The sequence below is a fragment of the Trueperella bonasi genome, assembly GCF_030811535.1.
In the GTDB taxonomy this organism is placed as follows: Bacteria; Actinomycetota; Actinomycetes; order Actinomycetales; family Actinomycetaceae; genus Trueperella; species Trueperella bonasi.
Genome location: NZ_JAUSQX010000001.1, coordinates 1 through 230686 on the forward strand (window position 1 = coordinate 1; position 230686 = coordinate 230686).

The 230686-nt window shown below is 55.2% G+C and carries 205 protein-coding genes, 3 tRNA genes, 3 rRNA genes, 5 pseudogenes and 1 riboswitch (1 of these 217 cut by a window edge); of the genes and pseudogenes, 73 read left to right on the forward strand and 143 right to left on the reverse strand.

Going from position 1 to position 230686, the window contains the following annotated elements; all coding sequences use genetic code 11:
- The 4 genes and pseudogenes from J2S70_RS00005 to J2S70_RS00020 all read left to right on the forward strand — a co-directional run.
- Positions 1-389, forward strand: a pseudogene (locus J2S70_RS00005) (MBL fold metallo-hydrolase); the annotation flags it as partial.
- Between the two features lie 49 nt (positions 390-438).
- Positions 439-1773, forward strand: coding sequence for a histidine--tRNA ligase (hisS, locus tag J2S70_RS00010; RefSeq protein WP_307681705.1), 1335 nt, complete (start codon positions 439-441; stop codon positions 1771-1773).
- Positions 1766-3508 carry a dynamin family protein gene (locus tag J2S70_RS00015; protein WP_307681706.1) on the forward strand — a complete coding sequence of 581 codons (1743 nt, stop codon included), beginning with the start codon at positions 1766-1768 and terminating at the stop codon, positions 3506-3508. Before hisS ends, J2S70_RS00015 begins: the two co-directional genes overlap by 8 nt.
- Entirely contained in the window at positions 3505-5073 is a 1569-nt protein-coding gene (locus J2S70_RS00020; protein ID WP_307681707.1) for a dynamin family protein, read from the forward strand. Before J2S70_RS00015 ends, J2S70_RS00020 begins: the two co-directional genes overlap by 4 nt.
- Here J2S70_RS00020 and J2S70_RS00025 read toward each other — a convergent pair.
- The gene (locus tag J2S70_RS00025) at positions 5070-6812 is read right to left on the reverse strand and encodes a DEAD/DEAH box helicase (RefSeq protein ID WP_307681708.1); all 1743 of its coding nucleotides are present in this window, start codon (positions 6810-6812) and stop codon (positions 5070-5072) included. The genes J2S70_RS00020 and J2S70_RS00025 overlap by 4 nt on opposite strands.
- A gap of 144 nt (positions 6813-6956) precedes the next feature.
- The gene (locus tag J2S70_RS00030; protein WP_307681709.1) at positions 6957-8354 is read right to left on the reverse strand and encodes an MFS transporter; all 1398 of its coding nucleotides are present in this window, start codon (positions 8352-8354) and stop codon (positions 6957-6959) included.
- Positions 8355-8504: 150 nt separating this feature from the next.
- On the opposite strand from J2S70_RS00030, the gene aspS reads away from it, so the two are divergent.
- The 3 genes from aspS to J2S70_RS00045 are packed head-to-tail and all read left to right on the forward strand — an operon-like array spanning position 8505 to position 12168.
- Positions 8505-10283: an aspartate--tRNA ligase gene (aspS, locus tag J2S70_RS00035; RefSeq protein WP_307681710.1), complete on the forward strand. Its 1779-nt coding sequence runs from the start codon at positions 8505-8507 to the stop codon at positions 10281-10283.
- Positions 10283-11032 carry a GNAT family N-acetyltransferase gene (locus J2S70_RS00040; protein WP_307681711.1) on the forward strand — a complete coding sequence of 250 codons (750 nt, stop codon included), beginning with the start codon at positions 10283-10285 and terminating at the stop codon, positions 11030-11032. The genes aspS and J2S70_RS00040 overlap by 1 nt, the downstream gene beginning before the upstream one ends.
- On the forward strand, positions 11029-12168 hold the full coding sequence (locus J2S70_RS00045) for a hypothetical protein (RefSeq protein ID WP_307681712.1): 1140 nt from the start codon (positions 11029-11031) through the stop codon (positions 12166-12168). Before J2S70_RS00040 ends, J2S70_RS00045 begins: the two co-directional genes overlap by 4 nt.
- Here J2S70_RS00045 and J2S70_RS00050 read toward each other — a convergent pair.
- Positions 12165-14579, reverse strand: a complete 2415-nt coding sequence (locus J2S70_RS00050; RefSeq protein ID WP_307681713.1) for an MMPL family transporter — start codon at positions 14577-14579, stop codon at positions 12165-12167. The genes J2S70_RS00045 and J2S70_RS00050 overlap by 4 nt on opposite strands.
- 100 nt (positions 14580-14679) lie before the next feature.
- Here J2S70_RS00050 and J2S70_RS00055 point away from each other — a divergent pair, with 100 nt between their 5' ends.
- The 29 genes from J2S70_RS00055 (at position 14680) to hisG (ending at position 45202) form a co-directional block, all read left to right on the forward strand.
- The gene (locus J2S70_RS00055; protein WP_307681714.1) at positions 14680-16014 is read left to right on the forward strand and encodes a replication-associated recombination protein A; all 1335 of its coding nucleotides are present in this window, start codon (positions 14680-14682) and stop codon (positions 16012-16014) included.
- 124 nt (positions 16015-16138) lie between these two features.
- Entirely contained in the window at positions 16139-16759 is a 621-nt protein-coding gene (rpsD, locus tag J2S70_RS00060; protein WP_307681715.1) for a 30S ribosomal protein S4, read from the forward strand.
- A gap of 70 nt (positions 16760-16829) precedes the next feature.
- Complete coding sequence (locus J2S70_RS00065; RefSeq protein ID WP_307681716.1) at positions 16830-17150, forward strand: DUF948 domain-containing protein; 321 nt, start codon at positions 16830-16832, stop codon at positions 17148-17150.
- Between the two features lie 116 nt (positions 17151-17266).
- Positions 17267-19933 carry an alanine--tRNA ligase gene (gene alaS / locus J2S70_RS00070; protein ID WP_307681717.1) on the forward strand — a complete coding sequence of 889 codons (2667 nt, stop codon included), beginning with the start codon at positions 17267-17269 and terminating at the stop codon, positions 19931-19933.
- Between the two features lie 2 nt (positions 19934-19935).
- Positions 19936-20400, forward strand: coding sequence for a Holliday junction resolvase RuvX (gene ruvX / locus J2S70_RS00075; protein WP_307681718.1), 465 nt, complete (start codon positions 19936-19938; stop codon positions 20398-20400).
- A 1-nt stretch (position 20401) separates the two neighbouring features.
- Entirely contained in the window at positions 20402-21574 is a 1173-nt protein-coding gene (mltG, locus tag J2S70_RS00080) for an endolytic transglycosylase MltG (RefSeq protein WP_307681719.1), read from the forward strand.
- Positions 21571-22278, forward strand: a complete 708-nt coding sequence (locus J2S70_RS00085) for a hypothetical protein (protein ID WP_307681720.1) — start codon at positions 21571-21573, stop codon at positions 22276-22278. Before mltG ends, J2S70_RS00085 begins: the two co-directional genes overlap by 4 nt.
- A gap of 51 nt (positions 22279-22329) precedes the next feature.
- The gene (locus tag J2S70_RS00090; RefSeq protein ID WP_307681721.1) at positions 22330-22893 is read left to right on the forward strand and encodes a hypothetical protein; all 564 of its coding nucleotides are present in this window, start codon (positions 22330-22332) and stop codon (positions 22891-22893) included.
- Positions 22894-22935: 42 nt separating this feature from the next.
- Positions 22936-24150 carry a chorismate synthase gene (aroC, locus tag J2S70_RS00095; RefSeq protein WP_307681722.1) on the forward strand — a complete coding sequence of 405 codons (1215 nt, stop codon included), beginning with the start codon at positions 22936-22938 and terminating at the stop codon, positions 24148-24150.
- The gene (gene aroB, locus J2S70_RS00100; protein ID WP_307681723.1) at positions 24150-25715 is read left to right on the forward strand and encodes a 3-dehydroquinate synthase; all 1566 of its coding nucleotides are present in this window, start codon (positions 24150-24152) and stop codon (positions 25713-25715) included. Before aroC ends, aroB begins: the two co-directional genes overlap by 1 nt.
- The gene (locus J2S70_RS00105; RefSeq protein WP_307681724.1) at positions 25712-26266 is read left to right on the forward strand and encodes a shikimate kinase; all 555 of its coding nucleotides are present in this window, start codon (positions 25712-25714) and stop codon (positions 26264-26266) included. The genes aroB and J2S70_RS00105 overlap by 4 nt, the downstream gene beginning before the upstream one ends.
- A 64-nt stretch (positions 26267-26330) precedes the next feature.
- The gene (locus J2S70_RS00110; protein WP_307681725.1) at positions 26331-28199 is read left to right on the forward strand and encodes a heavy metal translocating P-type ATPase; all 1869 of its coding nucleotides are present in this window, start codon (positions 26331-26333) and stop codon (positions 28197-28199) included.
- 94 nt (positions 28200-28293) lie between these two features.
- A complete protein-coding gene (gene efp / locus J2S70_RS00115; protein WP_307681726.1) occupies positions 28294-28851 on the forward strand; it encodes an elongation factor P in 558 nt (185 codons plus the stop codon).
- Positions 28851-29351 (forward strand): transcription antitermination protein NusB, encoded by a 501-nt coding sequence (locus tag J2S70_RS00120; RefSeq protein WP_307681727.1) that lies wholly within the window; start codon positions 28851-28853, stop codon positions 29349-29351. Before efp ends, J2S70_RS00120 begins: the two co-directional genes overlap by 1 nt.
- Before the next feature lie 64 nt (positions 29352-29415).
- Complete coding sequence (locus tag J2S70_RS00125) at positions 29416-29814, forward strand: carbamoyl-phosphate synthase domain-containing protein (protein ID WP_307681728.1); 399 nt, start codon at positions 29416-29418, stop codon at positions 29812-29814.
- Positions 29814-33083, forward strand: coding sequence for a carbamoyl-phosphate synthase large subunit (carB, locus tag J2S70_RS00130; RefSeq protein WP_307681729.1), 3270 nt, complete (start codon positions 29814-29816; stop codon positions 33081-33083). Before J2S70_RS00125 ends, carB begins: the two co-directional genes overlap by 1 nt.
- 172 nt (positions 33084-33255) lie before the next feature.
- A complete protein-coding gene (mihF, locus tag J2S70_RS00135; protein ID WP_307681730.1) occupies positions 33256-33567 on the forward strand; it encodes an integration host factor, actinobacterial type in 312 nt (103 codons plus the stop codon).
- Between the two features lie 67 nt (positions 33568-33634).
- A complete protein-coding gene (gmk, locus tag J2S70_RS00140; protein WP_307681731.1) occupies positions 33635-34189 on the forward strand; it encodes a guanylate kinase in 555 nt (184 codons plus the stop codon).
- Positions 34190-34241: 52 nt separating this feature from the next.
- Positions 34242-34508: a DNA-directed RNA polymerase subunit omega gene (gene rpoZ, locus J2S70_RS00145; RefSeq protein WP_307681732.1), complete on the forward strand. Its 267-nt coding sequence runs from the start codon at positions 34242-34244 to the stop codon at positions 34506-34508.
- A gap of 7 nt (positions 34509-34515) precedes the next feature.
- Positions 34516-35772: a bifunctional phosphopantothenoylcysteine decarboxylase/phosphopantothenate--cysteine ligase CoaBC gene (gene coaBC / locus J2S70_RS00150; RefSeq protein WP_307681733.1), complete on the forward strand. Its 1257-nt coding sequence runs from the start codon at positions 34516-34518 to the stop codon at positions 35770-35772.
- Positions 35773-36960, forward strand: a complete 1188-nt coding sequence (gene metK, locus J2S70_RS00155; protein ID WP_307681734.1) for a methionine adenosyltransferase — start codon at positions 35773-35775, stop codon at positions 36958-36960.
- Between the two features lie 31 nt (positions 36961-36991).
- On the forward strand, positions 36992-39070 hold the full coding sequence (locus J2S70_RS00160; RefSeq protein ID WP_307681735.1) for a primosomal protein N' family DNA-binding protein: 2079 nt from the start codon (positions 36992-36994) through the stop codon (positions 39068-39070).
- A gap of 35 nt (positions 39071-39105) precedes the next feature.
- On the forward strand, positions 39106-40029 hold the full coding sequence (gene fmt, locus J2S70_RS00165; protein WP_307681736.1) for a methionyl-tRNA formyltransferase: 924 nt from the start codon (positions 39106-39108) through the stop codon (positions 40027-40029).
- Positions 40022-41428, forward strand: a complete 1407-nt coding sequence (locus tag J2S70_RS00170; protein WP_307681737.1) for a transcription antitermination factor NusB — start codon at positions 40022-40024, stop codon at positions 41426-41428. The genes fmt and J2S70_RS00170 overlap by 8 nt, the downstream gene beginning before the upstream one ends.
- 9 nt (positions 41429-41437) lie before the next feature.
- Positions 41438-42094 (forward strand): ribulose-phosphate 3-epimerase, encoded by a 657-nt coding sequence (gene rpe / locus J2S70_RS00175; RefSeq protein ID WP_307681738.1) that lies wholly within the window; start codon positions 41438-41440, stop codon positions 42092-42094.
- 21 nt (positions 42095-42115) lie between these two features.
- Positions 42116-42237: riboswitch (FMN riboswitch) on the forward strand.
- Between the two features lie 81 nt (positions 42238-42318).
- Positions 42319-43068 (forward strand): ABC transporter permease, encoded by a 750-nt coding sequence (locus J2S70_RS00180; RefSeq protein ID WP_307681739.1) that lies wholly within the window; start codon positions 42319-42321, stop codon positions 43066-43068.
- Positions 43069-43071: 3 nt separating this feature from the next.
- Entirely contained in the window at positions 43072-44061 is a 990-nt protein-coding gene (locus J2S70_RS00185; protein WP_307681740.1) for an ABC transporter substrate-binding protein, read from the forward strand.
- Between the two features lie 24 nt (positions 44062-44085).
- Positions 44086-44349 carry a phosphoribosyl-ATP diphosphatase gene (locus tag J2S70_RS00190; protein WP_307681741.1) on the forward strand — a complete coding sequence of 88 codons (264 nt, stop codon included), beginning with the start codon at positions 44086-44088 and terminating at the stop codon, positions 44347-44349.
- A 7-nt stretch (positions 44350-44356) separates the two neighbouring features.
- Positions 44357-45202, forward strand: a complete 846-nt coding sequence (gene hisG, locus J2S70_RS00195) for an ATP phosphoribosyltransferase (protein WP_307681742.1) — start codon at positions 44357-44359, stop codon at positions 45200-45202.
- 27 nt (positions 45203-45229) lie between these two features.
- Here the strand turns inward: hisG and J2S70_RS00200 are convergent, their stop codons facing one another.
- Positions 45230-46312, reverse strand: coding sequence for a DUF3866 family protein (locus J2S70_RS00200; RefSeq protein ID WP_307681743.1), 1083 nt, complete (start codon positions 46310-46312; stop codon positions 45230-45232).
- A gap of 35 nt (positions 46313-46347) precedes the next feature.
- Here J2S70_RS00200 and J2S70_RS00205 point away from each other — a divergent pair, with 35 nt between their 5' ends.
- The 6 genes from J2S70_RS00205 (at position 46348) to J2S70_RS00230 (ending at position 54628) form a co-directional block, all read left to right on the forward strand.
- A complete protein-coding gene (locus J2S70_RS00205) occupies positions 46348-47265 on the forward strand; it encodes a WYL domain-containing protein (RefSeq protein ID WP_307681744.1) in 918 nt (305 codons plus the stop codon).
- Entirely contained in the window at positions 47258-48202 is a 945-nt protein-coding gene (locus tag J2S70_RS00210; RefSeq protein WP_307681745.1) for a helix-turn-helix transcriptional regulator, read from the forward strand. Before J2S70_RS00205 ends, J2S70_RS00210 begins: the two co-directional genes overlap by 8 nt.
- A gap of 369 nt (positions 48203-48571) precedes the next feature.
- On the forward strand, positions 48572-49483 hold the full coding sequence (locus tag J2S70_RS00215) for a diacylglycerol/lipid kinase family protein (RefSeq protein WP_307681746.1): 912 nt from the start codon (positions 48572-48574) through the stop codon (positions 49481-49483).
- Complete coding sequence (locus J2S70_RS00220) at positions 49483-52116, forward strand: DEAD/DEAH box helicase (RefSeq protein ID WP_307681747.1); 2634 nt, start codon at positions 49483-49485, stop codon at positions 52114-52116. The genes J2S70_RS00215 and J2S70_RS00220 overlap by 1 nt, the downstream gene beginning before the upstream one ends.
- A 260-nt stretch (positions 52117-52376) precedes the next feature.
- On the forward strand, positions 52377-53891 hold the full coding sequence (gene lnt / locus J2S70_RS00225) for an apolipoprotein N-acyltransferase (protein WP_307681748.1): 1515 nt from the start codon (positions 52377-52379) through the stop codon (positions 53889-53891).
- Positions 53888-54628 carry a polyprenol monophosphomannose synthase gene (locus J2S70_RS00230; RefSeq protein WP_307681749.1) on the forward strand — a complete coding sequence of 247 codons (741 nt, stop codon included), beginning with the start codon at positions 53888-53890 and terminating at the stop codon, positions 54626-54628. The genes lnt and J2S70_RS00230 overlap by 4 nt, the downstream gene beginning before the upstream one ends.
- Positions 54629-54632: 4 nt before the next feature.
- Here J2S70_RS00230 and J2S70_RS00235 read toward each other — a convergent pair whose 3' ends face one another.
- From J2S70_RS00235 to pepN, 5 genes are all read right to left on the reverse strand, one after another.
- Positions 54633-54986, reverse strand: coding sequence for an RNA polymerase-binding protein RbpA (locus J2S70_RS00235; protein ID WP_307681750.1), 354 nt, complete (start codon positions 54984-54986; stop codon positions 54633-54635).
- Between the two features lie 272 nt (positions 54987-55258).
- Entirely contained in the window at positions 55259-55819 is a 561-nt protein-coding gene (locus J2S70_RS00240) for a MerR family transcriptional regulator (RefSeq protein ID WP_307681751.1), read from the reverse strand.
- A gap of 129 nt (positions 55820-55948) precedes the next feature.
- Entirely contained in the window at positions 55949-56698 is a 750-nt protein-coding gene (ftsR, locus tag J2S70_RS00245) for a transcriptional regulator FtsR (protein ID WP_307681752.1), read from the reverse strand.
- On the reverse strand, positions 56695-57144 hold the full coding sequence (locus J2S70_RS00250; RefSeq protein WP_307681753.1) for an FHA domain-containing protein: 450 nt from the start codon (positions 57142-57144) through the stop codon (positions 56695-56697). Before J2S70_RS00250 ends, ftsR begins: the two co-directional genes overlap by 4 nt.
- Before the next feature lie 90 nt (positions 57145-57234).
- Positions 57235-59763 carry an aminopeptidase N gene (gene pepN, locus J2S70_RS00255; RefSeq protein ID WP_307681754.1) on the reverse strand — a complete coding sequence of 843 codons (2529 nt, stop codon included), beginning with the start codon at positions 59761-59763 and terminating at the stop codon, positions 57235-57237.
- 182 nt (positions 59764-59945) lie between these two features.
- Between pepN and J2S70_RS00260 the strand changes: the two genes are divergently transcribed.
- Positions 59946-60022 (forward strand) — tRNA-Pro (locus J2S70_RS00260).
- Positions 60023-60825: 803 nt separating this feature from the next.
- On the opposite strand, the gene J2S70_RS00265 is transcribed toward J2S70_RS00260, so the two are convergent.
- Together J2S70_RS00265 and J2S70_RS08785 are read right to left on the reverse strand one after the other, a co-directional pair.
- Positions 60826-61143, reverse strand: coding sequence for a PASTA domain-containing protein (locus tag J2S70_RS00265; RefSeq protein WP_307681755.1), 318 nt, complete (start codon positions 61141-61143; stop codon positions 60826-60828).
- Positions 61144-61185: 42 nt separating this feature from the next.
- Positions 61186-61344 (reverse strand): annotated as a pseudogene (locus tag J2S70_RS08785) (hypothetical protein); the annotation flags it as partial.
- 170 nt (positions 61345-61514) lie between these two features.
- On the opposite strand from J2S70_RS08785, the gene J2S70_RS00270 reads away from it, so the two are divergent.
- Together J2S70_RS00270 and J2S70_RS00275 are read left to right on the forward strand one after the other, a co-directional pair.
- Positions 61515-62978 (forward strand): amino acid permease, encoded by a 1464-nt coding sequence (locus J2S70_RS00270; RefSeq protein ID WP_307681756.1) that lies wholly within the window; start codon positions 61515-61517, stop codon positions 62976-62978.
- 182 nt (positions 62979-63160) lie between these two features.
- A complete protein-coding gene (locus tag J2S70_RS00275; RefSeq protein WP_307681757.1) occupies positions 63161-63727 on the forward strand; it encodes an NADPH-dependent FMN reductase in 567 nt (188 codons plus the stop codon).
- A 1-nt stretch (position 63728) separates the two neighbouring features.
- Here J2S70_RS00275 and der read toward each other — a convergent pair whose 3' ends face one another.
- The 7 genes from der to xerD all read right to left on the reverse strand — a co-directional run bounded on the left by der (position 63729) and on the right by xerD (position 70936).
- On the reverse strand, positions 63729-65144 hold the full coding sequence (gene der, locus J2S70_RS00280; RefSeq protein WP_307683339.1) for a ribosome biogenesis GTPase Der: 1416 nt from the start codon (positions 65142-65144) through the stop codon (positions 63729-63731).
- Positions 65145-65217: 73 nt separating this feature from the next.
- The gene (locus tag J2S70_RS00285) at positions 65218-67005 is read right to left on the reverse strand and encodes a prephenate dehydrogenase (protein WP_307681758.1); all 1788 of its coding nucleotides are present in this window, start codon (positions 67003-67005) and stop codon (positions 65218-65220) included.
- The gene (locus J2S70_RS00290) at positions 67002-67754 is read right to left on the reverse strand and encodes a pseudouridine synthase (protein WP_307681759.1); all 753 of its coding nucleotides are present in this window, start codon (positions 67752-67754) and stop codon (positions 67002-67004) included. The genes J2S70_RS00285 and J2S70_RS00290 overlap by 4 nt, the downstream gene beginning before the upstream one ends.
- Positions 67751-68305, reverse strand: a complete 555-nt coding sequence (scpB, locus tag J2S70_RS00295) for an SMC-Scp complex subunit ScpB (RefSeq protein WP_307681760.1) — start codon at positions 68303-68305, stop codon at positions 67751-67753. The genes J2S70_RS00290 and scpB overlap by 4 nt, the downstream gene beginning before the upstream one ends.
- Positions 68298-69098, reverse strand: a complete 801-nt coding sequence (locus J2S70_RS00300) for a segregation and condensation protein A (RefSeq protein ID WP_307681761.1) — start codon at positions 69096-69098, stop codon at positions 68298-68300. The genes scpB and J2S70_RS00300 overlap by 8 nt, the downstream gene beginning before the upstream one ends.
- A complete protein-coding gene (locus tag J2S70_RS00305; RefSeq protein ID WP_307681762.1) occupies positions 69098-69955 on the reverse strand; it encodes a ParA family protein in 858 nt (285 codons plus the stop codon). Before J2S70_RS00305 ends, J2S70_RS00300 begins: the two co-directional genes overlap by 1 nt.
- 30 nt (positions 69956-69985) lie before the next feature.
- Entirely contained in the window at positions 69986-70936 is a 951-nt protein-coding gene (gene xerD / locus J2S70_RS00310; RefSeq protein WP_307681763.1) for a site-specific tyrosine recombinase XerD, read from the reverse strand.
- 95 nt (positions 70937-71031) lie between these two features.
- On the opposite strand from xerD, the gene tkt reads away from it, so the two are divergent.
- From tkt to J2S70_RS00330, 4 genes are all read left to right on the forward strand, one after another.
- Positions 71032-73128 (forward strand): transketolase, encoded by a 2097-nt coding sequence (tkt, locus tag J2S70_RS00315; RefSeq protein WP_307681764.1) that lies wholly within the window; start codon positions 71032-71034, stop codon positions 73126-73128.
- A gap of 9 nt (positions 73129-73137) precedes the next feature.
- The gene (tal, locus tag J2S70_RS00320; RefSeq protein WP_307681765.1) at positions 73138-74241 is read left to right on the forward strand and encodes a transaldolase; all 1104 of its coding nucleotides are present in this window, start codon (positions 73138-73140) and stop codon (positions 74239-74241) included.
- 75 nt (positions 74242-74316) lie between these two features.
- The gene (gene zwf / locus J2S70_RS00325) at positions 74317-75843 is read left to right on the forward strand and encodes a glucose-6-phosphate dehydrogenase (protein WP_307681766.1); all 1527 of its coding nucleotides are present in this window, start codon (positions 74317-74319) and stop codon (positions 75841-75843) included.
- Positions 75844-75851: 8 nt separating this feature from the next.
- Complete coding sequence (locus J2S70_RS00330) at positions 75852-76772, forward strand: glucose-6-phosphate dehydrogenase assembly protein OpcA (RefSeq protein ID WP_307681767.1); 921 nt, start codon at positions 75852-75854, stop codon at positions 76770-76772.
- On the opposite strand, the gene secG is transcribed toward J2S70_RS00330, so the two are convergent.
- From secG to uvrA, 9 genes are all read right to left on the reverse strand, one after another.
- Positions 76769-77014 (reverse strand): preprotein translocase subunit SecG, encoded by a 246-nt coding sequence (gene secG / locus J2S70_RS00335; RefSeq protein ID WP_307681768.1) that lies wholly within the window; start codon positions 77012-77014, stop codon positions 76769-76771. The two genes, J2S70_RS00330 and secG, sit on opposite strands and share 4 nt — an antisense overlap.
- A gap of 95 nt (positions 77015-77109) precedes the next feature.
- Positions 77110-77886 (reverse strand): triose-phosphate isomerase, encoded by a 777-nt coding sequence (tpiA, locus tag J2S70_RS00340; RefSeq protein WP_307681769.1) that lies wholly within the window; start codon positions 77884-77886, stop codon positions 77110-77112.
- Complete coding sequence (locus tag J2S70_RS00345; RefSeq protein ID WP_307681770.1) at positions 77886-79079, reverse strand: phosphoglycerate kinase; 1194 nt, start codon at positions 79077-79079, stop codon at positions 77886-77888. Before J2S70_RS00345 ends, tpiA begins: the two co-directional genes overlap by 1 nt.
- Positions 79080-79167: 88 nt before the next feature.
- Complete coding sequence (gap, locus tag J2S70_RS00350; RefSeq protein WP_307681771.1) at positions 79168-80172, reverse strand: type I glyceraldehyde-3-phosphate dehydrogenase; 1005 nt, start codon at positions 80170-80172, stop codon at positions 79168-79170.
- A 195-nt stretch (positions 80173-80367) separates the two neighbouring features.
- Positions 80368-81351: a DNA-binding protein WhiA gene (gene whiA, locus J2S70_RS00355; protein WP_307681772.1), complete on the reverse strand. Its 984-nt coding sequence runs from the start codon at positions 81349-81351 to the stop codon at positions 80368-80370.
- Positions 81352-81417: 66 nt separating this feature from the next.
- The gene (locus tag J2S70_RS00360) at positions 81418-82365 is read right to left on the reverse strand and encodes a gluconeogenesis factor YvcK family protein (protein ID WP_307681773.1); all 948 of its coding nucleotides are present in this window, start codon (positions 82363-82365) and stop codon (positions 81418-81420) included.
- Positions 82362-83318: an RNase adapter RapZ gene (rapZ, locus tag J2S70_RS00365; RefSeq protein WP_307683340.1), complete on the reverse strand. Its 957-nt coding sequence runs from the start codon at positions 83316-83318 to the stop codon at positions 82362-82364. Before rapZ ends, J2S70_RS00360 begins: the two co-directional genes overlap by 4 nt.
- A 19-nt stretch (positions 83319-83337) precedes the next feature.
- Positions 83338-85311, reverse strand: a complete 1974-nt coding sequence (gene uvrC, locus J2S70_RS00370; RefSeq protein WP_307681774.1) for an excinuclease ABC subunit UvrC — start codon at positions 85309-85311, stop codon at positions 83338-83340.
- On the reverse strand, positions 85312-88179 hold the full coding sequence (uvrA, locus tag J2S70_RS00375) for an excinuclease ABC subunit UvrA (RefSeq protein WP_307681775.1): 2868 nt from the start codon (positions 88177-88179) through the stop codon (positions 85312-85314).
- A 114-nt stretch (positions 88180-88293) separates the two neighbouring features.
- Here uvrA and J2S70_RS00380 point away from each other — a divergent pair, with 114 nt between their 5' ends.
- The gene (locus tag J2S70_RS00380; RefSeq protein ID WP_307681776.1) at positions 88294-89268 is read left to right on the forward strand and encodes a bile acid:sodium symporter family protein; all 975 of its coding nucleotides are present in this window, start codon (positions 88294-88296) and stop codon (positions 89266-89268) included.
- A gap of 1 nt (position 89269) precedes the next feature.
- On the opposite strand, the gene J2S70_RS00385 is transcribed toward J2S70_RS00380, so the two are convergent.
- The 6 genes from J2S70_RS00385 to rpsA all read right to left on the reverse strand — a co-directional run bounded on the left by J2S70_RS00385 (position 89270) and on the right by rpsA (position 96531).
- Positions 89270-90376: a TerC family protein gene (locus tag J2S70_RS00385; RefSeq protein WP_307683341.1), complete on the reverse strand. Its 1107-nt coding sequence runs from the start codon at positions 90374-90376 to the stop codon at positions 89270-89272.
- Between the two features lie 240 nt (positions 90377-90616).
- Positions 90617-92665 carry an excinuclease ABC subunit UvrB gene (uvrB, locus tag J2S70_RS00390; protein WP_307681777.1) on the reverse strand — a complete coding sequence of 683 codons (2049 nt, stop codon included), beginning with the start codon at positions 92663-92665 and terminating at the stop codon, positions 90617-90619.
- 37 nt (positions 92666-92702) lie between these two features.
- Positions 92703-93578 (reverse strand): dephospho-CoA kinase, encoded by an 876-nt coding sequence (coaE, locus tag J2S70_RS00395; protein ID WP_307681778.1) that lies wholly within the window; start codon positions 93576-93578, stop codon positions 92703-92705.
- Positions 93572-94129 (reverse strand): pyroglutamyl-peptidase I family protein, encoded by a 558-nt coding sequence (locus J2S70_RS00400; protein ID WP_307681779.1) that lies wholly within the window; start codon positions 94127-94129, stop codon positions 93572-93574. Before J2S70_RS00400 ends, coaE begins: the two co-directional genes overlap by 7 nt.
- A gap of 38 nt (positions 94130-94167) precedes the next feature.
- Positions 94168-94974: a siderophore-interacting protein gene (locus tag J2S70_RS00405; RefSeq protein ID WP_307681780.1), complete on the reverse strand. Its 807-nt coding sequence runs from the start codon at positions 94972-94974 to the stop codon at positions 94168-94170.
- A 93-nt stretch (positions 94975-95067) separates the two neighbouring features.
- Positions 95068-96531 (reverse strand): 30S ribosomal protein S1, encoded by a 1464-nt coding sequence (gene rpsA / locus J2S70_RS00410; protein WP_307681781.1) that lies wholly within the window; start codon positions 96529-96531, stop codon positions 95068-95070.
- Positions 96532-96694: 163 nt separating this feature from the next.
- On the opposite strand from rpsA, the gene J2S70_RS00415 reads away from it, so the two are divergent.
- On the forward strand, positions 96695-97486 hold the full coding sequence (locus J2S70_RS00415) for a class I SAM-dependent methyltransferase (protein ID WP_307681782.1): 792 nt from the start codon (positions 96695-96697) through the stop codon (positions 97484-97486).
- 1 nt (position 97487) lies between these two features.
- Here J2S70_RS00415 and polA read toward each other — a convergent pair whose 3' ends face one another.
- Positions 97488-100196 carry a DNA polymerase I gene (polA, locus tag J2S70_RS00420; RefSeq protein ID WP_307681783.1) on the reverse strand — a complete coding sequence of 903 codons (2709 nt, stop codon included), beginning with the start codon at positions 100194-100196 and terminating at the stop codon, positions 97488-97490.
- 43 nt (positions 100197-100239) lie between these two features.
- On the opposite strand from polA, the gene J2S70_RS00425 reads away from it, so the two are divergent.
- Positions 100240-100617 carry a PaaI family thioesterase gene (locus J2S70_RS00425; protein ID WP_307681784.1) on the forward strand — a complete coding sequence of 126 codons (378 nt, stop codon included), beginning with the start codon at positions 100240-100242 and terminating at the stop codon, positions 100615-100617.
- Between the two features lie 8 nt (positions 100618-100625).
- Here the strand turns inward: J2S70_RS00425 and J2S70_RS00430 are convergent, their stop codons facing one another.
- The 10 genes from J2S70_RS00430 to hisF form a co-directional block, all read right to left on the reverse strand.
- Complete coding sequence (locus tag J2S70_RS00430; RefSeq protein WP_307683342.1) at positions 100626-101222, reverse strand: ANTAR domain-containing response regulator; 597 nt, start codon at positions 101220-101222, stop codon at positions 100626-100628.
- Between the two features lie 150 nt (positions 101223-101372).
- Positions 101373-101454 (reverse strand) — tRNA-Leu (locus J2S70_RS00435).
- Positions 101455-101531: 77 nt separating this feature from the next.
- Positions 101532-102959 carry a pyruvate kinase gene (gene pyk, locus J2S70_RS00440; RefSeq protein ID WP_307681785.1) on the reverse strand — a complete coding sequence of 476 codons (1428 nt, stop codon included), beginning with the start codon at positions 102957-102959 and terminating at the stop codon, positions 101532-101534.
- 49 nt (positions 102960-103008) lie between these two features.
- Entirely contained in the window at positions 103009-103947 is a 939-nt protein-coding gene (lgt, locus tag J2S70_RS00445; RefSeq protein WP_307681786.1) for a prolipoprotein diacylglyceryl transferase, read from the reverse strand.
- 3 nt (positions 103948-103950) lie between these two features.
- The gene (gene trpA / locus J2S70_RS00450; protein ID WP_307681787.1) at positions 103951-104763 is read right to left on the reverse strand and encodes a tryptophan synthase subunit alpha; all 813 of its coding nucleotides are present in this window, start codon (positions 104761-104763) and stop codon (positions 103951-103953) included.
- Positions 104760-105986 (reverse strand): tryptophan synthase subunit beta, encoded by a 1227-nt coding sequence (gene trpB / locus J2S70_RS00455; RefSeq protein ID WP_307681788.1) that lies wholly within the window; start codon positions 105984-105986, stop codon positions 104760-104762. Before trpB ends, trpA begins: the two co-directional genes overlap by 4 nt.
- Positions 105987-105999: 13 nt before the next feature.
- Entirely contained in the window at positions 106000-106797 is a 798-nt protein-coding gene (gene trpC, locus J2S70_RS00460; RefSeq protein WP_307681789.1) for an indole-3-glycerol phosphate synthase TrpC, read from the reverse strand.
- Between the two features lie 50 nt (positions 106798-106847).
- Positions 106848-108374: a chorismate-binding protein gene (locus J2S70_RS00465; protein ID WP_307681790.1), complete on the reverse strand. Its 1527-nt coding sequence runs from the start codon at positions 108372-108374 to the stop codon at positions 106848-106850.
- Positions 108375-108413: 39 nt separating this feature from the next.
- Positions 108414-108794, reverse strand: a complete 381-nt coding sequence (gene hisI, locus J2S70_RS00470; RefSeq protein ID WP_307681791.1) for a phosphoribosyl-AMP cyclohydrolase — start codon at positions 108792-108794, stop codon at positions 108414-108416.
- On the reverse strand, positions 108791-109546 hold the full coding sequence (gene hisF / locus J2S70_RS00475) for an imidazole glycerol phosphate synthase subunit HisF (RefSeq protein ID WP_307681792.1): 756 nt from the start codon (positions 109544-109546) through the stop codon (positions 108791-108793). Before hisF ends, hisI begins: the two co-directional genes overlap by 4 nt.
- Before the next feature lie 54 nt (positions 109547-109600).
- Between hisF and J2S70_RS00480 the strand changes: the two genes are divergently transcribed.
- Positions 109601-110224: a uridine kinase family protein gene (locus tag J2S70_RS00480; protein WP_307681793.1), complete on the forward strand. Its 624-nt coding sequence runs from the start codon at positions 109601-109603 to the stop codon at positions 110222-110224.
- On the opposite strand, the gene J2S70_RS00485 is transcribed toward J2S70_RS00480, so the two are convergent.
- The 6 genes from J2S70_RS00485 to J2S70_RS00510 all read right to left on the reverse strand — a co-directional run bounded on the left by J2S70_RS00485 (position 110187) and on the right by J2S70_RS00510 (position 117158).
- Entirely contained in the window at positions 110187-111062 is an 876-nt protein-coding gene (locus J2S70_RS00485; protein ID WP_307681794.1) for an FKBP-type peptidyl-prolyl cis-trans isomerase, read from the reverse strand. The two genes, J2S70_RS00480 and J2S70_RS00485, sit on opposite strands and share 38 nt — an antisense overlap.
- On the reverse strand, positions 111055-112437 hold the full coding sequence (gene pafA, locus J2S70_RS00490) for a Pup--protein ligase (RefSeq protein ID WP_307681795.1): 1383 nt from the start codon (positions 112435-112437) through the stop codon (positions 111055-111057). Before pafA ends, J2S70_RS00485 begins: the two co-directional genes overlap by 8 nt.
- On the reverse strand, positions 112434-112616 hold the full coding sequence (locus tag J2S70_RS00495; protein WP_307681796.1) for a ubiquitin-like protein Pup: 183 nt from the start codon (positions 112614-112616) through the stop codon (positions 112434-112436). Before J2S70_RS00495 ends, pafA begins: the two co-directional genes overlap by 4 nt.
- Positions 112617-112699: 83 nt before the next feature.
- Positions 112700-114289 carry a depupylase/deamidase Dop gene (dop, locus tag J2S70_RS00500; protein ID WP_307681797.1) on the reverse strand — a complete coding sequence of 530 codons (1590 nt, stop codon included), beginning with the start codon at positions 114287-114289 and terminating at the stop codon, positions 112700-112702.
- Entirely contained in the window at positions 114286-116049 is a 1764-nt protein-coding gene (gene arc, locus J2S70_RS00505; RefSeq protein WP_307681798.1) for a proteasome ATPase, read from the reverse strand. Before arc ends, dop begins: the two co-directional genes overlap by 4 nt.
- On the reverse strand, positions 116046-117158 hold the full coding sequence (locus J2S70_RS00510; RefSeq protein WP_307681799.1) for a tRNA (adenine-N1)-methyltransferase: 1113 nt from the start codon (positions 117156-117158) through the stop codon (positions 116046-116048). The genes arc and J2S70_RS00510 overlap by 4 nt, the downstream gene beginning before the upstream one ends.
- A gap of 50 nt (positions 117159-117208) precedes the next feature.
- Between J2S70_RS00510 and J2S70_RS00515 the strand changes: the two genes are divergently transcribed.
- Entirely contained in the window at positions 117209-118042 is an 834-nt protein-coding gene (locus J2S70_RS00515; protein ID WP_307681800.1) for a RecB family exonuclease, read from the forward strand.
- On the opposite strand, the gene J2S70_RS00520 is transcribed toward J2S70_RS00515, so the two are convergent.
- From J2S70_RS00520 to J2S70_RS00530, 3 genes are read right to left on the reverse strand one after another with little or no spacing between them, the layout of a single operon-like run.
- Positions 118039-118689, reverse strand: a complete 651-nt coding sequence (locus J2S70_RS00520; RefSeq protein WP_307681801.1) for an HAD family hydrolase — start codon at positions 118687-118689, stop codon at positions 118039-118041. The two genes, J2S70_RS00515 and J2S70_RS00520, sit on opposite strands and share 4 nt — an antisense overlap.
- A gap of 9 nt (positions 118690-118698) precedes the next feature.
- Positions 118699-119943, reverse strand: a complete 1245-nt coding sequence (locus J2S70_RS00525; protein WP_307681802.1) for a hypothetical protein — start codon at positions 119941-119943, stop codon at positions 118699-118701.
- A 12-nt stretch (positions 119944-119955) separates the two neighbouring features.
- Complete coding sequence (locus tag J2S70_RS00530; RefSeq protein WP_307681803.1) at positions 119956-120798, reverse strand: undecaprenyl-diphosphate phosphatase; 843 nt, start codon at positions 120796-120798, stop codon at positions 119956-119958.
- Positions 120799-120849: 51 nt separating this feature from the next.
- Between J2S70_RS00530 and J2S70_RS00535 the strand changes: the two genes are divergently transcribed.
- Complete coding sequence (locus J2S70_RS00535) at positions 120850-121791, forward strand: aldo/keto reductase (RefSeq protein WP_307681804.1); 942 nt, start codon at positions 120850-120852, stop codon at positions 121789-121791.
- Between the two features lie 27 nt (positions 121792-121818).
- Here the strand turns inward: J2S70_RS00535 and J2S70_RS00540 are convergent, their stop codons facing one another.
- The 7 genes from J2S70_RS00540 to J2S70_RS00570 form a co-directional block, all read right to left on the reverse strand.
- Complete coding sequence (locus J2S70_RS00540; protein WP_307681805.1) at positions 121819-122157, reverse strand: hypothetical protein; 339 nt, start codon at positions 122155-122157, stop codon at positions 121819-121821.
- 38 nt (positions 122158-122195) lie between these two features.
- Entirely contained in the window at positions 122196-123521 is a 1326-nt protein-coding gene (locus J2S70_RS00545) for a M20/M25/M40 family metallo-hydrolase (protein WP_307681806.1), read from the reverse strand.
- Entirely contained in the window at positions 123518-124744 is a 1227-nt protein-coding gene (locus J2S70_RS00550; protein WP_307681807.1) for a glutamate--cysteine ligase, read from the reverse strand. The genes J2S70_RS00545 and J2S70_RS00550 overlap by 4 nt, the downstream gene beginning before the upstream one ends.
- Before the next feature lie 2 nt (positions 124745-124746).
- The gene (locus J2S70_RS00555) at positions 124747-125490 is read right to left on the reverse strand and encodes a glutamine amidotransferase-related protein (protein WP_307681808.1); all 744 of its coding nucleotides are present in this window, start codon (positions 125488-125490) and stop codon (positions 124747-124749) included.
- 32 nt (positions 125491-125522) lie between these two features.
- Positions 125523-126395, reverse strand: coding sequence for a shikimate dehydrogenase family protein (locus tag J2S70_RS00560; protein ID WP_307681809.1), 873 nt, complete (start codon positions 126393-126395; stop codon positions 125523-125525).
- A 1043-nt stretch (positions 126396-127438) separates the two neighbouring features.
- Positions 127439-128512, reverse strand: a complete 1074-nt coding sequence (locus J2S70_RS00565) for an LppP/LprE family lipoprotein (protein WP_307681810.1) — start codon at positions 128510-128512, stop codon at positions 127439-127441.
- Between the two features lie 201 nt (positions 128513-128713).
- Positions 128714-128799: transfer RNA gene (locus J2S70_RS00570), tRNA-Leu, on the reverse strand.
- 168 nt (positions 128800-128967) lie between these two features.
- Here J2S70_RS00570 and J2S70_RS00575 point away from each other — a divergent pair.
- Positions 128968-129417: pseudogene (locus J2S70_RS00575) on the forward strand (pyrophosphohydrolase domain-containing protein); the annotation flags it as partial.
- Here the strand turns inward: J2S70_RS00575 and J2S70_RS00580 are convergent.
- The 5 genes from J2S70_RS00580 to J2S70_RS00600 form a co-directional block, all read right to left on the reverse strand.
- Positions 129414-130034 (reverse strand): hypothetical protein, encoded by a 621-nt coding sequence (locus tag J2S70_RS00580; RefSeq protein ID WP_307681812.1) that lies wholly within the window; start codon positions 130032-130034, stop codon positions 129414-129416. The pseudogene J2S70_RS00575 and the gene J2S70_RS00580 sit on opposite strands and share 4 nt — an antisense overlap.
- Positions 130027-130479 (reverse strand): DUF6474 family protein, encoded by a 453-nt coding sequence (locus J2S70_RS00585; protein WP_307681813.1) that lies wholly within the window; start codon positions 130477-130479, stop codon positions 130027-130029. The genes J2S70_RS00580 and J2S70_RS00585 overlap by 8 nt, the downstream gene beginning before the upstream one ends.
- Positions 130480-130579: 100 nt before the next feature.
- On the reverse strand, positions 130580-133909 hold the full coding sequence (dnaE, locus tag J2S70_RS00590) for a DNA polymerase III subunit alpha (RefSeq protein WP_307681814.1): 3330 nt from the start codon (positions 133907-133909) through the stop codon (positions 130580-130582).
- Positions 133906-135462 (reverse strand): DNA polymerase Y family protein, encoded by a 1557-nt coding sequence (locus J2S70_RS00595; protein ID WP_307681815.1) that lies wholly within the window; start codon positions 135460-135462, stop codon positions 133906-133908. The genes dnaE and J2S70_RS00595 overlap by 4 nt, the downstream gene beginning before the upstream one ends.
- A complete protein-coding gene (locus J2S70_RS00600; protein WP_307681816.1) occupies positions 135459-135863 on the reverse strand; it encodes a hypothetical protein in 405 nt (134 codons plus the stop codon). Before J2S70_RS00600 ends, J2S70_RS00595 begins: the two co-directional genes overlap by 4 nt.
- A gap of 584 nt (positions 135864-136447) precedes the next feature.
- Between J2S70_RS00600 and J2S70_RS00605 the strand changes: the two genes are divergently transcribed.
- Together J2S70_RS00605 and J2S70_RS00610 are read left to right on the forward strand one after the other, a co-directional pair.
- On the forward strand, positions 136448-136879 hold the full coding sequence (locus J2S70_RS00605) for a YbhB/YbcL family Raf kinase inhibitor-like protein (RefSeq protein WP_307681817.1): 432 nt from the start codon (positions 136448-136450) through the stop codon (positions 136877-136879).
- A 49-nt stretch (positions 136880-136928) separates the two neighbouring features.
- Positions 136929-137405 (forward strand): tRNA (cytidine(34)-2'-O)-methyltransferase, encoded by a 477-nt coding sequence (locus J2S70_RS00610; protein WP_307681818.1) that lies wholly within the window; start codon positions 136929-136931, stop codon positions 137403-137405.
- A 13-nt stretch (positions 137406-137418) separates the two neighbouring features.
- Here J2S70_RS00610 and J2S70_RS00615 read toward each other — a convergent pair whose 3' ends face one another.
- Complete coding sequence (locus J2S70_RS00615) at positions 137419-138558, reverse strand: LPXTG cell wall anchor domain-containing protein (protein WP_307681819.1); 1140 nt, start codon at positions 138556-138558, stop codon at positions 137419-137421.
- 176 nt (positions 138559-138734) lie between these two features.
- Between J2S70_RS00615 and J2S70_RS00620 the strand changes: the two genes are divergently transcribed.
- Complete coding sequence (locus J2S70_RS00620; protein ID WP_307681820.1) at positions 138735-139052, forward strand: helix-turn-helix transcriptional regulator; 318 nt, start codon at positions 138735-138737, stop codon at positions 139050-139052.
- Here the strand turns inward: J2S70_RS00620 and J2S70_RS00625 are convergent.
- The 5 genes from J2S70_RS00625 to glgA form a co-directional block, all read right to left on the reverse strand.
- On the reverse strand, positions 139033-139854 hold the full coding sequence (locus tag J2S70_RS00625) for a TrmH family RNA methyltransferase (protein ID WP_307681821.1): 822 nt from the start codon (positions 139852-139854) through the stop codon (positions 139033-139035). The genes J2S70_RS00620 and J2S70_RS00625 overlap by 20 nt on opposite strands.
- A 98-nt stretch (positions 139855-139952) precedes the next feature.
- On the reverse strand, positions 139953-141125 hold the full coding sequence (locus J2S70_RS00630) for an SPFH domain-containing protein (RefSeq protein WP_307681822.1): 1173 nt from the start codon (positions 141123-141125) through the stop codon (positions 139953-139955).
- Between the two features lie 25 nt (positions 141126-141150).
- On the reverse strand, positions 141151-141606 hold the full coding sequence (locus J2S70_RS00635; protein ID WP_307681823.1) for an NfeD family protein: 456 nt from the start codon (positions 141604-141606) through the stop codon (positions 141151-141153).
- 106 nt (positions 141607-141712) lie between these two features.
- Positions 141713-142498: an ABC transporter ATP-binding protein gene (locus J2S70_RS00640; RefSeq protein ID WP_307681824.1), complete on the reverse strand. Its 786-nt coding sequence runs from the start codon at positions 142496-142498 to the stop codon at positions 141713-141715.
- Between the two features lie 67 nt (positions 142499-142565).
- On the reverse strand, positions 142566-143786 hold the full coding sequence (glgA, locus tag J2S70_RS00645) for a glycogen synthase (protein WP_307681825.1): 1221 nt from the start codon (positions 143784-143786) through the stop codon (positions 142566-142568).
- A gap of 129 nt (positions 143787-143915) precedes the next feature.
- On the opposite strand from glgA, the gene glgC reads away from it, so the two are divergent.
- The gene (gene glgC, locus J2S70_RS00650) at positions 143916-145163 is read left to right on the forward strand and encodes a glucose-1-phosphate adenylyltransferase (protein WP_307681826.1); all 1248 of its coding nucleotides are present in this window, start codon (positions 143916-143918) and stop codon (positions 145161-145163) included.
- A gap of 84 nt (positions 145164-145247) precedes the next feature.
- Here glgC and J2S70_RS08790 read toward each other — a convergent pair whose 3' ends face one another.
- Positions 145248-145355 (reverse strand): DUF2087 domain-containing protein, encoded by a 108-nt coding sequence (locus J2S70_RS08790; protein ID WP_407702614.1) that lies wholly within the window; start codon positions 145353-145355, stop codon positions 145248-145250.
- Between the two features lie 282 nt (positions 145356-145637).
- Here J2S70_RS08790 and serB point away from each other — a divergent pair, with 282 nt between their 5' ends.
- Entirely contained in the window at positions 145638-146552 is a 915-nt protein-coding gene (gene serB / locus J2S70_RS00655; RefSeq protein WP_307681827.1) for a phosphoserine phosphatase SerB, read from the forward strand.
- A 26-nt stretch (positions 146553-146578) separates the two neighbouring features.
- Here the strand turns inward: serB and J2S70_RS00660 are convergent, their stop codons facing one another.
- The 27 genes and pseudogenes from J2S70_RS00660 to argH form a co-directional block, all read right to left on the reverse strand.
- Positions 146579-147061 carry a SixA phosphatase family protein gene (locus J2S70_RS00660; protein WP_307681828.1) on the reverse strand — a complete coding sequence of 161 codons (483 nt, stop codon included), beginning with the start codon at positions 147059-147061 and terminating at the stop codon, positions 146579-146581.
- Between the two features lie 13 nt (positions 147062-147074).
- A complete protein-coding gene (locus tag J2S70_RS00665; protein ID WP_307681829.1) occupies positions 147075-148691 on the reverse strand; it encodes an ABC-F family ATP-binding cassette domain-containing protein in 1617 nt (538 codons plus the stop codon).
- Positions 148692-148724: 33 nt separating this feature from the next.
- Positions 148725-149018 (reverse strand): annotated as a pseudogene (locus tag J2S70_RS00670) (metal-sulfur cluster assembly factor); the annotation flags it as partial.
- Between the two features lie 42 nt (positions 149019-149060).
- Positions 149061-149504, reverse strand: a complete 444-nt coding sequence (sufU, locus tag J2S70_RS00675; RefSeq protein WP_307681830.1) for a Fe-S cluster assembly sulfur transfer protein SufU — start codon at positions 149502-149504, stop codon at positions 149061-149063.
- 2 nt (positions 149505-149506) lie between these two features.
- Positions 149507-150811 carry a SufS family cysteine desulfurase gene (locus J2S70_RS00680; RefSeq protein ID WP_307681831.1) on the reverse strand — a complete coding sequence of 435 codons (1305 nt, stop codon included), beginning with the start codon at positions 150809-150811 and terminating at the stop codon, positions 149507-149509.
- Positions 150808-151566, reverse strand: coding sequence for a Fe-S cluster assembly ATPase SufC (gene sufC / locus J2S70_RS00685; RefSeq protein WP_307683343.1), 759 nt, complete (start codon positions 151564-151566; stop codon positions 150808-150810). Before sufC ends, J2S70_RS00680 begins: the two co-directional genes overlap by 4 nt.
- A 44-nt stretch (positions 151567-151610) precedes the next feature.
- On the reverse strand, positions 151611-151940 hold the full coding sequence (locus J2S70_RS00690; RefSeq protein WP_307681832.1) for a Rieske (2Fe-2S) protein: 330 nt from the start codon (positions 151938-151940) through the stop codon (positions 151611-151613).
- Positions 151933-153072, reverse strand: a complete 1140-nt coding sequence (gene sufD / locus J2S70_RS00695; protein WP_307681833.1) for a Fe-S cluster assembly protein SufD — start codon at positions 153070-153072, stop codon at positions 151933-151935. The genes J2S70_RS00690 and sufD overlap by 8 nt, the downstream gene beginning before the upstream one ends.
- Before the next feature lie 2 nt (positions 153073-153074).
- On the reverse strand, positions 153075-154514 hold the full coding sequence (gene sufB / locus J2S70_RS00700) for a Fe-S cluster assembly protein SufB (protein WP_307681834.1): 1440 nt from the start codon (positions 154512-154514) through the stop codon (positions 153075-153077).
- Positions 154515-154561: 47 nt separating this feature from the next.
- Complete coding sequence (locus J2S70_RS00705) at positions 154562-155251, reverse strand: helix-turn-helix transcriptional regulator (RefSeq protein ID WP_307681835.1); 690 nt, start codon at positions 155249-155251, stop codon at positions 154562-154564.
- 113 nt (positions 155252-155364) lie between these two features.
- The gene (locus tag J2S70_RS00710) at positions 155365-156003 is read right to left on the reverse strand and encodes an NUDIX domain-containing protein (RefSeq protein ID WP_307681836.1); all 639 of its coding nucleotides are present in this window, start codon (positions 156001-156003) and stop codon (positions 155365-155367) included.
- Positions 156003-157574, reverse strand: coding sequence for a murein biosynthesis integral membrane protein MurJ (murJ, locus tag J2S70_RS00715; protein ID WP_307681837.1), 1572 nt, complete (start codon positions 157572-157574; stop codon positions 156003-156005). The genes J2S70_RS00710 and murJ overlap by 1 nt, the downstream gene beginning before the upstream one ends.
- The gene (locus J2S70_RS00720; protein WP_307681838.1) at positions 157571-158356 is read right to left on the reverse strand and encodes a hypothetical protein; all 786 of its coding nucleotides are present in this window, start codon (positions 158354-158356) and stop codon (positions 157571-157573) included. The genes murJ and J2S70_RS00720 overlap by 4 nt, the downstream gene beginning before the upstream one ends.
- Positions 158353-159438: a copper transporter gene (locus J2S70_RS00725; protein ID WP_307681839.1), complete on the reverse strand. Its 1086-nt coding sequence runs from the start codon at positions 159436-159438 to the stop codon at positions 158353-158355. Before J2S70_RS00725 ends, J2S70_RS00720 begins: the two co-directional genes overlap by 4 nt.
- A gap of 9 nt (positions 159439-159447) precedes the next feature.
- Positions 159448-160626: a putative cytokinetic ring protein SteA gene (gene steA, locus J2S70_RS00730; RefSeq protein WP_307681840.1), complete on the reverse strand. Its 1179-nt coding sequence runs from the start codon at positions 160624-160626 to the stop codon at positions 159448-159450.
- Positions 160627-160633: 7 nt separating this feature from the next.
- Complete coding sequence (recN, locus tag J2S70_RS00735; RefSeq protein WP_307681841.1) at positions 160634-162331, reverse strand: DNA repair protein RecN; 1698 nt, start codon at positions 162329-162331, stop codon at positions 160634-160636.
- Positions 162328-163164: an NAD kinase gene (locus J2S70_RS00740; RefSeq protein WP_307683344.1), complete on the reverse strand. Its 837-nt coding sequence runs from the start codon at positions 163162-163164 to the stop codon at positions 162328-162330. The genes recN and J2S70_RS00740 overlap by 4 nt, the downstream gene beginning before the upstream one ends.
- A gap of 2 nt (positions 163165-163166) precedes the next feature.
- Positions 163167-164012, reverse strand: a complete 846-nt coding sequence (locus J2S70_RS00745) for a TlyA family RNA methyltransferase (RefSeq protein ID WP_307681842.1) — start codon at positions 164010-164012, stop codon at positions 163167-163169.
- Positions 164013-164168 (reverse strand): hypothetical protein, encoded by a 156-nt coding sequence (locus J2S70_RS00750; RefSeq protein ID WP_307681843.1) that lies wholly within the window; start codon positions 164166-164168, stop codon positions 164013-164015.
- Positions 164161-165189 carry an HAD-IIA family hydrolase gene (locus J2S70_RS00755; protein ID WP_307681844.1) on the reverse strand — a complete coding sequence of 343 codons (1029 nt, stop codon included), beginning with the start codon at positions 165187-165189 and terminating at the stop codon, positions 164161-164163. The genes J2S70_RS00750 and J2S70_RS00755 overlap by 8 nt, the downstream gene beginning before the upstream one ends.
- 12 nt (positions 165190-165201) lie before the next feature.
- The gene (locus tag J2S70_RS00760; protein WP_307681845.1) at positions 165202-165960 is read right to left on the reverse strand and encodes a hypothetical protein; all 759 of its coding nucleotides are present in this window, start codon (positions 165958-165960) and stop codon (positions 165202-165204) included.
- A 152-nt stretch (positions 165961-166112) separates the two neighbouring features.
- A complete protein-coding gene (locus tag J2S70_RS00765) occupies positions 166113-166748 on the reverse strand; it encodes a hypothetical protein (RefSeq protein ID WP_307681846.1) in 636 nt (211 codons plus the stop codon).
- A 405-nt stretch (positions 166749-167153) separates the two neighbouring features.
- Positions 167154-167270: ribosomal RNA gene (gene rrf / locus J2S70_RS00770) — 5S ribosomal RNA — on the reverse strand.
- 92 nt (positions 167271-167362) lie between these two features.
- Positions 167363-170435, reverse strand: a 23S ribosomal RNA gene (locus J2S70_RS00775).
- Positions 170436-170673: 238 nt separating this feature from the next.
- A 16S ribosomal RNA gene (locus J2S70_RS00780) occupies positions 170674-172198 on the reverse strand.
- The 16S, 23S and 5S rRNA genes sit together here, the layout of an rRNA operon.
- A 484-nt stretch (positions 172199-172682) precedes the next feature.
- Complete coding sequence (gene tyrS / locus J2S70_RS00785; protein WP_307681847.1) at positions 172683-173942, reverse strand: tyrosine--tRNA ligase; 1260 nt, start codon at positions 173940-173942, stop codon at positions 172683-172685.
- A gap of 76 nt (positions 173943-174018) precedes the next feature.
- Positions 174019-175440 carry an argininosuccinate lyase gene (gene argH, locus J2S70_RS00790; RefSeq protein WP_407702616.1) on the reverse strand — a complete coding sequence of 474 codons (1422 nt, stop codon included), beginning with the start codon at positions 175438-175440 and terminating at the stop codon, positions 174019-174021.
- Positions 175441-175524: 84 nt separating this feature from the next.
- Here argH and galE point away from each other — a divergent pair, with 84 nt between their 5' ends.
- From galE to J2S70_RS00805, 3 genes are read left to right on the forward strand one after another with little or no spacing between them, the layout of a single operon-like run.
- Complete coding sequence (galE, locus tag J2S70_RS00795) at positions 175525-176568, forward strand: UDP-glucose 4-epimerase GalE (protein WP_307681848.1); 1044 nt, start codon at positions 175525-175527, stop codon at positions 176566-176568.
- A gap of 27 nt (positions 176569-176595) precedes the next feature.
- A complete protein-coding gene (argF, locus tag J2S70_RS00800; RefSeq protein WP_307681849.1) occupies positions 176596-177594 on the forward strand; it encodes an ornithine carbamoyltransferase in 999 nt (332 codons plus the stop codon).
- A gap of 1 nt (position 177595) precedes the next feature.
- Positions 177596-178897 carry an MFS transporter gene (locus J2S70_RS00805; RefSeq protein WP_307681850.1) on the forward strand — a complete coding sequence of 434 codons (1302 nt, stop codon included), beginning with the start codon at positions 177596-177598 and terminating at the stop codon, positions 178895-178897.
- 118 nt (positions 178898-179015) lie between these two features.
- Here J2S70_RS00805 and J2S70_RS00810 read toward each other — a convergent pair whose 3' ends face one another.
- The 6 genes from J2S70_RS00810 to argC are packed head-to-tail and all read right to left on the reverse strand — an operon-like array spanning position 179016 to position 185101.
- Positions 179016-180260, reverse strand: coding sequence for an argininosuccinate synthase (locus J2S70_RS00810; protein ID WP_307681851.1), 1245 nt, complete (start codon positions 180258-180260; stop codon positions 179016-179018).
- 15 nt (positions 180261-180275) lie between these two features.
- Positions 180276-180773 (reverse strand): arginine repressor, encoded by a 498-nt coding sequence (locus tag J2S70_RS00815; RefSeq protein ID WP_307681852.1) that lies wholly within the window; start codon positions 180771-180773, stop codon positions 180276-180278.
- Positions 180770-181912, reverse strand: coding sequence for an acetylornithine transaminase (locus tag J2S70_RS00820; RefSeq protein ID WP_307681853.1), 1143 nt, complete (start codon positions 181910-181912; stop codon positions 180770-180772). Before J2S70_RS00820 ends, J2S70_RS00815 begins: the two co-directional genes overlap by 4 nt.
- The gene (argB, locus tag J2S70_RS00825; protein ID WP_307681854.1) at positions 181909-182871 is read right to left on the reverse strand and encodes an acetylglutamate kinase; all 963 of its coding nucleotides are present in this window, start codon (positions 182869-182871) and stop codon (positions 181909-181911) included. Before argB ends, J2S70_RS00820 begins: the two co-directional genes overlap by 4 nt.
- On the reverse strand, positions 182868-184055 hold the full coding sequence (argJ, locus tag J2S70_RS00830; protein ID WP_307681855.1) for a bifunctional glutamate N-acetyltransferase/amino-acid acetyltransferase ArgJ: 1188 nt from the start codon (positions 184053-184055) through the stop codon (positions 182868-182870). The genes argB and argJ overlap by 4 nt, the downstream gene beginning before the upstream one ends.
- Positions 184055-185101: an N-acetyl-gamma-glutamyl-phosphate reductase gene (gene argC / locus J2S70_RS00835; RefSeq protein ID WP_307681856.1), complete on the reverse strand. Its 1047-nt coding sequence runs from the start codon at positions 185099-185101 to the stop codon at positions 184055-184057. The genes argJ and argC overlap by 1 nt, the downstream gene beginning before the upstream one ends.
- A gap of 134 nt (positions 185102-185235) precedes the next feature.
- Between argC and J2S70_RS00840 the strand changes: the two genes are divergently transcribed.
- Both J2S70_RS00840 and J2S70_RS00845 read left to right on the forward strand, forming a co-directional pair.
- Positions 185236-186186, forward strand: coding sequence for a sugar-binding transcriptional regulator (locus tag J2S70_RS00840; RefSeq protein ID WP_307681857.1), 951 nt, complete (start codon positions 185236-185238; stop codon positions 186184-186186).
- Complete coding sequence (locus J2S70_RS00845) at positions 186186-187247, forward strand: NAD(P)H-dependent glycerol-3-phosphate dehydrogenase (protein ID WP_307681858.1); 1062 nt, start codon at positions 186186-186188, stop codon at positions 187245-187247. The genes J2S70_RS00840 and J2S70_RS00845 overlap by 1 nt, the downstream gene beginning before the upstream one ends.
- A gap of 60 nt (positions 187248-187307) precedes the next feature.
- On the opposite strand, the gene J2S70_RS00850 is transcribed toward J2S70_RS00845, so the two are convergent.
- The 28 genes from J2S70_RS00850 to hrcA all read right to left on the reverse strand — a co-directional run bounded on the left by J2S70_RS00850 (position 187308) and on the right by hrcA (position 213635).
- A complete protein-coding gene (locus J2S70_RS00850; RefSeq protein ID WP_307681859.1) occupies positions 187308-187685 on the reverse strand; it encodes a carboxymuconolactone decarboxylase family protein in 378 nt (125 codons plus the stop codon).
- A 39-nt stretch (positions 187686-187724) separates the two neighbouring features.
- On the reverse strand, positions 187725-190310 hold the full coding sequence (pheT, locus tag J2S70_RS00855; protein ID WP_307681861.1) for a phenylalanine--tRNA ligase subunit beta: 2586 nt from the start codon (positions 190308-190310) through the stop codon (positions 187725-187727).
- Positions 190310-191395 carry a phenylalanine--tRNA ligase subunit alpha gene (pheS, locus tag J2S70_RS00860; RefSeq protein ID WP_307681862.1) on the reverse strand — a complete coding sequence of 362 codons (1086 nt, stop codon included), beginning with the start codon at positions 191393-191395 and terminating at the stop codon, positions 190310-190312. The genes pheT and pheS overlap by 1 nt, the downstream gene beginning before the upstream one ends.
- Before the next feature lie 102 nt (positions 191396-191497).
- A complete protein-coding gene (locus J2S70_RS00865; RefSeq protein ID WP_307681863.1) occupies positions 191498-192328 on the reverse strand; it encodes an SGNH/GDSL hydrolase family protein in 831 nt (276 codons plus the stop codon).
- 9 nt (positions 192329-192337) lie between these two features.
- Positions 192338-193171: a TrmH family RNA methyltransferase gene (locus J2S70_RS00870; protein ID WP_307681864.1), complete on the reverse strand. Its 834-nt coding sequence runs from the start codon at positions 193169-193171 to the stop codon at positions 192338-192340.
- Between the two features lie 10 nt (positions 193172-193181).
- Positions 193182-193748 (reverse strand): dTDP-4-dehydrorhamnose 3,5-epimerase family protein, encoded by a 567-nt coding sequence (locus J2S70_RS00875; RefSeq protein ID WP_307681865.1) that lies wholly within the window; start codon positions 193746-193748, stop codon positions 193182-193184.
- Between the two features lie 136 nt (positions 193749-193884).
- The gene (rplT, locus tag J2S70_RS00880) at positions 193885-194265 is read right to left on the reverse strand and encodes a 50S ribosomal protein L20 (RefSeq protein WP_307681866.1); all 381 of its coding nucleotides are present in this window, start codon (positions 194263-194265) and stop codon (positions 193885-193887) included.
- 15 nt (positions 194266-194280) lie between these two features.
- Positions 194281-194475, reverse strand: coding sequence for a 50S ribosomal protein L35 (gene rpmI, locus J2S70_RS00885; protein ID WP_307681867.1), 195 nt, complete (start codon positions 194473-194475; stop codon positions 194281-194283).
- A gap of 58 nt (positions 194476-194533) precedes the next feature.
- Entirely contained in the window at positions 194534-195136 is a 603-nt protein-coding gene (gene infC / locus J2S70_RS00890) for a translation initiation factor IF-3 (protein ID WP_307683345.1), read from the reverse strand.
- Between the two features lie 217 nt (positions 195137-195353).
- Complete coding sequence (locus tag J2S70_RS00895; RefSeq protein WP_307681868.1) at positions 195354-196091, reverse strand: SseB family protein; 738 nt, start codon at positions 196089-196091, stop codon at positions 195354-195356.
- Positions 196081-196821, reverse strand: coding sequence for a bifunctional 1-(5-phosphoribosyl)-5-((5-phosphoribosylamino)methylideneamino)imidazole-4-carboxamide isomerase/phosphoribosylanthranilate isomerase PriA (priA, locus tag J2S70_RS00900; RefSeq protein ID WP_307681870.1), 741 nt, complete (start codon positions 196819-196821; stop codon positions 196081-196083). The genes J2S70_RS00895 and priA overlap by 11 nt, the downstream gene beginning before the upstream one ends.
- A 16-nt stretch (positions 196822-196837) precedes the next feature.
- On the reverse strand, positions 196838-197446 hold the full coding sequence (locus tag J2S70_RS00905; RefSeq protein WP_307681871.1) for an imidazole glycerol phosphate synthase subunit HisH: 609 nt from the start codon (positions 197444-197446) through the stop codon (positions 196838-196840).
- Entirely contained in the window at positions 197443-197967 is a 525-nt protein-coding gene (locus J2S70_RS00910; RefSeq protein ID WP_307681872.1) for a hypothetical protein, read from the reverse strand. Before J2S70_RS00910 ends, J2S70_RS00905 begins: the two co-directional genes overlap by 4 nt.
- On the reverse strand, positions 197964-198563 hold the full coding sequence (gene hisB, locus J2S70_RS00915; RefSeq protein ID WP_307681873.1) for an imidazoleglycerol-phosphate dehydratase HisB: 600 nt from the start codon (positions 198561-198563) through the stop codon (positions 197964-197966). Before hisB ends, J2S70_RS00910 begins: the two co-directional genes overlap by 4 nt.
- On the reverse strand, positions 198560-199672 hold the full coding sequence (locus tag J2S70_RS00920; RefSeq protein WP_307681874.1) for a histidinol-phosphate transaminase: 1113 nt from the start codon (positions 199670-199672) through the stop codon (positions 198560-198562). Before J2S70_RS00920 ends, hisB begins: the two co-directional genes overlap by 4 nt.
- A complete protein-coding gene (gene hisD / locus J2S70_RS00925) occupies positions 199669-201042 on the reverse strand; it encodes a histidinol dehydrogenase (RefSeq protein ID WP_307681875.1) in 1374 nt (457 codons plus the stop codon). Before hisD ends, J2S70_RS00920 begins: the two co-directional genes overlap by 4 nt.
- A gap of 212 nt (positions 201043-201254) precedes the next feature.
- On the reverse strand, positions 201255-201995 hold the full coding sequence (uppS, locus tag J2S70_RS00930; RefSeq protein ID WP_307681876.1) for a polyprenyl diphosphate synthase: 741 nt from the start codon (positions 201993-201995) through the stop codon (positions 201255-201257).
- Positions 201995-202729 (reverse strand): DNA repair protein RecO, encoded by a 735-nt coding sequence (recO, locus tag J2S70_RS00935; protein WP_307681877.1) that lies wholly within the window; start codon positions 202727-202729, stop codon positions 201995-201997. Before recO ends, uppS begins: the two co-directional genes overlap by 1 nt.
- A gap of 54 nt (positions 202730-202783) precedes the next feature.
- The gene (gene leuA, locus J2S70_RS00940) at positions 202784-204556 is read right to left on the reverse strand and encodes a 2-isopropylmalate synthase (RefSeq protein ID WP_307681878.1); all 1773 of its coding nucleotides are present in this window, start codon (positions 204554-204556) and stop codon (positions 202784-202786) included.
- A gap of 216 nt (positions 204557-204772) precedes the next feature.
- Positions 204773-205534 carry a PP2C family protein-serine/threonine phosphatase gene (locus tag J2S70_RS00945; protein ID WP_307681879.1) on the reverse strand — a complete coding sequence of 254 codons (762 nt, stop codon included), beginning with the start codon at positions 205532-205534 and terminating at the stop codon, positions 204773-204775.
- 81 nt (positions 205535-205615) lie between these two features.
- Positions 205616-207088: an alpha/beta hydrolase family protein gene (locus tag J2S70_RS00950; protein WP_307681880.1), complete on the reverse strand. Its 1473-nt coding sequence runs from the start codon at positions 207086-207088 to the stop codon at positions 205616-205618.
- 29 nt (positions 207089-207117) lie between these two features.
- Positions 207118-208035, reverse strand: coding sequence for a GTPase Era (gene era, locus J2S70_RS00955; RefSeq protein WP_307681881.1), 918 nt, complete (start codon positions 208033-208035; stop codon positions 207118-207120).
- Positions 208028-209296, reverse strand: a complete 1269-nt coding sequence (locus J2S70_RS00960) for a hemolysin family protein (protein ID WP_307681882.1) — start codon at positions 209294-209296, stop codon at positions 208028-208030. Before J2S70_RS00960 ends, era begins: the two co-directional genes overlap by 8 nt.
- On the reverse strand, positions 209289-209801 hold the full coding sequence (ybeY, locus tag J2S70_RS00965; protein ID WP_307681883.1) for an rRNA maturation RNase YbeY: 513 nt from the start codon (positions 209799-209801) through the stop codon (positions 209289-209291). The genes J2S70_RS00960 and ybeY overlap by 8 nt, the downstream gene beginning before the upstream one ends.
- A gap of 7 nt (positions 209802-209808) precedes the next feature.
- On the reverse strand, positions 209809-210762 hold the full coding sequence (locus J2S70_RS00970) for a PhoH family protein (RefSeq protein ID WP_307681884.1): 954 nt from the start codon (positions 210760-210762) through the stop codon (positions 209809-209811).
- A gap of 10 nt (positions 210763-210772) precedes the next feature.
- The gene (locus tag J2S70_RS00975) at positions 210773-211501 is read right to left on the reverse strand and encodes a 16S rRNA (uracil(1498)-N(3))-methyltransferase (RefSeq protein WP_307681885.1); all 729 of its coding nucleotides are present in this window, start codon (positions 211499-211501) and stop codon (positions 210773-210775) included.
- Positions 211498-212610, reverse strand: a complete 1113-nt coding sequence (dnaJ, locus tag J2S70_RS00980) for a molecular chaperone DnaJ (protein ID WP_307681886.1) — start codon at positions 212608-212610, stop codon at positions 211498-211500. The genes J2S70_RS00975 and dnaJ overlap by 4 nt, the downstream gene beginning before the upstream one ends.
- Positions 212611-212618: 8 nt before the next feature.
- Positions 212619-213635: a heat-inducible transcriptional repressor HrcA gene (hrcA, locus tag J2S70_RS00985; RefSeq protein WP_307681887.1), complete on the reverse strand. Its 1017-nt coding sequence runs from the start codon at positions 213633-213635 to the stop codon at positions 212619-212621.
- Positions 213636-213729: 94 nt separating this feature from the next.
- On the opposite strand from hrcA, the gene J2S70_RS00990 reads away from it, so the two are divergent.
- On the forward strand, positions 213730-214593 hold the full coding sequence (locus J2S70_RS00990; protein ID WP_307681888.1) for a DUF3097 family protein: 864 nt from the start codon (positions 213730-213732) through the stop codon (positions 214591-214593).
- A gap of 293 nt (positions 214594-214886) precedes the next feature.
- Here the strand turns inward: J2S70_RS00990 and J2S70_RS00995 are convergent, their stop codons facing one another.
- From J2S70_RS00995 to lepA, 4 genes are read right to left on the reverse strand one after another with little or no spacing between them, the layout of a single operon-like run.
- Positions 214887-215492, reverse strand: a complete 606-nt coding sequence (locus J2S70_RS00995) for a hypothetical protein (protein WP_307681889.1) — start codon at positions 215490-215492, stop codon at positions 214887-214889.
- Positions 215493-215528: 36 nt separating this feature from the next.
- Positions 215529-216695 carry a radical SAM family heme chaperone HemW gene (hemW, locus tag J2S70_RS01000; protein ID WP_307681890.1) on the reverse strand — a complete coding sequence of 389 codons (1167 nt, stop codon included), beginning with the start codon at positions 216693-216695 and terminating at the stop codon, positions 215529-215531.
- Entirely contained in the window at positions 216688-217464 is a 777-nt protein-coding gene (gene trmB, locus J2S70_RS01005) for a tRNA (guanosine(46)-N7)-methyltransferase TrmB (RefSeq protein WP_307681891.1), read from the reverse strand. Before trmB ends, hemW begins: the two co-directional genes overlap by 8 nt.
- On the reverse strand, positions 217461-219320 hold the full coding sequence (gene lepA, locus J2S70_RS01010) for a translation elongation factor 4 (protein ID WP_307681892.1): 1860 nt from the start codon (positions 219318-219320) through the stop codon (positions 217461-217463). Before lepA ends, trmB begins: the two co-directional genes overlap by 4 nt.
- Positions 219321-219403: 83 nt before the next feature.
- Between lepA and J2S70_RS01015 the strand changes: the two genes are divergently transcribed.
- From J2S70_RS01015 to rpsT, 5 genes are all read left to right on the forward strand, one after another.
- A complete protein-coding gene (locus J2S70_RS01015; RefSeq protein WP_307681893.1) occupies positions 219404-220084 on the forward strand; it encodes a hypothetical protein in 681 nt (226 codons plus the stop codon).
- 43 nt (positions 220085-220127) lie between these two features.
- Positions 220128-220610, forward strand: coding sequence for a PH domain-containing protein (locus J2S70_RS01020; protein WP_307681894.1), 483 nt, complete (start codon positions 220128-220130; stop codon positions 220608-220610).
- Positions 220611-221204 (forward strand): type II toxin-antitoxin system PemK/MazF family toxin, encoded by a 594-nt coding sequence (locus tag J2S70_RS01025; protein WP_307681895.1) that lies wholly within the window; start codon positions 220611-220613, stop codon positions 221202-221204.
- A 174-nt stretch (positions 221205-221378) separates the two neighbouring features.
- Complete coding sequence (locus tag J2S70_RS01030; RefSeq protein WP_307681896.1) at positions 221379-221594, forward strand: CsbD family protein; 216 nt, start codon at positions 221379-221381, stop codon at positions 221592-221594.
- 243 nt (positions 221595-221837) lie between these two features.
- A complete protein-coding gene (rpsT, locus tag J2S70_RS01035) occupies positions 221838-222104 on the forward strand; it encodes a 30S ribosomal protein S20 (RefSeq protein WP_307681897.1) in 267 nt (88 codons plus the stop codon).
- A 255-nt stretch (positions 222105-222359) separates the two neighbouring features.
- On the opposite strand, the gene pntB is transcribed toward rpsT, so the two are convergent.
- The 5 genes from pntB to J2S70_RS01060 form a co-directional block, all read right to left on the reverse strand.
- A complete protein-coding gene (pntB, locus tag J2S70_RS01040; RefSeq protein ID WP_307681898.1) occupies positions 222360-223793 on the reverse strand; it encodes a Re/Si-specific NAD(P)(+) transhydrogenase subunit beta in 1434 nt (477 codons plus the stop codon).
- A 2-nt stretch (positions 223794-223795) separates the two neighbouring features.
- On the reverse strand, positions 223796-225328 hold the full coding sequence (locus J2S70_RS01045) for a Re/Si-specific NAD(P)(+) transhydrogenase subunit alpha (RefSeq protein ID WP_307681899.1): 1533 nt from the start codon (positions 225326-225328) through the stop codon (positions 223796-223798).
- Between the two features lie 93 nt (positions 225329-225421).
- Positions 225422-226372 (reverse strand): DNA polymerase III subunit delta, encoded by a 951-nt coding sequence (gene holA, locus J2S70_RS01050; RefSeq protein WP_307681900.1) that lies wholly within the window; start codon positions 226370-226372, stop codon positions 225422-225424.
- A gap of 7 nt (positions 226373-226379) precedes the next feature.
- Complete coding sequence (locus J2S70_RS01055; RefSeq protein WP_307681901.1) at positions 226380-228584, reverse strand: ComEC/Rec2 family competence protein; 2205 nt, start codon at positions 228582-228584, stop codon at positions 226380-226382.
- Positions 228584-229396, reverse strand: coding sequence for a helix-hairpin-helix domain-containing protein (locus J2S70_RS01060; RefSeq protein WP_307681902.1), 813 nt, complete (start codon positions 229394-229396; stop codon positions 228584-228586). Before J2S70_RS01060 ends, J2S70_RS01055 begins: the two co-directional genes overlap by 1 nt.
- 117 nt (positions 229397-229513) lie before the next feature.
- Between J2S70_RS01060 and J2S70_RS01065 the strand changes: the two are divergent.
- Positions 229514-230371, forward strand: a pseudogene (locus J2S70_RS01065) (helicase HerA-like domain-containing protein); the annotation flags it as partial.
- Between the two features lie 107 nt (positions 230372-230478).
- Here J2S70_RS01065 and J2S70_RS01070 read toward each other — a convergent pair.
- On the reverse strand, positions 230479-230686 hold the 3' end of the coding sequence (locus J2S70_RS01070) for an aldose 1-epimerase (protein ID WP_307681903.1). 752 nt of this gene lie beyond the right edge of the window; 208 of the gene's 960 nt are visible here — the last part of the coding sequence; its start codon lies off the right edge, out of view — the gene reads right to left on this strand; the stop codon is at positions 230479-230481.

Below are 230686 nucleotides of genomic sequence, written 5' to 3' on the forward strand. Positions count from 1 at the left end.
CGAAGGATTTGCGTGAACTACCGAGCAAAATGTTGGAAGAAAGCTATGAAATAGTTGAGGGCATTCACATTCGAGCCGTGCCGGCGCCGGGCCACACAGAGGGCTCAACGGTCTTTCTTTTGGAGGCCGATCCTACTCCTGATAGGGAAGGTGCAATGATGAGCACCGGGCAAACCGAGCAGATTATGTTGTCAGGTGACGTGTTGTTCAATAACGGGGTTGGCCGAACAGATCTTGCCGGCGGTGACCCGGAGGAAATGGCGGCAACACTGCGACTTCTTGTACAGATCATTAAACCGGAAACGTACGTATTTCCCGGTCATGGCCCCTTTACCACCATGGGCCGGGAGGTGCGTCACAACGCATACTTGCACCATGCCATGAGGTAAGACACTCGCTGATTCGGCGATTTGGCGCCAAAGATGGAACAATAGGCGCATGGCAAAAATCGCACCTATCTCCGGATTTCCAGAATGGCTACCCGCCGGTCGAATCATCGAACAACAGGTGATTGACCTCTTACGGCAGACCTTTGAGCTTCATGGCTTTTCAGGAATTGAAACTCGTGCGGTTGAGCCCGTAGAGCGCCTGCTGTCAAAGGGAGAGACATCTCAGGAAATCTATCTGCTTCGCAGGCTTCAAGACGAGGCCGGCACAGATTCCCAGCTCGGGCTCCACTTCGATTTAACGGTGCCACTTTCTCGTTATGTTTTAGAAAACGCCGGGCACCTCGATTTCCCATTCCGCCGTTATCAGATTCAAAAAGTCTGGCGTGGTGAACGTCCACAGGACGGTAGATTCCGAGAATTTTTACAGGCGGATGTGGACGTCGTCGGACAAGATTCCCTCGCTTTTCACCACGAAATCGAACTGCCGCTTGTGATGATCGAAGCGCTAGCGAAGTTACCGATCCCACGCGTGCGTATTCAGGCATCGAACCGGAAAGTGGCGCAGGGCTTTTACGAGGCCATCGGCATCGAGGCTGTTGACGAAACACTTCGCATCATGGATAAGCTCGATAAGGTCGGGCCGAGAGTTGTTGTGCAGATGCTTGCTGAGGGCGTGGGCGCAACGGCTGACCAGGCTGAGTTGGCTCTCAAACTTGCAGAAATTACCGGCGCCGATGCGCAAGTGGCTGATCGCGTTCGCGCACTTGGCTATCACAGTGAACTTCTTGATGAAGGGCTTCAAGAGCTTGTCGACCTTGTTGAAGGCGCAAACGAGTTGATTCCAGGATCCTTGATTGCAGATCTCAGCATTGCTCGCGGTCTTGATTACTACACGGGCTCGGTTTACGAGTCCACTTTGGAAGGCCACGAAGATCTTGGATCTGTGTGCTCGGGTGGGCGGTACGATTCGCTCGTCTCCGATGGTAAAAAGACCTATCCCGGAGTTGGTTTATCGATCGGTGTCTCGCGCATCCTTGCACGAGTGATCGGCGGCGATCTAGTCGTGCCATCGCGGAAGGTTCCCACCACTGTTCTCGTTTCCGTTTCTGATGAATCAGATCGGATGCGCGCACAAAAGACCGCGCGAGCATTGCGCGCTCGTGGCATCAGCGCTGAGGTGTCCGCGAATTCGGCTAAGTTTGGAAAACAGATTCGGTATGCAGATCGGCGCGGAATTCCATACGTCTGGTTTTCAATGGACGCGGGCGAACAAGTAAAAGATATTCGCTCAGGCGAACAGGTAATCGCCGATCCTGATACGTGGATGCCACCCGCAGCCGATCTGAAACCTGAACTCCTTTCCGGCAAGGGCGCGAATGACTGAGGATTTCCACATCCCTCAATCAAGGGTGAGCCAAGTGCTCAGACCCTTTCGAGATTCGGCTGTCAAACTGGAGTTCCCGATGCCCGTTGGGGATGCGGCAGAGGCTGCACTCGTTCGTCAGGACGTCCTAAACCAGCTCGATGACTATGTGATTCCGCGACATGAATCTTTGGAAGCCCCGCTGCTTGCAGTGTTCGGCGGCTCTACCGGTTCGGGTAAATCGACTCTGATTAATTCGATCCTTGGTGAAGTGGTTGCGCTGGCTTCAGCGATCCGACCCACGACGCGGCGGCCGCTTCTATTGTTCAATCCCGACGACGAACACTGGTTTACCGATAGGCGTATATTTCCGACGCTGGCACGGGTTACCTCGCATGGCCCAAATGATCTCGAATCTACGGGGCAGGCTGGCAACGAATTGGAAGTTCGCGCAACGCAGCTCGTTCCACCCGGTATAGCTTTCCTTGATTCGCCCGATATCGATTCGGTTGTGGTGGAAAACCGTCAGCTCGCCGCTCAGTTCCTGGCTGCGGCTGATCTTTGGGTTTTTGTGACGACGGCGGCCCGCTATAGTGATGCAATCCCGTGGGCGATGCTCGATGATGCTGCCGAACGCAACGTCGTCACAGCAATAATTCTCAACCGCGTACCCGCCGGAACGGGCGCCGAAGTACGGCAAGATCTAGATCGAATGCTTCGTGAACGAGGTCTTGAACAGGCGCCCCTATTCATGCTCTCCGAGCAAAGCCTTGACGAGTACGGCCGGGTTTCACAAGCGGACGTGGCACCAATTCGTGGTTGGTTGGAGGGGCTGGCAGCCGATGCGCTCTTGCGCAGTTCGGTTGCCAGGCAGACATTGTGGGGCACGGTTCGTACCATCGCCGCTCATGGCGAGTTTCTACTTAACGAATACGATCATCAGATCGCGGGAACTGAATCGTTGCGCTGGGACGTTAATTCAGCTTTTGAGTGCGCTCTTAACAATGTTTCACATCACCTTTCCGATGGGACCATGCTACGTGGCGAGGTTGTGCAACGTTGGCAGGACGTTGTAGGTACCGGAGAGTGGGCGCGCAAGCTTGAAAAGGGAGTTTCGGCCCTTCGCGATCGGGTTTCAGCATTTTTCCGAACACCGGTCGATACTGCGCCCGTTGAAGAAGCAATTGAAGATAGTCTGCACACGTTAATCGTCAGCGAGGCACAGCTAGCGAATGTGACTGTGCAAGACGCATGGAACCATGGAATTGCACGCGAATTAGTCTCCGGAGCTTTAGAACAACAGCGCTCGGATCAAGAGCGCAACGAGTCTGCAGCCACCCTATTAAGACATTGGCACAACGATCTTATTGCGATGATCCGTGCCGAGGGTGGCGAAAAACGAATGACCGCCCGCGCTTTAGCGCTCAGCGTTAACGCCATTGGCACAGTGCTCATGATCGTTATTTTTGCTTCAACTGGCGGGCTCGTGGGCGGCGAAATAGCGGTGGCCGGTGGCACGGCCGTCATCGCGCAGCGGGTGCTCGAAGCTATCTTTGGCGATGACGCCGTGCGCCGGATGGCCAAGCAAGCGCGCCAAAATCTGGAACAGAGATTGTCCGAATATTTTGCTGTCGATAAAAACGTATGGCTCGAAATGATTGACCAATTGCGAATTAGCCACGAGCTCCGAGACGAATATGCACAGGCGTTTACGCACTTAGCCGATGCGGTAGATGCCGATGGGAGAAGTTTATGAGCCTCACAGAACAGATTGGTGATCTGCATGCCGCACTCGATATCGCAAAAAAGAAAATGCCCGGCATCATCGGCCAGTCAGAAGATGTACTAGACAAATCGATCAAGCGACGGTCGATCGGCGCTGACTTAACGGTGGTGGCCCTAGCTGGCGCCACGGGATCTGGAAAATCTTCGTTGCTGAATGCTCTGGTAGGCCAGGAGATTTCACCTTCGAGCGCCATTCGCCCCACGACCTTAGAGCCGATCGCGGTTTCGAATACCAACGCAAACGATCTGCTTGATTGGCTTGATATCAACGACCGGCATGAAGCCGAACTGACGAATAACGGAGGTCTCGTTCTCATCGACCTTCCAGATATCGACTCGACCCAATTCGTTCATCGCGATACGGCGAAGCGGCTGACGGCGCTGGTCGACGTCGTCGTGTGGGTTCTTGACCCCCAAAAGTACGCTGACGCCGTCCTCCACGAAGATTATTTATCAAACTTGGCCGAGCACGCGTCCACGACAATCGTCGTACTAAACCAAGCCGACCGCCTGGACGATCCCACATTGACCGCGGTCATCGACGATGCCGGCAGACTTTTAGCTGACGACGGGCTACAAGTTGATGTCATCCCGACATCGGCGCTTACGGGCCGGGGATTGGTAAAACTTTGGGACCACATCGAACTTATCGTCAAAGCCAAAACGGCCGCGGATGAACGCCTTGCCGCTGATATGAGAACCTGCGGGCGGAACATGATTGGCGCAATACACGCTGACGGTGGCCAGCACCCGCGCACTGCCCAAAAACTGAATTTCGAACCCGTGGCACAGGCGTTAGCCGCGGCAGGGGGCGCCGACGTCGTCGCAAAGGCATCGGCCGCTTCCTATCGCAAACGAGCTCGCGAGGCGACCGGATGGCCAGTCACACGCTGGCTTGCCGAACGCAAGATTGACCCACTGAAGCGCTTACGGCTAGTTGGGAATACCGAAGCGGTAACCGGTGCGCGTGGATTCGTCTCTCCAGCACTCGCCACGGCCGCGGACACCCAAGCCCGGCGCTTTGTTGACGCGGCCACCTCCCACTTGCCGCGACTTTGGGCTAAAGACGTCAAGGACGAGATGGGCGAGGGAGTCGACAATTACTTAGCGCGCATCGACGAAGTGATTTCCGAAACTAATCTCGAAGCAACACGACGCCCGCTGTGGTGGATAGTTGTCAATCTTTTGCAGTGGCTAGCACTGATCGTGGCAATCGTAGGCGGGGCTTGGCTCTTCCTTTTAATCTTTGCCGACACCCTCCAATTGCAACTCGGCGAACCACCGGCATGGGGGATATTTCCCACGCCCATCATCATGCTGATATCGGGTCTTCTATCCGGCTGGCTCCTGGCACTTCTTGGCCATACCCTGGCAAGCTCGGGTGAGCGACATACCCGCGAGCGAGTGCGCCGGCGTCTGCGCGGCGCAATCGAGGAAGATGCACGCGCTGAATTGCTCGTCACGCTCGAAACTGAACGCCAAACCTACGAGCATTTATACACGCTTCTCGGATCGCTCACGCGGGCCAGCCGCTAGCGCAAATTTCTCCGCTTCCGGCCAGCTCCACGGCGCTCCTCGCCAAACCTCCGATCGGCACGATGTTTGCGAATTGGCCGGCCGCTCGTTCTGCGAGGGCCAGTATCCCGCGAGATGTTAAGATTTCGACCCGACACCTTCGCGTTCGCAATCCGCTTTTGGGTTCTCGAATCAATTTCTTTTTCGATCTCAACGAGCGAAAATGTCGGGAAAATATCGATTCGGCCAAGCTGGGAACCATCTAGGCCACCCTCACCGGTGATCGCCCCAACAATTGCGCCAGGAGATACTCCATCACGCCGGCCGACTTCAACGCGATACATTGTGCCATCGCCGTCGAACGTCCGCGGCTTATTTTTGGATCGGCGCTTATCGCGTTCGTCGCGGCTATCAAATGATGCCGTCAACGTGTCTGGTTCATCATCGGATTGTGGGCCTGGATCACGCACACCAAGTGCTAGGAGTGCAGCAATCAGATCTTCGGGCGACAACCCTTCTTCTGATTGTATTTGTTCGGTTCTAAATTCATCGATGACTTCGCGGTAAACTGATAGGCGTCCGATTTGATAGCGGTCTTTGGCTTGATTAACGAGGCGACGAGCTCGCAGGCGGGATACTTCCGCTGGAGTAGGAAGTTCGACCTGAGTCATCTGCGCACCGGTGATCTGTTCGATGCGGCGCAGGCGCGAGCGTTCACGTGGAGTAACAAACGTCAAAGAAATACCTGCCCGGCCGGCGCGCCCCGTGCGTCCGATCCGGTGAACATAGGTGTCTACTTCCCGCGGTACGTCGTAGTTGACAACGAGGCCAATACGTTCGACGTCGAGCCCGCGCGCTGCCACATCGGTAGCGACCAAAACATCCAAGGTTCCCGATCTTAGCCGCTCGACGAGCTTTTCACGATCCTTTTGCTGGACGTCGCCAGAAAGAGTCGCGGCTTGTACTCCTCGAGTTGACAGCTCGATAGCTAGCTCTTCTGCGGTAGCTCGTGTGCGCACGAATACCAGAGCGGCCTCGGCATCCGTCGTCGCTAAAACTCGCGCAAGAGCTCCAATTTTGTGCCGAGAAGGCACGACGGCGAATGTTTGCGTAATCGTTTCAATAGTTGAGGCCGGGGGAGTAACCGTAATTTCTACCGGATCTGACATATGGTTGCGGGCAACGTGGCGAATCTGCTTGGGCATAGTAGCGGAAAACAGAGCGGTGATACGTTCTTCAGGCAGATCTGAAGCGATCTTTTCAACATCTTCGGCGAAACCCATCCGGAGCATCTCGTCGGCCTCATCGAGAACGAAATAACGAACCCCATCCAATTTAAGCGCTTCACGATCGATAAGATCCATGATTCGCCCCGGGGTACCAACGACGACCTGCGCGCCATCGCGAATCTTCCCGATCTGCGGCCCATAGGGCGATCCTCCGTAGACGGCAACCACGCGCAAGCCGGTAGTTTGGGAGGCAAAATCGTCAATTGCGTCTGCGCCTTGGACAGCCAGTTCTCGCGTGGGTGCCAAGACGAGAGCCTGGACTTGATGAAGATCCGGATCAACGTGCGTGATCATAGGAAGTGCGAAGGCGGCAGTCTTACCAGTTCCGGTTTGGGCTACGCCGACGACGTCACGCCCGTCGAGTAGTGGCGGTATCGCCTCGGTTTGGATCGGAGTTGGAGTTGTGTATCCCATCTTGGTGATGGCGGATAAAATATTTTCGGGCAGATTCAGCCCAGCAAAAGTAGTCATAATCCCTAAGTGGTGTGGAGGCAGCGATCCGGAATGGATGTGTGCCGCGGTAGTCATCGGTGCCCGTGAGCCGCTTAACACATCACAACACGTACAGCTTAGGAAGAGCGGCATGGGCCTGGCACTTTTCGCGCCGCTAGAATTCTACTGGGAAGCAGTGTTCATTGGCACTGACTCGGGCGTGACTTCGAGCACCCGCCTAGTAACACCGAGTCCAATAGCCAAAATTCCGCACATGAGTGCGATGACCGCGGCGAAGGCGAGGTGTTGGAAACTAACGGTAGCTGCAAAGACGACTCCGCCCCAGGCCACCAGTAATGCGCCGCCCATTGTGTCAGCTAGCGAGAGAGCCGAGGAAGCCATCCCGTGCTTTTCGGGTGGAGTGATGCTCAATCCGTGAACTGTGAGCGCGGGGTAAACCGCTCCGATACCAAATCCGGCAACGAGCCAGCCAAAAAGGGCGAACAAGCCGTGTACGGATGGGAATACGGCGACAATCGTAGCCAGAGTACCCAACAGTTGAATCGAGGTTCCAAGAAAAGGTAAACGTGCACGTGCGGCGGGTGATTTTACGCGCCCCTGTACCCAGGATCCGATTGCCCAGGTTATTGACCCGCTCGTCATAATCAGGCCGGCTTGCGTGGGGCCCCAGCCGTGAACTTCTTTGAGCATGAGGGGTAGGAAAATTTCGGTGGCAATATATGCGCCATTAACGATGCCTCGCAGGAGAACCGTGGCCGGTAAGCCCGGCGCTGCAATGAGGCTACCCTTTGGCAAGAGCGGCCTCACTAAACCAAATGCCAAGGCGGTGAGGACGACGACGGCTGCTACAACGTGCCAGCCAAACGCGTTCTCGCGCACACCCGATAAGATTTGGATGCCGGCAACCGTGATACCCGTCGTCGCCCCAAAAAATATCACCCTGCGCTGGCGGCCAAACGGCTTTGGCGGATGAAGGTCATGGAACTTACGAAATTGGATCACGAGCAAAGGCAAAATCAATAAAATCAAAAACGGCACAATGCCGAAAACCAGGCGCCAATTGAGATGCTCAACGAAAAGCCCCGCAATAAATGGCCCAATGAGAGAGGGAACAACCCAAGCGGCAGAGAACCACGCAAAAATTCGCGGTTGTCGCGAAGGAGCTACATAGTTGCCAACGAACACGTAAAGCGGAACTATCATCAGGCCGCCGCCAAGTCCTTGGATCCCTCGACCAAGTACGATCACTTCGATATTCGGTGCGCAAGTTGCAATAGTTAAACCGGCAACAAAGAGACCTATTCCGGTGTACAGCGAGGGTTTTGGGCCCTTTGCATCAGTCCATGGGCCAGCAAGGGCAGTTGTCATCATCTGCGTGGCCAACGCGATACCCGAAGCTAAAGCATATAAATGCTGACCATTGAGAATGTCGACCACGAAGGGCATCGCCGTAGCCACCGCAAGCGTTTCAAAAGCAACGAGGCTGATGAGGGTGACTGCGAGGATCGTGAGCCATTGCTCGAGACTTCGAGGGATCTTTCGCCTTGTTTTATTTCTCACGCAAGAATCATGCCACACGATGTTGGAAACGCAACTGCCCGCAGGTGTGATCTTCGAGCTAGTGAAGCGTAAAGTGGAAGTGCTGGCCGCCCGTCTCGCGGCTGGCAGCGTCCGCTCGTCTCGCGGGTGATTTTTAGGAAAGAGGTAAGTGTGCTCCGCACTCGTATGGCAGGTTCCCTGCGCAAAGAAGATATTGGTTCCACCGTCACGCTGACCGGCTGGGTAGACCGCCGTCGAGATCACGGAGGCATCGCTTTCATCGATTTACGTGACGCATCTGGAATCGCTCAGGTGACGATACGTGAAGAAGTGGCGCACGAATTGCGCTCCGAATACGTTGTCAAGGTTACCGGCACCGTCAACGAACGCCCGGATGGAAATGCGAATGCCTCGATCCCAACCGGTGATGTCGAAGTGGAGGCGACGGACGTCGAGGTTCTCAATTCGGCTGCCGCTCTTCCATTTCAAGTCTCGGATCACGCCGAGGATTCTGGCTCGGTTAACGAAGAAGTGCGCCTGAAGTATCGGTATCTTGATCTTCGCCGATCTGCTCAACAGCACGCCTTGCGCCTGCGCGCCAATGTGAACCAGGCGGCACGCCGCGTTCTTGACGATCACGACTTCGTCGAAATTGAAACGCCAACCCTCACGCGTTCGACCCCTGAAGGTGCTCGCGACTTTATCGTGCCTGCGCGCCTTTCACCCGGCTCTTGGTACGCCCTTCCGCAGTCGCCGCAACTGTTTAAACAATTGCTCATGGTGGGCGGCATGGAGCGCTACTACCAGATTGCACGTTGCTACCGAGACGAAGACTTCCGAGCCGACCGTCAGCCAGAATTTACCCAGCTTGATGTGGAGATGTCCTTCGTCGAGCAGGCTGATGTGATGGCGGTTGCCGAAGACGTGCTCAAAGAGATCTGGCAACTTATCGGCTACAAGATCGAGACGCCCATTGCGCATATGCCCTACCGCGAGGCGATGGAACGCTTCGGTTCCGATAAGCCGGACTTGCGCTTTGGTCAAGAACTCGTGGACCTTACCGAATACTTCAAAGACACTCCGTTCAGGGTATTCCAAAACGAGTACGTGGGCGCCGTCGTCATGCCGGGTGGGGCGGCACAGCCTCGCCGAGCTTTCGACAAGTGGCAGGAGTGGGCGAAAGCCCGCGGTGCAAAGGGGCTCGCATACGTCACGATTGCCGACGACGGCACGATGGGCGGCCCCGTATCAAAGAATATTTCCGACGCGGAACGCGAAGGTCTGGCCGAGGCAACCGGGGCAAAGCCGGGTGACGCCATCTTCTTCGCTGCGGGTAAAGCGGCTTCTTCACGTGACTTGCTCGGTGCTGCGCGTCTTGAGATCGGTAAGCGTTGTGGTCTGATTGACGAAGATGCTTGGTCGTTCGTATGGATTGTGGACGCACCTTTGTTCAAACCGACCTCCGAAGCCGAAGAGGAAGGCGATGTCGCAGTCGGCGGTGGGAAGTGGACGGCCGTACATCATGCTTTCACGTCTCCTAAACCTGAATGGATCGACACCTTCGATGAAAATCCTGGCGAGGCTCTCGCATCAGCGTATGACATCGTATGCAACGGTAACGAGATCGGCGGAGGCTCGATTCGTATCCACCGCGGCGATGTGCAAAAGCGCGTTTTCGACATCATGGGAATTGACGAGGAAACAGCGCAGACCCAATTCGGCTTCCTCCTTGAGGCATTCAAGTATGGCGCACCGCCGCATGGTGGTATTGCGTTTGGCTGGGACCGCATCGTCTCCTTACTTGTGAAGGCCAAGTCGATTCGCGACGTCATTGCCTTCCCGAAGATTGGCAATGGCTGGGATCCGCTAACCGATGCGCCCGCTCCGATCACACCGGAACAGCGCAAGGAAGCGGGCGTAGACGCAAAGCCGAAGAAGAAAGACGAGTAGTGCTTGGCGCGCATTCCGCTTTCTGGAGATTTGGCGCTTTCCGGCGCACCGGAAATGAAACCCAGCTGATAGAAGAGCCAGATCTGGCCATGGCGCTGATCGCCGGCCCGGATGGCAACACGCTGGTAGTTTACGGTGAACCGGAACGCGCCGTCGGCGACATGCGCCGCCTGCGCGGCAGTGAACACGATTTTGTGGAAACGATGATCAACCGCGAAACCTACGAGGCTTTAGACTCGAGCTTGCGCGAATACTACGGGCCGCATTGGGGCTATGCATGGGATTTTTTCTGGACGCAAACCCCTTTGAAACCCGTGGATCACTGCGAGCGCGTAGAGTTTTTGCGTGCTGGGTCTGCGCAGCTGAAGGCCGTTGAAAACGATGTTCGCAATGCTCTAATAGCCACTAACCCAATCACTGGGGCGATCGATCGGTTCGCGGATCTTGACTGGTTTATTTTGCGTGCTGACAACGGGGAAATCGTCACCGTCATGGGCGCAACCCAAGGTGAAGGCATGAGCTTTGAAGGTCTTGGCACGGTTCCAAAATATCGCGGACTCGGCTACGGTGGTGCCACGATGGTTGGGGCTGTTAATTTGGCGCTCCAGCTAGTTAACCACGTGCAGTTCGGCGTATGGGCCTGGAACATGGACGCAATGCGGCTTTATCGCAGGCTCGGCCTTAACCACGACGGCGCGCTGATCACCGGACGTACACTCCCATTTGATGACCTTCGGAGTAAGACGTGAGGAAAATAGGTTTACTAGCCGCTATCTTTGCTCTTGGTGGTTGCGCTTCCCAACCTCAAGCTGACTGGTCTGTGCCATTGGAACTCGGGGAGGACTATCCCCATATTGATGTCTTATCGATCGCTGAAGTTGAAAATTTCGCCGTCGTTCCCGTGTCGAATCAGGTTTACGGATTCGACACGGGCGCGGGCAAGTTGGCATGGACGGTATCGCTGGAGGCTGATATTTCGCATTGCGAGCCAGCCGGTGTGAACGTTCTGTGCCATACCGCCAGTCCACATGTCTATGCCTTTGACGCCAGTGGCAATAGCGCCGAATATACCAAGTTGGGCGTGGAATATAGTGGACCGGCAGGGCTCTACGTTGTTCGGACTGCAGAACCTGAATTTCAATTGCTTAATGTCGATCCCGAAATACCGGTTAATGATTTGGACACTGGAGATGTCATAGCTGTGCACGACGGTGTAACAGCCAAGCTCAATGATGGCACGCCGATTGAAAGATCCGCTGAAGGCACCTACCCCGAACCCTTTCAAGGTTTAGTTGAAAGTGGGGTGCTCTCGCAAGATTCGCTATGGCTCAATCCTCCTGCAGTCGCGCATTTAGGGCAGCCACTCATAGATGGGCATGTGATCATCGAAAGTGGAGCAATCCGGCCAGCTGCGGTGGAACCAACGACGGTGACGATTTTTGATCTTGATGGTACGGAAATAGATAGGCGCGTCATTGATCCGTCGCTTCACATGTCAGTAAACTCCAGCTGGTCAAGGGAAGATTTCTCACGGATCATCGATCGGGTTGAAAAGCTTGAGACAGATCATGCGTTCGTATTTTCAGCTGGAGAGGTCGTAGGGTTCGACCGCGTATTTAGCGGGTCTATTGCTCCGGCATACGCAAACGTTGAAGCACTCGAAGTTGATACGGGCAACCGGCTGAGTTTCGATCCGATCGCCCCCGAATCACTTGGCCTTTGGGTCGTTGAATACCCATATGTTTCAGTCTTTGGCGAGCAGGTGGCCGCAACATTCGACGTGACGACGGGGGAGAAGCTCATTGATGATGCTAAGTGCCAATGGACGGAAGACACAACTTACTGTTTCACCGCTGACGAGCTGTTTAAGATCGAATCCTTCTAGTGGACGATCTTGAATTTTTCATAGATTCGTTTCAGCGGCTTGGGCGCCCACCAATTCCATTTGCCGAGCAAGGTCATGGTTGCAGGCACGAGCAACATGCGAACCAGGGTCGCATCGATGATCACGATCAGCGCTAGCGCAACTCCAATCTGTTTGATCGCGAGCATCTCACCGAAGAGGAAACCGATGAACACGGCTACGATGATCGCCGCAGCGGAGGTAATGATCCGGCCGGAGCGCTGTAAACCTTTTTCGACGGCTGTATCGTTGTCTTCGCCGCTATCCCAGTATTCCTTGATCCGGGCAAGTAGGAAGACCTCGTAATCCATGGCTAATCCGAATCCGAAAGCGATCGCCGCGGCAACGACGAAGGTTTCCAAGCCGTTCGTCTGTGGCATTCCAAACAGGCCGTTGTCGAAAACGAATACGGTTGCGCCCATTCCCGCAACGAGCGAGAGTGTATTGATTAAAAGCGCCTTGAGTGGGGCCATGATCGAACCTGTCATCAAGAACAGCAGGATCAAGACGGCGAGCACGACGATTACGGCCGCTAATGGCGCTCCGTCAATGACCGATTGATTGAAGTCCATCTGCAATGCTGCTGAACCACCAACATAGGTTTCGTATCCCGGTTCGTAGTTGCGGATTTCTTCGACGACGTCGGTCACTTCGCTACCAACCTGATCTTGCGCTGGAACATAGAAATCTATTCGGGTTCCGCCATCGCCAAGAGGCTTTGGATCTGACACCCGTTCCACGCCGTCAAGATTTTCCACAAAGTTGGCAAGGTCAGTGGTTTGGGCCGGTGGAGCTTCGGCGACTATCGTGCCAGATGGCGAGGCAAAAGCGGGATATTCCTGCATCTGTTCATAAGCTTGGGCAGCATCCGAAGAAGCAGGCACGTATTCGATGAAGTTTGAACGCATCTGCAAATCGCGAACCGGAGCTGCCATGACAAGCAAAATGGCTGTAACCGCGATCAGGATCGGGATTGGACGATCGTGTACCCACTTTGCGAGCCGCGAGAAGAAACCTTCGTCCGAGGCCGAATCGCCAACCTTTTCAACGAGAGTGCCAAAACCTTTTCGCTGCGAGAGCCAAGAAGGAACAATAAGGTGGCGGCCTAGGAGCTTCATCAGCGCCGGAACTAGAGTGACCGCCGTTGCAACAGCCAAGATCGTGACGATCACACCGCCGATAGCGATCATTTTCAGCATCGGCGCGTCCATGACGTATAGTCCGGCAATTGAAAATGCGATCGTAAGCGCGGAAAACGAGACGGTGCGGCCCGCGGTAGAAACGGTCGTTGTGACGGCGTCGTCGACGATATCGTCAACGTTCTTCGGAACCTCTTGACCATTCCGGCCGATCCCACGAGATTCAAGAATTTCTGCGATTTCCTCACGGTAGCGGGAGACTATGAGCAACCCGTAGTCAATGGACAGGGCCAAGCCGATAATTGTGATGATGTTCAAGATGAAGGTATCGACATTCGTGAAGAACGTTAGCGCCCACAGCAATCCCATCCCAATTGCGATAGAGGTAATCGCGCCAATCAGGGGCAGCCCTGCAGCTAGGAGCCCTCCGAAAACGACTACCAGTAAGAACAGGGCGATGGGCAAACCGATTGCCTCGCCACGGATGAGATCGTTCTTGACCATCTCCAATATCAGGGATTCCATGATGTCCGCGGAATTCACGTTTGCTTCGGCGCCTGATTCGACCTGTTGGATGGCTGCTTCGAACGCTTCAGCCGCTTGTAAAAGGTCTTGTGTGGCATCCTCATCGTCCAGAAGCACGGCAATGATGAATCCGTTTTCTGAAGTGAATTCCTCAGCGGGGTTAACGGTTTCGGCCAGTTCTGTTTCAGCGATAAGACGTGCCTGAGATTCGATCTCCTCGGTCGCTATTTCGCGCGCCTGTTGGCGAACCTGCTCCTCGACCGCTTGCCCGCCGAGCGTAATTTGAGGTGCGGCCTGCGCCACCGCAGCCTCTTCGGCCTGTTGAATCGCTTCTTGATTGTCGTTCAAGGCCTGTGTAACCGCATCGTCAACAGCTTGTTCGATAGCGGAAGTAAACTCGTCGTCAATCGCGACCGGATCATTAACGTCACGTACTCCATCAATTTCGCCTAGCTCACTACGAAATTGCACTAATTCGGCCTCGACGTCGGCGGCCCGCACGCCGGTGACGACGACGAGCGCCGCAGATGAATCCTCGGAAACTTTTTCTACGACGATGTCTGATTCTGAACCCGGGACCATAGATTCAGAGGATTCCATTCGGTGGAACAGATTCCCATGCCCGGCTCCCCAAACCGCCACCAAGCCGCCCACGAGAACTAGCACTACCCAGCCGAGAACAAAAAGCTTCGGTCGACGCGCAATGGCGTGTCCCAAACGATCAAACATTCGCCAACCTTTCTATCATGACAATTGTGTACCAGTGCCCATCACGTTCCCGAAACATTTCACTGAGAGCGCCAAGTACCTTCAGGGTTAGACTGAGCGCATGGATCTATTTGATCAAGCGTCTTTAACTGAGCACGGCACTCCAGTAGATACCCGCGCCCCGCTGGCTGTGCGAATGCGGCCACGTAGGATCGATGAGGTAGTTGGTCAGGAACATCTTCTAGGGCCAGGCCAACCCCTGCGCAGGCTGATTGACCCCGACTCGAAAGGGGCACCTTCATCCGTTTTCCTCTGGGGACCACCAGGTATCGGCAAAACGACATTGGCGTACCTGGTCGCGCAGCAGGCAGACCGGCGCTTTGTTGAGCTATCGGCAGTTTCAGCCGGTGTTAAGGAATTGCGCGCGGTGATTGACGAAGCCAAAATGCATCTCGTAAACGACGGTAGCGAAACTGTGTTGTTTATTGACGAGGTCCATCGATTCTCGAAGACGCAACAGGATGCCCTTTTGCCTGCGGTAGAAAACGGCTGGGTCGTTCTCATCGCGGCCACCACGGAAAATCCCTCTTTCTCCGTGATCTCGCCGCTACTATCGCGTTCACTACTTTTGACATTGAACCCGCTTTCGGACGAGCATATCGAGACTCTTCTCAACAGGGCGCTGACCGACGAGCGCGGCTATGGCGGAAGTGTTCATGCCGATAAGGAAGCTATTGCTGAAATCGTGAGATTGGCCGGAAATGACGGTCGCCGATCCCTGACCATTCTTGAAGCTGCGATCACCTCAGATACCCTCACGATCGAGGACGTCGAATCAGCAGTGGACGTGTACGCGGTGCGGTACGACCGCGATGGCGATCAACACTACGATGTCATTTCGGCCTTTATTAAGTCGATTCGTGGATCCGATGTGGACGGCGCGATGCACTATCTTGCTCGAATGCTCGAAGCGGGAGAAGATCCCCGCTTCATCGCGCGCCGCCTCATGATTTCCGCCTCTGAAGACATTGGTATGGCCGATCCATCGGCTCTCCAGACGGCGACCGCAGCTGCGCAGGCCGTCGCGCTCGTAGGCATGCCAGAAGCTCGGATTATTCTGGCACAGGCCGTCGTACATTTGAGTACCGCGCCCAAGTCCAATCGTGCCTATATGGCCATTAACAAGGCCATATCGGACGTTCGGAAAGGCAGGATCGGAAGTGTTCCAGTCCATTTGCGCGACACTTCAGTTAAGGCCTCGAAGATCGCCGCAAAACAAAGCGGAAAAAACGCTGATTACAAGTATCCATTCGATTACGAGGCTGGAGTAGTCTCTCAGCAATATTTGCCCGACGAGCTCGTCGGAACCGTGTACTACGAGCCCTTAGACCGAGGCTACGAGGCCAATATCACGTCGAGAATGAGTAGGATCAAGGCGATTCTAAAGGGTGAGTAGTGCTAATCTAGAGCGGTTGCCCAAGCAACGGGCTCCATCCGGAGCTAACACCTGGGATCTTAGCCGCTTGTGTTGATCCCGCGCACTCCACGTGCGTGCCATGAGTCGACAGGAGAGTTATAACATGGCCAAAAACCGTTCTCGTAAGTCGGTACGTGAATCGCGTGCCCTTGGTATTCCACTGACGCCCAAGGCCGAGCGCCTCATGCAGCGTCGCCCATACCGTCCCGGTGAACATGGCCGCGGCCGTGTCAAGGATTCCGATTACTCGATCCGTTTGAAGGAGAAGCAGCGCCTGCGCGCCCAGTACGGTATTCGCGAAGCTCAGCTACGTAAGACGTGGAATGAGGCTCGCAAGATGGAAGGCCTCGCCGGCGAGAACCTGATTGAGCTGCTGGAGAGGCGTCTTGACGCCGTCGTGCTTCGTGCCGGTTTCGCCCGCACAATCTCACAGGCCCGCCAGGTTGTTGTGCATCGCCACGTCCTGGTAGATGGAAAAATTGTGGATCGTCCGTCTTATCGCGTCAAGCCGGGCCAGATCGTCCAAATCAAGCCACGCTCGCAGACTTCACCGCAGTTCATGGTGGCAGCTCAGGGCCAGCATGCAGACGTGTTGCCTGCTGTTCCCGAGTACCTCAATGTTGATTTGACCAAGTTGCGTGTCGAGATTGTTCGCACGCCCAAGCGTGCGGAAGTTCCCGTGACGTGTGACGTGCAGCTCGTCGTCGAGCATTACTCACGCTAAATATCTCTATTATTTGCAACGCGCCGCGGCCAAGCCGTGGCGCGTTGTCATATCCCGGTAGGCTAAAACCATGGCAGAAATAACGCTGAGCCAAATCGCCGCGCTTCTGGCGGCACTTGGTTTCCTAGTTCTCGTATATTTTTCGATCAAACCGTTGCGAAAGCTCTCTGGCGTTCTAGACCGCCTCACTGAATCTTTACGTGAGCTCACCGAACACACGCTTCCGGCCATTGATGAGGCCGCGCAAACGGTCGCGGAGGCAAACGCGCAGGTTAAAAAGCTCGACTGCTGCTCGGACCTCCGAAGATATTTCAGCAATGACCACGCTTGTCACCTCAACGGTCGGTGCCCCCTTCTTGGCCGCACGCAAGGGCGCATCTCGATTGCGTGATGCCTTTGGGCATAGCAGATCCACCGAGAGCGACGGCGCAAACGACCAGTAGAATTTTCGGGATTCGGCCCAAGAGTCTTAGACTGGGGCATCAGGCTTTTAACAACAGGAGTACTATGCGTACCTCAGAGATTCGCAAGCGTTGGCTGGACTATTTTCGCAAGCACGAACACGAAATCGTTGATTCCGTTCCGCTTGTCTCGCCAGACCCTTCAATTCTGTTCACCATTGCGGGTATGGTTCCGTTTATTCCGTACATTGTGGGTACGGAAGAGGCCCCATTTCCGCGCGCTGCGTCGGTACAAAAGTGCATCCGTACTAACGATATCGATAACGTCGGGCGCACGACTCGCCACGGCACTTTTTTCCAAATGTGCGGCAATTTCTCCTTCGGTGATTATTTCAAGGAAGGAGCGATCGATCTCGCGTTTGGCCTGCTGACCACCCCGATCGACGACGGCGGGTACGGGCTTGAAAAAGACCGGCTGTGGGTCACGATCTGGGAAGAGGACGAGGTTGCATACAACCATCTCGTTGATGTGATTGGCGTTGACCCCCATCAGATCGTCAAGCTTACGCGAGAGGAAAATTTCTGGTCGACGGGCACTCCCGGGCCTGCCGGGCCATGTGCAGAGATACACTACGACCGTGGCCCGGAGTACGGTCCGGACGCCGTCGGCGGAAACGTCGATCCGGGCGGCGACCGCTACCTTGAGGTTTGGAATCTCGTCTTTGATGAATTTCTGCGCGGTGAAGGCCAGGGTCAAGACTATCCCTTGCTGGGCAAACTGGATCAGACCGCAATTGATACTGGAGCGGGTCTGGAGCGTATTGCCTACCTGCTTCAGGGCAAAAATAATATGTACGAGATTGACGAGGTTTTCCCCGTCATTGAAGCCACCCAGAAGCTCACGGGTAAAGTCTACGGCGAAGATGAAGAAGACGACGTGCGAATGCGTATCATCGCGGACCACGTTCGTTCCGCATTGATGCTCATTGGCGACGGCGTTCGGCCCGGTAACGACGGGCGCGGATACGTGTTGCGCCGATTGATTCGCCGGGCTGTGCGTTCAGTTCGTCTTCTTGGCTATAACGACGTCGCGCTGCCGCACTTGCTTCCAGAATCGATGGCGGTGATGAAGGAGTCCTATCCGGAGCTCGAAACGAATTTCGACACGATTTCGGCCGTCGCTTACGCGGAAGAGGATGCCTTCCGGCGAACGCTCGAATCGGGAACTGCAATTTTCGATATCGCGGTAAAGAAGTCGAAGAGCGATGGTGAAGTGCTCCCGGGTGATACTGCGTTTACTTTGCATGATACCTACGGCTTCCCAATTGACTTGACTCTCGAGATGGCCAGCGAAGCCGGCGTAGAGGTTGATAAAGATGGTTTCCGGCGCTTGATGCAGGAGCAAAAGGATCGTGCTCGAGCCGACGCACTTGCGAAGAAAACAGGGCATGTCGACGCCTCCGTTTACCATGAGATTGAAGCTAAGGCCGGAGGGGCTACACAATTTTTGGGCTACACCGACTACTCGGCCGATGGCAAAGTAGTCGCAATTTTAAAGGACGGTCAGCCCGTTCTAGCAGCTGAAGCGCCCGCCGATCTCGACATCATTTTGGATCAGACCCCGTTCTGGGCAGAACAGGGTGGCCAGCAAGCCGACCGTGGCAACATCTCAGTGGCCGGTGGCGGCATGCTCGAAGTTGACGACGTGCAAATGCCGATTAAGGGCCTCTTTGTGCACCGCGCCCGGCTTACTGAGGGAAGTGTCGCACTCGATGACGTGGTCCATAGCCAGATTGATGTTGACAGGCGTGAGCAGATAGCACGTGCACATACCTCCACACACATGGTGCACCAGGTATTGCGTGAAACACTCGGAGACCAAGCAACTCAGGCGGGTTCGGAAAATTCCCCGTCCGCTCTGCGTTTCGACTTCCGGCACGGGGCCCAGATTCCTGCAGAACAGATGGCTGATATGGAAGCGGAAGTAAATTCCAGACTCCAAAGCAATCTCGAAGTTACCGATGAAACTATGAGTCTGGAAGAGGCAAAGAGGTCCGGTGCTCAGGCACTCTTCGGCGAAAAATACGGTCATGAAGTGCGAGTAGTATCGATTGGTGGCCCGTGGAGCCGTGAACTTTGCGCCGGAACCCACGTGAAAAATACCGGAGAAATCGGGCTGGTAACCATGCTCGGCGAGTCATCGATTGGTTCGGGTATTCGTAGAGTTGAGGCAATTGTAGGTAAGGGTGCCTACGCCGCCGGCGCGAAAGAACGCGCCTTACTGAATCAGCTGACCGGCATGCTTCGCGTCCGCCCGGAGGAACTACCCGAGCAACTTGACACTCTGCTTACCAAAATTAAGAACGCTGAAAAAGAATTAGCTGCACTGCGCAACGAAAAGCTCAGATCGAATCTCGGTGCGTTGATAGAAAACCGTTCAGAAATTAATGGTATCGCTGTGATCGCCCATGATTTTGGTACGGATGCGGATGCAAACGAGGCGCGGCAAATGGCTACTCAATTGCGAGAGCGGCTAGGCGAGAAGCCGGCGGTAGTGGCGGTGACGGCCGTGGCAAAAGACCGTCCGTCGATCGTCGTCGCTACCAATGAGGCAGCACGCGAACGCGGTATCAAGGCAGGAGCCTTGGTATCAATCGCCGCCAAAATCCTCGGTGGCGGTGGCGGCGGCAAAGACGACATGGCACAGGGAGGCGGAACCGATCCGAGCAAGGTAAGTGAAGCGCTTGCCGCGATTGTGGGCCAGATAGGCTAAAGATGAGGACAGGTATTCGAATTGGAGTGGACGTCGGTCAAGCGCGCATCGGCGTCGCTCGCAGCGATCCCGCAGGTATCCTCGCCACTCCCGTCGCCACACTTAGAGCGGGCCGAGGAGACCTCGACACCGTGGCCAAACTAGCCCGACGAACCGACGCGCTAGAAGTTGTGGTGGGATTACCTCTCAACATGGACGGCACGAGGGGCACAGCCGCAAAATCAGCACTCAAGTGGGCCCGGCGCCTACAGCGCAAAATCGCGCCTGTTCCGGTTAGAATGCTCGACGAAAGACTTTCGAGCGTTCAAGCCCACCGTCAACTGCACGATTCGGGGCGAAAAGAGATTGACCATCGCGCGGTGGTAGACCAGGTTGCAGCCGTGATCATCTTGGAAACTGCGCTCGAACACGAGCGAACCAACGGGCAGGCGCCTGGCATAGCAGTTAACACTGGACCGGAGGGATAGCGTGACAGAAATTTTTGATGAGCTTCCTGATCGTAGGAAAGCAACACAGCGGAAAAGCGCTAGCCGGGCAGCCATACAACGCAAACGCCGCCGTCGTAGTGCCATCGTTCTTTTCCTCGCAGCCTTTCTCTTGGTGTTTTCCGTCGTACTGGCTTGGCCGCATGTGAAAGCTTTACTAGACCTCGATGGCCCCAGCGCGGAAGACTACACCGGACAGGGCACCGGCGAAGTTGTCATTACCATCCCCGAAGGTTCAACCGGCGCGGACATTGCCTCCATCCTTGTAGCCAATGATGTGGTCGCCTCCGAGGCCGCATTTATAGATGCCTTCAACGCCGATCGTAGAGCACCTTCAATACAGGCTGGCAGTTACGTGATGAAACAGCAAATGTCTGCTTCCGCTGCCGTCGCACACCTATTGAATATCGCCAACCGCGCTGAAGTCAACGTGACTATTCCTGAGGGCTTCACAGTCGAACAGGTGGCAGCTCGGCTTGTCAAAGTGATGGGCTACGACGCGGCCGAGGTTGAGGCCGTGCTTGCTGACCCAGAAGCGCTGGGACTTCCAGATGAGGCGGGAGGTAATCCGGAAGGGTGGCTTTCACCCGTCACGTATTCCTTCGCGCCAGGAACGAGCGCGGAACAGGCGCTTTCGACTATGGTTGATCATCGGATTTCCGAAATGAACAACCTTGGGATTCCATCGGAGCAGTGGCAACGAACCATCATTATTGCCTCAATTGTGGAACGCGAAGTGAACTGGCCTGATTACTACGGGCACGTGGCAAGAGTGATTGAAAACAGATTGACCGACACCTCTCAGGTAGCTGGCCGTCTACAGATGGATTCAACCGTACTTTACGGAGTAGGAAAATCTGGCGGGGTGCCAACTCAAGAAGATCTCGCTGCAGATAACCCATCCAACACCTATATCCATGCCGGATTACCTCCCGGACCAATTTCCAATCCAAGCGCCGACGTCATCGCCGCCTCATACGACCCTCCTGAGGGCGATTGGCTTTACTTTGTTACCACGAATCTTGATACGGGCGAAACGAAGTTCTCCAATAACCTTGACGAGCATAATTCTTACGTTCAGGAATTGCGTGAATGGGTTGCGGCAAATCCCCGCGAAACTGAATCGGCGGAAGAGGAAGCTAGCGAGGGAAATTGACGCTCGGAGTTAGTCAACTTAATCCGGGTCCATTCGAATTGAGCGGCGCCGACGTGATCGTAAGTGATTCGGATCCGACTCCGGCTTTGTTCGACGTCTTCCGTGGGACATCCGGATTTGCTTTCGAGCTCAGCTCTGCACCTGAACTACGTGCACGGTGCGATTTTATCGATGGGATTGCAAAACTTGCGGGAGCCTTGGACACGGTTGTTTTCCAACCGGCTGGATCTTCGGAGCTCGTCGTTGGTTTCGCGGCGCTACCAGGCGCATTAGAGCGGTCAATTTCCCTGGGTTTTGGGAGCTATTGTGGACGTGGTGCCTCTCGCAGCACCGCGGTCATCGTAGGTGCGGGGGCGGCGGCCGCATGCGCAATTGCGGCCGTTGTTCCGCATGGTTTTGATGAGATCGTCATCGCTTCCGATTCGCCCGGCCCTGCTATTGGGGCAGCACATCGGATGGAAATAGAAATTTCTCATGTGCCCTACTCCGCAGTCGAATCAGCCAATATCGATCTATTGATCAACACGGAGGAGAATCGGATTAATGCCCAGCCCAAAGCGGTTTGCGATCTGACCGGCGCTTGGGAAGATTTCGCCGGCGGCTACGTGCCGCCAAAGAAGATCACCGCCCACCAACGCCAGGATCAGGTGCGTGTCCTTACTGGCAAGAGTCCTTCTATTGCCGATATTTTGGCCGTTTCCTAGGGCCTGTGGAAAAAATATTTCACGGCTATCTTCCGCACGTAGCCTGAGGGCATGCCATCCCATCCACTCTTCTATGGAACCTTAACCAATAGGCAAGCTAATGCGCTATCACTTGCGGTTGCCGTACTTACACTCGGTGTGGGCGCGATCCGATACTGGCTAGAGCCGAACCCGCTGTTAGGTCTTGCTTGTGGAGTAGCTTTTTATATTCCGATTGTCATTAACGCCTGGATCGATGCCCACAAACAAGTCCTCCTGAAAAATTGGACACATCTATCTGGCACCGTCTGGATCATCGCAATCTTCTTCGGTCCCCATCCACGCGTATCAATTGTATCGGCGCTTGCGGCAGCTTTCCTGTTCGTCGGCGCCTCGAAACTTTCGGCCGGCAGGCTTCTTGGGATGGGAGACGCGCGGCTGCTCGTTGTGCTCGCAGGATGGAATGGATTGTGGGCGTTGCCGGGAGCGCTCATGATGCTCGCGCTTTCATTCGGGCTACATGGCCTGTACATCATAGTAAAGCTCCTTAGACGGCGTGCGACCTTGCGAGATCGGCATCCTCTTGGACCGTGGCTGGTTGGTGGCTCGTGGCTAGCGTGGGCGCTCACCGCCTGACCAGATTGCGCAACCAGTGCGTGAAACTGGCACAATGGGGGCATGATTCGGTGGAGTACAGCAGGAGAATCGCACGGGCGAGCGCTGATTGCGCTCTTTGAGGGAATGCCCGCAGGTGTGGAGATCACAACCGATGATCTGCGGCACGCGCTATGGCGCCGCCGTCTCGGTTACGGCAGAGGTGCCAGGCAAAAATTCGAACAGGATAAGTTGGCGGTACTGTCCGGAATTCGTCACGGTCTTACGCTTGGTTCTCCGATTGCTATCGAAATCGGTAACTCTGAGTGGTCCAAATGGGAAGTGGTTATGAGCACAGATCCAGTTCCCGATGAAGCGCTCTTGATCGATGCGGGAACCGGCGATGAACGTGAAGTTTCCAGGAATAAGCCACTTACGCGCCCACGTCCGGGCCATGCAGACTTGGTTGGGATGAACAAGTATGGTTTCGATTCTGCGCGTCAGGTTCTTGAACGCGCTTCGGCGCGTGAAACTGCTGCGCGGGTGGCCGTGGGCGAGCTCGCAAAGCAGCTGTTACGTCAAGCCGCCGGAATCGAGATCGTTTCCCAGGTGGTTGAAGTCGGCTCAGTTTCGGCACCGCCCGACATACCTCTGGCAAAGCCCGATCAAGCCGAAGCTCTTGACCAGTGCGATGTTCGTCAGCTTGATTCGGCCCTTGCTAACCAGTTCCGCGCCGAGGTGGACGCCGCTAAAGCGGATGCTGACACGCTGGGTGGCGTTGTGGAAGTTGTAGCTTGGAACGTACCGCAGGGGCTTGGCACGTACGTGCGTGGCTCTGACAGACTCGATGCTCGTCTTGCCTGCGCACTTATGTCGATCCAAGCTGTCAAGGGTGTTGAGATTGGCGATGGCTTCGAAACTGCCCGCCGAAGGGGGAGTGTGGCGCACGACGAAATCTTGCGCGATGGGGCCGGCATCAAGCGCCAGACCAACCGAGCTGGGGGAATCGAGGGCGGAATGTCCAACGGCGAACCCGTTGTTGCGCGGGTGGCCTATAAGCCGATTTCCACAGTGCCGCGTGCTCTTCGCACGATCGATACCGAGACAGGCGAAGAGACGACGGCGCTTCACCAGCGGTCAGACACAACAGCTGTTGTCCCAGGAGCTGTCATTGCCGAAGCGATGATGGCACTAGTTCTAGCCGAGGCGCTGGTCGAAAAGTTTGGGGGCGATTCCCTCACAGAAATTCGTCGCAATCTTCGAAGCTGGTGGGAATCCCTACCCGAGGTGCGCAAATAATGGCGCCACGCGCGATATTTATTGGGATGCCGGGGGCTGGCAAATCGACTGTGGGGCGCCGAGTGGCACGCCATCTGGGCCTTGATTTTCGAGACTCGGATGATCTCATCGTAGAGCGCGAAGGCAAGAGCGTCGAGGAAATTTTTCAAGCTGCTGGGGAGTCTGGTTTTCGCGAGTTCGAAGCGGATGCTATCGAATGGGCGATTGCGAAATTTGACGGCGTTCTCGCGCTCGGTGGTGGGGCTGTTCTTCATCAGCGCACTCGTGAACTGCTCGCGGACCAGCACGTTATTTTGATCGAAGCCACCGATGAAGAACTCATTGAGAGGGTCACTCGTTCACGCACCATACGTCCGTTGTTGAAAAACCACCCGCATGCTGGTATCCAGCGCCTACGGCGGGAACGTTCGACGATTTATCACAGGGTAGCAAGCTACGTTGTACTTTCGGATGCGCGCCCCGTAGCGCGCGTAGTTAATGAAGTGGTGGACCATTTGAATAATCCCTATAGCCGCGTTGAGGTAGGCGGAAACGTGCCCTATGACGTCGTTATCGGCTATGACCTAGCTAGTGAAGTGGTCAGGCTGGCCTGTACGAAAGCGGCAAGCCTCGTGGTCTTTAGCGAGGATGTGCGCCAGTACGCTGAGCCGATCATTACCGAGCTGAAAATAGCCGATTTGCCTGTCTCTACATTCGTGGTTCCTTCCGGTGAAGAGTCTAAGACGTCCGCCGTGATCGTTGATGGTTGGCGTGCGGCGGGCAATGCTGGTATCGGGCGCGACGGCGTCGTTATAGCGGTCGGCGGCGGTGCGACGACGGATATGGCCGGCTTTCTTGCCGCTACCTGGTTGCGCGGAGTGTCTGTCATCCACGTACCGACAACGTTGCTGGCTATGGTTGATGCCGCCGTGGGCGGAAAGACTGGAATTAATTCCGCTCACGGTAAGAACATGGTCGGCTCTTTCCATCCGCCGTTGGGCGTATTCGCTGATCTGACCACTCTTACAACCCTCGATCCTGAGGAGATCCGGGCAGGTATGGGTGAGGTCGCAAAATGTGGTTTTATTGCTGATCCCGAAATCACTCGCATAATTTTAGAATCTGAAGATCCGTTACAGGCGGATAAACTTTTTGAACTAATTGAGCGTTCCGTGCGGGTGAAATCGGCGATCGTCTCCTCGGATTTGCGCGAATCAGGGCAGCGAGAATTCCTCAACTACGGGCACACTTTAGCCCACGCTATCGAACTGAGTTCGAACTACTCCATTCGCCATGGTGAGGCGGTAGCGATAGGCTGCGTATTCGCTGCCGAACTAGCTGAGATCGCTAATATTGCGCCTGCGGGGCTCGCTGATCAGCATCGTGAAGTACTTGGGCGGTTAGGCCTACCAAGGCAATACTCAGGTGTTGAACGTGAGGATTTGATTGACATTATGAGATCTGACAAGAAAGTACGCGATGGCAAGTTACGCTTCGTTGTCCTGCGAGATCTGTGCGAACCTGAGATTTTCTTGGCACCCACACCCGCTCAGCTTGATTCGGCCTTTGCAGGTGTTGGCCTGTGACTGCAATTATCCTTATCGGTGCTCCAGGTACGGGGAAAAGCGCTATTGTTGCCGAACTCGCACAGCGTGGATGGAATGCGGCAGATGTCGATTCGGTTATTGCCGCCCGCCACGGAATGAGCCTCAACGATTTTTACGTACTCATCGATCAAAACGTACGCAACGATTCGATTCGTGCGGAACTACACGCATTTTTCGATGACATTGAGTCCGAACCCGAGCACCTGTGGGCACTCGCAATTCCATCAGACGGGCTGGGAGTTGCGCTCGACGACGACTTTGCTGACATTCGTGAGAGGCTAAAACGCCTACCCGACGCGGCCATCGTCAACCTTAGTGCCGATCTATCAACGTTAGTTACCCGCAACGGGCTGATTGGACCTCGTTCTGCAACCATGGTGATGCCGCGTAAGGAGTTCCGGCTCATGCTCGCGGATCGCAAGCCTGTATATGACGAAGTGGCGACGCATGAATATGATACAACGAACAAGAGTGTAAGCGAGAGTGCTGAGGCAATTATTTCTCTTGTTCTGCCTGATATTTCAAGGTGATTTCAGCTCGTAGGGGAGCCTATCCTTCGTTGTCATAACGTTTACCGCCGAATATGGTGAACGCATGAAACGCATTCAGGACTTTCTTTCGAAATACCCGCTAGTAGCGCTGGTTGCTCTAAGCGCTGTCTTCGGAGTCCTTCTGGAGTTGTGCACAGATGGGCGCTGGGCGCAGTTGCTCGTGTCTGGTGTTGCCGGATTCATTGCTCTCCTGCAGTTTAAGGACATGGTGAACACGCTCCGAGATGGCAGCTTCGGCATCGATATCCTCGCAGTGACTGCGATTGCTTCAACTATTGCAGTCGGCGAATACTGGGCTGCACTCGTCGTGTGTCTCATGCTTACCGGCGGCGAAGCTTTAGAAGAATATGCGGAAAACCGGGCCGGCGCCGAACTGACGGCACTTTTAGAAGGTGCTCCGACGGTTGCGTATCTACAAACCGAGGCGGGCCTGAAGGAAATTGATATCGACGACGTCGAGGTCGGCGATCGTCTGGTTGTGCGTCCCCATGAAACCATTCCAGTTGACGGTACGCTCCTATCCTCTTCAGCGCTCATCGATGAAAGCCAACTGACGGGCGAATCATTACCGGTTGAGCACCACGAGGGTGAGTCACTCATGTCGGGGGCTCTCAACGGCAACACAACAATCTCGATCCGAGCACAAGCAACGGCTGAAGATTCCCAATACCAGAGGATCGTTTCTTTAGTAACCGAGGCCCGTGAATCGAAGGCGCCGTTTGTGCGCCTTGCCGACCGGGTAGCTATTCCGTTCACTTTGGTCGCATTCCTTATTGCGGGTTCAGCCTGGGCTCTTTCGGGTGATGCGATGCGTTTCGCGCAGGTCCTCGTCGTCGCCACACCCTGCCCGCTCATTATCGCCGCGCCTGTCGCATTTATGGCCGGAATGTCTCGCGCCGCTCGTTCGGGTTTAATCGTCAAGAACGCGGGAACTATCGAGCAAATTTCGAAGGTGAAATCTGTGGCATTCGATAAAACCGGAACACTCACCAGGGGAGAACCTGAAATTCACGTGGTCGACTCGCGAATGCCGGAATCTGACATACTCCGGCTAGCCGCCAGCGCCGAACTGTATTCGTCCCATCCTCTTGGCCAGGCAATCGTTTCTGCCGCCAGCAATGATATTCCCGAACCGGAGCGTGCACGCGATATCCCGGCACAAGGAGTTGAAGCGGTCGTGGACGGTCAGCAAGTCAAGGTAGGCAAATACGGATTCGTCACCGGTTCCAACGAGTCAGATCCGCACGTTACTGAGCCGGGCCGATCTTCGATCTACATCAGTATTGACGGCGAACTTATGGGGCGCTTGGAGATGTCCGATCCCATCCGGGAGGAAACACCCGCCTCGCTTCAGGCGCTTCACGAAATTGACATTAGAAACACCGTGATGCTCACCGGCGATGCGAAAGGCACGGCAAAAACCGTGGCAAATGTGCTTGGAATAGACTCGGTGCACGCAGGTCTGTTGCCCGAAGATAAGGTCGACGCAATCGGGCGGGTTCAGCCCGGCCCTGTCATGATGGTGGGCGACGGTGTTAATGACGCCCCCGTACTTGCCGCATCCGATGTGGGTGTGGCAATGGGAGCTCGTGGCGCCGCAGCGGCAGTGGAATCGGCGGATGTGGTGATCATGCTGGACGATCTCACTCGCATTCCACGCCTTGTTTTAGTCGGCCAACGAACCATGCGCATCGCCTGGCAAGCAATCGCTATCGGGGTTGGGTTTTCGGTTATCCTCATGTTGATCGGGGCGAGTGGCATCATGCCCGCTTTCGTTGGGGCGTGGATGCAAGAACTTGTTGATCTTGCTTGTATTCTTTGGGCTTTGCGCGCGGCGCGGCCCTCGAAACAGGAGCTGGAGCTCGGTGCGCGTATCCATCAACCTCAAGTACGCGAACTTACCAGCGTGTAGCTCCTCATAGTGAGGCGATGGGAGTTTGTGCCAACTTCGCGCTATCCTTATGTTGAATCGCCGTAGTTAGCGGCTTAGCAAAGATTGGATGAATGTGGCAACGACGAACGATCTCAAGAATGGCATGGTTTTAAAGCTCGACAACCAGCTGTGGCAAGTTGTCGAATTTCAACACGTTAAGCCTGGAAAAGGCCCGGCTTTCGTGCGAACGAAGCTACGTAACGTTCTGTCTGGAAAAAATGTTGACAAGACGATGAACGCCGGCGTCAAAGTGGAAACTGCCACGGTGGACCGTAGAGACATGCAATTTTTATACAACGACGGCCAAGACTTCGTGTTCATGGACTTGGAAACCTACGAACAGCTATACGTAACAGCTGAGACTATGGGAGATGCGAAGAATTTCCTCCTTGAAAACGAGAATGCTGTTGTTGCTATGCACGACGGCCAAGTCTTATTCGTTGAACTTCCAGCTTCCGTTGTTTTAGAAATTACGTTTACTGAACCTGGCCTGCAAGGCGATCGGTCAAACGCGGGTACGAAACCTGCCACCCTCGAAACGGGTTACGAAATCCAGGTGCCACTGTTTATAGATCAGGGCACCAAGATTAAAGTTGATACCCGCTCCGGCGAGTACCTTGGCCGGGCCTAATGACACAGGCAGCCAACCAGCGTAAGAATCCGAAGCGAAAAGGGCGTTCACTCCAGCGGCAAAAGGCCTTGGATGTACTGTTCGAGGCGGATGCGCGCGATACCGATCTGAGTACCCTGCTCGAAGAGCGCAAGGTAGTTTCAACAAATAAGGTTCCTATCGGCGAATACGGAAGCACGATCGTGTCCACGTACGCCGATTCGGCAGCTGATGTTGATTCCATGATTGAGGCGGCATCGCCAGATTGGTCGCTCGAGCGCATGAGTACGGTGGATCGTAATCTTTTGCGGATGGGCGCAACAGAAATCATGTTCCTTGATGTGGACGTACCCGTCGTCGTTTCCGAAATTAAGTCTTTGGCTCGCGAGCTGTCATCTGATGCGTCGGTCGGCTTCACCATGGGCGTGCTTAATCGCGTCGGTGAAATCCGTCAGGCAGAAACTGCTGGCTTGAGTGCAGAAATCACGTCCATTCCGACTAAGCCAGTGAGCGAAGAGTAAAACACTGCAGGGGCGCTAGCCTAGAACGGGTAGTTTTGGTTCCGGCACATGGAAGGAGCGGGCTATGAGCACTCGGGCAAGGATCGTTTGTGAAGATGGAAGAATTTTCACCGGCGAATCTTTCGGCGCGCGCGGTACGATCACGGGCCACCTTATCGTCGAAACGAGTGCCACAGCTTACGAGCAGTCTCTGGTTGACCGGACAAACGACGGCGCAATTGCACTGTTGGCGACGCCCCATGTGGGAAATACCGGCATGAACTTAGAACGAACGGGATTGCGCGTTGCGGGCATCATTGCGCGCGACCCGGTTCCGCGTTCGTCCTCAATTCACGCACACACCGAGCTTGAGGCGCAGATGGTTAAGGACGGCGTCGTAGGCATTCGGGACGTCGATACTCGGGCGTTGATTCGGCACGCACGCGGCCAGAAGCTGACTGTCACGATCGAAAGCGAGTTGTAATGCCGCGTAGAACTGACATTGAATCCGTACTCGTTATTGGTTCGGGCCCGATAGTTATTGGCCAGGCCTGCGAATTTGACTATTCGGGTACCCAGGCGTGCCGTGTGCTCAAAGAAGAAGGCTTCCGCGTCATTCTCGTTAATTCGAACCCTGCGACCATCATGACCGATCCCGATCTGGCTGATGCAACATACGTCGAGCCCATCACGCCGGAGGTGGTGACCAGCATAATTGAACGTGAGCGACCTAATGCTGTGCTCGCCACCCTAGGCGGGCAAACCGCGTTAAACACCGCCATGGTTCTTGCCGAGAATGGCACATTCGATAAGTACGAGGTCGAATTGCTTGGAGCGGATGCGGATGCTATCCGCAGGGGAGAGGACCGCCAAGCCTTCAAGGAAGTCGTGGAGGCGTGCGGGGGAGAGTCAGCAAGGTCGCATATCGCACATAGCCTCAAGGAATGCTTGCAGGCTGCCGACGATCTTGGATACCCGCTCGTCGTCAGGCCTTCGTTCACGATGGGTGGGCTTGGCTCGGGACTCGCGCACAACGCCGAAGAGCTGACGCGTATAGTTGGGGGAGGGTTGCACCATTCTCATACCGCCGAGGTACTTCTCGAAGAGTCAATACTTGGCTGGAAAGAAATCGAGCTTGAAGTTATTCGCGATGCCAACGATACAGCCATTTGTGTATGCGCGATCGAAAATTTTGATCCGGTAGGAGTACATACCGGTGACTCGATCACGATGGCCCCAGCACTCACGTTGACAGACGAAGAATTCCGAGCAATTCGCGAACTGGGAATTGAGATTGTCCGGGAGGTCGGACTTGCCGCTGGTGGATGCAATATTCAGATGGCAATCGAACCTGGAACAAGCCGCGTCGTCGTTATTGAAATGAATCCGCGCGTGTCGCGTTCTTCTGCTCTAGCTTCTAAGGCTACGGGAGTGCCGATCGCAAAGGTGACAACCAAGCTCGCAGTGGGCTACACCCTTGACGAGATCACCAATGACATGACTGGGCAGCCGCTGTCCGTATCCGATCCCGTCATTGATTATGTGGCCGTCAAGGTTCCGCGGTTTACCTTCGAAAAGTTTCCTGCCGCAGACGATACTTTGACGACGACGATGAAGTCGGTTGGCGAAGCCATGGGTCTTGGCAGGAATTTCACCGAGGCGTTGCAGAAGGCCATGCGATCGATCGACAAAAAGGGATCGACGTTTCATTGGGACGGCACGCCCGACGTCGAAGCGCTACTTTCGTCGATAGCGCGGCCGACTCAAGATAGGATTATCGAGGTCCAACAGGCGCTTTGCGGCGGCGCGAGCGTTGAACAGATCCATAAGATCACCGCGATTGATCGGCTGTTCTTGGACCAGATCGCACTCATTAACGATGTTGCACACGAAATTGCGTCCGCCAAAGCGCTTAGCAAAGAAGTTTTAGCTCAAGCCAAGCGTCATGGCTTTTCAGATCAGCAAATCGGCCAATTGCGGGGTATTGGTGAAGCCGCAGTGCGTGAGGTGAGGTGGGCTTATAGCCTACACCCGGTATATAAAAAGGTGGATACGTGCGCGGGCGAGTATGAATCCAAAATTCCGTACATGTACTCGAGTTACGATCACGAAACGGAGGTAATCCCGCGTGATAAACCTGCCGTGATGATCTTGGGGTCTGGCCCCAATCGGATTGGGCAGGGGCTTGAGTTTGACTATTCGTGCGTCCAAGCAACGTTTGCATTGCGTAACGAATACGAAACAATCATGGTGAATTGTAATCCGGAGACCGTATCTACCGATTTCGATATCTCTGACCGGCTTTACTTTGAACCGCTCACGCTTGAGGATGTGCTTGAGATATATCGGGCGGAGTGCCAAGCTGGCCCGATCGCAGGCGTTATCGTTCAACTCGGTGGGCAAACCCCGCTATCTCTAGCGCGTGATTTAGAAGACGCCGGGCTGCCAATCGTCGGAACATCGCCACGAGCAATCGACCTTGCGGAAGACCGTGCTCTTTTTGGTGCGCTACTCGAAAACTCTGGCTTAATTGCCCCCGAATTTGGCACGGCAATGAATGATTCACAGGCGCTCGACGTCGCTGAGGGTATTGGGTATCCAGTTCTGGTTCGCCCGTCTTATGTGCTCGGCGGACGAGGCATGCAAATCGTGTATTCGCGAGAAGAAATGCAGGATTATCTTGATCGCCGCGAGTCGGAAAAGACAGATGCTACACGAATAGCATCCCCGCTACTAATTGATCGCTTCCTTGACGACGCTGTCGAAATAGACGTGGACGCGCTATACGACGGCCACGAGCTATTTCTCGGGGGAGTTATGCAGCACATTGAGGAGGCCGGCATCCATTCGGGAGACTCCGCCTGCGTGCTTCCGCCGCTGACTATCTCACAATCGATGATCGCAAAGATATATGCGGCGACCGAGGCGATTGCTCGCGGTATTGGCGTGGTTGGCTTGCTCAACATCCAGTATGCGATCAGATCGGGAATTCTGTACGTAATCGAGGCTAATCCACGTGCGTCACGCACCGTGCCGTTCGTTTCAAAAGCAGCCGGGGTGGCGTTAGCTCCGGCCGCAACGCGCATCATGATGGGGCAAACCATCGCTGAGCTCAAAGATGTAGGTGCCCTGCCCGAGCAAGACGCACGATTTTTGGATCAAGACGGGCCTGTCTCGGTGAAGGAGGCGGTCTTACCTTTCAAACGCTTCGTAACGCGCAGCGGCCAGGTTGTGGACACTGTTCTTGGCCCAGAAATGCGGTCTACCGGAGAGGTGATGGGGATTGATTCCACTTTCCCCTTGGCTTTTGCAAAGTCGCAGTCTGGTGCCTACGGAGGGTTGCCTACTCAAGGCAGTGTCTTCATTTCAGTCTCGGATGCCGATAAGGCTGGAATGATCTTTCCCGTCTCTCAGCTAGTGGACATGGGCTTTAAGATTTATGCTACAGCGGGCACGGCGCGCGTACTTGGACGATATGGAATTGACTCCACGCCCGTGGATAAAATTTCAGAAAATCACGAGCATAATGTTGTTTCCCTGATAACTTCGGGAAACATCGACATCGTCGTTAATACGCCCAACAGTAAAGGTAGTAGAGCAGATGGATATGCGATTCGTGCGGCGACCACCGCAGCGGATCTACCGATAATGACGACGATCGCGGAGTTCGCCGCTGCTGTCCAAGCAATTAAGGATCAACGTGACCAAGATTTCAGCGTAAAAACTCTTCAGGAACACAATCTCCAAATATGAAATCCGTTGCATCTAACATCCCGCGTGTCGCACGTTCGTGCACTTGCGTCGCTGTGACCAGTGTAAATATCGCTCCATAATTTCTTCGCGAAGAATCGGCATCTAACTGCGGAATTTCGCATGTTCGCACGCTATATTAGCGTCTAACAGAGTCGAGCCTGAGGAGAGCATTATGGCTTTACCAACATTAACTCCACAAGAGCGCAAAGCCGCGCTAGAAAAAGCAGCTGCTGCGCGCAAGCAGCGCGCTGCGATCAAAGAAGATCTCAAAGAAGGGCGAAAAAAGTTATCCGAAGTTCTTGAACTTGCCAAGAACGATCCTGTCATTGCCAAGCTCAAAGTTACGGCACTTTTGCAGTCAATGCCCGGGGTTGGTCCAGCTAAGAGCGCATCTATCATGGAAAAAGCGAAAATTTCGCCATCCCGCAGGATCGGTGGGCTTGGCAAACATCAAGCGCAGCGCCTGATTGATATTTTCGGCTAATCTCGCTGCAATATGTTCGCTACGGTGCCGTTTGGCTAGCTGTCAATGATTCTGGCACGATAGGGCCATGGCAAAAGCTTTTGTGTTAACAGGTCCCACTGCCGTAGGCAAGGGCACGGTCATAGCTGAAATTGTTCGTTCACGGCCAGATATCTGGTTCTCTGTTTCTGCCACAACTCGCAAGCCGAGGCCTGGCGAGGTAGATGGAGTAAACTACTTTTTTCTTTCCGAGGAGAAATTCGATGAATTAGTACGTGGTGGCCAGATGCTTGAATGGGCCCTTGTCCACGGTTTAGCAAAATATGGCACGCCCAGGGAACCTGTTGAACAGGCCCTTTCGCAGGGGCACACCGTTCTGTTGGAAGTGGATCTGGCCGGAGCTCGGCAGATTCGTGAGTCCCTCCCACACGCGCAACAGATCTTTCTAGCCCCGCCTTCATGGGCTGATCTTGAAAGACGACTACACGGGCGTGGCACTGAAACTGAAGGGGAGCAAAAGCGCCGTCTAGAAACGGCAAAGGTCGAGATGGCCGCCGAATCTGAGTTCGATCACGTCGTCGTCAACGTGACAGTGGCACAAGCCACCGCGGATCTACTTAAGATCATTGACCAAACACAGTAGGATTAAAGGCTGATGCCTGGGCTATCCGAGGCGACATCGTGGAGAGGGAAAAATGTTCGGAACAACTCCAAATCCAGAGGGGATTACATCACCAGCGATCGATGAATTGCTGGAAAAGGTTGATTCCAAGTACACGCTGGCCGTATTCAGTGCAGCGCGTGCTCGCCAGATTAATTCGTATCGTCAAGAGATGAAGTCGGGCGACCAAAATATCACCAATATTGGCCCACTGGTACCTGCAACTCCCGAGGATAAGCCGCTGTCGGTAGCACTCGAAGAGATTGCTGAAGACAAGCTCTCGATGTCCCTTGAAGACTAACTCCTCGGTGATCTCCCAAGCGGGAGACGACCGAGTTTCTGAAAATCCGATGCCGCGCGTACTTTTGGGAGTCACGGGCGGCATCGCCGCCTACAAGGTACCTGCGGTTATCCGCGGTTTGCGTGCACGTGGGATCGACGTCGTCGTCGTTCCTACACCCGAAGCACTAAAGTTCGTTGGAAAAACGACGTGGGAAGCGATCTCGGGACACCCGGTTCATGTGCATACCACCGAGGGGGCCGAGGAGGTCGTTCACGTACGTACCGGCCAAGATGTTGATCTGGTGCTGATTGCTCCTGCTACGGCGAACACGATAGCTAAAGTGGCAGCAGGCATTGCTGACAACCTGTTGACGGCCTCGGTGTTGATGGCAACTGGGCCAGTCCTCATGGCCCCGGCGATGCACACCGAAATGTGGAATAACGCGGCGACGCAAGCAAATGTCGATACGTTGGGTGAGCGCGGTGTCGAATTTATTGGCCCTGAATCGGGTCAATTGACGGGCACCGATAGCGGATTGGGCCGGATGAGCGAGCCTGAAGCTATTGTTGAGGCCGTCCTGCGCCGGCTGGCTAACGATCGTGTGGGTGCTTCGGATCTGGCCGGAACTCGGATGGTGATCAGTGCCGGTGGCACCCGTGAACCGATTGATCCAGTACGTTATATTGCCAATCGATCAACCGGGCGAATGGGCATCGCACTGGCCAATGAAGCCGCCCGGCGGGGCGCGGAGGTCCATCTTGTCGCGGCTAACATTGACGATTCCGTTATGTCCCTTTTAGCGCAAGATGTTCATATAATCCCGGTTATTACCGTGCTCGAGCTCCAAGACGTTATGGAAGAGATGTCTGGCAAAGCGGACGTCCTTGTGATGAGTGCAGCGGTATCCGATTTTCGAGTAGACGCGAGCGCGCAGAATAAAATTAAACGTGGCGCAGATCTCACACTGAAACTCATTGAAAATCCGGACATCTTGGCCGGGTTGGCACGCGCTAGACGCAGCAAGCAAACTATCGTCGGATTTGCTGCCGAGACAGGTGATGAGACGGCTGACTATCTCGAACACGGCCGACAAAAGGCCCGCCGCAAAGGAGCCGATCTCTTGGTGATTAACCAGGTGGGCGCACAATCCGGCTTTGGTAATGTTGACACGGCTGTAACGATTGTCGACGGCGCTGGCTCGACGCTAGCTGAAACTACAGGAAGCAAGGCCGACGTGGCCGTTGCAATCATCGACGCGATCAAGGAATTTAGGACTAGTTAAGTGACACTTCAGCCTTTCACCTCCGAGTCTGTAACTGAGGGACATCCCGATAAGGTTGCCGACCGTATTTCTGACTCAATTCTCGATGCAATGCTGGAACAGGATCCGAAAGCTCGCGTAGCGATCGAATCTCTTGTGACCACCGGGCTCGTTTTCGTGACCGGCGAGGTTACGACAAGCGCGTACGTCGAAATTCCAGAAGTTATTCGGGAAGCCGTCAAGGATATCGGTTATACCTCTTCACAGATTGGTTTTGATGCTGATTCTTGCGGGATCATGGTGGCCATCGACCAGCAGTCTCCCGATATCGCCGGGGGAGTCAACGAATCTTATGAGGCTCGCACCGCCTCCGAAGTAGACGCTTACGATCTGCAAGGCGCGGGCGATCAAGGCATCATGTTTGGGTATGCAACCAACGAGACTACCGACCTGATGCCGCTACCAATCCATCTATCGCATCGCCTTGCCGAGCGTCTTACGCACGTGCGTAAATCCGGAATTGTTCCGGGGCTTCGACCCGATGGAAAAACTCAGGTGACGATCGACTACGGTGAGAGCGGTCCAGTTGGCGTTAACACGGTTATCGTTTCGACCCAGCATGACGACGACGTGAGTGCGGCTTGGTTGGAGCGTGCAATTCGCGAGCACGTGATTGATCCCGTGCTAGCTAAGGAAACCGACCTGAATTGCGCCGATCTGTCTGTTTTAGTTAATCCATCAGGACGTTTTATTCTCGGTGGCCCGCGTGCCGATGCTGGCTTGACCGGACGAAAGATCATTGTAGATACCTATGGAGGTATGGCTCGCCACGGCGGTGGCGCGTTTTCGGGTAAAGACCCTTCAAAGGTGGATAGGTCAGCCGCCTATGCTGCCCGTTGGGTTGCAAAGAACGTCGTCGCCGCCGGTTTGGCTGATCGGTGCGAAGTTCAACTGGCGTATGCGATCGGTAAGGCTCAACCGGTCTCCATTCGGCTTGACACCTTTGGAACCGAAAAACACGAACTCGCGGCTCTTGAGTCAGCTGTGGATAAAGTTTTTGACTTGCGGCCGGCAGCGATAATTTCCGAGCTTGACCTGCTTCGTCCTATCTATTCGGCCACGTCCGCCTACGGTCACTTTGGCCGTACAGACGAGGATTTCACCTGGGAACGCACTAACAAGGTCGAGGACCTGCGAGCAATGGTCTAGGCGTGACCCTCACTCGTGATTGAATACGTGCATGAGTGAAAGCGATGGGCTGTTTAATCTGCCGGATTACGGATTCCAGGAGGAACTACTCTCCTTGGATCCTGTAGCGCGCGATATAGAATCCGGCGTTGAGCTTCCAGTAGCTCGAGTTCTGCCAGATATCCCGCAACCTCATATGGACAGGTTCTTCGACTACGAAATTCCACAAAAAATGGCTAACGCTGAGGTTGGTGCGCGCGTGGTGGTGGACATCGGTTCGCGTAGAGTCGACGGCTTCATAGTTGAGCGCTCCACGTCCACTAACTATCACAGGCTTCGGCCCATTCACAGACTCGTCTCTTCGATAGGTGTGCTAACACCCGAGGTGCTTCAGTTGTGCAGATCTGTAGCCAGCCGGCAGGCCAGTCCCGTTTCAACGGCCGTGCGCCTGGCGGTTCCGCAGCGCCACGCACGGGCCGAAAAAGAATTTCTTAAATTGCCGAAAAGTACGGCACATCCGATCGTCAATCAGCCAGATAGTGCGTGGAATAGGTACATTGGGGGAGCGGAATTCGTCTCTCAGTATGCCTCCGGAAAGCGGCCAAGTGCTGCTGTTCAGCTCCTAGCCGGCGATAGGTTGCAAGATCTGCTGCCATTTTTGGTCACTACGGTTCGGCATGCCGAGCAGAGTATTATCGTGGTCTTACCAACGTCTGCGCGGGCCCGGAAGCTTCAGAGTTTGCTGGAAGCCAGCGTCGGCGAGCCCGTGGCCCTGATGGTCTCCGAAGATGATCACGCGACACGGTATCTAACATTTCTTGAGGTACTCGCGGGCCGAATTCGGATTGTGGTTGGAACCCGTTCGGCGGTTTGGGCGCCCGTGAAAAATCCCGGCCTCTTGGTGATTATTGATGATCAGCATTCAGCTTTTGCCGAGCCGCGTGCTCCCTATATACATGCGCGCGAAGTTCTCACCATTCGCGCGCACCAAACGGGTGCCGGATTCCTTGCCTTTAACTACGGCCCCTCCGCCCATGTGGGGCAGTTGACGAGAGCCGGTTTTACCAGATGGATCACGCCCGCAGCGAGCGAGCTTCGCAACGGGGTTGCGCAGACTCTGTCTGTCAATGATTTTCGTGCGGAAGGCGTCGATTTGGCGCGGATGCCATCACCTGTTTTCAAGGTCACGCGATCGGGTCTCGAGCGCGGCCCCGTGCTGTTCGTGGTTCCGCAGGCAGGATATGTTCCATTGCTTGCCTGCCAAAATTGCAGGGAGATCGCAAGGTGCGTGCAGTGCACGGCCACTCTGGCCATAACACAACCTGATTCGCCCCCGGTTTGCACACGCTGTTCCCTCGTCCATAGAAATTTTAGCTGCAGTCAATGTCGCGGCACTCGTCTACGTGCCATTCGCATAGGCTCGCAGCGCACCGCACAGGAGATTGGCCGCGCATTCAGAGGCGAAACTCTTCACATCGCCGGCGTGGGGCAGGCCCGGTCGACGCTCGATGATTCACGCCGGATAGTAGTTTCCACTCCCGGCGTCATTCCCACTGTTGAAGGTGGCTACGCGTCCGGCATCATTCTCGATGCCGGTTACCTGCTGCGATCGTCTCGGCTTGAAGCCGAAGTGTATTTCCTTCGCACCATCGCCCATACCGCTGGGCACATTAGAGCCAGAGCAAATGGTGGAAAGTTGCTTGTCGTCGGTGACGTTCCAGGTGAGCTTATCGCTCCCATCCAGTCTTGGAATTTTGCAGATTGGGTAGATAACTTACTCGAAGACCGTTGCAATATCGGCTTGCCACCAACTGCTGTGTGGGTGGAAATCAAAGGTCCCGAATCTTCCCTTCGCGAGTTTCTCGGAGTCCTGCGCACTTCCGCGCACGAACATGGCTTCGAAGCTACTGAAGATTCCGTCGATGCACTATTCCTTGGTGGGGCCCATGATGTGATTCCAGGCATGGCTGTACTGGGGCCAAATCCGGCTGGTGAACAAGTGGTTGCCTACGTGCGTTTTGCTGAAAAAGACCGGCAGGAAAAAACTGCGCTTATCTATAGCGCCTATCGCGCCGCCTCGGCCCACCGCATAGCTGTGGGCCTGCGAATCGTGGTTGATCCACCACTGTAGTTCTGAGGACCCGGCCAACCTTATATGATGGGTCAGTGCGTATTTTATTTGCTGGAACTCCAAATGTCGCTGTGCCCGCGCTAGAGGCCCTTGTCCGTGACCACAAAGTGGTCGGTGTTTTGACGAGGGCGCCCGCGCCGGTGGGGCGCAAGCGGGTGATCACCAAGAGCGCTATCCACGAGCGCGCACTCGCACTAGAAATACCGGTGATGACGCCGTCGTCGTTAAAAGACGCCGTAATTCAAGAAGAAATCGCTTCTTATGAGCCCGATGCTGTCGCCGTCGTGGCATACGGAATGCTGGTACCGAAAGAACTCCTCACCGTACCGAGATTCGGTTGGATCAATTTGCACTTTTCGTGTCTACCGCGTTGGCGCGGGGCAGCACCCGTTCAATATGCGATTGCGGCGGGGGATACCCAAACCGGTACGGCTGTCTTTCAGATTCAGGAGGGGCTCGATACTGGGCCCGTCTTCGACATTGCGAAGCGAGAACTGACCGCGGCGGATACAGCCGGCGATCTACTTGAGGAGCTAGCCAAAAGCGGCGCAAAGCAGCTTTCGCGCGTGCTGAGCGCTATCGAAGTTGGCGAGGCGAAATCAATGCCACAGGAGGGTGAGCCAACTTTTGCTCCCCGTCTCACGTCAAAAGATGCACGAATGATCTGGTCCCAACCAGCCGAACAGATTTCCGCCCAAAGTCGCGGATGGTGGCCGGCACCTGGGGCGTGGACTGAACTGGGCACAACGCGTGTCAAACTTGGCCCGGTTGCCGCTACGAGCATCGACGGACTTGCACCCGGTGAGATTCGCGCCGGTGAATCAGTTCTCGTTGGAACGTCAACGACGGCCGTAGAACTCAGCAGCGTAGCGCAGGCAGGTAAGCCGTGGATGTGCGCGAGCGACTGGGCACGCGGGCTCGTTGACAAGGCTTTTGAGATAGGAGGTGGCGATGAATAACCGCCCCAAAAACTGGCGCCCTGGAAGACATACATCTGATCCGGCTCGATCTGTTTGTTTTGACGTGCTCATGGATGTCGAAGTCGATGGTGCCTACGCGAATATCGCTCTGCCGCGGGCAATACGTGCGGCACGGCTGAATCGCCAGGACGCTGCCTACGCGACCAACCTCACGTACGGTACGCTTCGAATGCAAGGCAGGTGGGACGCACTTCTTGCCCACTGTATGGATAGGCAAGACATTGATCCAGAGGTTCGTGTTTTGCTCCGCATGGGTGCCCATCAGCTACTCGATATGAACACCCCGCCACATGCGGCAATTCATGAAACGGTTATGCTCGCACGTAATAAGATTGGTTCGGGAGCATCGGGCTTTACGAATGCGGTCTTGCGCCGCGTGTCTGAACGATCCTTGAAGCAGTGGCAGGACCAATTGAAAGACGATCACGGCAAGGTGAACTCCGTGGGTTTCCTATCGGATTGGTTTTCTCACCCCCGGTGGATCGTTCGTGCGCTATCAGAGTCCCTTCGTGCACACGGACGTTCACACAAAGATCTCATCTCCGTTTTGCGGGCACATAATGAGCCCGCGGCTGTTGCCCTCGTGGCTAGAAAGATTTCGGTCAGCAAGTTGCGCGCCGATATTGAACGCGGGCGGATGACCAGCCAGCCCGGCTACCTAGTTGACAGTGCGGTGCTTCTTCAAGGAGGTGATCCCGGGCGGGTCTTCGCTGTCAAAGATCGTCTCGCAGGCGTCCAGGATGAAGGCTCTCAATTAGTTGCGCGTACCTTTGCCGCTGCGCCGATAGCCGGCCCGGATCGGGCTTGGTTGGACATGTGTGCCGGCCCGGGCGGAAAGACGGCGACACTCGCAGCGTTCAATCCCAATGTGACGATATTTGCCAACGAGGTTCACGAACACCGGCTTGACCTCGTTGCGGACTCGGTTGAACCTTGGGCCGATCGAGTTAATCTGCGCTTGGGAGACGGGCGCGACATTGGCCTTGAAGAGCCGGAACGTTATGATCGAGTGCTCATTGATGCGCCATGTACCGGAATTGGAGCGCTTCGGCGCCGGCCTGAGGCCCGGTGGAACAAAGAAGCCTCCGATGCTCTAGATTTGGTCAAACTTCAACTTTCCCTGCTTGAATCAGGTTGGCAAGCGCTAAGGAGCGGCGGTGTGCTCGGATATGCCACATGTTCGCCATACCTAGCCGAAACAACACAGGTGGTGGACACATTCCTCATGGGAAGGCCCGATGCCGAGGTCCTAAATGCAAATGCGATCGCATCCGGCGAATCGACACGAGAGTTTACTAACGACGGCAATTACCTACAACTATGGCCAGACGAGCACAAGTCGGATGCAATGTACTTGGCCCTGATAAAGAAGCGATAGGCTCAAGGTATGCGTATTAATCCATCAATATTAAATTGCGATTTTTCTGACCTCAAAGGTGAGCTCCACAAAATCCGCAACGCCGACTGGGCGCATGTGGATGTCATGGATAACCATTTCGTTCCCAATCTGACGATGGGACTACCAATTGTTGAAGCGATTATTGAGGTGAGTGAAATTCCGATTGATACTCACCTCATGATTGAGGACCCGGACCGGTGGGCGCCGCAGTATGCGGAAGCTGGCGCCAAATCCGTTACTTTCCATGCCGAGGCTGCCGCTGCTCCGCTTCGATTAGCTAGGGAACTTCGGAGCATGGGCGTCCGAGCTGGCCTAGGGCTCAAGCCGGCAACACCGATCGAACCCTATCTAGATATTCTTGACGAGTTCGACATGATTTTGATTATGACGGTAGAACCGGGCTTTGGTGGGCAGTCCTTTATCCACTCGATGATGCCCAAAGTCAGCCGCACACGCGAAGCGATCGACAAGCACGGATTAGATGTGTGGGTGCAGGTTGATGGGGGAGTCTCGCGCGATACCATCGAGATTGCCGCCGATGCGGGTGCTGACACTTTCGTCGCCGGATCTGCGGTATATAAGGCTGAAGATGCTTACGCGGAAGTTGACCACCTACGTTCTTTAGTCCTTGGTCATACACACTGAAAAAGATTTGCGCCTATACTGTAGATGCTTCGGGGTCAGTGGAAATCTGAACCGGCGGTAAAAGTCCGCGACCCGGCTACAGGCCGGCTGATGAGGTGGAATTCCTCAACCGACGGTAAAAGTCCGGATGGAAGAAGCAGGGCAGGCTCATTGCCATGAAAAGTGGTATCTTGGCCGTCCCGTCCTAGCCCCGAAGCTTGGGGAGAGGATGAATGAAACCGAAGATGACATGGATTGCCCCGGTCTTGTTTGGGGCAGTCATCTTCCTCGCATGGATCGTTGCCACCGAAACGGGCATTGTTGGAAGTTGGGCGCTACCAACACCCGCGCACGTCTATGACAGGATTGCATCAGGAATCAGTGATGGCTATCTTCTGCGCGCAACAGTCCAAACATTGTATGAGGCACTCGCAGGCTGTCTCTTCGCCGCAGCAATGGGAATTCCACTCGGGTTTGCTATCGCGCACTTGAAAACTTTGGCCGCGACGATCCAGCCCTATTTGGCAGCTTCGCAAGCGATACCGGCAGTTGCCATCGCACCGCTGCTCGTCATCTGGGTGGGGTACGGCACGTCTGCCATTGTGGCACTGTGTACGATCATGGTGATATTCCCAATCGTCATCAACACGACAGTCGGCGTGCGAGCGATAGATCCAGAGATCATCGGAGCCGCGCAAATTGACGGGGCGAACGGGCTCTCCATGCTCGTTCACGTGAAGTTACCTCTTGCCGCACCAAATATCTTGGCAGGATTACGCAACGGTTTTACCCTCTCAATTACCGGAGCGGTCGTGGGTGAGATGGTCATTGGCGGTCAAACTGGACTGGGCATTATCCTCACCGGCGCCCAAGCACTGAATGACCTGCCTGGAATGTTCGCCGCGATCATCATTCTGGCACTCGCAGCGATAGCGATATATGCCACGATTCTCTCGTTAGAAAACCGCGTTTATGCCGCTGTTTCGGAAAGATAGACGATGAAAAAGATACTTGCCCTGCTTGCCCTTTTACTTCTGACGAGTTGCTCGTCTGGTGGCCCGAGCACGCCTCAAGAGCAAGAGACGCTCACCATTGGTCTCACCTATATTCCCGATGTCCAATTCGCTCCGGTCTACGTAGCTGAAGCTAACGGCTATTTCGCGGATGCCGGATTGGATATCACGATTAGGCACCATGGCGCCCAAGAATCTCTTTTTGGTGCAATCCAAGCCGGCGAAGAAGACATCGTATTTGCCGGCGGCGACGAAATGATGCAAGCCCGCTCAACCGGTGTCGACATCGTGAATTGGGCGACGATGTATCAAACATATCCCGTAGCGCTCATCGTCAAAGCCGACTCCGACATCAACTCCGCAGCCGATTTGGAAGGCAAATCTGTCGGTCTTCCCGGTCCGTACGGCGAAAACTACTTCGCGCTTCTTGCAATGATCGACGAATACGGCCTTGAAGACGTAGATATTAATTACATCGGGTATACACAAACCACGGCTTTAGCAACAGATTCTGTAGACGCAATTATAGGGTTTTCCAATAACGACGTCGTGGCGATGCGACACGCCGGGATCGACGTCGTCGAACTGCCATTGGTTGAAGGACGATTGCCGTTGATCGGCGTCGGACTGGGCAGCATGGCCGATCATCTAGATCCCGAAACGTTGGCGAAGGTAGTTGAGGCGCTTGAACAAGGAACTCGAAATGCCACCGCTGATCCCGAGGCCGCATTAGATATCACGCGTTCTTACGTACCTTCCCTTGCCGATCCTGAACAGCGCGAGCTTGCAGCACAGGTACTGGATGCGACTCTTGAGTTGTATTCCGGTGGCCAAAGCTTCGGACACCAAGATGTGCAGCTGTGGGCGCAGATGTCCGAATTCATGGAGGATGCTGAACTTTTAGAAACCCCCGTTGCAGCAGAAGACGCCTATACGTTGGCAGTTCTTGACTATCGGACGAATAATTCCCTCTAACCGAACTCGGATACAATGAGCCTCGTGAAAACCTTTGAGGAATTGTTTGAAGAATTGTCTGATAAAGCTCGGACCCGGCCAGAAGGATCGGGGTCTGTAAAGGAACTTGACGCTGGCGTCCACGTCATCGGGAAAAAGATCTTAGAAGAAGCGGGCGAAGTGTGGATCGCCGCCGAATACGAATCAGATGAAGAACTCGCTGAGGAAGCTTCGCAACTTTTGTACCACCTCCAACTCATGCTCATCAAGCGTGGTCTTACCCTCGAAGACGTCTATCGTTACCTTTAGGAGAAAAATGCTTCGTATCGCTGTGCCTAACAAGGGCTCCCTGTCCGAACCCGCCTCCCGTATGCTTGCTGAGGCAGGCTATCGCCAGCGCCGCGAAAGCCGTGAGCTCGTACTTGTCGACACCGAAAACAAGGTCGAATTTTTCTATATCCGCCCCCGCGATGTTGCGGTTTATGTGGGCGCAGGCACTGTTGACGTTGGAATTACCGGCCGTGATCTACTCCTTGATTCTGGCGCTCACGCAGTTGAACACCGAGGCCTTGGGTTCGCTCAAGCAACCTTCAGATTCGCAGCTCCCGACGGCAAAGGTCTGACGATTGACGATCTACGTGGCAAGCGGATCGCAACGTCCTATGATGCCCTCGTCAAGAATTACTTGACGGAACACGGTATTGAAGCCGAGGTCGTGCACTTGGACGGCGCGGTTGAAAGCTCAGTCCGGCTCGGGGTGGCCGATGCGGTAGCCGACGTCGTCGAAACTGGTTCGACTCTGCGCGCTGCCGGCATGGATGTGTTTGGCGAACCACTTTTGAAATCCGAGGCGATTTTGATTCGTCATGCTGATACGGATGTCACCCGGGATATTGCCATTTTGGATGGGCGCCTCGAAGGTGTCATCATGGCACGGAATTACGTGTTGATGGACTACGACATCCAGCGTGAACACTTGGATGGAGCAGTCAAGCTGACGCCCGGATATCAATCTCCTACAGTTTCCCCGCTGCACGATGAGAACTGGGTGGCTGTGAGGGCGATGGTCGAACGCTCGACCATGAATCGGGTCATGGATGAGCTTCACGACGTCGGTGCGCGTGGCATTATCGTCACCCCGATTATTACTTCGCGAATTTAGCGGATCGTCTGGGGCACTATTGTCACCTCAAGACAATGACTGTGCGGCAAACACGCCAGCAGCAGCTGCCGCAAGAAAGGCAAGTCGGTCTTCTTGGTAGGAGCGCCCCATCGTTTGAAGCGGAGCGGGCGGATCGCGCAATACCTCATCTAAGCCCTGTATAGGAATGGTGGTAAAACGCAGATGATCGCGTGTGGAAAGCTCGGAAAGTTGCCGGCTAATCTTGGGCGCAACCGGCGAGTCCTCGGGAAGTTCAGGAACGACGACGTCGCACGGCACTCGCACGATATCGCTCAGCACGCGGATCGTATGGTGAGAAATACCTCGGTGACGTTCACGAGGATCACCTTCCGATGCTCGTATAGCTGCGATTGGCTGGCCGTCAAGCGTATGGGCAGCATTGAGAACCTCTCCAGTAGAGGTTCCGGAAAAACCCCACCGGGTATCCGTTCCCAGATTTCCGGGGCCTTGAGTCACGATGGTCACGTCGGCGTGCCACACGAGCTTTGCAGCAAGGAGCGCCGTGTAAACATTCACTGCCTCCAGCTGGCCACCATAGGCTTGACCGGCGGTGATCGTGCCTAGAATATCGCCAGTTTCCGTGAGCTGATGAGCCGTTTTAGAAAACCAGGCCGGTAGCGCTCCGCCGTCGGTCATGACGTAGGCGATTCTGGCTTCCTTGGCTGCGTACTGAACTCCCGCAACGATTGCGGGCAGCGCAGAATGTAGATCTGCTGCAATGACTGGCATTCGCGCGATCGAATTCGCCTGCCGAAGAACGTGGTGGTGCCCCGATTCTTCCTCGTCGACTCCCTGCACCATGTATTGCATAGGTGTATAGCGCGCTTTCATGACGTGCCCGGAGGCTTCGAGCCGCTCGGTCGGTAGTCGTTCGGGTATGGCAACGATCATGGCGTATCCGCCAGTTCCGAGCCTGCGCTCAAGCGCTGCCGATGTTAGAAGTACGCGCTCTCCAACCCGCGGGCGCCCAACCTGCGGGGCATAGGCTAATGCGCGCACCGTTGAGCCGTCGTCAAGCCGCGCGTCGTATTCGATCGCTTGCCCCCAAGCCGAACGTTCTCGCTCTATCTGTGCGCTTGTCCACCTCATCACGACTACGAGCCTAGTGCATTAAGGTGGGTTCCATGACCGAAGATAGTAGGCCCGTTGATCAGCGGCGCTTCGCGCTGCTCGTCTACATTCGCAGGTCCAAACCGACCATGGACCAAATTATTGCGATGCCGGCATATCAAGGAATTAACCCCGATCATGTGCGCCGGTACGCGGAGCGCGACCTTCAAGGCTTACGCGAATCTGGCTATCACATTAACGTGGACGATAACGGCCGATACCTACTCGACGATTCGGGCAATATTCATGTTGATTGCACCGGGGTTGAGCTCGGCATTCTCCGATCGCTTCTTGGTTCGAAAGCGAAGTCGTCTGCCCTTGCCTACGCACAGCAGGGAGTGACCAAGCTCCTATCGAGTGGTATGGTAACCACTTCGGCGACTAACCTGACCGTTCACACCCCACGCGGTGAAGAAGTTGTGTCAATCGCGGCAGCAATCCAGTTAGGGCGGCGTATCCAATTTTCCTATCGAGGTACACGTGCAGCTGCCCCCGAGCTCTATACCGTCGAGCCATTCAGGTTAGAGGTACACCTGGGCGCGTTTTATCTTCGCGGTTACCAGATTCACGTGGAAGGCAGATCATCACGAGGTAACCGAATGTACAAACTTGACCGTTTGCACGGCAAAGTGAAAATCTTGGACAGCGCCCTCTCGCACGCCTTTGATGAAACCGAGGAAACTCTGCTCTCACCGGTCACTGCGCGAGTTTGGCTCAGCCGTGAACTACCGTTGATATGGCAAGCGTCAGATGTTCAACGCTGCGAGGACGGATACGTCATCGAGCTTCGTGATATCGATCGCGGCCAACTTTACTCTGACCTCATGTTCTACGGCTTGGATGCGAAGCTTATCGGCCCAAAAAACGTGTGTCGTGAATTTGAAAACCGCCTCAGGCACCTGGCGCAGCTGGGGGAGGAGCGCCGTGGCTGATCTATCGCTGACTCGAAAAATTTCAATCTTGGCCTATCTAAAAAACAACCCTGTGAGACTTCGAGATCTGGCCGAGCACTTCACAACTCAGCCATCGAAAATGCGCGATGAGTTGATGGGCTTATTTACGACGGAAATTAGCGTGGGCGGTTACTATGAGACTCCCGTCGACGTCGTTATTCCCGAAGATCTCGACGATCCGGTTACCTTGATCGACAATCAAACTGATGTCACTTCCGCTTTAACACTTGCCGAAATAATTTCCTTACTCGCTCTCATAGATGAGATGTCCAGGTCGGTGGACGCCCAGACTCGCCGCCAACTGATGGATCTTCGCCAACGGATCGCGAAGGCAACCGAAGAGGCTGGCTTTGCGCATGCTCTCTGGCCGGCTCCCACAGTGAATCTCGACAGGGGGATTGCTGACGAGCTCGCCCGAGCAATCAAGGATAGGCGACTAGTTTCGATTGTCTACTTGAAAATGGGAAGTAATCTCAGGCTGAAGTCCCACGTCGCCGTCGTCGCTCCGATATCCGTAACGACGGGCGCCAATCCGCTACTCATAGCTGCGAAAGGCACCGTGTTACGCACCTATCGACTTGACCGGTTTGTAAGCGCACAAATGCTCGAGCAGAAATATACCCGCGACCTCGAAAAAGACATTCTTAACCAGTACAAAAGTCAGGGAAATTTTGCCGGCGAAACCGTACAGATCATCCTCGAACCACGCGCTCGCTGGGTAGCCGAAACCCTACCTGTGGACAAGCTCACGGAAATTAACGGGCTATTGATTATTGAGCTCACGGTCTCTTCGCTATCGTGGCTACGTACTTTGCTAATTCGGATTGGCGACGCCGTTATCGCGGTGAAGCCGGATAGAATCCAACAAGCCGTGGCGAATGATGCGCGCGCATACCTCGAGGAACAGGAACGCTGACGTGTGGTTGTGGGTGCTGCTTTTTGGGCTAGTTGGCCTAGGAATATATCTTGGCGTTACGCTTCGCGAAATATGGAATTCGCTGAAGGGTTTAGGGGTTGAGGCCGGCAGGTTCAGCGCTGCGATACGCGAGGTGACTATCCCGGCCAGTGAACCCCACCGCTCTGTTGAGAGCGTATACGATGATCCGGCGCGCATTAAGGATGCCCGTGCCGATCGTCGCAGGATTTCAGAAGTTCGTGCCCGTGCACGGCGCAGGCGATTTAACCACGCAACCCAAAGGTGGGAATCGACCACAGATGGAAGCTTTTCGGCTATCTCACGAGCCGAGCGCGACCGAGCTCGGCAGCGCATGAAGGAGGCGTGATCATGAAGATTGGTGTTGCTCTTAATCCTGCTGCCGGTAAGGGCCGCAGTGAAAAATATCAGCAAGTGCTTCGTAACGTCCTAGCGATGTATCCGGTCAATACGAAGTGGTTACCCGTCGGCAGCCCTGACGAATCTATGCGAACCATGCGAAACCATATTCGCGATGGTCTGATCGACGCGCTCGTCGTGGTTGGCGGCGACGGCTTTATTCACACCACGGTCAACGCCGTGGGCGATTCCCATATACCCGTCGGCATTATCGCGGCCGGATCCGGCAACGATATCGCCCGTGAATTCGATTTGCCGATTCATTCAGTCCACGATTCCATGCATCAAATCGTATCCTCCCTGCTCAGCGGCAGGTACCGGCACGTTGATGTGATGGAAATCGAGTGGGCCGGCGGCGTCGAACGAGCCTTGGCGATTGTTTCGGTAGGAATTGACGCCGAGGCAAACAATCTCGCTAACCGGCACGCATGGCCCAAGGGCAATCTGCGCTACGTTCGCGGAGTGATTGGCGCGCTACGTTCCTATAAACCCTACGGTGTTCGACTCACGATGGACGGCCATAGCCACGCGGGTCCGATGATGCTTTTATCGATAGCGAACACGAGGTTTTTCGGCGGAGGATTTTGTATCTCACCGCAGGCTCTCCCCGACGACGGCCTGCTCGACGTCGTCGTCACTCCAAGTTTTCGCGCACTGGATCTCGTGGAACTGATACCGAAACTCCTACTGCTCAAACACACGAAAGATCCGAACGTCCATGTCTTGCGAACCAATGAAATCCTCGTTGAACCCGCCCCAGAATACGGAGCTGAACTACCGGTAATGATGGCTGACGGGGAGGAGATCTGCCGGGCACCTGCAACCATTCGGATTGTGCCACAAACGTTGAAATTGGTGATGTGATGGATCTCGTTGCCAAGAACTTCATCGATTCGTATTCGGCGCGGGGAATCTATCTTGATGATTTCCAGCTCGAAGCGATCGACGCGCTGGGTGGAGACAAAGATGTTCTCGTATTGGCACCAACTGGTGCCGGTAAGACGGTTGTGGCTGAATATGCGGTTGAATTGGCGCTTGCACGCCTTTCGCGCTGCATTTATACCGCCCCGATTAAGGCGCTGACAAATCAGAAGTACCGAGATCTAGCGGACCGACTCGGGGCTGATAACGTTGGCCTGCTGACGGGGGATCAGACGATTAATCGCGATGCGCCAATTCTCGTGGTCACCACAGAGGTACTGAGGAATATGCTGTTCCAACACGACCAGATGCTAGCTGACGTTGGCTACGTTGTGCTCGATGAAGTTCACTATCTCGCGGACGAATTTCGCGGGCCAGTGTGGGAAGAGGTTATTCTTCAGCTTCCTGCCCATACCCGCTTGGTGAGCCTTTCCGCCACGATTTCAAACGCTGAGGAATTTTCTGGATGGCTGCGATCAGTTCGCGGCCCCACCACGGTGGTGGCCACGTCGGTACGTCCCGTTCCGCTCAAGCAACATGTGGCAGTCTCACGAAAGCTCGTACCGCTTTTTGACGATCAGGGTGAAATCTCTCGAAGATTGTTGCGCGCGGATGAAAAACTTGCCGAACGTAAAGATCTTGGAGGGTTTAGGCGCAGGCGGGGCACCGCTGTTGCTCGCCGGAAACGAGTGCTCCAACAGCTCCAAGAGCGTGATTTACTACCCGCAATACATTTCATTTTCTCGCGGAAAGGATGTGATCGGGCAGTAGGAGATCTTCTCGACGGCGGGCTCTTCCTCACGACGAAAGAGGAAGCGAAAATCATCCGCCACCGTTTGAACGCCTTGCGCGATGACCTGACCGTGGAAGACCAGCGGGCAGTCCGGTTTAACTTCTGGGCAAAAGCCATGACTCGAGGCTTTAGCGCGCACCATGCCGGAATGTTTCCCGCTCTTAAAGAACTCGCTGAAGACTTGATGGAAGATGGGCTACTCAAGCTCGTCTATGCCACGGGCACTCTCGCACTCGGAATCGACATGCCGGTGCGTACTGTGATTCTAGAAGATCTTAAAAAGTGGAATGGAGCGGATTTCGTTGAGCTGACCGCTACCGAATACACCCAACTGATTGGGAGGGCTGGCCGGCGTGGGAAAGACACGGTTGGCCACGCCGTCGTACTACACACCGACGATCTTGATGTCAATCGCCTTGCCGATTTAGGATCGGGCCGAGTAGAGCCGCTTGAATCGGCGTTCTTTCCCTCCTACAACACGGTAGTTAACCTGCTCGCAATCCACACGTATGAAGATGCCCGCGCAATCATGGGTACTTCCTTTGCCCAGTATCAAAGAAATGCTGACCTGGGCGAAGTTAGCGGGCGTATCACACGAATTCAAAGCCGGATGGGCGCTATGGAGAGCGAACTTCGAAACGAATGCCTTCTCGGCGATCTTGTCGAGTACCTGCACATTCGCAGGGGAGCGGATCGGGCCACTAAAAGTGAACGCCGTAGAGCCAAGGCTGAATACCGTCAACGAATACAAGACTCGTGGGAAAGCGCTCAGACTGGACATTTATACGCTTATGCGCGCGAAGGCGAACTCGAGTATGGCGTGGCTCTTTCAGTTGGTCGTAAGCTACGCCTTGTGGACGTCTACGGGGATATGATCTGGTTAACCGAAGACGAACTTTCCTCCGAATTGCGTGATCTTGGGGCAATACAATTGCCGTTTGGGCTTTCACCAAAGAAGGCTGAGGTACGGGAACAGATCGCGCAATCCATCTACGCCGAAATATCCGAACGCGAAGAACTCGGCCAAGATCGTGACCTTACGGGATCGTGGGATAGATTCGCGCTGAGGTCAAATCCCGAGCTGGAAGCACATCCCGTACACCATTGCCCGGAACTGGCCGAGCACATTGACAGCGCGGCTCAATACATTGCTCTCCAGGCGAGCCGGCATGAGCTAGAAGACCTTGCCGAGAGTTTCGATGACTCGGTGGCAAAGGAGTTTGATGCCACCGCCGCGGTACTATCCAGACTCGGCTATTTGCAGCCTGGGCCTAGTGGACGCACACATTCCGGCGAAGTGAAACTGGCGGCCGGCGCGCACATACTACGGCGAATACACAACGAAGCAGACCTTCTCATTGTTCAATCACTGACTGAAAGGCAGCTCAATGAGCTAACACCTGCCGAGTTTGCAGGGATCTGCTCGGCGTTCCTGTGTGATCGCCGGCTAGGCACAAACTTACCCTCCCAACCGAAATTAAGAGCCGCATGGTCTGCTATCAACCGAAACCTTGACTTCCTATTACGAATCGAAGCCGATCATGGAATCGTTCGGACAGCACAACCCTACCCGGGAGGAATAGACGCTTTCACGCAGTGGGCAGCGGGAGCGAATCTGGAGATCGTGCTGGCCGACGGTGAGCTCGTCGTAGGGGATTTCATATCGGCTAATCGCAGGCTCATCGACTTGCTCGGGCAGATGATTGATACGGCGGCCGCGGAGAATTTGGTTGAGACCGCATTTCAGGCCCGCGAGTTCGTGCGTCGATGGGAATGGTTATAAATCTACCAACACGCCGAGCTCTCCAACACGCCGAGATAGCTGTAATCAGTTTGACGCTAGCGCGCGGCAAACGCAGTGCTAAACGCTGAGAAGTTAATCTGCAAGTTGCAGGCTGATGCCGGGTTTCTTATTCTTGATAGACGCACGATACAAAGTGTGAACGCGGGTTACGCGTAGTTCGATAGAAAACGATCCGACGGATCGGTCCGAGGAGCTTGGCGGCCCGCGTTACTTTTTTACTCAAGGCGTATGATCGAATAGTGTTTCGTTTCATTGCGGCTGTTGCCGGCGGGCTCGCCATGTGGGCGGCAAACCCGCCCATCGGATGGTGGATTCTCGCATTTGCCGCTATCGCACTTTTGTGGATCGCTGTTCGCGACGGGGGAGTCTTCGCAGGCTTTCTTCACGGGTGGGTGTGGGGCGCTACATTTTTCCTGCCTCTTTTCTATTGGGCCACAGTTGCCTCAGGTACGCTTCTCGCGCACGTTGCCCTTGCCGCTGTGGAGGCGCTATATATCGGCGTGCTGGGAGCTATTTGGGCTGTTGTGTCGAGGATTGGCCACCTGAAAAACGTACCTCTGGGTGGACGAGTGGTTGTGCAGATCTTCCTTGGAGTGTTTACTTGGCTTGCCATGGAACAGCTCAGGTCCTCGTGGCCATTTGGTGGCATGCCGTGGGGAACACTGGGCTTTTCTCTCGTAGATTCTCCTCTGATCAGACTGGCACCGTACGGTTCTACCGCTTTGGTTGGTGGCGTTGCCGTCGTCGCCGCCCTACTGGCTGCGATGGCGCCCCGCATGAGATTCCTCGGCGCGATGGCCAGTGTAATCGTTATTCTCTGCCTGGTATTTTTACCCGTATTCGTGCCAATCGGTGCCAGCCCGAGTGCCACTGTGAACATTGGTGTCGTGCAAGGTAATATTCCTGCCCACGATGCGGAAAATCGCGCGCTACAGGTAACTAAGAATCACGTGGAGGCAACCCGCACGATGCTTGCGGCGTCACATGTAACGCCTGATCTGATCTTGTGGCCCGAATCGTCTTCAGATCGCGATGTTCGCGAGGACCCACAGGCGGGGGAGATGGTTTTTGATCTTGTTCAAGAAACTCGCATCCCTTTGGTGATGGGCACGCAAAAATATGTGGAGGCTGGCCGGTATAACGATGTGTTGGTGATCCAACCCCATGCCGGCGTGGTTGACAGGTATTCGAAGCAGCACCCGGTACCATTTGGAGAGTACGTACCCTATCGGGATTTCTTTAGGCAGTTCTCAGCTGAAATAGACCGAATAGGTGTGGATATGCTCGCAGGGGATGGCCCAGCGAACGTTTCGGTGACCATCGGTGAAGAAACATTAAATCTCGCAGTTCCAATCTGCTTCGAAGTTGCCTATACCAGCATCGTCGCTGAGTCAGTGAAGGTGGGTGCTCAGTTCGTCGTCGTTCCAACAAACAATGCGAGTTTTGGGGATACCGCGCTCAGTGAACAGCAGTTTGCTATGTCTCGCTTTCGAGCAATTGAGCACGGGCGGACTGTCATTCAAGTTTCATCCTCTGGCATCTCGGGCGTCGTCAACTCCCACGGTAAAGTCTTGTACGAAACCGAACTGTTCACACAAGACGCTCGCGTTGTGAAAGTCGGCTTGCACGATTCATTGACGATTGCGAGTCGAAGTGCGGGTGGGCGCGAGTTTTCTATCTACATTCTCGGTGCTGTAAGCGCTATGGTTGCAGGAGTAACTGCTTTTTTAACTCGCGATCGTGGAGGATCATGAAAGCTCTCATTTGCATTCCGACCTTTAATGAACGTGAGGCACTGCCAGGGATTTTAGATCGGACTCGTCAGGCCGCTCCCGACGCAAACATCTTGGTCATTGATGATAATTCGCCAGATGGTACGGGCGCGTACGCCGATGAGCGCGCACAAGCAGATTCCCACATTCACGTGCTGCACCGAAAGACGAAGGACGGGCTTGGGCGGGCCTATTTAGCAGGATTTAAATGGGCGATAGATGAAAAATACACTCATGTGTGCGAAATGGACGCCGACGGATCTCACCGGCCAGAACACCTACCTGAATTGCTTGAACGCGCGGATGAACCGGACAAACCCGATCTGGTTATTGGATCGAGGTGGGTTGATGGTGGGGAAGTGGTGAACTGGCCGATGCATCGCGAACTCCTTTCGCGCGCCGGTAATCTTTACATCAAACTGTGGCTGGACCTACCTGCGAAAGACGCGACTGCCGGCTTTAGAGTATTTCGCACGGACGCGCTCAAAAGACTTGATTTTTCAACTGTTGAGTCAAAGGGATACTTTTTCCAGGTGGATATGACGCTCAAGTTTCGAGATATGGGGGCCAAGATCGTTGAGGTGCCAATTTCATTCGTCGAGCGCGAATTAGGTGACTCAAAGATGTCTGGAAATATCATTCAAGAGGCGTTCTTTCGCGCAACTAAGCTTGGAGTTCAAAGGCGGGCAGGACAGGCCCGCACATTCTTCCACAGGTAAGATTTTACCGACGACGTTGGTGCAACTTTCCAGCACGCAACAGTTCGAGTCGTTCATCTAGAAGCACTTGAAGCTCATCTGTGGTTCGACGTTCGAGCAGCATATCCCAGTGGGTACGTTGCGGCTTTACGGGTTTGGAATCATCGACGCCGCCACCGCGGACGAGTTCGGCTTCATTTCCACATTTACATTCCCAAAACTGCGGAGCTTCGGCATCCTGGGCAAAAGTAACGTTGAAGGTGTGGCCTTCGATGGCGCACTCATAAGTTTCTTCACGGCGCGCCACAAAGGCTACACCAACATCAGATTCCAGCGAATAAGCACCGATTTTCATTCCGCGTAACGAACGTTCTGCCACCACATTCTCCTTAAGTAAAGTTATTGCTATTTTATCGAAGGCGGAATTGACCGGCTCCGCAAAGCATCATTTTGCCCGGGATAAAGCGGAAAGGTGCTGAGCACGGATGGTTCCGAGCCCGGCCCATCGATCCGATAATATATATTATGTCAAATTAGCGTGGACCTAAGAAGCGATGAATCGGAAATCCGATTCCACCAGCTCGGCACTTCCCCGCGGTTAGTTCCACATCTGATCGACAGGGAACTTCAGTGAGTCTGCGGGGCTTCGAGTTACATGGCATCGCGTTTGGCGGCTCTGCGAGCGGCAAGCTCATCGACGACGCCGTCTTCCACGCGCTCCGTTGGTAGTTCGGCAAGCTCTCCTTCGACTTCACGCCACACCTTGCCAACGGCAATTCCAAACACGCCCTGGCCTCCTTGAATTAAATCGATCACTTCATCGTTAGAGGTGCACAGGTAAACGGAGGCTCCATCGCTCATGAGCGTGATTGATGCGAGGTCCTCCACTCCGTATTCTTGGAGCTGAGCGATCGCAATTCGGATTTGTGGAAGCGAAACACCTGTATCTAAAAGTCTTTTGACGACTTTGATCACGAGGATGTCACGGAAAGAGTAAAGACGCTGTGATCCCGAGCCCTTTGCAGAGCGAATTGAAGGCTCTATAAGCCCGGTACGATCCCAGTAGTCGAGCTGACGATAGGTAATTCCAACGGCGCGGCAAACTGCGGGGCCGCGGTAGCCCGTCTCGGTGTCCAGATCAGGGATCTGACCGCCGAAAAGCACCCCTTGTGCGAGCTGCGGTTGTGCGCCCTGTGCGAATGCGTCACTCACGTCAGCCTCCTTCGAATTGGTTTACCGCCTAGCCTAAACCTCAATGATGTGATTCTCAATGAGGTTGCTTCAAGCGAGTTCGGCGTGTCTTTAACCTGTGTCTAAAGTACTGCTTTAAGTTTTTTGTTCCTAACGCAGCTGTACGTCGATCTGCTCCGTCAGCAATGCACGGTACAAATTCGTCAGCATCGTTGCCAGCTCCGCAGATTCGTTGACCACACGTTCTTTGGCGACGGGCGTGTTCTTTGCTCGTTCCGTAGCTAAACGCGCCACAACATTCGCAGCATGGGAGTGGGCCGAATTTCGTACCTGCCGCAAACTGCGCAGATCCATCCCAGATTCTGCAAGCATCTGAGAGAACCGAACAATATCTACAGCCTGAGCAGTCAGCCTCCCCCGAGCGTCCGGAATGATCATTCCCGTCTGAATCAACTGTTCAATTTCTCGATTGGATGCACCGGTCAATGCGGCCAGTTCTTCCTTGCTAATTCTTGTCCCAGGGCTCGGCCGCACCTCTGTTCCCGCAGGAAGAGCGCGTATTCTGCCAGGATGTTCTGCCTGCGCCTGTCCGCTGTCTAGCTGACTCAGCATCTCCTTAATCTGAGGCAAAGGAACATACCTGTCACGCTGCTCAACAAGAATGAAGCGAAGCCGTTCAACATCGGCCAATGAAAATAGCCGCTGATTCGATGTGGTTCGGTGCGGTTCGATCAAACCCTGCGACTCGAAATATCTGATTTTTGAGGTTGCTAGAAACGGAAACTCGTGCCGTAGCAAAGAGGCGACCTCACCAATCTTCAGCGTTGGCTCATGAGAAACCTCATGAGGCCAAGTGCTCGGATATCCGACGTCCCACGCAATTTTGGGCCTGGGGCTCATTGAGCCGCCTGCGGCGAAGAGTAGAAGGTCAGCTGGAACTTGCCAATGCGAACCTCATCCCCATCGGCTAATTTCGCCTCTTCAACCTGCTGCATGTTGACGTAGGTCCCGTTTAGCGAGCCGGTGTCTTGAACGAAAAAGTCTTTGCCAGAGCGGATAAAGAAAGCGTGTTTACGAGATACCGTCACATCATCAAGAAAAATATCAGACTTCGGGTGACGCCCTACGGTGGTCGAATCGCCATTCAGCAAAAAACGCGCACCGGCATTTGCGCCACTACGGGCGATTAAAAGCGCGGATGTTGCAGGAAGCGCATTAATGGTGGCGATATCCTCAGCGTCCAAGCCCTTCGGCGTTGGCTGAGTTTCCGGTTGCGTCGAAGTGATCGCCGAAAACCGCGATGTCGACGTCGGATCACCCTCCGGCTGAACTTCAAAGTCTGCCATTACTCCCCCTATGCGCGTGCTGTGCACATAACTTTAGCCCACCGAGGCATCACTGTCACCGGGAGATATCCTATTGTGAGACACTCACTTTTATTGCGCGGCTGCCTGAGCACGCAACGCTCGCAGATGCTCATCTTGACAATCGCGAACGATCTTGCGAAGCGCGGCCGGAGCACTGTTGTGCTCGGTTAGCCACGCCTCTGCTTCACGAAAATCTGCGTTTTCCTCAGGGGTTTCAGTGGATCTAAAATCCGACATTGGGTACAGGCCATAAATGATCCGTTCAGCGATCTCTTGTGAATTCAGACGCCAGATAGCTTCCAACTGTTCGAAATAATCGGGAAAAGCTTCGCGAGTTGACTCAACTCGCAGCGGCTGCGTCAGCCCCGCGATGAGTGCCGACACATGATCGTTGGACAATCCCCCGCCCTTGAGTTTTTCGAGCGCCTCGTTTGTCGAACCTGGCAGGCTCGCCCATGCTTGTAGATGGGCTACGACGTCGGAGGCCGTTCCACTTTTCGCTAACTCCTCATCGAGTTCGGCCTGTCCGATCGAACCAATCCCGGCGCGAGCCGTGAGCAGCATCCAGCGCAGATCTTGATCTTGCGTCGATGCCAAGGTGCTGGCAAGCACATCGTCCTTGTGCGGCAACGAGGCGCCCGCTCGAGCCAGTGCACGGCTCCAAATCAAGTGGACGTCGGATTCGCTATCTGAGCGCGCTTGAGTTGCAGCTTCGAAGAAAGCGGTGAGCTCGGCGTCGCGCTCATCCACTGGCACATATCGTTGCAGGCCAAACATTGCGTTGTTGACGCGAGTAGCCAGAACGTGTGGAGCCACGTGGTCCCCTGATCGTAACGCTTTATCAGCGAATGCCGCGGCTGGAAGTTTCGCGTCGCGAACCATCTCCCACAGGGCCGATGTCACAATGGACTGCCCAAAAGAGTCATCGAGTTCAAAGGCGAGCGCAGCGTCGGCACTACGTTCGTCAAAGTCGATCTTGATATATGACAATGACTCATCGTTCGGAAGGACAAGGTCCACTCCTTCCCCACCAATTTCCTCCCAAGGTACGTATATCGAATCCCGGAGTTCGACGTCGGTCTGCCCCGCTTTTGCCAAGGTCTTCCCGTCACTGCTCCAACCCGAGACGCGTAGCAAATGTGGCCGCGTGATTGCCTTGCCAGTCTGTGGATCGGTCCCCACCTGAGTAAGCTTCACGCCGCCCGGCTGCCGTTCAACGACGACGGTGGAAACGCCGGCGCTCGCCAGCCATTGGTCTGCCCACTCCCCCAAGTCTTTGCCTGACGTCGCTTCAAGAGCAGCCAATAGGTCAGTAAGGGTCGTGTTTCCAAAAGCATTCTTCTTGAACAACTGGGCTGCCCCGGAAAAGAACGCGTCTTCTCCGACGTAGGCAACGAGTTGCCGCAGCACCGCAGCGCCCTTGGCATAGGTGATTCCGTCGAATGCCTGCTCCGCCGCTTCAAGATCGGGAATGTGAGCGATGATTGGATGCGTGGTCGGGTATTGATCGTTGCGAAGCGCCCAGGCGACCCGAGCGCCCGCAAAATTCTCCCACGCCTCTGTGTATTTCGTCGTGGCTGCCATGGTCCACGCACCGAGAAACTCGGCGAAGGACTCCTTAAGCCACAGGTCATCCCACCACACGGGCGTGACGAGGTCGCCAAACCACATGTGGCTCATTTCATGAAGAATCGTGTTCGCACGATTCGCGCGTTGGGCTCGGGTCGACTTGCCGCGGTAAATATAGGCGTCCTCGGAGAAGGTGACGCACCCCGGATTCTCCATTGCGCCGAGATTATATTCCGGTACGAATACCGAATCATACTTTCCCCACACGTACGGGTAGTCGAAAACTTTCGGCAGAAGTTGCAAGCCCTGTTTCGTAACCGTCGATATATCGTCCAGATCGAAATGCGCCTTGAGAGATTCTCGGCAGTAGAATCCGAGATCTATGGTCTGGCCGTCTATCTCCACGGCGTCGTGGAAAGCGCAATACGGGCCCGCAACAAAGGCAACCAGATACGTGGACATGGGTTTAGTTGTGGCGAATGTGCGGCGAGCCAACGCAATTTCATCGGATTTACTGCCCACTGCTTCGCAGGCAATTTGGCGCCCATTCGAGAGCGTCGTCCACCGCGCCGGTCCGGTGATCGAAATCGAAAAAGTAGCTTTCAAGTCCGGTTGTTCAAAGTTGGGAAACACGCGCCTCGCATCGGCTGGTTCAAACTGGCTGTAAAGATAAGTCTCACTATCTACGGGATCACGGAATCTGTGTAGCCCCTCCCCAGTCGTTGAATACCGACCGCGCGCTCGCACCTCGATTGTGTGCGCACCTTCCGGCATCGCAAGGTGTATGCGCGCACCATCGAAGGAAAATGGCACCTCGGCGTCGTCGATTCGGACCTCAGCCACCTCATGTCCGATGAAATCGATAAAAGTTCTGGCCGATTTTCGCGCGGTCAGAGTAATCGCGCTAATGACGTCGAAAAACTCAGTTTCTAAGGTAGCTTCGCTGATATCGAGCTCGATCGAATAAGACTCGATCGTGAGGAGTTCAGTGCGGGCACGGGCTTCGGAACGTTTCAGGTTTTCAGTCACGGTGCAATTGTCGCGCCGAAGAAACCGAGTTTCAAATTCCACGGTGCTTATTTGCTGTGATACCTCTTCACGGCTTAGCTCGCGGATACCCCATCGCATCAGTGAGAAGACTCGTTGGTGATATGGCTCGCTGTTAACCATTTGGTAAAACAAGTGACTTTTCGGCTAGTATCTATGAGTCACGGGCTATGGCGCAGTTTGGTAGCGCACTTGACTGGGGGTCAAGGGGTCGTGGGTTCAAATCCCGCTAGCCCGACCATTAAATGCGGCCGGTATCTCAACCAAAACGGGATACCGGCCGCGCTCTCAAAGATAGCAACACCCCAAGATCACGCATGGGGGTTATAGACAAAATGCGGGTTAATGGCGGCGCCACATGGGTTCCGAAATAGTGGGCTACTTGAGGGGGGGGTGCGCATTTCTACTCGAAAAAAGCCGTTTTTCGGCGCGAGCCTCTATCTGAACGCTCAAAGTCAGCAGTTTTGTACACCCCCTGAGGTAGGCCCCTGTCCTGTGGACAATGTCCCTTATTTCTACATGCCAGGAAAAAGGGAGGTGTGAAAATAGTTCGGCTTGGACAAGAAGTCGGGTGCGGAAAAATAGTTCGGCTAAGAGAAATAGCCGAACTCGGGAAAATAGGATGAACGTAGGCGTGCCAAGTCACGTATGGCTCAACTGCAAGCCCTCATGTATTGATGACTCCGGCTTATCAGAGCTCTAGCGACCAAACCCGATCATTAGACCCACATTTCGTCGATTTCTCCTAATCGAGAGGTCACATGCATTCGAGTTCTAATATGCGTATAGTGTCTCCACTTGAGGAGACCTAGGCGATCCCCCGACATTACATTCCACATTGATCTTATTGTCGTCGATTGAGGTTTCTATCTTTACGAAGAAAGTGTCATCGTCTTGGAGATCACTTGTGAGAACGCCGATCCAAGTATGAACTTTCACCTTCGAGTTAGGAAACTCATTTTTCAAAATCGTTTCCCAAGCATTACCGCAAGCACTAACGGCATCACCTTCATCCAGTCCAAGCGAATTTACGTTGTCTCTAGTTTATGTCACCGGTGCTTCACCTTCACGCATATAGAGCGTGACATCATTTTGATCAATATCAATCATCACACCAGGTTCAGGATGTTGACGCTCAACTGTCCAACCAGTAAAAACGCTCGGCGACTCACCAGTTTCGACATCGACGTAGTTGATCCACCCCGTAAATCCATCGTCAACGAGCTTCCCCACAGCATCGGTTCCCAGTTGGCCGATAAAGTCCGGCATCTCATAATTACCAGGAATGACATCGGGGCCTGATTCCTCGTCATCATTATCGTTTTGGGAAGAGCCTGCACCCTGTTCTTTCCGGGATTCCATGTCATCGTCGGAGTCTGCAGTATCGTGATGCAAATATAAAAAGATCTTAGTGTTTGGAGCAACAGAGCCACCAGCTTCTGGAACTTGCGATGTGACGGTCCAATTCGAAGCTTTCCAGACTGATTTTTCACCACTCTCATCCTTCAACGAGATGTCAGAAAATCCGGAACTTTCCAGTTGATCCTTTGCTAGATCAGCACGGAGACCTACAACACCGGACTACCGCACTTCCTAAATACCACAACCCACCCAATCTTTGGCGTAGATCACTACCGAAACGTCCTCGTTCGCCTGCCCATGCTTCATAACATCCACGTTTTCGCGCGGGCAAGGGGGTACGATGGCCAAGTTGCACGAGGAAAGTTGTACATATGTCTGAAAATCAATTGGCTACTTCAGCTAACAGCGCCAAGCTAAAGCGGGGCCTGCACGCGCGCCACCTGAACATGATTGCCATCGGTGGCGCGATTGGCACGGGTCTCTTTGTTGCCTCCGGCGCGACGATCAATCAGGCGGGTCCAGGCGGTGCTCTGGTCGCCTATTCGCTGATCGGTCTCATGGTTTTCTTCCTCATGCAGTCCCTCGGCGAAATGGCTACGTTTCTCCCGGTTTCTGGATCATTTGAAGAGTACGGCACGCGTTTCGTTTCACCTTCATTTGGCTTCGCCACCGGCTGGAACTACTGGTACAACTGGGCAATCACCGTGGCAGCTGAGCTTGTTGCCGCCGCGATCGTCATGCAGTATTGGCTACCAGACGTGCCAAGCTGGGTATGGTCACTTAGTTTCCTTGCGCTTCTGTTTACATTCAATGCCATTTCGGTGCGTGGTTTTGGTGAAAGCGAGTTCTGGTTCGCATCGATCAAGGTCATCACGGTTCTCGTTTTCCTTGTTCTCGGGCTCGCAATGATCCTCGGAATCATGGGCGGGGATTCGGTTGGCTTCCACAATTGGACGACGGGCGAGGCGCCTTTCGTCAACGGTGGCCTAGGCATCCTCTCCGTGTTTATGATCGCCGGCTTTTCTTTCCAAGGCACCGAAATGCTCGGTATTGCCGCCGGCGAAACGGAAGATCCGGAAAAGAATATTCCGAAGGCTACACGTTCGGTCTTTTGGCGTATTCTCCTGTTCTACATCGGCGCGATCACCGTCATTGGTTTTCTGATTCCGTACACGGATCCCTCTCTTTTGAACCCTAACGGCGATATCGCCCTCTCCCCCTTCACGCTCGTCTTCGAACGCGCAGGCATCGCTGCCGCTGCCTCGGTGATGAACGCGGTCATTCTCACCGCAGTCCTTTCCGCCGGCAATTCGGGCCTCTACGTGTCCACAAGAATGCTTTATGCGCTCGCGGAAGGAAAGAAGGCGCCACAGATTTTTGCGCGCGTTAATAAGTGGGGCGTTCCCATGGCCGCCCTGTTGGCGACGACGGCGGTCGGCGCCGTCGGATTCTTCCTTTCACTTCTCGGTTCAGGCCAGGCCTACACATGGCTGGTCAACGCATCCGGCCTTGCCGGTTTCATTACGTGGGTCTGTATCGCATGGTGCCATGTGAAGTTCCGCCGCGCATACGTTGCTCAGGGTGGGGATGCGAAGGATCTGCCGTTTCGAGCACCGCTTTTCCCATTCGGGCCGTTACTGGCTATGCTCATGTGCCTCGTCGTCATCGCAGGGCAAAATTACGAAGCATTCCTCGGTGATGGCACCTTTACGTCCCTGCTTTCCAGCTATATAGGGCTCCCAATGTTCCTCGCTCTATGGGCTGGGCACAAGCTCATCACCAAATCGAAGCCAATTCAGCCAGATGAAGCAGACCTTAGCCGCGCCCATCATTGACAAAGAGCACGCCGGAGATATCCATATCGGATCGTGTGTGGTCCACGACGTTATTTTCGCATGCCGGCGCAGCTAAAAGAAGCAAACCATGGGCCTTTCTCTGCACATTTGATAAGTTAGACACGTCGAACTTATTTATTCGTGCTAGCGAAGAATCGTCACTATCTATGTGAAAGGAAACCATGACGAAGAAAGTAACCGTGCTCGTTGGAAGCCTACGCCGGGCATCCTACGCTCGAAAAATTGCAAACATCGCTCTGGGAATGTTCCCCGAGGGCTACGAGGCAAAAATCTACGAGATTCGCGATCTGCCACTATACGACTTTGATTACGATGACCCAGCCGTAGAAGACAAACCTACGCCTCGCGAATACCGTGACTTCCGAGAGACGATCAAATCCTCAGACGGCGTTCTGTTCGTAACACCGGAGAACAATCGCTCGGTCCCAGCATGTCTGAAAAATGCTGTCGATATTGGTTCCAAGCCAAACGAGGACGTCGCCTGGAAGAATCTCCCCGCCGGAATCATCAGCCACTCAGTGGGTAAGATGGGCGGATATTCGAGCCAGAAGAACCTGAAACTCGCGCTTTCCTATTTTGACATGCCAATTCCCGGCCAGCCCGAGGTTTTCCTCGGCCAATCCCCCACGCTTCTCAACGACGACGGCACCGAATTTGCGAGCGAATCTACGCGTGATTTCGTGCAAGATTACATTAATCGCTTCGTCGCGCTGATAGCCGATAAGTAGGCTAACCCCTACTTCTTCGCCGCTCGCGCTCGCGCACTCCAATCTCTATCGGCGATCCCGTGAAATTAAATGTTTCTCGGAATCGACGTTCGATGAAGCGGCGATAACCGTGATCTAAAAATCCTGTCGTGAACAGCACGAATCGTGGCGGTTGAACAGCTACCTGTGTTGCGAACAGGATACGGGACTGTTTACCGCCACGAACCGGATGCGGATTTGCCGCGACGAGTTCGCCCAGAGTTGCGTTGAGCTTACCGGTAGGGATGCGCTTATCCCACGATTCCAGGGCACGGCGCATCGCACGTGTCAGGCGATTGGTGTGCCAACCCGTTTGTGCAGATATATTGACGCGTTCAACCCATGGCATCTGGACCATTTCACGCTCCAGCTCACTGTCGAGCATCTTTCGCCGCTCATCATCAACAAGATCCCACTTATTAACGACTAACACCATGGCTCTTCCCGACTCGATAACCTGTTGCATGATCCGAATATCTTGTTCGGTCAAATCCTGCGAACCATCGATTAACACGAGTGCTAATTCGGCGCCGGCAAGCGCACGCTGGGTGCGCAATGACGCGTAATAGTCGGCTCCAGATTGTAGGTGCACACGACGCCGAATACCCGCGGTATCGACGAACGTCCACAACTCATCGTCCAACTCGATGATCTCATCCACGGGATCACGTGTTGTACCCGCGGCATCGTCCACGACCACCCGGTTCTCCCCCGCCAACTTGTTAAGTAGCGATGACTTTCCAACATTTGGCTTACCGACGAGCGCAATTCGGCGTGGGCCTTCACCTGGCCGCTCCCGCTGCACGGCGGATTCCTTGGGGAGCACACGCATTGCCTCATCGAGCAGATCACCTGAGCCTCGACCGTGCAGCGCTGAAACTGGAAACGGCTCGCCCACACCTAGCGCCCACAGGTACGCAACATCTGCTTCCAATTGTTCTGAATCAACTTTGTTAGCCGCCAAGACTGTCGGCTTACCCGAACGTCTGATCAGTTCAACGATCCGCTCATCGGCATCGGTCACCCCAACGGTCGCGTCGACCACCAGCATGACGGCATCAGCCTCGCGAATTGCGATCTCGGATTGGTTGGCTACGGAAAGATCGATGCCCTGCACGTCGATTTCCCAGCCGCCGGTATCAACAACCGTGAACTTACGGCCGTTCCATTCGGCATCGTAATAGACGCGATCGCGCGTAACGCCGGGCGTATCTTGAACCACCGCCACGCGCCTTCCAACAATCCGGTTCACGAGAGTTGATTTTCCGACGTTCGGCCGGCCAACAATGGCGAGAACTGGCGCTGTTGAAGAGCGGGCTGGCTGCGCAAGGTCAACCTTGGCCTCGATGAGGGCTAAGTCTTCCTCGTCAAGCTCATAATCATCGAGTGAGGACCGCATGAGCTCGTATCGTTGCTCATCGAGATCTGGGCTCTGATCGCCCTCAAACTCGGGAAAATTGTCGGCGCGTTCGTCAGTTGTCACGGTAGCCCTCCGGAATTAACGAGATCACGGCGTCAACAACCTGATCGATCGTCATGGTAGATGAGTCGATATGGGTCACGCCGTCTTCGGCGGTCATAAAGTTTGAAACTGTCGAGTCTTCCTGATCTCGTCTAAGAACTTCATCGCGCGTATCGGCAATTGCCGCCTCATCGGCACTACCCCGGGTTTCTAACGCGCGGCGTGCAAGGCGCGCTTCTTCCGAAGCCGTCAGCAGAACGCGCACAGTCGCGTCGGGAGCAACGACGGTGGTGATGTCGCGGCCCTCGGCCACGATCCCCCGGCCTTCCGAATGCCCTGACGGTGTGCATTCCTCTAAGATGATCGCCTGTTGCAAGCGCACCAGCTCCGCCCGCACATCCAAGTTCACAGCCACCTTTGACACGATCTTTGACAGGGCAGATGTGCGAATCTCGTCAGTGACGTCGTGCTCACCTACCGTGAACTGCGGATGATTCGGGTCACGGTCAATTGACAGCGGCATTGTTTGAGTCGTTTGGCTTACTGCGGCCTGATCGTCCAAGTCGATATCGTTGTGCTGCGCCCACCACGTAGCCGCTCGATACATCGCACCGGTGTCGAGGTAGGCAAGACCGAGCTTGTTGGCCACCGCTTTGGCAACCGTAGATTTACCTGAGCCAGAAGGCCCATCGATTGCGATCACGATCGGCTGTTTTGTTTCAGATGTCACGACTCTCCATCCCATCTGGTCAAGTCCGCGCTCAAGCGGCATTGCCTGTTGCGGCATCACTGATACGATCACGCGCCCGACTTCCTGCTTGGCAGAATGCTCAATTTCGAGATCCTCAATGTTTATCCCCAGGTCGCCAATCTCGGCAAAAAGCCGACCAAGCATGCCCGGTTCATCCGGGATGAGCACGATGACTTCGGCATAATTTGCCCGCGCACCGCCGTGCTTTCCGGGTATGCGCGCCACACCGGAATTGCCGTCCGCGATAACTGAAGAAATCCGGTCGAGCCCAACATCCTCGCGGTCTAAGGCGGAGATCACGGTGCCTAGGCGCGCGGAAATACCTCGTAGGACTCCGGCAATTTGCCTGCGGTTTCCGTGGATAATGGACGTCCATAAAAGAGGGTCAGATTCGGCAATACGGGTCACATCCCGCAGCCCCTGACCCGCTAAATCCAGAGCTTCCGCGGGTGCGTCTTTGAGAGCTGCGGCCACAAGCGAGCTCATAAGCTGCGGCATGTGAGATATGAGCGCAACGGCATGGTCGTGCTCTGCCGCATCCAGCATGACGGGCGTTGCGCCCATGTCAACAGCCAAGGTCCGTATTGTTTGCATGGCCGCCGTTTGCGTTTCATCGTCGGCGCAAATGACCCACGGGCGTCCAACGAACAGATCGGCATCTGCGGCGATTGCGCCCGAACGTTCCTTGCCAGCCATCGGATGTGAACCAACCCAGCGATCAACGCCGGGATGGTCAAGTAGGTCTTGCCGAATGCGGTCCTTAACGGATGCGACGTCTGTGACGACGGCGCACGGGAACCTATCCAGCGCATCGCGTACAACCGGGGCTGTGACATCCGGTGATATAGCGACGACGACGACCTTCGGCTCATCGACGGGCTCGATCGTGCCAGCACCGAGATCACGGGCAAGGGATGCTGCTACCGGCGAGGAATCTTCAATGTGGACGTCCACCCCGGCACGCCTAAGGCGCAGGGCAATGGACGTTCCCAATAGCCCGGCCCCGATGATGAGCACCGGAGATGGGGTTAAAACGGAGTCATTCACAGGTCCACCATACTCATGAGAGCGCCGAGCTCAGAGCCACCCACCGTGCGAACCTCGCCTGGGCGCAGCCGTCCGATTTGGATATTGGCAAACCTGGTGCGAACGAGGTCGATCACGGGAAAGCCAACTTCCTCCATCATTCGACGCACGATCCTGTTGCGCCCCGAGTGCAGATCGATTTCAACTATCGAGTGTTTTCGGCCAGCTTCCCGAAGAGTGAACCGATCCGCCTTGATTGGCCCATCTTCGAGTGTGATTCCCTTTTCTAAGACCTTCGTCAGGCCTCGGGTCACGGTTCCTTCGACTCGAGCAACGTAGGTCTTAGGCACCTCATAAGAGGGATGGGCGAGACGGTGGGCGAGTTCGCCGTCGTTGGTCAAAAGAATGATCCCCTCGGTGTCAACGTCGAGGCGGCCAACGTGATAGAGGCGTTCGGGAAGATCTTGAACGTAGTCAGCAAGCGTTGGTCTGCCTTGATCGTCGCTCATTGTTGACACCACGCCGCGCTGTTTATAAAGAGCTACTGTCAGCTTACTCTGATCGAGTTGGATGCGTTCGCCGTCCACGTGTAGAACTGCCGTATCCGGATTCACACGGATACCGAGTTGGCGAACTACGACGCCGTCGACGCTCACTCGCCCCTGCGCGATCAGCTCTTCGCAGGTGCGTCGCGAGCCGACGCCGGCATGGGCCAGTACCTTTTGCAAACGTTCGCCGTTCGGATCGTGGAGGTCTTGCGCGCGGCTCATATCAGTTCCTTTTCGAGATCGTCGAGATCGGTATCATCTGGGAGATAGGGGGCAAGAGGTGCGAGCTCATCGATTGAGTTCATTCCCATTTTCTCTAAAAACAGCTGGGTTGTCGCGTACAGGCTGGCGCCGGTCGCTGCGGTTTGCCCCACCTGCTCAATGAGGCCCCTTGTCACCAAAGTTCGAACTACGGAGTCTACCTCAACGCCTCGTATTGCGGCGATCTGTGCGCGTGTAACAGGTTGCCGATACGCGACAACTGCGAGCGTTTCCAGAGCCTGAACCGACAGTCTGGATGATTGCCCGTGTGTGACGAACTCTCCGACCACTTCGCTGTAGCGTGGATGGGAGTAGACCCGCCATCCACCACCAACCTCACGCAGTTGGAATCCGCGGTGGGCCTGTTCGTATTCACGTGAAAGTTCTCGCAGGAGGCTATCGGCGTCCGCTTCGCTCATTTGGAGCGTTTCGGCAAGAATGGCGAGAGGTACCGGATCGGGCGCGACCATCAGTATTGCTTCGATGGCACCACGCTGGAACTGGTCACTCATCATCGCTCCTCTCCACTAGGATCGCCACGGATTTTTGCTCGTTTACACGCACAACATATAACGTTGCCAGCGGAGCGTCTTGTTCCACTGCAAGCTCCCCAGTTCGAAGCATGTCGAGCACCGCGAGGAAACGAGATACGACCATGGTCACCGAATGCGCATCCGCGCACAGGTTCGTGAATGAGACGCGATCACCTATAACGAGTTTTTCGCGCAAATAGGCCACCTGGCTCTCAACCGGTACGAGCGGATCGTGCAAGTGATCGAAGGTGATCTCCTGCGGAGTTCGAGTGAAAACCCCCGCAGCCAGCATGGCAAGATCGTCCACGTTAATGCGCAGATCTACGTCCGGTAGAAGCTCACGCAAGTGCTCTTCCATGGGAACATCGCGCGGAATAGATAGTGATTGCACCCCGGCTCTAGCCGCGAAGTCCACTGCGACGTCCTTATATGCCTTGTACTGAAGAAGCTTTGCAAACAGGACATCCCGTGCCCCAAGAATTTCGAGATCTTCTTCTTCGATCTCCTCACGTGGAAGTAACCGTGCTGCCTTCATGTCCAACAAGGTAGCTGCGACGACGAGAAATTCAGACATCTGGGACAGGTTAACTTCATCCTGGCATCGTACGAACTCCAAAAAATCGTCAGTAACATCGGCTAGTGCAACCTCCGTCACATCGAGTTTCTTTCGAGAAATCAAATTGAGGAGCACGTCAAATGGTCCGGAGAAGACGTCGAGCTCGACCGCGAACGCATCCGAGCTAAAGAGATCTTCGAAGGGCGCGGTGCTCACTACGGTGAACCACCGCGCGCGATTAGTTCGCGAGCCAAGCGGCGATAAGATTCGGCACCCTTAGACTTCGGATCGTAGCTAGTGATTGGTTCGGCAGCGATTGTGGCATCTGGGAAGCGCACGGTTCGCGGAATTTCGGTGTCGAACACCCGTTCCCCGAACTGCTCGCGAATCGTGGTAATTACTTCGCGCGCGTGCAACGTGCGCTTGTCGACCATCGTTAGCAGAACGCCGTCGATACGAAGTTGCGGATTCAGCCGGTCTTGTACCCGCTCGATCTGATCAACGAGCAATGCCACTCCACGCATTGCAAAAAACTCGGCTTCAAGTGGGATCATGACACCGTGGGCAGCTGTTAGAGCATTGACTGTTAACAATCCCAGGGAGGGCTGGCAGTCAATGATGATCACGTCGTACGTTTCGACAACCGGGCGCAGCACGCGCATCAATGACTGTTCACGCGCCACTTCATTAATCAGCTGGATCTCAGCAGCTGACAATTCAATATTTGCGGGAACCACGTCTAAATTCGGCGTAGATGTCGACTGAATTATTCTCGTGACATCGGGCTTAGTCGCCAACATTTCGTCGTAAAGTGTACGTTCCAGTGACATGGCGTTGATGCCCAGCCCGGCCGAAGCTGCACCTTGCGGATCGAAATCAACGATGAGTACCTTCCGCCCGTATTCAGCTAACGCCGCCGCTAAGTTGATCGAGGTCGTCGTCTTTCCAACCCCACCCTTTTGGTTACACATAGCAATAATTCGCGCGGGGCCATGTGATTCAAGATCGGGGGGCAGTGGGAAGTCGCCCTCCGGATCTAGTTCGTCGAGAAGATCAGTTTGTACGGGAGTCACCCTCCTAATCTACCCGATCCCGCCTAGGTTTCACCGATGAACCGCCCGCGGGTGTGAAGTTGCATAAATCTCTTTCAGCGTCTCGGACGTGACTTTTGTGTAAATTTGCGTGGTGGTGACAGAGGAATGCCCAAGCATTTCTTGAACGATGCGCACATCAGCTCCACCTTGAAGAAGGTGTGTTGCAAATGAATGACGAAAAGTATGCGGAGATATGCCTTCCATTTTCGCACGGCGCGCCACCTCCTGAATGGCAGTCCACGCAGATTGACGAGACATCGGGTTGCCACGCTTATTGAGAAACAGGTACGGATTGCCCTTGCCTTTGGCGGCCAATTCTGGCCGGCCGCGCACCACATATTGTTCCAGAGCCTGGATTGCGTATCTGCCAAGCGGCAAAATTCGCTCTTTTCTCCCCTTTCCAAAAAGCCGTATGTTCGCAGAGCTGATGTCGACGTCATCCGGCGTTAATCGAACTGCCTCAGAGATTCTGGCTCCCGTGCCGTACAGCACCTCTACCAGGGCACGATCGCGTAGCGGCACCGGGCCCTCGCCAATCGACGATGCTTCAATTAGACGATCCATTTCCTCGATCGTTATTGCCTTTGGCAAGCGCTCGGCCTGTTTGGGCGGGCGCACATTCGTCGTCGGATCGAAGGCGGTACGCCCCTCAAGAAACAAAAACTCGTGCAGACGGCGAATTGACGTCATCATTCTGGCTATCGAAGAAGACGCCATCTTTGTGCCACTTTCTCCGCCATGTAAGTAGTCAACAAAAGAAGCGGCATCTTCGGGTGTTACCTCACCGAAGTTTTTCACGCCGCGCCTTTCCAAATGCTTGACATAGTGGGTGATATCGCGGCGGTAGGCAGCCACCGTATTGGCAGATAGCGAACGCTCAATGCTCACATGAGCAAGGTATTGCTGAATATCTCGCGAAAATGTGCCCGCGGTAGAATGGGAATGCGGTGTGTTGGTCATGGTGGTCCATCCCTGTGAAGAAATTACCAAGTAAGCTAGATCATATCGGCACGCTCATCAGGAATAGCTGCCCTTGTAACTATAAGGAGAAGTACATGACGACTTTCGAATGGAGCGAGTTGGATCAAAGGGCCGTCGATACGGCGCGCGTACTCGCCGCAGACGCAGTCCAGAAAGTTGGTAACGGTCACCCGGGAACGGCAATGTCGCTGGCACCCGCCGCATACCTGCTTTATCAGAAGGTCGTGCGTCATGACCCTGCAGACGACATGTGGCTGGGTCGCGATCGTTTCGTGTTGTCCGCAGGCCACTCATCACTCACCCAATACGTCCAGCTCTTCCTCGCAGGTTACGGGCTGGACATGGACGACCTGGCCGCCCTTCGCACGGAAGGTTCAGCAACTCCCGGCCACCCGGAATACCGCCACACTAAGGGCGTCGAAATTACTACTGGACCTCTTGGCCAAGGCCTGGCCTCCGCCGTCGGGATGGCGATGGCTTCACGTCGCTCCCACGGCTTATTCGACCCAAATGCCAACGACGGCGAAAGCCCATTCGATCACTTCGTTTACGTCATCGCCGGTGATGGTTGCATGCAGGAAGGTGTTACCTCCGAGGCCTCTTCTCTCGCCGGTACTCAGGAACTGGGCAACCTGATTGTCATTTGGGACGACAACCAGATCTCAATCGAGGACGACACGTCAATCGCCTTCTCCGAGGACGTGACCAAACGCTACGAAGCCTACGGCTGGCACACACAGCACGTGGATTGGGTCAATGGCGGCGACTACAAGGAAGATATCGAAGCGCTGTACAACGCGATTGACGAAGCCAAGAAAGTTACCGACAAACCCTCTTTCATTCGCCTTTCGACGATCATTGCCTGGCCTGCACCAAACGCTCAGGACACCGGAGCCGCACACGGAGCTGCGCTTGGCGACGACGAAATCCGGGCCACCAAGGAAATTCTCGGGCTCGATCCGGACAAGACCTTCCACATTGACGAGGAAGTCCTGGAACACACACGCAAGCAGGCGGCTGACAACGCCGCGCGCTATCGCGAGGAATGGGAGAAGAAATTCGAGGATTGGGCGCAGGCCAACCCCGAACAGAAGAAGCTTTTGGACCGCGTGGTTGACCACAAACTTCCCGAAGGCTGGGAAGATTCACTGCCCGTGTTCGAGGCCGGTTCATCACTTGCGACCCGTGCAGCCTCTGGCAAAGTTCTCAACGCAATCGCAGAAGTTTTACCCGAATTGTGGGGCGGATCGGCAGATCTTGCAGGTTCGAACAACACATACATGAATGACCACCCGTCGTTCTTCCCTAAAAAGCGCTCTTCGGAAATGTTCCCGGGTAATAAGTTCGGCCGCAATCTCCACTTCGGTGTGCGTGAACATGGCATGGGATCGATCGTTAACGGCATTACCCTGCACGGGCTTACGCGCGCCTATGGTGCAACGTTCTTCGTTTTCGCAGACTACATGCGCCCTGCCGTTCGTCTTGCCGGCCTCATGAAGGCACCTTCAATCTTCGTGTGGACGCACGATTCTGTTGGTGTTGGCGAGGATGGGCCCACCCATCAGCCGGTCGAACATCTGTGGGCTTACCGCGCTATCCCGGGTGTCGACATCGTCCGCCCGGCAGACGCTAACGAGACCGCACAGGCTTGGCGCGGTATTCTCGAGCGAACCGACCGTGCTGCCGGTATCGTGCTATCGCGGCAGAACCTGCCGATTGTTGAACGCGGAGATGGGGAGGCCAATGGCGATACCCTTGCCAGTGCGGAAGGTGTCCTCAAGGGTGGCTACGTTCTCGCAGATGCCGAGCAGATCGACGTCGTTTTGATTGCAACCGGATCCGAAGTTGCCGTCGCACTGGAAGCTCGCGAGCAGCTGGCCAAGGAAGGTCTCGGCGCACGCGTGGTGTCGATGCCGTGCTTGGAATGGTTCAAAGAGCAAGACGATGCCTACCGCGAATCCGTGATTCCTTCCGACGTGAAGGCTCGCGTCTCAATCGAGGCGGGCGCAACATTTGGGTGGAAGGGCATCGTTGGTGATGCCGGGCGCACCGTTGGTATTGATCACTACGGTGAATCGGCAGCCGGCCCCCTGCTTCTCGACAAGTACGGCATTCATAGCGCCAACGTCGTCGAGAATGCGAAAGAGTCCATCGAAGCGGCAAAGAATTAAGGATACGCAATGAGTAAACTTCACGAACTTTCCGATCTTGGAGTGTCAATCTGGTTGGACGATCTCTCGCGAGGCCGCCTAAATTCTGGCAATCTTGAAGATCTCGTCCACAATCATGCCGTTGTTGGCGTGACGACTAATCCCTCGATCTTCCAGGCCGCTATTTCTGGCTCGGATGACTACCGCGAAGACGTCAAACGCTTGGCGGATGAGGGCAAGAGCGCAGAGGAAATCATTACCGAGCTAACAACCGATGACGTGCGACGGGCGTGCGATCTCTTTACGGATATCTATTCAGCGACAAACGGTTTCGACGGCCGCGTGTCAATTGAGGTCGATCCCAGGCTCGCGCACAATACCGTTCCCACCTACGAACAGGCTAAGCAGCTCTGGGCCAAAGTGGACCGACCGAATGCGATGATTAAAATTCCTGCCACAAAGGCGGGGTTACCAGCCATTCGCGATGCAATTGCTGATGGTATTTCGGTCAATGTCACGCTGATCTTTTCGGTTGAACGCTACGAAGAGGTTGTTGACGCCTATCTGAGCGGCCTCGAACAAGCGCAGAAGAAAGGGCTCGATCTGAGCCAAATTCATTCCGTGGCCTCATTTTTCGTGTCCCGCGTTGACACGGAAGTGGACGCTCGACTCGATAAGATCGGCGGGCAAAGTGCACTCAACATGCGGGGTAAGGCCGGCGTGGCAAATGCTCGAAACGCTTACGCGGCATACATCAAGCATTTCGAACAGTCCGTGCGCTTCCGCGATCTAGCTGATGAAGGGGCGAATGTTCAGCGGCCGCTCTGGGCGTCGACGGGAGTGAAGAATCCCGACTACTCCCCCACCATGTACGTTGACCAATTGGTTTCTTCTCACGTGGTCAACACGATGCCGGAAAACACTTTGTGGGCGACCAAGGATCATTCTGATCTCAGCGGTGGAGATACGATCCGACCGAACCTTGACTCCGCGAAGAACACACTGGAACACATCGTGTTGCTAGGGATCGATTTCGACGACGTGACGCGCCAGCTCGAAGACGAAGGCGTCGAGAAATTTGAGGTCTCGTGGGAAGATCTCATTCACACGGTTCAGGACGCAATGAACTCCTAAAACGGTGTACACTGCGCATACGGCAGGGTGGCCCGAAGGCCACCCTGCTTTTTGCTCCGACCACTGAGGAATATTATGGAAACCACCGAAAATCCGCTGATTTCGGATCATGATACCCGGATGCAACGGGTCGCCGGGCCGAATGGACTCGTGCTGTTTGGTATCACGGGTGATTTATCGAGAACTAAAATCCTTCCGGCGCTCTATGATTTGGCACATCGTGGGCTTTTACCGGCTTCGTTCACCCTCATCGGCGTGGCTCGGCCAAAGAAAGGTATCGAGGATCTGGGCGCATGGGTTGAAGACGCCATTCGGGAAGGTGCGAAGACGGGAATTGATGAGACGACCTTGCGCCAGCTGATGGCGGGCTTCCGAAAGGTCGAAGGGGATTACGGCTCACACGAAACTTTTGAAAAGCTCAATCAGGAGCTCGCCCGAGCCGAATCGGAGCGCGGAACGGGTGGCAACTATGCGTTCTATTTGGCGATTCCCCCTGCGCTGTTCCCACAGGTTTTAACGGAACTCAAAAATGCTGGTCTAGATCGCCAGGATTCGGGCTGGCGCCGGGTTGTTATTGAAAAACCATTTGGCCACGACCTTCAATCTGCACGCGAACTAGATGACGTCGTAGCCAATGTTTTCGAACCCGAGTCGATTTTCAGAATTGATCACTATCTTGGCAAGGAAACGGTCCAAAATATTTTGGCCCTTCGGTTTGCCAACGAATTATTCGAACCCATTTGGAACAATGCTCACGTTGACCACGTGCAAATTACGATGGCTGAAGATATCGGAATCGGATCGCGTGCCGGTTATTATGATGGAGTTGGTGCCGCGCGGGACGTCATCCAAAATCACCTTCTGCAACTCTTGGCGTTAACGGCGATGGAAGAACCAACATCCTTCGATTCAGATGCCCTGCGGCGCGAAAAAGAGAAAGTCTTGAAGGCTACTCACCTGTATGGAGATCCGGCTGATTCATCGGTATTCGCTCAGTACACCGAAGGCTGGCAAGGCGGGCAGTTCGTTAAGGGTTATATGGACGAAGATGGGGTTGCCCCCGATTCTCGTACCGATACCTATGCTGCACTCCGCCTTGGCATAGATACGCGCCGATGGGCAGGTGTGCCGTTTTACTTGAGGGCCGGTAAACGCCTTGGCCGGCGGGTCACGGAGGTTGCGCTCGAATTTCGCCGACCACCATTCCTGCCATTCACGGCCGAACAAACAGCCGCAATGGGCGCGAATACGCTCGTGATAAGGATCCAACCGGACGAGGGAATAACCTTCCGCTTTGGGTCAAAGGTGCCCGGAGCGCAGATGCTCCTGCGCGATGTCACGATGGATTTTGGCTACGGGCATGCCTTTACCGAATATGCACCAGAAGCCTACGAACGTCTCATCCTTGACGTTCTCTTGGGCGATCCCCCGCTGTTCCCGCAACAAAAAGAACTTGAACTATCTTGGGAAATTATCGACCAGGTAACAGACTATTGGGAGAACACATCACGCCCGATCGAAACCTATGATCCGGGGTCGTGGGGCCCCCACGCTTCTGATCAGATGCTTGCCCAGGACGGCCGCGCCTGGCGCCGGCCTTAGGAGAACTCATGACTTTCTTGACCGATACAACTTCCGCTCATACGGCACGCGAACTCGAACGGATGCGTGCTGATGCTGGTTCTGGTGCACTTGGTAAGGTGTTGAACCTTATCGCCGTCGTTAAGGATGAAGAGGGCGTACGCGCAGTGTCCGAATCTGCGCTCGATGTCGCGCAAGCACACCCGTTGCGCATCATCATCCTGTTACCCGACGCTGATTCTGACGATGCCACACCTCGGCTCGATGCCGAAATCAAACGGGGAGATAGCGTCGGGGTCGCAGAAGTGGTCATTTTGCGTCCCTACAACGGTGCCGGTGAAAATCAAGTCTCCCTGGTACTTCCGCTGTTAATCCCGGACGCACCGGTCTTTACTTGGTGGGTTCAAGAGGCTCCCAAAAATCCGTCGGCAACAGGTTTGGGTAAGGTTTCCACACGCCGGATTACCAATGCCAATGCGACCCGCAATCCAGTTGCGAGCTTAACGGCACTGGCACAAAACCGTCAGCCGGGCGATACCGATCTGACGTGGGCTGGAATTACGATTTGGCGGTCACAACTGGCAGCCTTGCTAAACGAGGCTCCGCATGAGGCCGTTACATCAGCCGAGGTCTACGGAAACACAAATCGCGCAGGAGCTAACCTCCTTGCGGGCTGGCTGGCACTGAGACTCGGTGTGTCAGTGCACCTCGAGCACTGCGATAGTGCAGGAATCGAATCGGTATATATGCACCGCGAATCGGGTGCGCTCTCAATTTCTCGGCCGCACGACGGCGATATTGCAACGCTTTCTCGGCCGGGCCGCGCTGATCTTCAAATAGCTATGCCGATGCGGTCGCTGCAAGCACAGCTGATCGAGGAGCTACGAACCGTGAATGATGATCTCGAATTCTCGGAGGTTATCCAAGAAGGACTACCGCTCGTGAACTAGGATGCGACCTTCGTCATGAGACCGATGAACACGACGGACAGAGCCCACACTAACGCCACTCCTATAGTGATTCGGTTCAAGTTGCGCTCAGCAACACCGGAGGAGCGCATCGACGTCGAAATTCCGCCGCCGAACACGTCTGAAATACCGCCGCCCCGGCCCTTGTGCAAAAGGATCGATCCAATGAGCAAAAGGCTCGAGAGCACCAGCAAAACGACGCTGATGATCATGAGTGCAGTCACGTGAAATCACTATCCATTCGGTCGAAAACTTTACCTGTCAAGTGTATAGCAAGTGAGGGGAACGCCATGCGTTCCCCTCACCAATGTGAGACCAATTACGAACGATAGGTCACAATCTTCGCGAATTCTTCCGCGTCCAGCGAAGCACCGCCGACGAGTGCGCCGTCAACATCAGGCTGCGCCATGATGTCTTTGACGTTCGAGGACTTCACTGACCCGCCATACTGAATCCGTACGGACTCGGCAGTCGCTTCAGTGTAAAGCTCCGCAATCTTGGCGCGGATAGCGCCGCACACTTCTTGCGCATCCTCAGGGGTGGCGACTTCGCCGGTACCAATTGCCCAAATCGGTTCGTATGCGATCACGGACTTGGCAACTTCTTCAGCCGTCAATCCGCTGAGCATTTCGTCGATCTGGCCAAGAACGAATTCGACCTGCTTACCGTCCTTACGGACTTCGAGTGCCTCGCCGCAGCACATGATCGGCGTCATTCCGGCATCAAGGACCTTCTTGGCCTTTTTACCGACAAGCTCATTCGATTCGCCATGGTATTCACGGCGCTCGGAGTGTCCAACGACGACGTAGGAGCAGCCAAGCTTGGAAAGCATATCCGTCGAAATTTCACCCGTGTACGCGCCGGAATCGTGGACTGAGACGTCCTGCGCGCCGTATCCGATTTCGTACTCTTCGGAATCGACGAGGGTTTGGACGGAGCGGATATCCGTAAACGGTACGATCACCGCCGTCTCGGTATTAGTGAAATCGTGTTTGAGATCGTTGAGAGTTACTGCCAGCTTCTGCACGAGGGAGATCGCCTCGAGGTGATCGAGGTTCATCTTCCAATTGCCGGCCATGAGTGGTGTGCGCGACATTAGTCCTCCAAAACTTCAATACCGGGGAGTTTCTTACCCTCGAGGAACTCAAGGGAAGCACCGCCACCGGTGGAAATATGGTCAAATTTATCTTCATCAAAACCGAGCGTTCGCACCGCTGCCGCCGAATCGCCACCACCCACGATGGTGTAGCCTTCAGCGTTCTGCATCGCTTCCGCAATCGCTGCCGTTCCCTTAGCGAAGGCTGGGAATTCAAAGACGCCCATCGGGCCGTTCCACACGACGGTCTTAGACTCTGCGATTGCCTGAGCGTAACGCTCACGCGTGTCTGGTCCGATGTCCAGTCCCATCTCCTCTTCGGGCATGGTACCCGTGTCGTAGATCGAAGCAGGTGCAGATTCCTCAAAGCGCGGCGCTGTGACGTTGTCCGAAGGCAGCAAAATTTCTACGCCCGATTCCTTCGCCTTCTTCAGGTATTCCCCGGCCTTTTCAATAAAATCTTCTTCAAGGAGTGATGTTCCGACTTCATTTCCTCGAGCCTTCATAAAGGTGTAGGCCATGCCACCACCGATGAGAAGACGATCTGCCTTGTCGAGCAGATTTTCAATAACGCCGAGTTTATCTGAAACCTTCGAACCGCCGAGAATGACCGTGTACGGACGAGCCGGATCGTCTGTAGCCCTTGACAGCGAATCAATTTCCTTGAAAACTAGCTCGCCAGCTGCCGATGGTAGCTCCTTAGCGATGTCGTAAACCGAGGCTTGCTTACGATGCACAACGCCGAAACCATCGGAGACGAATGCATCTGCGAGAGCGGCATACTCCTTGGCTAGTGCTTCGCGTTCGGAATCATCCTTGGAATCCTCACGCGGATCGAAGCGAACATTTTCAAGAAGTACGACGTCCCCGTTTTCCATGTTGCTCGTGAGCTCTTTGGCTGAATCACCCACGGTATCTTCTGCGAGCTTGACTTCTTTGTTAAGAAGCTCGCCGAGCCGTTTCGCAACGGGCGCCAGTGAGAATTCCGGTTTAACTTCGCCCTTGGGGCGGCCAAGATGGGCGGACACGATCACCTTGGCGCCTGAGTCCATGAGGCGTGTCAGTGTGGGAAGGGCAGCCCGGATCCGCCCGTCGTCAGTAATATTCTTTTCATCGTCGAGCGGCACATTGAAGTCCGAACGGACAAAGACCTTCTTGCCGGCGATGTCGCCGAGCGAATCAATCGTCCTCATAAAATCTTCTCCTAGTTCTTTGGCAACAGACTCTCTGTCAAAGTGCCCGCACATGATTCATGTGCGGGCACTGAGCTCACATTGTTGCTTACAGTTTCTCGCCGACGATCTTGGCGAGATCAACGAGGCGGTTCGAGTAGCCCCACTCGTTGTCGTACCAGGACACAACCTTGACCTGGTTACCAATGACACGCGTCAGCTTTGCATCAAAGATCGACGATGCGGGATGCCCCTCAATATCCTTCGATACGATCGGATCTTCTGTGTACTCCAGAATTCCCTTCAGCTCACCCTCTGCGGCCTTCTTGACCACCGCGTTGACTTCTTCAACCGTCACTTCACGACCAGCTTCGAAGGTCAAGTCGGTTGCCGAACCTGTCGGAACGGGAACGCGCATGGCGAAACCGTCGAACTTACCCTTGAGTTCAGGCAATACCAGAGCAACGGCCTTAGCAGCACCCGTGTTGGTTGGGATAATCGACAGGGCTGCGGCACGTGCGCGGCGCAGATCGCCGTGGGGGCCATCCATGAGGTTCTGATCAGCGGTGTATGCGTGGATCGTGGTCATGAGTCCCTTGACGATTCCAAACTCATCGTTCAGCACCTTAGCCATTGGTGCAAGACAGTTCGTGGTGCACGAAGCGTTGGAGATGATGTGGTGATTTTCGGGGTCGTAATCGCCCTCGTTCACACCCATGACGATCGTGATGTCTTCGTTCTTACCAGGTGCCGAGATGAGGACCTTCTTCGCGCCGGCATCGATATGCTTCTGAGCATCTTCGGCCTTCGTGAAACGTCCGGTCGATTCGATGACGATATCAACGCCAAGATCGCCCCAGGGAATGTTCGCGGGATCGCGCTCTTCGAAGGACTTCAAAGTCCTGTCGCCGATCTTGATCGAGTCTTCACTGGACGTCACTTCTTCTTCAAGCTTGCCGAGAATCGAATCGTACTTCAGCAAATGTGCCAGGGTCTGATTATCTGTGAGATCGTTCACTGCAACGATGTCAATATCCGCACCCTGTGCCATAACAGCACGCGCGAAGTTGCGGCCGATTCGGCCAAATCCATTGATTCCAACCTTAATGGTCACTCTTATCCTCCTTGTGTGGGAAATCCACACGTTGATTATGGATGAACGGGAAATTCCCGCAACGATCCCGGCCTTGGATTTTTCACAGCCGCTCTCGTTTCGGTTTGATTCTACCCCGATTAGCTCCTAACCAATAGGGACCAAAGTGGAGACCAAGCGACCTTTCACGCATGGCTGACAAGATCTATCGGCGAGTCACAGCGAATTGCGCTGCGCCTTCGCAACTGCGTCCATTGTGTCGGGAATAGCCTGTTCTTGGGCGCGCTTATCCGCCATCGTGTTAAGCCTGCGTAATCGCCCTGCTACCGCATCTTTCGTGGCTGGAGGGTCGAGGCGGTCTCCTAGCATATTCAAAGAATCCTCGGGAAACTTAATCCGGTACTCCCCTACTTCGCGCAGGTTGGCAGGTATATCCTCACCAAGAATCTCGAACGCGCGTTTTACTCGAATAACGGCGACGACGGCAGCGTCGGCAGACCTGCGCATATTAGCGTCGTCGAAATTTGCTAGCCGGTTAGCCTGCCCGTGAACCTCACGTTCGGTGCGCAGCTCTTCCCACCTTATAACCGTGTCATGACAGCCCATCCGAGTCAGCATGTCAGATATTGCGTCGCCTTCACGGATGTCGACTCGGAAAGCACCGCGTGCTTCGCGCGCTCGATACGGGATGTCCATGCGTCGAGCAAGCCCGCCGATGCCGTAGGCGGCCTCGAGAGAGGGGCAGGTAACTTCAAGTGCGGTGTTTCGGCCTGGCTCACTCAGCGATCCACGAGCCAAAAAAGCACCCCGCCACGCAGCGGCGGCAGCTGACTTCGAGCCTCCCACAATTTGTGGTGGTAAGCCACGAACCGGGCGGCCGTGCGGGTCGAGAAGCCCGAGCCGACGCGCGATCCTTTCACCGTTGCGGGTGATACGAACGACGTAGGTGTTACCAGAACGCCCTGGGTTCTTCACGACAAGCAAATCGGCATCCATGCTGAAGAGCATTTTAATGAGTTCACATAGGTGCCGAGCCGCTCCGGGGTGTTCAAATTCAGCTTGGAGCGTGACGATGCCGCCATTGATGTGCAAGCCCCCGGCAAACCTGAACATGACAGAGATTTCGGCAGTCATCGAGGAGACAACGCTTGGGTACACCGCCGATAGTTCATCCTTCGCCGATGTCGTCAAGGCAGTCATATTTGCTCCAAATCTCTAGGCACGCGAATTATTCTACGCCATGCGGAAGAAACCGAAACTGCTTCTCTAATCTTTTTCAAAAAGCTCACGGAGAGCCGATGCTAAGAACAAAGGATCATGCTTAGCTTGATCCGACCTGTCGGCAAGTGGGCACGCATATACGTCCGCACCGATAGCCGCGCAGGCCGCATGAAAGTTTGCCCAGATAATTTGAGCGTCCTTATCAATGAGCACGGTGTCCAGGATCAACTCGGGCGCGTGCTCTTGAAACGACCTAATGTGATCGGAAGCCGATAGAGTCCGGGTTTCGTCGTCGGGCACCAGATTAATGATGAGCGCACGGCGAGCACGCGTAGAAGTAAGAGCCGTGGACAGTTCGGGAACAAGGAGATGTGGGATCACTGACGTGAACCATGATCCGGGGCCAAAAATTATCCAGTCCGCATCCTGGATGGCCTCGATAGCTTCTTTGACCGCGGGAGGATTTTCCGGAACGATGCGAACATGTTTTATTTCGGCCCGGCAGCTCGCCACGGCAACCTGACCACGAATCGTACGTTCGCCCTGGTCGTCAACAATATCGGCTTCGATCTGCAAGGGCTTCGCCGCCATCGGCAGAACAGTACCCGTGATGTCCAATAGCCTGCCCACAAACTCCAAGCCTTGAACTGGATCATCGAAAAGATCCCACACACCGGTGATAAGAAGATTGCCTAGCGAGTGTCCATTGAGCGGGCCATTGGAGTTAAACCGGTATTGCAAAACGTCTCGCCAGGTTAGGCTCCATTCGCCATCGTCACACAATGCCGACAATGCCATCCGTAGATCGCCCGGAGGCAAAATATTGAACTCCTCGCGTAGGCGGCCTGAACTGCCCCCGTCGTCGGCAACTGTGACGATCGCTGTGATATTTGGTGTCAAAAGCCTCAGCGCAGCCAGTGTCGCAGATAGGCCGTGCCCGCCACCGAGGGCAACAACCTTAGTATGCCTGACCGTTGATCCCGCTGTCATCATTCACGCCCAAGGTCACGATGAATATTTCTCACGTTGTGCCCACGTGAACGCATGATCGCGCCAAGTTTCTCGCTCATGGCAACCGAACGGTGCTTTCCACCCGTGCAACCAATCGCAATCGTCACATATGGTTTAAGTTCATGCTGGTAGCCGGCAAATATCGGTTCGAGTAAATCCGCATACCCCTGTATAAACTCCTCGGCACCGTCGACGTTTAACACGAAGTCCGACACGGGCTTGTCACGACCGGTCAAGTGCCGTAGTTCGGAGACCCAATAGGGATTGGGAAGGAAGCGAACGTCTGCAACGTGATCCGCATCAAGCGGGAGCCCGTATTTGAAGCCAAAGGACATCACGGTCACGTGAGTATTGTCCGTTCCTGCTTCCTGAAGCCCTGAGCGCACCTTTCGTGATAGGTCATGAACAGTAAGATCAGAAGTATCGATATAAATATCGGCCCGAGTGCGCAATTCGGTTAAGACTTGGCGTTCGTGCTCGATCCCATCGAGCAAGCGCCCATCTTCTTGCAGTGGGTGTGGCCGCCTCACCGATTCGAAACGGCGCACCAAGACGTCAGTGCGCGCGTCAAGGAACATGATCCGATAATCGAATTTGCGTTCGTCGAGCTCATCTAAAACGGCAAGTAGTTCTTTGAAGTATCCTCGTGAACGCACGTCGACGACGGCCGCAAGCCGCCGCGTCGCGTGATCTGCCCCCGGCGTCATCAAACCGGCCAACGCACTGAGCAAACGAGGTGGCAAATTATCGACGACGTACCAGCCGAGATCTTCCAACGTTGCACCCGCACGTGACCTGCCTGCTCCAGACATGCCTGTAATAATAAGAATTTCAGGGATGTCAGCCGCTGGCAACGCCGTTTGGCGGTCCAATTCTGGAACGATCGGCGGAATCTTGCCCGTGTCATTTATCTCGCTATGCGGAATCTTCTCCATGCAACCATCGTGCCAGTTTTTATTGAGATTTTCCTGCAAAGTGGTCATGGATGGTCTGTGCTAGTGCCGGACCTATGCCGGGCACTTCCTGTAACTGTGCGATATCGGCTCGTTGGATCCGTGCAACCGATTTAAAATGCTTGAGTAAAGCGGTTTGTTTTGCCGGGCCGAGTCCGGCAATCTCATCGAGAGCCGATCGCGTCATCGCCTTCGAGCGCTTCTTACGATGGAAGCTAATCGCGAACCGGTGCGATTCATCGCGCAAATGTTGCAACAAACGTAGAGCGGGTGACGAGCGCGAAAGAATAATTGGAAAGCTTTCACCCGGTAGCCATATCTCTTCAAGTCGTTTGGCAAGCCCGATTACCATAACGTCCGCTTCAAGTTCGTCGATCGCACGTTTGGCGGCGTTAACTTGCGGCAGGCCGCCGTCGACGACGATCAGATCCGGTCGATATGCGAAGCGCCGCCGTGCGCCTGGTTCAACCGAGCCAGACTGCTGATCATCGGAGGCATCTGCAGCGTCTTCAGTTTCGCGCAGTCTCATCAGTCTGCGGCGTAGCACCTCGTTCATCGCCGCCGTGTCATCACGGGCACCCTCACCGTCCGGCCCTCGCACAATAAAATGCCGATAGTCAGCTTTCTTGGCGAGCCCGTCTTCGAAGACCACCATCGAACCGACCTGATTGGTTCCCTGAGTGTGCGAAATATCGTAGCCTTCGATGCGCAATGGGGCGCGCTTGAGTCCAAGCCCCACTCGCAGCTCCTCAAGGGCCTGAGATCGTTCCGTAATGTCACCCGCGCGAGCAAGTTTGTGACGTTGCAGGGCTTGTTGGGCATTCACGTGGACGGTGTCCATGAGCGAGGCTTTTGGGCCGCGCCGAGGTTGGCGAATCGTTACCTTCCCTCCGCGCAATTGGGAAAGCCATCGGCTAAGAGTATCGACGTCTGCAGGCATTTGCGGAACCCATATCTCCTTGGGCAGTGCGGTGGCAGCCGTGTGGTCGACGTCGTCCACAGATTTCGCTCGTTGCCTTTTCCGCCCGGCGGGTGCTTGTGAATAATGGCCGTAAACCTGAAGCAAAAGCTGGTTGATAAGCCCGGGCGCGTCTTCATCCTCAATCGTGGTTACCCACCCTCGCTGGCCACGTATTCGCCCGGCGCGAATGTAGAACACCTGGACCGACGCTTCCAGTTCATCGAATTCTAAACCGAAGACGTCGGCATCTACATCCGAGTCAAACACGACCGTATTGCGCTCGGCCACCGTTTCTAAAGCGATCGCATCATCGCGCAGCTTGGCAGCCCGCTCGTAATCTTGTTCCGCGGCGGCTTGAGCCATCTCTCGCTTCTTTTGGCGAATTAGCTCCTCACCGGTGCCGTCAAGGAAGCGAACCATTCGTTTGGCGATCTCACGATGTTCTTCTTCTGACACTCTCCCGACGCACGGCGCAGAGCACTTATCAATATACCCAAATAAGCATGGCCGCCCCGATCGTTCAGCATTTTTAAACACGCCGGCAGTGCACGAACGCATCGGAAAAACTCGCAACAGCTGATCCAGTGATTCACGCACTGCCCACACTTTGGTGTACGGCCCGTAATAGCGATTACCGCGGCGGTGCGCATTGCGGGTGACCATCACCCGCGGGTATTTTTCGCTCATCATAATCGCCAGGTATGGATACGATTTATCATCCCGGTACATGACGTTGAATCGGGGCGTGAACTCTTTAATCCACGAGTATTCGAGGGTGAGCGCCTCAATTTCAGAGCCAACGACGACCCATTCAACACGCACGGCGGTAAAAACCATTTGCCGAGTGCGAGCGTGCAAGAGGAGAGGATCTTGGAAATAGTTCAGCAGTCGGTTACGCAGGGATTTGGCCTTACCCACGTAGATGACCCGGTCGTCTTCATCGATGAATCGATAGACGCCGGGATCGGTTGGAATATCGCCCGTGTGTGGGCGATAGCTTTCCGGATCGGCCATCTATGTGAGGGTACCCGCCTTTGCCAAAATTGGTTTCAAATACTGCCCCGTGTACGATTCCTCCACGCCCACGATGTCTTCCGGAGTGCCTTCGGCAACTACCCTACCGCCGGATTTTCCGCCTTCGGGCCCAAGATCGATCACCCAATCGGCACATTTAATGACGTCGAGGTTGTGTTCGATCACGATCACAGTATTTCCCTTATCCGTCAGTTCCTGCAGCACTCCCAAGAGTTTACGAACATCCTCGAAGTGGAGTCCTGTCGTCGGTTCGTCGAGCATGTAAACGGTTTTTCCGGTGGACCGTTTGTGCAATTCTGAGGCAAGTTTGACGCGCTGAGCCTCTCCTCCCGAAAGGGTAGTTGCGGGTTGGCCGAGGCGGATATAACCCAAACCTACCGATTCAAGAACTTCAAGATACTTGGTAATCCGGTTTACCGAGGCGAAGAATTCCTTGGCCTGGGAGATCGTCATGTCGAGAACCTCAGCCACGTTCTTACCTTTGTAACGAACCTGAAGTGTTTCGCGGTTGTACCGAGTGCCGTTACAGACTTCGCATGGCACGTACACGTCTGGCAGAAAATTCATTTCGATCTTGATCGTGCCGTCGCCCGAGCAGGATTCACAGCGGCCTCCCTTGACGTTAAAGGAGAACCTTCCTGGGCCATAGCCTCGGATCTTTGCCTCTTCTGTCTCGGCAAAGAGTTTTCGAATTGGATCCCACATGCCGGTGTAGGTGGCGGGGTTAGATCGCGGTGTTCGCCCGATTGGCGATTGGTCCACGTGCACCACCTTGTCGAGTTGGTCCAGGCCCTTAACTTTGTTGTGTTTCCCGGCGAGTGCCTGTGATCGGTTCAACTTATTGGACAGCACCTTGTAAAGGATTTCGTTGACGAGCGAAGATTTACCCGAACCTGACACGCCAGTAACTGCTGTAAAAACGCCGACCGGGAATTTAACGTCGATATCTCGCAGGTTATTTTCGCGCGCTCCTGTTACCTCTATCTGTTTCGTTTTGTAAACACGACGCCGTTTAGCCGGCACCTCAATTTCCCTGCGGCCGGAAAGGTATGCGCCGGTTAACGATTCTTCGGACTCGAGCAAACCTTGCGGCGGTCCCGAATAAACAATGTGTCCACCAAACTCTCCGGCCCGGGGGCCGATATCGACGACCCAATCTGCCTTGCGGATAGTTTCTTCGTCATGCTCGACCACAATCAGGGTGTTGCCAAGATCGCGCAGGTGAAGCAAGGCGCTAAGGAGACGATCGTTGTCACGCTGGTGTAGCCCGATCGAGGGTTCGTCGAGAACGTAAAGAACGCCGACGAGTCCCGCACCAATCTGTGTTGCCAGGCGTATCCGCTGAGCTTCACCACCCGATAGCGAGCCGGCCGACCGCGAAAGAGTGAGGTAGTTCAGTCCGACAGTCACCAAGAAGTTAAGCCGCTCAAGAATTTCCTTTAATACAGCATCCGCGATCTGCTTTTCGCGAATGCCGAGCTCCAGACCTTGCAAGTATTCGAGAGCGTCCCCGATCGAAAGTTCTGTAAGTTCATGGATGTTCAGCTCTCCGATTCGCACCGCAAGCACTTCCGGCTTGAGCCGCGCTCCCCCACAGGTTTGGCAGGCGACATCGCACATGAAGCCCTGATAGCGTTCGCGAGACCACTCTGAGGAAGTTTCATCATGCTTCCTCTTCACAAAGTGGAGAACACCCTCAAAACCTGTTGAATAAACTTTTTCGCGCCCCCATCGGTTCCGGTAGCGCATTTTGATCTTGAAGTCCTTGCCGTTCAAGATCGCGTCTTTCACGTCATCGGAAAGATTTTTCCACTTCGTTTTTGTGCTGAAGCCGAGCTCGTCCCCCAATCCCTGAAGTTGGCGCATGTGGTAATCTCTGGCCGGCCCCGAAGCGGTGACCGACCACGGTACGATGGCCCCCTCATCAATCGTTAGATCTTCATCAGGGACGACCAGTTCAGGCGCAACTTGAACTTTGTATCCGATGCCGTCACAGTCCGGGCACGATCCATAGGGTGCATTAAATGAAAAAGTGCGTGGTTCAATCTCCTCGATGTCCAGCATGTGGCCATTTGGGCAAGATCTGAACTCTGAAAATTTACGCTCGCGAGCGGGATCGCCGGCGTCGATATCCACAAATTCTACGATCAATCGGCCATCGGCCAACCGCAGTGCAGTCTCTACTGAATCGTTGAGCCGTGATCGTACGCCCTCACGGATCGCAAGCCGGTCAACGACGACGTCGATGTCGTGCTTCTTCGTTTTTGCTAGCTTTGGCGGGCTATCCAAGCGGACTAATTCACCATCGACTCGAGCGCGCGAATAGCCATCGGCTCCGAGGGTCCGGAAAATTTCTTCATGTTGGCCCTTACGCCCGCGAATAACGGGCGCGAGAACCTGAAACCGTGTGCCGTCGTCGTACTCGAGGAGTACGTTAACAATCTGTTCGGCACTCTGTGCCTGAATCTTCTCATCACAAAGCGGGCAGAACTGCGTTCCCGCGCGTGCATAGAGCAAACGTAGATAATCATAAACCTCGGTGATCGTTCCGACCGTCGAACGCGGATTACGATTGGTGGACTTTTGATCAATCGAAACAGCGGGTGATAAGCCCTCGATAAAATCCACGTCTGGCTTATCCATCTGGCCAAGAAACTGGCGCGCGTAAGCAGATAGCGATTCAACGTAGCGGCGCTGGCCCTCAGCGAAAATCGTGTCAAAAGCAAGTGAAGATTTTCCGGAACCGGATAGACCGGTGAACACGACCATCTTGTCGCGGGGGATATCAAGCGTGACGTTTTGTAGATTGTGTTCGCGGGCGCCTTGAATATGAATATGTTCGTGCACGAGTTCAAGTCTAGGCTTTTCACCCGGCACTATCGAACGCATGTTTGATGATTTTGCCACAGGCGATGATGAGCCCGATGCGCCGTCAGTGCTTGCGTGATCTAGGATGGGCGCATGGCGCTCAATGCAAAGGAACTGCTCAAGCGGATCAGACCTGATTTCCTACTCACAGGTATCATCACCGCACTCATTCTAGGGCTGTTCGTACCCGTCCCCGAAAACGTCGCCGAGGGTTTTTCCACCGCGGCAGATGTTGGCGTGGGCCTTGTTTTCCTCGTCTACGGCATGCGGCTTCGGACCAGCGAAGTCATTGCAGGCCTTCGAAACATCAAACTCCAAACCGCAGTTTTAGCCACCACATACGTGTTCTTCCCACTGCTTGGCTTCGCGTTCTACTGGCTTACCGGCTCCATTATTGGGGCGGCGTTTGCCACGGGCTTGCTTTACCTCAGCCTGCTCCCCTCAACGGTGCAATCCTCGGTGACGTTTGTATCGATCGCTCGGGGCGATGTTGCAAGTGCTGTATGTTCAGCAACCATTTCGAACATCCTCGGAATGTTTCTCACACCGGTACTCGTGTTGGTGTTCATGGACATGGATCATGCGTCCACGGGTGGCATCCAGTCCGTTCTTGTAAAGCTGCTTCTGCCATTTATCATTGGCCAGATGCTGCAGCCTTTCGTCGGGAACTGGGTGCGGGCGCACCGCAACATTACGAAGTTCACGGACAATTCTGCGATTATCCTCGTCGTGTTTTCGGCGGTTGTTAAAGCGACTAACGACGGCGCCTGGTCATCGGTCACTGCAGGTGGCTTCTTTGTTCTTTTATTAGTTCTGTCTGTTTTACTTGGAATCGTTTTACTAGTCACGTGGTATGGCGGCAAACTTCTTGGCTTCCCACGCGGGGAGAAAATCGTGCTACTGATGTGCGGTTCGAAGAAGTCCCTTGCAACCGGTCTCCCCATGGCCAAGGCGCTTTTCGATCCCGCGATCGTCGGCGCTGTGGCCGTACCTGTGATTATCTTCCATCAGCTGCAGCTCATCGTTGCGGCAGTGATCGCGCGCCGGCTTGGCGCTCAAGAACAGTAGCTTATTTCCACGCGTTACCCGGCCCGTCTTTCAAGGGATCCGAGCTATTCGCCTCCGGATCCAAGGACGGTTTGGGTTTTTCGTGCGGGCCAATTTCGGCGGCAGCATCCGCTGGCGAATTCAGGGTTGGCCATTTCTTGGAGCCCCAAATAGAAACAATCACGGTCATGCCGATCGCACTGAGAATCACCGCGGTCGATTGCAGCGGCGATGGTTCGGGAATAAACAGAAGCATGTCGTAACCGTGGAAGGCGTGAATAATGAGTTTCAAAGCGATGAAGCCGAGAATGAACGCCAAGCCAAAGTGCAGATAAATCAGGCGGTCCAACAGTCCATCAACGAGGAAATAGAGCTGACGCAAACCAAGGAGTGAGAACGCGTTGGCGGCAAAGACGATAAACGGTTCTTGGGTCAGGCCGTAAATCGCGGGAATCGAATCGAGCGCGAACATGATGTCGATTGAGCCGATCGAGATGACGCAGAGCATGAGCGGCGTGATCCAGGTCTTGCCACCACGCCGAACCACGAGGCGTTGCCCGACATAACCGTCGGTCACCCTGAAGATACGCGAGACGAAGCGAGTAAGCGCATTCGGTTCATATTCGCTTGAGGGATCTAGAGCATGAGGGTTGCGCCGGTCCTTTTCTTGCTCGATACCATCCTTGATCTGGTCGATTGCGGTATACAGCATCCAAGCGCCGAAGATAAAGAATACCCAAGCGAACTGTTCGATAATCGCTGCGGCTAGCATGATGAATGCAAAACGTAGCACGAGGGCGATGACGATACCCCACATGACAACCTTCTGCTGATAGATTCTGGGAACCCTGAAGGCGGCGATAATAATGATGAAAACGAATATATTGTCAAGAGACAGTGACTTTTCAGTCAGATAGCCAGCAAAATATTCCGTTGCAAACTCCGGGCTATGCCGGAAATACATCAGGACGCCAAATAGTAGGGCAATCACGATGTAGAAAGTGGACCAAATGGCAGCTTCTTTAAGGGTCGGCTCGTGTGGCTTGCGCACGTGCCCAAGGAGATCCCAAGCAATTAATACGATGATGATGGCGAATAGCGCGAACCATTCCCAGGTGTGCACTTCCATCGCTTCCGCAGAGTTGCGAGCGGTGAGCAACGCGGTTTGAAACGTGGACATGGAGTATCCTTCCGGTACGTCAAGTTGTAGTACCGGAGGTCTCTTCCCGCCTTGTTTTACTCAAGGCCTCGACCCGGGCAAACGCCGTATTGACGAGTCGATGTTGGGTGGGAATACTCCCCTCCGTCTGATTCGATGATAGCCCACGGCGCCGCGTTCGTAACCGGTAGGGCCGTGTGATTCAGAACATCACACGCTATCGATCTGGCGCAGTTCTTTCTTGACATCCTCAATTTCGTCTCGAAGGCGCGCGGCGAGCTCAAACTGAAGCTGTTCGGCAGCCGCGTGCATCTGTTCGGTAAGGTCTTCGAGAAGTTGGCGGATTTCTCGGCCGTCTTGCGGCAGACGCTCGCTCATCGACGTTTCTTTTCGATAGCCGCCATCGAGCAACTGTTGGGTGTCAACATCCTCGCGCGCGAGCATGTCAGTGACGTCGGAGATTTTCTTGCGCAGCGGCGTCGGGTCAATTCCGTGCTTGCGATTATAGGCAAGCTGTTTATCACGACGGCGGTTGGTTTCGTCGATCGCTTCCTTCATGTTGGCCGTGATTTCATCGGCATACATGTGTACCTGGCCCGAAACGTTACGCGCCGCACGGCCAATCGTCTGAATGAGGGATGTTGTTGATCGAAGGAAACCTTGCTTATCCGCGTCGAGAATGGAAACTAACGACACTTCGGGAAGGTCGAGACCCTCGCGCAAAAGGTTAATTCCAACGAGGACGTCAAACTTGCCGAGGCGTAATTCGCGTAGAAGTTCCACGCGGCGCAGGGTGTCGACGTCAGAATGTAGATATTCCACTCTGACCCCTCGTTCGATCATGTAATCGGTCAGATCTTCCGCCATTTTCTTCGTCAATGTGGTGACGAGTACACGCTCGTCACGGTCAGCTCGAATCCGAATTTCCTCCAGCAGGTCATCAATCTGCCCTTTCGTTGGCTTGACGATGATCTCCGGATCAACCAACCCCGTGGGGCGAATGATCTGCTCGACAACCCCATCAGATTTCTCGAGCTCATATTTGCCCGGTGTTGCCGAAAGATAAACCGTTTGCCCAATTCGTTCGAGGAATTCTTCCCATTTCAAAGGCCGATTATCCATAGCCGACGGCAAGCGAAAACCGTATTCGACCAACGTGCGTTTTCGAGACATATCGCCCTCATACATAGCACCGATCTGCGGGACCGTCACATGCGATTCGTCGATGACCAGCACGAAATCTTCCGGAAAATAATCAAGAAGCGTATGGGGTGGCGTTCCCGGCCCTCGACCATCAATGTGGCGCGAGTAGTTCTCGATCCCCGAACATGTGCCAAGATTACGCATCATTTCTACATCGAAAGTAGTCCGCATTTCTAGGCGCTGGGCTTCAAGCAGCTTGCCTTGCTCTCGAAATTCCTCAAGGCGAATCTCGAGTTCCTGCTTGATGGATCCCATCGCGCGCTCCATGCGCTCCGGGCCTGCTACGTAATGCGATGCTGGAAAAATATGGGCGTGATCCGATTCACGAATCACGTTTCCCGTGAGCGGATGCAGTAGAGATATCGCGTCAATCTCGTCACCAAAAAACTCGATCCTTACCGCCAATTCTTCGTATACCGGAATAATTTCGACGGTATCGCCACGCACGCGGAATGTCCCCCGAGTGAAGGCCATGTCATTACGCGTGTACTGCATTGAAACAAATTGCTTCAAAAGCGCGTCTCGATCGAGTTCTTGCCCAACCTCTAGCTGTACCATTCGGTCGACGTATTCTTGCGGAGTTCCAAGGCCGTAAATGCACGAAACTGAGGCGACCACGACGACGTCGCGCCTGGTTAACAAAGAGTTCGTGGCGGAATGGCGAAGGCGTTCAACCTCGTCGTTAATTGAGGAATCCTTTTCGATATACGTATCCGATTGCGGAACATAAGCTTCGGGCTGGTAGTAGTCGTAATAGGAAACGAAGTACTCAACCGCATTATTCGGCAACAGTTCCCGAAATTCGGCGGCCAGCTGCGCGGCGAGCGTCTTATTCGGAGCCATCACCAAGGTTGGCCGCTGAATCTGCTCGATGAGCCACGCCGTCGTCGCCGATTTGCCCGTACCGGTAGCTCCGAGCAAAACGACGTCGCTTTCACCGTTGTTAATTCGCTCGGCGAGCTCCTTAATCGCTTGAGGCTGATCACCGGAAGGCGTGTATTCGGAAATAACCTCAAAGGGCGCTTCGGCGCGGACAATATCGCTGACTGGTCGCATGGCTTAAGGCTAGTACCTGACTCCGACAATCGCGCATTCAGTTTGCCGGAAGGGAAACCCTTGCCTGCAGATCCAATGCGGGATTCGCGTGGCGCCAGATATTGCCCTGCTGAATCCAGCCGGCTCGGTCAAGGTTTTCGGTGCGTCCAGATAGCACAAGCGTTCCAGCTTCGTCGGCCGTATTGATCCTCAATGTATCCACCCCCAAAGCACTGAGCCGCCGGACCTGAAGCTCGCTCTCTGTCTGATAAAACACGCGGGCATTTTCTTGGAGCGCGTGATCCACAAAGGTACCGGTGGCCAGCTGATCGCGGAAGGGTACAATCCACGTCTGCCAGATCTGGATGGCGGTCTTTCTCAACTCTTCGGCACTTGCCTCGTTCACGATGACGACATCCGCGATGCTTGCACGGTCCTCGTCAGTTGCCTGGGAGTTGATCCGCGCTTGGGCTTCTTCTTCTGACATTCCCCGGGTGTTCATAAGCCGTTCGATTCGGATCTTTTCGCACGCACTCACCGCTACGTTTGCGGTCATCGCAAACTGATTGGGCTGCCCTACAAGGAGTGGCACGTCATAAACGACGACGCCGCTCGGCTCGCTTTTTCTCAGCGCGCCAAGGCGGTCACGTACTTTGCGTGCAACAGCTTGGTGTGTCATCGCATTCAACGCTTTTCGCTCGGCCTCATTCGAAAAAACAATCTGTGCCATGGTAGCTCGATCAAGGCGACCGTCGTCGCCGATGACGGCGCTCCCCCAACGTTCCGTAATCTTCTCTAGGGCAGGGGTACCTGGTTCGACTATTTCGCGTGCCACCTGGTCGGCGTCGACAACATGAGCGCCGAGCTCCTGCCATATCGAAGCAACGAACGATTTTCCCGAGCCTATTCCGCCCGTCAAGGCCAGTGTCAGCATGGTTCCTCCAACGTCGCAACAAGGAGTAGCTCAACAAGTTTCGCACCTTCCTCCACGGAAAAAGCTTCTGCTGGTGGGAGGTGAAGAAAGCCGGCGCGCTTTGACGTCTGTATCCCGCAGAACAACACAGTGTTGCATACATACAGCCCTGCTGTACGCGATTCTTTCAGTTGATATCCAGTTGCGTTTGCACTCTCGATGAGGCGCCGGAACGGCAAGGTAGTCTCGAATGCAAGCGGCGCCGATTCATCAATACTGTTTCCTAACGCCACGTGACCGGCATTATCAGGTGTCGGCGCATCCTGCCGATTCATCGCGAAGCGCTCCAGCGTCGGCACGTCCCGGTCAGCGGCAAGTCCAAGCCCAAGATGCACATCGAATGGTCCGAGGCCAATAACCCGTTGGCGAGCCGCCTCGTATTCGACTGGCAGAATCTCAACCACGAATTGCTCTGGCCTATTCCACCGTTGCCCCACGAGTCGGGCGACGTGTTCTGTCGGGTTGTATGTATGAGAGCCGAAAGGCCCGAACGCCGTCAATAAAATGCGCATACGCCAAGTTTACCGAAGGCGATCCGGATAGAGCTTGTCTACGCTGTAGCTACTTCTTCGCGTGGGTCGATCGGCGCATGATGGTCATGGCCCTGTACTCCACGCTTCCAGTAACCCGTCATGTCAATATTTTTCTTGTCGATTCGTGACTCGTTACGCAACCAGCGGCGCGGTTCAATGAGCCAGGTGGCTTCGCCTCCAAACCATGCGTAAGTATCGCAGGTTGGATTAATCGTCTTAAGTAGCTCAACTGTCCTGCCCGGATCGGTTGACACGTCATGAACCTGCACATTCTCACCGTGGATAAGATCTGCTAGGTACTCTAGCGCATCAACATCCGGGCAGTTAATGACAATGTCAATATGTTCGGCCGACGCTGTCTCGAGCCATCGTGCCAACGCCGGCAACGCACTCGAGTCTGAACCGAGAAGCAACCTAGGCGAATTGGGAATCAACTTGGAACCGCGCGGGCCGATCGTCGTAATTTTAGTTCCGCAGCGAGCTGCGCGAACCCAGTCCATCAACGGGCCTTCCGGGTGTTCGACGATATCGAAAACGAGCCGTGAGCCATCCAGCCACCGTGGTGTCAGATCACGTTTGACGCACCCGGCGGGCACATCCAAGCCACCATCCGGTTTTTGCCGCACATCTGCAGCACCACAGCTTTCATCCATAACAATCTTGAAATGGTCAGTTGGAGAAAGCGAGGCCATTGTTTCGAAGTCATCCCCTTCGACGACGAACCGGTGGAAGCCGGCAACGGCATCCACCTCAGTAACACGGCCAGACCTCGGGGTCAGTCCGTGCATGACCCGCTCTCGTTCAAAAATCTTCACATCATGCATAAACGAAAGCCTATCCTTGCGTAATTGAAAAGTGAAGGATTCACGTCACAGAAATGGGGGCACCGCACGGTGCCCCCATTTGAAGTATGAGCTCTAGTTGCCGGTTAGCTTCTCGCGAAGTGCCGCTAGTGCCTCATCGGATGCGAGTGTGCCAGGTGCCTCGGCATCTGCCGTGTAAGAGGCCTGAACATCCTCAGCTGTTCCGACGTGATGGTCGGAGTCGGCTGCCTCAGCGTCAGCTTCCTGATGCTGCGCTACCTGCTCCTTGTGGGCAATCCAGCGAGCTTCCGCCTCGGCGTACTCGGCCTCCCACGCAGCCTGGTTCTCCTCGTAGCCTTCAAGCCACTCGTTGGCTTCGGGGTCGAAGCCTTCTGGATACTTGTAGTTGCCGTCCTCGTCGTACTCGGCGGTCATGCCGTACAGCGACGGATCGAAGTCGTCCGAATTCGGATCCACGCCCTCGTTGGCCTGCTTCAGCGAAAGCGAGATACGCCGGCGTTCGAGATCGATATCGATCACCTTGACGAAAACGGTGTCATTAACCTTGGCAACCTGCTCAGGCAGATCGATATGCCGCTGTGCCAGCTCGGAAATGTGAACGAGGCCTTCGATACCATCTTCGACTCGCACGAATGCGCCGAACGGAACCAGCTTTGTGACCTTGCCCGGCACAATCTGACCAATGCGGTGGGTACGAGCGAATGTCTGCCACGGATCTTCCTGCGTGGCCTTAAGCGACAGCGACACGCGCTCGCGATCCATATCGACGTCGAGAACCTCGACAGTGACAGGCTGGCCGACTTCGACAACCTCGGAGGGGTGGTCAATGTGCTTCCAGGACAGCTCGGAAACGTGAACGAGACCGTCAACTCCACCGAGATCAACGAATGCACCGAAGTTGACGATCGAGGAGATAACACCTTCGCGGACCTGACCCTTTTGCAGGGAATCCAGGAAGTGTGCGCGAATCTCCGATTGCGACTGCTCGAGCCAGGCACGGCGGGAAAGAACAACGTTGTTACGGTTCTTATCCAGCTCGATGATCTTCGCCTGAAGTTCGCGGCCGATATAGGGTTGCAGATCACGAACGCGGCGCATCTCAACGAGCGAAGCCGGCAAGAAGCCGCGCAGACCGATGTCGAGAATCAAGCCGCCCTTAACGACCTCAATCACCGTTCCGGTGACGACGCCGTCGGCTTCCTTGACCTCTTCGATCTTGTCCCATGCGCGTTCGTACTGCGCACGCTTCTTCGACAGGAGAAGACGGCCCTCCTTGTCCTCCTTCTGGAGAACGAGGGCTTCGATCTGGTCACCAACTTCAACAACATCATCTGGGTCGATGTCGTGCTTGATGGAAAGTTCTTTGGAAGGGATAACACCCTCAGTCTTGTAGCCGATATCGAGAAGGACTTCGTCCCGGTCGACCTTGACTACTGTGCCTTCGACGATGTCGCCATCGTTAAAGTATTTGATTGTTTCATCGACAGCGGCGATGAGTTCTTCTTCTGTGCCGATGTCGTTGATGGCGACCTCTTGGGCCTGATTGTTCGTGGTCATAGAGTTGGTGACTCCGGATAATTTACTAGTATGGACAATTGGACACGGTGCCCCAGCCAGTGCAGGCCAGTGGCACCAATCGACAAGTTTACGGGTAGATGGAACCATTGTTCAAGCGCGATACTGCCCCTAACTGCCGATTTGCCCACACTTGGAGGTTTCATTGAGCGCAGGTTTCACTCCCGTTTACCCATACGATCATTTCGGGCAAGCAAACAGTAGATGGTGGTCCGATAATGCCGATGACTATCTCGGCGAATTCGGCTCAATTCTCGGTGAGACAGACTTCATTTGGGGCCCGGAAGGTCTACGCGAACAGAATGTCGAATTGCTCGGAACACCGGAATCTTTAACAAACTCCTCGATACTGGAAATCGGAGCTGGTGCGGCGCAGTGTTCGCGCTATCTTGCGCTCAAGGGTTTAGACGTAACTGCCAGTGATATTGCGCCGGGCATGGTTGACGCAGCACTGAGTCTGAACGCCAAACATGAAGTCAGTTTTCCCGTGGATATGGCGGACGCACGTAACCTGCCCTATGACGACGGGCGGTTCGATGTTGTTTTTACAAGTTTCGGTGCGATCGATTTTATTTCTGAGCTGAGGGAACTCCACTGCGAAATACGCAGGGTCCTTAAACCATTGGGCCGATGGATTTTTTCCTGCTCACACCCGGTGAAGTGGATTTTTGCGGACAATCCAAACTCTTTCGAGGTCTTCCATTCGTATTTTGATCGCACGCCATATCTTGAGCGCCGCTCGGATGGGGAACTTGAATACGCGCACTTCCACCACACTCTGGCTGACCACGTGAACGCCTTGACCGATGCAGGCTTTCATATCGAGGAGTGCATCGAACCCGAATGGCCCGCAGATCGCAAAGTCGTGTGGGGCGCCTGGGGGCCAATCCGCTCCGCAAAAGTTCCCGGCACGATTATTTTCGGCTGTAGAAGCTAAATCAGTGTGCTGCGTCGCGCCAGTTACGGCCGATGCCTATACCTACCGATAGCGGCACGCTCAACTGAGCTGCTTGCCCCATGTGTTCGCGCACGATTTCTTCAAGCGCTTCGGCCTCCTCCGCTTTAATCTCAAACACCAGTTCGTCGTGAATTTGCAAGAGCATGCGTGATTCGAGACCTGCTTTGGTAATTGCATCATCGACGAGCACCATGGCGTACTTGATAATGTCGGCCGCTGATCCTTGAATAGGTGCGTTAAGAGCCATGCGTTCGGCGGATTCTCGCACCTGCCGATTCTGGCTGGTGAGGCCGGGAAGATAACGCCGGCGGCCCATAATCGTCGAGGTGTAGCCATCCTTTCGAGCCTGAACTACCACCTCGTCCAGATAGTCACGTACGGCACCAAAGCGTTCGAAGTAATCATTCATCAGCCGGTCAGCCTCACCCACGGAGATCCGTAACTGTTGGGACAGGCCATATGCAGACAAACCGTAGGCAAGCCCGTAGCTCATCGCCTTGATCTTTGAACGCTGCTCCCCTGTCACAGCATCTTCGTCAACGCCGAAGACTCGCCCGGCCACGTAATTGTGCAAATCCGCCCCCTCGTTGAAAGCGTTAATCAGCGAGGTGTCATGAGACAGATGAGCCATCAAGCGCATCTCGATTTGCGAATAGTCGGCTGTCATCAGGTAGTCGAAGCCCTCGCCAGGCACGAAGATTTCGCGAATTTGGCGGCCTTCTTCGGTGCGGGTATGAATATTTTGCAGATTCGGATCGGTCGACGACAGGCGGCCCGTTGCGGCAACCGTCTGCTGGAAGGTGGTGTGGATCCGCTGGTCGTCAAGGATTGAACGTTGCAATCCTTCGACAGACTGGCGAAGCTTGATCGCTTCACGGTGTTCCATAAGCCCGGCCAGAAATTCTTGGCCGGCTCGCGCGGCGTCATCTTCGCGTGGTGCAATCTTCGCAAATAGATCTGCAAGGGCATCCGCGTTAGTGGTATATCCCGACTTCGTTTTCTTCGTCTTCGGCAGATCCAATTTGTCAAAGAGAACCTCTTGGAGTTGCTTCGGGCTTGAGAGATTGACCGAGTCATCTCCGATGGCCGCGTATGCGCGGTCTTGGGCGTCCTCCACCCTCGTGTTGAAATCGTGGTAGAGCGAGGAGAGCCTGTCCTGATCGACCGCTATTCCTGCGGTTTCCATCTCGTACAGAAGCTGAGATACTGCCAGTTCGAGTTCGATCAGCATCCCGTCAGGATCCACGTTGTCAAGTTCCGCGTCGAAGGCGGCGCGCAAGTCGTGCAAAATTCCAGCTCGTGGCGCGATCGGGCTATCGATTATCGTGCCATCCTCACCGATTCCAAGGGTGTCACCGGAGCCAGTCAGCGTAGCCAAATCGTAATTCAGGTAGCGTTGGGCCAGATCTTCGACGTCGTATTTGCGTTGATCGGGGTGTAACAGATAAGCATCAATTTCGGTGTCGGCAACAATTCCGCGCAAGGTGATTCCAACACCCGCCCAGGCGTGTGCTATCCCTTTCATTCCGTGGCCAATCTTCGCCTGATTCGCATCTTCCAAAAAAGCGACGAGAGCTTTCTCATCGCCGTCGTCGAGGCTCAATCTATCGCCGTAGAACACTGAACGGTCGGGGGCTGCAATCGCAAAATGCTCTACGTCGCCCCGAAGCGGATCCCTGTTTCCCACGACGTCAAGGGCCCACGGCCCTTCGTGTTCGGTTAGGAATTGTTGAAGCGGTATAGATCCCGCAGCAATCGAAGTAACTTCTAGCAGCTCCGGGCTATCTCCTTCTCCGTGAGATTCGCCGTCGCGCATCGGAAGTTCTTTCAACACCCGCTCGCGCATGGTGGTGAAATTTAGCGTGTCGAACAGCTGGTGCATTGCCTCTCTGTCAACGCCACGCGGTTCAAGCTCGTCAAGATCCTCAACAATCGGTAGTTCGCGCACCAAATCGTTGAGCTTGCGATTACGCCGCACTGCATCGATGTTATCGCGTAAGTTCTGGCCGGTTTTTCCGCCAATTTCATCGGCATTCTCGAGCAGCGCTTCGAGCGAACCGTAATGATTGAGCCACTTAGCGGCAGTTTTTGGTCCCCAAAGTGGAACACCAGGGATATTATCGGCATCTTCACCCACGAGTGCGGCAAGGTCGGAATACATTTGAGGAGTGACACCCGTTTTTTGCTCAACTACTTCCGGTGTGTATACCGCCATTTGCGACCGTGGCATGGGATACATCAGCGTGATCGAATCATCAACAAGCTGATAGGTATCTTTATCACCCGACGCAATGTAAACCTCCATACCTGCAGCTTCGCCCCGAGTGGCCAGCGTGGCCACGATGTCGTCCGCCTCGTAGTCCTCATAGGTCAGCCACGACACACCGATCACGTCGAGTGCTTCTTGGATGACAGATATTTGCCCTTTAAACTCTTCGGGCGTCGCAGCTCGGCCGCCCTTGTATTCGGCATATTCGCGAGTTCTGAAAGTGCCCCCTGGCAAGTCAAAAGCTACCGCGATGTGAGTGGGCGATAAATCTGCAACCAGCTTCAAAAGCGTGGAGAGGAAACCATGCACGGCGTTCGTGTACTGCCCCTGGTCGGTCACGAAACTGTCTGCGGGCAATGCGAAAAATGATCGGAATGCCAGCGAATGCCCATCGAGTACAAGAAGAGTTTTGTTATTCACGTTCACTACCCTATCGCGCGTTTCCGACAACTACACTTGCACCATGAGCCAAAACTGGACAGAACTTTCCAAAACTCTCGGCATCGAGGTCATTACTAACAATCCAGACGAGTGCGAAATTGAGTTATCCACCGCCGGTCTGCGCCAACCCCACGGTTTACTCCACGGCGGAATGAACGGCGTCGTCGTCGAACACGCTGGCTCACTTCTTGCTCAGGCAAACGCACCAATCGGCAAGGTCGCCGTCGGCCTCGAACTGTCCGTCTCTCACCTGAAAGCCAATGCGTCTGGAATCATGCGCGCTCGGGCGAGCGTAGTTAAGTGCGGACAGACCATCTTCGTCTCAAACGTTGACGTAACTGACGCGGAAGGTAAACTCACCGCATCCGGCCGGCTCACCTGCGTTTACATGACACCCTGAGGCTCCTTCTACTTATCCCCGACCTGCTCGATGACGGCGTCCGCTACTTCGCGCATGGTTAACCGGCGGTCCATCGAAGTTTTTTGAATCCAGCGGAACGCTTCGGGTTCAGTCAGCCCCATCTGTTCCTGCAAAAGCCCCTTCGCCTGATCGACCCGCTTGCGCGTTTCGAATTTCTCCGAAAGCGAGGCCACTTCATTTTCAAGCGACGCGATTTCTCGCGAACGGGAAAGAGCAATTTCAACTGCCGGAATAAGATCTTCCGGCGTGAACGGCTTGACGACATAGGCCATAGCGCCAGCATCGCGGGCACGTTCAACAAGCTCCTTTTGTGAGAACGCCGTGAGCATCACGATTGCAGTTTGCTGTTCGGACAAAATCTTCTTGGCAGCGGTGATCCCGTCCATTCCGGGCATCTTCACGTCCATCACGATGAGGTCCGGATCGTGCTCTTCAACGAGCGTGATGGCCTGATCACCGGAAGCAGCTTCGCCTACAACTGTGTAGCCGGCATCTTGTAAGGTTTCTACGATATCAAGCCGAATCAGGGTCTCATCTTCGACGACCAGGGCGCGCACGGTTGCGGGGTCAGTATCATCTTTGATTCTTTCCACCTTGGCGCCCGCTACTGAATCTTTCACGCCTTCCTCCAATCTCAATGAAGCTAACGACCTGCGAAAACAGGTACCTTTCCAATCAATAGTATAAATCCGCGCTCTGAAGAAAGCTCGTTAATTAAGACGTGCACATCTGAGTGCTCCGGGCGGGACTCGAACCCGCATGCCTTTCAGCGCTGCATTTTGAGTGCAGTGTGTCTGCCAATTCCACCACCGGAGCAATGGACGCTAATGATCCTACTGCTATCCGAGCAAGAAACAGCTCTCCTATATGTGGAGATTCCTCACACGTCCAATCTAAAGGTCGCTCCGGAAGGTCTCACCCATCTTGTGGATACGAATCGTATTCGTTGATCCGACCTTCCCGGGCGGCATTCCCGAGACGATCACGACGCGATCGCCGTCTTCTGCCAGTCCGCGTTCGCGCAAGCTGACGTCCACCTGTTCAACCATCTCATCCGTATTAGCCACCTCTGGCGTGATGATAGTCTGCACGCCCCACGTCAGCTCAAGGCGTTGGCGTACATCGTCCGACGGCGTGAACACAAGCAGCGGAATCCGAGCGCGTAGCCTAGCCATTCGGCGTGCCGTTTGCCCGGAGGAGGTGAACACCGCAAGGAATTTGACGCCCAGCGCTTCACCGATATCCACCGCGGAACGAGTGATCACACCGTTGCGCGTACGATGTAGGTTGCCAATCTTCGGAATGGATTCCAAACCGTGTTCTTCGGTGAACTCAATAATAGAGGCCATGGTCTGAACACAAATGATCGGGTATTTACCGATCGAAGTTTCACCTGAAAGCATCACCGCGTCAGCGCCGTCAAGGATCGCATTCGCACAATCGGAAGTTTCCGCGCGGGTCGGTGTTGGAGAGGTAATCATCGACTCGAGCACCTGAGTAGCGACAATAACCGGCTTAGCATTTCGGCGCGCAATATTAATCGCACGCTTTTGCACGATCGGCACCTGCTGCAGCGGAAGCTCCACACCCAAGTCTCCGCGGGCCACCATAATGCCGTCAAAGACTCGCACGATTTCATCGAGAACAGTCACGGCCTGCGGCTTTTCAATTTTCGCAATAACGGGGATTCGCCGTCCGACCATGTCCATGATCTCGTGAACGTCCTTGACGTCCTCCGCCGAGCGAACGAATGACAGCGCGCAAATATCCGCGCCATAATTGAGTGCCCACTCCAGATCGATCTTGTCTTTCTCCGAAAGCGCGGGAACTGAGACCGCCACACCCGGAAGATTCACACCCTTGTTGTTCGAAACGGTTCCGCCAATAAGAACCTCTGTGACCACTTCCGGACCGTTAACTGCTTTAACGCGCACCTGCACCTTGCCGTCGTCGATCAAAATAAGATCGCCGGGATTGCAGTCGCCGGGAAGGCCCTTAAAGGTGGTCGACACTAGCTCCTTATCCCCTGGCACATCTTCCGTGGTAATGGTAAAAATGTCACCCTTTTCCAGCAGCACGGGGCCGGATTCGAAGGTGCCCAACCGGATCTTCGGCCCTTGCAAATCAACGAGCACGGCAACGGCTTTACCTGTTTCTTCCGCCGCTTCGCGCACCCAATCAATGCGCTTTTCGTGCTCGTCATGAGTTCCGTGAGAAGCATTAATGCGGGCTACGTTCATTCCCGCTTTCACAAGCTCCACAATTCGCTCTTTGGTGTCTGTGGCTGGACCGAGGGTACAAACAATCTTGGCTCTACGCATGATTCCACCTTACCTGATCAAACACGTACACGAGAGAGCTCGAGCACGGTTATTTGTCCTGTTTACCTTCTGTTTCCTTTTGGCTAGTCTCCGGCTCGACGTCGGCCGCCCCGGTCTCGTCTTGCGTCTCGGTTTCCTCTGCTGCCTGTGTCAGGTCACGCCCATCGAGGTAAATATCTCCGAGTTCCGGATGTTTCTTGAGGTACATCGTCAGAAGAACAAAGCACAACACAGCAAGAACAAACACGACGATCGATGTCCACACATTGAGTCGAAGACCGGCAAAAATCTGTGCCTCATCAATACGTAGATTCTCGATCCACACTCTTCCCACGGTGTACAAGATGACGTACATAATGGCTGTTTGGCCGCCTCGGAGCCTGAATCGTTTTTCCAACCATACGAGCAGCGCCGCCATGGCAAGCACCCACAGCGCCTCGTAAAGGAATGTCGGATGAAAGGTAGTTCCAGGTGGATATCCGGCAGGAATATTCGACTCGTCAATCTTCAAAGCCCATGGCAGGTCCGTTGGTTTTCCGAACAATTCCTGATTGAAATAGTTACCTAGTCGGCCGATTGCCTGCGCGATTAATACACCGGGAGCTAGAGCGTCAGCAAATGGCGCAAACCTCAGCCCCCTGCGGTGCAATGCAATATACCCACCTACTGCGCCAAGTGCGATACCTCCCCAGATTCCGAGTCCGCCCTCCCAAATCCGGAAAGCTTTCGTGAAATCTCCGCCGGGCCCAAAGTACGGATCGGGAGTGGTAATTACGTGATAAATTCGCGCGCCGATAATGCCGAAGAGCACCATCCAAACTGAGACATCAACAGAGACCTCTTCCGGCCCGCCCCACCTGGTGTAGCGCCGATCACCGACCCACCAGGCGACGACGATTCCCACCACGATCGCCAGTGCGTAGAACCTGATATCGAGCGGACCGATAGAAATAGCAGAAATCGATGGTGACGGTATGGCTGTCTGCATCAGTTAACTCTCTCGGATTGCGTGAGCACCAGCCGCGATATCTTCGGCTGCCTTGCGAAGCTCACGCAAACCAGCTTCCTTATCGCCGTCGTTGTCAACGAGAGTCTTCACCAGCGCCGATCCGACGATCACCCCGTCGGCATAGCGGCTAACTTCGAGTGCCTGTTCCCGGTTCGACACACCGATCCCGACGCACACGTTCTTCGCCCCAGCTTTACGCGTGCGCCTTACAAGAGCCTCAGCAGAGGATTCGACCGAAGTCTGCACTCCGGTCACGCCCATTCGCGATGCCGCGTAGACGAAACCGCGCGTCGCGTCGACTGTTTTCTTGATCCGCTCGTCGGTCGACGTGGGTGCTACCAAAAAGATACGTTCAAGATCATACTTGTCGGAAGCTTCGATCCAATCGCCGGCTTCCTCGGGAATCAGGTCGGGCGTAATGAGCCCAGCTCCCCCAGCATTGGCCAAATCGCGGGCAAAGTTGTCAACGCCGTACACAAAGATTGGATTGTAGTACGTCATGATGACGACGGCGGCGCCAGTTTGTGCAACCTCTTCGACGATGTGGAACATGTCACCGCGCTTAAGACCACGCTCGAGCGCCTTTTGGCCCGATTCCTGAATGATCACGCCATCCATAGTCGGATCAGAATAAGGGAAGCCAATTTCCACAATATCCGCGCCGGCGTCGATCACCGTCTTTGCCGCGTCTATCGAACCTTGAACATCCGGGAATCCACCGGAGAGGTAAGCGATGAAAGCCGCGTGGTTATTCGCCCGCGCGCGCTCGATTTGGTCTACCACGTATACGGTCACTTGTTATCCTCCTGCGTACCCTTGCCCAGGTCAAAGTACTCCATGGCCGTTTCCATGTCTTTATCACCGCGGCCGGACAGCGAAACGGCGATCGTCAGTTTCTCACCGTTCTTCGCCGCTTCCTCGCCAATCTTGATCGCCACTGCGAGCGCGTGAGCGGACTCGATCGCGGGAATAATTCCCTCGGAGCGTGAGAGCTTCGCGAAGGCATCCATCGCCTCGGCGTCCGAAATTGGCCAGTATTCTGCCCGGCCAGATTTGGCAAGCGAGGCATGCTGCGGGCCAACGCCCGGATAGTCCAAGCCGGCTGAAATTGACACCGATTCGACAGTCTGGCCATCGTCGTCTTGAAGAACATAAGTTTTCGCGCCGTGCAAGACACCCACATCACCTTGGGTGATTGAAGCAGCATGCCGTCCAGTGTCAAAACCATCGCCTGCGGCTTCCGCGCCCACGATGCGTACTGTGGGATCATCTAGGAACGCGGTGAACATTCCAATCGCGTTAGAACCACCACCCACACATGCCGTGACGACGTCTGGAAGTTCCCCCGTTAGATCGAGGATCTGTGCACGCGCTTCATCGCCGATGATCCGCTGCAAATCGCGAACCAGACTCGGGAACGGATGCGGGCCCGCAGCCGTGCCAAAAATATAATTCGTGCTTTCAACGTTGGTTACCCAGTCACGGAAGGCTTCGTTAATCGCATCCTTGAGTGTTTGCGATCCCGTTTCCACAGAAATAACCTTGGCGCCTAGCAGCTCCATCCGCGCCACGTTCAACGCCTGGCGCTTGACGTCTTTGGCGCCCATGTAGACCACGCACTCAAGTCCAAGCAGCGCGGCCGCCGTCGCTGTTGCCACTCCGTGCTGACCCGCGCCCGTCTCGGCGATCACGCGGTTCTTTCCGATCGAGCGCGTGAGGAGAGCCTGGCCGAGCACGTTGTTGATCTTGTGTGATCCGGTGTGATTGAGATCTTCCCGCTTGAGGATAATGCGCGATCCACCGCAATAGCGCTCACCAAAATGCGGCGCTTCGGTGATAATCGATGGTCGGCCCGAATACGTGCGGTGAAGATGGTCGAGCTCGGAGGCGAACTCGGGGTCATCCTTGAGCTTGAGCCACCCCTCTTCGAGGTCGTTCAGTGCCTTCATAAGGGCCTCTGGGATGAAACGCCCGCCAAATTCGCCGAAATACGGCCCAGTTTCTTCCGAAATTCGCATAGTTCCTACTCTTTCAGTTCGGCTGCTTCCCAGCTGCAACCATGTCACGCACAGCCTGAAGTGGATTTCCATCCGTCACGAGCACTTCACCCATCAACACGGCATCTGCGCCCGAACGCGCGTAGTTCAGCATATCCGTTGGTGAGGCAACGCCCGATTCGGCCACGCACACCACGGTGTCGGGAACCACGTCAACCACGTGGTCGAAGGTTGCCATGTCCACATCAAGCGTCTTTAAGTTTCGCGCATTGATTCCTAGGACGCGCGCCCCAGCGTCCAGGCCTCGGATCGCTTCCTCGCGATTGTGTGCTTCGACGAGTGCCGTCATTCCGAGCTCGTGCACCTGCGCGATAAAAGAGTTCAGATCGTCGTCGTTAAGTGCAGCCACGATAATCAACACGATGTCTGCCCCGTGCGCGCGGGCTTCCCAAATCTGGTAGGGCGTGACCACGAAATCCTTGCGCAGCACCGGGATATCTACACGCTCACGCACGGCGTCGAGGTCGGCAAGGCTACCGCCAAAGCGGCGTTCCTCGGTCAATACGGAAATAGCTGCAGCCCCGCCCTGTTCATAAATTCCGGCAAGATCGGCCGGATCCGGGATGTCGGCAAGAGCTCCCTTCGATGGGCTCTTACGCTTAACTTCGGCAATGACCTGCACTGCACCATCGGCAGGTTTGAGGCGTGCCACCACATCGAGCGGGCTACTCACGTTCGTGACCTGCTCCTTGAGTTGGTCGAGGCTGACTGCCGCTTCACGCTTGGCCAGATCTTCCCGTACGCCCGCAATAATGTCATCTAAAACCGTCATAAATTTCCTTCCCGCGCCCAACTTTACCGGCGCTCACGTATTCGACTCCGTTATTTCGCTAGTTGGGATGCGATTTGAATTGCTTTAATTGAGGCACCCGCCTTGTTGCGCGTTTCGTGGTATTCGTATTCCGGGTCCGATTCCGCGACGACGCCCGCGCCGGCTTGCACTGACGCCCGGCCGTCCTTGATAACCGCAGTTCGAATCGTGATCGCCAAATCCGAGTTGCCTGAAAAATCAAAGTAGCCGGTCACGCCACCGAATACTCCGCGACGCGTGGGCTCAAGTTCGTCGATAATCTCAACTGCTCGTTGCTTAGGGCTTCCCGAGAGCGTACCGGCAGGAAACGTGGCCGCTAGGCAGTCCGCGCTCGTTACTCCATTGCGGAGCTCACCGATCACAGTGGAGGTGATGTGGATGACGTGTGAGAACTTCTTGATGTTCATCTTGTCTACAACCTCAATGGTGCCTAGCTCGCACACCTTTGCCAGGTCTTCTTTTGACAGGTCCACGAGCATCATGTGTTCGTGGACCTCTTTCGGATCGGCCTTGAGCTCCTCGATGACGCGGGCATCATCGAGCGGGTCGGCGGGCCGCGGGCAAGTGCCACCGATTGGGAACGTCATGACCTGCCCCTCTGCCACCCGTACGAGTGTTTCTGGCGACGATCCCACGAGCGTAAATCCTGTTTGCGTGCCGTCGGGTAGTCGCAGGTAGAGCATGTACGGGCTCGGGTTGATCGATCTGAGCTCCTTGTACACTTCAAGCGGATCGGCTGGCGATTCGATATCTGCACGCTGAGAGATGACAATCTGGCTGGCCTGCCCTTCGGCAATGTAATCTTGGGTGGCGCGGATCTTCTGTTCAAATTCTTCCTGACTCATATTCCACTGCGGCTCGGGCACGTCAGACTGGGTGACGGTTGCCGGATGAGCCGATCGTGGACGGTTCAGGCGTTCTTTGATGGCATTGACCCGTTCGACGGCGTCATGCCAAGCCCGTTCAATACCCTCCGGCGTATTGTTCCGGTTGATTGCGTTGGCGATGATCCACACGCAGTTTTCGCGATGATCAACCGCAACGACGTCGTCGGCTAGGCAAAGCGCCGCATCCGGAGTCACGTGGTCGGAGGGCGTTTCGCGGCGCAGGCTTGGCCACCAGTCGTAGAGCGTGTCCCACCCGAGCGTACCAACGAGGCCGCCGGTGAGTGGTGGAAGGCCGTCGATCGGCTCACTGGTGAGCTCGGCAAGGGCACTATTGAGCACGTCGAGGGTGGTGCCATCCTTGCGGATACCTTCTGGAACATCACCGTGCCAGGCGGCCTTTCCCTCAAACGTGGTCATCCATGCGCGTGAGGACACGCCGATCAAGGACCACCGCGACCAGGAGCCATCCGATTCGGCGCTTTCAAGCAAGAACGTCCCAACCTTGGAATCGGCAAGCGCGCGATATAGCGCAACTGGCGCCGCGTCGTCGAGGAAAACTTTGGTCACGACCGGGATGACACGCCTACTTTTGCCAAGCTGCTCAAATTCGTCGAGCCGTGGCCGGATCTGCCCCCAGGTAAAATTCCTCATTCGATCCTCTCTTATAACTCCTCGTTGTCAACGCGCTTTTTATTCACGATGTTCGGAGTCAAGCTCATCGGCATCGACGGCTGGCAAGGCACCACCTTCATCAAAGCAGCGCCACTTGCCCGTGTGGCAGGCGGCTATCCTTTGGGTCACCTGCACGAGGATGGCATCGCCATCGCAGTCCACCTCCACGGAGTGTATGAGTTGGATAGCGCCGGACGTATCGCCCTTACGCCAATAGGAGTGCCGTGAGCGCGACCAGAACCAGACCCGCCCCGTCGTGAGCGTACGGTGCAAGGCAACGTCGTTCATATAGCCGAGCATGAGAACATCACGGCTGTCACGATCCTGAATAATCGCGGGAACCAGGCCTTGCGTATCGAATCTCACGCGTTCGGCAATTTCTGCAGGGAGCTCGGTCACAGGCGGACCTCAAAGCCGGCATCGGCAAGCGTCTGCTTGACTTCCCGCACGGTCAGCATGCCGAAATGGAAGACGGAAGCGGCCAGTACGGCGTCGGCTCCCGCCTTCGCTGCTTCAACGAAGTGCTCAGCGGTTCCAGCCCCACCGGAAGCGATGATAGGAACCGTAAGTACTGAGCGAGCTTTTTCGATCACCTCAATATCGAAACCGTTCGTAGTGCCGTCAGCGTCCATAGAATTGAGGAGAATTTGCGCAGCGCCCAGTTCTGTTGCTCGAACGGCCCATTCGATCGCATCCATCCCGGCGGACTTCGTTCCGCCATGAGTAGTCACGCCGAAACCGGACGGCATGCCTTCTTCTCGACGAGCATCCACGGACAGGGTAGTAACTTGTCCAAATTCCTCCGCGACTTCCGCAAGAAGTTCGGGACGCGAGAGGGCAGCCGTGTTGATCCCCACCCTGTCAGCACCTGCTTCGAGAAGTGATCGCACGTCGTCGACACTGCGAACCCCACCACCAACGGTCAGCGGAACCCTCACATATTCGGCAGTTTTACGGACAACATCGAGCAGCGCGCCACGGTTCTCCACCGATGCCGACACGTCAAGGAAAGTCATCTCATCGGCGCCCATCTGGCCATATTTTTCCGCAAGCTCAACGGGATCGCCCGCGTCCTTAAGATTTTCAAAGTTCACGCCTTTGACCACGCGGCCGTGCGAAACGTCCAAACACGGGATAACTCGAATAGCCACTCCTGCTCCTTCACTGATTACCGGATAATCGTACCGCCAATTATCGTGTTCCCTATGACAAACGCTCACGGTGCGTACGTAGCGCGCACATATCAAGACGCATTCGCCCGAGTCTCAGAACTTATGACCGATGCAAGCATGCCAGTACTCATCGGGATTGATGGTCGTTCGGGATCTGGGAAGACCACGTTTGCGCAACAGCTTGCTACCGAGCTTGCACCGCTCGCAGTTGACTGCGTTGAAGTGGAGGACTTTATTGGTGGCTGGCATGGGCTGAGCAGGGATATCGGAGGGATTGCTCACATCGCAAGCGGGCTTCGAGCGAACGGGGAGGCGATAGCCACACCGTGGGATTGGTACGCCGGTGAGTGGGCTGAGCCAATTCAGCTGCCACATTCCACGCAGATTGATGCTGCCCTGATTGTAGGGTGCGGATCGACATCCAAGCTTGTACGCCCGCATCTGGATGCAACCGTTTGGATCGAGGTTGATGAGAACATACGCCGGAAGCGGGTTGAAGAGCGCGACCCTTACGACTGGAGCGATTATTGGCAGGTGTGGGCTCGGCAAGAAGAGGAGTTATTGGCAGAATTTCCTTCCGACCGTGAGGCTGACATTATTGTCCAACAGCGCCCGGAAACTAGCTCTCTGCGCGAAGTTTGCCCAGCACGTCAATAACGAGGGCAACATCGTCCTGGCCTTGAGCAAGTGCCGCTGGTACTGCTACAACCATGCGTGTACCGACGCGGGAATCGACGAGGGCCGTGTGCAAACCAGGGAAAACCTCGTCCACGTTAAGCACCGTCGGTTGAGGATGATTCCACGTACTTTCAATGACAGAGCCGTTAGGCCTAACGATCATATAGTTGATGATCACGGAATCACTGGGCTCAATTTGTTGTCCGTAGCCAGAAATAATGACGTTATCTGCGAACGTAGCTATTTGCCCACCACCAGATTCAACAACCGGAATACCATCCTCGCCAGATGATAGTGAAGGCAAGCCATCGCGGGCGTCAACTATCCCGTGCTCACCCTGGAGAACAGTCGGCAATACATCAATGACGCGAATGAGGCCGGTGCGTGCCGTTTCAGGCAGGACAACCACGATTCTGCTGCCTTCGGCCTCGCCGATAATATAGGGCTCGTTCTCACCCAAAGTTTCGCTTGTTGCAGAGCCGAGAATCTCTGTTTCATCAATCGAGGTCGCCCTACCTTCCGCATCGACATGAAAAGTAGTGACACGGGCGAAAATTTGCTGCCCCGGCTCAATGACCCGCCCGTTACCCTCCTCTTCAACCGTCATCGTCGCAGCAACAAGGTCCTCGCCGTCGCGAAAATTAACATGGCCCTCCACATTCGCAGTTACGGTTGAACCAAAATCACCTTCTATGCCGGCCACGAGCGGGGCTTCCACCACGTCGATACGGTATTGAATAGCTGAGATCGCAAAGCCCATCAAGCAGCCAAGAATGAAACCGGCGATGATCAGCAGGGCACGTTTTGCCTTACGCACTGTCCATGATCTCCATCAAACCCTCAACCCGCTCATCAACCGCAGAGAATGGATCTTTCAGAAGTATCTGGTGCGCGCCGGACTCATCGACCAAGCGCACATTCATCCAATCAACCATGTAATCACGGCGGCTATCCATGGCAAGAGCGACGAAGTCACCACGTAGCTTGGCGCGCGTAGTTTGCGGTGGAATCGACATCGCTTCCTCAATGCGCTCCGCACTGAGCAACGTTGTCAACCCACCGCTTTTTTCTAGTGGGCCTCGCAGACCCGCCGACGTGATGTCGTGCCAAGCCAAGTCGAGGCGTTGAATTCGCGGATCACCGAGATCGGCGCCAAGACGCTCAGCGTAGCGTTCTAAGAGCAAGAGTTTGGCAATCCACTCAATTTCCGTCGAGACCTTTTCAGGCTCATCACGTTCTAATGCCAGTAGTGTTCTTCCCCAAAGGTCGAACACATATGCCCGGATAGGGTCCAACTTATCGAGCCAACCATGGGCCGCAAAATGATCGCGGACGAGCTCAAACACCTCACGCTGAATTTCCACGGCCGTCATCGTGGAACCATCTTTCAGCTCTAGCAAGGCGCGCCCGGTCGCGTCGGCAGAAACCTGCCTAATGGCCAAGACCGGATCTGCTAGCTCCCGAGTCGGCAGCCTCTTACCCGCTTCAATCACGTGTAAAAGTGCCTCGGTTGCACCAAACTTGAGCGCCGTCGTCGTATCCGACATGTTTGAATCGCCAACAATCACATGCATACGCCGGTACAGTTCCGCATCTCCATGCGGCTCGTCCCGTGTGTTAATCATGGGCCTAGAGCGCGTTGTTGCGGCGGAAACGGCGTCGTTCATAATGTCTGCACGCTGGGAAATCTTATACCTCGCGCCGTCGTCACTGACCTGCAAATAACCGGCACCCACCAGGATCTGCCGGGTTACAAAAAAGGGAATCAAAGAATCAATACGCGCCCGAAAGTCCCGGCGCCTACGCACCAAATAGTTTTCGTGGCAACCATAAGAATTGCCATAAGAATCTATATTGTTCTTGAACAGGTGGAGCTGCCCGCCCAACTCCGCATACTTTTCTTCAGCCTTACGCGCCATCCGAACATAAAGCTCGTCACCGGCGCGATCATTAGCCAGTAGGTCCCCAAGATCATCACATTCGGCGCTCGCGTACTCCGGGTGAGCACCCACATCGAGATAGAGCCGCGCACCGTTGGGAAGGAATGCGTTCGTCGAGCGCGTTCTTTTCAGCAGTGGGGCGAAGAGCTCATGAGCGGCCTCCTCGGCATCAACGACCGGATAGCCAGCAGTTTTAGAAGCACAGAGAAGGCCATATTCCGTCTCAAGCCCCATGATCCGGCGTGGAATCACTGGCCGCCCTTTTGCACAAAGCCCTGAACAAAGGATGTGGCATTTTCTTCGAGGATCGAATCGATGTCATCAAGCAGGTCATCAACGTTAAAATCCTGATCATTCGTCGCCGCTTGAGGCAGTTCCTGACTCTGCTCTTCGGTACGCCTGCGTGGCTGGAGAAATTCCTGTTCGGACATGATTTCCTTTCGTCTGTGCCCATAGTAGTCCCGCGTTCAAATGCGCGATATTAGGCAGGGCACGTTTGCCGGTGAAATTCACCTCAAGCACTCGTCAGGCGGATGAGGAAGTCCTCCACCGAATCCGCCTGCTCTAGCATGTCGCCAACAAGTTCTCGGGTTGCACGCTCTGGATGCATCAGCGGAATACGCACGAGGCTCTCATAACCGGGCACATCGAGCGTAATCCCATCCCATCCTGCGGACGTCACTTCCCCGGCGAACCGTCGAATCAGTCCGCCTCGCAAATAGGCACGAGTGGATTCGGGTGCGTGGCGCGTCGCCCACATCACCTGTTCAGGGTGGAATAGGCGTTCCACCCTGCCGGCCTGGTCGAGCCGGTTCACGATCGAACGCTCGGGGCGCAGGTCATGCCACTGCAGATCGAATGCCCGCAATTTATCGTTATCCCACGAACCGCCCGTTCGCTGCCGAAGCGAATCAAGCATCTGATATTTTGCTATCCACTCCACTTTTCTGGAGGCCGAGAAAAGATCGCTGCGCAACAGGTTCAAAGTTTCTTGCCAAGTTTCCACAACTTCGCGCGTATCGAAGTCCAGCTCGTCATCACCTAGCGCCTCAAGCACAGAATCAAGGTACATCTGCTGGATATCAATGGCCGTACGCTGCGAGCCATCTTGCATGTCGATCTTGCGGGTCAACGTAGGGTCGTGCGAAATCTCCCACGTGGCACGCACCGGTTCGAACAGCATCACCGAATCGAGACTGAGCGGCAGCCGCCCGAACTCCAGCAGCCACAGGACCAAAGATGTCGTGCCAACCTTCAATAAATTCGACACGTCAAATTGGTTCGCGTCTCCCCCGATCACGTGAAGGCGGCGGTAAAGCTCAGCATTCGAATGCGGCTCGTCACGCGTATTGATAATCGGCCGGTTGAAGGTCGTCTCGAGCCCGACGTCGTTTTCCACGTAGTCGGCGCGCTGCGAAATCTGAAAACCGGGTTGCTGCGACTGCTGGCCAAGCCCAAGCCGGCCAGTGCCACACAGAATCTGCCGCGTCACAAGGAACGGAGTTAGGTAGCGGATAATATCGGAGAATTCGACGCTGCGATCCACCAAGTAATTCTCATGCGAACCGTAAGCCGCGCCCTTGCCGTCAACATTGTTCTTATAGATGACGACGTTCCTGCCCGATTCTTTTAGCAAGTCCATCGCTTCGACAGCAATCATGTCCCCAGCTCGATCCCACAAGATGGCCTCGCGCGGGTTGGCAACCTCCGGAGAAGAATATTCGGGATGCGCATGATCCACATACAGCCGCGCTCCGTTCGTGAGCACCGCGTTGGCAGCTCTCGGTAGCGCGAGTTCGGCATCCGATGGGCGCTGGATTGATTGAAGTTCGGTTGCATCGCCCGGCGGGGCAAGCTGATCTGGATCATCGGTTAGTTGCGAGGGGTGGGCCGATGCCCGATCGATGCGGTACCCGCGGGCATCGTTGAGCGGATCCTCGCCGTGATAGTCCCAGCGAATTGCCCCGGCGCCACCGGCAGCACTCCCCCGCCCTCCATAGGTATCGACCACTTCCGTCGACAGCACGATTGGGTTTGCCGCCGGATCATCGGCGTCAATAATTCCAAATTCGGTCTCTAAGCCGATGACGCGCCGTGCACTCATATCAATCCCTTTCGTACGACGTTGTCCCATTGTTCAACCGGACGTTCTTTCGTTTCGGTTGGCACCACCATGTTCCGCCAGTCCGGCACGCCTGTTGTATCCGTCGGTTCGCTCAGATCGGGTGCCGACGTCGCATGCACCGGCTCATCCGGAACTTGCTCGCTTGCCGGTTCAACGACGTCGTCGTCCATCTTGCGTTCAACCAGCGGCTTGACATACGTGACTCGCTTACCCGAGCCGCGTCCGTGCACGCGCGACCACTCATCGGGGTTAGTCATCTGCGTCAAATCCTCGTTTTCACGCGCCTCTTCAGCGAGCGCATCCAACAGGTGCTGCTGCCTGATGCCCCGCTCGCCGCTGGAAAGCAGGTCTTTAATGGCACGTTTCTTTGCCCGGTCCACAATCGCTGCGAGCATGGCGCCGGAAACAAAATCACACATGTAAAGGATGTCCTTTGAGCCGTCCGCATAGGTCACTTCGATGAATTCGTTGCGTGCGCTTCGTTCGAATAGCTCGTCGACGCACGCTTGTGCCATCGCTCTGACTGCCGCCTGCGCGCTACCGTGCCTCGCAATCTCGTCGGAGTGTATCGGCAGGTTCGGCGTGAGATATTTGAGCAGAATATCGGCCGCTCCCGCGCGGTTTGGCCGTTCGATCCGGATCTTGACGTCTAGGCGGCCGGGGCGCAAAATCGCCGGATCGATCATGTCTTCGCGGTTTGATGCGCCGATCACAATGACATTGTCTAACTGTTCCACGCCGTCAATCTCAGCGAGCAACTGGGGTACAACTGTTGTTTCCACATCCGAAGACACACCGGAGCCCCTGGTGCGGAACAGTGCCTCCATTTCGTCAAAGAAAATCACAACCGGAATGCCCGAGGCCGCCCGGTCGCGAGCGCGGGAAAAGATTTCTCGGATCTGCCGTTCTGTTTCACCGACGTACTTGTCGAGCAGCTGCGGGCCCTTGATATTCAAGAAATACGAACGTGATCGATCTTGGCCGTCACGCTTGGAGATCTTTTCGGCAAGTGAGGTAGCCACCGCGCGGGCAATCAGGGTTTTACCCGTTCCCGGAGGCCCGTAAAGTAACACCCCCTTGGGCGGCTTCAAGCCGTGTTCGCGATACAGTTCGGGCTGTTCGAATGGTAGCTCGACGGTGTCCTTGATCTGCTCGATCTGTTCATCTAGTCCACCGATATCTTCGTAAGAAACGTCCGGGATCTCCTCAAGCAAAAGGTGTTCGACGTCGGGTCGCTCAACATGTTCCAGAATGAAGCCAGCCTTCGTGTCGGCAAGCACCGTATCGCCCACCCTCACCTGCTGGTCTTGGAGTCGGCCAGAAATTCGCATCACCCGTTCATCGTCGGCATGCACTTGAACCAGTGCTCGCTCGGAATCGATCACGAGTTTGACCGTCACGATTTCGCCCGTACGCTCGTAAGATTCAACGCCGACGACGACGAGCGCCTCGTTTAGCAGCAACTCCTGACCGGGGCGAATCTTTCCGAGTTCTACGAGGGTGGAGGCCGATAGAACCATCTTTCGTCCGTTGACCACGGCATAAACCTCGTGCCGTTCGTGGTCGGCACTCACAAAAGTGGCCGTGGATCCGGGCGGTTCGGAGAGTTTTTCCACCTGTTGGGAAAGGTCTTGGATGCGGCGCCGTGACTTTTGTAACGCTTCGGCTAGCCGATCGTTTTTCTCCTCAAGCGAGGCCAGCGCCTCTTGAAGGCCAAAGATTTCGCCCTGTTCGTTCACAATTCTCCCTCGTCGCGCTCTATTCGCCGCTGTGCGTAGCGGCGCTCGTTTTGTTGCCGCGTTTCGTTATCCAGCTTTTTCCGTATCCGCTCACTATTATCCCCAGGAAGTGAGCGCCCCGAAAGTTCGACGTCGGCACGGTGGGCCACATCGCGGCGCACCTTCCGCAGTTTCTTCTCCGAAATCTCATGCTGTGGCAGATCGTCTTCAGTCCAATCCCAATCAGGTTCCTCCGAATGCGCGGCTGGCGCCGGGCGTCGTTTAGGAATCAGCGGGCTTGAATTACGTGCAATCCTCCGGGCGAGAACGAGGAATCCGGTGTGTCCAACCATCGAATGATTCGGGCGAACAGCCAGGCCATCGAGGTGCCAGGTTCGTACGACGGATTCGAATGCTACTGGTTCTGAATAGCTCTCGGATTCTCGCAACTGTTCCACAAACCGGGACAGCTGGGTCGTCGTCGTCACGTAGCCGACAATAACGCCTCCGGACCGTAGCGCCCGCGAGGCAGGGAGAATCAGCTCCCAAGGTGCGAGCATATCGAGCAAAACGTGGTCTAAGCTTTCGCGGTCTATCTCGTCCAAAGCCTGAGCAGCCTCGCCAACGAACAGTTCCCACGGCGGTACTTGCGGGCCGTACCACGATTCGACGTTCGCTTGCGCAATCTCGGCAAATTCCTCGCGCCGCTCCACCGATGTCAGATGGCCTTCAGGTCCGATGGCGGCAAGCAATGAAATCGTTAAACCTCCAGAACCTACGCCCGCCTCGAACACGCGCGCGCCCGGAAAGACGTCCGCCTGCTGAATAATCTGGGCAGAATCTTTTGGATAAATGGGAGTTGCACCGCGGGGCATTGACAGCACGTAGTCAGCCACGAGCGGGCGAAACGCCTGAAGTGTGTGCCCGGTTTCGGCTTCAAACACTGTTCCCTCATCGGCGCCAATTAAAGCACTGTGGCGGAAGTTGCCGCGGGCCGATTGAAAATAGCCATCGGTGGTGAGCATGGTGGTGTACTTGCGGCCCTTGGTGTCGGTGAGTTGTACGCGTTCACCGGCACGAAACGGACCTCGGCGTCGATCAGGGCCCAAAGGATGTGGATAAGCATTCATCTGTGACATCTTACGGAAAATTGTCGGCGCAAGTCGCTACGGTGGAATCTATGAAACGACATGCCGCTCTTTCGCCATCTCGGGCCAGTGATTTCAAGAACTGTCCGCTCAAATTTCGTTTTCGAGTAATCGATAAGCTTCCCGAGCCACCGTCTATTGAGGCACTTCGCGGAACTCTCGTGCACTCAGTTCTTGAACACCTTTATGATGTTCCCGCGTTGGAGCGCACACCCGAACATGCGCAAGAATTGCTCGATCCGGCGTGGGCGGCACACCTCGAGAAAGATCCAGAAGCCCAAGAGTTGTTTGAGTCCCAGCGGGAGATCGACGAGTGGCTCGGATCTGCCCGGCCACTCATAGCTAATTACTTCACACTGGAAAATCCCAGCTTTTTGGAGCCGGATGCTCGCGAGAGTTTTGTTAACGCGGTTTTGCCCTCCGGATTAGCCATTCGCGGAATTATCGACCGCATTGACCGCGCGCCAAACGGTCAAATTCGGCTCGTTGACTACAAAACTGGCAAGTCGCCATCGCCCCGTTTTCAAAGTGAAGCGATTTTCCAAATGCGGTTTTATGCCACCGCCCTCTATTACTCCGAGGGCACTCTTCCAGCGCGTACTCAGCTGATCTACCTCAAGGACGGCCGGGTTCTCACCTACGATCCTCATCCGGACGACGTCGATGCGCTCTCCCGCGAAGTAGAATCACTGTGGTCAGGAATTCGTGGGCGCATCGATTCCCAAGATTTTGAGCCAAAGAAAGGGCCTCTGTGTAATTGGTGCCACTTTCAAGATCGGTGCCCGGCTTTTGGCAATAGGGCACCTCAGATGAATGACATAGGTGTACGTCAGCTTCTCACTGCCGAAGTAGGACATCGGAATTAGCGCATCAGCGCGCGCAAAAAGTCTTCATCAACCTGCTCGAGAGAATCGATCAAGATAACGCCTGGAACGTCACTGATGTCCACATTGAGTGGCACGCCGACGGCGATTGCGCCGGCTCTGCGGGCCGAATTTAGCCCGTGCACCGAATCCTCGAATGCCACGCAATCACGCGGCTCTACGCCAATCAAGCTTGCCGCTCGTTGGTAGGCCTCCGGATCGGGTTTGCCTCGCACCACGTCCTCCCCCGTCACCGCAAATTCCAACGAGCCGACAGGTGCCTGACCCAGCGTGAGTTGGGCAAATCGGCGCATCGAAGCCGTGACCAGAACCGATGGAATATCGAGGTTCCGTAAAAGATCCAAAAGTTCGTATGCGCCCGGGCGCCATGGCATTCCATGGCGTCTTCCTAGCTCCGTTACCCGGTCCGTTAAGATACGGCCGAAATCCTCCGGCGAAATATCTAGTTTGAGTCGGTTCACCAAAAGCGCCGAAGCATCGTGGAGATTCAGACCAATCAGCTCACGTTCATCGCCCGGTTGCCAGTCACCACCAAGCTCAGCAATCAACTCTGTTTCGGCCTGAAACCAGAGCTTTTCCGTATCGGTAAGCGTGCCGTCCATGTCAAAAAGGACGCCAAGCGGAAGCATCAACAGCTCCTAAACTTTGATTCCAAGAAGGGCGTCGAGCGCGTTTCGCGCTTGCGTCTTTTCATTTTCAGACGCCCACGCTTCTCGCCCGTTCAAATAAGCATCAACGAGTTCGAGCGCATCTGGCGTGTTGAGATCATTGGCGAGCACCTCGCGCAAGCGCGCCAAAAATTCTTCCGCATGATCATCCGAATTCTCGCTTACAGGGGCATTCAACCCGTCACGCCAAGCATCCAAACGATCCGAGGCAACGCGCAGGACGTCGTCGTGATATTCCCAATCCACTCGATAGTGATGGGCAAGGATAGCAAGCCGAATAACATTCGGATCAATTCCCTCATGACGCAAAGAAGAAACAAATACGAGGTTTCCAAGCGACTTGCTCATCTTCTCGCCCTGATAAGACACCATCGCGGCGTGCGCGTGGATACGTACCTCTGCATCACCTTTGGTCATCTCGCGCATGTGGTGTTCAGACATTTCGTGATGCGGAAAGATTAAATCCTTGCCTCCCGCGTGCACATCGACCACCCCAAGGTTATGTAGAGCCATCAGCGCGCACTGAATGTGCCAACCCGGGCGCCAATCCCCCGGTTCCCCGGCATTTGGCCGATAATTGCCGCCGACAACACCTTTCCACAGCTGCGGATCGAGCCTGTTACGCTTTCCAGGCCGTGTTGAGTCACCGCCGCGCTCGTCAAAAGTGGCCACCAGATCCATCTGCTCGAAGATTGGAGCTTGCGCCAACTTAGGATCCTTGGAAATGTCTGCGTAAATGAATTCAGTTCCATCTTCGGCAGGAACGCGGTAGGCCGTGTCGTCCTTTTCCATCTTCCGAATCAGCTCTTCGAGAGGATCCAAGATTTCCGTAATCGAGGTCCACGTATCCGGTGGTAGCACTCGCAATGCTTCCATGTCTTCGCGGAAAAGCTGGGTTTGACTCTGCGCAAGCTCGTACCAGTTCTGCCCGGTCTCCTCGGCACGTTCAAATAGCGGGTCATCAATATCCGTGACGTTTGACGCCGTCGCTAACTCTCGCCCACCATCGAGCCACACGCGAGATAACGTATCGAAAGCGACGTAGGTGTTAGCGTGCCCGAAATGAGTAGAATCATAGGGCGTAATACCGCAGATCCACATCCGTAGATCTGATCGATCGTGTTGCACAAGCTCACCCGTAGACGAATCATGCAAACGAAGCGGCGGCGGCGTACCTGGAAGCTCCGGTAGTTCGGGTGCGGTCCATGTCCTCATAGCCAATCTCCTCTAGTCTGGGCTTAAAATGCCTTGGCCAAGCATGAATACGACGGCTGCAGCCAGAATAAGACGGTAAACCACGAACGGAATGTAGGAGCGCGTCTCAACCAGCCTCAAGAAACCAACGATAACAGCGAATCCCACAATAAACGCTGTGATTGTGGCTACGATCGTAGGCGCCGCTCCTGCTTGCGGTCCAGTTCCATCATCGGAAAGCAACCGATAGAATCCCGAACCCATGACGGCTGGAATAGCCAAGAAAAACGAAATTCGGGCGGCGGCAGGGCGCGTGTAGCCTAAAGCGAGGCCGACCGTGATCGTTCCGCCTGAGCGTGACACGCCGGGTACGAGTGCCATCGCCTGGGCGAAACCGAGCACTACACCGTCGCGAATCGGCATGTCGGCGAGCTCTTTCCTGCGCGTACCGAACCGATCTGCCAGGCCAAGGAAAATCGCGAACACCGCGAGCGTGAGCGCGGTGAGATATAGGTTGCGAAATACCGTATCTATCCAGTCCTCCAACAAAAGACCGAGGAAAACGATCGGGAGAGTTCCGAAAATAACAATCCATCCCATCCGGGCATCAGGGTTATCCCGCGGCACCTGATTCTTCCACGGCCCTATCGGCAAAGATTTGAACCAAGCGGACACTATACGAACAATGTCCTTCCAAAAATAAATGATGACAGCCGTTTCAGTACCGATTTGCGTGACCGCCGTGAAGGTCACTCCCGGATCACCGAGCGAAGGGAAAAGTTCGCCGACGATTCGTAAATGTGCCGAGGATGAGATGGGAAGAAACTCGGTTAGTCCCTGGACAATACCCAGCACGATCGCTTCTAAAATACCCACGAGCCAAGCCTATCGCCCGTTCACCGGCCCACGTAGACTAGGCTCTGGGATATGAAACACACGTTCCTCGGCTCCACAGGCTTGCGCATGGGAAACCTCGGGCTCGGCACCCTCACGTGGGGGCGCGACACCGAGGCTAGCGACGCCGCACAGATGGTCAGCACTCTCCTCGATCACGGCGGAAGTACCGTCGATATTTCACCAGTTTATGGCGAGGGCTTGGCTGCGCAGGTCTTAGGCAGCGTTTTGGACGGCGGGGTTGACCGCTCGGAACTCACCATCGTTGCTCACGTCGGCGAGTTTTATCACGACGACGGCGCCGTGCGGTTTAACGGCGGGCGCGGTGCGATTATGGATTCGCTGCACGGACTACTCGAAACACTTGGCACCACCTATGTGGATGTTCTCCACGTAGGCTCCGCCGACCCTCGTATCGAGATGGAAGAACAGGTGGACACCATTGCGCTTGCCGTGAGCTCTGGCGCAACCAGATACATCGGACTAGCAAACCATCCCGCATGGAAGGTCGCCCGAATCGCTCAATATTTGCGAGATATGCGCCTTCCCGCCCTTGGCTCGATCGGCGTTGAATATTCGGTTCTTCAGCGCGAACCGGCAGGTGAACTCACGGATGTCGCAAAAGAGTTTGGCTTGGGAATCTTAGCTCAAGCTCCTCTTGCCGGGGGCGTACTCACTGGCAAGTATCGGCATACAATTCCCGCTACGTCCCGTGCGGCGACGGAACATTTGAGTGCGACAGTCAATCCATACCTGACCGATAAGCCACGTCGAACCGTGGAAGCAATTGTCAAAGCTGCCGACGGTTTAGCTCGCACACCCGCCGATGTCTCTTTGGCTTGGCTCCTAGCCCAACCGCAAGTGACGTGCGCTCTTATCGGAGCACGTACGCACGCCCAGTTGGAGCAGGTACTTTCGCTAGATATTGTGGATTTGCCCGAGCCTGTTAGACGCGTGATTACCGAGATCGCCTAGCAAGGCACCCACAAGACTCAGCGACGGTTAGTCGTCGAAGTCGTCCTCATCGTCATCGTCGTCATCGAAATCATCGTCGTATTCATCATCGGCGAAGTCGTCCTCATCGTCATCGTCGTCATCGAAATCATCGTCGAGGTCATCATCGTCGTGATCGTCGTCAAAGTCGTCGTAGGTGTCGAGAGGAGTATCGACCCCGTACTGTGTGTAAATGGCATCATCGTAGAGCGTGTAGGCATCGGCAAGTGCATCGGCAGCCGAGATCACGGACGGATCTTCCGGATCGTGTGCCGAAATAGCTACAGCATTGAATTCTTGGAGCGCGAAAATTAGCCGCTCAAACGCTACGTGTGTTTCATTAGCCATACATGAAGCCTAGCTCACATTTGGCGAATTCTAAACTGCTATAAACGATCAATGAAGTCGCGCAATACGCGCGTTCCAAACGGTAACGAAGCAACCGGCACACGCTCATCTATGCCATGGAACATTGCCGGAAAATCAAAGCCTTCGGGTAATTGAACTGGTGAGAATCCGTAACCGAGAATGCCGAGTTTGCCAAGCGATTTATTGTCAGTCCCTGCCGATAACAGATACGGCAAGGCTATCGCCTCTGGATCGTTCACTTCGAGCGCATCCTTCATAGCCGAAACGAAAGAACCCGTCGTCGGCGATTCAAACCCGGAATCATCGTGTAACTTTTCGATCTCGACTCCCTCGGCAAGTTCTTCAATCCGAGCCGCTACCTGTGCCTCCGTTCCGGGAATGGCACGAACATCCACTGTGCCCGTGACAGTTTGTGGAATGACGTTAGCCATGTATCCACCGTTCATGCTCGTCAAATTCGCACCCGTTCTCAAGGTCGCACCAACGTATGCCTTGGCCGGGCCGAGTGCGTCAACTAGCGCATTGAGCGAGTCTTCATCGTTCGGATCGAAGGGCAAACCGGCAATCTTTGCAGTGCCCGCCAGAAGCGTTCGCACAGTTTCGGTCAAGACCAGTGGCCACGGCTCGGAGCCGATCGCGTTCATGACTCGCGCCATTTTTACCACAGCGTTGTCGTTATTGATCTGGGATCCGTGACCAGCCCTACCTTCAGCAGTGAACCTGTACCAGGTGAGGGCCTTTTCGCCGGTTTGAATCAGATAGACGCGTTTGCCATTCACATAGGTGTTATATCCCCCAACCTCCGAAATAGCATGGGTGGCACCATCAAACAGGTGGGCATGATTCTTCACCAGATACTGGCAGCCTTGTTTGCCACCAGCTTCCTCGTCGGCGAACATGGCGATGATGAGATCGCGTGGCGGAACGTAACCGGTGCGGGCGATGTCCCGCACGGCGGTGAGAATCATGGCGCACATGTTTTTCATGTCAACGGCGCCGCGCCCCCACAGCATTCCATCTTTAATGACGCCGCCAAAGGGATCCACTGACCAGTCCTCGGCAACTGCGGGTACGACGTCGAGGTGCCCGTGAATAACGACGCCGCCGCGCCGCTCCCCCGTCGTTTCATCGACGTCGATCCCTCGGTTTTTGCCAGGAATTCGCACGACGACGGATGGCCGGCCCGCAGTGGGTCCGTATATCTCAGGTTGTAATCCAACCTCTTTGAGCAGTTCCATGACGTACTCGGCCGCGGGTTGTTCAATCACCTCACGTCCGTCGTTACTGGTATCGAACCGGATCAGCTGTTGCGCGATGTCAACGCTTTCCGCGTATTCGCTCATGGTTGTTCTTTCTCGGGAACAACGCCATCCGGATCGTAGGCCGAGGCGGTATTTTCGTCAACGGCCGCTATCCCCTGTTTTCCGCTGTTATCCGGATCGAGCGGCCGGCCGGCTTCCATCTCGGCGATCATAAAATCAACGATTGCTTCACGCGACTTGTTGTAATAGGCACCCGCACGAAGAAGTCTGCGATAGGGCGCCTCCATCTCGAGCACCGTGTGGACGACGTTCAATTCGTCAACGCATCCAAGATCTTCAGCAATCGGCGTGAGCTCATCAACCATGCGCACGAGCGTGTCCGCCACCGGCTCTTCGTTACCTTCGGCGTCCAAAATCAAAATCGCATCCATGCCATATCGTGCAGCACGCCACTTATTCTCATCCACGAACCACGGCTGCAGAGTTGGCAGCGTCTCGCCGTCGTCGAGCTTACGGGAGAAATATTCCACCAGGCACTGCGAGAGGGCTGCAACCATCCCGACCTCTGCGATGTTCGTGGCCGCATCACAAACTCGGAATTCGATCGTGCCGAATTTTGGCGAGGGGCGCACATCCCAACGAACTTCATCAAAATTGGAAATGACTCCGGTCTTCACCATGTCTTCGTAATAGGACTGCAAATCTTCCCATTTATCGAACTGACGAGGTGCCCCCGCTGTTGGTAACTGTTGAAAAACCATCGCCCGGTTATCGGCATATCCCGTATTTTTTCCGTTCCAAAATGGAGAAGACGCCGTCAAGGCTTGGAGATGGGCAAATCGAGTAAGTACTGCGCGTAAAATCGGAAGAACTTTCGCACGGTCGTCAATACCCACATGCACATGGGTACCAAACACGAGCATCTGACGCCCCCAATACCGGGTACGATTTACCAGCTCGGCATAACGTTCCGAATCAGTGACCCGTTGGTAAACCGGGTTCGCAAACGGGTGCGTACCCGAGGATGCTAACGCGATGCGCATGGGCTCGACGATTGGCTGGAGAGCATCAATACCCCATTTGAGATCATCTGTGCAGCCAGCAATATTCTCGTGCGGGTGAGTAACGAGCTCAATGGTGTTGAGCATCATCTCGCCATGAATAATCGTGGATTCCTTTTCGCGCTGGCGAGCAACTTCAAGAATGTGATCTGCCGCTTGTCGAAGATCATTCGAATCCTTGTCAATGAGCTGGAGCTCCCACTCGATACCGACTGTGGAACGTGGTGATTTTGCAAAGTTCATGGTTAGCCTTCGGATTGGTTTCGGTATCTGTCTACAAATCCGCTAATGATCATCGCGGCATGTGAATAATCGAAGCCTGATGTGCGCGCTCGCACTGCGTCTAGCTCTCCCGGTTCAAAATATTTGCTTCCGTTGTAATAATCGAGCCGGATTTCTAAGGATTCAGAGTCAATTTCAGGATGAAATTGTACGCCATACACATTGTTTCGATGCCGAATCGCCTGGACCGGGCAGTCTGGAGAGGTGGCTAAAACGACCGTGTCCCTTGGTAGCTTTCCGATGGATTCAGCATGCCCCAAGATTGCGGGGAATGGATTGGCGAGCTGCCCGAAAATAGGGTCCTTTTTACCTTCGTCGGTCACCTCAATATTGACTGTCGTCAATTTTTCAAAGTATTGGCCGGTGAGTTCTTCATCGAGGCTCACCGCAAGGGATTGGTGACCGTAGCACAGCCCCAGGTACGGAATATCGTGCTCAACAACCACGTCGTTAACAGCAAACAAACTTTCTTCTGTAGCGATTTGTTCCGGGGTTTTTGATTCGGGGTCATCAAAGAAGCCGTACTGCGAGCCGGAGACGAAGATTCCGGCGTACTGCGTTGGATCGATTTCCGGCCGATCTTCGAGCGAAAAATAAACAATTTCGTCGTCGTTCAAGCGGCCAATTCGTTTGACTTCGGCGAATTCGTTAGCGCGGATATCTGCCGCTGTTGACGGGCGGGCTGCAAGAAAGGCGAAACGTTTCATTGCCACAGAATACCCAAAGCGGGCTTGCGCTGTCAGGTTACGTCCACGCCTGCCATGACGGCCGCCTCAGCCACCTCGAAGGGCATATCAATGCCGAGCCAGATCTTCTCGCAAATTGCCGCCTGGCCCAGCAACATACGAAGGCCCTCAACAGTTTTCGCGCCAGCTGCCTGCGCATCCGAAATCAGCTTGGTAATGCGGGGATGGTAGACGGCGTCAGCAACCGTATGGTGTTTGCCTAGCCATTGTGGGGCGATCAGTGATTGGCCTGCCAGCTCCCCCATGCCCACGTTCGTAGCGTTGATGATGATTGACGCTTCCTGTGTGGCGTCCTTGAGTTCTGATTCGTCTGCGAGGTCGTGCAAAGTTAGCAAGGCGCCCGTTTTCGCGGAAAGCTTGTCCAAAGTATTTCGAATCTGAGCAAACTCCGGCTTCATTCGATTGAACACACGAATTTCTTCCGCACCATCCAGCGCAGCCTGCGTCCACACTGCCGACGCCGCTCCGCCCGTTCCAAGGAGGAGGACATTTGCTCCCTGGATCTCGGTACCGGTGGCACGAATTTCGTTGAGCAGACCGGCGCCGTCGGTGTTGTCGCCCCGGATCTTTCCATCCGTGAACGTTAGCGTGTTAACCGCGTTCATCTCAGCCGCGACGTCGGACAGTTCGTCTATGTACGGAATCGCTTCGCTCTTAAACGGCATCGTGAGATTCGCACCCGAGTATCCGAGTTCTTTCATGCCCGCGATGGCTTTACCAAGATCTTCGGGCTCGTGGGCGACGTACACGGCGTCGATTCCCAAATGACGAAAAACCGCGTTGTGCAGAACGGGCGACTTAGAGAACCGGGCCGGGCGCCCAAGAATTGCATAAACGGACGTGCTGGCAGTTGGAAAAACACTCATATGGCTATTGTTTCCTTTTATCAATGAAGAGACAATCCAAGTTTCCGTAAGCCTTGCCACCTTCAAAATGCTCTCGAAGAACAATAAATGAAAAGAATCGTACTCCGACGTCTTCCATTCACAGTTCACAATAGATCCGCCTTCGAAACAGGTCTCACTGACTCCGTCGCTAAGGCGCTGGCAAATGTCTTTAAATCATTAAAATCGATAGGATCCCGCTATGAATGTAGATAACCATGCAACGTATCCTGAACGGGAGCCAATCCCACGGAATTTATTGTGGATAATTGCCCTGACTGTTATTTTGTTTCTAATTTATTTAATTAACCCTTCTTTGCTCACATCGGACGCTGATTCTTCAAGCGGGAAGTCCTCCAATCGCTCATCCAGCTCATATGCGGAGGTGCGCCCCACTGCGATACTTCCTACCGAGTCACAGAATATTCCAAAACGCACGCAGCCTAGTTCGTCGTGTATATCCGCAATGATCGAAGCAGAAAATGAGATGCAAGCAGGAGGTCTTTCAGATGAGAAGCTTTCTGCAACATTGGACGCATGCGAAGATAGAGCTGACTGGATCGCTGCAGTTCGTATACACCCATTCGCTATCGGGTTACATTCCGCCAACGACCAATGGGCCGAGGACGAGATCGCTCTAATTTGCCTTTCGGAACAAACACGGCCAGCTTGCCGAATTAGTTCTGAATAGCCTACTCGCGCCCCGCCTTAACCAGTAATGGGAAACAAGTGCATGCTTTCGTCACAAGAGCATGCTTCATCGACTCGCGTGTGGAACCAGACACATACAAGCGAACTGGCGGGCGGACAGATTTCACAGCAAATTCTCAGCGAGCTTCGCACTCACCCTTAAAGCCCGAATAGCGAAGACAATCCGCTTTTATTTCGACTTTTGACACTCTTTCAAAACTGCCACCATTTACCGAACTTATTCGAGGCAAGAGTTGTTTACTGTTATTTCTGTCAGCCCTTAGGCCGGTGTTAGATCTGCACTGCAACGAGGAATCGCCCGAGGCATCTAAGCTTTAGAAAGCCGTGAATTCGCCGTCGTCGACGATGAACCCGCTTCCCGTCAACGCTTCCCAGCAGGTCAGATCTGTGCCGCTCGACATGCACATGAAGTTATTGAAATACCTCGCTTCACCCGGTGCCAATTCGATAACCGGATCGGAGATGGGGCCACCCACGGCTCCAATTTCAATTCCGTAATCGAGGTCAGCCTTGGTCGACGGCCCGAGGACATGGTAATGGGTGTTAGCAATGGTTTTCCCGCCAAGGTCGAGTGGTTCTATCGGCCATTCGACGCCCGGGGTCAAGCAATACATGTTGTCCCACACGATATTGCAGATTGTTGACTTTTTGGGCGCGGCAATCGCTGCCTGCGGGTCGTCTAAGGAGTCGTCCCAGTTCATATTGAGTTCAGGGATTTGCGAAGGAATCTGAAACTCCATCGGCAGAGCAGTTACAGGAAGATTTGGGCCGTAAGCGGTTTTAACCGCTTCAGGGACCTTGAAGGCTTCCACCGGGATAGCAACAGGTGAAAACTCGTACGAGGGCATTTGCCCAGCCCAGACCACCTTCTTCTGTTGTTCATCCCACGTGAATGTTGAAACATGGGCGATAACTTCCGATCCGGCTAGCCCGCTGGGCCGATCAGCTGTATAGATAGCGCGAATAGTATTCTCGTCGATTCGTGAAACCTCGACATTTGGAAAATGCGAACTCGTTGCTGGTCCGATGAACTCTCCCTCGTGGAAAAGCATGAGTGCCATCGGCACATTTTCAGATCCGTCATCGGAATGGAGCGCGACGACTTCAAGCGGCGCGCACGTATCGAAACCTTCGACCATACTCGGATCCGAGGCGATGGGATCCTGCCAACCTTGTTCGCTTGATTGAAACTTTTCTAGGCCCTCGACAATGGCCGCTTCTGCATCGATAAGCTCACACGTTGGCCCTTCCTCGACGGAGGTACCCGAGGCCCCAGTTTCGGATGGTTTCGGAGTTGTAGTTTCCTGATCGCTACCTTCGGAGGTGCTACAAGCTCCCAGCAGGATCGTTGCAAACGCCAATAAACCCAAACGTTTACGTCGCATCATTTCTCCTCTTGCCACAAATTCGATCACAACCGCTGGCATTTCCAACATTGGAAGCAGCACTTGCCATAGCGCGGTTATAGATAATAACAACTTTCATGCAACCGCAGTCACATGTTTCGGAAGGGCGCTATAACACGCAGAAACCTCTTCTTCACCACGAAGCAAAAGAGCTGGGATCATCGATCCCAGCTCTTTTACCTGTGCGCGGAGGGGGACTTGAACCCCCACCCACTAAAACGTGGACTAGCACCTCAAGCTAGCGCGTCTGCCTATTCCGCCACCCGCGCAGGTATGCCCTAAAAGCAACAGATAAGAATCTATCACCACGCAAGGCGGCTTTCCAGTTTCGCCACCCTAGCACCGTGTGATTTGAGCCAACATCTGGTCCCATTTGGACTTTTCCTCAGACGCGATAGATTGGTGTTATGACCTCAACGCATCCCGATCCTCATCGGCCAGAAGACCTCGTTCGCCAGTTTCACCACACCTACGGCATGCCAATTGCCGACGACGGCCCGAACGCCGATCGAGACCGCATCCACATGCGAATGAGTCTGATCGCCGAAGAATTCGCGGAACTCACGGGAGCCGTTTATGGGGCGCACGCACGTAGCGTGATTGAACAAGCATTCGAAGAAGCACGAACCACGGATGACTTTTCGCGAGACACAGTAGAAGTCGCGGATGCGCTCGGGGACCTCACCTACGTCATTTATGGAATGGCCCTCGAACTCGGTATCCCCATGGCCGACGTGCTTGCCGAGATTCAAGGATCGAACATGTCCAAGCTCGGTGCTGATGGCCAGCCGATTTACCGCGAGGACGGCAAAGTGCTCAAGGGGCCAAACTTTTATAACCCAAATATCGCAAAGGTTCTCGGACTCGAACAGTCGCCAGAAAGCTAATTGCGAGCGGCACTGATAGAAGCCAGTACTGCACTTACGAACGTTAGACCTGCGCCAACAAACATGACAATCTGGCCCACGCCCCTGGAGCCACCGGCGTCGTAAAAATTCATGAGACCGCCATCACAAGCGATCGAAAGAAGAAAAATAAGAAGGCCCACCCCGGCGGTTAAAGCTATCCCAACTACAGTGCCAATCCCGCGCGAATCCTTGGTCTTCCGCACAAAAACCGCATAGACGAGCACAATAACTGCGAGCACAAGCAGTCCGATCGAAATCCAGGCTGGAGCGTTCGACTCTAAAATATTCGCTGTCGCGAACGAGCCGCTGATCTCTTCATCCGAATCAGCAATGACATGATTTTCAGAAGAAACAAAAGGCAAAAAGACACCGACGATATAGACGAGCACGCCTGAGATCACACCGCTAATAGCAGCCTTAGTAACACCGGTGAACTGGCGAGGCCGCATAGGCGGGTAAACACCGGATCCGTAGCTATGCGTACCGTACTGGGCACTGATGGCGTAATGCCCAGGGCCGCCATTGTGGCTAGCCCCACCATAGTGATCTGACGGCATGTGATTGGCGGACGAGTTGGAATTCAAAGTTTCACTCATCAACGATCTCCGCATCTTCAATGTCATCTTCCAAAGTGAGTGCAAGAATTTGCGCAGAAAGCTGGTCAACCGTCTGTTCAACGCTACGAATCTTTTCGCGGCGTTGCCTCGATCCCATTGCCTCAATGACGGGCAGGGCTGACTCTAGCGTATCGAGTTCCTGGCGCCACGCGGTTGCCTGCTGTGCAACCTCTACGGTGTTTGCTGTTCCGTACAGGTAAGTGGTCTGTTCGCGAAGAACCCCGATACGCGCTCTCAAACCTTCTACGCCACGATTTGCCCCGCGGGTCTTAGCCAGTGAAGAGATTCGCTGCTTGATCGTGTCGAACAACTCTGGGTTTTCGCGAATCAGCTGGTTGATCTGCGGCCCGTAACGGCGCACGACACTATAGATTGCCGGACCTGCAGTTGTTGCTATCCGCAGCAGTAGGCGTAGTCTTTTCACTCTTCCCCTTCCAACGCTCATTCCATCCTAGCCTCATACGCAAGTTTTTCCGCATGCGATACGAGTGTGTAGACCGTGGAATCACATTAGCGAACGCGAGCTAACGAAAGTCTCGCGACGGTATGTTGACAGCGAGATCGAGGGCTTGCGCGCCGTCGGCAATAAAATTCATAACTCCATCGGCACGCTCTACAGTCCCCCGGATAACTAGCCCTTGCGAGGTTCGTAGAACTTTGCGGTGTCGTTCCCACAGGCCAACGGAACAGACGACGTTAAGCAGGCCAGTTTCGTCCTCCAGTGAAATAAACGTTATTCCCGACGCCGTGTTGGGACGTTGCCTATGAGTGACAATTCCAGCTACCTTGGCTCGCTCCCCAGGCGTGACTGTACCAAGATTTTCAATGCTCAGTATCCCTTGATCAGTGAGGGTTTTTCGGAGGAATTCCATCGGGTGGGTTGCAATGGATATGCCGGTGGTTCGTAGTTCAGTAACATTTTCTTCAACTGGACTCATTGCCGGTAACTGTGGTGGCCGTGTACCCACATGAATACCTGGAATGCTTGGCTGGAAACATTCGCCAGCCCTCTTACCCGCATATGCCAACGCTTCAGCTGCCCAGATTCCTTCCCGCCGCGACATCCCTAAAGATTTGAGCGCTCCGGCTGCTGCAAGAATCTCCAATTCGGCCGTATCAAGACGAGCCCGATGCGCTAGATCAGCTACCGAGTTGAATTGACGATCAGCTCGGGCTGCCAAAATACGGTCGATCCCTCCTTTGAGCCCTTTAATATTGGATAGGCCAAGCCGTAGCCCACGGCACGGATCAGCACTGACCAACGGGTGGCTATTCACCTGCCGCCTAGGCGTTACTTCCACGCTGGAATGCTTGTAGGAATGGCACACGTCGACGGGCAAAATCTCCACCCCGTGCCTGCGAGCGTCGGCCACGAGCGTTTGGGGCGAATAAAATCCCATCGGTTGCGCGGCGAGAATTCCCGCATAGAAATTTTCCGGATAGTGCACCTTCAGCCAGGCGCTTGCGTAGACGAGATACGCAAAAGAAAACGAGTGCGATTCGGGAAACCCAAACTCTGCGAACGCTTCAAGCTTTGAGTAGATCTCTTCTCGGGTGGGCTCATCAATTCCTTTCGCGGCCATTCCCTCCATGAGCTGCCCGCGCAATTCACGCATTCGTTCATGGCTTCGTTTCGCGCCCATCGCTTTGCGAAGCTGATCTGCCTGCGAGGGCGTAAATCCGGCAGCATCAATCGCGATCTGCATCAGCTGTTCTTGGAAAAGCGGAACTCCCAAGGTTTTCTTCAGCGCATTTTCCAATAGCGGATGCGGATAGGTAACCTTTTCCCTGCCTCTGCGCCGATGAATGTACGGATTAACCGAGCCACCCTGAATCGGGCCGGGGCGGATGAGCGCAACTTCAACGACGATATCGTAAAACGTACGTGGGCGGATTCGCGGAAGAGTAGCCATCTGAGCGCGCGATTCAACCTGGAACACGCCGATCGTGTCCGCGGCACACAGCAGGTCATACACTCGCGGATCTTCCTGATCGATATTGTGCAAGTCAAGAGGTTGACCGTTTTCAGCTGTAATTCCGCGTTCGGTAAGCTCACTAAACGCAATCCGCAACGCGCTGAGCATGCCGAGCCCAAGTAGATCAAATTTTACGAACCCGGCCTCAGCGCAGTCGTCCTTATCCCACTGCAGGACTGTGCGCCCTTCCATGCGCCCCCAGCCGGCCGGGCACACGTCAATGACTGGCCGATCGCAGATCACCATTCCTCCGGAGTGGATCCCCAAATGCCGAGGCAGACGTTGCAAACGCGAGGCGATCTCCACAACTCGTTCCGGCACCTCCTGATCCACACCCCACCGCTGCGCGAAACTAGTGGCCTGAGCTTGAACAGCCGGCTCCGCACTCACCGACTGCGCTGTGCTGGCTGACTGCGCTGTGCTGGCTGAGTTCCTTAGACGCTGGTGTTGTTCGCGGCTGCCGTCCGGTTGGTCTTTTCGGGGCAGTCTGCGCTCAATCGACTTTGCCCACGAATCGGACTGCCCGGCGTCGTATCCGAGTGCACGGGCCGCATCCCGAATTGCCGATCTTGGCCGATAGGTAATCACATTCGCCACCTGTGCCGCGTGGTGGCGCCCGTACCGTTCGTATACGTGCTGGATCACCTCTTCGCGTCTGCCAGCTTCGATATCTATGTCAATATCCGGCGGACCGGTACGCCCAGGTGACAGGAAACGTTCAAAAAGCATCTTGTGCCGCACGGCGTCTACAGCCGTAATCCCCAGTGCAAAACAGACCGCTGAATTAGCAGCCGATCCTCTGCCCTGGCACCAGATCCCTCGATCGCGGCAAAATTCGACAATTTCATGAACGATAAGAAAGTATCCCGGAAAGCCCAACTGTTCGATTACCTGAAGCTCATGATCAATTTGAGCCCACGCCTGTGGATGTTGCGAACGGCTTCCGTAGCGGCGCTTTGCCTCCCCATACGTTACGTGACGCAACCAGCTCGCCTCTGTGTGCTCCGCGGGAGTTGGAAACAGCGGAAGCCGCGGAGCGACCAACGCAAGATCGAATGAACACTCCGCCCCAATTCGTGCGGCGTTTTCCACCGCATGCGGGTGGTCGGCGTGCAGTTGCATCATCTGAGCCCCGGACTTCACATAGGAAGGCCATGCAGGCATCCAGCCCCTATGTTCGTCCAGAGTTTGGTTTGCCCGTGTTGCGGCCAGCACGTCGGCGACGATCGAATCCTGCGGCCGGGCGCTGTGCACGTTACCCGTGGCAACGAGGTCGACCTTCGCCCACGAAGCGAGCTCGGCCAGATGCATGTTGCGTTCGCGGTCATAGGGTTGGCGGTTGTTAGTCACCTCAACTGCCACACTATCCCTGCCAAAAAGCGCGATCAGCCGATCCAGGTACGCCCGGGCCTCATCGAGTGTCCACAGCCCGGGGCTTGTTTCTAACGCGCGCCGCAGCCCGCCCTTGCGGCAGCCGGTGAGGACCTGCCAGTTCTTAGCCGCGCCAGCAAGTGATTCTAACGAATGGTGCGCCCCTCCCTTTTCTCCGGAAGCAAGCATGGCTTCGCCAATTGTATGCGAGAGCGCCCGGTATCCATCGGCGTCGCGCGCCAAAATGATCAGGTGCTCGCCGTCGGGATCTTTCTGCCCGGCACGCGGGCTACCACCGATACTCACTTCTGAACCGATCACGGTGGGCATCCCGTATCTTCGTGCCGCGCTGGCAAGCTGTACGACGCCGGGCAGGCCGTCGTGGTCGGTTAACCCAATCGCGGTGAGTTCCAGTTCTACAGCACGTTTGACCAGCTCAGCGGGCATCGAGGCCCCGTCGAGGAAGCTGTATGCGGAATGCACGTGAAGTTCGGCGTAGGGAATCATTCGTAGATCCCTGCCATCCACCATTGGCGATCTTCCCGGTAGATAAGATAGCCGCGCTTATCGCATACGAGTTCTAGCCATGCCTTGCGTTCCTGTGTTTGCGGGTTCCACCAGCCCACCGCCTGCAACCACGGACCCGCGAGGGAGTCTATGCGCTCTGCTCGTCCTTCAATTTTGAGCTCGAAAGGAGTGGGGTTATCGCACTGTTCTTGGCAGTAGAACGTACCCAGAGCGCTCACAAGGCACTCGTGCCCGTGAGCATCGCACAAAGTAATTTTTTCCGGTTTTGCTTTGACGAGGTTCGGCCACGGGCTGGGTATCGTTCCGGGCCAGGGAGCATCGCGATGTTCCGGCAACGTTGAGGCCGCGTCCCATAGCCGAGTGGAGTGGGCTTCAAGTGGATGGCGCCCACCCACTCGCTCAGGTACGAGCACCGACTTATCCCCCAGCAGGCTCTGAATTCGGCTTACCGCCCGCACGGCGGCTTCCCGGTTCGCGCGCTCACTTCCCCACAGGGTTCCTTGGGCCAGCCCAGCCTGTGCAATCGCTTTCGCAACGACGACGATGCGTTCGATTCCCGATTCTGGCCCCTCGCCGTCGGATATCCACGCACTTAGCTGCCATCGCACACGATCGGTAATATCTTTGGCGCTTGCGACGTCGAGTGCCCATTTGCGTTCGCGTTGCTTGCCAGATTCGCTACGAGTTTGAATGGAAATTTCGCGGGCAATGACTCCGCGCTGGGTTAGATAGCTCGAAAGCTCTTCTGCCATTTCACGTGCAAGAAAAGTAGCTTGGTCAAGGTTGGTAAGCGGCGGGTCCAAGGCCCGTTCAACGGTAAGTTCCTGAAGGGGGTAGCTTTCACCGGCCTGATCAAGATCTCCGCCGTTTATCAAGGTGATTACGTGTTTGCCAATGTCGCCAAACCGGGTGACCAGTGCTTGAGCATCCAAAGATCGCAAGTCCCCAATACGGCGTATCCCCAAGTCTTCCATGGCATTAATGAAAGCCCGCACACGTGCCCGTGCTTGCGATGAAAATGCAATATATTCAAGTGCGGCAACGGGGTGTGCGTCCAAAAACGGGCGCGCATTGCGCACGTGTGTTCCTTGACGTGCGGCGAGTACGCTCGTCAAGAGCCCTTCGCCAAAGCCGACACGAGCTTCGAGCCCAGTACGTTGCGTGATATCTCCGATGAGATTATCGGCAAGGGCGCTCACGCTGCCTGCAGTTCTTAGCGGGCCACGTGCGAGAAAAGTGATGAGGCCCGGTTCAAGCACACTGAGGTAGGCTATGTGTTCTTCACACGCGCGCACGACTCGTTCAAAATATTGCACGTCACGTGTACCATCATGGCGAACAAGAACAAGGTGCGGAACTAGTGCCTGAGCCTGCCGCCTCCTCATTCCTGTTCGGACACCTTCACGGTAAGCAAGCCCATTGACGGCAATGATTCGCTGTTCGTGCACGGCAATGGGAACATGGGCCTCAACCTGTCCACTGAGCAGAGCCGCGACCACCGGCCAATCGGGAATCCAGACAGTTCCCCTCATGACGGAATCCGATCGGGCACGGCATTGAGATACGGGGTTACCGACCTGCCAACGTTCCCATGCGCGTCATGCAGTGGCTCGAGAGCCCGCGCCGTTCGGCTGCCGTGATAGCGGATATATGACTGACCATGTTGGCTTGAGACGAGGTAATCCACCGATTTAATGTGGCCAGCTCCACCGTTGAGCCCACTCAGCGCCAGAAGTTCACAATCCACAGTAAATGTGGCGTTCGGCCAGTTCATTGCGAGGATAAGTGCACCTTTACTGATGGCACGCCGGTGCAGCACACGCCGTTCGCGCGCATCAAGGCGAACGTTGCCAACGATCACAATGTCGAAACCATCGATTGCAGCGCTTATAACTTGCGAAGCCTGAACTTCGATTCGTGGTACATGTACCACGCGGGCTCCCACCACTCCTAGGCTTTCCGCGCATGCCCATCCCACATCTGGTACTCCAAGAAAAGCGATCCATGCATTGTGTTCTGAGGCGATGCTTGCAAGAACCGTGATGAAGAAGTGCGATCCTCGAATGCTTAGTACCCCGCGTCGAGGGATCCCCGCCGGTAGTGTGCCTTGAAGATAGGCGGGAACATTGTAATGGTCGGAACTTAGCTCCCCACTCACACCAGTATGGGGGTTTGCTCTTGCACCGGTGTGAGGCATCGTTCGCACAATGTTCAGGCCCGCTTTTTGTTCGGCCTCCTCAAGTGTTTTTCGCGCAATTGCTAACCTGTCCACACCCACCTCCTTTCGAACGCGTGTTCGATTTACATCTTAGAAGTGGGCTCCGACAAAAACTACCTCGCATTTCACCAACGGCTCATTTACGACGCGTCTTCAGGCACTCACAAGAGTTTGCGATGTGCGTCACATAGGATGGAGCTATGAATCTAAATAGACCTATCGCACCAGATCCTTACTCGCTACTTCCAGAGGTTCCCTCCTTCAAACTCGTAAGCTCTTCACTCACAGAGGGAGGGACGATGCCAGATAAGCATCTTGGCTTTAAAGACAACGTCTCTCCAGCCCTCGAGTGGAGTGGATTTCCGGAAGAAACTCAGAGCTTCGTCGTTACCTGTTTCGATCCTGATGCACCAACCCCTTCGGGATATTGGCACTGGACTGTCGTTGATCTTGACGCCGGCACAACTTCGCTCGAGGAAGGCGCTGGTAAATCCGATCTATTTCTGCCCGGGGCCGCTGCTCACGTGCGAAACGATGCTAACGAGGTTTCGTACTATGGCGCCGCTCCGCCGGAGGGCGATCACCCGCATCGCTACATTTTCGTTGTTCACGCGCTCGATGTTCCATCCTTGGACTTGGATGTGGAAAACACGACGCCGACAGCCGCGGCCTTTAACACCGTGTTCCACACTCTGGCTCGAGCAACGCTGACTGTGACGTACCAGCGCTAGCACGAGCACAATTGGTATCAGTCGAGCACCCGCGCGCTACACTGTGCGGGTGCTCGATTTTGTTTTTCATGAACCGAAAATTCCTGGGAACACCGGGAACGCGATCCGCCTCGCGGCGTGTACGGGTGCGCGTCTGCACCTGATTGAACCACTGGCGTTCAATTTTGACGACGCTCATCTCAAGCGTGCCGGCTTGGATTACCACGACCTTGCCGATCTAATAATTCATAGCTCGTGGGATGCGGCCAAGGAGTACTTTGGGCCCGATCGTCGGATTTTCGCGTTCACCGGGCACAGCACACATTCCTATGCTGACGAATGTTATTTCGTCGATGACGTCTTACTGTTTGGCACCGAACCTACCGGATTGCCGGATTCGGTACTTAGCGATCCTCGAATCACGAAAAAGCTACGCATTCCAATGCTGCCCGGTAGGCGATCCTTGAATCTGGCAAATGCAGCTTCAATCGCGGTGTACGAAGCTTGGCGTCAATTTAATTTCTCGCATTCAGCCGAAATCTCCTGATATAGCGGCTCAATCAGCTCATCCTCACTCTCCATCGCAAGGAACCGCCCAAGCCGATAAGGCCAACTGCAATGAGCACTCCTGCAACCGATCTATGCCCCGTATTCGGCAGCTCCCGCACTGACTCGGCATTCCTGATGACGGGCGCGGGTTCCGGCTCTGGCGCGGGTTCAGGCTCTGGCGTAGCTTCCGGTTCCGGTTCAGGCGCGGGTTCCGGCTCTGGCGCGGGTTCAGGCTCTGGCGTAGCTTCCGGTTCCGGTTCAGGCGCGGGTTCCGGCTCTGGCGCAGGCTCCGGCTCCGGCTCCGGTTCAGGCGTCGACTCCGGCGCCTGAACCACCTGCTTGATGACGCCACGGACACCTCGCAAATGCATGTCTTGGGCAACCGCATGGTGGCCCGTTCTAAATGAGTGCCCCGGTATTTCCTTATACTCCACCTGAAGACTAACGCTCCCGAGATTTTCTGCTTCAATTGCGAAATCTTGGGCCTCTAACAGGGTGTGGCCGGTCATGATACCGGTGCCAGAATCAGCAAAAACTGCGCCGTCAAGCGAAGCTTGAAATGGCACCCCCTCAATTGCATCGCCTTTCTGGCCGCGAATAACAAAACCCGAAAGGAGGTTATCGTTTATGGAGATCGCATCAGCCGTATGCGGGCCCGCAATAGCCTGGGCTTCTTCAAGCACTAGGCGTGCCTGGTCTCGCCAGTGAGCGTTGGAGGTTTGGTCCCACCCTCGAGAATCTTCAGTGAGTTCATAGATCGCCAAACTGAAGGCTTCGGGGTCGATACCGGCCATGGACTGCGAGCCCCACAGATCCAAGACCGCAGCGAGAACTCCGGTATTTTCCTGCGATACCGTCGTATCCCAACCGTGTTCGGAGGGCTTGACACGATAAGATTCGCCTGCGACCGTCGTCGTGATCGTTTCAAACGACGACGTTTCCAAGCCGGTCTGGTAACTGAAATTAAGCTGAGTGTCACCGGTACATAGGGCTATCGGTTCAGTTTCCGATCGAAGTGCGCCGAAGCGGCTTTCCGCGGTTGCGACTCGTTGCCAACGAGAATCTTCGGCGAAAGCGCCTGGTAAAAACTGTACGAAAATTATAGTTAAAGCCAAAGTGAATAGAACATAATGGCGAACTGTCAAACGCATGTGCGCTCCTTTCATCGCATCAATCTTGACTCCCGTGTTTCCTCCACTGCTTTCGTTATCCCCGATCACGAATCCGCCAATAACGTTTCAAAATTTGTGGAAAAGTTTTCACATTGGTTCTGCACACCGTGTATACCCTGCCGACTTCGGAGGGGTATACACGGAAGCTCAATATCGTGAATCGATACTCTCCAGCCGAACGTGCCCTAGCCTCAACTTTCGCGAAAACACTTATCGCCAAACGAAAAGAGCTGGGGCTGACTCAAGAGCAGGTAGCTTTGAGCGCAGACATGGACCGAAACCACTATCAGCTCATGGAACACGCGCGTTCAGACCGTAAAACTAACAGTCCAACCAACCCGCGTCTGTCAACACTCATCAAACTCGCCAAGGTTTTCGACTGTTCGGTTCAGGACTTACTCGAAGCAGCCCTCGAGGAATACAAGACAGTTGAAGCGCACACTGCCACGGACATCACGTCTCGGGACCTTTGAGTGCCCATGCCGCTACTGCACTCGCGGCGGCGACGTTCAGCGAATCAACGCCGTCAGCCATGGGAATGGTAACCACCTGATCAGCAGTGGATATAGTTTGCTGTGCCAAACCATCTCCTTCCGCCCCGAGAACCAGCGCAACTTTACCTTCCCTGACAGCGCGCAGATTCGCAAACTCCTCCAGAGATACTGCATTTTCTTCTAACGCGAGGGCCGCTGTGATCCATCCTGAGTTGCGGAGCAAGGAAATTGAACGCGGCCAATCATCTATGCGTGTCCACGGTATTTGAAATACCGTCCCCATCGAGACCTTTATCGAGCGCCGATAAAGCGGATCAGCGCACCCATCAGTAACGAGAATCGCGTCCACGCCAAGGGCGGCCGCAGAACGGAAAATCGCTCCAACGTTTGTGTGGTCAACTAAATTCTCTAGGATGAAAATTCGCCGCGCTTCATCAATCCTTTCGAGAAATTCGCGGCCCTCCACAAGTTGTGGCCGCTGCATAGAAGCAATTGCCCCGCGATGGACACGAAATCCGGTGAGCTTCTCCAAACGATCTTCGTCAAGCACAAATAACGGCACATCATCGGTAAAGAGCGGTGCAAATGTTGGAACCCAGCGCGGTGTTAAGACCACGGCCCTCGGACGATGGCCTGCCTCAAGCGCGCGGCGGATAACCTTTTCCCCTTCCGCCAGATACAAGCCGCGCTCGGTGTCTAACTTCTTTCGTAGAGCAACATCGGTCAACCGAAAAAAGTCGTCGAGCCTAGGATCCTCGAGCGCATCTATATCAACAATCACGGCTATACTCTGCCAGATGCTCTATCTGAGCGCACGCTGCGTGTTCGAAAAGATGGTGGCCCAAGGACAAATCCTTGGGCCACCATTTCGTCAACGGTTTAGTTACTTGGCTTATTCGGATCGAGAGGATCGAAGGGTTCCGACGGACCGAGTGGATCGGCCTTATTCGGATCCTGACCTGCCGACTGTCGCGGATCAAAAGGCTTACCGGAGTGCGTGCCCGACTCTTCAGCCTCGGACGATGCTCGGTTAGCTTCGCCGCGCGCACTGGCAAGGGCTTCATCGACGTCTGGCAAACTTGTGCCCGCCAAGGAGTCGGCAAGACTTTCATCTAAACCTTCGAGATCAACTTCGATCCGTTCGTTAGAGGTCAGATCGGCGCCGTCTCTGCTCTTTCCTGTGAATCCAGCCGTGACAGCGTCGAGCGCGGCGGTCAGCTCGGTCGGAACAATCCAGAGCTTGGACGATTGTGAATCTGCAATCTGTGGCAGAACCTTCAGGTACTCGTAGCTCAGCAGCTTCGGATCGGCATTGCCACGGTGAATAGCGTCGAAGACCTGCAAAATTGCGCGTGACTCACCCTGAGCCTCGAGGATTTTTGCCTGGGCAGAGCCTTCAGCACGCAAAATTGAGGACTGTTTCTCACCCTCTGCCGTCAAAATAGCTGACTGCTTGACACCCTCAGCCGTGAGAATAGCTGCGCGGCGATCACGCTCTGCACGCATCTGCTGTTCCATGGCGGACTGCACTGTTGCCGGCGGATCAATCGCCTTAAGTTCGACGCGAGAGACACGAATGCCCCAACGTCCGGTTGCTTCATCGAGCACACCGCGAAGTTGGCCGTTAATCTGATCGCGGCCGGTGAGCGCCTGCTCCATGTCCATCGATCCGATGATGTTACGCAAGGTAGTCACTGCTAGCTGTTCGATAGCTGACATCGGATCGGCGATTTCGTATGTTGCCGCCTCGGGCTGAGTCACCTGGTAGTAAATAACGGTATCGATATTGACCACGATATTGTCCGAGGTAATCACGGGTTGCGGCGGGAAAGGAACAACCTGTTCACGCATATCAATACGCTGACGTACCGAATCAAAGAATGGGATAAGGAAGTGCAAGCCAGGACGAAGCGTCTTGTTGTACTTACCGAGCCGTTCAATGATGACGGTGAAACCTTGGTGTACCTGAATAACGGACTTCGCGATAGCAACGATTACTAATATCGCTAGAATCGCGAGGAACACGAGAAAGACCGTGCTGGCACCTTCCATTGGATCCTACTTTCTTTGTTGGGATTTAATAGTGCGGGTGGTATTGAGCTTGTTGAGCATGGAATGGCTGAACGACGGCCCTAGCGCCTTCGACGTGTTGTACAACAACTGTGGTGCCCTCCGCGATGGCGGGCCCATACGTTTTGGCACTCCACACATCGCCGCCGATCTTGACTCTGCCGGCTTTGGTATCGATATCAGTCAGCGCGTGCCCCACCTGGCCCGCCATAGCATAGACATTGGACTCTCCCTTCGAAGAGTCATTGACGTGTCTGCGTGCCCACGGCCGAATAAACGCCACGCCAAGCAGGGATATCACCGAAAACACGATAATTTGCAGGAACAGGTTGTCCGGAGCAATCGCTGATGTGATTGCAGCGCCAATGGTTCCACCGGCAAACATCATAAAGAGGAAATCCACGGTTAGTGTTTCAGCAATCAACAGGACGAGCGTGATAATCGCCCATATTCCCCATGCCATCTATACCCCTAGAGTCGGTTATTGTGTAATACCAGTGTACCTGCTCACGGCAACCCGTTCATCAGACCGCAGGTTGAACTGTTCCAAATAAGCGACGCGCAACCGGCTACCTGGCTGCTCGCGCTGAGTACCGGCCATCGTCCAAGGACACCTTAACCTCGACGCCGAAAACTTCGGAAAGAATCTCGCAAGTCATCACCTTGTCAAGTTCGCCTTCGGCGGCTACCTTACCGTTCTTCAGCAAGAGTCCATGCGTAAATCCCTCAGGTATGTCTTCAACGTGGTGGGTAACAAGGACCATCACCGGTGCGTACTTAGCGTGGGCGAGGTCTGACAGCGACGCGAGCAGGTTTTCGCGCCCACCCATATCCAAGCCGGAGGCAGGTTCGTCAAGGATGAGTATTTCCGGATCCGGCATCAGCGCACGTGCGATCCCAACACGCTTGCGCTCTCCGGATGAAAGGGTCCCCCAGCGCCGATCCTTAAGATCACCAACATCCAGTACCGCAAGGAGCTCTAGCGCGCGTTCGTCGTCGAGAGCATCGTATTCTTCCCGCCATTTGCCAACGACGCCGTAAGCTCCCGTTCGCACGACGTCCAGCACACGTTCGCGGTCATGAATACGCTCGTCGAGAGCCGATGATGCCAAGCCGACAAGCGGGTGCAACTCTGAAACATCAACTTCGCCGAGTGTCTCGCCAATAATTGACACCGCGCCCTCGGTCGGATGGAGCCTTCCAGACACGAGCCGAATCAGCGTCGTCTTTCCAGCACCGTTCGGGCCTAAGATCACCCAGCGTTGCCCCTCATCAACGGACCAGTCAACACCGTCGAGAATATTTTTTTCACCTCGACGCACAACTGCGTTTCTAACCTCTAAAACGTCACCCATAACCCAAGCCTAATTCGAAAGTGGGCCGGCGGCTAGACAAGCGCGCCGGCCCACTGTTACCAGAGATCTAATTACCTAAAATGTCGTTATAGAACTCCATTGTCTTCACGGCAATGGACTCCCACGAGAAGTGCTCCTCGGCTCGCTTGCGCCCCGCTTTGCCCATCTTCTTTGCACGCTCGGGATCGGCAACCATCTCAGCGAGAGCCTCGCCTAGATCCTTTTCGAACTTATCCGGATCCAGCGGCGTACCAGTGCCGTCCTGCTTCTGCTCGATCGGAACAAGTGTTCCCGTCACACCGTGGTCAATGCAATCAGGAATTCCGCCCGTTGCCGTTCCGACGACGGGTAGGCCAACAGCCATCGCTTCAAGGTTGACGATGCCGAGCGGCTCGTACACCGACGGGGTGACGAACGTCGTCGAGCACGACTCAAGTGCGACGATCTTGTCATGCGGAAGATGCTCGTCAATCCACACTACGCCGTCGCGATCTTTTTGCAGATCGGCGACAAGCTCGCGGGTTTCCTCGAGAATCTCCGGTGTGTCAGGAGCGCCAGCACACAGGATCACCTGCACTTCTTCAGGCACGTACTGCAGTGCGCGCAGCAGGCCAGGCACACCCTTTTGCCGCGTAATGCGCCCGACGAAAATAATCGTAGGCTTGTCAGGATCCAGACCGTAGGAGCGGAAATATTCGCGTGCCGTTTCCCATTCCTCTTCAGTTTGCGGTGCTTTCCAGTCATCGAGATCGATGCCATTGTGAATAACTCGCACCTTGTCTGGGTCCACGTTCGGATAGGAACGCAGGATATCGTCGCGCATGCCGTTCGATACGGCAACGATTCCGTCCGCTGCTTCGTAGGCTGTCTTTTCGATCCACGAAGACACTTCGTATCCGCCACCCAGCTGTTCACGCTTCCACGGGCGCAGTGGCTCAAGCGAATGTGCCGAAATCACATGCGGGATACCGTACAACATCTTCGAGATATGACCCGCCATGTTCGCATACCAAGTATGGGAATGAACGATGTCTGCGTCGCCGGTTTTATCGGCCATCTGGAGGTCGACGCCCAGGGTTTTCAACGTAGCGTTTGCGTCGGCCAGCTCGGCAACCTCATCGTAGCCATGAACCGTAATGCCATCGCCGTCACCCTCGCGCGGGCCGTCAAATGCATGCACGTGAACTTCTGCGTGAGCCTTGAGGACCTTAGCTAATTCGGTGACGTGAACACCAGCACCACCGTAAATATGTGGCGGAAATTCGCGGGTGAGTAGATCAACTCTCATCTGTCTTCCTTTCTAATCCAAACGGGAAATCGAACTGTCACGATTGTTTTCTCTCTAAGCCTATCTTGGAAGATGATCTATTTTGTGAATTGCGCCAAATTTACTTCCGGTCGTACTAGAGTGGCGGGTATGAGATCTAAACCACGTGTACTTGCCATTGTCCTTGCCGGAGGCGAAGGAAAGCGCCTCATGCCCCTCACTAAGGATCGCGCCAAGCCGGCTGTTCCTTTTGGAGGCACTTACCGGCTCATCGATTTCGTCTTGTCCAACATTGTGAACTCGGGATATTTGAAGACTGTGGTACTCACCCAGTACAAGTCCCATTCACTTGATCGCCACATCTCCAAGACGTGGCGTATGTCCTCGTTGCTCGGCAACTACGTCGCGCCAGTTCCGGCCCAGCAGCGCATGGGCAAGGAATGGTTCTCCGGTTCGGCTGATGCGGTGTTCCAGTCACTGAATACCATTGAAGATGAGCGCCCAGACATCGTGTTGATTACCGGCGCGGATAACATCTACCGGATGGATTTCTCCCAGATGGTCGAGCAGCACATCGAAGAGGGTGTGGGCATGACGGTCTCGGGTATCCGCCAGCCGATTGAGCTTTCTACCTCGTTTGGCGTGATCGACACCGATCCCGAAAACCCGAAGAAAGTTCGTCAGTTCCTCGAAAAGCCAGCTGAAGTTGACGGCTTGCCTGACTCCCCGAGTGAGATCCTCGCGTCAATGGGCAATTACGTCGTTTCCACCGATGTGCTAATTGAGGCTTTGCATCAGGATGCTGACAACCCGGATTCTAATCACGACATGGGTGGAGACCTCGTCCCCATGTTCGTTGAGAACAACGACTTGGGCGTGTACGACTTCACGTTCAACGAGGTTCCGGGTGCTACCGAGCGCGATCGTAACTACTGGCGCGACGTCGGTACGATCGACATGTTCCACGAGGCCAACATGGACTTGATCTCGGTGAACCCGATCTTCAATCTCTACAACGACAAGTGGCCGCTCTACACCGGATACACCGGCTTGCCGCCCGCAAAGTTCGTCTACGGCCATCGCGAACGCCTCGGTCACGCGCTCGATTCGATTATCTCCCCCGGCGTCATCGTCTCCGGTGGTGAAGTGATCGGCTCGGTGCTCTCGCCACACGTCCGCGTCAATTCGTGGTCGTCCGTGCGCGATTCCGTCTTGTTCGACGGCGTGAACGTCGGGCGTAATGCCACCGTCGTGGGCGCAATCCTCGACAAGAACGTACAGGTAGAAGAAGGAGCTCAGATCGGTATTGACCACGAACACGACCGGGCACGAGGCTTCCACGTCTCGGACGGCGGCATCGTGGTTGTTCCCAAGGGTGTAACGGTTCGTCAGCACTGAGATATTTCGAAGCTGAAATATTCCGCAAGTGTGGGGGCCGACTTAAAAGTCAGCCCCCACACTCACGCTTGGCCGCTAAACTCTCTAGCAGGGTGCCAAAGTAAGCCTGTACACACGCCCGTCACTGCTCCGCTCGAGAATATCCGCATCCACGCAAGCTCGCCGGACCGTCGCTGCATCCGCGACGAGCATTGACAGCGACAGTTGATTTCCGTCTCAGTCAGCGTTTTCTTCGGTGCGATCCGCTCGTAAACGGTTCGCACTATCTTTAGCTCTCAACGGTCCGTGGACTTCCCAGCTGTTCTACAATTTGCGTGCGTAATTTCGGATTTACTAAGGCCGCTACGATCAAACGTGCACGCTTGATCGCCGAAACGCTGGAAGTAGGCAGATTCATGACTCAGTCCTTCCGGTCGGATGTTCCAGCATAAGCAAGTGTCAACAACACAAGATAACGCCAACTAGACTGAAGCTATGAAAGCCCGCTTTTCCGTAGTTTCTCCACGTCCCATTCCCGGACCTCTCATTGCCCACGTGCGGCAAACAATCGCCGCCGTCGATCCGCACGCCGTTGAGCGGGGTGTCAAGACCGTTGACCTTGATGCGCTCACTTGGCTCTTCGACGTACATGAAAGCCGCTTAAGTATGTGGAAAGGCTCGCGCGAGCTGTTTACCGAAGAACTACGCGGGCCGGCAACCGCGCTCGCGGTCGACTCTGCTTTGATCACCGGCAAAATGGCCGAAGGCGGCCCGGCAGCGATAGTCACCGACGTCGACTCAACATTCATCACCTCCGAAGTGATCGAGATGCTCGCAGCACGCGCGGGTGTCGAAGAGCAGGTGCGGGAAATCACCGAAGCCGCGATGCGTGGCGAACTCGAGTTCGCACAATCTTTGGGCCAACGTGTTGGGACTCTTGCGGGCATACCGACCACGGTTTTTGATGACGTCTTCGCTGAGATCCAGCTGACCGATGGCGCACAGCGGCTCGTGGACGCGGTCCACGAGCGTGGCGGAAGATTCTGCCTGGTATCGGGTGGGTTCACCGAGATCGTGGAGAAGATCGCGCAGCGAAGCGGTATAGATCGCTTCACCGCGAACGGCCTTGAAGTCAGCGACGGCGCGCTGACTGGGCGCACGTACGGTACGGTAATCGACGGCGGAGAAAAAGTCGCCGCGATCCGCCGCTGGGAACAGGAATGGGAAATGGATTCCCAGCAGGTGCTCTGCGCGGGTGACGGCGCCAACGACCTACCGATGATGGCCCACTGCGGCCTCGGCGTCGCCTTTATGGCAAAGCCGATCGTCCTGGAAAACGCAGACTGTGCTATCAACTTCCCGCGTTTAGACGCGATTGCCGCGCTAGTTGGCTGGGATATCGAAAACTAGAGCGGTGCCGGGCCAACAAGCTTTGTTCAGGGCGCGGTCACGAAGTGGTGGAGTTCCATTGCGCCAAGCGGCAAGTTTTCCCAGTCGCCCTCAAACTTGAATACGGCTGCGGCAGCAGTCGGGAAACCGCTTTCAAAGCGGGCCTCGCCTTTGCCGTCCCATAGCTCAAGAGCAACGGCGGACATGGTTGGCTCGTGTGCAACAACCATCACGATATCGCCCGACCCTTTGGCTCGCAGAATATCCAGCACATCATCACCGGCGCACAGGTACAACCCCGGCTCGATCAGCACATCATCTGCGTGCAAGCCACCTTCTTGAAGGGACGCAAGCGTTTCCTGAGTCCGCTTAGCGTCGGAAACGAAAAGCTGATCAATCGTTCCAACGATTTTGGTTACTCGTTGGCCTACGTGAGTTGCCTGAGATTTTCCATGATCGCTTAAGAGGCGTTGGTGGTCGGGAGAACCTTCAGCGGCTTGGGCGTGTCGCATAATAACAAGTGTTTTCATGCCACAAGTGTACCTAGGCGAGTGTGATCAGGTCGGCGTAATCGTCAGACCACAGATCTTCATCGCCATCGGGTAGCAGCAGCACGCGATCTGGGTTAAGCGCCTTCACTGCGCCCTCATCGTGCGTCACCAGCACGACAGCACCTTCATACGTGTGCAAAGCTTCGAGGATCTTTTCGCGAGAAGCTGGGTCAAGATTATTTGTCGGCTCATCTAACAACAGGACGTTTGCGGCGGAGGCCACAATAGTTGCAAGCGCAAGGCGCGTTTTTTCGCCACCCGAAAGTACAGATGCTGGTTTATCCGCATCGTCGCCAGAAAATAGGAAAGACCCGAGCACGTTACGGACGTCAGTGTCATCGAATTCCTCCGGCGCGGCCCTGCGCATATTTTCGTAGACCGTAGCAGATTGGTCGATGAACTCGTGTTCCTGCGCGTAATAGCCCAACTTGAGGCCGTGGCCGGGTTTGATCTTTCCGGCATCTGGGGTTTCCACACCCGAAAGCAGCCGCAGTAAGGTCGTCTTGCCCGCGCCGTTCAATCCGAGAATAACGACTCGTGAGCCGCGGTCAATAGCCAAATCCACTCCCGCAAAAACCTCAAGCGAACCGTAAGATTTGGTCAGCCCTTCGGCCATGAGTGGTGTCTTGCCGCAGGGCGCTGGGTAAGGGAATCGAAGATTGGCCACCTTTTCCTCGGCGCGTTCGGCGTCGAGCTCCGCGAGCATTCGCTCAGCGCGCTTATCCATATTCTGCGCAGCCACGGCTTTCGTTGCTTTGTAACGCATCTTATCGGCCTGAGCCCGCAGAGCCGCGGCCTTTTTCTCAGCATTTTGGCGTTCGCGGCGGCGCCGCCGCTCATCTGCCTCCCGTTGGGTCACATAGTTATCCCAGCCCATGGCATACACGTCTAGAGTGGATCGGTTCGCGTCCAAGTACCACACGGTATTGACCGTTTCTCGGAGTAGCTCAACCGCGTGCGACACAATTACATAGCCGCCCGAATACGTGGTGAGCCAATCGCGCAGCCATACAATCGAATCGTGATCCAAGTGATTTGTCGGCTCATCGAGGAGCAACGTCTGCGCACCAGAGAATAAAACTCTCGCAAGCTCAACACGCCGACGTTGGCCACCGGACAAAGTTTCTAGCGGCTGATCGAGTACGCGATCAGGTAGGCCGAGTGCCGCAGTAATCCTTGCCGCTTCAGAGTTGGCTGCCCATCCCCCTGCGGCCGTAAATTCCGCATCTAGCCGGGCGTAGCGTTCGATTGCCTTTTGTTGGCGCGGCCCATCAAAATTTGACATCTCGTATTCGGCTCGTCTGATACGTTTCAACATGGATTCGATACCGCGCGCTGAGAGAATCCGTTCGCGGGCGATTTGCGAGGTGTCCCCCACACGCGTGTCTTGCGGGAGGTAGCCGATCTCGCCTCGGCGGTGAATTGTGCCCTGCCGCTCAACCACGTCGGAATTGGCACTCTCCCCAGCAAGAAGACGAAGAAGCGTGGTTTTTCCCGCACCATTGCGCCCAACGAGCCCAATGTGCTTACCTTTATCGACCGCTAGGTTGATCTTATTCAACAGGACGCGCTGGCCGATGCGCATGTGGAGATCTTGAGCGTGAATCACGCCAGCCAGTGTACTGGCGGATCAACAAAAGCCCTAAACGTTAAAGCCCAGCGCCCTCAGTTGATCACGGCCATCGTCGGTAATGCGCTCAGGCCCCCACGGTGGGAGCCACACCCAATTGATTCGGAAATCGTCAACGAGCCCGGCCACAGCCTGGTGAGCCTGTTCCTCAATCACGTCGGTCAACGGGCAAGCAGCAGAGGTCAAGGTCATATCTGCGATAGCAGAGTTTCCTTCGAGGGTAATCCCGTAAAGGAGGCCAAGGTCAACAATGTTGATGCCCAGTTCCGGGTCAATAACGTCCTTGAGGGCCTCTACCAAATCTTCGTCGGTGGGTGGGGTTGTTTCATTCTCCGACACTAAAATCTCCTATTCAATCGTCTGATTGGTCGCATCTTTCAGGGCCATCCAGCCAAGGAGTGCGCACTTGATGCGCATCGGAAACTTCGACACGCCTTGCAGTGCAGAGGCATCCTGTAAAAGATCCGCGTCCTCATCAGAAATTTCGTGCCCGCGAGCATCCATCATCTCGCGGAACACGCCGTAAAGTTTGTCAAAATCCTCGAGAGTTTTGTTCTCGACTAGTTCGCTCATCATAGATATCGAGGCCTGCGAAATCGAGCAGCCGTGCCCTTGCCAAGCAAGATCGGCTATTTTGCCATCGCGAACATTAACCTGATAATTCACTTGGTCACCACAGGTCGGATTCACCTGAAAAGACTCGCCGTCCGGATCTTCCAGTTCACCTTCCCCGTAACGTTCACGAGCGGCATCTAGGATGATCTCCTGATACATCTGTTCGAGCTCGTTCACACTCACTCCTTTTCGAGGCCAAAATATGAGCGTACACCAGCGAGCGCGTCAAGGAAACGGTCTACCTCTTCCAGCGTATTGTATGGACCGAAGGAGGCGCGGCTTGAGGCGTGAACACCAAAGTGCTGGTGAATTGGCTGAGCGCAGTGATGGCCAACCCGAATTGCGATACCGGCAGCGTCGAGAACCTGACCTACGTCGTGCGGATGCACACCCTCAACATCGAATGAGATCACCCCAAGCCTGTCTTCGGTATCGGCCGGGCCAAGCACACGCACGCCCGGAATCTGCTGGATCCCCTCGAGAGCACGCGCCGTGAGCTCGTCCTCATGACGCGCTACCGCATCCATGCCGATCTCCATCAGATATTCGGCGGCTGCCCCCATGCCAACAACCTGAGCTACAGGCTGGGTTCCAGCCTCAAAACGCGCCGGCGGGTTCGCAAAGGTTGTTTTATCCATCCTCACGATCTCAACCATCGATCCGCCAAAGAGGAACGGCGGCATTGCTCCGAACAGCTCGGCACGCCCGTACAGCGCCCCAATTCCGGTGGGACCGAGCATCTTGTGCCCGGAAAAAGCCGCAAAATCTACGCCCAGCTCATGAAGATCCACCGGAATATGCGGAACGGATTGGCAAGCATCAAGCACCGTGAGCGCACCAGCCGCCTTCGCCCGTGCAACAATCTGCTCGACCGGTGAAATCGCCCCAGTCACATTGGATACGTGCGTGAACGCTACGACTTTCGTATTTTCGTCGATCACACCGTCAACGACGTCGATCCGGCCCTCGTCCGTCAGGTCAAACCACCGTAGTTCTGCGCCGGTACGGATACATAGCTCCTGCCAGGGAATGAGGTTGGCGTGATGCTCGGCAACGGTAATAACGACGTTGTCACCTTCGCGAAGCGTCAGACGCTCTTGCACCGCTTCGATACGTTCTTTCTTTTTTCTGCCCCCGCGCAAGACTGATACGCCGCGTCCGCGGGAAATATCGTCGATGACATACGTGATCAGATTCAATGCCTCGGTGGAGTTTTTCGTCCACACGATTTCCTCGGGCTGAACACCAACAAGCCGAGCAACTGATTCGCGTGCTTGCTCGAAAGCCATCGTCGATTCAGCTGCTAACGTATGGGAGCCACGTTTAACGGCACCGTTGGCATGCATTTCTTGATGAGTAACGGCGTCCATGACGGCCCGTGGCTTTTGGGAAGTGGCGCCGGAATCAAAATAAATGAGGGGCTCCCCGCCCGGCAACGTACGCTGCAGGGCGGGGAAATCCTCTATCGGTGCTGGTGTGCTCATGCGAGAGCGTTCTCGAATCGCTCGTAACCGTTAGCTTCGAGCTCATCAGCAAGTTCTGGACCGCCCGATTCGGCAACCCGGCCATCAACGAAGACGTGGACGTGATCAGGCTTGATGTAGCGCAAGATACGCGTGTAGTGGGTGATCAGCATGATGCCGTTACCATTTTCCTGGTGCACCCGGTTCACGCCCTCGGACACCAGACGCAACGCGTCGACGTCAAGGCCCGAGTCGGTTTCATCAAGAACAGCGAACTTTGGCTTGAGGAGCTCCATCTGCAGAATCTCCAAGCGCTTCTTCTCACCACCCGAGAATCCAACGTTCAGATCGCGGCTTGCCCAATCCTTATCCGCCTTGAAGTTTTCCATCGCCGTGTTCATGTCCTTGACCCACTCGCGAAGCTTAGGAGCTTCGCCGTCGATGGCTGTTTTGGCCGAGCGCAGGAAGTTCGTCACCGTAACGCCGGGGACTTCCACCGGGTACTGCATCGCGAGGAACAGGCCTGCGTGGGCGCGCTCGTCCGGTTCCATTTCCTCAATGTTGTCACCGTCGAGGAGAATCTCGCCGTCAGTGATCTCGTAATCTGGATGGCCGGCGATCGCATACGCGAGAGTCGACTTGCCCGAGCCGTTTGGTCCCATGATCGCGTGGATCTCACCATGATGAACCGTCAGGTTCACGCCCTTGAGGATCTGCAGCGGTCCGTCCTGTGTGTCCACTGCTACGTGGAGATTCTTAATTTCTAAAGTTGACACGTTAATCTTTTCTTTCGGTTCGTGCGCGGTGCGCAAATTCTTTTCTATTCGACGGTGATGTAGACGTGCTCGCCATCCACACGCACCGGGTAGGTCTTGATCGGCGCGGAGGCCGGTGGATTCATCGATTCGCCGCTATGGAGATCGAAGCTTGAGCCGTGCCGTGTGCATTCGATGGTATCGCCATCAACATCGCCTTGCGAGAGCTTGAAACGCCCGTGCGAACAGCGATCGTCGACGGCGAACCAGTTACCGCTATCAGAGTGGATAACGGCGAGTGCAAGCGGTAGTGGTTTGCCGGGTATCTCAATGGCCGTGGCCTGTACCGTTCCCGGTTCCACATCGCTCGTCTGGCACGCGAGGTACTCAGGCATTCTGCAATTCCAATGCGATGTCGAGTTCGGCTTCGATGGATTCCATCAACTTGTTCTGTACCGAGCTAACCCCGATCTGGTTGATGAGCTCCGCGAAGAAGCCACGCACGACCAAACGGCGTGCCTGATCCTCCGGAATTCCACGAGAGCGCAGGTAGAACAGCTGATTGTCGTCGAAGTAGGCCGTTGCTGACGCGTGGCCTGCCCCTTCAATTTCACCGGTCTCAATCTCGAGATTTGGTACCGAATCAGCACGCGATCCATCCGTAAGAATGAGGTTACGATTTTCTTCGTAAGTTTCCGTCCCCTCGGCTTCCTTGCGGATAACGACGTCGCCAATCCACACAACGTGTGCGTCCTCGCCTTGGAGGGCACCCTTGTATGTCGAATTCGACGTACAGTTTGGAACATTATGTTCCATCAGTAGTCGATTTTCGATGTGCTGGCCCTCATCGCAGTAGTAGGCGCCGAGCATGTTGAGGTCAGCTCCTTCGCCGGCGAAATCCGACGATGACGTCACGCGTACGAGATCACCGCCGAGGGTAACGACGATGTGCTTCAGCGATCCGTCACGACCAACCCGCATGCGGTGCGAGGCAACGTGTACGGCATCCTGATCCCAGTCCTGAATCGAGACGACAGTGAGGTTTGCGCCGTCGGCGACTTGTACTTCGACTCCCTGCGCTAACCTCGCTGAGCCGGTGTGGTTGAGAACGACGGTTGCTTTCGAGTGCAATTCCGCGCGAATCACTAGGTGCATTGCGGCGACGTCGGTCGAACCATCTCCCGTGATCGATACGGTTACTTCCTCATCTAGCTCAGTGTCCTTCGGAATCGTGAGAACATGAGCCTTTTTCACCGAATTCCACGCAAGGGCAGCCACGCGATCTTCTGGCGCAACAGTTTGGCCGACGCGATCGTCGTCTCGCGAAACAGTCTCGAACTCGGCCCCACCCGTCACTTCGATTGCTGGGGCTTGGCCGGCAACCTTGTCCACGAAGAACTCCTCCATACGCTCCACCGGGGTGAAACGCCAGATTTCTTCGGTTCCTTGAGGAACCGGATGGTCTGCCATATCAAAAGAACGGTTACGGTCCGCAAGGGATGAACCAGTTGTCTTAGTGTTTGTCATCTTTAACCGACGGATCCTTCCATCTGAAGTCCAATGAGGCGGTTGAGCTCGAGAGCGTACTCCATGGGGAGTTCACGGGCGATCGGCTCCACGAAACCGCGAACGATCATTGCATACGCTTCCGTTTCATCGATTCCCCGGCTCATCAAGTAGAAGAGCTGATCTGCCGAGACCTTCGAGACCGTGGCCTCGTGACCCATCTCGGCGTCCCCGACACGTACATCCACATACGGGTAGGTGTCTGAACGCGAAATAGTGTCGACCAGCAGGGCATCACAAAGAACGGAAGACTTGGCCTGCTTTGCGTTCTCGTTGACTTGGACGAGCCCGCGGTAAGAAGAGTGCCCACCGCCACGCGCAACGGATTTTGCCACAATATTCGAGTGCGTGTTCGGCGCATTGTGAATCATTTTCGCCCCGGTCTCCTGGTGCTGGCCCACGCTCGCGAATGCAATCGAAAGCGTTTCGCCACGAGCATGCTCACCCTGAAGATAAACGGCCGGATATTTCATGGTAACCTTCGAACCGATATTTCCATCGATCCATTCCATGAGTCCGCCTTCTTCAACCATGGCACGCTTCGTGACGAGGTTGTAGACGTTGTTCGACCAATTTTGAATGGTCGTGTAACGGACCTTGGCATCCTTCTTCACGAAAATCTCAACGTTTGCTGCGTGCAAAGAGTCCGAAGAATAAATCGGCGCAGTGCAACCCTCAACATAGTGGACAGACGATCCCTCGTCCGCGATGATCAGCGTGCGTTCGAACTGGCCCATGTTTTCCGTGTTAATGCGGAAGTATGCCTGGAGGGGGATTTCCACATGTACCCCGGGTGGCACGTACACAAACGAACCGCCTGACCATACAGCTGAGTTCAGTGAAGCAAACTTGTTGTCACCCAGCGGAATAGCGGTACCGAAATATTCTTTGACGATCTCCGGGTGCTCTTTGAGCCCGGTATCCATATCGAGGAAGATCACGCCCTGCTTTTCCAGATCTTCACGGATCTGGTGATAGACAACCTCCGACTCGTACTGAGCAGCCACGCCCGCAACTAGCCGCTGCTGCTCAGCTTCAGGGATACCAAGACGGTCATAAGTCGTCTTAATGTCTTCCGGCAGGTCGTCCCACGAAGTAGCAACCCGTTCGGTTGAACGGACGAAATACTTGATGTTGTCAAAATCAATGTCCGATAAGTCAGCGCCCCACGTGGGAAGAGGGCGACGTTCAAAGAGCTTGAGTGCTTTGAGACGCTTTTCCAGCATCCACTCAGGTTCGTCTTTGAGCGCAGAAATTCTGCGCACGACGTCCTCGCTCAGCCCCCGTTCAGCGGCCTCAGCTTCGGGATCTTTATCGTGCCACCCATACTGGTAATTGCCGATTGAGGCAATCGTTTCTTCCTGGGTCAAACCCTCGTTTGTACCCGGTGCAATTTGGGTCATCCTTTTCCTTCCAAGACTCCGCCCAAGGGCGGTGAAGCACGCTTTGGTTAGCGTGCAGTTTTACGCGAACGATGTCGCAAATTTCGGGGAATTCCTAGCGGAATGTTCGTGGTACATACGTGCCCACCGCTCGCAATCGTCGATAGACGCTGAATGGGAACGCCTAAGAGCCGCGCGAATGCCTCAGTTTCGGCTTCGCACAGTAAGGGATATTCCTCGGCGGTCTCGTGTATGGGGCAGTGACCCTGACAGATTTGAACTGACAGCGCCGAAGGCCCACCACGCCGTAGCGTAGCTACGTAACCGTCTCTACTAAGTGCGTCCGTTAGAGCAGCAGCACGCTCGGCAGGCGTATTTCCGGCGGCGTCAAGCACCGCTCCGTAACGCTGTTCCAAAGCGTGTGCACGCGCATGGATGAACTGTTCAAGCCCTTCCTCCCCCATCGAATCTCGAACGAATCCGAGAGCGTGTGATGCAAGTTCCGAATACCCTTCCCCTAGCTGGCTTTGCCCTTCGGCGGTTGCGACATAGAGCCGCGACGGCCGTCCGCGCCGAGCAGGGCCCTTGGCCGGACCATCGTACTCTTCGATGAATTCGTCTTTGACGAGAACACCAAGGTGCCTACGTACGGCCGCGGGTGTCAATACGAGGATTTTCGCAAGCTCACCGGCCGTGATCGGGCCACGTTCGACGATCAAGCGAAGGATCTGCTCGTAGGTTCCTTGATCATTACTCACTCACATCACCTCCCGCATTAAGAAACATCTTTCTTGCTTTAATCCATTTTATCAAGTCGACTATCTGAGGGTTCCCTAACCCTGAGCTGCATCTCGATACGAGCCGAAAACCTCTACTGGTCCGCGATTGGCAGGGCAATCTTTTCACAACAATCAAGTCCACGATTGAGGGCCACATTTACCGCCAAAATTCCGGTGACAAGCGTTGGGCTAGTCAGCTTTCCCGCCATCACTGCGTCAGTCACTCGGTCCAAGCCAAACCATTCGACAGCGATCTCGGCCTCTTCCGCTTCGCGCTTAAAGTCGCCTAACGGAGCGTGCTCGACATCCACCGCGAGGAAAATGCCGAGATCCTCATTCGACACCCCAGGCGAGGTCACAAAGTTAACGAGCCTAAACCATGTCGATGCACCGAAGTCAGTTTCTTCCCGTAGCTCACGGGCGGCAGTCAGGACCTCCGCTTCACCGTCTTGATCTCGTAGACCCGCCGGAATCTCCCACATGAGCCGGCGCGGAGCGTGGCGATATTGCCGAATGAGCAGAACATCCCATTCCTCCTCATCGTGGTCCGAAGGTTTGAGCGCTACTACCGCCACGGCGTCGTCGTGATCCATCCACTGCCGCCGCACGACGTCACCCGAGGCGAATTCGATTTCATCGTCATAGATCGTAAAAATCGGCCCTGCAAAGCGCTCGACACGTTCGGCTAAACGAACGTGATCTGGGACTGGGGTATCACAAAGTTCATACATCACCTTTCCACACTATCTGAAAACGGCCGCCGGATTAATTGCCGGTCTGTCATCAACACACACAGTGCCGTTGCGCTCAAAAGCAGCAGTGCGCCTATCATTGCCGCACCGAATGCGCTGGCGATACTCGCCCCTCCTCCAGCTAAAATGCGCTCGACAATCCATTCAACCGCCAAGCCCACGATAAATAGCGTAGGCAGCAAGGCCGTAGCGAGCCGAGCAATTCCTTGGAGCGCAGAACTTCCAAGTTGCCGACGAATCGCCGCGAGAACCAACACCCCACCGATACTCAAACCGATAGATAAACTCAGGCCAATCGCCACGAGAGTTTCCTGCCTCCCCGAAACACCAATGACGTAAGCACACCCCAATACGATGACGACGCTCGCCCAGCTCAGCGAATTGCACAGAATAACCAGCCCGGGCGCGTTTTGCGCATATAGGACACGCGCACCGTGATAAAGCAACGAAAAACCAATCAAACCTGGAGCCATCGCGCGCATCGCAGTGTCCAAACCTGAAATATCGCGCCCAAGTTCCAAGACGACTTTCGCCGGCTCAGCCAAGACAAAAAGTAACACCGCTGACAACGCCCCCATAGCGAAAACAAGGCGAGTCGACCGAGAGGTGAGAACCATCAAACGCTCGCCGCTTGCCGCCGACAACTGTGGAAACACCACCGTCGCAATCGGTACAGCAAGTACTGCATAAGGAACCATGAACATCGCGTAGGCGTAATTAAAAGCGGCATACGTACCTGTCCCACCCAGTCCGTTAGCTGTCACCATAATCACGACAATCGCAATTTGTTGAGCCAAAAGCGCAGCTAAGCCGGCAAACCCCAGACGCACAACTTCACGCCCCGCACCCTCGGGAAAGGTCAGCGTCGGGCGCAGCTTCGCATGGCGCCCGGCAATAAAAAGCTGAGGTAAAGAAAACACGGCCACGCCCGCCGTCGTACCCCAACCCAGCAGAGCAATCGCGCCCCAAGAAAGCGAACCAGGATCAACAAACGGGTCGGCTAGATTCGAATAGCCAAGGAAAGCCGCCGTAACAGCAACGGACGAAAGTAGCGGAGACAGCGCGGGAAGAACAAATTTTCCGTGGCTTTGCAAAATCCCAGTCGCCACCACCGATACTCCGTAAAGCGGGACCTGCACGGCAAAAATTCTTAGGAAAATAGTCGTCAACCAAAGGAGCTCTGGAGTGGCCTGGGGCAACAGAACCTTTGCCAGCGGAGCAGAAAAAATAACCAGCAACACGGCAACAGGGATTCCAATAAGAGCGATCCACGTCAAAAGTGCCGACGCCGTCTGATCGGCTTGTGCGTGCCGTCCTTTAGAAAGATAACGCGAAATCAACGGAATTATTGCGCCGGCAAGAGCTCCACCCGCGGCCACCTCGAACAGGACGTTAGGAACGGTATTCGCAGTGTCGTAGGCCGTAGCAACCTGGCCATCGGATAGCGCCCACGACTGCGCCAGCTTGCGCACCAAGCCCATCAGGCGCGACGCAAGCGTTAAAACGGCGACCATGCCTGCGGTGCCCGCCAAAACCTTTACAGGCCTCATGCGGGCCGCCCTAACGAATCAATGCTCCGCAACCATGGGGTCTGTTCGATAATGCGCGAAAAGGAAACTTTCTCCGAAACCACATTTAACGCAATGAGCACGGCTAAGATCGGGATTTTCGCTTTCTTCGGGTATTCGGTAAGTACGACTCCAAGGTGCGCGCCTAGGGCATTTGCACCGAGATCACCAAGCATCGTTCGCCCATGCAGATCTGGGCCAATACCAGCAAATGCCGCACCGGCGCTCGCACGAGCAAGTTGTGATCCCCATGCGGCCGGCACACCAGCGACAATCATAATTGCCTTTCGCGCGCGCCCGGGCCGCAGGTCCAAGAGATTAATCAGATTGGCACTCAGCGAAATCGTCACGGCATCCATGATCGTTTCGTAAACTTCACGATCTTTATAACTGGCTTGAATACCTGCGGCGATCAAGGATCCTGCGCCGATCGTCGCAATTTTCGCTAGTCCGCTCGAAACTCGGCCTTGGCGAAACTCACCGAGATGGCCCTTGAAGCCTTTCGCAGCTGTAGGGAAACTGTCTTCTAAATGGTCGTCCACATATCCGGCGATTGCGCCCGATACCGTGGCTACGATGGCCGCATTCCTTTCTTCTCCGGCAAACATGCTGCCTGCAAGCAATCCGGCGAATGCATCAAGCCCACCTACCAGTGACGTTCGATTTCCGGCAAAATTCGTGCGCTTCCAATTTGTGGGCTCGATTTTCGCGGCCGCTTTTTGCGCCAAGATCGAACCGGCGACTGCGGCAAGCCCGGATATCATCCTTCAGACTCTTCGGTCACTGCCTCTTCGCTTGTATCCTCGCTTTCAACTGGTTCGCCTTCTCCGTCAACCGGCTCAACGGTGCCCGCTTCTTCACCGTCGGCCGATTCGTCCGCCGGCTCAGCTGGCGGTGCCGCAGGTTCAACTGCACGCGCCTCAACTCGTTCACCAAGAACGCGCTGTGCGCCAGATTCAATGCCAAGGTGGATCAAACCATCGCGCAATTCGGTTGCCAACGCAATCGGGGCGTTAATCTGCCCCACGATGAGATCTATGGAGTCAACCGTTGACACTTCCGCAGCCATACCACGCATCTCATAAATCACATCCCCTTCTGATCCTCCAGCACCGGCTGCAACAGTTGGGCCCCGTGAGCCGAGCTCGATGATCAGAGAAACGTGTGTGCTGGTCGTATATTGTTGCTGCGCCTCAAGATCGGGATCTACCGTTTCGGAAGCCGCCGATGGAATATCCGGTGTAAGCACGAGCACAGCTGAAGCCGGCTCGACCATTGCATCTATCGACATCATCGGGGTGTCAGTTCCGGTCATCAAACCCGCTAGCGTGTCATGTTTGGCTACACCGTCTCGGGTGATCGCATTCACCGCTAGTGCCAAGACCTGATTTGTCTCGGCACCATCCTCCGCGCCCGGCACGTATTCCGTTATCTGGTCTGCGAAGGTTGACCTGAAGGAATTCTGGGAAGCTAGCGTCCACGTGTCCTTCAACGTTGCAACACCGCTCACGCTTGCTCCGGCATCCTCAATTCGAGCCTGTACCGCGCTAACCTCCCTATCGGTCACTCCCGGAAGAACCACAAGGGAAATCGTCTGGCCCGATAGCGTGTCACCGATCAAAACGGGTGCAACATCTTCAAATGCCTGCTCTTGGTGACCTATTGCGCGTTCCAGCTCCTCATTTTGCGCCTTGAGTTCCATATTCGTCGTGCGCAGGTCAGAAACTTGGCTTTGCAGCACATTTCCAAGGGACTCTTGAAGTGGTCCGGCGCCCAAAATAATTCCAATAGCCAGCGCAAAAAACACCGAAATGAGTGAAACTAAGTGATACCTGAAATCAACCACAATGCCACCTTAAAATAAGTTCTTCATCCACAGTACGAAATCTGACCACCACACACGTACAAGATCGAACGTTATCTGCCCAACTTCCGTTGCTGAAATGGCAGCAAGAACGCCCAACAGCCCGGCTATGAGCAAGAATGCTATTTGCCAGTTCGAGATACGGGAGCGATACAGACGCGAAACACCGCGCGCATCCACCAGCTTCGATCCCACCTGAAGTCTTGTAAGGAATGTGGAAGCCATACCCTTGCGGCCCTTGTCGAGAAAATCAACCAAATTTGAGTGAGTTCCGACAGCGACGATCATTTCAGCTCCCCGCCCATCGGCCAAAAGCATCGCAATATCCTCCGAGGTGCCCGTTGCTGGAAAAATCTTATGCTCAACACCGAGATCCTCCACGCGCTTTTGCCCGGGGGCAGTACGATCGCGATAGGCATGGACCACGACTTCCGCGCCCGAGCGCAACGCCGCATCCGTGACCGAGTCCATGTCACCAATCACCATGTCAAGGTCATATCCGGCCTCGAGGATCGCATCAGCGCCCCCGTCGACCCCAACCATTATCGGCCTGTACTCCCGGATGTACGGTCCGAGTGTGCGCAGGTCCTCCTTATACTGATATCCGCGCACCACGATCAGCGCATGCCTGCCCTCAAACTTGGTGTCGACGTTGGGCAGTCCAGCCCCATCGAGAATCAGCTCCTGTTCCTTTTCCAGGTACTCCATCGTGTTATTTGCGAAGGCCTTAAGTTGAACTGCCATCCCATCGCGAGCGGCATGAAGATCCTCTTCGATCGTCTGGGCTGTTTGAAAAACCCCCTGGCTGATGAGGGTTTCTCCACGAAACACCTCACCCTCCTGCGTGATATTCAACTTTTGCCCCTCACGCACGTCCATGATCCCCGAACCCAGGTTATCTATGACGGGAATTCCCTCTTCGAGCAGGATTTGAGGACCAAGATTTGGGTAACGACCAGAGGTTGACTTAGCCGCATTCAAAACCGCTGCCGGGCGAATTTCTACGAGACTCTCGGCCGCAACCCGATCAATATCTTCATGATCGATAACGGCGATCTCACCAGGCTTCAGCCTCTTAACAAGATTTTTCGTACGCGAATCGACGCGGGCGACTCCTCCACGTGCGTCCGCGTCAGGCTCTACTTCACGGCGTCGACGACGAAATACCATTTCTTCATCATGGCACAATCGCAGTGCGAATTAGTTCAGCCGCATGGGTGCGTGCCGCTTGTGATTCCTCGTGCCCGGATAGCATACGCGCTAATTCAGAAACTCTGGCGTCCCCCGCAACAACCCGCACGTCAGTCGACGTCGTATCGCCATCGCTCTTCTTCGCAACGACCACGTGTTCGCCAGCATAGGCTGCTACCTGAGCCAAATGCGTCACAGTCAGTACCTGTGCTGACTTCGCCACTCTTGCTAGGCGTTCGCCCACTGAAAGCGCTGTTTTCCCACCGATTCCAGCGTCAACTTCATCGAAGATAAACGTGTGGTCTGGGCGCGGTTTGGCGTTGAGCGCCGTTTCGATCGCAAGCATAATTCGCGACATCTCACCACCCGAGGCCGATGTCGCCAACGGTAATTTGCTGGCGCCACGATGCGGCGAAAGAAGAAAAGCGACCTCGTCCATTCCGTGTGCGAGTGCCTCATTCGCACGAGTAAGGCTCACCGAGAATGTGGCATCTTTCATGGCTAAAGAGTGCAGCTCGCGCGTCACTTGCTCAGACAACTCATCCGCGGCCGCGCGTCGACGCTCCGTCAATATTAGAGCTGACTCCTCAAGCTCTTCGCGTGCACGCGCTACAGCATTTTCGAGGTCCTCAAGATGCTCGTCGGGAGAAGCCAACGAGGCCAGACGAGAATCTGCCAACTGACGAGTCTCCAGAATTTCTTCTATCGTCATTCCCAAGTCCCGTTGAATCTGCCTCAGCTCAGCACGTCGCTCGTGAATTCGATTCAGTTCCTCAGGATCAGCATTCAGCTCCCCGAGCTTAATCCCCAACACATTCGAGACATCCGAAGCAATAACGGCCGCATCTTTGAGTTGCCGGCCAAGGTCGGCAAGATCAAAGTCAGCATCCGATACCTGCAGGAGTAGCTGGCTCGCAGAATCGAGTGAGGCAAGAGCACCTGATTCATTTTCAAAGCCCTCAAGGCTGGAAATGGCCCCAGCCATCGCGGCACGCAAATCTTCAACATTTTCTAACTGCATTGCGCGTGCTTTGAGTTCATCTTCCTCGCCACGTTCAGGCTCAACTGCGTCGACGCGCTTAACGAGAGCTTCAAGCGCTAAGCGTTCGCTGGCAGCCTGTTTCATATCTGCTTGAAACTTCTCCAGCTCGTTGGTTGCGCTCCGTAAGCCCTCCCATGCCTTCCGATAGTTTTGACTGGCCTCAGCAATTGAGACACCGCCAAACGAATCGAGTGCCGCGCGCTGCATTCGCTCGGACCGAAGCTTGATCTGATCTGATTGCCCATGAACGGTTACCACGTGCTCCGCGATATCCGAGAGTACCGATATGGGCACGCTTTGGCCGCCTACGAAGGCCCGTGACCTACCTTTAGCCGGTACATGCCGAGCAATGATTATCGCCGCCATGTCGCCGTCGTTATCTACCGTTCCACCCGCATTTTCTACGATATCGACGACGGGTGAATCAGCTTGCACAACGAAAGTGCCTTCAACGATTGCACGTTCGGCCCCGCTACGAACACGTGCAGGATCGGCCTTCTGGCCCATGAGCAACGACAGCGAGGTCAGTGCCATCGTTTTTCCGGCACCAGTTTCGCCCGTGATTGCAGTCATACCGGCACAGAGGTTAAGCTCTGCCGATTCAATCACTCCAAGGTTGGAAATTCTTAGTTCTTCGATCACGGCGTACCTTTCGCACCGCGTCGCCACCCTTCAACGGGCAGATGGAATTTCTTTACCAGCCTGCCCGAGAATGGCGAATCGTTGAGCCGTGCCAAACGAGCTGGATGCTCCCCCTTGACGGCAACGATCCGAGAACCCGCGGGGGCCAAGACGCGGCGCCGACCATCAAGCCAGACCACGGCGTCGTCAGAGCGAATACCCACCTCGAGAGTCGAAGATTTACTCACAACCAGTGGGCGAGAAAAGAGCGCGTGGGCCGCAATAGGAGTCAAAATAAGCGCTTCAACATCGGGCCACACGATCGGGCCGCCAGCAGAAAAATTATAGGCAGTTGACCCCGTGGGGGTGGACAGTAAAACAGCGTCTGCTTTAAAAGACGAAAGCCCCCTACCATCGACGCCGATGTCTGTTTCAATCATTCGGGCGTTGGGACCTTTTTCAATCGAAGCTTCGTTCAACGCCCAACCGGTTTCTTTATGCCCGTCCGGATGAGTGACTGTAACATCGATCGTCAACCTCGAATCAACCGTCCAATCGCCTTCGATAATGGCATGAACGACGTCCAATAACGACGACGGCTCAGCTTCGGCTAGGAATCCGACATGCCCGAAATTTATTCCTAAGATGGGAGTCTCATAAGGCATCGCTATCTGCGCGGCTTTGAGAATAGTGCCATCCCCGCCAATCACGAGGATCAGATCGGTGCCATCGAGGTTAGAATCTTCGTCGACGTAAAAGACTTGCGCGCCGGCGGCTAGAAGGCGATCGAACGCAATCTGAGCTGATGTATTAGCCTCTTCTCGGCTCTCGTGGGTAAGAATCCCGACTCGCACTGTCAATATCGCCCCTTAACTTCGCGATCAAGTGACCCAGCTGGCCCTGTTGCTACAGCTTGTTCGATTGCACCAACTAAACTCTCGCCAATATCAGTTCCGCTCTCTTTTAGGTGCACGAAGTACTCAACGTTTCCCGCCGGCCCAGGAAGAGGCGAGGGAGCAACAGCCCGCACAGCTAAGCCAACATCGCGTGCACGTTCGCATACTTTTAAAACAGTTTTTACATGATCCCTTGGATCGCGCACCACTCCGCCCGCGCCTAGCTCAGCTTTACCAATTTCAAACTGAGGCTTAACCATCAGCAAAAAATCCGCTGCTTTCGAGGCAACCTTAGCTAACGTTGGAAGCACGAGCGTGAGCGATATGAACGATAGGTCGCCAACGACTAGGTCGGGTGAGGGTTGCACCGTATCCGGGGTCAAGTTTCGAACATTAGTTCTTTCCATAACGATCACCCGTGGATCTTCGCGCAATCTCCACGCGAGCTGCCCGTACCCGACGTCCACAGCCAATACTTGCGAGGCCCCACGGCGTAGTAACACATCGGTGAAGCCACCGGTGGACGCTCCTGCGTCAAGAGCACACACGCCCTCAATCGTAGGCGCCGCTTCGCCGAGGTATTCAATAGCCCCTACCAGCTTGTAGGCGCCGCGTGAAACATAGTCCTCACACGCTCCTTCTCTAACGACGAGCGCCTGCGCCGGGTTCATTTGCCTTGCTGGCTTGGTAACAACCATGCCGTCAAGCAAAACGTTTCCAGCGTTGATCAGTTCGGCTGCCTCAGCTCGCGAGCGTGCCAAATTGCGGCGAACAAGCTCGGAGTCGACGCGGATGAGCTTCGCCATTTACACCCGCGCCCGGTTGAGACGTGTGGAAAGTTCCTGGTGTACTTTTTCTAGATCGGCGATTTGATCTGCGCGTTGTTTTGCTGTTATTTTCGCGAGAGTTTGCGCCACGTCGATGCGCGCATGTTCCTCGCCGGGCGTGGGCACTTCAGACATCTCTAACCACCGTGAACTCGGGCAACCATTCAAACTGATCGCGGGCTGCGCCGTCGTCGATCTGCTGCCAAACCGCGCCGACCAGCGCCCGATAGGAGTTCAGGCTAAGCTCCGGGCTGACTAGTTCTTCGCCATCCACCGTAATCTTGTTTGGCTCCACCGTGACTCGATTTGCACCGCACTCCCAAGTGTTGTCTTGCTGGCGGACCTCCGGAATCGGAATGTTGAGATCAAGCATGTCCAAACCAAGATAGGTAGGCCGTTCATGATCCTGTGCCAGCATGATATCGCGCGCAGTGTTCACACCGGTAAGAACGTGTAAGGAAGGCAAATCGGCCGCGTTAGCACCGGCAATATCGGTGTCAAGACGGTCACCTACGCAAATCGGGCGTTGCGCGCCGGTTTCCTTCATTGCGAGTTGATACATGTCGGGCGCCGGCTTTCCTGATGCAAGCGGCTGAACACCCGTCGCATGTATCACTGCTGCCACCATCGAACCGCAACCCAGATGTTGCCCTCGCTCTAATGGAAGGGTTGCGTCAAGGTTGGTTGCCACGTAGAGCGCACCGGCGTTAATAGCTAGAGCTGCCTCGGACAGCTCACGCCAAGAAAGGTCCCTTGACAAACCTTGGAGCACGACGTCCGCCTTATCGTCAGCGGACGAAACGACTTCGAGATCCGCCTTCTCCAGCTCATAGAAAAGCCCTTCTGTACCAAGCGCCAAGACCTTTGATCCGGCCGGAACATGTTCTAACGCTTGAGCGACGGCAGTTCGCGAAGATGTGTAAATTTCATCCGATACCGCGGCAATACCGACAGACTCGAGCTTTTTAGCCACATTGGGTGGCGATGCCATTGAATTATTCGTGATGTACGCTGCCCTATTTCCGTTTACTTTGGCTGCCGCGATCCCTTCCGGCGCATTTTCAATGGGCAGCGAACCCCTATAGCACACACCGTCTAGGTCCAAGAAAAGGTAATCACTAGCTTCACTCAATGATCCGTCAATCGTAATCCGCATTGATATTCCAACCTATTCGCTGTCTAGTTCATCTTCGTCGTCAAATTCTTCGGCTAATTCGTCGTTCAAATCGTCGAGGTCTTCAACAGCTTCGCCTTCTTTGCGGTCAAGAGTTTCATCCTCAGGATCCACATTACCTTCTTCAACGATTTCTGATTCGATCTCGGCGGACTCATACTCGATCTCATCGGACTCTTCTTCGTTAGGGTTTTGGACTTCGGCAGGTTCATCTGGAATGTCATCAAGCACGTCATCAAGATCCACCATGATGTCTCCACCTTGATCTTGATAGAGCGGTTGCCAGACTTCTCGCAGCTCATTCGCTTCGTCGCCTCGGCCAAGTTCTTCTAGGCGTTCAGCTTTGATGAGTTGAACTCGCGCGGCAAGCTCTTCGGGCAAGTTTTCGATCAGAATTTTTCGCAGTGCCGCCAGCCCACCTTCTGAATCACCTGTTTCTGCGCGCGCACCAGAGGTTACAAGAGCGAGTTCGACTTGCGAAATAGCATTGAGCCTCTGGAGTGGGATACCTTCAATAAATCGGAGGGCTTTCTCGGGGCGGCCAAGTCCGCGTTCAGAATCGGCTTCAAGAGGCACGTGCGTGTAGTCATCGCTCATCCGACGATAGGTCCGCAGCTCGCGCAATGCCTCCGAGTATCTTTCTGTTGCGTATGCGGTTAGCCCAAGCGCCTCGCGTACGACGTCGATGCGCGCCGCACTTTGGAACGCAGCTTTGGCGTGTTGGTAAGCGACCTCCGGATCAATTTCAAGCATCTCACCTGCGTAAGCAAGGTGACGTGCTACTCGATCGGCGTTGTCTTTGTTAAGTGACCTCAGTTGCTTGCGTGCAGCCTTGTCCAGTGCGTCCGGCGTGATCGATTCGGGAATTTCCAGATGTGCATACGACGCCGTTTCACTCCGCTCTGTTACGAAACCTTCCGCTCTCTTGTGCCGCTGATCGTCCCTATGCTCATCGCGGTTCCAGTCTCCGGAGCGTCTGTCACGCCGATCGCTTCGATCCCACGATCCGCGACGATCATCACGACCTTGACCTCGGCTCCAGCTTCCGCCCCGATCATCACGACCTTGACCTCGGCTCCAGCTTCCGCCCCGATCCTCGCGACGGCCACCACGCCTATCGTCACGATCCCAAGATCCACGGCGGTCTCCCCGGGTACCGCCACGACTATCCCGGCGCTCCCAGCGCTTATCGTCACGATTCCAGTCTCCGGAGCGTCTGTCACGCCGATCGTTTCGATCCCACGATCCGCGACGATCATCACGTCCTTGACCTCGGCTCCAGCTTCCGCCCCGATCCTCGCGACGGCCACCACGCCTATCGTCACGATCCCAAGATCCACGACGGTCTCCCCGGCTACCGCCACGACTATCCCGGCGCTCCCCGCGCTTATCGTCACGATTCCAGGCACCACGATGATCACCCCGCCGATCGCTTCGATCCCACGATCCGCGACGATCATCACGACCTTGACCTCGGCTCCAACTTCCGCCCCGATCCTCGCGACGGCCACCACGCCTATCGTCACGATCCCACGATCCACGACGATCATCACGGCGATCACCGCGACCTGTGGGGCGAGAACTTTTTGATGCGGGCTTCCAACCAGAGGAGCTATCCTCGTTTTTACGCGAATTATCGAAACTTTCGTTATCTGACATAATTTCCTCTGTGTCGCCGCTATACATTTAGAAACCTTCTATTCATGGATAGCTTAGCCGATACGCTACCAACCTATGAAACAGGAAGGCTACGCCATCTTTCTGTCATACTATTTTCACAGCTTCCGAACTAACCAAATGGATTTTTATCAAAGCGGTACACAACCGGGGATTTCTGCGGGAAGCCCGAATTAAAATAGCTCAAACAGTTAACGAAGGTAAATAAAAAGCTAGTCTCCCTGCCATGACCGCAGTCGCTGGCGGGGAGACTAGCCTGTAAAAAATAATAGCGGCGGTGTCCTACTCTCCCACACCCTCTCGAGTGCAGTACCATCGGCGCTGGTGGGCTTAGCTTCCGGGTTCGGAATGGGACCGGGCGTGTCCCCACCGCTGTAGCCACCGCTAAAACTATATAAACTTTTCATTACCGGTCACGCTCTGGCATGTGTGTGGTGGTCCAGAATTGTATAGTGGATGCGTATTTTCTTGTATCTGTTTTTGTTAGTGGTTGGCCGATTAGTACCAGTCAGCTTAACCCATTACTAGGCTTACACGCCTGGCCTATCAACCCCATGGTCTATAGGGGGCCTACACAACAAAATGTTGACGGAAACGTTATCTTGGAGCAGGCTTCCCACTTAGATGCTTTCAGCGGTTATCCTTCCCGAACGTAGCTAACCAGCCATGCACCTGGCGGTACAACTGGCACACCAGTGGTTCGTCCGTCCCGGTCCTCTCGTACTAGGGACAGCCCTCCTCACGTTTCCAACGCGCGCAGCGGATAGGGACCGAACTGTCTCACGACGTTCTGAACCCAGCTCGCGTACCGCTTTAATGGGCGAACAGCCCAACCCTTGGGACCTACTCCAGCCCCAGGATGCGACGAGCCGACATCGAGGTGCCAAACCATGCCGTCGATATGAACTCTTGGGCAGGATCAGCCTGTTATCCCCGGGGTACCTTTTATCCGTTGAGCGACGGCGCTTCCACAAGCCACCGCCGGATCACTAGTTCCAACTTTCGTTCCTGCTCGACCTGTCAGTCTCACAGTCAAGCTCCCTTGTGCACTTACACTCAACACCTGATGACCAACCAGGCTGAGGGAACCTTTGAGCGCCTCCGTTACCATTTAGGAGGCAACCGCCCCAGTTAAACTACCCACCAGGCACTGTCCCTGAACCAGATCATGGTCCAAGGTTAGACATTCAGCACGACCAGAGTGGTATTTCACCAATGACTCCACCACAACTAGCGTCATGGCTTCACAGTCTCCCACCTATCCTACACAAGCCGTACCGAACACCAATACCAAGCTATAGTAAAGGTCCCGGGGTCTTTCCGTCCTGCTGCGCGTAACGAGCATCTTTACTCGTAATGCAATTTCACCGAGTTCGCGGTTGAGACAGCGGAGAAGTCGTTACGCCATTCGTGCAGGTCGGAACTTACCCGACAAGGAATTTCGCTACCTTAGGATGGTTATAGTTACCACCGCCGTTTACTGGGGCTTAAATTCTTAGCTTCACAAACACAGTTTGTTAACCAATCCTCTTAACCTTCCAGCACCGGGCAGGCGTCAGTCTGTATACCTCCACTTACGTGTTCGCACAGACCTATGTTTTTGATAAACAGTCGCTTCTCCCTGGTTTCTGCGGCCATCACCCCTAACACGCACAGTGTTTCAAGGATCAGGCCCCCCTTCTTCCGAAGTTACGGGGGCATTTTGCCGAGTTCCTTAACCACGATTCTCTCGAACTCCTTAGTATACTCTACCCAACTACCTGTGTCGGTTTCGGGTACGGGCGGCTAGAACCTCACGTCGAGGCTTTTCTTGGCAGCACAGGATCACCCTACTTCCCACAAAACTGTGGTCATCATCCAGCCTCACCCATCATGCTTCCCGGATTTACCTAGGAAACGAGCTGCGCTGTTAAACGTGGCAAGCCATTAGCCACGCGGAAGCTACCACTCTGCGTCACCCCTGTTAACACGCTTGCCTACAACAAGATCAGGTCCCACGCTCCCCACCACAACAACCCGAAGGCCACTGCAATGGTTTGGATGGTTAGTATCCCCTGCTTCAGCACGGACGGTTCTTCGCCGGTACCAGAATAACAACTGGTTACCCATCGACTACGCCTGTCGGCCTCGCCTTAGGACCCGACTAACCCAGGGCGGAACAACCTGGCCCTGGAACCCTTAGTCATACGGAGGACGGGATTCTCACCCGTCAATCGCTACTCATGCCTGAATTCTCACTCGCACACAATCCACAACCAATCACTTGACTGCTTCACCTCATGCACGACGCTCCCCTACCCAACAAAAACTGTTGCCACGGTTTCGGCGGTGTACTTAGCCCCGCTACATTATCGGCGCGAAATCACTTGACCAGTGAGCTATTACGCACTCTTTCAAGGATGGCTGCTTCTAAGCCAACCTCCTGGTTGTCACAGCAACTCCACATCCTTTCCCACTTAGCACACCCTTAGGGGCCTTAACCGATGATCTGGGCTGTTTCCCTCTCGACAACGAAGCTTATCCCTCGCAGTCTCACTGCCACGCACAACTTAAACCAGCATTCGGAGTTTGGCTGATCTCAGTACCCGAATAAGGGCCATCAACCATCCAGTCGCTCTACCACCAGCAAGCACACGCAACGCTGCACCTAAATGCATTTCGGGGAGAACCAGCTATCACGAAGTTTGATTGGCCTTTCACCCCTACCCACAAGTCATCCCCTCCATTTTCAACTGAAGTGGGTTCGGACCTCCACACGCTCTTACACGTGCTTCACCCTGCCCATGGGTAGATCACCTCGCTTCGGGTCTAGAACATGCAACTACAACGCCCATTTAAGACTCGCTTTCGCTACGACTACCCCACACGGGTTAACCTCGCCACACATCCTAACTCTCAGGCTCATTCTTCAAAAGGCACGCCATCACCCCCACCAAAGAGGCTCTGACGGATTGTAAGCGCCCGGTTTCAGGTACTATTTCACTCCCCTCCCGGGGTACTTTTCACCATTCCCTCACGGTACTATCCACTATCGGTCACACGGAGTATTTAGGCTTACACAGTGGTCTGTGCAGATTCACACGAGATTTCACGAGCCCCGTGCTACTCGGGAACACCACCAAAAGACAACAAGATTTCAGCTACCCGACTATCACGGTCTACGGTCTAGCTTCCCAACTAGTTCACCTATCCCACTGTTTTATCACTTTCTTCCACCCCGCCGGAGGCAGACAGCAGCTCCCACAACCCCGAATGCGCAACGTCCGACGACTATCACACACACCCGGTTTAACCTCATCCGCTTTCGCTCGCCACTACTCACAGAATATCTCTTCCTGGAGGTACTAAGATGTTTCACTTCCCCCCGTTACCCCCACCACCCTATACATTCAGATGATGGTAACCAAAAACAACTTTGGCCAGGTTCCCCCATTCGGAAACCCTCGGATCACAGCTCGTATGCCAACTCCCCGAGGAATATCGCAGGCTACAACGTCCTTCATCGGCTCCGCGTACCAAGGCATCCACCGAACGCCCTAAAACACTTACAAAAACCAAAAGATGCTCGCATCCACTATACAATTCTCAACCACCACACCACCCACACACAACAACACAAACCATGTCATTGCACATGAGAAGCACCAGGTGTTACCCCACACCCCAACAGCATGCCAGCCAATCACATTGCATCCACTAAAAACCACACTCACCACCAGACAACACGCCTGATGACACCCCACACACAACACACAAACGCATCATGCGCAAGAAACAGTGGCTCCCTAGAAAGGAGGTGATCCAGCCGCACCTTCCGGTACGGCTACCTTGTTACGACTTCGTCCCAATCGCCAATCCCACCTTCGACCGCTCCCCCCAAAAGGTTAGGCCACGGGCTTCGGGTGTTACCAACTTTCGTGACGTGACGGGCGGTGTGTACAAGGCCCGAGAACGTATTCACCGCAGCGTTGCTGATCTGCGATTACTAGCGACTCCGACTTCATGAGGTCGAGTTGCAGACCCCAATCCGAACTGAGACAGACTTTAAGTGATTAGCTCACCCTCACAGGCTCGCAACACTCTGTACCTGCCATTGTAGCATGCGTGAAGCCCAAGACATAAGGGGCATGATGATTTGACGTCATCCCCACCTTCCTCCGAGTTAACCCCGGCAGTCTCTTGTGAGTCCCCAACCAAATGCTGGCAACACAAGACAAGGGTTGCGCTCGTTGCGGGACTTAACCCAACATCTCACGACACGAGCTGACGACAACCATGCACCACCTGTACACCACCCCGAAGGCTGCGCCATCTCTGACACATCGCAGTGTATGTCAAGCCTTGGTAAGGTTCTTCGCGTTGCATCGAATTAATCCGCATGCTCCGCCGCTTGTGCGGGCCCCCGTCAATTCCTTTGAGTTTTAGCCTTGCGGCCGTACTCCCCAGGCGGGGCACTTAATGCGTTAGCTACGGCGCAGAACCCATGGAAAGGCCCCACACCTAGTGCCCAACGTTTACAGCATGGACTACCAGGGTATCTAATCCTGTTCGCTACCCACGCTTTCGCTCCTCAGCGTCAGTGGTGGCCCAGTAACCTGCCTTCGCCATCGGTGTTCCCCCTGATATCTGCGCATTCCACCGCTACACCAGGAATTCCAATTACCCCTACCACACTCAAGTCTGCCCGTACCCACTGCAATCCCAAAGTTAAGCCCCAGGTTTTCACAGCAGGCGCAACAAACCGCCTACGAGCCCTTTACGCCCAATAATTCCGGACAACGCTCGCACCCTACGTATTACCGCGGCTGCTGGCACGTAGTTAGCCGGTGCTTCTTCTGCACATACCGTCACAAAAATGCTTCTTCTGTACTGAAAGGAGTTTACAACCCGAAAGCCTTCATCCCCCACGCGGCGTCGCTGCATCAGACTTCCGTCCATTGTGCAATATTCCCCACTGCTGCCTCCCGTAGGAGTCTGGGCCGTATCTCAGTCCCAATGTGGCCGGTCACCCTCTCAGGCCGGCTACCCGTCAAAGCCTTGGTAGGCCATCACCCCACCAACAAGCTGATAGGCCGTGAGCCCATCCCCCACCAGAAAAACCCTTTCCAACCCCCACCATGCGGCAAGAGCAGAATATTCAGTATTAGACCCAGTTTCCCAAGCTTATCCCAAAGAAGAGGGCAGGTTACTCACGTATTACTCACCCGTTCGCCACTAATCCACCCAAACAAAAGTAAGAGCTTCATCGTTCGACTTGCATGTGTTAAGCACGCCGCCAGCGTTCGTCCTGAGCCAGGATCAAACTCTCCACAAAAAAACCAGAAACCCAAAAAAGGGCAACCAATTCCATACAGAAAGCCCGAAAACAGACTCACAAAAAATACCAAAACAAACTGGCAAAAAACATCACAACCAACACCCCACCAAAAAAAGCAAGACACCAGCCATGACACAACACTGGCCAACCAGAAAAACCCAGCCAACCAGAAAAAAATACAACATAAAAAGCTGACACACTATTGAGACATCAAACAACACACCCACATTCGAAAAAACTCGAATTTTCCGAGCAGTTCCGAAGGGAGGGACTTTCTATTATAAAGTCCTTGCCGCCAATTGTCAAAGACCGCGGATCGATCCTTTTTAGAGCGCACCGCACCCCAAATTAAATCTCTAGGGTTTCGTTAGCACTCCTTGGCAACGGATATTTACTTTACGCACTTCAGCCACGCGCGTCAACTTACGCGACGGTGTTGCTGGTCACAGCAACCTTTCGATGCGATATCAACGATCGCAAACTAGCGCACATGCACCACGGACATGTTTTTCCGGCCTTTACGAACCAAGACGACTTCGCCAGCCAGAACGTCCTCACGTAGCAACTGCCTATCCTCGTCCTCGACCTTCACATTGTTGATATAAATTCCGCCCGAGGAAATCGTACGCCGTGCGGCCCCGCGCCCCTTCTCTAAGCCAAGCTTCACCAAAACGTCTTGCACGTCGTCGCCGAGCGAGGCTTGTGCACTCGGAAGTTCCGCGATTGCATCCCCAAGAGTCAGCTCGTCAAGCCCAAAGGGCTCAGCCCCACCAAACAGAACCGCAGAGGCCTGTTTCACACGCTCGGTTGCTTCTGCCCCATGAACCCACGTCGTTACTTCTTCAGCGAGCCTACGCTGTGCCTCGCGCAGATGTGGCCTTTCCTTCACCTGCTCCTCGAGCAACATAATTTCTTCTTGGGGTAGGAAAGTAAAAACCTTCAGCATGCGAACGACGTCCTCGTCGGCGGTGTTCAACCAGAACTGATAAAACTTGTATGGGCTGAGCATATCGGGGTTGAGCCAGATTGCCCCGCCCTCCGTCTTACCGAACTTAGATCCGTCCGACTTCGTAATCAAAGGATTAGTCAGGACGTGGACGGATTCACCCTCAACCTTGTGAATAAGGTCCATGCCACCAACGAGATTTCCCCACTGATCATTGCCACCCACCTCAAGGATGCACTCATACCGACGGAACAACTCGAGGTAATCGTTGGCTTGCAAAATCTGATAGGAAAATTCCGTGTAGGAAATTCCCTCCTCGGATTCGAGGCGCCGCTTCACGATGTCCTTATTCAACATCGTGCCCATCCTGAAGTGTTTACCAAGGTCACGCAGCAGATCAATCGCGGAAAGTTCGGAGGTCCAGTCTAAATTATTGACGGTACGCGCGGCGTTCGGCCCCTCGAAATCAAGCAGTGACTCCAGCTGGTTCTTCAACGAGACCGACCACTGCGCCACCGTTTCCTTCGTGTTCAAGGTCCGCTCCCCCTTGTCGCGAGGATCACCGATCAAGCCGGTTGCACCCCCAACAAGCACAAGCGGATTATGGCCAGCAAGCTGGAGATGGCGCATGACCTTCACCGCAACCAAATGTCCGTGATGGAGAGAGGGAGCAGTCGGATCAAAACCGCAATAGAACGTGATCGGCCCCTCGGCAAGAGCTGCGCGCAGCTTATCGATATCCGAGTGCTGGGCGACCAGGCCGCGCCATTCAAGTTCTTTGAGGACGTCACTCACGTCTCATCCCTTCTACTACCTCGTGCTCGCCTCGAGCACGCTCACATTCTGCCCTATCCCGCGAACAAATCAGAATTTATTTCGCCTCAACACGTGAGCCAGTGAAATCTCGCAGCTCAGTTACCGCTGCACTCGCAGCCACCGACTGCTCACGGACTCGATCCGGAGCGGTTCCCCCTCGTCCCGAACGCGCCGCGACAGATCCCTCAACAGTCAGCACATTGCGTACTTCTGGTAGTAACCGTTCGTCAATTTCCTGCAGCTCTACGTCTGTGAGGTCCCACAGCTCCTTGCCCTGTTTCTCGCACTCGGCAACGCACGCCCCTGAAATCTCGTGGGCTTCACGGAATGGCACACCTTGGCGCACGAGCCATTCGGCAATATCAGTTGCAAGTGAGAATCCCTGCGGAGCTAGCTCAGCCATCCGTTCGTAATTCATTACCATCGTGTCAATCATGCCGGAAACCGCCGGAAGCAACACGTCTAACGTGTCAATTTGATCAAATACCGGCTCCTTGTCTTCCTGTAAGTCCCGGTCATATGCCAACGGCAAGCCCTTAAGCATCGTGAGCAGGCCCGTAAGATTCCCGATCAACCGGCCGGCCTTACCACGAGCGAGCTCAGCAACATCAGGGTTTTTCTTCTGCGGCATGATGGACGAGCCAGTAGAAAACGCATCGTCAAGAGTGACGAAAGAAAACTCCTTCGTGTTCCACATAATAATTTCCTCGGAAATCCTAGAAAGGTCAACCCCGATTTGGGCCATGATCCACGCAAATTCAGCAACTAGGTCACGCGAGGAGGTTCCATCAATTGAGTTCCACACCGACGTCGTAAAGCCTAGGTCTTCCGCTACCAGCTGCGGATCCATGCCCAACGTATTGCCTGCCAGCGCGCCGGATCCATAAGGACTTTCAGCGAGCCGCCTGTCTAGGTCAACCAAGCGTTCGACGTCGCGAATCATCGGCCACGCGTGCGCGAGGAAATGATGCGCCACAAGAACCGGCTGAGCGTGTTGCAGGTGCGTACGCCCGGGCATGATTGCATTTCCGGCTCGATCAGCTTGAGAAAGGAGGGCGTCGACGACGTCGAGCAGCTTACCGCCGATGATCCGTGACTGATCACGCAAGTACATACGAATGAGGGTGGCAATCTGGTCGTTGCGTGAGCGCCCGGCTCGGAGTTTTCCACCTAGAGTTACGCCCGCGTGCTCAAGTATTCCGCGCTCTAAAGCGGTGTGTACATCTTCGTCGTCTGGGCTTGGGGCAAACGTGCCGCTCACGACGTCGTCGTCCAGCTTCTCGAGAGCTGCGAGCATATCCGTCAGCTCGTCGTCACTCAGCAAGCCCGCAGCTTTCAAAGCGCGCGCGTGCGCACGTGAGCCGGCGATGTCATAGCGCGCCAAACGCCAATCGAAATGGGTAGAACGAGAAAGTTCCGTCAGGGCGTCGGCAGGCTGGCCACTAAAGCGCCCACCCCACAGTGCAACATGGTCCATAACCTCGATTGTGCCAAACTATTGGCCCGCACGGAAAATGCGTCCGCGCATGTAGACTTTGCACAAGAACGCAAAGGAGAATTTATGAAGGTAATTGTTGCCGGCGGCGCCGGGTACATCGGATCCCATACCGTCGTAGAACTCGTGGCAGCCGGGCACGAACCGATAATCGTTGATAATTTTTCTAATGCGAAAGAAAAGGTAATCGACCGGCTCGAGGAAATTACCGAAACTCAACTCACGTGGTACAAGGCGGATCTAACAGACCAGGACACCACACGAGCTATTTTCGAGAAGGAGGAGCCGTCAGCGGTCATTCATTTCGCCGGGTACAAGGCCGTGGGCGAATCCGTTGAAAAGCCGATCGATTACTACGAAAACAATCTGAACACGACCTTCTCAATTGCGAAAGCCATGGTCGCAACCGGCTGTCAAACCATCGTTTTCTCATCGTCTGCAACGGTTTATGGCGACGCCGACCTGCCGCTAACAGAAAACGAACCGTATCTCGATTCTCTATCCCCCTACGGATATACGAAGGTGGCAGGCGAACGCATTCTCACCGACATCGCACACGCGCACGGGCTCAAAGTTGGCCTTCTTCGATACTTCAACCCAGTTGGTGCTCACGAATCGGGCCGCATCGGCGAAAACCCATTGGGCAGGCCGAATAATCTCATGCCTGCGGTTGCCAAGGTCGCGGCTGGCAGGCAGGAAAAGTTGCTGATTTTCGGTGACGATTACCCCACTCCAGACGGATCTGCAGTTCGTGACTATCTACACGTGACTGATCTAGCGAAAGCACACGTAACTGCGCTTGAAAAGCTGGCGGATAAAAACTGGAATGTCAAGATCTGGAATTTGGGAACCGGCACGGGAACCTCCGTTTTCGAGCTCGTTAGCGCTTTTGAGAAAGCTTGCGGATTCGAGCTGCCAAAGGAAGTGGCACCCCGGCGGGCCGGAGATCGCGCAGAGGTGTATGCCGAACCGACTCTTGCGCGTGAAGAGCTTGGCTGGAGCACCAAACTCACAATCGAAGATATGTGCGCCGACACCTGGCGCTGGCAATCGGCAAATCCCGACGGTTACCCAGATGGCAATGCTGATTCAACGCCTGCCACGATTTAACTAACGACCGCTTGGAGAAATCTTCTTATGCGTAAACTGTACGGACGCTCTTTGCTAAAAGAGGCTGACTTTACCCCCGGTGAGTGGGAATTCCTCATTGAACTGGCTGCGCGTTTAAAGCGTGAACGTCAAGCTGGCAACGAAGTGAAGTACCTCGACGGCAAAACTATTGCTCTGATCTTCGAAAAGACATCTACCCGCACCCGAACGGCTTTCGAGGTTGCCGCGTATCATCAGGGAGCCAATGTGACGATGCTTGACGGAACGACGTCGCAAATCGGCCACAAGGAGTCCTATGCCGACACTGCGGCCGTACTCGGGCGCTTCTACGATGCGATCCAGTTCCGCGGCACTTCACAGGCGGGCGTGGAAACGCTGGCCAGGTGGGCAGGAGTTCCGGTGTATAACGGGCTCACGGATGACTGGCATCCTACCCAAATGCTTGCGGACGCCCTGACAATTAAGGAGCATGTGAACAAGCCGTTTGCCGACGTCGTACACGTTTACGTGGGTGATGCTCGGTTCAATACGGGCCGTTCCCTCCTGGTTTCATCGGCAATGCTCGGCATGGATGTACGGATCGTCGCACCACAGGCTTATCAGCCTGACAATCAAGCGCGGGCGATTGCAGAAAAGTTCGCACAAGAAACTGGTGCGCGCATCACGATCACCGACGAGCTTTCTGCGGTAGCGGGGGCCGATGTGATCTCAACGGATGTCTGGGTATCTATGGGTGAATCAAAAGACGTGTGGAACGAACGGGTTGATGCTCTGCGACCCTATCAAGTCAATGCCGAACTCATGGCTGCCACGGGAAATACCGAGGCGATCTTTATGCACTGCCTGCCAGCCTTCCACGATCTGAACACATCGGTGGGCCGAGAAGTTTATGACGCAACTGGCATGGACGCCCTTGAAGTGACTGACGAAGTTTTCAGCTCCGCCCAATCGGTTGTGTTTGACCAAGCCGAGAACCGCATGCACACAATCAAGGCAGTAATGGTTGCAACGTTGAGCGAAGATTAATTTGATAACTAAACTTCTTGACCGCAATCCGGTCACGCGGTTAATTCTGCCCATTTACTTACCTTCGCTAATTTTCGCATCCGGTGCAGGGGCCGTAGTGCCCGTACTCGCGATCGCGGCTCTCAGCATCGGATTCGATGAGGCAGGATCATCCGCAGCAGTTGGCACCTTCGGATTTATTGCCATCCTTGTATCCCCGATACTCGGCTGGATCATCTCCAAAATTGGTGATCGCGCCGCCCTAATTACTGGCTCATTCATCGCTGGTGGATCGATGGCCGGTTTTTTGTGGACGCTAAAATTCCCGGGCACATCTGCGGCTCAAGTTGTCTTCGTGCTATCGATCATCGCCCTGTCCGTCGGCGCGAATACGTGGTCTCTTGCCCGGCAGGCCTACGTGGCTGAGGCGGTGCCAGCTACGTGGCGAGCACGTGGGTTAGCCACACTCGGCGGAATGCTCCGGATTGGCCAGCTGGTGGGGCCGCTCTTCGCCACTGCGCTTCTTGCGGTGTGGGCGCTGTGTTCGGTGTTCATTTTTAACCTGGTACTGATCGCGCTAGCGCTGGGCCTCATCGTTGCTTACGTTTTACCAGACCCACAAAACACGGGGCAAAAGCAGGATGCATACGCTTTTACACCACAGAAGCTCCGCCAAGATCAGCGCGGAAAAAGTTCTCCAGCACAAGTGTCTGGACGCTCTAGCGAGGTTGAACAGCGTTCGAAACTATCAACATTTATTTTGGGGATCGGACTGAACTGCTTGAATGTGCTGCGCGCGAACCGGAACGTGATCGTGCCGCTGTGGGGCACATTTCAGGGCTACGATCTAACATTCGTCACCGCTACTTTCGCGGTGACGGCGCTTTTTGACACGGTAATGTTCGTTGTTTCTGGATCGGTGATGGATCGGCGTGGTCGCCACTGGGCGCTCCTGCCATCTCTCATTTTTATGCCGCTTGGAATAGCGATCATGATTGTTTTTACTACTTCGGCAGGCTTCGTGATCGGGGCTGCCATACTTGGTTTCGGTAATGGTTTTGGCGCAGGAATTGTGATGACTGCCGGAGCTGACCTTTCACCCTCGAAAAATCGCGCACGGTTCTTAGGACTTTGGCAGTCGATTGTTGCCATTGGAACGGCAGCCGGCCCGTTCGTAATTTCTGGCATGACCACGCTCATCGATCTGCGAGCGGGCCTGTGGGCCACGGTAGCAATCGGAATCTTTGGCCTCGCTTGGTCCGCTGTATTAATGCCGGTCGCTTACCGGAGGCTCGGAAGGGATCTGCGCGGCAATCTTTTATAGGCTTTTGCAGGCGGGCAGCCATTTGTTGGGAGTTTCGAGCTCAGCGCCACCAAAACGGCCGAGTTCCCGATTTTTCCCAACAAATGGCCCTCACACAGTCATGCAAGTAGCCAAGCGCCTAGTCACCCTGTGAAAGATTCAGCTTTGGCATAGCCTCTCCCTTGCCGAACTTCATGTCACGCGCGGCGGCAAGCTTCGAGGTCAGGCCCGTTAGCTCAATAAAGCCGCGAGCATGCGACTGGTCGAAGGTGTCGCCTGCATCGTAGGTGGCAAGGTTGAAATCGTAGAGCGAGGTATCGGAACGCCGACCGGTCACCTCTGCACGGCCACCATGTAAGGTCATCCGGATTTCTCCCGACACGTATTCCTGGGTGTCGAGGATGAAAGCATCAAGTGAACGCTTGAGCGGCGAGAACCACTGCCCTTCATAAACCAGCTCGGACCACCGAAGCGATACGCGTTGCTTGAAGCGCGCCTGCTCACGATCCATGGTGACGCGCTCGAGTTCCTTGTGCGCGGCCATCAAAGCCATCGCCCCCGGAGCCTCATAAATTTCGCGCGATTTGATGCCCACCATACGGTCTTCAACGATGTCGATCCGGCCAATTCCTTGCGCACCAGCGCGGCGATTCATTTCTTCGATGGCCTGGAGCGGGGTGACATCCTTGCCGTCGATTTTTACAGGAATACCCTTGTCGAACACGATGTGGACCTCATCCGGTAGCGGAGGATAGGCGGGGTCATCAGTGTATGAATAGACGTCCTTCGTCGGAGCATTCCACAGATCTTCCAAATAACCGGTTTCGATGGCGCGGCCCCACACGTTTTGGTCGATCGAAAATGGATTGGATTTGGTGGTTTCAATCGGCAAATCGTGCTTTTCCGCGTACGAGATCGCAAATTCTCGCGTCAGTGCCAGATCACGAACGGGTGATAGACACTTCAAATCCGGGCCCAGTGCGGTAATACCGTTTTCAAAACGCACCTGATCGTTGCCCTTACCGGTACACCCGTGTGCCACTACCGATCCGCCAAATTGGCGGGCTGCCGTCACAAGATGCTTAACGATCACGGGGCGTGATAACGCGGAAACCAGCGGGTATGCATCCATGTACAGGCCGTTGGCTTGCAGATCGAGCATGCAGTATTCCTCGGCGAATTCATCACGTGCATCGGCAACGTATGATTCAACCGCACCGCAGTCCAGTGCGCGCTGCCGGATGACTTCCAAATCTTCGCCGCCCTGGCCAACATCGACGGCAACAGTGACAACTTCCGCACCGGTTTGCTCCCCAATCCAGCCGATTGCCACGGAGGTATCTAGGCCTCCCGAATATGCGAGTACTACGCGATCTTTTGCCATGATTCTTCCTTTATTTTAGTTGTTTGAGGGTTGGGCTTGAGCGATGTTGATCAGGTCGTTCAACAAATCTTTGGCCCGCTCATTGTTCTCGGTAATAACTAGTACGGTGTCATCTCCCGCAATGCATCCGAGCACTCCGCGAAGTAGCGCCCGGTCGAGTGCGGATGCTAATAATTGCGCAGCTCCTGGCGGTGTTCGTAACACAAGCTGGTTTTGTGCGGCTTGAGCTGAGACCATAACCTCGCGCGCCCACCTATTCAAATTCGCGTCCGCTCCAGTTTCGCGTTCTCCGCCGATCCCTGGAGCAGGAATCCAATAGGCGCGTTTGCCATCGGCGCTCGGTACTTTTCGTGCCTGTAATTCGTCAAGATCCCTCGACAGAGTCGCTTGCGTGACGGCAATGCCTTCGTCCGCAAGGATTTGCCTAAGCTCATCTTGAGACGTTACTACGCGCGATTCAACGATTGTTGCGATGCGCGAAAGGCGCGCGGCACGGGTTGATATCGTACTCATGTTAACTGCCCCATCACATCAATAAAGGGTTGTAACTCTTCGCGCGTGATGATCAGTGGCGGTGTCAATCTTAACGTTTGTGGATTGGGTGCGTTGACGATGAAGCCGCGGCGCAGTAACTCGCTCTGAAGATTGCCAGCATCTTTGACGGCGACGCCGATGAGCAAGCCGGATCCCCTAGTTTCGTAACCGATGAGTTCGAGTTCGCTGCGCAACCACTGACCGGTTGCGCTCACGTGTTCGAGAAGTTCACTAACTTCTTCAATTACGGCGCCCGCGGCGGCGGTTGCGAGTGGGTTGCCGCCAAAGGTTGTTCCGTGGGTTCCTGGGCTCATGACGCGCCCGCCTTTTTCAATGCCGATCACTGCGCCGATCGGCACTCCACCGCCTAGCCCTTTTGCCAGGCAGATCAGATCCGCTTTAACGACGTCGGAGTGCGCGAACCAGCGGCCGGTTCGGCCCATTCCTGTTTGCACCTCGTCGATAACGAGCAATGCGTTGTACCGATCAGCCAAGCCGCGTGCGCGTCGCAGGAAGTCTTCGGAAACGGGCCGTACGCCGGCTTCGCCTTGGATTGGTTCTACGAAGATTGCGGCGACGTCGGCCTCGGTTGCCGCATCGAGAGCCTCGATGGTGGGCTCGATGAAAAGTACGTTCGATGGCAGGGGTTCAAATGGTTCGCGGATCGCCGGCTTATGGGTTATTGAGAGCGCGCCGAGGGTGCGCCCATGAAAGCCTTCTTTGAGCGCAATAATTTTTCCGCCCGGTTTGTGCATCCTGGCAATTTTCAGAGCCGCCTCGTTTGCTTCAGTTCCGGAGTTGCAGAAAAATACGCGCGCTGAAGCGCCAACATACCCTTCGGTTGATAGGGCGTCTTGTAGCTTTCCGGCAAGTTTGAGTTGTGGCACTGTGGCAAAAAAGTTCGACGTGTGAGTTACCTTCTTTGCCTGCTCCGTCAGTGTTTTCACTATCGCGGGGTGCCCGTATCCTAGTGAATTGACGGCGATCCCAGCCAGTAGGTCTAGGTATTTCTTGCCGTCGGTATCCCACAGGTATACGCCTTCACCACGTTCGATAACGAGTTGGGGTTCGCCAAAGGCATTCATCATTGTTTGGCGGTAGAGGTCTGAATAGTTCATTTCGTTTCCCCTTTTTCTGTTCCCGAGACCTTATCGCTATCCGAGCGGTGTGGTTGCCGATCGGCTGTGCGGGTCACCTGTGTGCCGATTCCAGCATTGGTGAAGATTTCGAGCAGCATGGAGTGGGCCATTCGCCCGTCGATGACGTGTGCTTTGGGTACCCCGTTGTTAACCGCGTAGAGTGCGGCTTCCATTTTCGGTTTCATACCGGCATCGAGTGTCGTCAATATAGCGCCAAGATCTTCGGGATGGATTTCTGAGACGAGCGAAGATTTATCTGGCCAGTCCAGATAGAGGCCTTCAACGTCGGTGAGCATGATGAGCTTGTGCGCACCTGCGGCGACAGCGATCGCCCCGGCTGCGGTGTCCGCGTTCACGTTGAGCACTTCTTCTGGAGCATCGCAGTCAACCGCGACGGTTGAGACCACTGGGATCATTCCGGCGGAAAGCATTTGGTTCAACGAATCGGTGTTGACGTTCAGGATGTCACCAACATGGCCGATGTCAACCTTTTTGCCTTCGATTGTTGCTTTGCGCCGCCGTGCGGTGAGCAGGCCGGCGTCTTCCCCTGAGATTCCCATGGCGTAGGGGCCATCGAGATTGAGTAGCGCAACGAGCTCGCGTTGAACCTGACCGGTAAGAACCATACGTACGACGTTCATGGTTTCTTTGTCTGTTACTCGCAGGCCGCCACGGAATTCTGAGTTGATTCCCACTCGATTTAACATCGTGTTGATCTGTGGGCCGCCACCGTGGACGACGATCGGGTGCAAACCAACGGAGCGCATAAAGATGATATCTTTCGCGAAAGCACGCTTTAATTCATCGTTGATCATCGCATTGCCTCCGTACTTGATGACCACGCGCTTACCTGTGAATTCTCGGATCCACGGCAACGCCTCGATTAGAGTTTCTGCTTTGGTCTGCGCTCCTTGGAGCCGCTGAAGAATAGTTTTCATGATGAATAGGCCGAATTCTCGTGGACGTAGTCATGGGTGAGGTCATTGGTCCATAGTTCAACGATCTCCGTACCCGCGTGCAGGTCAATTTCGATGGTTACATCACGATTTGCGGCGAGGTCGACGCGGGAACGATCTTCGCCAACTCCGCCCGCTCGGCACACGTGAATGCCGTTGAACCATACGTCGATCTTGTCTGGGTCAAACGGAGCAACCTCAGCGGGAACGGTGCCTGCCTGAGCGATGACGCGCCCCCAATTCGGGTCGTTGCCAAAGATGGCTGCCTTCAAAAGATTCGACCGTGATACGGCGCGCGCAACAGCGAGTCCCGCATTTTCTGAGCTGGCACCTAGCACCCGGATGAGCACATCGTGAGATGCCCCTTCGGCGTCGCCAATAAGTTGGCGAGCAAGTGACTGCATGACAGCCGTGAGGTCTCGTGGGAAATCTTTTGGCGTCACGCCTGAGGCGCCAGATGCCATCAAAATGACCGTGTCGTTTGTCGACATGGCCCCGTCGGAATCGATTCGGTTGAAGGAATATGTGGTTGCAAGCTCGAGTGCGTGCCGGGCCTCTGCCTCGGTTAAAACCGCGTCCGTGGTGACGACGCAAAGCATGGTCGCCATGCCGGGCGCCAGCATTCCGGCGCCTTTAGCCATCGACCCGATGGTGTATTCGCCGGCGATTCCCGCTTGTTTTGCTCGAGTATCGGTGGTCATGATGGCATGAGCCGCATCTGCTCCCCCGTCGTCGCTCAATTTCGTGATCGCAAGTTCGGCGCCGGGAATTAGCCGCTCCATCGGAAGCCTCTCACCGATCATGCCGGTGGAACACACCGCCACGGATTCGAGTTCGGTGCCCAATTTCGCCGCCACCACCTGCGCAGTCTTAACGGTGTCTTGGTAGCCTTTCTCACCGGTGGAAGCATTGGCTCCCCCAGAATTGAGGATCACAGCTTTACGCGCGGTTCCGGCAGTTTCTTTCATCCATCGGATGGGCGCAGCAAACACGCGGTTTTGGGTGAGGACTTCAGCGGAGACGACGTCGGGCCCGTCGTTGATGACGACGGCGAGGTCCTTCCTGTCGGGCTTTATGCCGGCCGCGATGCCGGAGGCTCGAAAACCGCGTGGGGCGGTTACTCCAAGGCCGAGGTCGACGGGGATCGTAGTGCGCGAAAATAGCATTAGGGTGCCACTCCTACCTGCGACAAACCAAGCGTTTCCTCGAGTCCGAGTGCAAGGTTGATTGATTGGGTCGCTGCGCCTGCAGTGCCTTTGACTAGGTTATCTAAAGCACAAATTGCAGTGATTCGGCGCTTATCTCGATCGAGTTCGGCGTGTACCAGAGCAAGATTTGATCCTACGGTTATTCCCGTGGTTGGCCACGATTCAGACCACGCCACGAATGGCTCATTTTCCAGCGCTTTTTGGTAGGCATCGAGGACATCATCGGCTGATGTACCTTCGTTTACCGGGATCGAAACGGTAGCCAAAATTCCACGGGACATCGGCACAAGTGTAGGCGTAAATGACAGTGAGACATTGCTGGCGCCTGCCGCTCTCAGGTTTTGCCCGATTTCGGGTATGTGCCGATGGGTGCCACCCACCGCGTAGGGAGCGGATGACTCGATCGCTTCTGATGCCAACAGATGCGTTTTGGGGCTCTTTCCCGCCCCCGAATAGCCTACAGCGAGTATCGCGACGATGTCTTCGCCTGTTGCAAGGCCGGCTGCGACGGCGGGCTGGGCTGCGAAGGTCACAGCTGAGGCGTTGCATCCCGGCGCTGCGATCCGCTTGGTTTCGGCCAAACGTTCGCGTTGCGAGGGGCCGTGTTGACGGATGAGTTCAGGCATTCCATAAGTCCAAGGTTCGCAGGCCTGCGAACCGTAGAATTCCTCCCAGGCTCGGGCGTCTTCAAGCCGGTGGTCAGCACCAAGATCCACAATGAGTGCCTGAGGGTTAAGCTTTTCGATTTCGGCAGTCATCGCGGCCGAGGCACCGTGCGGCAACCCTAGGATGACGACATCGTGATCAGCGAGAACTTCTGCGCACAGCGGTTGCAACTGAACATCAGCTAGCGGCCGCAAATGTGGTTGGTGATCGCCGAAAGCCCCGCGCGAAGAATGCGCAGCCAGCGTCTTAATTTTCGCTTCTGGATGGGCTAGAAGAACTCGAATCGCTTCTCCACCTGCATAACCAGTGGCACCTGCGATTCCTACAGTAATGGACATGCGCATAACTATACATGGTTATGCATGATTCTGAAGACTTGCTCATAGTGAATGTAGCCACGACAGCCGTGCACTTATGAGCAGATTTAGAGCCTTTGGCACACAGAAGTGAGTGCAGGGATGATAATGATGTCATGACGACAGGATCGATAGGCTCCTCCCGAGAAGAACTCATGTTTGAGGCCGCCTACCTGTACTACATGGAAGGTCTCACACAGCAGGCAATCGGAACGAAACTTGGCTACACGCGTTGGACAGTCGGCCGCCTCATTGACGAGGCTCGCCAGACCGGACTCGTCACGATCACAATCAACCACCCGCGCACAAAGACTCACCACCTTGAGCGCCAAATTGCCAAAGAACTCGACGTCCAAGCTATAGTTCTGCCCGGAAACAACACTGACGGTGTAGCCGTAGCAGCCCGAGCGGCCGCCAAACACCTCGTCAACCTCGCCCCTAGAACGCTCGGCGTGTCCTGGGGCCGCACGATGACCGCAATGGCCGGCGCGCTCGACGAAGGCTGGGCAGACGGCGTCGTCGTTTATCAAGCTAATGGAGGCCCCACACACGCCGGAGATAACGAAGTATCTTCCTCAGTTTCCGCAATCGCGCACAAAGGAAACGGAACCGCGCACACCCTCCCCGCGCCAGCACTCGTCGGAAATCCGGACATCGGCCCACACCTGATGGCAGATCCGTCGGTCGCGCACGTGCTTGACGGGGTCAAACGCGCGAATGTGATCTTCTATTCGCCCGGCTCGGTGTCAAAAGAGTCCGTCCTCGTTAAATCGGGGTTCCTCTCACCGCGAAGCATTGATAAAATCCGTGACAGCGGGGCGGTTGGTGAAATCCTCTCGCACTTCGTTGATTCAAACGGAAAGCCGATCTCTGCGGATCTTGAACGCCGCACCATCGCACTCCCCCTCGACGAGTTAGTCAAAGCCAAGCATAAAGTGGCGGTGGCTGGAGAGCCTTCAAAGGCGGCGGCTCTCATCGCAGCAGCCCGCGCCCGCCTTGCTGACATTCTGATCGTTGACACCCCAACAGCCAAAGAAATTATCGAGATCACATCAAAGGAGAAGTAATGGCAACCATCGCAATTCTCGGCGCAGGCATCATGGCCACCGCGCTCACATTCCCACTCACCGAAAACGGCCACAAGGTCAACCTCGTAGGAACACACCTCGACCGCGACATCATCGAATCGATTCAGACGACCGGTATCCATCCCGACCTCGACCTCAAGGTCAACGACAAAGTGGTTGCTTACCAACTTGAAGACGCCGAAGTGGCTTTCGAAGGTGCAGACGTAGCGATGTCAGGTGTCAATTCGTTTGGTGTTCACTGGGCAGGTGAACAATTAGCCAAACTCGTCAAACCCGGCATGAAGGTTCTTATCATCACCAAGGGCATGGAAGCCGACGACGAAGGTAACCTCTACCTACTACCCGAAGTTATGCAACGCTACTTCGATGAAGATCTTAAAAACTCAGTGACGTGGTCGGCGATTGTTGGCCCGTCCATCGCGGGCGAGGTTGCAGTTCACCACGACACCTGCGTTATCTTCGCGGGTGAGGATCAGCAATCCCTCGACTACCTCGCCGATCTTTTCCGCACCGACTACTATCACGTGTGGACATCCACAGACTTTCGCGGCTGCGAGATCGGAGCCGCGACCAAAAACATCTACGCGTTCGCAGCGGGCCTAGGTCAAGGGCTCTTGCGCAAGGAAGACAAGCAAGATGACCGCTATGTACGCCACAACTACAATGCGGCAGTGTTTGGTCAAGGCCAAACCGAACTCCGCCAGTTCATGAGTTTGCTTGGCGGCAAGCCCGAGACGGCAGACGGCCTAGCCGGCGTTGGCGACATGTACGTCACCTCCGCTGGGGGCAGAAATGTTCGCGCCGGCACCTATGTGGGTGAAGGAATCCCGTTTTCCGAGGTTCGCGATTCACTCATGAAAGGAGTCACTCTCGAGGGTGTGAACGCCATTCGCGTTATCGGCGGGGCGCTGGAGCCCTTAACGAAGCGCGGAGTTATCGAACCCGAGGACTTCCCACTGTGCCGTTACCTTTACCAGATCATCGAGCATGACGCTCCACTTGACATGCCGTTCGAGTCCTTTTTTGGCACTATGAAATAACGGTATCAGGCCATAAAAAGAGGCCGGCACGAAGATCACTTCGTGCCGGCACACTTTTTGCTATTTTTCGTCACCAAGGGCGGCGTCCAAACACCGCATTGCTGCGAGCGTTTTTGGTACCCCGATATAAGGCATCAGGTGCACGAAGCATTCGGCGATCTCTTCTGCGGACATGCCGGCGTGATCGTAGGCCGTACGAATATGCCCGGTCAGCTGTGGCTCAACCCCGCCCATCGCAGCCAATGCCGCCATATTCAGGATTTGCCGATCGCGAAGCTCAATCCCCTCGCGCTGATATGTTCCGCCGAAAACCGCTCCGGTTACCCAATCAGAGGGGTTGCCATTGGCATATTTATCGAGCTGACCCTTCCATGAAGCGGTTCCTTGCGGAGTCTGCGTTTGCTGTTCGAAATTTTTACCTTGATCCATGTTGTACATGCGTCCACCATATCTGGCATTTGCGCGCCAACACAGAGATTACGCCCGAAGCTCCGCACCGAATGCCTTAGCTGCAGCTTTGATCACCCTATTTCGAACGGACGTCATCTCCTCGGCGTTCAGCGTATGATCGGAGCGGAAACGCAGTGCAAACGCGAGCGATTTCTTACCCTGGGGTATCTGGTCACCTTCGTAAACGTCGAAAAGATGCACGTCTTCTAGCAGGGCGCCGGCTGAATCCTTGATAACGTTGGCAACCGCGGCGGCTGTCGTCGTCTCATCGACGACAAGCGCAATGTCTTCCTTGGCGGCAGGCGTGGTCAACACCGGATGGATCGAAATTGGATCCGCTCCGCGGGCCTCGACTAAACGATCGACGTCGAATTCGAACGCGATTGACCGAGCAGGAAGCTCGAACGCTTTGCATACCCGCGGATCGAGCTCTCCGGCATAGCCGATGATTTTCTTCCCCAGGGTCACCGCTGCGCACCGGCCCGGATGGAATGGGGCACGCTCCGCATTCTTGACGGCTAAGTCGAGATCGATCGTGCGCCCAGCCGTCTTCACCGCTTCAATCGCGTCACGCCAGTCCCACATTTGCGCGGCAAATCCTGCAACGCTTTGGGTAGCCGTAGGAATTGCGACCCCAGCAACATGGTGTGGCTGAGCCGGAATCGAACGCAACATGGACGAGAGCTCTTCATCGTTTGGACGCCGCCCAACTCCTGGAGTTTGACCGGCTTGAGCGCCGCTCGGGCGAGTTACAAGGCCCGCCTCAAAAATCGCCACGCTCGGGTTCCCACGAGCAACATTCATGCGCGCGGTTTCTAATAGTGAATCAAGGAGCGAGGTTCGCATATAGGGCGCATCGTCCTGTAACGGATTGGCCAAGCGAATCGTGATCCGGCGGTCATCGTCGTCAGAAATTCCCTGCTTGTTGAATGTTTCGGCAGAAATAAACGGATAGGAAAGCACTTCGGTCCACCCCTGTTCCGATAGTGCACGGCCGATATCTCGGCGATTGCGCTGAGCCGCCGTCAATCCCTCCCCAGCAGGAGCGCTAGGCAAGCTCGAATCGATCTCGTCATAACCGACCAGCCGAGCGATTTCCTCTACGTAATGTGCCGGACCAGTAAGGTCAGGGCGCCACGTAGGGGGCGTTAGGGCCAGAAGGTGCGCTTGGTTACCGTCCCCCACTTGGCAGCCAATTTTCTCGAGTATCTCGGTGATTTCCCCGGGGCTGAGAGCGAGGCCGGTGAGCCTTTCCACCTCGCTGACGTCGAAAATAATCGACGACGGCGCCCGGGTTTCGTTGTAGTCGAAGTTCGCCTCGTCAGCAGTTCCGCCGCCGTATTCGACGAGGAGGTCGACAACCCGTTGCGCGGCTACGGGCGCCACATTCGGATCGACTCCGCGTTCAAAGCGTTTAGAAGCCTCCGATGGCAACCGATGCTTGCGTGCCATTCTGGCAACGGAAACCTGATCGAAATGCGCGGCCTCGATCATGACGTTCGTCGTCTCATCGGTGATTTCCGTATCAAATCCACCCATGGTACCTGCAAGCCCGATCACACGAGCTCCCTCGCCACCTTCAGAATCGGAGATCACAAGATCATCCCCGCTGAGTTGACGTTCCTGTTCATCGAGCGTGATCAACGTTTCGCCGTCGCGGGCCCGGCGCACCACGATCGGTGCAACAAGCTTATCGAGATCGTAAGCGTGCAAAGGCTGGCCCAAATCCAACATGACGTAATTAGTCGCATCAACGGCAAGCGAGATTGGCCGCATGCCAGCTGCAGTCAGGCGTTCTTGCATCCACTTCGGACTTGGCGCATGCGGGTCAACGTCACGAACGATTCGAGTGACGAAGCGGTCGCAACCGGGCACACCGTGGATCGGTGCCGAATCAGCAACCTTCACGGGGACACCCTTACCGTTCACTTCGGGCACGCCGGCTGGCAGGTTTTCTTCAAGGCCGCGGTCAATGAACTCGGCACCGGTTGAGTGCGAATATTCACGCGCGACACCACGCATCGCGAAACAGTAACCGCGATCGGGCGTGACGTTAATTTCGAGGATTTCCCCGGCAAGTCCGAGGTAGTCCAAAATGTCTTCACCGACCTCGGGCAGACCCTTCTTTGCCGCCTCTTCGCCGGAACGAGCTAGCACGATAATTCCCGAGTGGTCATCGCCAAGCCCAAGCTCGCGCTCGGAACAAATCATGCCATCGGACACGTGGCCGTACGTTTTGCGTGCCGAAATCTGAAAATCACCGGGAAGAATCGCGCCAGGTAGCGACACGACGACGTAATCGCCAACCTCGTAATTGTGCGCGCCACAAACGATCCCCCGCGAGGCGATATCAGCGCTTTCTTTACCCTCGCCGGGCGCATCGTTGTGAGCGCCGACGTCGACGCGGGAATAGTTGATCGTCTTGCCGTTCGACTGCTCTTCCTTGACAGTGGACAAAATCTTGCCCACGACGATTGGGCCTGACACTCCAGATCGGTGAATTTCTTCCTCTTCGAGGCCAACCTTGACCAAGTCCGCTGCGAGTTGTTCTGCAGTTAAGTCTGCGGGCACCGCGACGTGGTCAGCGAGCCAATCAATTGGAATCCTTGGCATTATGCGCCCCTTCCCGTGCTACCGAACTGAGTGGAGAATCGAACATCGCCTTCGACCATATCGCGCATGTCATCGATTGAGTTACGTAGCATGAGCGTGCGTTCGATTCCCATTCCGAAGGCAAACCCGGTGTACTCATCAGGGTCAATGCCGTTGTTTTCGAGCACTGCCGGATTAACCATGCCGCAGCCACCCCATTCGATCCACCCGGCGCCGCCCTTCTTTTGCGGGAACCACAGGTCCATTTCGGCGGAGGGTTCGGTGAAGGGGAAGAACGACGGGCGTAGGCGCGTCTTAGCTTCGGGGCCAAACATAGATTTCGCGAAGTGATCCAGCGAGCCCTTCAAGTGTTCCATCGTGAGGCCCTTATCGACTGCCAGTCCTTCGATCTGGTGAAAGACCGGCGTGTGCGTAGCATCGAGCGCGTCGGTACGGAAGACTTTACCTGGGCACACAATGTAGATCGGCGGCTCGTTGTCGAGCATAACGCGCGATTGTACGGGAGACGTGTGGGTACGAAGTACCAGGCCGGTGGTATCGGCAATGCGTTCGATCTTTTCCGCGCCGACCCGCTCCACGCCGTCGACATAGAAGGTATCTTGCATTTGGCGTGCCGGATGGTCAGGCCCGAAATTTAACGAATCGAAATTAAACCACTCATGTTCAAGCTCGGGACCCTCTGCAACCGTCCAGCCCATCGCCATGAAAACATCCGAAATATCTTCCATCAGCACCGGAAGCGGATGGCGTGCACCTCGCGGATTACGGCGCGTGGGAACAGTGACGTCAACGCGTTCTTCCCGAAGCACGCGAGCCTGATCTTCGGCCTCCAGCCGCTGGGTTGCTTGGGCAAGCGCCGCTTGGATTTCTTTGCGTGCTCTCCCAAGAAGTTTGCCTGCACTCGGCTTGTCCGCCTTGTCGAGGTTGCGGATTTGCATATTGGCATGCGTGATCGGTGCATTATCGCCACTGTGTGCGAGGCGAACCTTTTTCAGTTCATCGAGGCTTGCCGCTGCTGAAAATGCCGCTTTTGCGTTTTCAACTGCTTGAGCAATCCCAGCCTCGTCGAGTGGATTGAGAGTCATGTTTACCTTTCCATTGCCCGGCAAGGCTCTTGCCTGCCAAGTCCCGGTCATAGTCTAATCAACTGTGAGGCGCGGGGCGATTTACATCCAGTGTGCGGTCGATCAACCATTCAAGTATTCGTGGCTGATCGGCCCGGACCACGGATCAAGGTGTGCAACCTCAATCGGTTCACAATTGTGAACCGCGGATATCTTGTCTACGAATTTTTGCGCCCAAACCTCGTACCAGCGGGAATTGGGGTGGAACATATCTGCGGCGTGATATTTGAACATGTAGGTGGATAGTGGCATGTTCTTCGAGGTTGTGCGGATATCGACGAGGTGATGTCCGTGCGCTCGCACCTGTGATTCGATGATCTGCGAAAATGCCGCTGCCCGCGCTTCGGCTGGGAGAATTCCAAAGGAGGGTATATTCAACACGAAGCTGCCAGATGGTAAGAGCTGCGCGATTGACCGATAGTCGCGTTCGAAGGAGTCGGCACTTACCCACGTTTGGCCAACGTCGTTACTGCCGATATCGAGCGTCACGACGTCGGGTACGATCGGCTCTCCTGCAATTCGCAGGCCCGAAAGCTGGGAGATCTGTGTTCCAAGAACAGACTGCACTGTACCGCCAGAAAGGGATAGATTGAGCAGAGCCACGTCCCTGCCCGTCACGTCGGCTAGCGCTTTGGCAACGATTGGAACGTAACCTTCGACGATCATTTTTGCGCCGAGGCCCTGCGCCGCCGAATCACCCAACGCTACATAGATCAGTGGTAGCTGATCTCCGTTGCGGGAGCGAAGATCAAGCTCCCTGACCGTGGCAATCAGATGCCGTTCCCAATATCTTCGAAACGGAGAATTTTGCCTTCGCGCAGTTCCCGTTTGGTGTACAAGGGTTGCGCTAGCAACACCTGCCGCAGCGGCTCCCAATGCTTGTGGAATACCCATGGCGTTAGCTTAACGGCTGGCGCGTTGCGCGTTCGCACTCGTGTAAATGCACAGGCTTGTCGCCACTGCGGCGTTCAAAGACTCAGCTTGCCCCCACATCGGGATACTGATCGCATGGTCGGCAAGAGCTTGTTGCCTAGCGGTGAAGCCGCGCGCTTCATTGCCCACGAGCCACATTGTTCGCGCGGATAGGTCAGGCGCGTGCCCCGACGGCGCTCCGTGTGCCAATTCAAAAAGATCGAGGTCTGCACCGCCATCCGCCAGCAGAATTTGACAGCCCCTATCACGTGCCAGATCAGCGGTTTGTGCAGGATCTATTCCAGTCAAAATTGGCAGGTGGAACACGGAGCCTACGGAAGCCCGGATTACCTTGGGATTAAAGAGCTCCACGCTTCCCGCGCCGATCAATACGCCATCCGCGCCGGCGGCATCCGCTGTCCGAATAACAGTGCCAAGATTTCCGGGGTCAGCCGATTCGACAAGGCACACCACAAGGCGCGGACCGGTAGAAAAGAAGTCCGTGATGCTCGGCTCAGCTGGTTTGTCAATAACAGCTAGCCAGCCTTGAGCATCCGTACTCAACCCCGAAAATATTTCCGGTTCAACAACATGCGTGTATGGATCGAGCTGTTGAACAAGCGCCTCAAGATCAGGATGTTGTATTAAACCTTCGCAGGTGACGTAAATGTCGCGAATGGCCCTGGGCCGACATCGCAAAAGTTCGCGAACGGTTTGCGGCCCCTCAATGAGTGCCTGCCCGTAGCGCTCTCGATTGCGCCGCTCGTGCAGCCCTTCAACTTTCGCAATTTGGCCCGTGCGCTCTGTTACGTATTTGCGTGGCACTGTCTAGTTCCTACAGCTCTTGATCTAAGGTGAGCTCTGAAAGCCGGGGCGCGTTCAAATCTTTCTCTGAGATCATTGCACGGTTATTCGTATCCACTGGGACCGGCCAGTTGATTCCCAGTTCGGGGTCTAGTGGCGCCAATGCCGAACCCGGCATGCCCGGCCGCCATTCGCGGTCGAAGAAATACAGGTATTCGGTGTTATTTTCCAGCGCCTGAAACCCATTGCACACTCCCTGGGGCACCAGAACCATGACGCCAGGCGTGATATCGACCGTGACAACCTGCCCGTACGTCGTCGACCCTTGGCGAATATCTACATATGCACCGAAAGCCCCACCGGTAACCACGGTGACGAGCTTCGTCATTGCTTCGGCATGTAGCCCGCGGAGCCCGCCTCTGTGTGTGAGCGTGTTATTCGCCTGCTCGAACTCGAAGACAATACCGTGCTCTTTCAGCCACGATCGGCGTACGAGTTCACGGATGGTTCCCCGTTCATCGGTAACCTGTTTTGGCGTAATCACGACGAGCCCGGCGATATCCGTGGTTGTTATAGCGGGTTCGATGATGTCAACCATACGATTTCCTATCCAGGCTTGGAGCCAGCTTGTTGGGATGCTAGAACGGCCCCACTCTACCAGCTTGCAGATGTAGCAAAGTGGGCGGAGGACTAGCTTTGGAGTCCTCCGCCCACTTGCGGTTTAACCTTGCGCGCTAAGCGGCGGGCGCGTTGATGTCCTCGGGAAGGGCATTCTTCGCGGTCTCAACGAGGGCCGCGAATGCGGCCGGATCGTTGACGGCGAGCTCAGCGAGCATGCGACGATCGACTTCGACGCCGGCTAGCTTGAGACCCTGCATAAAACGCGAGTAGACCATGCCGTTCTGGCGAGCTGCCGCGTTAATACGCTGGATCCACAACTTCCGGAACTCGTTCTTGCGGACCTTGCGATCACGGTAGTTGTAGACGAAAGAGTGTGTAACCTGCTCTTTGGCCTTACGGTACAAACGTGAGCGCTGGCCGCGGTAACCCTTGGCACGATCGAGAGTGGTATTGCGCTTCTTGCGCGAGTTAACGGCATTCTTTACGCGAGCCATCTTATGAACCTCCTACTACAGGCCAAGCATGCGCTTGACGGGCTTGACATCGGCCTTGGCGACAGGCTGATCTGACGACAGGCGGCGGGTCCGACGTGAAGACTTGTGTTCGAGCAGGTGGCGCTTGCCTGCCTGCTGGCGCATGAGCTTGCCGCTTCCGGTCACACGGAAGCGTTTCTTGGCACCCGAATGGGTTTTCATCTTTGCCATTGATTTTCCCTCTGTTCCTAGCCGCAAACGCGGCTTTTACGCTCCGAAGGAGCAAAATTTACTTCGTCTCAGATGCTGTTTCGGCTTCTTCGGCCTTGCGGCGTTCGTGCTCAGCTTCGCGGCGACGCCGCTGATCCGACTTCGTCTGTGCCTTTCGCCGAATTGGCGCGAGGACCATCACCATGTTTCTTCCATCGACGCGCGGCGCTGATTCCACTGTGGAATTTTCTGCCGTGTCGTTCGCGATCCGTTCCATAAGCCGAACACCCATCTCGGGCCGGAGCTGTTCTCGGCCTTTGAAGCGGAGCTGGATCTTAACCTTGTCTCCGTGGTCAAGGAACTTCTTGGCGTTGTTCACCTTGGTCTCGTAGTCGTGCTTCTCAATTTTCAGGCTGATGCGAATTTCCTTGAGTTGCGCATTGGCCTGGTTGCGGCGCGCTTCACGCGCCTTTTGAGCGGCTTCGTACTTGTATTTGCCGTAATCCATCAGCTTTGCAACCGGTGGATTCGCGTTGGGCGCCACCTCGACAAGATCGAGATTAGCTTCCTCGGCAAGACGCAGGGCGTCTTTAACACGCACAACACCGACCTGCTCACCGCTAGGCCCGACTAGACGTACCTCGGAAACGGTAATTCGATCGTTGACTCTTGGCTCGTTGATATCGGCTCCTCTTCATCCTTCGACGTGCAATGCGCACGGAGGTCCAGAGGATACACGGACTCTAGCCGTCTTCACTCTTTAACCCGGTCCCCTATAAGGAAACACAAGGTGGGATTTCTCCGCTTGCATCCCGGCATCTGCCGGTTGTGGTCGAAAGAAGACTTTACCACTACACCGCGCTTGATTCTATGTGGAATCACGTGTATCGGCACACGTTTTACGTTTTGGTATCCAGCGAACGGTGTACGGGTCTGATTTCGACGACGTCGAGACGCGCCTTGATATAGGCGTCGGTAGCCATCATAGCGGACACGGTGTGGACGATATCCATGACGGCCTGTCTGGTTGCATGGGCGTCCAAGTGCAGCTCAACAACAGCTCTTCCGTGCGGCCCGGGCTCGATTTTCACTCTCTCCAGTTCGGGAAAACCTCCGTCAATCGCATTCGCCATTCGATCGATGATTTCTCGGTCTCGCCACGGCGGAGTCCATCCTGCGCCCGAGGCAAGTGCCACCGTCGCAGACCTTCCCAGCCACGTCATGGCGGGCGAACCTTCGTCCAAGGTAAGAACACCATCACCGTGACGAAGCGCAGCAACTGCTACCCGCTTCACGTCAACGGGAACCGGTCTGGCGCTCGCGTTCCAGGCCCGCAACGAATCGACGCTGGAGAAGATCGGTAGTGCTTTGCGCCCACCCGGAAATTCCACAGTGACAAGATCCTCTCCGCCACACGCCAAGGGATCACGCTCAGGCGCAACATGGACCGCCACTGAGCCATCAGCTTCTCGCCCTGGGTGGGCGTGCGGAAGGACTGGCACGAGAACGCGCCCGAGGGCTTTAACTATCGCGCCTGTCCGTAAGCTTTCTGGCTGCTCAAAGGCCCGGGCGAGCTCGATGCTGATCGCGCCGTCGTCGTGTGCATAAGGATTGGGCGCGAAACGCCTATCGCGCATCGCCGTCGGCAATCTCCAAGGCCTGCGGTAGCGTAAATTTACCGGCGTAAAGCGCCTTACCAACGATCGCGCCCTCCACACCGATGTCCGTTAACGTTCGAAGAGCAGCGATATCCTCCAGCTTGGACACGCCACCGGAAGCAACGATCGGGCGATCGGTACGCTCGCACACCTTACGCATCAGCTCGAGGTTGGGGCCGGTTAGCATGCCATCGGTTTTCACATCGGTGACCACGTATCGTCTGCACCCGTCGTCGTTAAGCCGATCGAGTGTTTCCCACAGATTGCCGCCGTCCTTGGTCCAACCGCGAGCCGAAAGGGTTTCGCCGCGCACGTCCAAACCAACGGCCACTTTCTCGCCGTATTCTCTGATTGCAAAGCGGGTCCATTCCGGATCTTCTAAGGCGGCCGTGCCCAGGTTGACGCGCGTGGCACCGGCGCTAATAGCGCGCTCCAAGGATTCACTGTCGCGGATACCGCCCGAAAGTTCGATCTTCACTCCGCCCTGATTTTTAATGATTGCGGCCAGCAGATCGTAGTTAGATCCACGCCCAAAAGCTGCGTCAAGGTCGACGAGGTGAATCCATTCGGCGCCCTGTTCGACGAATTCCGCCACGGCCCGCTCCGGGTCTCCATATACCTGCTCGGTTCCTGCCTCGCCCTGGTTGAGGCGAACAGCTTTCCCGTCGACGACGTCGACTGCGGGAAGTAACTCTAGACGCTTACTCATGGTGTCCTTTCTCGGGCTAACACGTTGCTAGCCAATTGCGCAGGAGTTCCAGCCCTGCATCTGCTGATCTTTCTGGATGAAATTGAGTTGCCATCAGTGGCCCGTATTCTAGTGCGGCGACGATAGGCGATTCACACTCGCAAAAGGCTACCAGTGGCGGGTCGAAAAGCTCCTCCGTGAGCTCGGCAGCCGGATCGCTGTGGACTGCGTGCGCGTGCTCAAAATAAAACTGCTGATCTTCTATGCCTTCAAATAGCACGGATTCGCAGGGCGCTTTTACGCGCGCCCACTGGGTGCGAGGTGCAGGCAACGTCTCAACGATCCCCGGTATTTGCGCGAGTCCTTCGGCCGCGGGTTCGGTGCTCCGCTCGAACATCGCGTGCATTCCGGTGCCGATACCTAGAACTGGCCGCCCGCCGGCGATGCGGCGTTCGATCATTCGGTCTGCACGCATTGCTTTAAGCTTTTCCATCGTAGTATCCATCGGCGCACCAGTATCTAGGATGAGTCCGTTTGCTTCACGTAGGAACTCGGGATCGCTTGTTACCAAAACGTCCGCACCCAAACTCCGCAGGGCCTGGGTAAGCGTTGCGCTATCTTGACCGAGGTCTACGACTGCGATCATTCCTCGTCTTTCTTTACTCCAAGGTACTTTGCTACGTCGTCGATGGTCAGATCTGCGGTTGCAATCGCATGCGTGGCAAGATCAATATCGCCAACGATTAACTGCTCAACTTTCAGATCTACCGCGTTCAACAACAGTCCAGCCTGTACTTCTTCTGAACGCTTTCCACTCAGATATCTCACGGCTGTCACAACACCGGAAACGCCGGATTCGCCGCCGACGTCGTCGCCTAGTTCGGCGCTAAGTAGCACGACGCCGTAATTGGATAATTCGGAAAGTGGGCCCGCGATATTATCCGGATTGTCCGACGGATCTTCTGTTTCGGTTTGCCCTTCAGGTTCTCCACCAAGTAATTCGGCGATATCCCAATCGCTAAATTCTGGCTTTTTAACATCGCGCACGACGCACACACCTGATTTGGTACCGATGACATGGGCTTCGATGCCGCGCAACCGCAGCGTTCCAGCCACAATTTCAGGCCGGGCGAACGGCGTGAGAACCACGTAACGCGTCTTGCTCACAGGGCACCTTTCGTGGATGGTACGCCATCAACCCGTGGGTCTTTTTCAACTGCGGTGCGAAGCGCACGGGCCAGCGCCTTAAATTGGGCCTCGACGATGTGGTGCGGGTCGCGGCCGTATACCAGTTCAATGTGCAGGCAGATATCTGCGTTTAGCGCAAAGGATTCGAACACGTGCCTAGTCATAGACCCGGTGAAGTGCCCACCGATCAGGTGGTACTCCTGCCCTTCGGGCTCTCCGCGGTGAACCACGTAGGCGCGGCCGGAAACATCGACGACAGCACGGGCCAAAGATTCATCGAGCGGCACAAGCGCGTCACCAAAACGCGCGATCCCGCGCTTATCCCCCAGTGCGATCTTCAGCGCTTGGCCAAGGCAAATGGCGGTGTCTTCAACCGTGTGGTGTACATCGACTTCGACGTCGCCCTCGGCCTCGATCGTCATATCGATAAGCGAATGCTTCGACAGCGCCGTGAGCATGTGATCGTAGAATGGCACTCCCGTGCTGATTACGGATTTACCAGTACCGTCAAGATCTATTTCTACCTTGACTGTCGATTCCGCAGTTGTTCGCTCGACTTTTCCGACTCGGCTCATTTCATGGCCTCCTTCAGCCCGGTAACAAACGCCTCATTTTCATGCGGCGTACCAATACTCACACGAAGCCAGCCATCTGGCCCAACTTCGCGAATTAAAATCCCTTGATCAAGCAGTCTTTGCCATATTTTGTGGCGATCTGTAAAAGTGCCGAACATGATGAAGTTTGCGTCCGAAGTAGCCACCTCGAGCCCCATTTTTTCGAGTGATTGGGATAGGTGATCGCGATCAGTCCGAATCTGGTTGACTTGTTTCATCAATGAATCGCGGTGGGAAAGCGCGCCAAGGGCAGCTGCTTGGCTGACTGCGGACAGGTGATAGGGCAGCCGTACGATCCGCACCGAGTCGACGATCTCTTGACTTGCCGCCATGTAGCCAAGGCGCAGGCCGGCAGCGCCGAATGCCTTGGACATTGTGCGTGTAACGATAAGGTTCGGATACTCTGCCAAAAGCTCGAGTGCACTTGGCACGCCGTCGCGCCTGAATTCTCCGTACGCCTCGTCCACAACGACGATCGCATCGGTTACCCGTCCACCCACCTCGGGGCCGCAGCCGATGCTCGCATCTAAGATCTTTCGCAATTCGGCTTGTTCTATCGCGGTTCCAGTGGGATTGTTCGGCGAAGCGATAAGAACCACCGATGGCTTGTGGTCCGCAAATATACTCGGCGCTTCGGCGATGTTAATGCTGAAATCATCTCCGCGAGGAATCTCTACAAAGTCCGAGTACACATTGCGCGCGTACTCCTGATACATCGAATACGAGGGAGAAAAGGTCAATACGGTACGAGCCGGGCCGGCAAAGGCTTGGAGGATCTGGAGCATGATCTCGTTTGATCCGTTGGCCGCCCAGACCTGGCTTGCCGGAACCGCAACTCCTGATTCGGCCGCCAAATATTTTGCGAGGCCTTCCTTCAGTTCCGTGAATTCGCGATCGGGATACCTGTTGAGATTAGCGCTGGCGCTAGCCACTCGCCTCGCAATCTCGTCAATAACTTTCGATTCGGGCGGGTAGGGATTTTCGTTCGTGTTGAGCACTACAGACACCTGAAGTTGCGGCGCGCCGTAAGGTTCTTGGCCGATAAATTCTTCGCGTAACGGGAGGGTCATTGTTCCTCCACGTTCTTCTCACGCTGCCCACCGTGTCGATAGTTACCAGTGCGTATGGCGAGGGCATCGCCGTGGGCGGGAAGGTCCTCATCGTTGGCAAGGGCCGTGAGCGGGCCTTCCATCCCTGCCATTGCCTCGCTGGTGTATTCGATTTCCTGCACTGACTTGATATAGGCCATCACGTTGAGCCCGGCTGCAAACCGTGCGGTTCCACCTGTAGGCAAGACGTGATTTGAGCCAGCCATGTAATCACCGAGCGGAACCGGTGTGTAAGGACCAACAAAAATAGCCCCGGCGTTGCGGATGCGCTTGGCATCATAGGCGGCATTTTCGGTGTGGATTTCCAAGTGTTCTGCGGCGTAGGCGTTGGCGACGTCGATTGCCGCGTCTAGGTTATCTACGAGCACGATGCCCGACTGCGGTCCGCTAAGTGCGGTTCTGACGCGCTCGGAGTGCTTGGTCATTTTCGCCTGTGCCACGATTGCAGCCTCACAAGTATCTGCAAATTCTTCAGAGTGTGTGATCAGTACCGAGGCCGCTGCCGGATCGTGTTCAGCCTGCGAAAGAAGATCTGCGGCCACGTAGTCAGGGTTCGCCTGTTGGTCAGCAATGATGGCGATCTCGGTGGTCCCAGCTTCGGCATCGATACCGACGACGCCGTGCACGGCCCGCTTTGCTGCCGCAACGTAAATGTTGCCTGGGCCGGTCACCACATCTACCGGTTCACACAACACGTACGGGTCTGAGGTTCCAGGTTCGCCCTCGGCGCCGTAGGCAAACATCGCGATCGCTTGAGCTCCCCCAACCGCATAAACCTCGCTAATGCCGAGGAGCTTACAGGCGGCCAAGATGGTCGGATGGGGAAGGCCACCGAACTCTTTTTGCGGAGGTGAAGCAAGCGCGACGTCCTCGACTCCCGCGCATTGCGCCGCAACCGCATTATGGATGACGGAAGAGGGATAGACGGCCAAGCCGCCGGGAACGTAGAGCCCGACACGCTGGACGGGTATCCACCGTTGGCGTACCACTCCCCCTGGAACAATTTCCGTTTGGGTTTCGACCGGTAGCTGTGCCTTGTGGCCGGCGCGATTATGTTCAATCGACAGCAAAAGAGCTTCGCGAAGCTCGTCGCTTAAATCTGCTTCGGCACGGTCAAGCTCTTCTTGCGGCACACGCAGATGCTCTGGGCGTACCCCGTCGAAGGTCTCAGCTAACGAACGTAGCGCACTGGCCCCTTCGGCTCGGACGCGATCAATAATCGGGCGCACGGACTCGAGAGCGGCATCGATATCAACTTGTGCGCGCGGCAGGCGATCGGTGAGTTCTGCGCGCGTTAAGTTGCTTCCGCGAAGATCAAGACGTTGGAACATGCCTTATATTCTACGCGCTGCCAAAGATTCCCGCGTAGGCGCCCAGGTGCCGGGCACCGAAGCGGGGGCACGTGGACGCTCGAAAACGTCGTATAGGTCAGGAGATGCGTAAAAGTGATGAGTCTGAGCGTTCACATCGATGCTCGAGCCGAAAAAGACGTTTTTTCGAGTGGAAATACGCACCCCCTCGAGTAGACCCTTATCTTCAGCGTTTATATCTGCGGGTCAGCGACGGCGTCACGTGCTCCCCCGAACCTACGGTTCCGGCCGGAATACTGCTCGAGGCATCTCCAAAGCGAATGCCGATCGAATTCCGGCCATGCCTCGTCAACGAAGATGAGTTCCGCGTAGGGCGATTCCCACAGCAAAAAATTCGAGGTGCGCTGCTCACCTCCGGTTCGGATAAACAAATCGACATCCGGCAGATCCGGCTGGTACATGTACTGGCCCAGCAGATCCGGATTAATTTGGGAAGGGTGCACCAGTCCGCGTTTGACATCTTCCGCAAGACGGGCAGCGGCATCGGCAATTTCTGCCCGCCCGCCGTAATTGACGCAGAAATTCAACGTGATGGTCGAGTTGTGGCGAGTAAGACGCTCTGCTTCCTTAAGTTCTTTGAGAACTGAACCCCACAGGCGTGCTTGGCGCCCTGACCATAAGATCCGCACTCCCCATGAATTCAGTTCATCGCGACGCCGCCGAATGACCTCGCGAGAATAGCCCATGAGAAAGGAAACCTCACGCGGTGATCGCTTCCAATTTTCTGTGGAAAAGGCGTAGACGGACAAAACTGAGACGCCGGATTCGATCGCTCCCGCAATGACGTCCATAAGGGCATCTTCGCCTGCTTTATGCCCTTCGGTTCGTGGAAGCCCGCGGGCATTTGCCCACCTGCCATTGCCGTCCATCACAATTGCCACGTGTAGCCCGTGGCCGCTTCGAACCGAGTCCATCACGCCCCCTCATCTACGCTCACTAGGCGTAACGACTTCACTTTGGTTTCCAGTTGCCATTGGACAAACGCGGAGATGACGGGGCCGGCGGATTTCCTAGCCGCAACATCGGCACGATCAACGATTTTCCAGTCACCCTCGTTGAGCGCGCCGATAAGCTGCCACGTATCTACAGTTGGGATGGTCGAGCCGGGCGGGCGACAATCGTCACACACCGCGCCTCCGGATGGAACGTGCAATGCCTCGTGCGGGCCGGGCACACCGCAGATCGCACATTCAAAGATGGCTAGCTCCCAACCAGACAGCGCCATCGCACGGAGCATGTAGGAACCCAGAACGAGATCCGGCGTGTGCTTACCAGTTGCTGCCGCGTGGAGTGCGCCGTGAAGTAACTGGAACTGCTCGAGATCCGGGTCATCACCAGTGAGTCGATCGGCGAGCTCTAACATGGCCGAGGCCGCAGTGTAAGCATCGTAATTCGTTGATAGTGTTCGGCCGTATTGGTTGCGCGATTCGACCTGGGTGATGGTATCCAAATTCCGCCCCTTGTACAGCTGAATATCGACCAGAGCAAACGGCTCCACTCTCGCTCCAAAGCGTGACTTCGTACGTCGCACACCCTTGGCAACCGCGCGGATCTTACCGTGCCCGCGCGAGAGCATAGTGATAATGCGGTCGGCTTCACCCAAATCGTGTTGGCGGAGCACGATGGCATCATCACGGTAGGTCTTCACCGGGCTATTATTTCACTTTCGCAGGCAAAACCGGTGAGGCGAATCCGCACAGCGTTAGCGAAGCGCCCGGTTTACCGCTGAGATAATCGCCTTGAACCCGGAGGTCATTGTGGACGGATCGATCCCCACGCCCCACAGTACCTGGCCGTTAACGTCACATTCGACGTACGAGGCCGCCGTCGCGTCCCCGCCCTCAGAAAGAGCGTGCTCGGCGTAGTCGAGAACGTCCACGTCCAGGTCGAATTCTTGAAGCGCCTTCGTAAAAGCGTCAATCGGTCCATTGCCCCGAGAGGCCACCGTGTGGTCGACGTCGGAACCATCGTCGCGGCGCTCCGACAGAGTCACGGTCAACACAGTTTCCTTGCCTTGATCTTCGGTGGTTGCAGTAATACCGCGAAGGGTGAAACGCCCCCAGGGTTTCAAGCCCTCAGCATGGGTATATGGGAGATATTCGTCAGTAAAAATCTTCCACAACTCGTCCGCGGTTACCTCACCGCCCACCAAATCCGTCCGGTGCTGGACGAGATTGGAAACCTCGACTTGCAGGCGCCTCGGCAGGTCAAGGTGGCGCGTCGACGATAGTAGATACGCAACACCGCCCTTGCCCGACTGCGAGTTCACGCGAACAACAGCCTCGTAGGTTCCGCCAACGTCCATTGGATCAATCGGCAGATAGGGCAGTTCCCACACGACGGCGTTTTCGTCGCCACCCGCCTCGGCCACCTTCTTCGCCCGATCGGCAAAGCCCTTCTTAATCGCATCCTGATGCGAACCTGAGAAGGAGGTATACACGAGATCGCCACCGTACGGTGCACGTGCGGGCACTTCCATGCCCGTGCAATACTCGACAACGCTACGAATCTTGGGCAAGTTTGAAAAGTCCAGTTGCGGATCGATGCCATCCGAGAACAAGTTCAAAGCCACAGTTATCAGATCAACATTGCCTGTTCGCTCGCCCTGCCCAAACAGGCATCCTTCAACACGATCGACGCCGGCCAGCATCGCGAGTTCCGTGGTCGCCACTCCCGTACCCCGATCGTTGTGATTGTGAGCGGAAAGGGCAATGAACTCGCGCCGGGAAAGATTGCGGCTCATCCACTCGATCTGATCGGCGTAAACATTGGGAGTCGAACGTTCTACAGTGGTTGGAAGATTCAAGATAATCTCCCGATCCGGTCCGGGCTCCCACACGTCCATGACGGCCTCGCACACCTCGAGTGCGAAATCGAGCTCGGTATCAACGAAAATTTCGGGCGAATACTCAAAGCCCGCCACAGTCTCATCTCCGAAGGACTTTTCCATGTACGCAACAAGCTCTTGCGTTCCCGAAATGGCCAGCTGCTTAATCTGCTCCTTATCCATGCGGAAAACGACGTCACGGAAAACTGGCGCAGTTGCGTTGTACAAGTGCACGGTTGCACGTGGCAAGCCCTGCAGGGCATCGACAGTTCGGTGAATGATGTCCGGCCGAGACTGCGTAAGCACCGAGATTGTTACGTCCGCGGGAACGGCGTCGTCGTCAACTAGTGAACGCACAAAATCAAAGTCCGCCTTCGAAGCCGCTGGGAAACCGACCTCAATCTCCTTGATCCCGATTTCCACCAACAGATCAAATAGTTTTCGTTTCCGATCGGGATCCATCGGATCGATAAGTGCCTGATTACCATCGCGTAAATCGGTTGACAGCCAGCGCGGCGCCTTCGTGATCCGGTTATTTGGCCACGTGCGATCGGGCAGACTTACAGGGTTCGTGTCAAGAAAGTGCCGGTACTTCGAAATTGGCATATGTGAGGGCAGTTGACGATGACCAAAGCCTTCAGTTTTCATTTAAATTCTCCCAGTCATAAGGCGGATTTTACAGATAGCTAACACAGATACCCGCGGGGAGGTGTCAGCAGCTGACCTCGCCGCGGCAACTAAGGAGAAGCGCCATGTGCATAAGGCTAGACTACTCGCGATTTTCGATTTGTCACACCAGATGCCCACCTAGTGGGCGGATAACACTGACAAATCCGCACGGCTAAGTATCCGCATGTGCTCGCGTTAGTTCTCAATCTCAATAAGCACGATGGAAATATTGTCCTTTCCACCCTCGTCCAAAGCGGCCGATAAGAGCTCTTTCGCAATCTGCTCAACGCCGTGCGTCGTGCGGAAGATGCCCTCCATACGTTCATCTAATAGTTCATCACTGAGCCCGTCAGAACACAGCATCACCAAATCTCCGGCGCGAAGCTCAACTTCGGAAAATTCGACGTCCGGCGGACCATAGGTACCAATAGCACGAGTGATGATATTGCGATGGGGATGATGATGAGCGTCCCGTTCCAATATTTCACACATGTCAACCATCTCCTGAACGAGCGAGTGGTCACGAGTTAACCGCGTCAAAATCTCGTTACGATACCTGTACAGGCGCGAGTCGCCCACGTGAAAAACTAGCGGATTTTCACCCAGGTGCAGACCCACTACGGTGCTCCCCGCAGCGTGGCCAAAGTCGAGAATCTGCTTCGAGCCCTCCGAGTTATAAACGCTGTCAACATGTCTTTCAATGGCTCGCGCCGCTTCGGTGAGCGCTTCCGTAATCGTGGACTTTCTGGTCTCAAAGTCGGCAGTTTCCAGCTCATCGGCAGTGCTTGCCAGCGCCTCTACAACGAACTCAGCGGCGGCATCACCAAGAGAATGCCCGCCCATTCCGTCGGCAATCACAAAAAGTTGATCCGACACGTGCAGTCGATCTTCGTTGCGCTCTCGAACTAGCCCGGCATCGGTGACCGTGACCGTTTGTATAGCGAGTTTGTCTACCATAGGCCCACTCTCTTTTTAATCGAGCACCATCCTACGCTCGTAACGGAGGTTTCGGGAGATTGGAAGTGCCGACGGTGCTTCCTATGGGGTCAGCGGACTCGGGTACACGCCCCAATATGCCAGTGCAAATAACAAGAGCACCTGCCCGCAAAGCAGCACGCGTAGGTTTGCACCTGCTTCGCGCGTCAACATCGGCGTGTCCGCCCATGTGCGACCTGCGCGCACCAATAAGAAAACCGCCCCCAAAGACAGCAGTTGAATACCTAGCCAGCCACCTTGCACAACCCAGCGGTTTGTTTCGTAAGACAGGGCAAGATTCGCAATCGCTATCACGTATCCCAGGAACGCGAGCCACGAGAGAATAACCATGGCAGCGCTTGCCACCATCGGCCTGCCCACGCCGCGGTAAGTTTGCTGATGTCCGAGAATCGGCAACCGCCCAACCGTCGTCATTGCGGCACCGATAACTACGAGCAGTACGCCCGCCGCTAACAGGGTAATCATCGCGTCGCCCGACCCGAACCATCGCGGGGTATCAATCGTTTGTGCAATATAGTCTTGGCGAGGTTGGGCGCCCGCTACCTGATTGCTCATCTGCACCGAACTGGGCAAATCATTAATAAAATCGGCGATATCTTGATATGGATCTTGCTGCAGTTCACCATTGATCCGTAGCCCGTGATCGGCATTTTCGTAATAGCGCAATACCAGATCGGTATTTTCAGCCTTTGCGAGGTCTTCTGCCAGCATGATTGGGCCTTGAACGATAGGCATGGAAAGATCATTCGTCCCGTAGGCCATGAATACCGGCTGCGTGATTTGCCTGTGGTAGGGGCTTGGATCGAAGTTGGCATAAAGAAAATTGCCGTCAGCGATCGCGCCGGATATTAGGCGCGGTATCGCACTGTAAATCTGATCGGGAACTCCCAATTGGCGCAAGTACGTAACGGCCGCGAGCGCCCCCTGCTCGCGGATCGGCATAACGGGATCTGATACCAGAATGAGGAATGAGGCACGCTGATCTCGCACCACTGAAATGGGTGCGATTAGCGCTCCCTCAGACTCGGCGTAATAGCCAACGTCACGCCGGTAAACGGAGGGCTGTTCCCGCAACCAATCGGCGACGGCGTGATAACCCTCAGCAAGTGCTTGATAGTCGCGGGAAAGCGCGGTGTAGCTTTCCGTCATCTTGTCTGGAACCGCGGTCACAATCCCGGCAGAGGCAAGCCAAGTCGCATGCTGCTTGAATGCCTGGTGGGTAGACGTACCGGTTCCGTGAAGTAGCACGACGCCGGGGCGCTGTCCGTCAACCCCCTCCGGCTTGCGAAGAGTGACTTTGAGGGGTTGACCCTGCGGGCCCGTAATTTCATGGACGGATTCGGTCACCGTATACGTTCCCACGTCGGGCGTGGGAATTGCTGTACTGATGTGGGTGGACGTCGTCGTTGGAACAATCAGGTTAGTCATTGGTTGCGGAGACCAACCCGGCCCTGCCCACACTCCCCACGTGCCCAAAATGAGTACGGTGACAAGCCAGATGACGACCAGTGGCATTCGCCGCCGCCCCGTCTCCTTTGCCGCGTTCAAAATCCAAGTCGCCCCAACATTTTCGGATCACGTTGCCATTCTTTGGCTACCTTCACATGCAGGTCAAGATACACGGGCTGGCCAAGCAGACGCTCAATATTTTCGCGCGCCTGCTTACCGACTCGTTTCAATCGCTGCCCGCCCTTACCTATCACGATACCTTTTTGCGATGGTCGTTCAACGAACATGTGCGCGCTAATTGCCATCACAGGCGGGCGATCATCGCCCTCTTTACGTGGCCGTTCAACCATTTCTTCAACGAGGACGGCGATCGAGTGCGGCAGTTCTTCGCGCACTCCCACGAGAGCTGCTTCGCGGATCAGTTCGGCGATGCGTTCTTCTTCGCTTTCATCGGTGATCATGTCCTTGGGATACAGCGGCGGACTTTGTGGCATGCGCTCGATGAGCAGATCTGCAAGTAGCGTCACCTGATCGCCAGCGACGGCTGAGACCGGAACTATCTCAGCAAATTCGTACATGTCAGAAACTTCGATAATCCGCTCGGCCAGCACGTCCCGATTCACTTTGTCTGTTTTAGTGAGCACGGCAAAGATGGGGGCATTTGTTTTTTTGACCGAGTCGAGAATGAACCGGTCACCTGGACCTGCCGGTTCGTCGGCTGGCATGCACAGCACGACCGCGTCGACGCCGGATAGAGCCTCGCCGACCATGTCGTTGAGGCGTTCGCCCAACAGGGTTCGCGGGCGATGCACGCCGGGGGTATCAACGAGGATAAGTTGGCCATCGTCCCGATGCACAATTCCTCGGATCACGCGGCGAGTTGTTTCCGGCTGGTCGGCGGTGATTGCGATCTTCGTGCCGACCATGGCATTCATGAGGGTCGATTTTCCGGCGTTTGGTCTGCCGACGACAGACACGAAGCCCGCGCGGTAATCTTCTGGGTATTCACTCATCGTCGCTACCTTCTTCTTCGGGCTCTGCCTTTTGAACGATCACGGTGGATAGCCTCTTCTTACGGCCACCAAATCGATCGGCCGTGAGCGACAGGCCGCCAGTTTCCGTTTCGGATCCACGGATTGGTATGCGTCCCAAGCTTTTCGTTAGGAGGCCGCCGACCGTATCGACGTCGTCGTCTTCGAAATCGATCCCGAAAAGTTCAACGAGGTCGTCGATAGGCAACCTGGCCGGAACGCGATAAACCCCCGGGGATAATTCTTCAACCTCGGGTTGGGCGCGATCGTGTTCATCGACCATTTCGCCGACGATTTCTTCCACGATGTCTTCGATCGTGACCATACCGGCGATACCGCCGTACTCATCGACAGCGAACGCGATGTGGTTTTGGCTCTTTTGCATGAATTCCAACAGTTCGTCAGCAAGCATAAATTCGGGCACGAACTGCGCCTCACGCATGACGTTAGATGCCACGAGCCCATCCGTGTCGGTTCTGCGGTGCGTGCGCCGGATAACGTCCTTCAGGTAAAGAACACCTCGCAGGTCATCTACGCTCTCCCCCGTGACGGGGATTCGCGAAAATCCGGAACGAGTAAAGAGCGAAAGTGCACGATCCAAGGTTTCGTCAGCGTCGATGGTGACCATGTCAGTTCGCGGAATCATCACTTCGCGAATAATCGTGTCTGACAGTTCAAAAATGTTTTGCAGCATTGAACGCTCATCTTCTTCAAGCACTTCAGATTCGGATACTCGCTCCACCATGACCTGAAGTTCTCGTTCGTCACGAGATTCGCGTTCGTCGTCGTCCGGTTCCCTGCGGGTCACAAAAATTGAGCCGACTCGCGTAAGCGGCCAAACGAACCAGCCCGTCTTATCCAACACTTTCAAAGAATGCTTACGCCCCAACTGCGCAGGCAGGACCAGCGCGGTGAGCATAAACAGGACCGTGGCCACGACGAGCGTGATCAGCCATACGCTCCACAGTGCGTGCACGTAATCGGCAACGAAACTACTCACCCCAAGGGCGACAGCCATGACGAAGAAATTTCGGAAAGCTGACACGGAAGCGAGCGCGGCCGGCCGCCGGTCGTAGATCTGGTTGATCCGTGCCGCTCGCGCGTCTTGGTCGGGTAGCTGTTTGATCCGCATCCGCGAAACGGAATTCAATGCTTGCACGATAATCCCGGCCAACACGGCGAGCACGAGTGCAATTATCGTGACAACCGCGACGAATACGGGAGAAACTTCAGCTTCAATCACTGCTAACCTCCGGTGCGACGTCGTCGATATCGCCCGAGCCCGCATCGTGCGGCTTGCGGGCTAAGAAAGTGAGAAGGAGACGGCGTTGCAGATCAAACATTTCTTTCTTTTCGGCTTCTTCCGCGTGATCGTAGCCAAGGAGGTGCAATATTCCGTGGGTGAGCAAGAGCAAGATCTCTTCCATAGTCGCGTGCCCTGATTCAAGGGCCTGGCGGGCAGCAACGGCCGGGCAGATGACAATATCGCCCAGCATCCCAGGTTGCGGCTCTGCGCCCGGCGGCGCAGGCCGTAATTCATCCATGGGGAAGGAAAGCACGTCTGTTGGACCTGGAAGATCCATCCACTGCTCGTGCAACACTTCCATCTGATTCTCGTCAACAAGCAGGATCGACAAGTCTGCCTGCGGATGGACCCGCATTTCATCTAAGACGTACGTGGCGAGTGCTGAAAGCTCATTAATTCCCACCGCCGGCTCAAAACCAGATTCGTCATTAACTTCAATCATGAGTTCCCTATTCCGCATCAAATCGCGCGTAAGCATCGATGATATCGGCAACAAGCCGATGCCGGACGACGTCGGCAGAGCCGAGTTCAATGAATTTGATCCCGTCCACATCGCGTAAAATCCGGCGCACGAGCCCAAGTCCAGAGGATTGGTTTTTCGGGAGGTCAACCTGAGTGAGATCCCCCGTGATGATCATCTTGGATTTAAATCCAAGCCGGGTGAGGAACATTTTCATCTGCTCAGGCGTCGTATTTTGTGCTTCATCTAGGATCACAAAAGCATCGTTGAGCGTGCGACCGCGCATGTACGCAAGCGGGGCCACTTCTATCGTGCCCGCTGCCAGTAGCTTGAGAATCGCTTCTGAATCGATCATGTCGTAAAGAGCATCATAAAGTGGCCGCATGTACGGATCGACCTTGTCATTGAGCGAACCGGGAAGGTAGCCAAGCGACTCTCCGGCTTCGACGACGGGGCGGGTGAGCACGATGCGCGAGACTTCTTTTTTCTGAAGCGCAACCACCGCTTTTGCCATTGCCAGATAGGTTTTGCCCGTTCCAGCAGGGCCGATTCCAAAGACGATCGTGTTGGCATCTATCGCATCGACATAGGCTTTCTGACCGAGGGTTTTGGGCCGAATCGTCTTGCCCCTGTTGGTTAAAATGTCCGTGTTGAGCAAGTCTGTCGGCTTAGCGAGGCCTGAGCGTAAAATCGTAATCGCTCGTTCGACGGCGTCCACCGTTAAATGTTCTCCGGTACCGGCCACGGAAATAAGTTCGTTCATCAGATCGACGGCGAGTTCGACGTCGGTCTCGGGGCCCGACAACGTCACCTCTTGGCCAAGAACGTGAATGTTAACCGGTTCGAGGCCCTTTTCGAGAGCGCGCAACACTTCGTCACGGTGACCGAGAATATTAATCATCGGGATTCGATCCGGGACGGTCACAGTCTGTTGAGATTCCATCACTGCCATACTAACTGAGCTTTGCTCGAATAACGGCGCTTGCCCACGCTCCTGCCGTGGCCGAGCGTAAAACGTGTTTGCCTAACAGGACCTGTTCGGCACCCGCATCCGTAAGTTTTTCCACTTCAGCCGCGGTAATTCCACCTTCGGGGCCGATAATCACCATGATCTGCTTAGCCGCTGCGGGCAGCCTATCTACAAGAGGTACGTTAGACTCTTCGTGGCAAACGTATACAGGCCCGGGAAAATTTCGCACGTGCTCCACGAGCTGGCGGGTCGTCACTACGGATTCGACGGTGGGTAGCCATGATCGCCGTGCCTGCTTGGCGGCTGCCCACGCGGTATCGGCCAGTTTGGCGCGGCCTTTTTCCGCGCGCTTGCGATCGTTCCACCGCACAATGGTCCGCTGCGACATCCACGGGATAAAGGCGTCAGCACCAAACTCCGTGCAGGTTTCCACTGCCTGCTCATCGCGGCCCCCTTTTGCCAGCGCTTGAACGATCACCAGGTGCGGAGAGCTTGGGTCATCGTGGACGGCCTTAAGCGCACGGCCAACAACCTCAGTCTTCGATACCTGTTCCACCTCGATTGTTATGCGGAGTCCGCTGCCGTTCACGATGTCAATTTCATCGCCTATCTGCGTGCGCCGCACGGTGGCCGCATGATGGGCTTCGCCTCCGGTTAATACCACTTCCGCGGCCTCGCTCAATTCCGGATCCACGTAGACAGGTCTGCTCATCGGCCCGTGAAACGTTCCTTGATTCGGGAAAAGACGGAGGAAGATGTTTGGACTAGCGAACCAGTTCCCTCGCCGCGAATGTTTGCGAATTCCTCGAGTAATTCTCGCTGGCGCGAGTCGAGCTTGGTCGGCGTCGTCACCTGCAAGTGAACTTTAAGATCGCCGCGTCCAGGCCGCCGTAACCGGCCAACGCCCAGACCTTCCAGCCGTTGGACGTGCCCGGCCTGAGTGCCAGGTTCGAGTTCAATTTCCTGCTCGCCGTCAAAGGTCTCGATGGTCACTTTCGTGCCCAGCGCGGCGGAAGTCATCGGAATTTCTAGCGTGCACAGCAGATCATCTCCCTCGCGGGTAAATACCGGATCTGGCGCCACTTTCACTTCAGCAATAAAGTCACCCGGTGGCCCTCCGGCAATGCCAGCATCGCCCTTGCCGGCTAGCTTAATTTGCATTCCGCTCGCCACGCCGGCCGGTACGTTGATCGCAATTGTTTGGGATGCTCGCACCCGCCCTTCTCCTGCACATTCGCCACACGGGGTGACGATCACGGTTCCGTAGCCCATGCAGTGCCCGCACGTCGTCTGCGCCATAACTTGGCCAAATATGGACTGGGTGAGGCGTTGAGTGGCGCCCGTGCCATCGCAGTTTGTGCACGGTACGGGATCTGTTCCCGGTTCAGCCATGTGGCCGTGGCAGCGTGTGCATTCAATGACGGCGTCGTGTTTGAGTTCCTTTTCAACGCCGAAAACAACTTCTTCAAGAGTTAGGCTCAGGCTAACGACGGCGTTTTGGCCGCGCCGCATGCGTGATACCGGGCCACGCCGGGTGTTTCCGCCACCGAAGAAGTTGTCGAAGATATCTTGGAAGCCACCAAAGCCTCCCCCGCCAAAACCGTTACCTGACAGGGCGTCTTCCCCACCGATGTCATAAAGTTGACGCTTTTCTTCGTTGGAGAGCACTTCGTACGCTTTATTGACCTCTTTGAACTCTTCGGGTGAACCACCGCCCGCTTCATCCGGGTGAAGCTCGCGCGCTTTCTTGCGATAGGCCCTTTTAATTTCCGCCTGAGTCGCGTTGCGTTCCACGCCTAATATTTTGTAGTAATCAGCCACGTAGTTCCTTAATTTGCTGACAGAATGTCGGATAAATATTTCGCGACCGCATACACGGATGACATCGTCGCAGGATAGTCCATTCGAGTCGGTCCAATTATGCCAAGACGAGCCACAGTTTTCTGGTCGGCGCCAACATAGTTGGTGGACACCACAGAAGTTTCGCTGAAGGCGTCGCTCACATTTTCCGAACCAATCCCAACGTGCATGCCGTCTTCCTTATGGGCGAGCATGCGCAATAGCACTACCTGCTCTTCAATCGCATCCAGCACCGGGTAAACTGAGTGTTCAAAGTCAATGTCATAGCGGGTCAGATTCGCTGTTCCTGCGACGACGACGCGCTCCTCAGCCTCGTTTTGTAAAGTTTCTTCGAGGGCTTGGCCAATGATCGCGGCCGCGGGGCGAATCGACTTTTCAAGGCGTGCCTCCACTCGGGTGAGCGCTTCGGGCAGATCGGCCAGTTGGTGGTCCGAAAGCTCCTCGTTCAAAACTGCGCGCAAGATCGTAAACTCTTCGTCGGTCAGACTAGATTCGGTGGCAACGATCCGCTGTTCGACTCTGCCGGCGTCTGTGATGATGACGACGAGCGCTCGACTTTGCCCCAGATCGACCAGTTCCACGTGCCGCAGGGCGGTACGGCGAAGTGACGGGTATTGCACCATTGCCACTTTATTGGTGATAGAGGCGAGTAAGCGGACGGATCTGGTGATGACGTCGTCGAGATCAACGGCGCCGGAAAGCATTTTTTCGATTGCGATGCGTTCAGCGCGCGACAGCGGTTTGAGTTCAGCAATCTGGTCAACGAATTTGCGATAGCCAGCATCTGTGGGAACCCGCCCGGCTGACGTGTGGGGCTGTGCGATGAGGCCCTCTTCTTCAAGAGCTGCCATATCGTTGCGGACGGTAGCTGGAGACACAGCTAGGTGATGGCGTTCGACGACGGCACGTGAGCCTACTGGTTCGCCAGTCTTCACATAGTCTTGAACAATTGCGTTAAGAACTAACGCTTTGCGCTCGTGCGCCATGCTCCACCCCCTTCCACAATGGCACTCTGGAGTATCGAGTGCCAATTCTACGCCGTGTCTATTAAATATCCAGTTGGATAAGTTGACTACGCTCATGGCTATGCCTTCATCTCAAGACAGTATTTTTTCACGCGACATGTACGGCCGCGACGTGCTTTCCACACCAAGTGCACCTCGCAGCCGCAAGATCCACGTTAAGAAAGGAATGGTTCTCGAAGAGCCCTCGTCCGGCTTTGTTGGCGAGGTGATGGCCGTGCGCACAGTTGCTGGCCAGTGGCAAATGGAACTAGAAGACCGGAAATATAAGCGGCGCTCTTTCCCGCTTGGTCCGGGCTATTGGTTTGAGGGCCAACCGGTAGACGTTTTGCCGCCGGCGCCCTCGTCGCAAAAGCCCGGGAGGAAAATTACGGCTTCTGGATCTTTCCATGTGGAACACGAGGCGCGCGTTGCCAAAGCTTCCCGCATCTGGGTGGAAGGAAAACACGACGCCGAACTCATCTCAAAAATCTGGGGCTCTGACCTTGCTTATGAGGGGATCATGATCGAGGAACTCTTCGGTGCGGACAAGCTCGAAGAGATACTCGCAGTGTTCGGCCCGACGAATGACCGGCGTGCGGGAGTTATGCTCGATCATCTTGTGGAAGGTTCGAAAGAATCGCGGATTGCCGACAAGGTTTCGGCCTTGCCGGGCGTTCTTGTGCTTGGCCACCCGTACGTCGACATCTGGCAAGCAGTCAAGCCATCGGTGATTGGGCTGCGCGCCTGGCCGGAAGTTCCTCGCGGCGAGGACATCAAGAAAGGCACGTTGGCGCGCATCGGCTGGCCACACGACACTGCGGAAGATATCGGGCTCGGTTGGAAGCGGATTTTGGATTCTGTCCGCGACTACCGCGATCTCGAACCGGCATTCTTGGGCCGCATGGAAGAGTTGATCGATTTCGTCACCGCCGTGCCATAGCCAGCGGGGTCAGGACCGTCGATACGTGGAGCCTAACCGGGTGGAAGCCCGTCCTTGGAACTCTTCGTTTACGTTCCTGCGTACGGGCTTCCACCTAGTACCCGAATTACCAGCCCAACCTTTCGCAAACCGGGCAGGAATCAGCTATCCCGGACAGGTTAAACATGCCCGTTATAAGTGAAAAGTGCCCGCTTTGCTAAGGAAGGACACTGCTAAGCGAAGGGTGGCGCTGCGCAAGGACGTAAACGAAGAGTCCCAAGCAGCGCCACCCTTCGCGTGCGCGCCACTTGCGACTACTTCCATGCGGCATTCGGGATGAGCCGGATAATTTGCGGAGCCTTTTCAGCAATGGTCTTGAGGCGTTCAACCTGGTCTTGGCGCTTGCCGTCAAACATATAGGTCACCATGTCATCGCGGAAGTGGGCCGCCTGCAAGCCAGGCCAGCCCACAAGAAAGCGCCGCACGTCGTCGTTCAAATAAGCTGGCACATCGCCGGCGCCCTCGTAGGTCAGCCCGTCGTCGTCGATCCGCACGAGTGCCTCTTGAAATTCAGCTTCAGTACCATCGGAACGCTGCGGAAGGTCGATCGTAAACAGCAGGTGGGTACCAATAGACGGGGCGACGAAGGATCCCGCGCGCCACACGGGCGTGGAACGGGAGGAGGTTACGCATTCAACTCCCGCAGCCTTTTCAGTAATCGGCCAAAAACTCGGCAAGTCGGTCGAACGCAGTTGGAACTGCGCCAAATTGTCCACCGTTTCCTTAACCCGCCAGCCCTGCGAACGCATCCGCCCCTTCAGCCGTGATGCTTCATCCCACGTGCCGGTCGAATTCTTCGAGATAAGTGTGTGGCCCGTGTACACCAGCGGGAGTGTAACGAGAAGGACGAGCATTCCCATAACTATATAATCTCGAACGAAAATAGCTCTCTCCAATCAGGAGTTCCACAAAGCGCGAATCACGGTATCGGCAAGAAGCCGCCCGCGCCTCGTGAGTCGAATACGCCCGGCAAGTGCAGCGCGTCCGTCAATCAGCTCATCGGCAATCAACGATGCTACGACCTGACCGGGCGTGTGGTCAGGAACGAGGATACCCTCTCGGAGGCGAATTCCAAGCATGATGTCTTCCTCTAACCGCTCCTGCGCGGATAAGGTCTCTCCCCCGCCTATGGCGAACTCGCCGTTTTCCAGTTTTCCGGTGTATGCGACGGGGTGTTTGACGTTCCAAAATCTGGAGCCGTCGACGTGCGAATGCGCACCCGGCCCGAATCCCCACCAGTTGGCGTTGCGCCAGTAGGCGCGGTTGTGCTGAGACTGGCGGCCCGGCTTGGCCCAGTTTGATACCTCATACCATTCGTAGCCAGCAGCGCTGAACAGATCGTCGGCTAGTTCATATTTCTCCGCCAGGTCATCAGGGTCAGGCTCCGGTAGCTCTCCGCGGCTGACCTGGGCGCCCATCTTTGTGCCCTGTTCTATCGTTAAGCCGTATGCGGAAATGTGTTCGGGATCCAGCGAGATCGCCGTTTCGACGGAGGCCCGCCAATCGTCCAGAGATTCACCGGGTGCTCCGTAGATAATGTCGACTGAAAAATCGAGCCCAAGTTCACGCGCCCAACGCGTCACGTTTTCCACCTGTCCGGGTGTATGGGAACGATCAAGAACCTCCAGAACATGCGCACGAGCCGATTGCATTCCGAAAGAAAACCGCGTGAAACCTGCCTCTTGGAGCGCGGCCAGATCGGCCTTGGTCACGGTATCGGGATTCGCCTCAGTGGTGACTTCCCCGATCGGTTCACCAAACGTGGCGCCAAGAGCACCGAGAATAAGGGCTAGGTCCGCAGCAGGTAGCATGGTTGGGGTTCCACCACCGAAAAACACGGTTTTTAACGGCGTGGCAGGCCGTAGGATCTGCCCCGCCTTCTCGATTTCTCGCACGATCGTTTTCGCGAATTGATTAGCGCTTGCTCCCCCACCGAAGTCAAGATTGGTATAGGTGTTGAAATCGCAATACCCGCACCGCACCGAACAAAATGGGATGTGCACGTAGGCCGAAAAATCCTCGACTTCACCCCCGATGTGCTGCAGATCAAACGGCTTAGCCACTGACCCGAATCGCTTCGATATCGTAAATCTTTCGCCCGGCCTCAATACCCCGGCGCTCAAATCGGGTCATCACGCGCCCCTGCCAGCGATCGGCAAAGCCGCCTTGATACTGGCCTTGATCAGCTGGATCGGGGTTTTTTAACGAGAACGGATTGCGAAACTGGGGGCTATTGTGAACGACGTCGCGCATCTGCCAGGCGTAGTCCGCCCAATCCGTCGCCATCCGCCACGTGCCGCCCACCTCAAGGACGAGCGCCGCCGTCGTCCCGAATTCATCACTGACTAGGCGCCGCTTGTGATGACGCTTCTTGCGCCACGGATCGGGGAAAAACGTCCACAGCTCACGTGCACGTTGATTTTGATTTTCGCCCTCGCGGAACAAAATCGGAAGTGCCTGCGCAGCATCTACCTCCATCAGGCGTACGTTGTGTACTCCCGCACGGACGGCAGCATTAACGCACCTCGCCACGCCGGGCGCCCAGGCTTCTAACGCAAGAAAGTTCCATTCGGGGCGATCGAGCGCGGCGGCAATCGTTTGTTCGCCAGAGCCGGGCCCAATTTCGACGACCAGCGGCCCCCGCCTACCGAATGCGGCCTCAAGATCTATGGATGCATCTTCGGCGATCGTTGTTTGCGCTGGCCCTTCCGGGTAGTCGATAACGTATCGCGAGCCGTGCTTTTCCATGACGGCATCGTACTTATCCCCAAGTCGCGAACCGCGCCGGGTAAAGGACCGAATCCGTCCGTAATTCGGGTGTTGCTCGCTCATTTTTTCTTCGACTCCGGCATATCGGAGGAAAGCGCGGCGACGAAGGCTTCCTGGGGCACATCCACGCGGCCGATAGACTTCATGCGCTTCTTGCCTTCCTTCTGCTTCTCCAGCAGTTTGCGCTTTCGTGAAATATCGCCGCCATAGCACTTGGCGAGCATGTCTTTACGCAGCGCGCGAATGGTTTCGCGGGCGATAATTCGGGAACCGATCGCCGCCTGAACCGGGATCTCGAACTGCTGCCGAGGGATCAGCTCTTTGAGCTTCCCAGTCATTTCCACGCCGTATCGGTAAGCATCATCACGGTGAACGATTGCGGAAAACGCATCGACCTTCTCACCGTTGAGAAGAATGTCAACCTTAACCAAGTCCGCTTCTTGCTCGCCTTCTTCCTTATAGTCGAGTGAAGCATAGCCGCGCGTACGCGATTTGAGCTGGTCAAAGAAGTCGGTCACAATCTCGGCGAGCGGCAACCGGTAGCGGAGCTCCACGCGATCTTCAGAAAGGTAATCCATCCCCTGCAAACTACCTCGGCGCTGCTGGCTCAGATCCATCGTTGCGCCCACGTAGTCCGACGGCGTCAAAATCGTTGCGTTGACCATCGGTTCGTAAATGGTTTGGATCTTACCTTCGGGGAACTCCGATGGATTGGAGACGATATATTCCTCACCACCTTCGGCAATCACTCGGTAGACAACAGACGGAGCTGTTGCGATGAGATCAAGATCGAATTCACGCTCCAAGCGCTCGGTGATAATCTCCAGATGGAGCAGGCCAAGGAAGCCACACCGGTAGCCAAAGCCAAGCGCAACCGAATTTTCTGGTTCGTAAGTAAGAGCAGCATCGTTCAGCTTCAGCTTGTCAAGGGCGTCTCTGAGTGCCGGGTAGTCTGAACCATCAATCGGGTAAATCCCGGAGAACACCATGGGCTTCGGGTCGCGATATCCCGGCAATGGCTCGGCGGCCGGTTTGCGAGCATCGGTCACGGTATCGCCAACTCGAGACTGGCGTACCTCCTTCACCCCCGTAATGAGGTAGCCGACCTCACCGGCGCCAAGCCCCGCTGCCGGTTTTGGCTCGGGTGAGATGACGCCAATTTCAAGGAGCTCATGATCGGTGTGTGTCGACATCATTTGCACCTTTTGGCGCGGCTGAAGGTTTCCATCCACCACGCGCACGTAAGTAACGACGCCGCGGTAGGAGTCGTAAACCGAATCGAAAATCATCGCCCGGGCTTCGCCGTCGGGCTCACCGCCGGGCGCGGGAATTTCATGGATGATTCGATCCAAAAGCTCCTCAACGCCCTCGCCTGTCTTACCCGAAACTCGTAGAACGTCACCGGGGTCAACGCCAAGAAGGCCCCCTATTTCAGCCGCAAATTTGTCTGGATTCGCGGCTGGCAAGTCAATCTTGTTGAGAACCGGAATGATCGTCAGATCGTTTTCTATTGCCATGTACAAATTGGCCAATGTTTGTGCCTCGATACCCTGGGCGGCATCAACGAGCAGAATCGCTCCCTCACACGCGGCCAAGGAACGAGACACCTCATAAGCGAAATCCACGTGCCCGGGCGTATCGATCATGTTCAGAACATACGCTTCACCATCTACCGACCACGGCATTCGAACGGCTTGCGACTTAATAGTGATACCGCGTTCGCGTTCGATATCCATCCGATCGAGATATTGCGCGCGCATCTCCCGTGCCGTAACGATATCGGTTAACTGCAGCATGCGATCGGCAAGGGTGGACTTGCCGTGATCAATATGGGCAATGATGCAGAAATTACGGATCCGCTCCTGGTCCGTCGTCGACGGTTGGATCTCTTTTAACTCCGCGGCGTTTGAAACTGGCACGAAACTCCTTACGATAGTCGTGCACAACACTACCAGCGCTATGTGAACCCACGGTCATTCAAACATGTGAATTTTGGCGTCCCGTGACACACTTAAACCATGAACTGGAAAGACGTGAGGAAGGCTGGCAGGTGAGTATCGGCGCCGGATCGATGAACTTATTCTTACCCGTTATTGAGCGGGTATCTCGGCTACCGGGGAAAGCGCTCGTCGCGCTCGCGTCGGTGGGCAACTTAATCTTGCTCGTCATCGGGTGGTTTGCCGGCCAGCGCCACGGTGGATTTGGTGGCTGGTTCCCGTTTGGCGCGGCCGTAATATTTTCTGCCGTTCTCATTTTCTTTGCAATCCGCCGCCACCGGCTCGAAGTTCGTATCGATGGGTACATGCTAGCCGCCGCTTCCAAGTACACCGGCACAGGCCGTACGCCGGATGAAGGGGAAACTTCGGATAACATCGTAGTCATCGACGAAGAAGGAAGGGTTATTCCAGGTCCGAATCGGGAAGGGCTACTGGCAGAAGCCGAGCTACGTGAAAGTCGAGAGCGCCAGCGTGCAGCAGAAGTGGAAGCCGCTCATGTGAAAAATACTCCTTTGGCCAGACTTGAGGCCGCACAGCGTGCGGCAATCGCCGCAGCCGGTGGTGTCGAAAAGGTTCCGCATTTGAAAGATGATTTACGCTGGACACTCCTCAGCGCGGGCCTTACTCTCCTCTCACTTCCCTTCATCGGTTTCCTCATCATCGTCGCTGTACTTCTCTGGTTTTAAACCCGGCAGCGTAACTCAGCCGTGACGGCGTAGGATTGAAATTATGGACATTCCTGAAGATATCCTCGAAAAGGGTGACGTGGCGCGCAGTCACGTGCGCGAGCACCCCAAAGCACTCCTTGGAAATATTCTGGGGTGTTTTCTGACGATACTCACCGTCATTTTAGCAATAGTTTTTCTACCCGCTTCGCTGTATCCATGGGCTCACTGGGCGATTGCGATTACAGGTGCAATTCTGATCATTTTAGTTTTCGTACACCCGGTTATTCAGTGGTCGACTTCCACCTACACAATTACAGACAAGCGGCTTATTGCGCGCTCGGGGGTCGTGAAAAAATCGATCACTGAAATATCTCGCTCAGCCATCCGGGAGGCGGAGGTGGAAAGCGACGTCGTAGATCAGCTCTTCGATTCTGGCGCGCTCATCGTAGAGCTCGACGACGGCCGAAAAGTTACCTTCCGCCACGTGCCCGCAGTTGATGACTTCCGCGCACTGTTAATGGCCGAGCCCGAACAGGAGAGCTAGATGTCATTCGTTAATTCTCTCAAGCGGGTGGCCACCCGCTTAGGCACCCAGGTTGGACGAGATTTAACCCGCGGGGCGCGCCAAAAGCGCGGACAGCGCACGCGAGCTGGCCTGCGTTTCAGGCGCGAAGCTCAATCCTCAGTTCACCGCCAGACGCCAGAATTACCCGGCCCACGTGAACGGGCGATCGAATATGACATCGAGCGCTACGGCCTACCTGATTTTGACTACCGGCCAGAACGAAATGGCGCACCCGATCCCGGTGAAGTTGTTTGGACCTGGGTGCCGTTCGATGAAAATGACGGCCGCGGAAAAGATCGCCCAGTTTTGGTGTTGGCGGATACTGACGAACACGTGATTTTTGGGCAAATGACCTCTAAAGACAACACGCGTGATGCACAGTGGGAGGCCAAATGGGGCCGCCACTGGATGGACGTCGGATCTGGGAAATGGGATCGGAAAGGGCGTCCCTCAGAAGTGCGGCTTGACAGACTTCTGATCGCACACATGGATCAGATACGCCGGGAAGGCTCGTTTCTTCGCGAAGACATTTTCGCGGATGTTGTGCGAGCGCTAAAAAATCTGCACGGGTAGTGCAGTTGGCCGAGATTTCCGTTCACTCCTGCGGATCGCGTTCACAGCCAACATTGTGCGCAGAGCGCAAACCGGTTCGTTTCTAGCCAATTTTCAGGTTCTTCCAAGCTCGAGACACTAAATTATGACGAGTAAGAAGATCAAGAATCTAAAACGCACTAATAAGGAGACAATATGGGCTTCACGGATGACATCAAGCATGGCGCTGAGAGCGTAGCAGGCAAGGCTAAGGAAGCCTTTGGCAAGCTCACCGACGACAAGTCGACCGAGTTCGACGGTAAGAAGGACCAGGCGTCGGCCGACGTCAAGGACACGGCGAGCGACGTCAAGGACAGCGCCAAGGAGAAGGCTGTCGAAGTCGAAGAAAAGCTAACTGACGACGAGAACTAAATCGGATCAGACCTAAAATACGCGACGCCGTAAAAGTGAGCAGATACACGCAAAAGTGCGCGTAGATGCGCTTTTACGGCGTCGCCGTGTTTGCTAAAGTAGCCTATTGGACTTTGAACCTGGTCGGGTGAAAGGTCCGGTCATCTTCCTTTACCACGGGCGCCCCACGCCTCAGTCCGGAGATGACAAGCCCTCACCGACCGAGGCCCATGCGGCCACCAAACAAAACGAAAGAGTTATCCAGTGGCAAACATTAAGTCCCAGATCAAGCGAAACAAGACCAACGAAAAGCGTCGCGTCCGCAACCAGGCTTACAAGACCGAGGTTCGCACGCTCATCCGCAAGACTCGCGAAGCAGTCGAAGCGGGTAACGTTGAAGAAGCTCAGGAAGCGCTTCGCGTTGCGAGCCGCAAGCTCGACAAGGCTGTTTCCAAGGGAGTTCTGCACAGGAACAACGCGGCTAACCGCAAGTCTAAGCTTGCCAAGCTGGTCGCAACGATCGAAGGCTAAACTCGTCGTCATTGTACGGGAGGGCGGACCATGTGGTCCGCCCTCTTTTTCGTCAGCTATTTTGGCGTTCACCTCTCTTTTCATTGCCGCCTGCTCCACCGGCGAAAGTGGCGGCGCACCACCAAACTGAGCCGGAACTCAACGCTGTTCCGGAGGTCGGAGTGCCGTATTACTTCGGCCCTGGGACGGTATAGGCAGACTGAACCCGAGCAAACACAAAGCGTGTGGGTTCAGCGAATTTACTGAACCTAACCGTTACAGCGAAGCGTTAATCTGGTCCACAGAATCCTTGGCATCACCTAGTAACATTTTCGTGTTCTCGTTGAAAAACAACGGGTTTTGCACACCGGCGTAGCCGGCGTTGCCCATCGAACGTTTGAATACGATCACGTTCTTGGCCTCCCACACCTTGATCACCGGCATGCCGGCAATGGGTGAGCCTGGCTCTTCGGCGGCAGGATTAACCGTGTCATTTGCGCCGATCACGAGCACGACGTCGGCGTCTGCCAGCTCGTCGTTGATCTCATCCATCTCGAACACAATGTCGTAAGGAACATTCGCCTCTGCCAGAAGAACATTCATATGCCCGGGCAAACGGCCGGCTACCGGATGGATCGCGAACGAGACGTCTATTCCCTGCTCGCTCAGCTTCTGGGTCATGGCCGCAACCGGATATTGTGCCTGTGCAACTGCCATCCCATAGCCGGGGGTAATGACTACCTTGTTCGCGTCCTTGAGCATCTGGGCGACCTCATCGGCTGCCGTCTCCTGATGCGAACCGTAGTCCTTGCCTTCTCCGGTCACTGCCCCGTCCGAGCCAAAGCCGCCAAGAATCACGGAAATGAAGGATCGGTTCATCGCTTTCGACATGATGTAGGACAGGTAGGCACCCGATGAGCCGACAAGAGCACCGGTAATGATCAGCAGGTCATTACCCAGGGTAAACCCTGCCATCGCGGCAGCCCAGCCGGAATATGAATTGAGCATTGATACGACGACGGGCATGTCACCGCCACCGATTGCCGCCACCAGATGCACACCGAGCGCTAACGCGATGATGGTCAACAGGATCAGCGGGATCATGCCTGCGCCAAGTGAACGCGTGTGCGCAAACCAGACTATCAGTGCGAGGGAAGCGACGATTGCGCCACCGTTGAGCCAATGCCTGTGCGGAAGCATGAGCGGAGCTCCACTCAGCCTCCCAGACAGCTTCAAGAAGGCAACGATCGATCCGGTGAACGTTACCGCACCGATAAATACTGCGAGCCCAACTTCGCCCATATGGAAGGCGTTATAGATCGAATCCTCGCCAGGAGTCTCAATGAACGAGTTATAGCCAACGAAAACCGCAGCCAGACCAACGAATGAATGCAAGAGCGCAATCAGTTCGGGCATGCCGGTCATTTCCACGCGTTGTGCCACGGGGATTCCGACAGCAGCGCCGATACCTAGTGCCACGAGGATCAAAATCGCCGCAAGAGTCGCATTGTCCCCCGCACCGGCGATCACCACCCACACGGTGGCAAGAAGGGCAAGTGCCATACCGAGCATGCCAAGGCGGTTGCCGCGCTGCGCCGTCGTCTGCTTCGAAAGCCCTGCAAGAGCAAGGATGAAAAGTATCGCCGCAGCGATGTAAGCCAGCGATTGGAAGCGAATCTCAAAGGGAAGTTCCAGTGTCATGAGATCCATTATCAACTCCTATGGAACATCTTGAGCATTCGCTCAGTTACGAGGAAGCCACCAAAAATATTGATGGATGCGACGGCAACCGCGATAAAAGCAAGAATTTTTACGGCGGCGTTATCGGAGGAAATCTGTAAAAGTGCCCCGACCACGATAATTCCGGATATCGCATTCGTCACGGACATCAGCGGCGTATGCAAGGAGTGCGTCACGGAAGTGATGACGTAAAAGCCGACCACGATCGCTAGCACGAACACGATAAAGTGCGTATTCATTCCCGGCGGTGCCGTGAGAATCAGCCAGGCAAAGATCGCAACCGCTACGAGCTTCCACCAGTGTTTGGCAAGCCACAATTTTTCTTTAACAGGTTCAGGCTCTGGCGCCACCGTAGCCTCTTGGGGCCCGGGAGTAGGTGCGGCTGATACCTGAACCGGAGGCGGTGGGTACATCACGCGATCTTCAAGCGTGACGAGCATTTGGCGAACGATTTCATCATCGAGGTTGAGGTGCAGGTTGCCATCTTTTTCGGGCGTGGTCAGCTTGAAGAAGTTGACCACGTTCTGGCCGAAAAGTTGAGAGGCTTGACTCGGAAGCCGGGAAGCCAGCTCAGTGTAGCCGATAATGGTTACTCCGTTATCGGTGACCACAATGTCATCCGGCTTCGACCCGATGACGTTACCGCCGTTGGCAGCTCCCATATCAACGACGACGGAGCCTGGCTTCATACCCGCCACGGCGTCTTCGGTGAGCAGGATCGGCGATCTGCGGCCCGGGATGGCTGCAGTAGTGATGACGATATCTGCCTGCGCCGCCTGTTCCTTGTAGAGCTGTTCGGCAGCGCGCGCTTGCTCTTCTCCCATTTCTTTGGCGTAACCATCTGTGGATTCTTGCGCCGCTACGGGGATCGCAACGAAGTCGGCACCCATTGACTCGACCTGCTCTGCGGTTTCAGCACGCACGTCAGTCGCTTTGACTATCGCTCCCAGCGAGTTCGCAGTTCCGATGGCTGCTAGGCCTGCGACACCCGCACCGATCACGTAGACGGTTGCCGGCGGCACTTTTCCTGCTGCCGTCACCTGTCCAGAAAATAGGCGCCCGAAGCTGTTGGCCGCCTCTATCACTGCCCGGTAACCTGCCACATTTGCGAGCGATGAAAGCACGTCCATCGATTGGGCTCGTGAAATGCGCGGCACCATATCCATGGCAAGGCCGGTAATACCACGTTGGGAAAGCTCGTTGAGGAATTCCTCGTTGCGGCCAGGTGCCATACGGGCGATCAGACTGGATCCACGTTTCATCAGGTCGAGTTCACCCGTGGCCGGTGCGTCTATCGCCGTCACGATGTCAGCTGACCATGTTTCTTCCTTGCTTGCTACCCGCGCTCCGACGTCGGCGTATTGGGAATCGGGGAAACTTGCTGTCGAACCGGCGCCCGTTTCCACAACGACGTCGTATCCGAGCTCGATGAGTTTTCCTACCGTGTCGGGAGTCGCGGCTACCAGTGCCTGACCGTCAGGCTCGCGTGGTACACCTATTCGCAACTTAGCTCCTTCAATAGTTAGTGGTCAGCCTCGCTCGAGAGGCCACTGGTTCAAGCATATCGGTCCGTTTCCCTCAACGCACGAACCACCCCGTCAGCGCCGAAGCTTAGCTATCTCAACAATCGCCCGTTCCAATGCGAATTCAGGATCGCGCGATTGCCCTTTCACTTCGGCATCTGCCCGAGCTATTGATTGGATGGCCAGTGCCAGGGTGTCATTGGTCCAACCCCGCAGGTCGGCCTTGGCGCGTTTAATTTGCCAGTCAGTTATTTTCACACTGATTTTTGCCGCTGATGAACGCTGTCCAAGCACCTGGGCCATGGCACGAAACTTGGTTGCAATCGCGCCAACGATCGCAACCGGTGAGTTGCCCGTAGCGATTGCGTACCGCGCCAGCTCGACTGCTCGCCCAGAGTTTCCGGCGACGACGGCGTCCGCGACGTTGAATCCGCTCGCCTCAACACGACCTGCGAAATAGGTACCAACATGGGATTCGTTGATTGTGCCTTCCACGTCGGAAAGGAGTTGGTTTACTGAGGAAAGGAGTTCACGCAAGTCTGATCCCATGGCTGCAACTAGCGCCTCAACGGCGTCTTTTGTGATGCGCCGCCCGGCTTTGCGGACGTCCTGAGTGACGAGCCGGCCTTTATCGCTGGCATATTTGATCTTGTCGATCTTCGTGGTCGGTATTTTTGCGCGCTTGAGGGCATCAAGTACCTTCTTACCGCGCACTCCCCCGTTGTGCCGTAGAAGAAGTACCGAGTCGGGATCCGGAGAGTTCACGTATGCAAGCAGATCTTCTTGGAATAGCGTGTTAATCTTTTCCAGATTTGGCACGATCACCGCTTTGGGTTCACCAAAAAGCGAGGGAGTCAAAAGCGAATCGAGTTCCCCGGGGCGGTATGCAGAAGCATCGAGTTCGACAATCTCCGTGCTCGGTTCTTGGCGGCGCAACTCGGTACGAACAGAACCTACTGCCCGGTCCCCCAAGACCTCTTCCGCACTTTGGATCAGCATAATGGGGGCTAATTCAAGATCTACCATGGCGTCATTATTCCATGTCTGCACGGCACTGGGAGACCACATCGGTGGCGGTGATTGTGATCGGCCCGCACTCATCTGTTCGTGCCATGATTGGCGCGTCCCAAATCCGGAGAGCATTATCTGTGGGGTGCCCATAATCGTTTTCACCCACTGATACGAGCGTGATGGTTGGCCTGAGATGCTCGGCAAGCTCCTGGCTTTGGTCAGCCGCACCGTGGTGGCCAACTATGACGATATCGATTTCGTCAACCTCGCTCCGTAAAGTCAATTGGCGCTCGTAGGGGGCATCCGCGAGCGCCAGAGTACGGTGCGTTTGCGTGTTGACGACGGCGACGAGCGAATCGGCATTCGTGCTCTGATCGTTGTTTGTGGTCACAACTGGTCCTACGATCTCGATCATGGGCTCCCCACTATTTTCGCCCTGTTCAAAAGAGCTGTAGGTGTCACCCTTTCTCGCAGTACGGTGCGGTATTTCGTGGTGGTCGAGAAGATCTCGTGCCCACGAAGAGTTGTAGTGAGGGTGAAGGTTTTCGGAATACCACACCTGCCCAATTTCGACGGCGTCGATCAGTTCGGCCAGTCCGCGCACATGATCCGCGTCGAAGTGGCTGATAATCAGTAGATCTATTCGTTCAATTCCAGCGTCGCTGAGGCACGTTGAAATTCTGCCGTCTTCTGGACCGACATCGATAAGAATATGAGAAGTTCCTTTACGTGCTAGATAAGCCGAGCCTTGGCCGACGTCGCATTGAATGGTTTCCCAGTTAGCGGGGTGTGCTTGAGTGGGCAGCGTCGGCGCCAATGCAGCTGCGCCGGCCATTAGTGCGAAAGCTGTGAGCACGTAGTGGACCATTCCCACGTAGACACCAGCTACGAGGACCACGACTATGATGGCGTGCCCGATGAGTGCGATATGGGTTGGAAGATTTGATCCGGGAAGGTTGATGAGCTTGGCGGTGACGGTAGCCATCCAGAGCGTGAATATTTCGCACATGCGCAGCAGTGGAATAGCTGCCCACACGGCCACCGGCAGGAGTAGTGCACCTAGCATTCCCAGAATCGTCAGTGGAGCGACGACGGGTGAGACGAGGGCGTTGGCTACAGCACTCCAAATTGATGCTCGATCTTGGATGTTCAGCAGCAGTGGTCCGGTGGCAACTGCTGCTATGAGGGAAATTGATAACACGTCTGCGATGGCTGAGGGAATCTGCTCGGCTAAGCGCTTTTGCAACGGATAGGAAAAAACGATGATCGCCCCGGTGGCAACTGCTGATAGTTGGAATCCGAGGCTACGTGCCAGTTCGACGTCTAGCAGAGCGACTATAATAATGGTTAGACATAGGAGTGGAAAAGCAGTGGTTGCCCTGCGAATCGCGAGTGCTACACACACGAACAGGCCCATATAACCCGCTCTGAGCACGGATGCTTCTGCGCCAACTAGTTGCACAAGACCTATCAACGCAAAGGCACTGATTATTCCAGCAACTCCTGGTCGGCGCCTGCCCAATACGCCGAGGATGACGGCAATGACGAGGGAAACATGTGCCCCGGAAACCGCGGTCAGATGGGATAGCCCGAGAATCCGCATGTCCTGGACGATATGTTCGGGAAGGCCCGTGTCATCGCCAACGACGACACCGGGAATGAGCTGGGCATGCCATGGTCGGTTCTCAACGGCTTTCCTCAACTCCTCTCGTATTACGGCCACAGGTGAGTCGATTTCCAGCACGCTCACCTCGGTAAGGTCAAGTACTGCCAGAGCCGAATACTCCTCCGGTAAAGCCCGTAACCTACCGGATCCTGTGAACTCGCTTCCGCGGCTGAGTTCGACGTCCGACCATATCAGCTGCACTGATTGTGATGAGGTTGCGGTTGTGTCATTTGCTTGTACCGCATAAATCCGGGCGTTTGCTCGGTAACTTTCCGCTGTCTGCCTCGGGTTCGAATCCACCACCCCGGTAACTATTACCTCCTGCTCAGTAGCTACTAAACGGGCTAGGACGTCACTTTCTTTGAGCATGGCGTGCGCCATCCCGGAAATTGCTGACGCGGTGAGCGCTATTCCCACGACGAGGATGTACCAACGGTCCGCGAGCAGGCCGCCTAGGGTGAGCACTAAACCAAAGAGGCCAAGCGCCGTGTAATCGACGGACCCAATTATTGCAACGATCCAAACTGCTACGGCGGGAAGAAGAAGCCGATAATCCTGCATCACTCTACTCGCACATGTTCGCGTAGCTGTTCAAGCGTCTTCGGCCCGATGCCGTTAACCTCGATGAGTTGATCGACCGAAGTGAAAGCTCCGTTGCTCTCCCGCCAACTGACAATCGCTTGTGCGGTCACTGGGCCAACGCCGGGAATAGTCTCCAGCTCAGATTGAGTAGCCAAATTTATATTCACGGTAGTCTCCATCTGCTGTGAACCGTTGGCAACTCCTGCCCCATCAACGATTCCGGCTACCGGGCTCCTTTCCCCCTGAGCGGGTACGTGAATATGCGCACCATCTTCGATTGGTTGGGCGAGATTGATGAGAGCAAGATCAGCCTCCTCAGTGGGCCCGCCAGCTTTTTCCACCGCGTCAACAACGCGCGCTGGAGGCTGAAGGCGCACGACTCCCGGTTCGTTCACGTGCCCTGAAACATGCGCGAGAATCGGTTCTGTTGGCGCGGGAGCCGCGGGGGTCGCCTGTTCCATAGGCGACACTTCTGCAGGCTCAGGCGCCATTGAACAAGGTGGAGCTGGCTCTATGGCAGCAACCTCTACCGAACGCGACGAGAAGGCCGCGATTGCGGCTGATAGCGCAAGGGCAATGAGGAAGATTGCCACTAATCGCAAAGACCGCCCTTCGAGGACAAAGCGCCTTTTCTTGGCAGTTGACGTTAGAGACGCAACATCATCCCCGGCTCCGGCACGCAAGGCCGTTCGAGAAAACGACGCCACTTTGGCCCAGTTTTCGTGCTGGTCACCGTGACGCACTCGTGGTGATCGGCGCTTGGCGTGGCGGCGAGGTGGTGGCAAAGTCATAGAACTATTGTTTAAACTGCACGCGCGCTCACGCATAAATTCCCACAGTTTTCCACGGCAGCCAAACCTTTGCCGATCTGTGGGTAACTTTCAGCGCGCGAAGGTAACCCGAACCGTAGAATCGAGCTATTCGCCGGCGCATCCGGAACGGGAAAAACCCGCACGCTCCAACTCATTGCCGAGGGTTTGTCCAATGCGGACGTTCCCTGCCTTCTCACCGATATCAAAGGAGATCTCACGGGTTTGCTCGAGCCTGGCTCCGAGTCCGAAAAACTCACTGATCGTACGCGTGCCCAAGGTCAAGATTGGCAACCGCAAGGGTTCCCAACCGAGCTCTTTGCACTTGGCAGTGTTGGTCACGGAAGCCCGATCCGTACAACCGTCACCGATTTCGGGCCAATTTTACTTGCCAAGGTGCTCGGCCTCAATGAAACGCAGGAATCCGCGCTTGCGCTCATCGACTTAAGTGACCTGCGCGCCGTCGCTTCATATCTCACCTCCGATACCGGAAAAGAAGAACTTATGAATATCGGAGGTGTTGCAAGCTCAACAGCGGGAGTCATTTTACGAAACGTGGCATAACTGGCAGCACAGGGTGCGGATGAATTCTTCGATGAAGCCCACCTGCTGTTCAATGGCGCCGCCAAGGAGTTCCTCAATCAGGTGTTGCAAACCGTTCGCCTCGTGCGTTCAAAAGGAATCGGCATTATTTTCATCACCCAAAGCCCGAAAGATATTCCCGACGACGTCTTGGCCCAACTTGGCTCAAAAGTCCAGCATGCGCTTCGCGCTCACACTCCCAATGAGGCCAAGAAGCTGCGCCAAACACTCGCAACGTTTCCCACTTCGCCGCTGGTCCTTGAGCAAATCTTGCCCAACCTGGGCACGGGTGAAGCGATTGTCACCGTCCTTGACCGGAAAGGACACCTCACGCCCGTGGCACCTACGAAGATAGCGGCAACGTCAACTCCGGCAAACCACCGTTGACCAGATCGTTCGCTCGGCAGGCCGCACTCTAGGGCACGAGATTACCAGATCCCTGTTCGGTCCAGGCGCCGCTAACGTGGCAAACCTAGCCTCGCCTAGGCCCGGTAGGTCAAAGTGGCAGTCATTTGCCGAGATTGGCCAGGGCTTACGCGTATTGATCCGGAGGCATCCGGCCGGTTGAAGGCGTCCGGTACGTGTGACATCGGTGCCAGCGCCACGGCCGTACGTGGGGCACGCTCAAGGTTGTCACCGGTATTCACGTGTACGACCGGCGCTTCCCCGGGTTCCTGTGTGAGCACGATT

Excerpts from the sequence above, each read along its gene's own strand:
- hisS (WP_307681705.1), top strand. The coding sequence starts at position 439 with ATGGCAAAAATCGCACCTATCTCCGGATTTCCAGAATGGCTACCCGCC.
- J2S70_RS00015 (WP_307681706.1), top strand. The coding sequence starts at position 1,766 with ATGACTGAGGATTTCCACATCCCTCAATCAAGGGTGAGCCAAGTGCTC.
- J2S70_RS00020 (WP_307681707.1), top strand. The coding sequence starts at position 3,505 with ATGAGCCTCACAGAACAGATTGGTGATCTGCATGCCGCACTCGATATC.
- J2S70_RS00025 (WP_307681708.1), bottom strand. The coding sequence starts at position 6,812 with ATGACTACTTTTGCTGGGCTGAATCTGCCCGAAAATATTTTATCCGCC.
- J2S70_RS00050 (WP_307681713.1), bottom strand. The coding sequence starts at position 14,579 with ATGTTTGATCGTTTGGGACACGCCATTGCGCGTCGACCGAAGCTTTTT.
- J2S70_RS00055 (WP_307681714.1), top strand. The coding sequence starts at position 14,680 with ATGGATCTATTTGATCAAGCGTCTTTAACTGAGCACGGCACTCCAGTA.
- rpsD (WP_307681715.1), top strand. The coding sequence starts at position 16,139 with ATGGCCAAAAACCGTTCTCGTAAGTCGGTACGTGAATCGCGTGCCCTT.
- J2S70_RS00065 (WP_307681716.1), top strand. The coding sequence starts at position 16,830 with ATGGCAGAAATAACGCTGAGCCAAATCGCCGCGCTTCTGGCGGCACTT.
- alaS (WP_307681717.1), top strand. The coding sequence starts at position 17,267 with ATGCGTACCTCAGAGATTCGCAAGCGTTGGCTGGACTATTTTCGCAAG.
- ruvX (WP_307681718.1), top strand. The coding sequence starts at position 19,936 with ATGAGGACAGGTATTCGAATTGGAGTGGACGTCGGTCAAGCGCGCATC.
- J2S70_RS00090 (WP_307681721.1), top strand. The coding sequence starts at position 22,330 with ATGCCATCCCATCCACTCTTCTATGGAACCTTAACCAATAGGCAAGCT.
- aroC (WP_307681722.1), top strand. The coding sequence starts at position 22,936 with ATGATTCGGTGGAGTACAGCAGGAGAATCGCACGGGCGAGCGCTGATT.
- aroB (WP_307681723.1), top strand. The coding sequence starts at position 24,150 with ATGGCGCCACGCGCGATATTTATTGGGATGCCGGGGGCTGGCAAATCG.
- J2S70_RS00110 (WP_307681725.1), top strand. The coding sequence starts at position 26,331 with ATGAAACGCATTCAGGACTTTCTTTCGAAATACCCGCTAGTAGCGCTG.
- J2S70_RS00120 (WP_307681727.1), top strand. The coding sequence starts at position 28,851 with ATGACACAGGCAGCCAACCAGCGTAAGAATCCGAAGCGAAAAGGGCGT.
- J2S70_RS00125 (WP_307681728.1), top strand. The coding sequence starts at position 29,416 with ATGAGCACTCGGGCAAGGATCGTTTGTGAAGATGGAAGAATTTTCACC.
- carB (WP_307681729.1), top strand. The coding sequence starts at position 29,814 with ATGCCGCGTAGAACTGACATTGAATCCGTACTCGTTATTGGTTCGGGC.
- mihF (WP_307681730.1), top strand. The coding sequence starts at position 33,256 with ATGGCTTTACCAACATTAACTCCACAAGAGCGCAAAGCCGCGCTAGAA.
- gmk (WP_307681731.1), top strand. The coding sequence starts at position 33,635 with ATGGCAAAAGCTTTTGTGTTAACAGGTCCCACTGCCGTAGGCAAGGGC.
- rpoZ (WP_307681732.1), top strand. The coding sequence starts at position 34,242 with ATGTTCGGAACAACTCCAAATCCAGAGGGGATTACATCACCAGCGATC.
- J2S70_RS00160 (WP_307681735.1), top strand. The coding sequence starts at position 36,992 with ATGAGTGAAAGCGATGGGCTGTTTAATCTGCCGGATTACGGATTCCAG.
- J2S70_RS00170 (WP_307681737.1), top strand. The coding sequence starts at position 40,022 with ATGAATAACCGCCCCAAAAACTGGCGCCCTGGAAGACATACATCTGAT.
- rpe (WP_307681738.1), top strand. The coding sequence starts at position 41,438 with ATGCGTATTAATCCATCAATATTAAATTGCGATTTTTCTGACCTCAAA.
- J2S70_RS00180 (WP_307681739.1), top strand. The coding sequence starts at position 42,319 with ATGACATGGATTGCCCCGGTCTTGTTTGGGGCAGTCATCTTCCTCGCA.
- J2S70_RS00185 (WP_307681740.1), top strand. The coding sequence starts at position 43,072 with ATGAAAAAGATACTTGCCCTGCTTGCCCTTTTACTTCTGACGAGTTGC.
- hisG (WP_307681742.1), top strand. The coding sequence starts at position 44,357 with ATGCTTCGTATCGCTGTGCCTAACAAGGGCTCCCTGTCCGAACCCGCC.
- J2S70_RS00200 (WP_307681743.1), bottom strand. The coding sequence starts at position 46,312 with ATGAGGTGGACAAGCGCACAGATAGAGCGAGAACGTTCGGCTTGGGGG.
- J2S70_RS00205 (WP_307681744.1), top strand. The coding sequence starts at position 46,348 with ATGACCGAAGATAGTAGGCCCGTTGATCAGCGGCGCTTCGCGCTGCTC.
- J2S70_RS00215 (WP_307681746.1), top strand. The coding sequence starts at position 48,572 with ATGAAGATTGGTGTTGCTCTTAATCCTGCTGCCGGTAAGGGCCGCAGT.
- J2S70_RS00220 (WP_307681747.1), top strand. The coding sequence starts at position 49,483 with ATGGATCTCGTTGCCAAGAACTTCATCGATTCGTATTCGGCGCGGGGA.
- J2S70_RS00230 (WP_307681749.1), top strand. The coding sequence starts at position 53,888 with ATGAAAGCTCTCATTTGCATTCCGACCTTTAATGAACGTGAGGCACTG.
- ftsR (WP_307681752.1), bottom strand. The coding sequence starts at position 56,698 with ATGAGCCCCAGGCCCAAAATTGCGTGGGACGTCGGATATCCGAGCACT.
- J2S70_RS00250 (WP_307681753.1), bottom strand. The coding sequence starts at position 57,144 with ATGGCAGACTTTGAAGTTCAGCCGGAGGGTGATCCGACGTCGACATCG.
- J2S70_RS00265 (WP_307681755.1), bottom strand. The coding sequence starts at position 61,143 with ATGGAATCCCGGAAAGAACAGGGTGCAGGCTCTTCCCAAAACGATAAT.
- J2S70_RS00270 (WP_307681756.1), top strand. The coding sequence starts at position 61,515 with ATGTCTGAAAATCAATTGGCTACTTCAGCTAACAGCGCCAAGCTAAAG.
- J2S70_RS00275 (WP_307681757.1), top strand. The coding sequence starts at position 63,161 with ATGACGAAGAAAGTAACCGTGCTCGTTGGAAGCCTACGCCGGGCATCC.
- der (WP_307683339.1), bottom strand. The coding sequence starts at position 65,144 with ATGCGGTCCTCACTCGATGATTATGAGCTTGACGAGGAAGACTTAGCC.
- J2S70_RS00290 (WP_307681759.1), bottom strand. The coding sequence starts at position 67,754 with ATGAGCCGCGCGCAAGACCTCCACGATCCGAACGGCGAACGTTTGCAA.
- scpB (WP_307681760.1), bottom strand. The coding sequence starts at position 68,305 with ATGAGTGACCAGTTCCAGCGTGGTGCCATCGAAGCAATACTGATGGTC.
- xerD (WP_307681763.1), bottom strand. The coding sequence starts at position 70,936 with ATGACCAACACACCGCATTCCCATTCTACCGCGGGCACATTTTCGCGA.
- tkt (WP_307681764.1), top strand. The coding sequence starts at position 71,032 with ATGACGACTTTCGAATGGAGCGAGTTGGATCAAAGGGCCGTCGATACG.
- tal (WP_307681765.1), top strand. The coding sequence starts at position 73,138 with ATGAGTAAACTTCACGAACTTTCCGATCTTGGAGTGTCAATCTGGTTG.
- zwf (WP_307681766.1), top strand. The coding sequence starts at position 74,317 with ATGGAAACCACCGAAAATCCGCTGATTTCGGATCATGATACCCGGATG.
- J2S70_RS00330 (WP_307681767.1), top strand. The coding sequence starts at position 75,852 with ATGACTTTCTTGACCGATACAACTTCCGCTCATACGGCACGCGAACTC.
- tpiA (WP_307681769.1), bottom strand. The coding sequence starts at position 77,886 with ATGTCGCGCACACCACTCATGGCCGGCAATTGGAAGATGAACCTCGAT.
- J2S70_RS00345 (WP_307681770.1), bottom strand. The coding sequence starts at position 79,079 with ATGAGGACGATTGATTCGCTCGGCGACATCGCCGGCAAGAAGGTCTTT.
- whiA (WP_307681772.1), bottom strand. The coding sequence starts at position 81,351 with ATGACTGCCTTGACGACATCGGCGAAGGATGAACTATCGGCGGTGTAC.
- J2S70_RS00360 (WP_307681773.1), bottom strand. The coding sequence starts at position 82,365 with ATGATGACAGCGGGATCAACGGTCAGGCATACTAAGGTTGTTGCCCTC.
- rapZ (WP_307683340.1), bottom strand. The coding sequence starts at position 83,318 with ATGGAGAAGATTCCGCATAGCGAGATAAATGACACGGGCAAGATTCCG.
- uvrC (WP_307681774.1), bottom strand. The coding sequence starts at position 85,311 with ATGGCCGATCCGGAAAGCTATCGCCCACACACGGGCGATATTCCAACC.
- J2S70_RS00380 (WP_307681776.1), top strand. The coding sequence starts at position 88,294 with ATGGCGCTCAATGCAAAGGAACTGCTCAAGCGGATCAGACCTGATTTC.
- J2S70_RS00385 (WP_307683341.1), bottom strand. The coding sequence starts at position 90,376 with ATGGAAGTGCACACCTGGGAATGGTTCGCGCTATTCGCCATCATCATC.
- uvrB (WP_307681777.1), bottom strand. The coding sequence starts at position 92,665 with ATGCGACCAGTCAGCGATATTGTCCGCGCCGAAGCGCCCTTTGAGGTT.
- coaE (WP_307681778.1), bottom strand. The coding sequence starts at position 93,578 with ATGCTGACACTGGCCTTGACGGGCGGAATAGGCTCGGGAAAATCGTTC.
- J2S70_RS00400 (WP_307681779.1), bottom strand. The coding sequence starts at position 94,129 with ATGCGCATTTTATTGACGGCGTTCGGGCCTTTCGGCTCTCATACATAC.
- J2S70_RS00405 (WP_307681780.1), bottom strand. The coding sequence starts at position 94,974 with ATGCATGATGTGAAGATTTTTGAACGAGAGCGGGTCATGCACGGACTG.
- rpsA (WP_307681781.1), bottom strand. The coding sequence starts at position 96,531 with ATGACCACGAACAATCAGGCCCAAGAGGTCGCCATCAACGACATCGGC.
- J2S70_RS00425 (WP_307681784.1), top strand. The coding sequence starts at position 100,240 with ATGAGCCAAAACTGGACAGAACTTTCCAAAACTCTCGGCATCGAGGTC.
- pyk (WP_307681785.1), bottom strand. The coding sequence starts at position 102,959 with ATGCGTAGAGCCAAGATTGTTTGTACCCTCGGTCCAGCCACAGACACC.
- lgt (WP_307681786.1), bottom strand. The coding sequence starts at position 103,947 with ATGCAGACAGCCATACCGTCACCATCGATTTCTGCTATTTCTATCGGT.
- trpB (WP_307681788.1), bottom strand. The coding sequence starts at position 105,986 with ATGCGAATTTCGGAAGAAACTGGGCCGTATTTCGGCGAATTTGGCGGG.
- trpC (WP_307681789.1), bottom strand. The coding sequence starts at position 106,797 with ATGACGGTTTTAGATGACATTATTGCGGGCGTACGGGAAGATCTGGCC.
- J2S70_RS00465 (WP_307681790.1), bottom strand. The coding sequence starts at position 108,374 with ATGAGGAATTTTACCTGGGGGCAGATCCGGCCACGGCTCGACGAATTT.
- J2S70_RS00480 (WP_307681793.1), top strand. The coding sequence starts at position 109,601 with ATGACAAACGCTCACGGTGCGTACGTAGCGCGCACATATCAAGACGCA.
- J2S70_RS00495 (WP_307681796.1), bottom strand. The coding sequence starts at position 112,616 with ATGTCCGAACAGGAATTTCTCCAGCCACGCAGGCGTACCGAAGAGCAG.
- dop (WP_307681797.1), bottom strand. The coding sequence starts at position 114,289 with ATGAGTGCACGGCGCGTCATCGGCTTAGAGACCGAATTTGGAATTATT.
- J2S70_RS00510 (WP_307681799.1), bottom strand. The coding sequence starts at position 117,158 with ATGAATGCTTATCCACATCCTTTGGGCCCTGATCGACGCCGAGGTCCG.
- J2S70_RS00515 (WP_307681800.1), top strand. The coding sequence starts at position 117,209 with ATGAAACGACATGCCGCTCTTTCGCCATCTCGGGCCAGTGATTTCAAG.
- J2S70_RS00520 (WP_307681801.1), bottom strand. The coding sequence starts at position 118,689 with ATGCTTCCGCTTGGCGTCCTTTTTGACATGGACGGCACGCTTACCGAT.
- J2S70_RS00525 (WP_307681802.1), bottom strand. The coding sequence starts at position 119,943 with ATGAGGACATGGACCGCACCCGAACTACCGGAGCTTCCAGGTACGCCG.
- J2S70_RS00535 (WP_307681804.1), top strand. The coding sequence starts at position 120,850 with ATGAAACACACGTTCCTCGGCTCCACAGGCTTGCGCATGGGAAACCTC.
- J2S70_RS00540 (WP_307681805.1), bottom strand. The coding sequence starts at position 122,157 with ATGGCTAATGAAACACACGTAGCGTTTGAGCGGCTAATTTTCGCGCTC.
- J2S70_RS00545 (WP_307681806.1), bottom strand. The coding sequence starts at position 123,521 with ATGAGCGAATACGCGGAAAGCGTTGACATCGCGCAACAGCTGATCCGG.
- J2S70_RS00550 (WP_307681807.1), bottom strand. The coding sequence starts at position 124,744 with ATGAACTTTGCAAAATCACCACGTTCCACAGTCGGTATCGAGTGGGAG.
- J2S70_RS00555 (WP_307681808.1), bottom strand. The coding sequence starts at position 125,490 with ATGAAACGTTTCGCCTTTCTTGCAGCCCGCCCGTCAACAGCGGCAGAT.
- J2S70_RS00560 (WP_307681809.1), bottom strand. The coding sequence starts at position 126,395 with ATGAGTGTTTTTCCAACTGCCAGCACGTCCGTTTATGCAATTCTTGGG.
- J2S70_RS00565 (WP_307681810.1), bottom strand. The coding sequence starts at position 128,512 with ATGATGCGACGTAAACGTTTGGGTTTATTGGCGTTTGCAACGATCCTG.
- J2S70_RS00580 (WP_307681812.1), bottom strand. The coding sequence starts at position 130,034 with ATGAGTGAAACTTTGAATTCCAACTCGTCCGCCAATCACATGCCGTCA.
- dnaE (WP_307681814.1), bottom strand. The coding sequence starts at position 133,909 with ATGATTCCCTACGCCGAACTTCACGTGCATTCCGCATACAGCTTCCTC.
- J2S70_RS00595 (WP_307681815.1), bottom strand. The coding sequence starts at position 135,462 with ATGAGGGGAACTGTCTGGATTCCCGATTGGCCGGTGGTCGCGGCTCTG.
- J2S70_RS00605 (WP_307681817.1), top strand. The coding sequence starts at position 136,448 with ATGCCAGATAAGCATCTTGGCTTTAAAGACAACGTCTCTCCAGCCCTC.
- J2S70_RS00615 (WP_307681819.1), bottom strand. The coding sequence starts at position 138,558 with ATGCGTTTGACAGTTCGCCATTATGTTCTATTCACTTTGGCTTTAACT.
- J2S70_RS00630 (WP_307681822.1), bottom strand. The coding sequence starts at position 141,125 with ATGGAAGGTGCCAGCACGGTCTTTCTCGTGTTCCTCGCGATTCTAGCG.
- J2S70_RS00635 (WP_307681823.1), bottom strand. The coding sequence starts at position 141,606 with ATGGCATGGGGAATATGGGCGATTATCACGCTCGTCCTGTTGATTGCT.
- J2S70_RS00640 (WP_307681824.1), bottom strand. The coding sequence starts at position 142,498 with ATGGGTGACGTTTTAGAGGTTAGAAACGCAGTTGTGCGTCGAGGTGAA.
- glgA (WP_307681825.1), bottom strand. The coding sequence starts at position 143,786 with ATGAGAGTTGATCTACTCACCCGCGAATTTCCGCCACATATTTACGGT.
- glgC (WP_307681826.1), top strand. The coding sequence starts at position 143,916 with ATGAGATCTAAACCACGTGTACTTGCCATTGTCCTTGCCGGAGGCGAA.
- J2S70_RS08790 (WP_407702614.1), bottom strand. The coding sequence starts at position 145,355 with ATGCTCGTCGCGGATGCAGCGACGGTCCGGCGAGCTTGCGTGGATGCG.
- serB (WP_307681827.1), top strand. The coding sequence starts at position 145,638 with ATGAAAGCCCGCTTTTCCGTAGTTTCTCCACGTCCCATTCCCGGACCT.
- J2S70_RS00660 (WP_307681828.1), bottom strand. The coding sequence starts at position 147,061 with ATGAAAACACTTGTTATTATGCGACACGCCCAAGCCGCTGAAGGTTCT.
- J2S70_RS00680 (WP_307681831.1), bottom strand. The coding sequence starts at position 150,811 with ATGAGCACACCAGCACCGATAGAGGATTTCCCCGCCCTGCAGCGTACG.
- J2S70_RS00690 (WP_307681832.1), bottom strand. The coding sequence starts at position 151,940 with ATGCCTGAGTACCTCGCGTGCCAGACGAGCGATGTGGAACCGGGAACG.
- sufD (WP_307681833.1), bottom strand. The coding sequence starts at position 153,072 with ATGACAAACACTAAGACAACTGGTTCATCCCTTGCGGACCGTAACCGT.
- sufB (WP_307681834.1), bottom strand. The coding sequence starts at position 154,514 with ATGACCCAAATTGCACCGGGTACAAACGAGGGTTTGACCCAGGAAGAA.
- J2S70_RS00710 (WP_307681836.1), bottom strand. The coding sequence starts at position 156,003 with ATGTATGAACTTTGTGATACCCCAGTCCCAGATCACGTTCGTTTAGCC.
- murJ (WP_307681837.1), bottom strand. The coding sequence starts at position 157,574 with ATGAGGCCTGTAAAGGTTTTGGCGGGCACCGCAGGCATGGTCGCCGTT.
- J2S70_RS00720 (WP_307681838.1), bottom strand. The coding sequence starts at position 158,356 with ATGATATCCGGGCTTGCCGCAGTCGCCGGTTCGATCTTGGCGCAAAAA.
- steA (WP_307681840.1), bottom strand. The coding sequence starts at position 160,626 with ATGGTATTTCGTCGTCGACGCCGTGAAGTAGAGCCTGACGCGGACGCA.
- J2S70_RS00745 (WP_307681842.1), bottom strand. The coding sequence starts at position 164,012 with ATGGCGAAGCTCATCCGCGTCGACTCCGAGCTTGTTCGCCGCAATTTG.
- J2S70_RS00750 (WP_307681843.1), bottom strand. The coding sequence starts at position 164,168 with ATGTCTGAAGTGCCCACGCCCGGCGAGGAACATGCGCGCATCGACGTG.
- J2S70_RS00755 (WP_307681844.1), bottom strand. The coding sequence starts at position 165,189 with ATGCGGATTACGATTGACGGATCATTGAGTGAAGCTAGTGATTACCTT.
- J2S70_RS00760 (WP_307681845.1), bottom strand. The coding sequence starts at position 165,960 with ATGCTTGAAATTGATCCGGAGGTCGCTTACCAACACGCCAAAGCTGCG.
- argH (WP_407702616.1), bottom strand. The coding sequence starts at position 175,440 with ATGGACCATGTTGCACTGTGGGGTGGGCGCTTTAGTGGCCAGCCTGCC.
- galE (WP_307681848.1), top strand. The coding sequence starts at position 175,525 with ATGAAGGTAATTGTTGCCGGCGGCGCCGGGTACATCGGATCCCATACC.
- argF (WP_307681849.1), top strand. The coding sequence starts at position 176,596 with ATGCGTAAACTGTACGGACGCTCTTTGCTAAAAGAGGCTGACTTTACC.
- J2S70_RS00810 (WP_307681851.1), bottom strand. The coding sequence starts at position 180,260 with ATGGCAAAAGATCGCGTAGTACTCGCATATTCGGGAGGCCTAGATACC.
- J2S70_RS00815 (WP_307681852.1), bottom strand. The coding sequence starts at position 180,773 with ATGAGTACGATATCAACCCGTGCCGCGCGCCTTTCGCGCATCGCAACA.
- J2S70_RS00820 (WP_307681853.1), bottom strand. The coding sequence starts at position 181,912 with ATGAACTATTCAGACCTCTACCGCCAAACAATGATGAATGCCTTTGGC.
- argB (WP_307681854.1), bottom strand. The coding sequence starts at position 182,871 with ATGAAAACTATTCTTCAGCGGCTCCAAGGAGCGCAGACCAAAGCAGAA.
- argJ (WP_307681855.1), bottom strand. The coding sequence starts at position 184,055 with ATGCTATTTTCGCGCACTACGATCCCCGTCGACCTCGGCCTTGGAGTA.
- argC (WP_307681856.1), bottom strand. The coding sequence starts at position 185,101 with ATGTCCATTACTGTAGGAATCGCAGGTGCCACTGGTTATGCAGGTGGA.
- J2S70_RS00840 (WP_307681857.1), top strand. The coding sequence starts at position 185,236 with ATGACGACAGGATCGATAGGCTCCTCCCGAGAAGAACTCATGTTTGAG.
- J2S70_RS00845 (WP_307681858.1), top strand. The coding sequence starts at position 186,186 with ATGGCAACCATCGCAATTCTCGGCGCAGGCATCATGGCCACCGCGCTC.
- J2S70_RS00850 (WP_307681859.1), bottom strand. The coding sequence starts at position 187,685 with ATGTACAACATGGATCAAGGTAAAAATTTCGAACAGCAAACGCAGACT.
- pheT (WP_307681861.1), bottom strand. The coding sequence starts at position 190,310 with ATGCCAAGGATTCCAATTGATTGGCTCGCTGACCACGTCGCGGTGCCC.
- pheS (WP_307681862.1), bottom strand. The coding sequence starts at position 191,395 with ATGACTCTCAATCCACTCGACGAGGCTGGGATTGCTCAAGCAGTTGAA.
- J2S70_RS00865 (WP_307681863.1), bottom strand. The coding sequence starts at position 192,328 with ATGGGTATTCCACAAGCATTGGGAGCCGCTGCGGCAGGTGTTGCTAGC.
- J2S70_RS00875 (WP_307681865.1), bottom strand. The coding sequence starts at position 193,748 with ATGGTTGACATCATCGAACCCGCTATAACAACCACGGATATCGCCGGG.
- rplT (WP_307681866.1), bottom strand. The coding sequence starts at position 194,265 with ATGGCTCGCGTAAAGAATGCCGTTAACTCGCGCAAGAAGCGCAATACC.
- rpmI (WP_307681867.1), bottom strand. The coding sequence starts at position 194,475 with ATGGCAAAGATGAAAACCCATTCGGGTGCCAAGAAACGCTTCCGTGTG.
- J2S70_RS00895 (WP_307681868.1), bottom strand. The coding sequence starts at position 196,091 with ATGCGCGATAGGCGTTTCGCGCCCAATCCTTATGCACACGACGACGGC.
- priA (WP_307681870.1), bottom strand. The coding sequence starts at position 196,821 with ATGAGTAAGCGTCTAGAGTTACTTCCCGCAGTCGACGTCGTCGACGGG.
- J2S70_RS00905 (WP_307681871.1), bottom strand. The coding sequence starts at position 197,446 with ATGATCGCAGTCGTAGACCTCGGTCAAGATAGCGCAACGCTTACCCAG.
- hisB (WP_307681873.1), bottom strand. The coding sequence starts at position 198,563 with ATGAGCCGAGTCGGAAAAGTCGAGCGAACAACTGCGGAATCGACAGTC.
- J2S70_RS00920 (WP_307681874.1), bottom strand. The coding sequence starts at position 199,672 with ATGACCCTCCCGTTACGCGAAGAATTTATCGGCCAAGAACCTTACGGC.
- hisD (WP_307681875.1), bottom strand. The coding sequence starts at position 201,042 with ATGTTCCAACGTCTTGATCTTCGCGGAAGCAACTTAACGCGCGCAGAA.
- uppS (WP_307681876.1), bottom strand. The coding sequence starts at position 201,995 with ATGGACTCGGTTCGAAGCGGCCACGGGCTACACGTGGCAATTGTGATG.
- leuA (WP_307681878.1), bottom strand. The coding sequence starts at position 204,556 with ATGAAAACTGAAGGCTTTGGTCATCGTCAACTGCCCTCACATATGCCA.
- J2S70_RS00945 (WP_307681879.1), bottom strand. The coding sequence starts at position 205,534 with ATGGTAGACAAACTCGCTATACAAACGGTCACGGTCACCGATGCCGGG.
- J2S70_RS00950 (WP_307681880.1), bottom strand. The coding sequence starts at position 207,088 with ATGCCACTGGTCGTCATCTGGCTTGTCACCGTACTCATTTTGGGCACG.
- era (WP_307681881.1), bottom strand. The coding sequence starts at position 208,035 with ATGAGTGAATACCCAGAAGATTACCGCGCGGGCTTCGTGTCTGTCGTC.
- ybeY (WP_307681883.1), bottom strand. The coding sequence starts at position 209,801 with ATGATTGAAGTTAATGACGAATCTGGTTTTGAGCCGGCGGTGGGAATT.
- J2S70_RS00970 (WP_307681884.1), bottom strand. The coding sequence starts at position 210,762 with ATGGAATCTCAACAGACTGTGACCGTCCCGGATCGAATCCCGATGATT.
- J2S70_RS00975 (WP_307681885.1), bottom strand. The coding sequence starts at position 211,501 with ATGAGCAGACCTGTCTACGTGGATCCGGAATTGAGCGAGGCCGCGGAA.
- hrcA (WP_307681887.1), bottom strand. The coding sequence starts at position 213,635 with ATGGCGCACGAGCGCAAAGCGTTAGTTCTTAACGCAATTGTTCAAGAC.
- J2S70_RS00990 (WP_307681888.1), top strand. The coding sequence starts at position 213,730 with ATGGCTATGCCTTCATCTCAAGACAGTATTTTTTCACGCGACATGTAC.
- J2S70_RS00995 (WP_307681889.1), bottom strand. The coding sequence starts at position 215,492 with ATGGGAATGCTCGTCCTTCTCGTTACACTCCCGCTGGTGTACACGGGC.
- trmB (WP_307681891.1), bottom strand. The coding sequence starts at position 217,464 with ATGAGCGAGCAACACCCGAATTACGGACGGATTCGGTCCTTTACCCGG.
- J2S70_RS01020 (WP_307681894.1), top strand. The coding sequence starts at position 220,128 with ATGGACATTCCTGAAGATATCCTCGAAAAGGGTGACGTGGCGCGCAGT.
- J2S70_RS01025 (WP_307681895.1), top strand. The coding sequence starts at position 220,611 with ATGTCATTCGTTAATTCTCTCAAGCGGGTGGCCACCCGCTTAGGCACC.
- J2S70_RS01030 (WP_307681896.1), top strand. The coding sequence starts at position 221,379 with ATGGGCTTCACGGATGACATCAAGCATGGCGCTGAGAGCGTAGCAGGC.
- pntB (WP_307681898.1), bottom strand. The coding sequence starts at position 223,793 with ATGGATCTCATGACACTGGAACTTCCCTTTGAGATTCGCTTCCAATCG.
- holA (WP_307681900.1), bottom strand. The coding sequence starts at position 226,372 with ATGGTAGATCTTGAATTAGCCCCCATTATGCTGATCCAAAGTGCGGAA.
- J2S70_RS01055 (WP_307681901.1), bottom strand. The coding sequence starts at position 228,584 with ATGCAGGATTATCGGCTTCTTCTTCCCGCCGTAGCAGTTTGGATCGTT.
- J2S70_RS01060 (WP_307681902.1), bottom strand. The coding sequence starts at position 229,396 with ATGACTTTGCCACCACCTCGCCGCCACGCCAAGCGCCGATCACCACGA.